Here is a 224,746-nt window from a genome sequence, read left to right as displayed (position 1 = left end):
CGACCAGCTTGAACATGGCGTCCTTCGGGATGCGCGACTTCAGCCATTCGAAATCATGCCACTGCGCCACAGCGGCGGTGATCAGCGTCATCAGGTTCTCGTCGTGGCGGACCACCGACATTTCGGTGACGATGCGGCCCTTGTCGTCGGCAAAATAGACGAGGCCGATGCGGCCGGGTTTCGGCACCAGGCCTGTCACCTGGAGGCTGAGCCATTCGGCGGCACCCGGACCGTCGAGATTGAAACGGGAAAACCCCGGCAGGTCCAAAATGCCGGCGGCATCGCGGACGGCGAGGCATTCTTCGCGCACACGATGCTGCCAGGGGCCGTCACGGCGGAAGGTCAGCGTGGATTGTTCGGAGATGTCGTCGCCTGGCTTGGCATACCAGGTGGCGCGTTCCCAGCCATTATAGGCGTCGAACCGGGCGCCGAGTGCCTTGATGCGGTCGTGGAGCGGCGACAGCTTGCGGTCGCGCCCGGCCGGCCAGGCATGGCGCGGGAACTGGATGGCATATTCGTTGCCATAGATCTCCATGCCCTTGGCGACGCAATAATCCGACGCCGAGGCAAAGGCGGTGAAACGGCGCGGATCGCACGACCACATGTCCCATTCGGTCTGGCCCTCGGTCACCCATTCGGCCAGCACCTTGCCGGCGCCGCCGCCCTGGGCGATGCCGAAGGTGAAGACGCAGGCCTCGAAGGCGTTGGGCACGCCGGGCATCGGGCCGATCAGCGGGTTGCCGTCCGGCGCATAGGGGATCGGCCCGTTGATGACCTTGGACAGGCCGGCGGTGCCGAGGATCGGCACGCGGGCGACAGCATCGGCCAGGTAATGTTCCAGCCGGTCGAGATCGTCGGGAAACAGCTGGAAGGAAAAATCGTCGGGCATCGGGTCGTTGTGGCCGACCCAGTGGGCGCGGCAATTGCGCTCATAGGGCCCGAGGTTCATGCCGTTCTTTTCCTGGCGCAGATAATAGGACGTATCGACGTCGCGCAGCAGCGGCAGTTTCTTGCCTTGTTCCTTCGACCACGCCGCCAGTTCGGGGATTTCCTCGAACAGGATATATTGATGGCTCATCACCATCATCGGCACCTCGCGGCCGAACATCCTGCCGACTTCGGCGGCACGGTAGCCAGCCGCGTTAACGACGATCTCGCAGCGGATCTCGCCTTGCGTCGTCCCGACCACCCACTCGTCGTTGTCGCGGCGCACGCCGGTGACCGGACAGAAGCGGATGATTTTCGCGCCCATGTCGCGGGCACCTTTAGCCAGCGCCTGGGTCAATTGCGCCGGGTCGATATCGCCGTCGCTCGGATCGTAGAGCGCGCCTTTCAGCTCATGCGTCTCGATGAAGGGGTAACGGCGCTTGATCTCGTCGAGCCCGACCACGTCGATATCCATGCCCTGGTAGCGGCCCATGCCCTTGGCGCGCTGGAATTCCTGCATACGCTCGGTCGAATGGGCGAGCCTGAGCGAGCCGGTGACGTGGTAGTTCATGGGATAGCCGACCTCGTCGGCCAGCCGGCGATAGAGCTCGGTCGAATAGCGCTGCATGTTCATCAGCGACCATGACGAGGAGAAAGTCGGCACATTGCCGGCGGCGTGCCAGGTCGAGCCGGAGGTCAGCTCGTTCTTCTCCAGAAGCACGCAGTCGGTCCAGCCCGCCTTGGCGAGATGGTAGAGCGAGGAGGCGCCGACGGCACCGCCTCCAATGATCACAACGCGTGCCGTGGTCGGCAAACCGGCCATGTTCTTCTCCAGATCAATAGACGGGCGGCGAAACCACCCAGATGACGACAGCCGGCTCGGCTCCAGGATTGCGCCAGCGGAACGGCTTGCCGTCGAAGCGGAAGGAGTCGCCTTCTCCAAGCCGGTGCCAGATGCCGGCAATTTCGATGTCGAAGCTGCCGGAAGCGACGTAGCCGGCTTCCTCGGTCGGCCGGCGCGCCTCGGCCTTCAGCTCGGCACCCGGGGCGAAGACCGAACGCAGCATCTCGAAGCTACCGCCGAGATCGGGCGACAGAAGCTCCTCCACCAGGCCGGAATCGCTTGTGCCAAGCGTGCGCCGGCTGCCGGCACGCACGACCACGCCGCGTTCGGTCTCGACAGGCACGTCATGGCTGAAGAACAGGCTGACCGGCACGCCGAACAATTCGGCGAAGGCCCTGAGATCGCCGAGCGACGGGATCGACAGGCCGCGCTCGACCTGGCTGACCCAGCCGACGGAACGGCCGAGCTTCAGTGCGATTTCGGCAAGCGTCAGGCCGCGCGCCTTGCGCAACGCGCGAATGTCGCCGGCCAGCAGCCGTTCGCCGTTGTCCTGTTCCGATCTGGCGGCGGTTGAGGGCAAAGCCATCCCTGTTTCGGTGAAAAATTCCCAGTAAATTTCATGTGACGGCAGGTTCATGAAAAAATCAAGAGGGTTTTCACGCGCCCACAAGATTTACTTGCGCCATTTTGACGGTTCGGGCAAAGGCTCGGCGCACGAGCGGCGAGTCCGGTCGAGGCGGATAGGGCATCGAGCGCTCATAGAAACTCGCAAGGATGCTCCATCACTTCTAGTCGGCGCATGATCCTTTCCGGATAGTCGGGTTCCAGGATTATGCGCAAAGGGACAGCCCATGCTGGAAAACAACTCCCGGATTGCGGCGGCGATCGTCGATGACGCGATTACCTCGCGGCGGTCCGTACGCGCCTTCTTGCCCGATATGGTCGACGACGACACCATCCGCGATATTCTCGCCGTTGCCGCCCGCGCGCCCTCAGGCACCAACATGCAGCCCTGGAAGGTCTATGTGACCAAGGGCGAGGTCAAGCAGCGCATCACCGACGCTATCCTCAGTTCGGGCATCCGCGCCGAAAAGGCCGAGTGGGACGAGTACCGCTACTATCCCGACCAGTTCTTCGAACCCTATCTGACGCGACGGCGGGCCAACGGCTTCGGCCTCTACGGCGTGCTCGGCATCGGCCGGCGCGAGGTCGACAGGATGCGTGCACAGCACGACCGCAACTTCGTCTTCTTCGATGCGCCGGTCGGAATGATTTTCACCGTCGACCGGCGGCTGAACAAGGGGTCATGGATCGACTACGGCATGTTCCTGCAAAATATCATGGTCGCGGCGCGGGGCAGGGGCCTGCACACCTGTCCGCAAGCTGCCTTCGCGCCCTATCACCGGCAGATCAGGCCGGTGCTCAACATTCCCGACGAGGAGATCGTCGTCTGCGGCATGGCGCTCGGCCATGAGGATACGTCCAAGCCCGAAAACGCATTCCGCACCGACCGCGCGCCGCTGGAAGAGTGGGTGACGTTCAGCAGCTGACGTAACGCGCCGCCTCGGCCTACTGCACTTCGTAGCCGACTTCCTCGCTGGCGTGGCAGAGCGCCTTCCAGAACGAGCGTGCGAACGAGCGGAACACATAGATGTCGAACTGATCGGCGCCGGTGCGCTGGATCTGCGCGAAGACGTCGTGATGCATGGTCGAGCGGCCGGCGCCGATCGGGAAAGCCGGCAGCGCGAAGTCGATAGCGAAGAATTTCGCCAACACCCACTCGGCCTTCGGCCCGGCGATACGGATCGCGGTGCGGCCGTGCGAAAGGTCGGTCACCGTACCGATGGCCGCATTGACGACATCGGCAAAGGCCGTCGCCAATCCCTTGGCTTCATCGACCACAGTGAACTTTCCCGGGGCAAAGCCGAACACCGACCTGACGCCGTCCGTGACACCGCCGCCGGCGCCGTCGGGCAAAGCCAGACCGGTGACCGTATGGATGCCGGCCATCAACTTCTTCTCCTCGCCGGGCCAGGCGGCGAGCTGCAGGATCGACCCCGGCCCGGTTTCGGAGAGGATGATTTCGACGCCGTGCTCGAAATTGCCATGCGAGCCCGGATGCAGCACCGGCTCAAGCGGTGATTGGCGTTCAACCATGCATGCGGCTCCCGTCCGGATCGAAGAAATGGTTGGAGACGATCTCGACCGGCCCGAACCGGTTGCGCAGCGGGTCGGAAACATAGGCACGCGAGCCGCGCCGCGCTTTGCCGCCCCTGACCAGGGCAAGTGCGATATATTTGCCGAGCGCCGGCGAATAGCAGCAGGCGGTGATGTGGCCGAGCGAGCCGCGCGGATTGGTTTCGTCAAGCTCCTCGACGATGTGCGCGCCGCCGTTGAGCGGCTGGTTGTCGAGCGCAACAATACCGACGAGTTCCAGGCGGTCGGGTGCGATCAGCCCCTCGCGGTCCATCATCGCCGAACCGATGAACGGCTTCTTCTTCGACAGCATCCAGTCGAGATGCAGATCGCGTGCCGTGGTGCGGCCGTCGATCTCGGCGCCGGTGACGTGGCCTTTCTCGATGCGCATGGTGCCCAGCGCCTCCAGCCCGTAGGTCACCAGCCTGAACGGCTTGCCGGCTTCGATCAGCGCCTCCCAGACATGGGTGCCGTAACCGGCGCCGGAATAGACCTCGAAGGCCATTTCGCCGGAGAAGGACAGCCGGCAGATCATCACCGGCACGCCGGCGATTTCGCCGTGGACGATGCCCATGAAGGGCAGGGCGGCATTGTCGACGGCGGTGCCGCTGACGCAAGCAGCCAATATCTGCCTTGCCTTCGGCCCACCGATGGCGGCACCGGCCCATTGGTCGGTGACCGAGGTGACGTGGACCTTGAGCTCCGGCCAGATCACGTCGAGGAAATATTCCAGATGCTGCATCACCTTGCCGGCATTGGCCGTGGTGGTGGTCATCAGGAAATCCTGCTCGTCGAGGCGCCACGTGGTGCCGTCGTCGAAGGCGAGACCGTCCTCGCGCAGCATCAGCCCGTAGCGCGCCTTGCCGACGGCCAGCGTCGAAAACATGTTGGTGTAGACGCGGTCGAGGAATTCCGCCGCGTCCGGGCCTTGCACGGCGATCTTGCCCAGTGTCGAGACGTCGACAATGCCGGCGCTCTCGCGCGTGGCTCTCGCTTCGCGGACATAGGCCTGCTCGATCGTCTCGCCGGGATGGCCATAGATCATCGGCCGGTACCACAGGCCGGCCGAATACATGGTGGCGCCATTGGCGACGTGCCAGTCATGCATCGGCGTCAGCCGTTCGGGTTTCAGATCGCCGAAGCGTTCGGCGGCAAGCGAGCCGATCGACACCGCCGAAAAGGGCGGGCGAAAGCGCGTCGTGCCGACCTGCGGGATCGGCTTGCCAAGCGCCTCGGCCATGATGGCAAGGCCGGGTATGTTGGAGCTCTTGCCCTGGTCGGTCGCCATGCCGAGCGTAGTGTAGCGCTTCAGATGCTCGACCGAGACGAAGCCTTCGCGATGCGCCAACCGCACGTCATCCGCCGTCACGTCATGCTGGAAGTCGACGAAGCTCTTTCCTTCGGCCTTGATCTCGAACACCGGCGCCGGATCGGGATCGCCAGGCGCTGCCTCCACGGCAGGCAAGGCCGCCGGCGTGGCGGTTGCGCCCGCAGCGGAAAGACAGGCGGCGCGGCCTTCGGCGATCGCCTCGGCGGTGGAGAAACTGCCGGTGAAGGCACCGGCGCCGATCCATTGCCGTGTCGTCGGCTTGGGCGGCAGGAACGCTTGCAATGCTTCGTTCCATTCGGCTTTGGCGCCGGCCTGGCTGGCCAGATGGATGGTCGGCGACCAGCCGCCCGACATCAGCAGGCAATCGGCGTGGATGCTGCGCGCATCGCCCGAAAGCGCGCCGTTGACCATGTCGAAGCGCTGCACCTTGAAGCCGGAAAGCGCCTTGCCACCCTCGGTGGCGATCACCGCGTGGCCGGAAAGGATCTCGGCCTCCGCTTCGCCGGCCAGCTTGCGCATTTCGCTCGAAAGCTCAGGGCGCACGTCGACGATGGCGACGACCACGGCGCCGGCCTTTTTCAGCGCAAGCGCGGAGCGATAGGCGCTGTCATTGTTGGTGAACAGCCCGATCCTGTCGCCTGGCAGCACGCCATATTCATTGGCATAACGCTCGGCAGCATGCGCCAGCATTACGCCTGGCCGATCATTGCCCGGAAAGACCAGCGGACGCTCCAGGGAGCCGGTGGCCAACACCACCGATTTGGCGCGGATCGTCCAGTAGCGATGGCGCGGTTCGCCCTTGCCGGGCGTTTCCTTATGGTCGGTGACGCGTTCGATCGCGGCAAGCGTGTTGCCGTCATAATAGCCCCAGACCGTGGTGCGCGGCAGCAGGCGGACGTTGTCACGGCCTTCGAGCTGGCCAGCGGCGCGCGCTGCCCAGTCGGCGGCCGGCATGCCGTCGATCGTCTCGCCCGACCAATTGGCCGAGCCGCCGAAATGCGGCTCGAGTTCGGCCAGCATGACGCGTGCACCCTGATCGGCGGCCGCCCTTGCGGCCATCAGCCCGGCCGGGCCGGAGCCGACCACCAGCACATCGCAAAACGCGTTCATGCGTTCGTAGCGGGCCGTATCGGGAGCCGTGCCTGCCTTGCCCAGGCCGGCGGCACGGCGGATGAAATGCTCACAGAACATCCAGAAGCGCGTGCCTTTCAGCGGACCGATCACCGGTCCCATGAAGGTCTTGTAGTAGAAGCCGGCCGACAAAAGCTTGCCGCCGAGCTGGTTCACGGCACTGACGTCCCAGGCAAGCGAGGGGAAGCGGTTCTGGCTGATTGCTGCCAGCCCGTCATAGATCTCGACCATGGTGGCGGGAATGTTCGGCTCACGAACCTCGCCCCTCAACACGGTGACCAGCGCGTTTGGTTCCTCGACACCGGCGGTCAGCACGCCGCGCGGACGGTGATATTTGAACGAACGCCCGAACAGGGAGACGCCGTTGGCCAGCAGCGCCGAAGCCAGCGTGTCGCCGGCGTGGCCGGTATAGGGCGCGCCGTCGAAGGTGAAACGGATGGTCCGCAGCCGGTCGATGCGCCCGCCGGCCTCGGTACGGCGCGGGCTCATAGCTTGTCCTCGGCCCGGTGCCGCGCAACCGAGTTGTGGTCGCCGCGCGCGAACGCGGTGCTGGAGATCTCGTGCGTGAGCGTGTTGCGCACGACCCTGAGATGGGCGCGGCAGCCGCCGGAATGCTGCCAGATCTCATTGTGGTCGCCGGCCGGGTTAAGCCGGTCGTAGACATAGGCGTTCCAGGCGTCGAGGTTCTGCGAGGCGGGCTCTGGGCGCTGGCGGTTGCCGTCGCCCTGATAGGTGAATTCGATCACGTCGCGCGGGCCGCAATAAGGGCAGGTGATGAGCATGGATCTCTAACCTAATGCAGCCGGGGCGTGGCGCCCTGGCCCTTGTCGTCGATCACCATGCCACGGTAGAAGCGGTGGAGCGTGAAGGCCGCGTTGAGGTCGTGCGGCTCGTCCTTGGCGATGGTCCAGGCAAAGCACCAGCCGGAAGCCGGCGTCGCCTTGAAGCCGCCATAGCACCAGCCGCAGTTGAGATACATGCCTGGCAGCGGACCGGTGGTGATGATTGGCGAGCCGTCCATCGACATGTCGCAGACGCCGCCCCATGAGCGCAGCATGCGGACACGGGCCAGCCCAGGGAACAGCGCCAGCATCTCGCTCATCACCTCATCGACGATCGGCAGGCTGCCGCGTTGGGCGTAACTGTTGTAGCCGTCGAGATCGCCGCCATAGACAAGGCCGCCCTTGTCCGATTGCGACATATAGAAATGGCCCATGCCGAAGGTCAGGACCGTGTCGATGAACGGCTTTAGCGATTCCGTGACGAAGGCCTGCAGCACGTGGCTCTCGATTGGCATCGTCTCGATGCCGGCAAGCCGCATGACCCGCCCGGTGCTGCCGGCAACCGCGACCGCTACCTTCTTGGCGCGGATTTCGCCGCGCGTCGTCGTGACGCCGGTGATGCGGTCGCCGTCGCGCAGGAAGCCGGTGACCTCGCAGTTTTCGATGATGTCGACGCCGCGGCGATCTGCGCCGCGCGCGTAGCCCCAGGCGACGGCGTCGTGGCGGGCGGTGCCGGCGCGCCGCTGCATCAGGCCGCCGACAATCGGGAAGCGCGCCGTGGCCGAGACGTCCAGTGCCGGCACCAGGCGCGCGATTTCGGCGGGGGTCATCAGTTCGGCGTCGACGCCAAGATGGCGCATGGCGTTGCCGCGCCGGGCATAGTCGTCGAGCTGGGCAGGTGTGTGAGCGAGGTTCAGGCAGCCGCGCTGCGAGAACATGACGTTGTAGTTGAGGTCATGGGCCAGGTTCTCCCACAGCTTCATCGAATGCTCGTAAAAGCGCGTGTTGGCCGGCAGGAGATAGTTGGAACGGACCGCCGTGGTGTTGCGGCCGACATTGCCGGAGCCGAGCCAGCCCTTCTCCAGCACCGCGACATTGGTGATGCCGTGCTCCTTGGCGAGATAGTAAGCGGTCGACAGGCCATGGCCGCCGCCGCCGATGACGATCACGTCGTAGGACGCCTTCGGGTCGGGCTTGCGCCAGGCCGGCCTCCAGTCCTTGTTTCCGGTCAGCGCGTTCTTGAGAAGCGAAAAGGCCGAATATTCCGCCATTCTTATTGTCATCCATTTCAGACTTGGCGGCAGACTATAGAGCAGGCCACCGATGCAAAGCCAAGATTGCGCCATCGCTTTTCGACTCCCCGACTTCGATTGGCCGACTTCGAATTGGATTGGCCGACTTCGATTGGCGGGACTTCGAAAAAACGAGCCGCCTGGGGTGACTTGCCCCGTGATATGAGCCTCTTTATCAAGGACGTGCTTCAAAACTGCCGATGCCGCCCGCGAGTCGCCAGAAAAATCATGTTCTTTCGTTTACTCCGCCTGGTCTTGATTCTTGCGCTTGTCGTCTCGGCGCCGCCGTCGTTCGTTGCCATGGCGCAGGCACTCGGGCAGGGCGCCGCCGGGCTGGTCGCAGACCAGCAGAAGGTCATCCAGAGTCTGACGGCCAAAACCGACGATCTCGAGAAGAAGATACAGCAGGACGGCCAAGACGATGCCACCCTCGTGGAAATCCGTCTGCAATTGGAGGATCTGTCGCGGGCGGCGCTCACCAGCGCGCTAGCGTTCCGCTCGCGTCTCGGCGACATCAACGATCGGATTGAGATGCTGGGACCTCCGCCGGCCGCGGGCCAGCCGGCCGAGCCAGACATCGTAACCGGTGAACGCCAGGCCTTGGCTTCCGAAAAAGCCGAGATCAACGCCGTTATTGCCAGCGCGCAGAACCTGTCGATCCGCATCAGCGGGCTGATCGAGAAGATCGGCAACATGCGCAGCGAGCTGTTCCGCAATGTACTTACTAAGCGCTACGTGCTGTCCGATGCGCTTAGCCCTGAAGTCTTTTCCGACGCCAACGCTGAGTTTTCCGGCTTCTATAAGGCGGTGTCGTCGTGGCTGCGCTTCGCCTTCAAGTTCAAGTTCCAGGCCATTCTTGCCGCGACTTTGATGGCGCTCGCATTCGCTGCAGTGCTTTTTATCGGCGGCCGACGCCTGTTCGGCCGCGTCTTCGAAGCGGATCCCTCCGTCGAGGATCCCTCCTATCTCAGCCGCCTGTCGGTGGCGTTCTGGTCGACATTGCTGCCGACGCTGGCGGTCGGCGCTTTCCTTGTCTCGACGATCTTCTTCTTCAATTATTACAACGTTTTACGTGGTGACATCGGCATCTTCCTGAATTCGCTGGTTGCCGTTATCGCGGTGGTGTTCTGCGTCAACCGCCTGACCAACGCAGCGCTCGAACCCCGACTGCCGAACTGGCGTCTGATCCCGGTCGAAACCGGCCCGGCGCGCTGGCTGGTGCGGCTGACGACCGCCATGGCTGTCGTCATCGGCAGCAACAACTTCCTGTCTGTCGTCAACGACAAGATGGGCTCGCCACTGTCGCTGACCATCGCCAGAAGCTTCATCGCCACCATCATCGTCGGCATCATCCTGATCCTTATGGGCCTGTTGAAGCCGTTCAAGGCCCTCGACGGAAGCTGGCGCCCGTGGCCGGCGTGGCTGCGCTACACCGCCGTCGCGCTAGGCCTATTCACCATCGCATCGGCACTGCTCGGCTATATCGGCCTTGCAATTTTCGTCTCGCTGCAGGTCGTGGTCACCGGCACCATCCTGGTCACCGCCTATATCGGCTTCCTGTCGGCGCGGGCGATCGGCGAGGAAGGTGGTTTCGCCAAAACGTCGATCGGGCGCTGGCTAGCGGCCAATTCAAGCTACGAAGAGACCGCCCTCGACCAGCTCGGGCTTGTCGTCAGCGCCGCCATCAACATCATGATCGTGCTGGTGTTCCTGCCGCTGATCCTGTTGATGTGGGGCTTCCAGCCCGGCGACATCCAGGCCTGGGCCTACAAGCTGGCGACCGGCCTCACCATCGGTTCGGTGACGATCTCGGTCATCGGCATTCTCACCGGCGTCGTCGTCTTCATCATCGGCTATTTCCTGACGCGCTGGTTCCAGGGCTGGCTCGACGGCTCGGTAATGGCGCGCGGCCGGGTCGACACCGGCGTGCGCAATTCGATCCGGCTGGCGGTCGGTTATGCCGGCGTCGCGGTCGCGGCACTGGTCGGCATCTCGGCGGCCGGTATCGACCTCTCCAATCTGGCGCTGGTCGCCGGCGCCCTGTCCCTCGGCATCGGTTTCGGCTTGCAGAATGTCGTCTCGAATTTCGTGTCGGGCCTGATCCTGTTGGCCGAGCGGCCGTTCAAGGTCGGCGACTGGATCGTCGCCGGCGACATCAGCGGCACGGTCAAAAAGATCAGCGTGCGCGCCACCGAGATCGAGACGTTCCAACGGCAATCGGTGATCCTGCCCAATTCAAACCTGATCAACAATGCGGTCGGCAACTGGACGCACCGCAACAAGCTCGGCCGCATCGACATCAAGGTCGGCGTTGCCTATGGCAGCGACGTCAAGCACGTGCATGGCGTCCTGTTGGAGATCGCACGCAGCCATCCGCTGGTGCTGAAGAACCCGGAACCCTTTGTGCTGTTTTCCAATTTCGGCCCGGCCGCACTCGAATTCGAGATCCGCGTATTCCTGGCGGATGTTCTTAGTGGCAATATCGTCCAGAACGACATCCGCTTTACCATCTTCGATGTGTTCGCCGACCAGCATATCGAAATTCCGTCGACGCCTCGCGCCGTCGTCGAGACCAAAAAGCACGAGGCGTGGCCGATCGACGACGACAAGATCGAAGTCGAATTCGCCGAGCGGGAACAAGCAAAGGCCCTAGCGGCGGTCGAGGCGAAACGTCTCGCCAAGTCGGGACGCAAGGTACGGAAGCCGGACCCCGACTAGCTGTTTGGAGCTTGCCTTCAAGCCTTCGGAAACCAATTGCGGCATGAATGCGGCATTCAGTTGCCGTTCAGCTTGCATTGCATATAAGCTCACCTGCAAACGGCGAGAATGCCTTGCGAAATGCAACAGAGGCGGTGGCAACACCGATACTGCAAAATGTGGAAGTCTCTCGTCGCCGCCATCGCTTTTCTGGCCGTGGGCGGTTCGGCCCATGCCGCCAGCGCGGTCAATAAGGACGCCGAGACCCGCACGCTGATCGTGACGGAAGGCGGCGGCAAGACCGAGCTGGCGCTGGCCGCCGGCGAAACCGTGGAATTTTGCCCGAGCGGCTGTTTCGTTACCTTGCCGAATGGCGACCTCGAGGCGCTGACCGGTTCGGAAACCATCGAGATCTCGGGCGGCGTCGCCCGCATCAAGTAAGGTCGACGTCATGATTTTCGAAGGCCGGGCAAAATGCCCGGCCTTTGTTTGCTTCCGGTAATAGGCGATGAAGGGATGCACTTTTCTTCGAAGCTGCGCAGAACGGGCTCTAACAGGGTCTTCGTACCGAGCGGGGCGAAGGCGTAGCTCTAACTGCATTCGACGAGCTGGTGGCGCGGGCTTTTTTGGCGATGTCGCAAACAGGCTGCAAGCGCGCCGCCGCGCCGCCCTATAGTCTGCTCGCAATAGCATCTTGGAGTCGCGGGCAATGGCAGGGTTTCCGGAAAAGGCGAAGGTCGTCATCGTCGGGCTGGGCGGCATCGTCGGCGCATCGGTCGCCCATCACCTGATCGAGCGCGGATGGGACGATATTGTCGGCATCGACAAATCGGGCATTCCGACGGATATCGGCTCGACGGCGCACGCTTCCGACTTCTGCTACACGACCAGCCATGATTTCCTGTCGTGCTGGACGACGCTCTATTCCATCGATTTCTACGAAAAGATGGGGCATTACGCGCGCATCGGCGGCCTCGAGGTCGCCCGCGTCGGCGACGACGACCGCATGGCGGAGATCAAGCGCAAGATCGCCTCGGCGAAGGCCTTCGGCACACGCGCCCGCCTGATCGATCCGGCCGAGATCAAGGAAAAATTCCCGCTGATCGAAGAACAGATGGTACAGGGCGGCCTGTGGGATCCCGACGCCGGCCTCGTCATCCCGCGCTCGCAAACGGTCGCCGGCAAGCTGGTCGACCAGGCGGAAGCCTCCGGCAAACTCAGGGCGTTTGCCAATACCTCGGCGAAGTCGCTCGTCATCGAAAACGGCCGCATCAAGGGCGTGGTGACCGACCGCGGCACCATCGAGGCCGACTATGTCGTGGTCTGCACCGGCATCTGGGGACGGCTGATTGCGGAAATGGCGGGCGAGGACCTGCCGGTCATGCCGATCGACCATCCGCTTACCTTCTTCGGTCCGTACACTGAGTTCGCCGGCACCGGCAAGGAGATCGGCTGGCCGCTGCTGCGCGACCAGGGCAACTCGGCTTACATGCGCGACACCGGCGACCCCAAGACCGCCGAAGGCGGGCAGATCGAATGGGGTTATTACGAAGAGACCAATCCCCGCCTTTGCCATCCGCGCGATATTCTCGAGAAAAACGAGGCACGGCTTTCGCCGTCGCAACGCGATCTCGACATGGAGCAGATCCTGGCGCCGCTCGAGCGCGCCATGGAACTGACGCCGATCCTGGGCGAGCTGGGCTACAATGAGAGCCATTCCTTCAACGGCCTGCTGCAGGTGACGGCGGACGGCGGCCCCTCGATGGGCGAAAGCCAGAAGGTGAGGGGCCTCTGGTATGCCGTGGCGATCTGGGTCAAGGACGGCCCCGGCATGGGCAAGCTCATCGCCGACTGGATGACGGACGGCCGCACGGCGATCGACCACCACGCCATCGACTATTCGCGCTTCTATCCGCACCAGACGAAAGAGCAGTTCATCTGGGACCGCTGCACCGAAACCGCGATGAAGGTCTACAACCCGGCTGTCCATCCGCGCGAACCCTTCTCCAAGGCCCGCAATGTCCGCCGTTCGCCCTTCTGGGAGCGCGAGAAGGAACTCGGCGGCTATTTCATGGAGCTCGGCGGCTGGGAGCGCGCCCATGGCTACGCCGCCAACGAGCATCTGCTCGAGAAATACGGCAACCGGGTGCCGGTGCGCCAAAACGAATGGGACAACCGCCACTTCTGGCGCGTCTCGAACGCCGAGCATCTCGCGATGAGCGAGAATTGCGGCATCGTCAACCTCTCGCATTTCGCCATGTACGACGTCGAAGGTCCCGATCATGTCGCGCTGATGGAATGGCTGTGCGCGGCAAAGATCGGCGGCGACGGCAATATCGGCAAGGGCATTTACACCCATTTCCTCGACGAGCAAGGCATGGTGCGCGCCGACCTGACCGTCATCCGCATGGCCGACCGCTGCCGCGTCATCGACGGCGCCGATGCCGGACCGCGCGACTTCCAGTACATGCGCCGGACGGCAGAAGACAAAGGCTTCGACGTTACCGTCACCGACGTGACCGAGAAGTACGTGACCGTCGGCATCTGGGGTCCGAACGCGCGAGCGACATTGAGCAAGTGCGTGGAAAACCCCGACGGGCTGACGCCGGAGAATTTTCCCTTTGCCGCGATCAAGCCCGTCAGGATCGGCGGCAAGGACGTGACCGCCTTCCGCATCTCCTATGTCGGCGAGCAAGGCTGGGAGCTGCACATGCGCTACGAGGACGGCCTGGCCGTCTGGGACGCGCTGCGCTCGACCGGCGTGATGGCCTTTGGCGTCGAGACCTATGCCAACAGCCGCCGCATGGAGAAGAGCCTGCGCCTGCAGAACGCGGATCTGTTGACCGAATACAATCTGCTGGAAGCCGATCTTGCCCGCCCGAAGGTCAAGGAGGCCGATTTCTGCGGCAAGGCAAAGCATCTGGAATATCGCGCCCGGGCGCATCAGCCGGCCATGCTTTGCACGCTTATCATGACCGACAATACCGATTCCGACGGCGTTCCCCGCTATCCGGTCGGCACGATGCCGGTGATGGACCCGCAAACCGGTGAGACGCTGGTCGACGAGCTCGGCCGCCGGTCCTTCACGACCTCGGTGGCCTACGGTCCGACCATCGGCAAGAATATCGCGCTCGCCTACCTGCCCTGGGCTTATTGTCAGGAGGGCCGTAAGCTGAGCGTCGAATATTTCGGCGAGAAATACCCGGTCGAAGTGGCTGCCGTCGGTTACAGGCCGCTCTACGACCCGGAGAACCTCAATCCGCGCAGCTGAGCGTTAGAGACGCGCTCGCAAAAACGTGACTGGAACAGCCGCGCTCTCGGCGGGGCTTTTCTCTTTGTCGATCGACTATTTTCGCTTACCGTGCGGCATGTCTGGTTTTGCCTGTGCAAGACATCTCGTCTCGGGTGCCGCCGCGCTGGCCTCGGTGCTATGGCCGACGGCGATATCCCGAGCTGCCGAACCCGTCGACATCGAACTGGTGCTGGCAGTCGACGTTTCGCTTTCCATGTCGCCCGACGAGCTCGAAATCCAGCGTCACGGCTATGCGGCGGCGCTGACGCATGACGATGTGCTGCAGGCAATCGGCGAAGGCGCTCACGGCAAGATTGCCGTCACCTATGTCGAATGGGCTGGCGCGACCTGGCAGCAGGTCGTCGTTCCGTGGACGGTGATCGCCAATCGTGCCGACGCCGAGCGGCTGGCAGCGCAGCTTTCCGCGCATCCGCCGGCCAGTGCCAGGCGCACCTCTATCTCCGGCGCGCTGGAATTCGCCAGCGATCTCTTTGCCGAAAGCGGCTTCCAGGGCGTCAAGCGGGTGATCGACATTTCGGGCGACGGCCCCAACAACCAGGGCGCACCTGTCGATATCACCCGCGATGCCGTGATCAAGCAGGGCATCACCGTCAACGGCCTGCCGCTGATGACCAGGGGCGGGTTCAGCAGCGCGTACGATGTCAACAATCTCGACCGTTACTACAGCGACTGCGTCATCGGCGGGCCGGGCTCCTTCATGATCCCGGTCAATGACTGGACGCAGTTTCCGGAGGCCATCCGCCGTAAGCTGGTGCTGGAGCTTGCCGGTCCGGCCTCGCCGCAGCGAGCGGCGGAAGAGGCGGCCCATCCGCCATTGGTGCTGGCACAAGACAGCCCCGTCACCGACTGTCTGGTGGGCGAAAAAATGTGGCGCGACCGCAGCTGGATGTACAACAGCCGCTAATGCCGAACTCGCCTGTCCGCGATGACATACCGCAGTGCAGCATATGCTTCATTGACAAGCCTGTGGGCGTCTGTGACACAATTCCCCCATCCGAACACATAAAAGGGGAACCGACATGAATAGGATCGGAATTCTTGCAGCAAGCTTGACGCTTGCCGTTGGATTGTGCGCGCCGGCGATGGCTGCCACATCGGTCAGCATCGGCATCAGTGGATGGACCGGCTTTGCGCCGCTGACGCTCGCCAAGCAAGCCGGCATCTTCGAAAAGCACGGGCTCGACGTCACCTTGAAGAAGGTGCCGCAAGCCAGCCGGCCGCTCGCCATCGCCAGCGGCGACCTGCAATGCGCCGCCACCACGGTCGAGACCTGGCTGGTCTGGAACGCTAACGGCGTGACGACCAAGCAGATATTCCAGCTCGACAAATCCTACGGCGCCGACGGTATCGTCGCCCGCAACGACATCAAGACTGTCGCCGATCTCAAGGGTAAGTCGGTCGCGTCCTCGGCGCCGGGCACGTCGCCCTATTTCATGCTGGCCTGGGTGCTCAACAAGAACGGCATGTCGACCAAGGACGTGACGGTCGTCAACCTGGAGCCGGACGCGGCGGCGCAGGCGTTTCTAGCCGGACAGAACGATGCGGCGGTGACCTATGAGCCGTTCATCTCGGCGGTGCGCGAAAAGTCCGACCAGGGCCATATCCTTGTGACCACTCTCGACTATCCGATGGTGCTCGACACGGTCGGCTGCACGCCGGAGTTCCTCAAGGCCAATCCGGATGCGGCCAAGGCGCTCGCCGACAGCTATTTCGAGGCACTCGACCTGATCAAGAGCGATCCCGCGAAATCCTATGAGACGATGGGCGCCGACGTGAAGCAGTCGGCCAAGGAGTTCGAAGAGTCGGCCAAATACCTGAAATGGGCCGACAAGGCCGAGAACAAGCAGTTCTTCACCAAGGAATTCCAGGACTTTTCCAAGACCGCCGGCGAGCTTCTGCTGCAGATGGGCTTGATCAAGGAAGCGCCCGACGTCTCGACATTGGCCGACACCAGCGCCGTCGCCGACTAACCGGCAGGATTGTCGCCCGGCGGCGGCGCGTGCGCCGCCGCTTTTTCATTCAGTTCAGAGGACGGTCGAAGATGCCGCGCCCCTTGCATCCGGTCTCGCCGGGCATTCGAACCGTGCTCGGCATCTCGTTCTTCGTGCTGTTCGTGGCGTTCTGGGCGTGGATCACGCTTGGCGGCCACGTCAATCGCATTTTCCTTGCCGATCCGCTGTCGATGGTGAGAGACGGCTGGCGGCTGCTGGTCGAGGACCGCTTCTGGCTCGACATCCTCATCACCATCTGGCGGGTCTTCGGCGGGTTTCTGATGGCGGCCATCGTTGCCGTGCCGCTCGGCATCGTGATGGGCGCCTGGAAGCCGGTGGAGGCGTTCCTGGAGCCGTTCGTCTCCTTCGCCCGCTATCTGCCGGCATCGGCCTTCATCCCGCTGCTCATCCTGTGGGCGGGCGTTGGCGAGCTCGAAAAACTGCTGGTGATCTTCGTCGGCTCGGTGTTCCAGATCATCCTGATCATCGCGGTCAAGGTCGGCGGCACACGGCGCGACCTGGTCGAGGCGGCCTACACGCTTGGCTCGTCCGACAACGGCATCGTACGGCGCGTGATCATGCCGGCGAATGCGCCGGAGATTGCAGAGACGCTGCGGCTGGTGCTCGGCTGGGCCTGGACTTACGTCATCGTCGCCGAACTGATCGGCTCGTCGTCGGGCATCGGCTATATGATCATCAACAGCCAATCGCGGCTGGCGACGGGGCAGATCATCTTCGGCATCATCGTCATCGGCCTGATCGGGCTGCTGTCCGATTTCGCCTTCAGGGCGCTCAACCGCTGGCTGTTTCCGTGGAGCCTGGCGTGAGCAAGCTTCTCATCGAAGGCGTCTCGCGCACCTTCGCCGGTGTCGGCGGCGGGCAGCCGGTCAAGGCGCTGATGCCGATCGATCTGGCGGTTGCCGCCAACGACTTCATCACCATCCTGGGGCCATCCGGCTGTGGAAAGTCGACGCTGCTCCGGATCGTCGCCGGCCTCGAAGCGCCGAGTGGGGGACGTGTTCTGCTCGACGGCAGGGTGGTGGACCGGCCGGGTCCAGACCGCGGCATGGTTTTCCAGTCCTATACGCTGTTTCCGTGGCTGACGGTCGCCGAGAACATCGCCTTCGGCCTGCGCGAACGGGGCATGGCAGAGCGCGAGCGCAGCGACATCGTCGCGTCCTATGTCGATCTCGTCGGGCTGAAGGGCTTCGAGAACCATTGGCCGAAGCAACTTTCAGGCGGCATGCAGCAGCGCACCGCGATCGCCAGAGCACTGGCCAACGATCCGGAGATCCTGCTGCTCGACGAGCCATTCGGCGCACTCGACAACCAGACCCGCGGGCTGATGCAGGAACTGCTCCTCGGCATCTGGGAGCGCCGGCAAAAGACGGTGCTATTCGTCACCCACGACATCGAGGAGGCTATCTTCATGGCGTCGCGCGTCGTGATGATGACGGCGCGGCCCGGCCGCATCAAATCGGACGTTGCCGTCGACCTGCCGCATCCGCGCCACTACACGCTGAAGACCAGCCCGGAGTTTTCGGCACTGAAGGCGCGGTTGACGGAAGACATCCGCGTCGAGGCGATGCGCACGGCGCAGATATGGTCGGGTCAGCAAGGCGCCTGAACGGCTCAGAGACTTCGTAAGTCCTTGATAAGCACGTAAAGATGCAGCGGGTCTGTCGGCGATTGCGCGAATCCGTAGCGCTCGTAAAACGTGCGGGCGCCGTCGTTCTTGGCGTGGACGACGACCGCGCGGATACCTGCAATATCGGCCGCCTGCAAACTGCGCAGGACGGCATCGCGCAACAGTCCGCCGCCGACGCCTTTGCCTTGCCAGTCCAGACTGACCGCAAGACGCGCCAGCAGCATTACAGGCACCGGATGGCGTGCGAGACCTTTCGTCAATCGCTCGGGCGCACCCTCATATGCGACTTCACCAACGACCAGGGTATAAAAGCCGATCACGTCTTCGCCAGAGAGACCAATGTAGGTTTGCGAAGCATTGGCTTGCTGGTTTTGGAATGCATAGCGGACGAGAAAGCGATTGAGCGGTTCTTCACCGCAGTCGAACATATCCACCACATGCTTGCGGGCCAGTTTCTCGATCTGGAATTCGCTCACGCCGGATCGCGACGGGAAAAGATGCTTGGTTCATTCAATAGGCGCTTGAGGCGGGGGAGATCACGCGTTGGCGCGTCGAGCGCTGCCATGAACGCGACCCATTTTTCGGCGTCGAGATGGAAGCTGCGCCGGTCGGCTAATGTTTCTTCGGCTCGCGCAAGCGCGCTTTCAAGCACGAAATCGCTGAGCGAACGGCGTTCAGTCGCGGCGGCGCTTGCGAGTGTACGCTTTGCCTGGGGGCTAAGGCGCAAGTCCAGTTTTTCCGATCTGATGGTTCTGGTCGTCATTGGTACCTCTCGATGGAAGGATACCACATTTCGCCAGACAATGTCATGACAATTTTCGGCTGCGCCCGCGAAACGTGCCGGATCAAGCCGCCAGAAGCTGTTTGCGGTCGACGCGTTCTTGTTGCGGCGAGCGGGCATAGAGTTCGCGATAGCATTTGGAGAAATGCGAGGCGGAAACAAAGCCGCAGGCGACCGCCACTTCGACCACCGGCAACGACGACTGGATCAGCAGGTGCCGAGCGCGGTCGAGGCGGATCTCCAGATAGTAACGGGCAGGGGAGCGCCCCATCTCGGTGCGGAACAGGCGCTCGATCTGCCGGCGCGACAGGTCGACATGGTCGGCGATCTCGATCAGCGAGAGCGGCTCGGAGAGATTGGCCTCCATCAGCTCGATAATGGTCAGCACCTTGGAATTCTGTACGCCAAGGCGGGCGCGCAGCGGCAGGCGCTGGCGGTCGGTCGGGCTGCGCACGCGATCGGTCAGCACCTGCTCGCAGACGCGGTTGACGAGGCTTTCGTCGAAATCGTCGCCGATCAGCTTCAGCATCATGTCGAGCGCGGCGGTGCCGCCGGCGCAGGTGTAGATGTTCTGGTCGATCTCGAAGAGATCGGCGAAGACATTGGCCTTGGGGAACGCCTCGGAAAAGCCCGGCAGGTTCTCCCAATGGATGGCGCAGCGCTTGTTGGACAGCAGGCCGGCGGCGGCCAGGATATGCGCGCCGGTGCACAGGCCGCCGACGGCAACGCCGCGATTGTACTCCTCGCGCAGCCAGGCAAAGGCCGATTTGTTCTGATAGCGCTCGACATTGATGCCGCTGCAGACGATGGCCATGTTCGGCCGGTCCGGTCCGGACATTTTCTTGCGCTCTTCCTCCAGCGAGGTGTTGACGGCGCATTCGACGCCGTTCGAGGCCCGAACCGGCTTGCCGTCGATGCTGGCGAGCCGCCAGCGATAGGCTTCATAGCCGAGCATGCGGTTGGCCGAACGCAACGGATCGAGCGCCGTCGCGAAGGCGATCATGGTGAAATCGGGGACCAGGAAGAATACGAACGATCGCCGGATCGGGTGCTTTACGACGTTCACGGGTAGATCCTCACGCTGCAATGGCGCGAACAGGATGTCGCGATCAGCATAGCGACATCAGGAAAAACGTTTCCTGTCAATTGGCTAGATGGCAACGGAAAGACTTTATTTGCGACATCGGTCGCAAATGGGCAATCGCTATGCGGCGAAGGACACGATGTGCCGCCGGATTGACCAAACGAGCCGACGCAGTCTGCGCACACGAAAACGCCGCCTCGGCAAAACCGAGGCGGCGCTGGATCGACTTCGAAGCAGTGCTAGGCTGCTTCCGTCAGGATCGCTGTCTCAGGCGACAAAGCCGAGGCGCGCGGCAGCCATGGCACCGGTCTGGCCAGGCATGGTGTTGGCCAGGCGCTGGCGCTCGAGCGCGGTCGTCAGGTTCATTTCGCGGCGGGCAAAAAGGCGGGCAAAAAGCTTCATGATCATCTCCATTCGATTGCTCAGACGGGTCGCCTTCGCTTGATGGAGTGGGGCAGCTCGTTTGTTGATGATGATATAGGCTTAGGTGAGGGGAAACTAAATCGCAAAAGCGAAGCACTTGATATGAAAAGCGACACGGAATGCGACAAATTTGGGCATTCTGCTCAGGATTTTCGATTATTTACAATGTGTTGATTGCCTGTGCGGGCTGCTATGCGCTTGGCTCATATGCGGCATGCGACGGCGACATGGCTCGGAAAAATCATTTGAATACAAACAAAAAGGCCTGCCGGGCTGATCTGCGCGGCAGGCCTTCAGCTGTTGATACACACGGTTTACTTTGCTCCAGCCCAGGATCCCACACCATGGCGAGTGCCGGCCTTGGCATCGGCAGCTTCGGGCCAGCCGATATCCTTCTGCAGTTCAATCGGCAGCGCGCGGATGGCGCGTTCCGTCTGGTAGCGGGCACGGGCCTCGCTGAACTCGGTCGCGATCCGACCGATGGATGACAGGATAGACATCTCATTCTCCTTCGCGTTGGGGCGGGTTGTCCCGGCGCTTGCAGCGTCAGGCGGTACACCGGGTTTGTTTCAGCTTCATTTCGTGTCGATTGCAGGTCCGTGTCATGATTGTTTCGGGACCACTTCCAATGCGTCCTGCCTTCGATGGAGTTGACTATCCTCCCAAACTGATGTTCAATCAAACGAAATGGAATGATGGTTTGCATCAGAAAAATTGAAGGTTGCTTCCCATGAACGCCCCACTCAATCATCCGCTCCCGCTGCTCGATCTCGACGTTCTGCGCACTTTCGTTGCAATCGCCGAGACCGGCAGTTTCACCACCGCGGCCAATGCGGTCTTCCGCACGCCGTCGGCCGTCTCCATGCAGATCAAGAAGCTGGAGGACATTCTCGGCCGCTCGGTGTTCGCGCGCGACGCCCGTTCGGTGACGCTGACCACCGATGGCGAGATGCTGCTTGGCTATGCGCGCCGGCTGCTGTCGATCAATCGCGAGGTGGTGTCGAAGTTCATCATTCCAGACATTGTCGGGGTGGTGCGGCTCGGCTCGCCGGACGATTACGGCGAACGTGTGCTGCCGCATGTGCTGAAGCGGTTCGCACAATCGCATCCATCAATCGCGGTCGACGTCACCATCGACCAGAGCGTCAATTTGCGCCGGCGCATGGACGACCGGGCGCTCGACATCACGCTGCTAACCAACTCCTACAAGACCAGCGCGATTGGCGCCGAAGTGCTGCTCACAGAGCCGATCGTCTGGGCCGGTGCCAAGGGCGGTTGCGCGCATCTGCGTGAGCCGCTGCCGGTCTCATTGTGGGAAGAGGGCTGTGCCTGGCGGGCAGGGGCATTGGAGGCGCTTGGCCGCGAGGGCCGCAACTACCGTATCGCCTATATGAGCGCACACACGGCCGGCCAGCGCGCCGCGATCATGGCGGATCTTGCGGTCGCGCCGCTGCCGAAATCGTTCCTCGGCAGCGACATGGTCGAGCTCTGCCCGAAGGACGGCATGCCTGACATCGGCACCTACAATCTCGCCATGGTGGTGACGCCGGACGCCAGCGCTCCGGTGAAGGCAGTCGCCGACCACATCCGCGCGACGTTTGAGATGTTCAGGGAAACCGGGAAGTTCTGACCCAAACTACGACCTGAGCGGCGCAACCAGATCGCGAGGGGTTCCGTCCCGATCTTTCTTTTGCAGCGCGAGCTCGCCTGCCTTGGCATGATAGCTGTCGGTTTCGTTGGTCAAGAACGCCACGATGCTGTCCCGCGCGCGCCGCGCCTCCGGCATATCGATCAACGGCCAGACATGGAACATGCCTTGTTCGTGGACGACCTCAATTTCGACGCCGGCCGCGCGCGCCTTTTCCGCGAAGATCAGATTGTCGGGGGTGAGCAGATCGCGTGAACCAGTCAGCAGCAGCGTTTTGGGCAGCACCGACAAGTCGCCGTAAACCGGGCTGATGCGCCAGTCGGTGGGATCTATGCCGGCGCTGTAAAGCCGGATCGCCTCGCGGCCGCCGGCAATGCCCAGCCACGGATCGTTGCGTTCAGCCTCATACATTTCTGGATTTGCAAGTGACACGTCGAGGCCGGGCGAAATCAGCACGTGGCGTGATGGCAAGGGCAGGCCGTCTTGCGCAGCCATCATGGTCAGCACGACGGCCATGTTTCCGCCGGCGGAATCGCCCATGAAGATGATGTCATTCGCCCTGGTTTCGCCGAACATCTGGCGGTAGACGGCGCCGACCATGCCGAACATGGCGTGAAAATCGTGTTCGGGAGCAATGGGATAGATAGGCACGGTGATACCGAACCCGAGCCGGTCGGCCATGTCGGCGATCAGCCGCCAATGATAGGGTGTGATTTCAAAGACGTAAGCGCCGCCGTGCAGGTAGAGAATCCGCCTCCGCTCACCAGCCTGGGGCGCGATCTCGTAGACGGGAAAGCCGTTGATCGTGCGGGTTGTGATTTCCAGGCGTGACCGCAGCGACGCAGGCGGCTGATGGTTTTCCGTCTTGCGCGCATAGGCGATCCAGCGCTGCAGGTTCTCCGGGCTGGAAAACGCCTTCTTGCGACTGTACCTGAGGACGAACGACACGACGTGGCTTTTGAGACTGGGCATGCAGATACACGGACTTCGGCTGAGCCGACTAAGAGAACCCCCGACTATTTCGAAGATTGTGTCGCCACCAAAAAAGTCAAGATTTATGCAATCGTTTGATTTTCGCCGACCTGGGCAGCTCAGCGCCGCGGCAGCAGCGCGGCGCTGAGCCAATTGCTGGGTGCAGCCGGAGCCGCATTGCGGCCCCGGCGAATACCGAGCAGCTTGCATTTGTCGATGAATCATCCGCGCTGCATGCCCCATCCGACCGAAAGCGGCGACACCGGCCAGCCAATGTCCTTCTGGATCTCAGGCGGCAAGCTGTTCAGGATGCGCAGCGACTTGCGGGCTTCGCGTGTTTTCTTGAAGGCCGCACCATAGCGGCCGAGGCTTTCGAACATCGACATCTTGATCTCCTTGGAGCGTTGCGGTGGCCGAAAACTGTTTCTGCCTGCCGTTCGATGCCGGTTAGATGCTCCGCCTATGTATCTGGCGGATTTCACGAAAACGCATTTTCGTTTCCAGATCGGCGCGATTTGGAAACATTTGCATACAAATGAAAATGTAAGGTCTGACGGTCTAGCGGAGGCGAGTCATCCCCGGCCGCGCCGCGCGGCGTGGCCTTCGCGCGAACGCCGCCGCGGGGCAGCATCGCCGGCAACGCCGTCTTCGCTCACCGTCTTGCGCGGCGGCAGTTTCACCGCCGCCGATAGCTTGGGGAACGGGTCGATCTTGTTCGGGAGCGCCATGGCATAAACGAAATGTTCCTGGAATTTCGGCTCCAGCGCCGTCTCGATCTTCTCGATCTTGCTAACGGTTTCCTCGATCTCGCGGCGATAGCCACGGTTCAAGAGCGCCATGCGGGCGCCGGCGCCGGCCGCATTGCCAACGGCCGAGACCTTGTCGAGGTCGCAATCCGGGATCAGGCCCAGCACCATTGCGTATTTCGGATCGATGAACGAGCCGAAGGCGCCGGCGAAGTGGATGCGGTCGACATGATCGGTGTGCTGCTTTTCCATCAAAAGCTTGGTGCCGGCATAAAGGGCCGCCTTGGCAAGCTGGATAGCGCGCACGTCGGTCTGGGTGATGGTGATTTTGGGCCCGCCTTCCTTCAGCACATAGGAGAAGGTTCGGCCGTTGGCTATAACGCGCGGTGAGCGGGCGCTCAGCGACCCGTCGACGACGCCGTCCTCGGAGATGATGCCGGCGAGGTACATCTCGGCGACCACCTCGATGATGCCGGAGCCGCAAATGCCGGTGACGCCGGTCGCCTGCACGCTGTCGAGGAAGCCCGGCTCGTCGGACCAGAGTTCCGAGCCGATCACGCGGTATTTCGGCTCCAGCGTTTCGGGATCGATGCGGACGCGCTCGATGGCACCCGGTGCGGCACGCTGGCCACCGGAGATTTCCGCACCCTCGAAGGCTGGGCCGGTTGGCGAGGAGGCCGCCACGACCCGCTGGCGATTGCCGAGCACGATCTCGGCATTGGTGCCGACATCGACGATCAGCATCATCTCGTCCTGGCGGTGCGGGCCTTCCGACAGCGTCACCGCGGCCGCATCGGCGCCAACATGGCCGGCAATGCAAGGCAGCATGTAAAGCCTGGCGCCCTGGTTGAGCTTCAAGCCGATATCCGATGCCTTGATGTGCACGGCGCCCGAGACGGCTAGCGCGAAGGGAGCGCCGCCGAGCTCGGTCGGATCGATGCCGAGGAACAGATGGTGCATGATAGGATTGCCGACGAAGACGGAATCCAGGATGTCGTTGCGCTGGACGTTGCCTTCGGTGCAGACCTTGTCCACAAGCCCCGAAATGGCCTCGCGCACGGCGACCGTCATGCCTTCGCGGCCGTCCGGGTTCATCATTACGTATGAGACACGGCTCATCAGATCCTCGCCGAAGCGGATCTGTGGATTGGATGTGCCCGACGAGGCGGCGACGCGGCCCGACAGCAACGACACCAGATGCATGGCGATGGTGGTCGAGCCGATATCGCAGGCAAGCCCGTACGCCTCGTTCTTGAGGCCGGGCCACAAAGCGATGACCCGCGCGGTCTCGCTGTCGGTGTCCTTGTGGATGGCGGCGGTCGCGGTCCAGTTGCCTTTGCGCAAAATGCCTTGCACCTGCGGCAACAGATGGAAATCGAAATCCAGGCTCTTGAGGCCCCAGTCCTTCATCAGCGCGATCTTCAGGCGGTCGAGGTCGCCGAGCGGCTTGTGCATGTCGGGTTCTTCGATCTCGACATAGCACATGCGGATTGCTGCATCGCGGGCGATGACCCTGGTGTCGGCATCCTTGCGGATGGTCTGCGCGTTGATGACGGTGTCCTGCGGGACGTCGACGACGAGATCGCCGAGGATCTGCGCCGAGCAGGACAGGCGGCGCCGTTCGGGCAGCCCACGCACGCGCTCGTAGCGCTCTTCCTTGGCGCCCTTGGGCGAGATGTGGTCGTTGGAAGAGACAATCTTGTGCTTGGCGAAATTGCCTTCCTGCACCTCGATCTGGCAACGCCCGCAAGTGGCACGCCCGCCGCACACGCTCTCGACATAGACACCGAGCTGGCGCGCGGCATCCAGCACCGGTGTGCCGACCGGAAACCGCCCGCGCTTGCCCGACGGCATGAACAGCACGAGCGGATCGGTGATGTTGACGGGAGAGTTCATACGTTCCAGACTTTACTTTCTACGCTGCTCGGGTCTTGGCCACGGCAGCGATGCCGCTGTGTTTCGGTTCCTCCCCAGCCCTAGGCCCATATCGTGTCGGCCAAGCCATGTCTCAACCCCGGGCCATCCGCGCTTCGCGGCCGCCGCGCCTGCGTCCGCCATTGCCATTGCCATCGCCCGGCGCGTTGACCTGCGTCCGGGCGGCAACGGCCTGGCCGCCTTCAGCAGGCTTGTAGTCCTTGTAGGTCCTGATCCAGTTGGTGCAGTTCTCGTCGGTGCCGTTCAGCACGTTGGCGCCGCGCACCGCTTCCATTTCCTGCGGCCGCACCGGGTTCATGATCGCCGAGGTCATGCCGGCGCCGATCACCATCGGGATGAAGGCGGCGTTGATGCCGTGACGGTGCGGCAGGCCGAACGAGATGTTGGAGAGGCCGCAGGTGGTGTTGACCTTGAGTTCCTCGCGCAGCCGGCGTAGCAGGGCAAATACCTGGCGGCCGGCATCGCCCAGCGCGCCGATCGGCATGACCAGCGGGTCGACGACCACGTCATGCGCCGGAATACCGAAATCGGCGCAGCGCTGAACGATCTTCTTGGCGACGGCAAAGCGCACATCGGGGTCCATCGAAATACCGGTCTCGTCGTTGGAAATGGCGACGACCGGAACGTTGTATTTCTTGATCAGCGGCAGGATAGCTTCGAGCTTTTCCTCCTCGCCGGTGACAGAATTGACCAGTGGCCGGCCCTTGGCAACCTTCAGCGCCGCTTCGATTGCCGCAGTCACCGAGGAGTCGATCGACAACGGCAGGTCGACCAGGCCTTGCACGATCTCCAGCGTCTGCACCAGCAGCGCCGGCTCGGTGGCGTTGGGATCGACTGCGGTGACGCCGGCATTGACGTCGAGCATGGTCGCCCCACAGGCGGCCTGCTCCAGCGCATCCTTGATGACGGTCTCAAAATTGCCGGCGATCATTTCGGCGGCCAGTTTCTTACGGCCGGTCGGGTTGATGCGCTCACCGATCACGCAGAAGGGCTGATCGAAGCCGATGATGATTTCTCGTGTCGCCGAGGCGACGATGGTCCGGGTCATGAAATCTCTCCACCGTGATATAAAGAGTTCTTTATATCGTTATCTGTTTCTGATCAAGCGAATGCTGACGATTCGCGCCGTCAATGCGCGGTCTTGACCATGTCGACCTGGGTTTCGGTGAGGTCGTCATGCAGTATGTGGTCGAGCCGGTCGGCAACGAGCTGGTCGTCGCGGCGGATTTCGCGCTTCCACGGCCGGCGGCCCTTCAGCACGCCGGATTCGTCGACGATCTCGGCGACATACTCTTCCTGGCGGTAGGCCATCACATGGACACCGGACACACCGGGAATTTCCTTCACCTCATTGATGATGTCGATGCAGAGCTGCTTGCCTTCCTTCTTCTGATCCAGAGCGCCTTCCAGGCGCTTGACGATCTGATCGGGAATGTGAATGCCCGGCACGTTGGAGCGGATCCATTTGGCCGTCTTGGCCGAGGCCAGCGGCCCGACGCCGCACAGGATGAAACATTTTTCGGTATAGCCGAGATCGCGGACCTTCTGCATGTAGGTGCGGAACATCGGTACGTCGAAGCAGTACTGGCTCTGCACGAACTGCGCGCCGGCGGCGATCTTCTTGCCCAGCCGATAGGGCCGGAAATCGATCGGCGGCGCGAACGGGTTGATGGCCGCGCCAAGGAAAAGCTGCGGCGGCGTCGTGAGTTTGCGGCCGGACAGGAATTTGCCGTTGTCGCGCATGATGCGGCAGGTTTCGAGCAGCGACATGCAGTCGAGATCGAACACCGGTTTGGCGCCGGGCTGGTCGCCGGCCTGCACGCCGTCGCCGGTCAGGCACAGCATGTTGGCGACACCCATCGCAGCACCCCCAAGCACGTCGCCCTGGATGGCGATGCGGTTCCGGTCGCGGCAGGCGATCTGCATGATCGGGGCATAGCCCATGCGGGTCAGCAGCGCGCAGATGCCGACCGACGACATGTGGCAGTTGGCGCCGGAAGCGTCGACGGCATTGATGGCGTCGACCCAGCCGTCGAAAATCCTGGCGCGGTTGTAGACGTCTTCCGGATCGGCGCTGTCGGGCGGATTGAGCTCGGTCGTCACTGCGAACTCGCCGCGTCGCAGAACCCGCTCAAGCCGGCCGCGGGAGGTGTGGCCGGGCAGGGGATCGAGCGGCAAATGGATGCCGGCCGGATTCTCGTCTGGCTGGCGGCCGATCATGCCGACGCTCCGGTGTTGGTAGTGTTCTGGGCCGCATTGCGGGCGGCCGCGGCCTGCGCGGTCACCCGCAGCCAGGCGGAAGTTTCGCGCAAGGACTGATCCACCGGCTTCTGCACGTCCAAAATCTTGTCGCCATGCACCATGTTCCGCGAGCCTTCCCAGGCCTTGACCCAGACGCAAGGCATGTCTGGCTCGACCTCGCAATTGCCGTTGGCGCGGACACCGCCGCAAGGGCCGTTGCGCAATTGCTTGGGGCAGTTCATCGGGCACGACATGCCGGTCGAGGATAGGATGCACTGGCCGCACATGCGGCAGTCGAACATGAATCCCTTGACGCGCTTCTCGACGAATTTCACCGGCCCTTCGACACGGCTGTAGCCGATGCCCTTCCATAGCGGGTGGAGAGTCAGGAACATGTCGGCAAACCTGGCGTAGAACCATTCGAGCAGCCGCGAATGCCGCACCGACCAAAGCCGCACCGCAAACGAGCGCTGCACGCGCCGCTGCGGCGACACGTCGGCCGGCTTGTAGTCGGATTTCGGCGCCGCGTTCTTGACGATGGTCGCCTGGGTCACGCCGGCTTGAGCCGTCGTCACCGGCATTGATTGGGGATCAGACATTTTCTTTGCCGCCCGCCTTGACCAGAGCGACCAGCCGCTCACGGTCGTATTTCGCATCAAGTTCCTGAAGGGCTTTCTCGGCCTCGGCTTCAAGATCGTCACCGACCGGGATGGGCTCTGCCTTGCGCCATTCGGCAAGATAGTCGTCGGTGCCGCCGGCGCCGGTGCGCATGGCGCACATGTCGATCGCCTCGGTGAAGCGCAATGGCAGTTCGCGCTTGGCGTTCTGCCGGCCCTTCTTGACGATGACCTGGGCGGGGATGTCGCGCCAGTAGACGACGATAAGATCGGCCATGAATTCCTGCTCCTGTAGAACGCCGCGCGTCCAATCGAACGCATAAACGATGCTCTACCACCTAACTCAGCTGCATCGTGCCCTCCGAAGATCGATTCCGATGTTTTGGGCCGATGCAGTGGTTTCGAGCATTGCCGGAAGCGCTGTTGGGCTGCTTGTTATGGGACGACGCGGGGGCCTTCAAAAGCGACGCAATCGACGGCCGCGGCTGAAAGCGGAGTTTCTTCCAGCACTGGTTAGCCGGCGCGGCCATCGAAGCTGCCGACCAGCTTCCCGTGGAAGCGCAAGTAACCTCGTTCGGTCGTGCGTAGATGCCCCGCGACGATCTCATGGAAGCGCGGCAGGCGGTGGAAGGGAACGGCCGGATAGGAATGGTGCTCCGAATGGTACGGCATGTTCCAAGCGACGAAGCGCACCAGCCTTGTGGTGAAGGTGGTGCGGGTGTTCTCGAGCATGTTGGCGACATGCGGACACAACGCGTGCTCGGCAAGCAGATAGGCCCGTAAGAACGGCTGTCCGACCAGCACCGGCACGATCCAGACACACAACAGCAGCGCCGACTGCGCGGCGAGCGATGCCGCCAGCAACACCGCATAGCCGATCAGGAACAGCCGCGCTTCCGCAACCACCTTGCCGCGACCTTTTTCCGGCACAAAGCCGTCGCGGTTGCGGCCAGCCGCATTGGTTGCGACCACGCGGCCCATGGCGATCCAATAGGGGCCGCCGGACAGATAGCGCAGATATTGGCTGACGGTCTCCGGCTTCGGCGCCATCAGTTCGGGGTCGTTTTCCGGGTCGTGCGTATGGCGGTGATGGGCGAAATGGAAATAGCGGAACCATGCCGGCGGCAGCAGGATCAGGAAGCCGGCCACGGCGGCAACAGCGCGATTGAGCCACGCCGTCCTGAACGCCGTTTCATGGATGGTCTCGTGCAACGGCGTGAAGAAGAAGACGATCAGGATTCCCTGCGGCAAGACGAGAAGCGGCCAGAACGGGATGCGGGCGGCGATCAGCGCGCCCAGCAGGATAACCATCCCGCCATGGACGGCCAGCCGGACAATGCCTGGCCCGTTGAGCCGGGCGGTGAGGTCGCGACGGTCCTCGACCGAAAGGCCGGCGATGATGGTGCGGTGATCTATGTCGCTCATTGTTCGATGTTAGCGGCGGGTGGCTGTCCGGTAAATCGGCGCGTCACCAGACGCCGTTTCTTATCCCGGTCCAGAGATAGAACCAGACCGTCGGATGATACCATTGTTTCGAAGGCAGGCCGGGATCCACCGTGCCGAGCTTGCCGGCCAGCGCATCCCGGACCGCTTCGACGCAGATGTCGCGCGAGAACGCCGCCTGCCGCAACGCGTAGCTTGAAATCGTGTCGCCCGGCTGTGGCTTGCCACGCGCCTGCCGCAGCACGCTGCCAGTGTCGACGCCGTCGTCGACGAGATGCACGGTGGTGCCGAAGTTTTCCGCATCGCCTGAAGCCAGCGCCCAGTAACCGCCGTTCATGCCACGATATTTCGGGGCGATGCCGGCATGGTAGTTGAGGACCGGGCAAGGGATTTTCGCCAGCGTCTGCCGCGACAGCAAGCGGCAGCCGGCGAGCAGCACCACACCCGGCTGGATTTCCGCGATCGCCTGCAGGCATTCCGGCGCGTTGGCCGACGGGACATGGATGATCTTTTGCCCAGGCTTCGGTTCGGTTTGTAGCTTCTGCCCGGCGGCGAGCCGTGCTGCGTGGCCGGCGAAGAAGCGCTTGCCGAGGCGCGTCAGCACCATCGTGGCGAATTGACCGATGGCCGAGGCCCAGCCTTGCCGCCGCGCCCGCCCGAGAAGCAATTGCTTTTTGGATTCAGGAGCTTCGAGGATGACGCTGACCGGGCCGAGTTGATCGGCGACGGCGTTGACGATCGCCCAGATATGCGGGCCGCCTTCGGTGACGACGACGATCGGCCGTTGGTTTGGTTTCGACCGTGCCATACTTCGCGACCCCACAAAGACCTGTTCTTTGCGCGCGAATGCTAGGCTGACCGGGTTAACCCTTGGTGATCGGAGGGCTCAGCGCTTGAATTCGAGGATATCGAGCTTCGATTCGTAATAGGGCGCCGGGAACTCGATGCGCCATTCGCCGGCGCTGTTGCGGAAGGCATAGCCAACCTGATCGCTTTCCCGGCCGCTGCCGTAGGGTTTTGCCGGATCGTCGTTGACGTAGAAGGAACCGAGATAGATCGCGCGTTTCTCGCCATCGTCGAAGAAGCGGCCCTTGGTGCGCTGCGAGCCGGTGATCTTTTCCAGTCTCCAGCCGGAACCGTCATCGCTCACCTTGCATTTGAACCAGCTATAGATGACGAGCGGGCTCAATCCGCCGGCCTTGATGGTGCGGCATTGCCAATTGCCGGTCAGGTCCTGGTCGGAGAAGGAAACCAGCGGCTTTGCCAGCAAGGCGTCGAGCTGCTTGACTTCGGCGGGATCGCCGGCCTTCGCCTCGTCAAGCGCTGCCTTGCGCGTCTCGCCATATTTGTCGAGCCGCGCCTCGTCGGCAGCGGTTATCAGCTTCTGCACCTCGCCATCGGCGAGCGCGGGCAGGGCAAAGCAGAAGACAACTGCTGCGGCAGTGATGAGGCGAACGATCATCGGTGGCGTTTCCCTTTTGACGGCTGGAGCAGCCTGTTTTCTTGTCTGGCGCATACCTTAATGTTTCGCCGCGCTCTGTCATCCGTGCCTGAGCATCGACAGCAGAAACGAGGTGGAAAGAATGCGGATCTTGCTGACGGGATCGTCGGGTTGGCTGGGCAGCGCCTTGGCACCGCGTCTGCGGGCCCTCGACCATCACGTCACCGGCCTCGATCTCGTTCCGTCTTCGGAAACGCCAATCCTCGGCTCAGTCGCCGATCGCGACCTGGTCATGCGGACGGTCGAGGAGAACCGCATCGAGGCCATCATCCATAGCGGCGCGCTGCACAAGCCTGACATCGAACGTCATCGCAACGAGGATTTCGTCGAGACGAATGTGCGCGGCACGCTCAACCTGCTCGATGCGGCAGCAACTTTTGGCGTTCAGCGCTTCATCTTCACGTCGACGACATCGCTGATGATTTCCCAAACCATCCGCACCGGCTTCACCGGCGGGGTACGCAAGGCGGCATGGCTGACGGAAGACATGTCGCCTGAACCGCGCAACATCTACGGCGTCACCAAGCTTTCAGCCGAACACCTCTGCCGGCTCTATCATTTGCTGTTCGGCCTGCCGGTGATCGTGTTGCGCACCGCCCGGTTCTTTCCCGAGGCGGACGACATGGCTCATGTGATCGAACAGTCGGATGCCAACACCAAGGCCAACGAGCTTTTATTTCGCCGGCTGACGGTAGAGGATGCGGCCGACGCCCACATCGCCGCTCTGGAGAAAGCGCCGCAATTGGGCTTCGACACCTTCATCATCTCAGCACCGACGCCGTTTCAGCCCGATGATTGCCGGGCATTGATCGCCGACGCAACGTCGGTCGTCGCGCGCTATTTTCCGGATTATCCGGCACTCTACTTGAAGAAAGGCTGGACGATGTTTTCGTCGATCGACCGCGTCTATGATGCGTCGCGGGCGAGGGACCGGCTGGATTTCGTCTGCAAGACGAGCTTTGCCGATGTGCTCGCTGGGCTCGAAGCTGAAGAAAACGGTGCCTAAAGTGTCAGGCCAGGGCTGAGGCCCCAGCCAGTTCCTTCGTCAGGTCGCCGTAGCCGGTCGAGCGGCGCTCATAGGCGAGGCCGAGCATTTTCGCCGCCTTTTCGGCGACCTTGTCGAGTTCCGGGTCGTTGGTCTGAGCGATATAGATCAGCTTCTCGTAGTTTCCGAAATAGTCCTTGATCAGCTCCGGGTGCTTGTCGAGGCCGAGCGGCTTCATGAAGAAGGCATCGAATTGCCGGCAGAGGAAGTCGGTCATGTAGAACGACATCATGTCGTCATCGGCGACCTTCGCATAGGCATCCATGCCCTGGTAGAAGGCAAAGCAATGCGGCCCGGCCATGCGCTCGACGCCATGCTTCTCGCAGACCCGATCGAGCAAGCCACCCGTGCCGCAATCGGCATAGCCGACGAAGATGTGTGTGTAGCCGTCCGCCCTGGCCTTGGCGATTGCCTTGTCCATGGCCGGCGCGATGCGGTCCGGATAGAAATGGAACTCCGCCGGCAGGCAGGTCAGGTCGAGATGGTCGAGCCCGAGCTGTTCCTTGACCGCCAGAATTTCACGCGCAATCATCCCGCAGGCGATGACGAGCAGCCTGTCGCCTTGATCTGATCGTTGTTTTCGCGCGGTAGTCATGGAACCAGTCTAATCGATCTTCGTTGCTGTCCAGCGAATTTATATGCTGAGGGAGACACCATTCATGAAATTGTTCCGCGTCGCGCCAATTGCTATTCTCGCCTGCGCCTTGGCTGTTTCGGCCTGCGCCAACACGGTGCGCGGCGTCGGCAAGGATCTCAAATCCACTGCGAAGGCGGTTGACGATACAGTCAAGAAACCTTGATCTGCACGATTTCAAACATTTGGGAATAAAAAAGCCGCACTACAAGGCGCGGCTTTTCTCGTCGGTGCCGAATTTGTTGGCTCAAGCCGAAGCGCGGACGTTGTGCTTGCGCTTCATGAAGTCCTTGGCGGTCTCGACCGCCACCGCGGCGTCGCGGCAATAGGCGTCGGCGCCGACGGCTTTGCCGAATTCCTCGTTGAGCGGTGCGCCGCCGACCAGCACGACATAGTCGTCGCGAATGCCCTTTTCCTTCATCGTATCGATGACGACTTTCATGTAAGGCATGGTCGTCGTCAGCAGCGCCGACATGCCGATGATGTCGGGCTGGTGCTTTTCGATGGCATCGAGATATTTTTCGACCGCATTGTTGATGCCGAGGTCGATCACATCGAAGCCGGCGCCTTCCATCATCATGCCGACCAGGTTCTTGCCGATGTCATGGATGTCGCCCTTGACGGTGCCGATCACCATCTTGCCCTGCTTCGGCGCGCCGGTCGCGACAAGCAGCGGACGCAGGATGAACATGCCGGCCTTCATCGCGTTGGCCGACAGCAGCACTTCGGGAACGAACAGGATGCCGTCGCGGAAATCCTCGCCGACGATGCGCATGCCTTCGACCAGAGCCTCCGTCAGCACCTTGTAAGGCGCCCAGCCGCGCTCGAGAAGGATATTGGTGCCTTCCTCGATTTCTTCCTTCAACCCGTCATAAAGATCGTCGTGCATCTGCTGCACCAATTCGTCGTCGGAGAGTTCCGAAAGGATGATCTCGTCGTCGGCCATTTTTTCTCAGGCTCCTTGCCGGCTACAACTATCGCGGCAGCTTAAAAATATCGCGTCAATACCTAACCCGCACGGGCCGGTTGTCCATAGCTGATTTGCGACTTCCCGCAAAACGAAAGCGACCGTAAATCTCTTGGAATTCTTGTCGATTTTGCGACAGGCGTTGGCGCTGGCGGGCCGTTTCGAATAGGGTGCATGGCTACGATCCGGCCAGAGACCGCAATATGCGGCCGCAAACGGATTTCAGGCCGGTACAAGAGCCCGGCCGGAGTAAATCAGGCCAGAACGAAAGCCAGGGAAGAACGATTATGAGTGAGAACGCGCCGGTCGACCAGGAAGCGTCAAACGCACGGCGCGGGCGCGCTGCCAGCGGTGGCGCCGCAGCCCGACGGGCTGCGCGTTCGGGCGGCGGCCCCGGCACACAGCTCACCTATATCAAGCGCAAGATCAACGTCTATGAAGTGCTGGACGAGGAAGGGCTGGCGCTGATCGAAAAGAACACCGACACGGTGCTCGAAGAGATCGGCATCATCTTCCGCGACGACGCCGAGGCGCTGCAGCTGTGGAAAGATGCGGGCGCCGACGTCAAGGGCGAGCGCGTGCATTTCCCCAAGGGCCTCTGCCGCTCGCTGTTGAAGACCGCTCCGTCCGTCTATACCCAACACGCCCGCAATGGCGAGCGCTCGGTGCAGATCGGCGGCAACGCGACAGTGTTCGCGCCGGTCTATGGACCGCCCTTCGTGCGCGATCTCGACGGCGTCAGGCGCTATGCGACGATCGAGGATTTCCGGAATTTCGTGAAACTCGCCTATATGGCGCCGTCGATCCACCATTCCGGCGGCACGGTTTGCGAGCCGGTCGACGTGCCGGTCAACAAGCGCCATCTCGACATGGTCTATAGCCATATCAAATATTCGGACAAGCCGTTCATGGGCTCGGTGACCGCGCCCGAGCGCGCCGAAGATACGGTGGCGATGGCCAAGATCGTGTTTGGTGACGATTTCGTCGAGAACAACACGGTGCTGACCAGCCTGATCAACGCCAACTCGCCGATGGTCTTCGACGAGACCATGCTGGGGGCGCTGAAGGTTTATTCGCGCCATAACCAGGCCTGCATCGTCACGCCGTTCATCCTTGCCGGTGCGATGAGCCCGGTGACGGTCGCCGGCACGCTGACCCAGGTTTTGGCCGAGGTTCTGGCCGGGGCGTCGTTCACACAGCTGATCCGACCGGGTGCGCCGGTGCTGTTCGGCACCTTCGCCTCGTCGATCTCGATGCAGTCGGGCGCGCCGACCTTCGGAACGCCGGAGCCGTCGCTGGTCTCGTATGGCGCCGCACAGCTTGCCCGCAGGCTCGGACTGCCGTTCCGCACCGGCGGTTCGCTCTGTGCTTCAAAAATCCCCGACGCGCAGGCGGCCTACGAGAGCGCCAATACGTTGAACTCGACGATCCTCGCCGGCACCAATTTCGTGCTGCATTCGGCCGGCTGGCTCGAGGGCGGTCTCGCCTCCTGCTACGAAAAGTTCATGATGGATATCGACCAGCTCGGCATGACGCAGAAGTTCTCCGAGGGTGTCGACCTGTCGGAAAACGGCCAGGCGATGGACGCCATCCGCCAGGTCGGCCCGGGCAGCCACTATCTCGGCTGCGATCACACCCAGGCCAATTTCCAGACAGCGTTCTACCGCTCCAATATCGCCGACAACAATTCCTACGAGCAGTGGGTGGCCGAAGGCGAAAAAACCGCGCCGCAGCGCGCCAACGAGCTCGCCCGCCGCTGGCTGGAAAGCTACGAGGCGCCGCATCTCGATCAGGGCATCGACGACGGGCTGAAGGAGTTCATCGCAAAGAAGAAGGCGTCGATGGCCGACGCCTTCACCTGAAAGGAGCCCGAGTCAGGCGGGGCTAAAGTCGCCAACATCATCCACAAGGAAGTCTGGCGGAGTGCCTTCTCCGACCCGGACAAGAAGGGATGATTCTCGAGCGCGGCCTGATCGAAAGCATCGCGGCAGCGCTGGCGCGTGACGGCCTGATCCTTCGCGGCGGCTTCAATTTTACGGACGGGGAGCAAGCACCTTCCGGTCTCTCCGGCGCTGCCGCCAGATCCGTGCTTCTGGTGGGGCAGGCGGGTGCCGCACCTTGGCCGCACTTCCTGCGCTGGCTGGAGAAACAGTCACAGCCGATCGCCGATCCGCTCGACAGATGGTCGCGCGAAGTGATCGGCGCCGTGGCCGAAAGATTCGGGGCACGCGCGGCGTCGCCGTCCGACAGGCCTTATCTGCCGTTCCAGCAATGGGCGATGCGTGCAGAGGGGCTGAAGCCGTCGCCGCTCGGCATTCTCATGCATCCGCAATATGGGCTCTGGCATGCCTATCGCGGCGCGCTGCTGTTCGAAGACGAAATCGCGCTCCAAGAACCCCGCGACGTGATTCACCTTTGCGATACATGTTTGGAAAAACCTTGCCTGAAATCCTGTCCGGTCGAGGCTTATTCTGCGGATGGGTTTGCACATGAAACCTGTCTCGCCCATGTGCGCGGGCAGAACGGCGCGCCTTGCCGGACCGGCGGCTGCCTCGATCGCAACGCCTGTCCTTACGGTGCCGATTATCGCTATCGGGCCGAGGTTCAGGCCTTTCACATGGCAGCATTCGCGCGTCTGTAGGATCGCCGAATGCCGCACGAAATCTTGAAGCAGATCGCCTCATTACAGCTTGCCGCGACGGTCGCCGCGGGTATCTATCGCACGTCAGATCGACGGAGCGGATGATGACCACGCAAGCGATGCAGATCAAGACAAGCGACGGCATTGCCAAGGCTCGGCTGTTCCGTTCGGCGGCCCCGGCCAAAGCGGCGATCATCCTCTACATGGACGTTTTCGGTCCGCGACCGGCGCTTGATCAGATGGCGGAGCGGCTTACTGGCGAGGGCTATGCGGTGCTTGTGCCGGACCTCTTTTACCGCAATGCGCCCTACGGTCCGTTCGACCCCAAGACTGCGTTCGGCGACGAGAGGAGCAAGGCCGCCATCACAGGTCTCCTGGGCGGCACGACCCAGGAGATGACGATCCGCGACAGCGGCGCGTTCCTCGATGCACTTGCTGCGCAAGGCCTGGCCGGGCCGGTAGGCATTGTCGGCTACTGCATGGGCGGAGCGCGGGCACTGAACGCGGCGGCCAGCTATCCCGACCGCATCGCCGCCGCGGCCAGTTTTCACGGCGGCAATCTGGCTGGTGACGCAGCCGACAGTCCGCACCGGAAGGCCGCCTCGCTCAAGGCAAGGGTCTATATCGGCACTGCCGGTGTGGACCGCAGCTTTCCGCCGGAGCAATCGGCGCGGCTGGCCGAAACACTGCGCGCCGCCGAGGTCGATCATGTCATAGAGAACTATGCCGGCATGGCGCATGGCTGGTGCATGCCGGACCATAGTGCCTTCGATGCAGCCGGCGCCGAACGCCACGGGAGGCGGCTGACGATGCTGTTTGCGGAGACGCTCGGCCAAGGCGCGCCAACCATTACGACGTGACTGCCCGCCAAAAAATTCTTTCCATCGCCCCAAGGAACCGCCATTAGCCTTCGTCCAACAGGCAAATGATGGCGATGATGCTGGACGAAAGCGAAGCCTCCGACGCCGAACTGATCGGGCGGGCGAAGGGCGGAGACCGGGGTGCTTTCGGCAAGTTGCTCGAAAGGCACTATGGTTTCATCTATCGCGCCGCCTATCGTTGGTGCGGGAAAAAGGCCGACGCCGAAGATATCGCCCAGGAAGTCTGCGTCCGGCTCGGCCGCGCGATCCGCGACTATCACGGCAGCGGTGCCTTCACGACGTGGCTCTACACCATGACGCTGAATGCGGCGCGCGACATGATGCGCAAGACCGCCCGCGACACTGCCAAGACCGAGGCCTATGGTGCCTATGCGCTGATTTCGGGGGAAATCTCGGTAGAGCCGGAGGACCCAGCCGAGGCGCTCTGGTCAGCGGTGCGCAAGCTGCCGGACAAGCAGCGCGATGCGGTGCTGCTGGTTTATGGCGAGGGGCTGAGCCACGCCGCCGCCGCCGAGGCGATGGCAATCTCGGAGGCAACGGTTTCCTGGCACATCCATGAAGCGAAGAAACGGTTGAAGACGCTAATGCGTTCAGCCGGGGAAGTGTGACCATGGTCGACGACAATCAACTGAACAGGCTGCGCGACATCGCAGCACCGGCGCCCGGCGCGGATGCAAAGGCGCGTGCCCTCCAGGCCGCGCTGCGCGCCTATGACATGGAAGAAAAAACTTTGCCGGCCGCCCAAGGATCGGTGAGCGGGCTTCGTCTCACAGAGGGAGCACAAAGGCTCTGGAGCGAAATCATGCAAAAGAAACTCTTCGCCACGCCGGCTATTGCCGGGCTCGTTGCCCTGCCGATCGCCGGCTATGCCACCATCTACATGTTGGGGGAATCCAAATTCGGCGGGCCCAAATTCGGCGGGGACGATAAGATCACCGAAACGCTGGCTGACAAGCCGGCGACCGTCAAACCGCCGGTCGTGGCCGACGCGGACAAGCAGAAGAAGGCGGACGCCGACAGTGAAAGCCGCGACACCGGCGAGGCGCTTGTGGCACCGACATCGCCGCCGAAAGCGGAATCGACCGCAGTCGGCGGGTTGACGCAGCAAGACGTGCTCAGCCACAACGCACCCGAACCGGCGCAGAGTGGCGAGCTTGCGTTGAATGGCGGCGCAAGCTCCGCGGCTCCGGCCGTCGATGGCGGTGCGCGGGTCGGACGCATGCCTGGCACGGTCGCCGAGTCCAAGCTGATGGGACAGCAGCCCGCCGCTGCGCCGGCCGACCAGATGCTGCCGCAAGAGGAAAACCGCGACCGCGTCGAGGATTTCAAGACCAATCCGGTGCACGCCGCACTCGAAGATCCGGTCTCGACGTTCTCTATCGACGTCGACACCGCTTCCTATTCCTTCGTCCGGCGCTCGTTGAAGGAAGGTTTTATCCCGCAGGCCGATACGGTGCGCGTCGAGGAGATGGTCAACTACTTCCCCTATGACTGGAAAGGCCCGGACTCCGCCTCGACGCCGTTCAACTCGACTGTCAGCGTCATGCCGACGCCGTGGAACGAGCATACCAAGCTGATGCACGTCGCCATCAAGGGTTTCGACGTGAAGCCGGCCGAGCAGCCCAAGGCCAATCTGGTCTTCCTGATCGATGTGTCGGGCTCGATGAACGAGCAGGACAAGCTGCCGCTCCTGCAGTCGGCCTTCCGGCTGCTGGTCAACAAGCTGAGACCTGACGACACCGTCTCGATCGTCACTTATGCGGGCGATGCCGGTACCGTGCTTGAGCCCACCAAAGCTTCGGAAAAGGACAAGATCCTCGCTGCCATCGACAATCTGACATCCGGCGGCTCGACGGCAGGCGAGGCCGGCATCAAGGAAGCCTACAGGCTGGCGCAGAAATCTTTCGTCAAGGACGGCATCAATCGGGTGATGCTCGCCACCGATGGCGACTTCAATGTCGGCCAGACCGACGACGACGACCTGAAGCGGCTGATCGAAAAGGAGCGCAAGACAGGCGTATTCCTGTCGGTGTTCGGCTTCGGCCGCGACAATCTGAACGACCAGATGATGCAGACCGTCGCCCAGAACGGCAATGGCACTGCTGCCTATATCGATACGTTGGCTGAGGCCGAGAAGGTGCTGGTCGAGGATGCCTCCTCGACACTGTTCACCATCGCCAAGGACGTGAAGATCCAGGTCGAGTTCAATCCGAACAAGGTCTCGGAGTACCGGCTGATCGGCTACGAAACCCGCGCCTTGAACCGCGAGGATTTCAACAATGACCGGGTCGATGCCGGCGAGATCGGCTCAGGTCATTCGGTTACCGCGATCTACGAGATCACGCCTAAGGGCAGCGGCGGCGAACAGATCGACCAGCTGCGCTATGGCCAGGCCTCGGTCAACAATGGCGGTGTCGCCAATGCCGACGAATATGCCTTCGTCAAGATCCGCTACAAGCTGCCGAACGAGGACACTTCGAAGCTGATCACCACGCCGGTGACGTCAGCCAACGAGGTGGCGTCGTTCGACCAGGCCAGCACCGACCAGCGTTTCTCCGTTGCGGTCGCTGCCTTCGGCCAGAAGCTGCGCGACGAGGATGCGACCGCGAAGTTCGGCTACGACAAGATCATGGAGATTGCCACCGCCGCCAGAGGAGCCGACCCGTTTGGATACCGGTCCGAGTTCCTCTCGCTTGTGCGCCTTGCCTCGGCGCTCGGCGGTAACCGGTAGTGGCAATGACGGCCGGTTTCTTTCAGATGGGATCGTTCTGATAGGGGGAGCCGGCCTACGGGCGGGTGAGGCAGGCCGGCGAGGGAAACCTTGCCGGCCTTTTTTTCGCGGCCGCACAGCTTCGCGCGGAGCGCGTCACAGACGAAAGCGTCAGGCGCGTCCGCGGCGCCGCTCGCGGCGGGCTTCGCTGGTCTCGGCGACGTTGACCGTCGCCTGCTTATTACGCATCGGGCCGATGCGTTCGACGATCTGCTCGATGGTCGGGCGATCCGACTTGGTGTGCGCATCGAGCGCCTTGCGCATGGCGGCAAGGTGCTGGAACGAGGTGCCGCAGCAGCCGCCGACGATTTTGGCGCCGGCATCCACGGCGAGGCGCACATAGTCGGCCATCAGCTCGGGTGTGCCGGAATAATAGATCTCGGCGCCGCGAAATTCGGGAATGCCGCAATTGCCCTTGACGATCACCGTTGCTTCCGGCTTCGCCTCGGTCATGTCGAGCAGCGAGGCGAGAATGTCGGAGGCGCCGACACCGCAATTGGCGCCGACCCCGAGCGGTGTCTGCGACAGGCCATCGACGACGCCGTGGATGTCCTTCGGCAGCAGTCCCATCATGGTGCGGCCGGCGGTGTCGAAGGAGCCGGTATAGGTATACGGCAAGCCAACGCGGATGGCAGCTTCGGCGGCGGCGCGGATTTCGTCAGGCGCCGACATGGTTTCGATCCAAGCGACTTCGGCGCCACCGGCCTTCAGCCCCTCGATCTGCTCGGCAAAGGCCTCGACCGCCTCGTCATAAGTCATGGCGCCGAGCGGCACCAGCAGCTCGCCGGTCGGGCCGACGGAGCCGGCCACGATCACCTTGCGGCCAGCCTTTTTTGCAACGGCGCTTGCGATCTCGGCGGCGCGCTTGTTCAGCGCGTAAACCCGGTCCTGCGCATGGTGCAGCTTCAACCGGTGACGAGTGCCGCCAAAAGAGTTGGTCAGGATGATGTCGGCGCCGGCATCGACAAAGTTCTGGTGCAGGCTGGTGATGGTGTCGGGCGCGGTCTCGTTCAAGAGCTCGGGAGCCTCGCCGGCCTCAAGGCCCATGGCGAACAGATTGGTGCCGGTGGCGCCGTCGGCGAGCAGGACGCCCTTTTCGGCAAGCAGAGCGTCGATCGGATTGGTCATGGTGGAATACGCCTTCCCGGAAGAATAAGTGAGATAAGGATATAAAGAATTCTTTATGTGCCGTCAATGTCGGCGCGGAGAGCAACCGGTCAAAATCGCATCTCCGCCAGCTTTCGTGTGAAGCTGGCCGCCTCATGCGCGTTGACGTCCGCGGCACGGATCAGATTGTCGAAATGGCTGGTTAGGATGCGGATCGGCTGGGTGGCGTTCAGCACCAGATACATGTCGCCGACGTAAATGGCGGCGCGATAGGGCCCGAAGATGGTGTAGGGGATCGAATAGCGCATCCGCCCGTCATAGAGAAACAGGCGGAAGGTTGGATAGAGGTCGTCGAGCAGCGTCGCCATATGCAGGAGTTGCTGGTGGCGGTCGGCCTCCGGAAAGCGGTCCCAAACGCCCAGCCCGCGCGCGAAGATCTCCAGCGTGTGGCGCGGCATACAGACTTCCATGTCGGTTTCGGGCCGTCGGTTGTAGTCGATGCGGTACTGCGTTTCGCCGGCCTGTGCCTCGCGGCTCTTGTTGGCGATGACGGCTTCGTAGTCGACAAGCGCCTCGGTGCGCAGAAGATCGGGAATGCCGGCCGGCACGTAGCGGATTTTCGTTCCCGCCGCCTCGGCATGCCAGCGAGCCAGCAGCGTACGGTCGAAGCCGTCCGGCGCCTCCTCGATCTCAAGGCTCTCGCGGATTTCACCGGTGACGCCCTCGTCGTGGCTGAGGCCGAGCAGCCAGTCGAGCGAGACTTTGAATTCGGCGGCGATGTTGAGCAGCGTTTCGGCGCGGGGAAGGCGGGTCGAGGCGCCGGAGAGCAGCTGTGACAGCGCCGAACGGTCGATGCCAACCGCGGTGGCGAAGGCTGATTGGTTCAAATCGGACCTTGTCAAGAGCATTTTCAGGCGCTCGCGAAAGATCGTCGACAGGTCGCGCTTGTCCAAACCTCTACTCTCCCTGACGTGAGCAAAATTTTGCGCCGAAGCGGTCTACCTGGCGTTTCGAGCGCAAATGAATCTACGAGCTTGTTTACAATAGATAACATCTGCAGCTGAAAATGCGCAATCGCAACAGTTTGTGCGCTTTATCGCGTTGCAGCGGTGCAACGCTCCTGACACAATGCTGTCAGGAATCAAACGGGTTCCGGCGACTGGAAGGCAGTGGTCGATAGCATGACGAGCATGGGCAACAGGCGACATGGCGCAGCGGCCATCGAATGGCCGACCGTATTTCTCGCACTTCTATGCTACGGCGGTTGGCTTGCTGCCGGCTTTCTGCTCTGGCCGTCCTACCCGCTGCTGGCACTCGTCTTTCTGACCCTGATTGCGGCACTGCAATCCTCGCTGATGCACGAGGCCTTGCACGGCCACCCAACCCGGAACGCGCGGCTCAACGAAGCCTTTGTGTTCCTGCCGATTGGCCTTGTCTGGCCGTTTCGCCGGTTCAAGACCATTCACCTGCGCCACCACGCAGACGAGCGCCTGACCGATCCGCTCGACGATCCCGAAAGCTATTACCAGGCGCTCTGGCAGCACGAGGAGCTGCCGTCGGCGATGAAATTCCTGCTGAAGGTCAACAACACGATGATCGGGCGATTGGTGCTCGGTCCGTGGCTTTCCTGCATCGGCTTTTTCATTGACGACGCCAGGCAGGTTGCCGCGGGCGACAAGGTCGTCCGCAAGGCCTGGCTGCTGCACGCGATCGGCCTCGCCATCGTGCTACCTATCGTGCAGTTCGGCTTCGGCATGCCGTTATGGCTCTACGTTCTGGTGCCGGTGTGGCTTGGGCAGTCGCTGATTTCGATCCGCACCTACGCCGAGCACCAATGGTCGGAACATCCGGAAGGCCGCACGATCATCGTCGAGCGCTCGCCGCTGTCCTTCCTGTTCCTCAACAACAATCTGCATTTCGTCCATCACAAGACCCCGACGGTGGCCTGGTACAGGCTGCCGAAACTGTTTCGCGACCGCCGCGACGAGTGGCTGCGGATGAACAATGGCTACGCCTATCCGAACTATTTCGCGCTGCTCAGGGCCTATGCCTTCAAGGCGAAGGAGCCGGTCGTCCATCCCGTACTGCGGCGCATGCCGGAACCGGGCCGTGCATTCAAGCCGCGCGTCAGGGCACGCAGCCTCAATGGACTTGGCAGCGCGCCGGTACCCGCAGAGCCGCCGAAAGAGTGAATTTTGCGTTGTTGCAGGCGGTTCCGCGCGGACGACGCTTTCCTGAACTTGTCAATTTCCCGCATAACGGTCAAATCCCCGGCATGAGCGAATTCATTGCGGCTTTGCCGATGTACGACTGGCCGGAAGCGCGGGACGAGGTCGACGCGCAATGGGCGCGGCTGCGCGATCTTTTCAGACAAAAAGGCATCGATGCGCCGGAGACGATCATCCGCCGCAATGGCGATTTGCCTCCAGTGCCTGGCGGTATCCGCGACGATCAGGGGAAACTCATTGCGCCAGATCCGGTGACATTGCCGCCGGACGAGCTGGATTTTCACCGGCTCTGGCTGCACCCGGCGCTGCTCTTTGCGCAAACCTGCTGGGGACCGATGGAACTCGGCCTGTCGCAGCGTGTCCAGCTCGTCGGCCAGCCGCGCTACGACGCCTTCGAGGGTGGAGAGGGCGAACTCTATTCGAGCGCTATCGTCATGAGGGCGGGCGAGGCACCGCCGGTAAGGTCGCCGGCCGACGGCGGCGCCGTCATTCCGCTTGATCTGCTACGCGGCAAACGTTTCACCTTCAACAGCCTCGATTCCATGTCGGGCATCGTCGCGCCAGCCCGCGACTTGCAAGCATTGGGCGAGAGTTTGGATATCTTTTCCGGGCTGAGCGAAAGCTGTGGGCACCGTGCTTCGATCGTCGCCGTTGCCGAGGGCAGGGCGGATGTGGCGGCGATCGACTGCGAGAGCTGGGCGCTGGCGCAGCGTTTCGAGCCTGCGGCGCAGAAGGTGACGGTCGTCGGCTGGACAAGGCGGCTTAAAGGCTTGCCGTTCATCACGGCCAGGACGACGCCGGAAACGATCGTCGCCACGATGCGCGAGGCGATCGCGGCGCTCACATAATGCGCGTCGCGTTCGGTCCGCCTCATGCGAGCGCTTTAAATTCCTGTTTTTTGCATGTCATTATCACAAAACCGCTGCACACCTTTGCGTGACATGCATTAGGTCGCTCAGCCGCCAAGCAGCCGATTGTCGAGCGGGTAGGTCGAAAGCTTCTCATTGCCGGTCTCGGTGATCAGGATCTGTTCCTCGATCTTGACGCCTTCGTAGCCGCCAAGCCGACCGATATAGCTCTCGACGCACAGCACCATGCCAGGTTCGAGCACGCCGTCGGGTGTGTCGTCGGTCCAGTCGCTAGCATGCGGCAAAGTCGGGTATTCGTCGGCAAGGCCGACGCCGTGATAGAGCACCCCGTAACGGGCCGGGAAGCAATCTCCCGGCGGCACTGACGAGCGCTCGACGAGGCCGCGAAACGATACGCCCGGCCGCATCAGCTCCGTGTTGTAGGCGATCTGGTCGGCGGCGATGCGGAACAGGTCGCGCTGCTCCTGCGACGGCGGCGCGTCACCGCAAAGCCAGGTGCGCGAAAGGTCGGCGCAGAAGCCGTAAGGACCGATCAGGTCGGTATCGAAAGCGACGAGCTCGCCGGCCTCGATCATCCGCGACGAGCACTCCTGGAACCATGGATTGGTGCGCGGACCTGACGACAGGAGCCGGGTTTCGATCCATTCGCCGCCGCGCGCGATGTTGCCGCGATGGAGTTCGGCCCACAATTCGTTCTCGGAGAGGCCAGGCCTCAGCGCCTGCTCCATCTCGCCCATCGCCGCCTCGCAAGCGACGATCGCCCGGCGCATGGCAAGGATCTCGTCGGGTGATTTTATCAGCCGCGCATTCTCCATCACCGCCTCGCCATTGCCGGTCGAGATGCCGAGACGGGCGAGCTCTTCGATGCCCTCGCGATTGATGTGGTCGACTGCGATGCGGCGATTGCCGCCGCCGTGTTCCAACACCAGCTCGGCGATGCCAGCTGCCCAGCGGCGGACTTTTTGACCGGTCAGCTCACCGCTATAGAGGTAAGCCCACGACACCGCCGGCCGCACCTCGTCGACGACGCCGGAATGGTCGGAAAGGTGCTCGCAGGAGAAATAGTCGAACAGCACCACCGGGCCATCGGTGGCGACGAAACAATGCCTGGTCCGATTGTGTGAGACCCAGAGCTGCATGTTGGTCGCATCGGTGGCGTAGCGGATGTTGACCGGATCGTAGAGCAAGGCTCCCGCATAATCGCGGCGCTTCAGCTCGGCGCGGATGCGCTCGAGCCGGTATCGGCGCATAGCGGGCAGGTTAGGAGCAGCAATGCCCGCCGCCTGCCATTCGGCTTCCGCCAGCGCTCCATAGCCCAGCGCATGCTGGTTGAGTTCAGCGGCCTTCAGCCGCGATTTTTTGCGCAGCACATCGTTCGAGCCGTCCGGCTCGAACGGCATGATCTTGCGATGATGACGGGGCCGGTCAGTCGGGTTCCTGTCCACCCTCGGCTCCTCCGCTAACGCCTTCCTTGGGCGCCGTGGCTCCTCCGACCGCCATTCTCTTCAATCTTACATAGGCGCCGGGCCGGACGGACTTGTCGGTGCCACGCAACAGCGGAACCATCATTTGCCGCGGCTGGCCGTCCGGTTCGTAGCCGGCCGCTTTGAGCTGCTCCAAAATGACCGGCCGCGGATCGTCGCGGTCAAGCCAGACGAGTACGGCCGGCTCCTGCATCAGCATTTCGAAATTAGGCACTTCCTGGTCAAGTGCGACCAGTTTTTCGTCGACCAACCGCAGGTTTCCGACCCATGCACCATCAGATATTGCGGTTTTGACCGGTCCGTCCGCAGTCAATTGGCGATAGAGGGCGGGGTAATCCACGCGGATCATCCGCGACAGGCCACTGGTCCCGTTTATCTGGACGTACCAGGTGGCGGGCGCGAGCAGCACTGCGATGATCGCTCCAGCCGCGATCACCAGGAGCTGCGCATTCCTGCCCCGCGGCGCCAGCCGTTCCATAGTGGCGACGATGGCCGGCGGCAACAGGAACAGGACGGGCAGCAGCCAGCGGTCCTTGACCACCGTCACGCCGGTGGCCAGCACAAGTATTGCCAGCATGGCCAAGCCGAGCGCCAAGGTACGCCACAACAGAATTTCCCGGGCCGGACCTTTCGGATGCCGCTCGGAGAAACGGAATTTCGCCAGCCCGAAAGCCAGCGCGGAAACGAGCACCGGCAAGACCGCGAAATTGAAGGTGCCCATGACAAATTTGCCGGCGCCGACAAAGGCCGCCGCCATGCGCCCCTGTTGTGCATCTATTCCGAACTTCTCGCCTCTCGACAATAAATCCGCGGGATGCATGAGGCTCCAATAGGTGGTTGGTGCCAGCACCAATATCGCGACCGCTATGCTGATGGCGAACTTCGGATCAAGGATCGCGCTGCGCCATTCGCGCAGCGACAGCACCGCCGCAACAAGGGCGACCACCAGGAAGACATCATTATACTTGGCAAGAATTGCCGCCGCCGTGGCTAGGCCAAACGCCGCATAGGCGATCATGCTTCGGCGCTCGAGAAGATAGGCCATGGCGAGCAGGAGCAGCGAGCAGAAGCCGACGACGGCGACGGAATGCGACAAGGCGCGCTGCGATTCCCAGACGATCTGCGGGATCGTAAACAGGGCGAACATGGCCGCCGCCGCCGTCGCTTTGGTGTAGCCGAACCGCCGCATGGCGGCGAACACGCTGCAGGCGGCGAGGAACAGCACGGAGTATTTGACGAGCTTCAGCGTGAAGATACTGGTGCCGAAAACATGCGCGGCCAGCCAATTGATCCAGGTGTAGAGGGGTGGTTGAGAGCCGCCATATCCAGCCCAGAGATACGGAACGTAGATCAGCTGCTCCGCATCATCGATGCCGACGCCGGTTCCCGCCCAGGAGCTCAGCAGGGACAGTATGATGGTCTGCAAGGCGAAGTATGCCGCGACCATGACGATCGCCGCCGGGAACGGGCCGATCCGTCCCTCGGCCAGCCACTCGGCCCATCTCAGATTGTACTTCAATGAAATCTCATCGCCCTTGCCAGCAGAGTGTTGCCGGCTGCGCTAGCATGAAGAGTATGCTTCGCACAATGCGACCGGCTGGCTGCGCCTACGTCCTCATCTTTTCGCCGCTCGGGTCGAAGGGCGGCTCGACATTGATGCGTGCCGGCCGCCGGTGTCCAAGAATTTCGACTTCGAACAGCCCGGCGCTCTCGTTCTCGGCAAGCGCTGCCGGTACATAGCCTTGCGCCATCGACTTCTCGACATAATGCGCATAGCCGCCGGAGGTGACCCAGCCGACCACGCGCCAGTCGCCGTCGACAATGCCGCGCACGGCAGACGCGCCTTCGGCGGCGTTCGAGCCGCGCACTTCGTTACCGCCCGCGTCGAAGCGTGGCGCGCCATAGCCATGCGGCTTTTCCACGGTGCCGTAATCCTTGCCGCCGACCTTGGCCCAGATCGGCTCGTCGCCCATGACGTCCGCATCCGCTGCATCGACGACAAAGGAAACGCGGCGCAGCTTCGGCCCCGCCGCCTGTTCCCTGGCTGCTGCCTCACGGCCGATGAAATCGTTCTTCTCCAGCTTGATAAAGCGGTCCATCGAGCCCTCGAACGGTCCGTAGATCGGACGTAGCTCGCGGAACCAGGTCGGGAAGTTCTTCTCAAGGCGCATAGAGAGCAAAGCCCGCATGCCGAAATCGATCAGGCCAAACTCTTCGCCAGCCTCCTTGATCGCCTTGTAGACCAGACGCTGGTAGGCAGGCGCCATCCAGATCTCATAGCCGAGGTCGCCGGTGTAGGTGATCCGGTTGACCATGCAAGGCGCGCCGCCGACCGCCATCTCGCGGAAATCCATGAAACGGAAGGCCTTGGTCGAGATGTCGACATCGACCAGTTTCTGCAGCAGGTCGCGCGATTTCGGCCCGGCGATCGAGAGACCGACCAGCGTCTGGTCGAAGCGGTGGATGCGGATGCTTCCATCCTTTGGCAGATGCTTCTCGAACCAGCGCATGTGGTATTTTTGCGCTGCCGAAGAACCCCAGATCATGAAGCGTTCTTCCCCAGCCCTTGGGTCCGCCTTGGCGATGGTGAAGTCGCCGATCAGTCTGCCGAACTCGTTCAGCATCGGCGTCAGCACGATGCGGCCGGTCTTCGGCATGCGATTGGTCATCAGCCGGTTGAGAAAGTCCTCAGCCCCTGGTCCGGAGACTTCGTATTTGGCGAAGTTTGCGATCTCTGTGACGCCGACACTCTCCCGGGTGGCCCGCACTTCCTCACCGATCGGGCCAAAATCGTTGGAACGGTGGAAGGACACGACGTCCTTCGGCTCCGAACCTTTCGGCGCGAACCAGAGCGGGGTTTCGAGACCCCAGCTATCGCCCATGACGGCATTGTTGGCGATCATCGTGTCGTAAAGCGGGGTCGTCTGCGCTGGTCTTGCCGCCGGCAATTCCTCGTTGGGAAAGCGGATCGAGAACCGGCGTGAATAATTTTCGCGCACCTTTGCGTTCGTATAGCGCAGCGTTGCCCATTCGCCGAAGCGCGCAACGTCCATGCCCCAGACGTCGAAGCCGGGGTCGCCATGGACCATCCAGTTCGACAGCGCCAGGCCGACGCCGCCGCCCTGGCTGAAGCCGGCCATGACGGCGCAGGCGCACCAGAAATTGGTCAGGCCCTGCACCGGGCCAACCAGCGGGTTCCCGTCGAGCGCGAAGGTGAAGGGGCCGTTGATGATCTGCTTGATGCCGGCCTTTTCGATGCCGGGGAAATGCTTGAAGCCGATCTCGAGCGACGGCGCGATGCGGTCGATGTCGGGCTGCAGCAGTTCGTGGCCGAAATCCCACGGCGTGTTGACCGGCGACCACGGCTTGCAGGCTTTTTCATAGGTGCCGAGCAGGATGCCGTTGCGCTCCTGGCGGGTATAGATCTCGCCCTTGAAGTCCAGCACGCCGATCATTTCGCGGCCAGTCGACTTGTTGAATTCCTCGACCTCCGGCATCGGCTCGGTCAGGAGATACATGTGCTCCATGGCCAGCACCGGCAATTCGACGCCGACCATGCGGCCGATCTCGCGCGCCCACAGGCCGCCGCAGTTGACGACATGCTCGGCTTTGACCGTGCCTTGCTCGGTGACGACGTTCCAGGTGCCATCGACCTCCTGCGTCAGTTCGACGACGCGGTTGCGCAGCACGATCTCGGCGCCCAGCCTCCTGGCCGCCTTGGCATAGGCGTGTGTGGTGCCGGAAGGATCGAGATGGCCCTCGACTGGATCCCACATGGCGCCGACGAAATTCGTCTCGTCCATCAGCGGGAACATCGCCTTGGCTTCGGACGGCGTGATCAGTTCGGTGTCCATTCCGAGATAGCGGCCCTTGGCGTGGGCGAGCCGCAGGAAGTCCATGCGCTCGGGCGTGTCGGCCATCATCACGCCGCCGGTCAGGTGCAGCGAGCAGGATTGGCCGGAAATCTCCTCGATCTCCTTGTAAAGCTGCACCGTATAGGCCTGCAGCTTGGCGACGTTGGGATCTCCGTTCAGCGTATGGAAGCCGCCCGCTGCATGCCAGGACGAGCCGGAGGTGAGCTCCGAACGCTCGATCAGCATGATGTCGGTCCAGCCAGCCTTGGCAAGATGATAGAGCACCGAGCAGCCAACGACCCCGCCGCCGATGACAACCGCTTTTGCATGAGATTTCATGAAGATAGTTCCGTTTTTGAAGAGATTGAATCGAGTGAGCGGGGCGCGAAAACAAAGCGAAGATCGGATACGGCGATGTTTCCGGCCAGCCTGCCATCAAGACGAAGTGGGGGTCGACTGTTCATCAAACCAATGATCAAAAATCGGTCGGCGCGCCGCCTTCAGCCCGGCGCTTGTCGACGAAGGCGTTGAGCTCCTCGCGGATTGCCTGATCCATGTAAGGCTCTTCATAGGACGCCAGCCGTTCCTTCCAGATGCGATTGGCCTTTTCGAGCGCGGTCGGCGATCCGGCCTCCGCCCAACTCTCGAAATTGCGCCAGTCGGAAATGATTGGCGCGTAAAACGCGGTTTTGTAGCGGTCCTGCGTGTGCTGGGTGCCGAAGAAATGGCCGCCGGGGCCGACCGACTGGATGGCGTCGAAACCGAGCGCTTCCTCGGAAAGATCGAGCGGCGTCAGGAACTCGGCGACCATCTGCAACAGGTCTATATCGAGGATGGTCTTTTCGTAGGAGCAGCGCAGGCCGCCTTCGAGCCAGCCGGCCGCATGCATCATCAGATTGCCGCCACCCTGGATGGCGCCCCACAGCGAAAACACGCTTTCATAGGCGGCTTGCGCATCGACCGTGTTAGCGGCGCAGGTGTTTGAGGTGCGGTAGGGGATGTTGTAGCGGCGGGCGAGCTGGCCGCCGACCAGCTGCGCCTTCATATATTCCGGCGTGCCGAAGGCCGGCGCGCCGGACTTCATGTCGACATTCGAGGTGAAGCCGCCGTAGCCGACAGGCGCGCCCTTGCGCACCATCTGCGCAAAGGCGATGCCGGACAGCGCCTCGGCATTTTGTTGCACCAGCGCGCCGGCAATCGTCACCGGCGCCATGGCGCCGGACAGGGTGAACGGCGTCACGATGACCACCTGACCCTTGCTCGACATCTGGATAATGCCTTCCATCATCGGCAGGTCGAGCTTGAGCGGTGAATTGGTGTTGATGATGGTGAATACCGACGGCTCTGCGAGCAACTGCTCATGGCTGATGCCGCGCGCGATCCTGGTGATCTCGATGCCGTCGACGTTGCGTTCCTTGCCGAGCGAATAGATGTGGAACATCTTGTCGGTCAGCGTGGCGAGGTCACGGATGCATTCGAGGTGGCGTACGGACGGATGGATGTCGATCGGCTCGACCGGATAGCCGCCCGTGCAGTTCAATATGTTGTGCATCTGCGCAAGCTTGAGGAAGTTGCGGTAGTCCTGCTGGTTGCCTGGCCGGCGGCCGCGGTCGACGTCTGAGCAATTGGGTGCCGACGCCATCATCGAGATGATCAGATTATCGCCGCCGAAGCGTACATTGTGCGCCGGATTGCGGGCGTGGATGGTGAATTCCGGCGGGCAATGGGCAACCAGTTCCAGGATCATGTCGCTGTCGAAGCGCACCCGCTCGCTGCCTTCGCGGACATCGGCGCCATGCGCCTTCATGATGCGCCGGGCTTCGTCATGCAGCACGTCGACGCCGATTTCCCTGAGCACGCGCAGAGAGGCGAGATGGATGGATTCCAGCTCGTCGTCGGAAACCAGCCGGGTCGGTGCCAGCGGGTTCTTCAACTGCCGAAACGGCGGCTGCTCGAACGCCGCCGATCCGCCGGCACGCTTCCCCGCGCGGCCGCCGCGACGGACGCGGTCGTTTGCCAGTGCCGGTTCGGCGGGCTGAAGGGCGGCGGTCATGATAGTCCTCGTACGCTGCGGCAATGCGGCGGCATAATGGACTGTCGGCCGTCCGGCCATTGCGGAGGCGGCGACCACTAGGACGAGGGAAGCGACATGCCCTGGGGGCAGCCGGCGGGATCGCCAGCCTCTTGATCGCGTTCCGGCTGGCGCAAGCGGTTTTCGTTGCCGGTGCTTACCGCGACGGAACCGAAACGCTAATCCTCCATCATGGACCGGGCGGAACAAAGCAGCGGCGAAATAGGGCAATGGGCGGCGATCACCGGCGTGATCGCCACCGTCTCGGTGTTCGCCATCGCGCAAGGGCTGAGCTATCCGCTGTTGAGCTTCATCCTGCAGCGCCAGGGCGTCTCGCCGGCGATGATCGGCCTGTCGGCGGCAATGACGCCGATCGGCTTCATCGTCTCTTCGCCGCTGGTTCCGGCGCTGGCGCGGCGTTTCGGGGCAGGGCGCACCGCGCTTACTTGCGCGGCACTTTCCGCGCTGGTGCTGGCGCTGATCGGCTGGACGCAAAATGTCTATCTGTGGTTTCCGCTGCGCTTTTTGATCGGCGCCGTCACCAACCCGCTCTACGTGCTGAGCGAAGTCTGGGTGATCGCACTGGCGCCGCCGGCACGCCGCGGCCGCGTCATGGGCATCTATTCGACGATCATTTCGGCGGGCTTTGCGGCGGGGCCGCTGTGCCTGCTTGCCGTCGGCACCGAGGGATGGCCGCCGTTTCTGGTCGGCATCGGCGCATTCCTGTTTTGCGGCGCCTGCCTGGCCTCTGTGCTGGCACGGCTGCCGAGGGTCGACGAGAGCGGACACCGGGTTTCGGTGCTGGGGTTCGTGCCGCAGGCTTGGCTGTTGTTATCGGCGGTGATCGTGGCCGCCGGTTTTGAACAGGCGGTGCTCGCCTTGCTGCCGGTCTATGGAACGCATTACGGCATCGCCGAAGCGCGCATGTCGGCGCTGCTTTCAGTGATGATCGCCGGCAATATCGCTATGCAGGTGCCGCTCGGCTTGCTGGCGGAGCGGCTGACGGCGCGGCTGGTGCGGTTCATCTGTGTTTCGGTGACGGTGCTCGGATGCGTGCTGCTGCCGGTTCTCATCGAGACGCCGCTGATATGGCCGTGCGTCTTCATCTGGGGCGCGGTTTCCTACGGCATTTACACGATGTCGATCATCGAACTCGGCGAGCGGTTCACCGGCTCGGCACTGGTCGCCGGCAACGCCGCCTTCTCGCTGATGTGGGGCGTCGGCGGCATCGCCGTGCCGCCGCTGGCGGGCAGCGCCATGGATGTTGTTGGCGCCGGCGGCCTGCCAATGACGCTCGGTGCCATTTGCCTGGCGCTGGCGACTACAACCGTCATGCGGCGGCGGATGGTGTGAGATTCCGACCGGATGCTGAGATCCTCAATTGTCTTGCCGCCTGAAGACCGCCCAGAGGTCACAGTCGGCGTGGCGTTCTTCGGGATGCGTCTTGTGCAGCAATTCCTGAATCTCAACGGCGCGATCAAAGTCGTCTATCAGCCCAACGCAGGATAGCTCTTCGTTGGCGAAGACGTCGGGGAAACCACCGCAATTGGTCAATGCGCTGATGTCGACGTTCTTGTCGAGCAGATCATAGCCGATGAAGGTGAACTCGTCCCAAGCGAATGAGCGCAGATCCGCCGAAGGACTTCGGATTACGCCAAGGATGTTAAGGTTGCTCGTATCGGTCAATTGCGAACGCAAAAACTCCAGATCCACGAAGAAATCCAGCATGAAATCTTCGTTCACGATGTAGGGCCAGTAGCTATCCTTTATCTCCCCAAGTGCGGTCGGGCACAGCATGCCGTCGAGAGAGACGACCTCTGTCAATTGGGTGAGGCCCGACCACTCCATGTATTTGTCCCATCCCGTGCCATGGGATGGATCAAACTTCTCAGTCGCAATGTACAGACGTTGCATGAGGTTCCTCGCAGTCCATGCAGAGAGCCTTGTCATGGCAATCTCCGACCATTCGTATTTACGTGTTCCGGTTGAATGTCGGTAGCGCCATGCCGATGTTTGTGGCACCGAGCCTGACGAATTTTTGGAGACCGCATGACCAAGCCGATCACTCAAAAGCAGCCAGGTTCAGCCGGCGAGACAAAAGACCCCTTTCTCTGGCTGGAGGACAGACGAGGCAAGCAGGCCCTCGACTGGGTGCATCGCCAAAATGCGATCACGGTCGGGGAGCTGCAGGGTGATCCGTCCTATCGGACGTCGTTCGAGACGGCGCTCGACCTGATGACGGCCGAGGATAACATCGCCGTCGGGGCCGCTATCAACGGCTATGTCTATAATTTCTGGCAGGACCGGACGAACGTACTCGGCCTCTGGCGGCGCACCACGGTCGCCTCCTACAAGACCGACAAGCCGGAATGGCAGACGATCATCGACTTCGACAGTCTGGCGGCGAAAGAGGGGGTGAAATGGGTGTTCAGCGGCGCCAGCCGACTTTACCCCGACTTCAGCCGCTGCCTGCTCAGCCTGTCGCCGGATGGCGGCGATGCCAGCGAGATGCGCGAATTCGATATCGAAAGCAGATCGTTCGTCGATGGCGGCTTTCGCGCTCCTGCCTCGAAATCGAGCTTTAGCTGGCTGGACGAGGATACAGTCATCGTTTCCGCCGCCTTCGAGGAGGACGACAAGACCCAGTCCGGTTATCCGCGCGTGGTCAAGCTTTGGCGGCGCGGCGCGCCACTGGAAGCGGCGATGCCGATCTTCGAGGCGCTGAAGCAGGATCTTGCCGCCGGCGGGTCCGTCGAATTCGACGGCGACAAGCGTCATGTCTTCCTCGTCCGGACCATCGACTTCTTCGCCTCGCACAGTTTCCTGCGGCTGCCTTCCGGCGAAAACAGGCGGATCCCGTTGCCGGACGACGCCACCGATACAGCGCTGTTCAAGGGCCAGTTCGTCTTCGGCGTGCGTACCCCATGGACGGCGCCGGACGGCACGCTGTGCAAGCCCGACGGGCTCTATTCACTCGATTTCGAGCGCTGGATCGAAACCGGGCTATTCGGATCCCTCGATACCGTGCTCGAGCCGGCGCACCGTGTCTCGATCGCCGGTATTGCCCGCACGCAGGACCGGCTGTTCATCAATTTGATGGACAATGTGCGCGGCAAGGTCGTTGCCGGCGCGCGCAGCGACAGCGGCTGGGAGTTCAAGCCCGTGGCGTTGCCCGAAAACGGCAATGTCGGCATCAGCCATGCCGAGCATTTCGGTTCCAGCGTCTCCTTTTCCTTCACCGATTTCCTGACGCCGAGCTCGATCATCTGGTCGGACGACAATGCGGCGACGCTGGCAGCGGTGAAATCGCAGCCGGCGCGCTTCGATGCGTCGTCCCTGGTCTCCGAACAGTTCGAGGCACGCTCGAAGGATGGCACGATGATCCCTTATTTCGTCGTCAGGCGGCGCGACTTGCATGGACCCGTGCCGACATTGCTTTACGGCTACGGCGGCTTCGAAGTGCCGCTGCTGCCCGGCTATGCCGGCGTGCGCGGCAGGCTGTGGCTGGAGAAGGGCAATGCCTATGTGCAGGCCAACATCCGCGGCGGTGGCGAGTTCGGCCCGAACTGGCATCAGGCGGCGCTCAAGGCCAATCGCCAGAATGCCTTCGACGATTTCGCCGCCGTGGCGCAAGATCTGGTCAAACGCGGCATCGCCACACCGGCCACGCTGGGCATCCAGGGCGGATCGAATGGTGGCTTGCTGACCGGCGTCTCGCTGACCCAGCACCCGGAATTGTTCGGCGCGGTGATCATCGACGTGCCGCTGCTCGATATGCTGCGCTACACCGAACTGCCGCCCGGCGCGTCATGGATGGCCGAGTATGGCGATCCGGCGAAACCGGAAGAGGCTTCCTGGCTCGCCGCCTATTCGCCCTACCAGCATGTAGACACGGATGCAGCCTATCCGCCGGTGTTGCTGACGACCTCGACCGCCGACGATCGTGTCCATCCCGGGCATGCCCGCAAGATGGCGGCACGGCTGCAGGCGGCCGGCCACGGCAAGACGCTGTTCTTCGAGGAGACCGAGGGCGGCCATGGTGGACGCGGCGATCGGCGGCCGCAGGCCACACAGGCGGCGATGAAGTACGTCTTCCTGCAACGGGCCCTGACTGGCACCAATTGACCGGCGTCGCTTGACCGGCACGGCTTGAACTGAGGGCTCGAGGCAGCCTAAGGTGCATGCATGGCTCGGCTGGCGAAATCGGGTTGCGCATTTGGGGTCGCGGTGACGCCGTCGTCGCGCACGCTTCGCGCCGAGCTGTTGCGGCTGTGCGCCCGCATCGGCTATTCGCCGCCCGCTGTCCTCTGACGAATCCGCCCCGGCGCGAAAGCAGCCGGATTGGTTCAAGAGGAAAGACCAGATATGACCTACCAGAATTATTCGCTGAAGCAGCTTCAGCAGATCGATGCCGCGCATCACCTTCATCCGTTCACCGACCACAAAGAGATGCGCGAGACCGGCTCGCGGATCATCACCCACGCCAACGGGCCGTTCATCTACGATGCCGAAGGGACGGAAATCCTCGACGGCATGGCCGGGCTGTGGTGCGTCAATGTCGGCTATGGCCGCGACGAGCTGGCCGACGCCGCCTACGCCCAGATGAAGGAATTGCCCTACTACAACTCCTTCTTCAAATGCTCGACGCCGACGCCGGTTCTGCTGTCGAAAAAGCTGGCGGAGATCGCGCCAAGGCACATCAACCAGGTGTTCTACGGCTCGTCCGGTTCGGAGGCCAACGACACGGCGCTGCGTCTGGTCCGTCACTATTGGGTGCTGGAAGGCAGGCCCGAGAAGAACCGCATCATCTCGCGCAAGATGGGCTACCACGGCTCGACCATCGCCGGCGCCTCGCTCGGCGGCATGGATTTGATGCACAAGCAGCTCGGCGGCGCCGTGCCCAACATCGTCCATGTAATGATGCCCTATGCCTATGAGCTGGCACTGCCCGGCGAAAGCGACCATGATTTCGGCCTGCGCGCGGCAAAGGCCGTCGAGGACGCCATACTCGAAGCCGGCGCCGACAAAGTGGCCGCCTTTATCGGCGAGCCGGTGATGGGGGCGGGCGGGGTGAAGATCCCGCCGATGAGCTATTGGCCGGAGGTGCAGCGCATCTGCCGCAAATACGATGTCCTGCTGATGCTGGACGAGGTCATCACCGGCTATGGCCGCACCGGCGAGTGGTTCGCGGCACAAGCCTTCGATGTCGAGCCCGACACCATCACCACGGCCAAGGCGCTGACCTCCGGCTATCAGCCACTGTCGGCGCTGCTGGTCGGCGACCGCATCGCGGCGACGCTGGTCGAAAAGGGCGGCGAATTCTATCACGGCTACACCTATGCCGGGCACCCGGTGGCCTGCGCGGTGGCGCTGAAGAACCTCGAGATCATCGAGCGCGAGGGTCTGGTCGAGCGCGTCAGGAACGACACCGGGCCTTACTTCGCCAGGGCTTTGCAGGAACGTCTCGGCGGGCACGACCTGGTCGGCGAGGTGCGCTCGTTCGGGCTGATGGGAGCGATCGAGATCGTCAAGGACAAGGCAACCAAGGAGCGCTTCCTGCCGGCCGGCAGCGCGGCGGTGATGGTTCGCGACCACGCGGTTGCGCAAGGGATGATGCTGCGCGCCACCGGCGACACGATGATCCTGTCACCGCCGCTGATCTGGACGCGCGAGACGATCGACATGGCCTGCGACCGCATCGCGAGGGCGCTCGACCTGGCCGAAGCAGATTTGCGCAAGCGGTAAGATGGAACGATCGCCGGGCGTCCGGTAATCGGGCGCCCGGAGTTTGAATGCCGCTTTATGGCGAAGAGTTCGCCAGGCGAGGCTGTTGGCGGTATCGACGACCACGCGTGATCACTGGCCCGCCTTGACACCGATGACGTGCCCCTTCGCGTCAGTGACCAACCTCCCTTTCGATTGGTCCAAGATCACAACTATGTTGCCGAAAGGATCGCGGACACGGGCGCACCGTCCGACCGCGATCTCGAATGGCGGTTGCACAGTCTCACCGCCGGCGGCCAAGAATTCCTCAAACGCGTTGTCCACGCTATCGACCAGAGACGTGTTCTGTCGACTTCAACAAGTGATCCGAAAGGCCGATGGTTCCTCGGTTTGGATTCGGCTGTGGACGGAATGTTGCCATTCGTCTCGTCGATGGAAACGAGCAGCAGTAAAGGTCTCGTTAGGGTGGCGGGCGGATCGTCCTAGCGATCTGCTCTGTATCCATGTTTCCCGGTCCGGTTGCTAGTCGACAGACACGTGCTTTAAGATGGCTGCTTGAAGCGCCGATCGGCCCGTTGCCCGAACGGCTGGTCCGGGAGGGCGCAATGGCCCAGCAAGAGCAGTGGCAGCTGGAAGGCAGCGCTGCGGAACTCTACGAGCGCTATCTGGTCCCGGCAATCACAGCCCAGTGGGCTGCCGACCTTTTGGATCGTGCTGCGCCTCAATCTGGTGAGCGGATTCTGGACGTAGCTTGCGGCACCGGCGTGGTGGCACGCTCGGCGGCCGAGCGTATGGGAAATGGGCAGGTCGTCGGCCTCGACATCAACACGGGCATGCTTGCCGTTGCTCGCTCGCTCCCGAGAGGTGCTGGACCGCGTATCGACTGGCACGAGGGAAGCGCGCTCGAAATGCCGTTTCCTGACTCCACCTTTGATTTGGTTCTTTGCCAGCTCGGACTGCAGTTTTTTCCGGACCGATCGAGTGCGCTACGTGAGATGTTCCGGGTTCTGGTGCCTGACGGCCGACTGGTCTTAAACGTTTTCAGCGCTATCGAGCACACTCCCGCGGCAAAGGCGTTGGCGGATGCCTTGGATCGACACCTCGGTCCGGGCGCTTCGGCAACGAAACGGTCCGAGCATTCACTCGCCGATGCGGACGAGCTTTACCGATTGGTGGCCGGGGCGGGATTTCGTCAGGTGACCATCCACACGACGACACAGAACATCCGGTTCCCCTCGTCAAAGCAATATGTGCGATTACAGCTGGCAGCGACTCCGCAGGCTGGGCTGGTCAGCGGAATGGAGGCCGGACATCGGGACGCCGTCATCGCAGCGATCACGGCTGATCTCAGTTCTTCGCTGGCAATCTATTCAACTGGAGGGGAGCTGATATTCCCCCAAGAGGCTCACGTCTTACTCGCACGCAAGTAGCGCAGCTGACGCGTCGGTCGTCAACGTAGGTCAGGACCGCCGCCACGAGGCCGACGATCATCTGGAGTCGCGCCAGGGCGATCGCCTTGTCCTTGAAGAATGCGAAACGCAAAAACCGCGCTCCATCGGAACGCGGCTTTGCCAGATACGCATGGCGCTTCGCCAACAATACACTTGCGAAACTTACGGCGAAACTTACGGGCTCCGGTACGCGAGACCTGATCCGGAGCGCCGGGCGGATGTCCGCCTCGCAATCCGTTTTAAACGCACATCGTTACTGCAGGGTTAGCAAGAGCTTAAGCAAACCTAAATTTGCCGACTTTCCGCTTTGGGCAGATCGAAAACTACGAAATTGGAGCTTACGCCGGGTCACCGCGCAGGAAATTGATGATGCCGGAAAAGTCGGCGCCGGCATTTCCCTGTGCGTTGAACAACGCATAGAGCTGGGCTGCCTCGGCGCCGAGCGGCGTTGCCGCACCGACGCTCTGTGCGGCCTCCTGCGACAGTTTCAAATCCTTCAGCATCAGCGCCGCTGCGAACCCAGGCTTATAGCCATTGTTGGCGGGCGATGTCGGCACCGGGCCGGGCACCGGGCAGTAGGTGGTCAGCGACCAGCACTGGCCGGACGAGGTCGAGGCGACGTCGAACAGCGCCTGGTGCGACAGGCCAAGCTTTTCCGCCAGCACGAAGGCCTCGGCAACACCGATCATCGAAATGCCCAAAATCATGTTGTTGCAGATCTTCGCCGCCTGTCCGGCGCCGTCGTCGCCGCAATGAACGATGCGGCCGGCCATCGGCTTGAGGATTGGTTCGGCCTTGGCGAAGGCGTCCTTCGAACCGCCGGCCATGAAGGTCAGCGTGCCGGCCGCCGCACCGCCGGTGCCGCCGGAAACCGGCGCGTCGATCGTCAGCAACCCGTGCTTGGCGGCGATGGCATGGGCCTTTCGGGCCGACTCGACGTCGATGGTGGAGGAATCGATGAACAGCGCGCCTTTTTTCGCCTTGGCCGCGATGTCTGCGTAAACCGACAGGACATGCTTGCCCGCCGGCAGCATGGTGATGACCGCATCGGCATCCTTCACCGCTGCAACGGCATTGGCCATGATGACGACGCCGTGTTCTCTGGCGATGACGAGGTTTTCCGGCACCAGGTCGAAGCCGTGCACGGCATACCCGGCCTTGACCAGATTGGCGGCCATCGGATTGCCCATATTGCCGAGGCCGATGAAGGCGATGGTGGTCATAATGGCGCTCCGTGGTTTAGTAGGCAGTAGGCAGTAGGCAGTAGGCGACCTATTCGGGCGCAAGTTTGCTAATAAGTTGGCGAAGCATTTTTCCGATGCCCTCGGTTGCTAAAAGCACGTGATAAGCTTGATCATGCGTAGCAAGGCCAATGCGTTCACCGATCTGGAGGTGCGTCTCGAACTCCTTCAGCGACCCCTGCGCTATCCTGAGAAATTGCTGATAGGAGCCTCTGTTGTCTCGGCCATAACCTTCCGCGATGTTTGCAGGAATAGAGGTTGCCGAGCTGCGGATTTGGCTGGTCAACCCATACAATTCCTCTTTTGGCCATGCCTTGGTCAGGGAGTAGGTTGTGACGGCCAGATCCATCGCCTGCTGCCATACGATAAGATCCTTATACGAATTGATCTTGCCGGTCATCTTTCTGCCTACTGCCTACTGCCTTAACGTCCGATCAGCGCGCGTGCGATGATGACGCGCATGATTTCGTTGGTGCCTTCGAGGATTTGGTGGACGCGCAGGTCGCGAACCAGCTTCTCGATGCCGTAATCGTGCAGATAGCCGTAGCCGCCATGCAGTTGCAGGGCGTCGTTGGCGACGTTGAAGCCGGTATCGGTGACGAAGCGCTTGGCCATTGCCGACCATTTCGAGGCATCCGGCGCCTTGCAGTCGAGCTTCGAGGCGGCGGTGTAGAGGAAGATGCGCGCTGCCTGCAGTTCGGTCTCCATGTCGGCGAGTTTGAACTGCAGCGCCTGGAACTCGTTGATCTTCGAGCCGAAAGCCTTGCGCTCGGCGGTGTAGGTGAGCGCCTTGTCGAGCGCCGATTGCGCGCCGCCGAGCGAGCAGGCGGCGATGTTCAGCCGGCCGCCGTCGAGCCCGGCCATGGCGATGCCGAAACCGGCGCCTTCAGCCGACAAAAGATTTTCGGCCGGCACCTTGCAATCCTCGAAGACGACCTGGCGGGTCGACTGCATGTGCCAGCCCATCTTGTGCTCGTTGGCGCCGAAGGACAGGCCGGGCGCGTCCTTCGGCACGACGAAGGTGGAAATGCCCTTCGGTCCGTCGGCGCCGGTGCGCGCCATGACGATGTAGATGTCGCTGTCGCCAGCACCCGAGATGAACTGTTTGGCGCCATTTAGCACATAGTCACTGCCGCTTTTGACCGCGCGCGTCTTCAGCGCCGCCGCATCCGAGCCCGAGCCCGGCTCGGTCAGGCAGTAGCTGGCCAGCCATTCCATCGAGGTCAGCTTCGGCAGGAAGCGGCGGCGCTGCTCGTCGCTGCCGAAGCGGTCGATCATCGATGCCGCCATGTTGTGGATCGAGATGAAGGCGGAAAACGCCGGATCGGCACGCGAAAGCGCCTCGAATATCAACACGGCGTCGAGCCGGCCGAGCCCTGAGCCGCCGACATCGTCGCGGACATAGATGCCGCCAAGGCCGAGCGGGCCTGTCTCGCGGATCACATCGGCGGGGAAATATTTGTTGCGATCCCAGTCGAGTGCGTTCGGCGCCACACGGTCGGCGGCGAAGGCCTCGGCCATCTCCTGGATGGCGCGCTGGTCCTCGTTGAGTTCGAACTGGCTGGTGCCCGCATCGACAGCGGCATCCATGGCGTGCTCCCTGATGTTTCCGGCCTGCTGGCCTGTCGTTTTTGGCTTTGCGCGCCGTCCAATCTAGACCAATGATGCCGCCGCGCAACCCGACCGTCTCGATCTAACTATCTGCGCAGCCGCTGTGCGCGAATGCGCTTTGGAGCAAAGTGTGACGACAAATTTCGACGAACTGCTTGGACGCTTCCAGGCCTATCTCCAGACGTTCGACGATGCGCTGGTGCGCGATGCCGTGGCCCGGATCGGCTGGGCCATGCCGGCGCGTCGGCTCGAGCCGCATCCGATCGCTTGCCTGCACCAGCTCGACCGCATCGTCGAACTCGTTCCCGCTGCCGCCAAGCCGTTGGCGCGGCTGGTTGCGGAGCGTCGTGGCGATCTGCACTGGGGCCAGACCTATGGCGAGGCGGATTTCGGCAGGATTTTCATGGAGAATTATGGCTGGCTGGAGGTGTTCGGCACACGCGGCCATTTCGTCAATGAAGAGGTCGCGGGCGGTCTGCTGATCCTTGGACCCGACATCGTCTACCCCGATCACCACCACGTCGCGGAGGAGATCTACATCCCGCTGACCGGCGGCACCGAATGGCGCATGGGCGATGGCGGTTTTCGCCTTCGAGCGGCGGGCGAGGTGATCCACCATGCCTCTGACGTCAGCCACGCCATGCGCACCGGCAAGGAGCCGCTGCTGGCGCTCTATCTCTGGCGCGGCGGCCCGTTGGCAGCCAAGTCGACGATCACCGCAACCGTTGCGCAGGGCAGGGGCTGACATGGCCAAGGCGATCATGCTGCAGGGCACGGGTTCGGATGTCGGCAAGACGGTGCTCGTCGCCGGGCTGTGCCGCGCGGCTAGGAACCGTGGGCTGAAAGTGCGGCCGTTCAAGCCGCAGAACATGTCGAACAACGCGGCCGTCGCCGATATTCCAGGCGTTTCAGGCGGCGGTGAGATCGGCCGCGCCCAATGGCTGCAGGCGATCGCCTGCGGCGTGCCGCCGACCATCCACATGAACCCGGTGCTGCTCAAGCCGCAAACCGATATCGGCGCTCAAGTCGTCGTGCAGGGCAAGGTGTTCGGCGAGGCGCGGGCGCGCGACTACCAGGCGCTGAAGGGCCGGCTTATGGATGCCGTGCTGGACTCCTGGGCAAAGGTCGGCGAGGGCGCCGATCTGGTCATCGTCGAGGGCGCGGGATCGCCGGCCGAGATCAATCTCAGGAGCCGCGACATTGCCAATATGGGCTTCGCGACGCGCGCCGGCGTGCCGGTGATCCTGGTCGGCGATATCGATCGCGGCGGCGTCATCGCCTCGGTCGCGGGCACCCATCTGATCCTGCCGGACGAGGACCGGCGCATGATCGTCGGTTATCTCATCAACAAGTTCCGCGGCGATGTCTCGCTATTCGACGACGGCATCGAGGCGATCGAAAAGTTCACCGGCTGGCGCTGTTTTGGTGTCGTGCCGTGGCTGAAGGCGGCGGCGCGGCTGCCATCTGAAGATTCCGTTGTGCTCGAACGGCTGGCGTCAGGCGAGAAGCGCGCGCTGAAGGTCGCCGTGCCGGTGCTCTCGCGCATCGCCAATTTCGACGATCTCGACCCGCTCAAGGCCGAACCGCAGGTCGAGGTGGTGTTCGTGCCGCCTGGTGAGCACTTGCCCGAAGATGCGGGTCTGGTGATCATTCCCGGCTCGAAGTCGACGATCGGCGATCTCCTGAAATTCCGCGAGAACGGCTGGGACCGCGACCTTGCCGCGCACAGGAAGCGCGGTGGCCATATCGTCGGCATTTGCGGCGGCTTCCAGATGCTCGGCCATGTCGTGCGCGATCCCGACGGCATCGAGGGCAGCGTTACCGAGACGCAAGGCCTCGGGCTGCTCGACGTCGAAACGGTGATGGACCCGGAAAAGACGGTGCGCAACGTCAGCGCGCGCTCGGTGCAATTCGATCTGCCGCTCGAGGGCTACGAGATCCATCTCGGCCGCACCACCGGTCCAGACACGCTGCGGCCGTCCGCCGTTATCAACGGCATCGATGACGGCGCTATCTCGGCCGACGGCAAGGTGCTGGGCACCTATATGCACGGGCTGTTTTCCGCCGATGCCTTCCGGGCGAAATTCCTCGAAAGCCTCGGCGTCAAGGGCGGCGGCATCGACTACCGCGCCGAGGTCGAACGGGCACTGGACGAGATCGCAGCCGAGCTGGAAACCCACCTCGACTGCGACGCGATTTTCGGGCTGGCGCGTTAGCTGGCGGGCTCGTCAGCCTTCGGCCAGTAGGTGCCGAACGACCAGACGTTGCCTTCCGGATCGCGGCAGATGAATTCGCGGCTGCCATAGTCGCGGTCGGTGAGCTCTTCCAGAATCTCGGCGCCGGCGGTTTTTGCCCGCGCGTATGCCGCGTCGGCGTCAGCGACCGCGACATAGATCGACTTGCCGCCGCCCGAGCCGGGCGCGCCGACCATCTTGCCATAGGCATCGTCGCGGGCCGTGCCGAGCATGATGATCGAGGAGCCGAATGCGAGTTCGGCATGGTGCACCACGTCGCCTTCGCCGTAGCGGGCGTGGACGCTGAAGCCGAAAGCCTCGCACAGCCAGTCGATCATCTTGCCGGCATTTCGGTAGCGCAGCGCCGGGTAAAGCCGCGGTGCTTCGGTGGTGTTCGGCATGGCAATCTCCTTCGCTGTGTTGGTCGATCAACCCAGTCTGGGCGAAGGCCGGTTGCGCGTCTTGAAGAAATGTTACCTCGCGGCGACAGTCGTCGGCGTGACGCCTGCGAGGTCGCGAAACTCGCGCACCAGATGCGCCTGATCGGCATAGCCGCAGTCGGCGGCAATGTCGGCCCAATCGCTGTTGGCCCGTCTCGACAGGCCAAGCGCATGGTTGAAGCGGACAATTCGCGACAGCGTTTTTGGGCCGGTTCCGACCGCGTCCGAAAATTTTCCGTTAAGATGCTTGCGGCTCCAGCCAAGCTTTTCGGCCAGCGTCGAGATGCGGATCCGCCCACGCGTCGAGACGATCGTCTCATAGGCCCAGACCATTTCGGCTTGAGTGCGGCCTGCGGTTGCCAACCGATCGGCGACGAAGACCTCGGCGATGGCGAAGCGTGAGCTCCAATCCGGCGCATTGCCAAGCCTTTCGCGAAGCGCGATGCCTTCGACGCCGAGCACGTCATCCAGGCCGACCATGCGGTCGGTCAGTTCGCTCATCGGCCGGCCGAAGAAGCGACGGGCGCCGAGCGGGGTGAAATTGATCTGCACACAGCAGGCGCCGCCGAAGGATTCGATCACCACCGGGCCGGCATAAAGGCCGGCGGCAAAACTGGCGAAGCGGTCATTGTCGCTCGGGTCCTTGCCGAGCCCGATGGCAAAGGGTTCGGCAAAGCTGATGACCAGCGGCACGGTCAGCGAGGCATATTCGACGGCGCGGAAATGGCCTGGCATGGTTTCGCGAAAGCCGCATATGTCAGTGACGGCGCCCTGAAGCCTATGACCGGGCGCGCGCCGCACCATCTCGAACCGATCGAGCCCTGGGCCGTCGTGGCGGCTGCCGTCTTCGCTGGCGGGCATGTGCTTTCCCTCGTCCAGGAATTCTAACAGACCATCCTGCAGAATCAAAAGCGCCCCGCGTTTTGGCGGGCGCGGCGGGGTGGCGGAGATTGTGAATTTTGTGGGCGTGGTTTTTTATCGCCGCGCATAAGGCAGCCCGCGGCCAGCACGATGTAGGCGATGACGACAATCCACGCGGCATTCAAAGGGATGAAAGCAAGAACGCCAAGCGCGGCGAGAACGCCGATGATGGCGATGACAAGGGATATGATGAAAATAAGCTGGGTAGGCGCACTGAGATTCATGTTCGGTCCCTCCTCAACATGATTCGTACAGCGGCATAGTATCAGTCGCGCGGTCACACACCAATGAGCCCACGCAGCGGGCTTGCCAGATTGGCCGGCAGTTTCCGGCGAGAAAATATGGCGGGTTCCACCATTCGCACCCCGTTTGCGCCAAGCCGATTCCGCGCTACCTTCCCGACGAATCGGAAGGGCTGACGGCGATGGGATTGCTGGACCAGATACGCTCGATTTTCGACGGCGATCCCGGCGTGCGCAAGGTGGCGGACGATCCGGTGCTGTCGGCGGAGCTGCTGATGCTGTTCCGCATGATCCTGGCCGATGGGTCGGTCAGCGAAAGCGAAATGACCGCCTTCAGGCGTATCTGCCGGGACGCCTTCGGCATTCCCGAAACCAGCATCGACAGCGTCATCGAATACCTCAACGATTTCGGCTACGAGACCAACGGCTCGCAGGCCGTCGCCCAGTTTCGCGACCTCGACGTCGAGCGGCGCAAGCTGCTCGCCCGTCACATGGCCGAGATCGCCAAGGCCGATTCGCAACTCGCCGGGAGCGAGATGCAGCTGCTGCGCCGCACGCTCGACCTGCTCGACATCAGCCCGGCCGATGTGGTGAAGTCGTAAGACTAGTCTAACGGGTCGCTGCTCACCCCTGTTCCTGCAGCCGTTTCGCAATTGCCCGATGCAAATCGGGAGCGGCGGCGACCAGCGCCTTGGCGGCTTCGGATTGCGGGTGGTCGAGCACTTCGCTTGTCCTGCCGCGCTCGACGATCTTGCCGTCATGCATGACCATCACTTCGTCGGTGATGGCGCGGGCGACGGTCAGATCATGGGTGATGAACAGATAGGCGATGCCGAGCTTCTGGTTGAGCTCGGCGAACAAATCGAGGATCTGGGCGCGGATCGAGACGTCGAGTGCCGACACCGGCTCGTCGGCGACGACCAGCTTCGGCCGGGTGATGATGGCGCGGGCGATCGACAGGCGCTGGCGCTGGCCGCCCGAAAACTCGTGCGGGTATTTGTCCATGTCGCCTGGTGAGAGGCCGACCTCGTGCAGCGCATGCGCCACCATCTCGCGCCGCGCCGCGGGCGCCGGCTTCTTCTCCAGCACATGCAGCGGCTCGGCCACCAACCTCTCGACCTTCTGGCGTGGGTCGAACGAACCATACGGGTCCTGGAACACGACCTGCATGTCGCGCCGCGCCGGCTTCAGCTCCGCCTCGCTCTTGCCGGTGAGGGTGTCGCCACGGAAGCGGATCGTACCGGCCGTCGGCTTGTCCAGCGCCAGGACCATGCGGGCGAGCGTCGATTTACCGCAACCGGAGCGGCCGACCAGCGCCACCGACTGGCCGGGCGCCATCGCGAAGGAGACATCGTCGACGGCGTGGATGGGAGCCCCCCGCTTGAGCAGCGATATGCGCCGTGCCGGATAGTCGCGCGTCACGCTGTCTACCTGAAGAAGAGGCTTGCCTTGGCCGACCTCATGCGTGCGGGCCCGCGCGGGCACATGCATCGAGGCCTGCGCCAGCTGTCGCGTGTAGGGATGAAGCTGTTCGGACAGGATGCGCGCCGTATCGCCGGCCTCCATTACCTCGCCATGGCGCAGGATGGTGATGCGGTCCGCCATCTCGGTCACCACTGCGAGGTCGTGCGAGATGAGCAGAAGACCCATGCGATTTTCCGCTACGAGATCTCGCAGCAGGTCGAGAATCTGTGCCTGCAGCACCACGTCGAGCGCCGTCGTCGGCTCGTCGGCAATCAGCAGCTTGGGTTTCAGCGCACAGGCGATGGCAATGACGACGCGTTGGCGCTGGCCGCCGGAGAGTTCGTGCGGATAACGCGTCAGCGGGAATTGTGCTGCCGGCAAGCCGACCCGGTCGAGCATCTTTCGCGCCCGTTCCTCGGCGTCGGCGCGGCTCGCCCCGGTGTGCCAGCGAATACCCTCGGCGACCTGCTCGCCGATGGTCTTGACCGGATTGAGCGCCGTCATCGGTTCCTGGAACACCATGCCGATATCGTCGCCGCGCAGTGCGCACATCTGGTCCTCGCTGGCGGCAAGGATGTCGATGCCGTCGAAGGTGATGCGTCCGCTGGCGTGCGCCGCCCAGGGCAGAAGCTGCATCACCGTGAGCGCCGTCATCGATTTGCCGGAGCCGGATTCGCCAACCAGCCCCATCACTTCGCCCGGCGCGACGGAAAGCTCGATGTCTCTGAGGATAGCGGTGTCGCCGATGGCCAGCGACAGATTCTCGATTTCGAGCAGGCTCATCGCTGCCGCCGCGATTTCGGGTCGAGAATGTCGGCAATTCCGTCGCCAAGCAAATTCAGGCCAAGCACGGTGACGACGATCGCCATGCCCGGAAAGATCGCCATCCACGGCGCCACCACCATGCGGGTCTGGGCGTCGAACAGCATGCGGCCCCAACTCGGCATCGGTGGCTGCGTGCCCAGCCCGACATAGGAAAGCCCGGCTTCGGCCAGTATGCCCAGCGCGAACTGGATGGTGCCTTGCACCAGCAGCAGCGTGGCGATGTTGGGCAGCACATGTTCGATGCTGATCAGCGTCCTGCTCTTGCCGGCGGCGCGGGCGGCGAGGATGAATTCGCGCGGCCAGATCGCCAGGGCGCCGGCCCGGGCGACGCGCGCGAACACCGGGATGTTGAAGATGCCGATGGCAATGATGGCGTTGAACGCGCCCGGCCCGAAGATGGCGGTGATCATGATTGCCGAAAGCAGCGCCGGAAAGGCAAAGACCAGGTCGTTCAGCCGCATCAGCAAGTCGTCGACGAAGCCGCCGCGCGCCGCGGCAAAGGCGCCGAGCGGCACGCCGACGCCCATGCCGATGCCGACCGCCACCAACGCCACGGCAATCGAGTTGCGGGCGCCGACCATGATCATCGACAGGATGTCGCGACCGAAATGGTCGGTGCCGAACCAGTGCGCCAGCGATGGCGCCTGGGTCTTGTCGGAAATGACCAGCCTGGTGACGTCGTAAGGTGTCCACAAGAAGGAGATGATCGCGACCGCAGCCACCAGTGTGGTGACGACGAAGCCGGCGAGGAACGAACGGTTTCGAAACGCCTTGGCCAGGATGCCGGCAAGGTTCTCGTCGGGGATGTCGATGTGCAGCGTCATTGCCGGCCTCTCAGGCGCGGATCGACCACCGCATAGGAGAGATCGACAATGAAATTGACGACGATGACGGCGGCAACCAGCAGCATGACGACGCTCTCGACCACGATCAGGTCACGCTGGTTGATTGCCTGGAACACTAGCCGGCCGAGGCCGGGCAAATAGAAGACGTTCTCGATGATGATGGTGCCGGCAAGCAGGAAAGCGAATTGCAGGCCTAGAATGGTGACCACCGGGATCATGGCGTTGCGCAGTGCATGCCGCCACAAGACAAGGCGATAGGGCAGGCCCTTGGCGCGGGCGGTTCGGATGTAGTCCTCGTTCAGCACTTCGATCAGCGCCGAGCGGGTGACCCGGGCGAGGATCGCCGCCTGCGGCAGAGCGAGGGCGACCGCCGGTAAAAGCAGCGATTTCAGTGCCGGCCACACGCCGGCGCTCCAGCCGGGAAAGCCGCCGCCAGGCACCAGCCGCAGCCAGACGGCAAAGAGATAGATCAGCATCAGCGCAAACCAGAAATTGGGCACGGCGACGCCAAGCTGGGCGGCACCCATCGCGATCGTGTCGCCGGCGCGGCCGCGCCGGCTGGCGGAAAACAGTCCGACCGGAATGGCAATGACGGTGGACAGCGCCAGCGCCATCAGCGCCAGCGGCAGCGAGACGACGAGGCGCTCACGGACCAGATCGATGACCGGCACCGAATAGGTGTAGGAACGGCCGAAATCGAGGCTCAGCAAGCCGCCGGCCCAATGCAGATAGCGCAGCACGACGGGAGCGTTGAGTCCCATCTGGTCGCGCAGCAATTCGATCTGGTCGGCGCTGGCGTTCAGGCCAAGCATCAGCCGCGCCGGGTCGCCGGGAATGATCTCCAGCACGGCAAAGACCACCATGGAGGCCAGAACCAGCGTGACGACGGCGATGGTGAGGCGCTTGAGGAGATAGGCGGTCATGGACGTTGAGGAACCGCTGTGTTGCCGGATGCAAAAACCGGGCGAAGCTTGCGTTCCTGCCCACCCCCCTCTGTCCTGTCGGACATCTCCCCCTCAATGGGGGAGATTGGCAGTTTCCACGCCGGCACTGTCCTTGCAACGCCAGTGGTTGGCGAAAGCGGCGGTGAGGGCTCAATCTCCCCCCTAGAGGGGGAGATGTCCGGCAGGACAGAGGGGGGTGTGACGGAGTGCAACTTTCGCCCCTTCTGGCAGCGGCTCAATCCGTCCACTTCACCTTGGTCAGGTCGTTGGCCTGGATCGGGGCGTTTTCCCACAGGCCCTGCAGTTTGGCGTCCCAGACGCCGACCTTCGGCAGCTCGTAAAGGAAGCCGACCACGGCGTCATCTGCCAGGACCTTCTGCGCCTCGCCGAGCAGCGTCATGCGCTTGGCCTCGTCGGAGGTAAGGTTCAGCTCGTCGATGATCTTGTCGAAGGCCGGATTGTCGTAGTTGAAGTAATAGTCCTTACGCGAATAGATATCGATGTCGTTGGGCTCGGTATGGGAAACGATGGTCAGGTCGTAATCCTTCTTGGTGAAGACCTGATCAAGCCACTGCGCCCATTCGACCGGTATGATCTCGAGATCGATGCCGACTTCGCGAAGCTCGGAGGCGATAATCTCGCCGCCAAGCCGCGCATAGGAGGGCGGCGGCAGCTTGAGCGTCGCCTTGAAGCCATTCTCCAGGCCGGCTTCCTTCAGCAATTCTTTGGCCTTCTCCACATTGTGCGGATAGAGGCCGGTGAGGTCGACATAGGCCTTGCTGGCGGGCGACATGTGCGAGCCGATCGGCACGCCAAGGCCGGCCGAGGCGCCGTCGATGATCGCCTTGCGATCGAGCGCAAAGGAAATCGCCTGCCTGACCTGCAGCTTGTCGAAGGGCGGCTTCTTGTTGTTGATCGACAGGATGGTTTCACCCTCGGTCGAGCCGATCACCACCTTGAAGCGCGGGTCGTCCTTGACCTGGGCGACGCTGTCGGGGTCGAAGAACGGAAAGGCCTGGACGTCGCCGGAAAGCAGCGCCGGAACGGCGGCGGCAGCATCCGGGATGATGCGGAACTCGGCCTTGTCGAGAAATACCGGGGCGCCCCAGTAATTGTCCGACTTGACCAGCGTGATCGATGAGCCCTTGGCCCAGCTCTGGAACTTGAACGGGCCGGTACCAACAGGCTTTTCCTTGTTGGTGTCGGCTGTCTCAGGCGCCACGATCACCGCGTCGCCCCAGCCCATATTGTAGAGGAACGAGCCTTGCGGGTTCTTCAGCGTCACCGTCACCGTCGTGGGATCGACGACCTCGACCTTGTCGATGGCGGCGAACAGGCCCTTCTGCGCGTTGACCGAATTGTCGGCGCGGGCACGGTCGAGCGAGAATTTCACGTCGTCGGCGTTGAAGTCGCTGCCGTCATGGAATTTCACGCCGGCATGCAGCTTGAAGATGTAGACCTTGCCGTCGTCGGAAATGCTCCAGCTTTCGGCGAGATCGGGCAGCACTTCGCCGTTCGGGCCGATGCGGGTCAGGCCCTCGAAGACATTGGCATAGAGCACCTCGTCGATCGCCGCGGCGGCACCCGCGGTCGGGTCGAGATGCGGGGGTTCGAGCGTAATGCCGATGACCAGGTCGGTGCGCGCGGCCATCGCCGAGGTTCCGGCGGCCAACACCAGCGCCGCAGCGGCCAGGATGGTTTTCCACAATTTCATCGTGCAACTCCCCTATCTAAAACACGTGCTCAAACCCGGGCGGATAGAAGCGTGAATTCGCCGCCGAGTAAATTGCGTTTCGTACCGTCCGCCGACGCCGGGAGGAATGTTTTTCCGCCCACGGCCGGATCATCGCGGGCCGGCGCCCCTCAGCAGAACGTCGAGGCCGATCGCCATCACCTTTGCCGAGTCCAGCATGTCGGCAATGCCGACCCATTCGTCGGGCCGGTGGGCGAGGTCGAGAATGCCTGGGCCGTAGGCGATGCAGTCATAGATGTGGCCGATACGGGCGATGTGCTTCTGGTCGTAGGTGCCGGGCGAAATCACGTAATCCGGCTCGCGGTCGAATATCTCCATGATGCCTTGCGCGACAGCCTTAACCACCGGCGCATCGCGCTCGGTCATCAGCGGCAGCACCTCCATCAGATCGCGGATTTCGTAGTCGAACTTTTTGCGCTCGCGCTTCAGCCGTTCCAGGATATCGGTCACCTCGCTCTTGACCGTAGCGAGCTCCTCTTCGAGCAGAAAGCGGCGGTCGATGGTCAGCCGGCAGGAATCGGGCACATTGGGCGAGGGCAGGCCGGGCCGGAAATCCTCCGTCTGGCCGCCATGGATCGAGTTGATGTTCATGGTCGAGCGTTTTGCGCCTTCGGGCACGACCGGCATGCGCGTCATCTTGCGGTCGAGCGCCGGAAACAATTCGTCCTCGAAGGCCCGCAGCACGGCGCCCATATGGCGTACCGCATTGTCGCCGAGGAACGGCATCGAGCCGTGCGCGATCTCGCCCTTGGTCTCGATCTCCGCCCACCAGACGCCGCGATGGCCAAGGCAGATGCGGTCCTTGTTGAGCGGCTCGGGAATGATGACGTGGTCGACCTTCGGCCTGGAGAAATAGCCGAGCTTGGCCAGATGGGCGACGCCGCCAAAGCCGCCGGACTCCTCGTCGACCGTGCCCGAAATCTCGATGGCGCCGGGAAAATCGGGAAAGACCTCCATGAAGGCCTCAGCGGCGATGATCGAGGAGGCCAAGCCCCCTTTCATGTCGCAAGCACCGCGGCCATAGACCTTGCCATCCCTGACGATGCCGGCGAACGGATCGAGGCTCCAGCCGTCGCCGGGCTCGACCACGTCGATATGCGAATTGAAGTGCACGCAAGCACCCGGCGCCCGGCCATCGAAACGGGCGACGACGTTGACGCGCGGATAACGGTCAGTGTCGCCGGGCGTCCCTTCGGCACGGATGAATTCGATCTCAAAACCACGCTTCTTCAGCCGCGCGCCGATATATTCGGCACACGGCCGATAGGCTTCGCCGGGCGGATTGATGGTCGGAAAGCGGATCAGATCCGCGGTCAGCGCAACCAGATCATCGGCTCGGTCATCGAGTGCCTTGAGGAGCCGTTCGTTCGGTTCGGTCATTCGGCGGATTGAGCAGCGGATGAGGCGGTTTTGCAAGCCCGATGGCAAATTGCCGGGCGATTGCGTGTCGTTACGGCAACTATTGCGGGAAATCGTTCAAATTCGCTGCTTTGGATTGGTGAAATCGTCAGGGAGTAGGTGTTAGCTCGCTGGCTTGCCATCAAAACGCTGGAGAACAGCGTGACGGCAGGCAGGCAAGGGGCATCAAAGGGGTTTGATTGCATGAAAAACACTGTTCTCATGGCAGCGGCATTGATGGCGATGCTGTTCGGTTCGTCGTTCGAGAGCCGGGCGGCCAGCCTGGTCGCGAACATCGATATTTCATCACAGACGATGACGGTAAGATACGGGCTTTCGTATTACCGGTGGAGCGTTTCCACCGCCCGCAAAGGCTACATCACGCCGCGCGGCACCTATCGCCCACAGCGGACGGCCCGGATGTGGTATTCGCGCAAATACGACATGTCGCCGATGCCCTATTCGGTGTTCTTCCGCGGCGGCTATGCCATCCACGGCACCGGCGCGATCCGGCAATTGGGGCGCCCGGCATCGCATGGCTGCGTGCGCCTCCACCCCAGCAACGCTGCCGCGTTCTATTCGATGGTGCGCAAAGCCGGCTTCGGCAATACGCGGATCCTCGTGACGAATTAGGGCCTGCTCCTCGGCCCGCAATAAAAAACCCGCCGGAGCGGCGGGTTCGTCGGGGCCAAATAGCACCATACCGAAATTAGTAGCATAGCTGCCGGCACAAAGCAAGAACAAAATAGGGCTTGTACCCAAAAAGATGGTGCGCTCAGGCGGCTTTGTCGCGCATTGTCGCCGGCCGACGCTTTTTGCGGCCGCTGATCTCCCAGCGCTTGTGGAACCACATCCACTGGCCGGGGTCTTCTCGCACCCAGCGCTCGACCACGTCGTTGAGAAGCTGGGTGGTGGCGCGGACGTCGACACTGCCGCCGGCGGTGCGCGGCAAGGTGAGCTTGTCCTCGATCTCAAGCCGGAAACGGTTGTTCGGCAGGCGCACGCAGCGCGCCGGGTAGACATCGCAATCGTAGTGCCGCGCCAGGGTGCCGAGAACCCGGTTGCTCTCGCAGGGGCGGCCGAAGAATGTCGTCTCGAGCCCGCCGGTGAATTTCTGGTCGACCAGCACGCCGATATTGCCGCCTTTCTCGAGGATGGCCGCAAGCGCGAACGATGCACCGGTCGAAGACGGCAGCAGCGATCCCATGCTCGAGCGGCGGGTCGAGAGGATGTAGTCGGCGAGGTAAGGGTTGTTGGGCGGGCGAAACAGCGCCGTGATGTTCATGCCGAAGGTCGCCGCAGCCACCGGCAGCAGCTCGAAATTGCCGAGATGCCCGGTGAAGACGATATGCGGCTTGTCCTCGCCGGCGATGCGCACGAAATGCTCCACGCCCTTGACCTCGACACGGCCCGGCTTCGTCGCAGTGGGATCGTAGTCGAACAGAGCATCGAGAAAGATATATTCGGCGGCCAGGCGGGCCATGTTGCCCCACATGTCGGAAGCGATCGCCTCGATCTCGGCATCGCTCTTTTCCGGATAGGCCTGGCGCAGATTGTCGACAGCAACCTGATGGCGCGCTACCCAAGGGCCGATGCGGCGGGCAGCGCGGTCGGCGAAATTGAGCGCCCGGTCGGGCGGCAGCAGGCGCAGCGCGGAGATGATGATCATCGCGACGCGCGCGACCAGCCAGTAGTTGAACTGGCGAAGCCGCCTGCCATAGCGGAATCCCACGTCCCTGCGGATCTTCCTGAAGGCGTTGCCGATCATTTCAGCCGACGCGCAGGATGATCTTGCCGAAGACGTCGCGGCCTTCCATGCGCTTCAGCGCCGCATCGATGCCGTCGAAGCCGACCTCGGTGTCGATCACAGGCGCGACCAGGCCCGACGCCATCTTCTGCATGGCGTCGGCCATGTTTTCCATGCGGCAGCCGAACGAGCCGAGCAGCTTCAGCTGCTGCTGGAACAACTGCATCAAATTGATCTGTGTCGACACGCCGGAGGTCGAGCCGCAGGTGACCAGCCGGCCGCCGCGTTTGAGGCACAGCATCGAGGCGGCAAAGGTGTCGGTCCCGACATGCTCGAACACCACGTCGACGCCCTTCTTCTTGGTCAGCTTGCGCACGACGCCTTCGAAGCGGTCGTCGCGGTAATTGATGACGTGGTCGGCGCCGAGCGTCTTGGCCTTGTCGATCTTGTCGTTCGAGCCGACGGTGGTGATAACCGTGCAGCCCATCTTCTTGGCCAGCTGAATCGCGGCGGAGCCGATGCCGGAGCCGCCGGCATGGACCAGTATCGTCTCGCCGGGCTGCAGCCGGGCATTGTCGAACAGCATGTGCTCGACCGTGCCGAAGGTGACAGGCGCCACCGCCGCGCCGATCTCGCTCACGCCTGGCGGGGCAGCGACGAGCAGGCGCGCCGGCAGGTTGATCTTTTCCTGCGCAAAACCGTCGAGATGGAAGCCGTGCACGCCCGAAACATGCTCGCAGAGATTGTCGCGGCCTTCGCGGCAGGCGCGGCAAAGACCGCAGGTGCGGGCGCCATAGATCGACACCAATTGCCCGGGCAGGAGGCTGGAAACGCCGGGGCCGACCGCCTCGACCTCGCCCGAGGCCTCGGCGCCGACGACCAGCGGCAGCTTGCGCTTGGCGAAGGCCATGCCGCGCCAGCCCCAGACATCGATATGGTTCAGCGCCACGGCCTTGATGCGCAGCGTCACCTCGCCGAGCGAAGGCGACGGCGGTGGCGGCAGGTCCACCGTTTCAAGCCGGCGATCCTCGATAAGTTGCAAAGCGCGCATGCCAGATCCCAGGTTGCGCAGGACCGAGAACCGTTTTCGGAAAGGACCATGCGCACGACAACAGTGCTAGAGCGGAACGGTCGCTTAGACCGGTTCCCGCGCCATGACAAGGCAGGTGTTCTGGCCGCCGAAGCCGAAGGAGTTCGATAGGACGGTGCCGACCTCGGCGTTGCGCTTGGTGTTCGGCACCACATCGAGGACGATTGCCGGGTCGGGATTGTCGTAGTTAATGGTCGGCGGAATGACGCTTTCACGCATCGTCATCAGCGAAAATGCAGCCTCGACGGCACCGGCAGCCGATAGGGTATGGCCGATCATCGACTTGTTCGACGAGACCGGCATTGACGAGATCCGCTCGCCGAATACCGTCGACAGCGACAAATGCTCCATCTTGTCGTTTTCGGGCGTCGAGGTGCCATGGGCGTTGACATAATCGATCCCGTCCTCGCTCAGGCCGGCATCGGCAAGGGCGGCGCGCACCGCCGCGATCGCCGGCGAACCGTCCGGCTTGGAACGGGTGCGATGGAAGTCGTCGGCCTTTTCGCCGCAGCCGCGCAATATGCCGAGAACGGTCGCGCCGCGGGCAAGTGCTGCCTGCAGCGATTCCAGCACGAGGGCGCCCGAGCCTTCGGCGAGCACGAAGCCGTCGCGGTCCTTGGAGAAGGGTTTTGAGGCCTTTTCCGGGATGTCGTTATGCGTGGAGAGCGCGGACAGAAGCGAGAAGCGGATCAGCGCCTCGGCGGTCGCCGACCCGTCGGCGCCGATCGAAAGCGCCCTGTCGCATTCGCCGCGGCGGATCGCCTCGACGCCAAGCTGGATCGCCGTGGCGCCCGAAGCGCAGGCGGTCGACAGCGTGATCGGCAGGCCGCGTGTGCCGAAACGGTCGGCAAGCCGGTCGGCGATCGAGCCGAACTGGGTGGTCTCGAAGATGTCGAGTTCCCTGAGGCCGCGCGCCACCCGCAGCAGCCTCTCAGCACCGGTGTCGTGCGTGTCGGAATTGTAGAGCGAAAAGCGCTCGCTCCAGTCGAGCTCGACCGGCGGCGAAGCGAGGAAAAGCGGTCCGCCGAAATCGCCGGCATCGAGGCCCGCCTCCGACATCGCTTCCTGGGCGGCGGTTTCGGCGAGCTCATAGGTGAGGAGACTGGCGCCCTTGGAACTCGACGGCAGGAAATCGACCATGCCGGAGATGCGGGTGTTGAGATGATCGACCGGGAAGCGGGTGATCGGATGGATGCCGGATTTGCCTGATGTCAGTGCAGCCCAATTGTCGGCCTTGCCGACACCGAGCGACGTCACCACACCGATGCCGGTGACGGCGACGATCGGCCTGCCCATGTGGTCGTTCAGATTGGCCATTTGTTGTCCAAAAACCTGTTTCTCTTGGAGCATCGGATCGCCCGAAAACCGCGTCACACTTTTCGGTCCGATGCTCTAGGCGGCTTTGATCAGCGCCATGCCCTCGAATTGGTGATAGCCGATCGCCGTTGCAAGGATGGTCTTCGGGACGCCAGCAAACGGTTTTTCGACTGTGGCGTCGAAGACAGGGTAGGCGGCCTTGCGGTCGACAGCCAGGGCCGCCAGCGCAACGGCAAAGGGGAACTGCGCTTCCTTCATGTGGCCGGTCAGCGTCGAAAAGCCGCGTGCGGCGATCGCCGGATTGGCGTCGAGTGCCGATTTCTCGGCGGCGGTCGCGGCATGGGCGCCCGAAGCGCCGGAGATCGCCAGCAGTTCACCGTGCGGCAATGCGGCTTGCTTCAGCAGCATGGCGATCTCACCGTCGAGTTCGCCCCGCCGGCGCCTGGCACGGCCGGACAGGACCGGGCCGAGTTCCGCATAGATCTTGCGGCCACGGCTTTCCGCATGCTCGCGTTGCTCCAGGACGAGAAACGCGCCGCCGGATCCGGTCACCACACCGCCGCCTTCGGCACCTTGCCTTTGCCAGAGCGGCCGCCACGGACCACGATGCAGGTAGCCGGCCAGTTCATATCCGAGCAGCATGTCGGAATGTTCGGTCTGGAAAGCGCCGCCGACCAATATATGCGTCGACTGGCCGGAGCGGATGCGCGCGGCCGCCGTCTCGACTGCGGCAACGCCCGCACCTTCCTCGCCCATGAAGGTGCGAGAGGAGCCGGTCACCTTGTGGACGATCGAGATGTTGCCGGCGAGCAGGTTGGAAAGCTGCGCCAGAAACAGCGTCGGGCGCAATTCGGTGGTCAGCTTCTCGTTGAGCAGCACGTCGCGGTCATTGCGGCTTTCCGATGCCGCGAGAATGGCCGCGTCGACCGCTTCGTCGCGCTCGCCGCCGCCGGCGGCCACCACCATGTCCATGGTCGCGCAGAGTTCGTCATTGCCCTTGATGCCGGCATCGTCGAGCGCAAGGCCGGCCGCATAGGTGCCGAGCCTCTGCCAGGTCTCCATCTGCCGCTGGTCGCCACGCTTGGCGATCTGCAGGTTCCAGTCGATCTCCGGCAGCGGGTGGACCGTATAGGGTGAGAAGCGCGAGGCCTCCAGAACCGGTTCAAGGCGCGGCTGGACGAGTTTTTGCCAATGCGCATCCGGACCCTCGCCCAGCGACGAGACAAGGCCGATGCCTGATATGACGACGTCGTGGGGGTTCATGGGCGGCTGTTGTGGGTCGGGCGCGTCAGGCGCTGTGTTCACGTGGCGTTCTTGGCGGCGACGAGCGCGTCGATCTTGGCGCACAGGTTCTTCATGACGAAATAGTCGTCGGTCGAAGCCTTGCCGTCATTGACCTCCTGCGTCCACTTTTCCAGCGGCACCTTGATGCCGAATTCCTTGTCGATGGCAAAGACGATGTCGAGGAAGTCGAGGCTGTCGATGCCGAGATCGTCGATGGTGTGGCTTTCGGGCGTGATCGTCTCGATATCGATCTCGCTGGTGTCGGCGATGATCTTGGCAACTTTGTCGAACGTGGTGGACAAGGGCTTTTCCTTCGATTGCGGGCGGAATCTGTCCGCATGTGTTTGGCGCTGTCTAATCGGTTTTTCCGGGCAGGAAAAGGCCTGATACGCCGCGCGCAGATGGGCTGGCTGCCCAGGCAGAGCAAGATGAGATCGGAATCCAACCATGACTTCTCGTGGCAGTGGCATTTCGGCAACAGCTGTCTCGCTCGACGTGGGGAGCGACCGACCCCTCAAAACGTAACGCGGCCGAGCACGCGCAGGCCGTCGCCCTGCGGCTCGACGACCACGGCCTCGCCTTCGCGCGGCGAGATGCCGGTCAATTCCTTGATGTTTTCGAGATGCGTGACCATGACCAGATTGTCGGAGCCGGAATAGCCGCGGATCTCGGCCAGGATCGCGGCGATCTGGGCGGCCTTCTCCTTTTCATCGGTCTTCAGCAGGTCAAGCGGTGCGAACGGCTCCGGCTCGCTTTCGAAAGCGATGCGGGCGGTCTCGAGGCAGCGGCAATAGCGGCTGGACAGCACGCGCTCGACCGGTGCCGCGCGGGCGCCAAACAGCGCGCCGATCTTGCGCGCCTGTTGCTTGCCGCGCTCCGAGAGATTGACCTGGGTGGCGCATTTGCCGAGGTCGAAATTGGCTGCATCGGTGGTGCCGGTGACCATGGCATGGCGAAGCAGGACCACATGCCCGCCGTCGCGCAGCAGCGCCCAGCCGGCTTCCGTCGCATGGGCTGTGGCGGAAACGGCAAGCAACAGCAGCGCCAGCACAAATCGAAGCATCAGACATCCTTTTCGGGTGACCGGCAGGCAGGTCCCCGGTGACCGGCATATAGGGACGTCAAAGCCGCCTGAAAGACAAGCCGAGTGCAACCTGCGGCCGAAACGCCTATTCCTTCGCTATCTGCTTCTTGACCAGATCGATCTTGCGGTCGGTCAGCGGGATGGGGAGTGTGTAGCCGGCTTCGGTAAAGCCCTGCTTGGCGTTCTCGAAGAATTCGATCGCCCTTTGGAATTCGGCATTGCCGCCGCCATAGCTGCCGCGGTTCCAGTGGACGTCGCCGAGATTGTTCTGCTCGAAGGCCCATTGCATCGGCTGGCTTTCGCGGGTGAAGACCTTGAGTGTCGCCTCGAAGGCGGCTTCGGCCTCATCCAGATATTTGCCGGTGCGTTCGAGATTGCCGAGATTGATCAGGCTCATGCCGATGCCGTTCTGCGCGTTCGCCCAATCGACGGGCGAGGTCTCGACGGTCAGCACCTCCAGCGCCGCCCGGCGCGCGGCGATCGAAGCGGCCAGTTTGCCGGGATCGGCCTCGCTCATGCTCAGCCATTGCAGCGCCGAGCCGAGGCCGGCCTGCGCCAGTGCCCATTGCCGCGGCGTCGTCTCGCGCTTGTATTCGCGCAGTGCATCGCGATAGGCCTCGATCGCCTCCTCGTAATGCTCCGGCTTGTCGGTCACACCGCCGAGCAGTTGCAGCGTGTTGCCGAGATTGTAGTGGGTCATCGCCCAGTCGAGCGGAAACTCTTTTTTGCTATAGACGCGTCGTGCCGCCCGGTATGCGGCGGCCGATTGCTCAAGCCTGGCAGGATCGCGCGTGCGCTGGCCGAGCGTCTGATAGATCGAGCCGAGATTGTTCTCCGCTGAAGCCCAATCCGTCGGAAAACGCTGGCGTGTGAATATGGTCAGCGCGTCGCCATAGGCGGCGGCCGCCTCTTCGAGCAGGCCGGTGCCGAGATCGAAACGGGCAGCACTGCTCAGCGCGTTACCCAGATTGAGACGGCTGCTCGCCCAGGAGAGCGGGAAGGTGTCGCGGGTGCGGATTTCGAGCGCGGCGCGGAAGGCGTCGGCTGCCTCGTCGATCTTCGCCTTGTCGTTGCGCTGCGCGCCGAGCGACACCAGTGTGTTGCCGAGATTGTTCTGAACCATCGCCCACTGAACGGGAGCTTTTTCGCGCGTGTATTCTTCAAGCGCCAGCCGGTAGGCGGCCTCGGCCTCCGTCAGGCGCTCGCCGTCCGGTTCGCGTTCCGAAAGCGCGTAAAGCGCAAGACCAAGGTTGCTTTGCGAGGCCGCCCAGTCCAGCGGGACTTTGTCGCGCGGCCGCTTCTCCAGCGTGGCGCGCATCGCCATCACCGCCTCGTTCAGGCGTTTCGGGTCGCTCTCGCGTTCGCCGATCTTCAGCAGCACATTGGCCAGGTTGTTCTGGGCCGCCGCCCAGTTGATATCGTCCTTCTCGCGCTCGAACACGGCAAGCGAATCGCGAAAGATTTTCGCGGCCTCTTCCAGCCGGTCGATTTGGCGCTCGCGCTCGCCGATCGTCTGCAGCACCACCGCCATGTTGTTGCGGGTGATCGCCCAGTCGCGGTTCTGCTCGCCATTAGGGATGAAGTTCAGGATGACGCGGTAGGCATCGATGGCGCGCTGCAGCGCCTGCCTGTCGCCGGTGGCGTTGCCGTGGGCATTCAGCGCTTCCGCCTCCTGGTTCTTGTAGTTCCAGCGCAGCCTGTCGTCCCATTTCTCGACCAGCGAAAAGGCCTTGCCGTAATCGTTGGCGGCCGACAGATAGTCGAAGACCAGCGCCGAAGCGTCGGCGCGCCTGGCATAGATCGCCGCGTCGGCAAGACGCTTCTGCCTGACCAGATCCTCGGCCTGGTCCACCACGCCGCTGGCCTGCTCGACCCGGCCCACCGCCTGGTCGAGGAAGTTGCGCGCAGTGACGATAGCGCCCTGGCCGATCGCCTTGTCGGCCGAGGCGACGAGGCGGCTGATCTCGGGGTCGTCGGTGCGCAGCGCGTTGCGCTCGGAGATCATCTTCTTCAGGCGCTCGGCCTGAGCATCGAGCAGCTTTTGCAGGTCGGTGGGGTCCTCCGGCATCTTTTCGGTGCCGAGTGCCTTCAGCACGCCATAAAGCGCGTCGAGCGGCACGCCGTCCTGCAGCGAGGCCAGTTCGACCTGTACCCGCTTGGGGTTCGGCAACTCGGCGATCGTCAGCAGCAATTGCCGCCGCTCGCCGGTGATCAGCCCGTCGTCGCCGGTCGGCTCCTGCGGTGCTACGCCGAAATAGAGCAGCCGGCGCAGGCTTTCATTGACCCATGGCCGCTGCTTTGCCTTGGTGTCGAGATAGACCTCCTCGGTCACCATGCGCATGACCGAGCCGAACTCGGTGCCCTTCATTGCCGCGAGGTGGCGCAGAAGTGCCGCTGCGTAGGGGCTGTTTTCGCCGACGGTGCCGTCGAGTGCCGGCCGCCCCGGCTCGGCGGCAAAGCCGATCACCGTTCCCAGATTTTCGCTCGCGGTCACGTCCGCCAGTGCCCTGGCGCCGCGCACCGGCTCCAGCCCGCCGGCGCCGATCGGCGAGGCCGAGGCGGTGGGCGCCCGGCGCAGCACCGCGTCCGCCGGGAACGGGTTGGTGCGGCAGGCGTCGAGCAGCATGATCGTTACCGGCACGGTCGTCTTCAATTCGTCCATGACGGCGGAGATCGGCACCAGGGCCTGATCGGCGTCCTTCAATGAAGAAACGTCGGCGTCGACCGGCACCAGATAGTTTTCGCCGCCGGCCTCGATGCCGTGGCCGGAATAGTAGATCAAGGCGACGTCGGCATCTTCGGCATCCTCGGCGAAACGCTCGAGGTCGCGCTTCAGCTTTGCCGCGTCGCGGTCGGTGACGCTGCGCGCGTCGAAGCCGAGATCGGTCAGCATCTTGGCAATGTCGCGGGCGTCGTTGGCGGGGTTGGGAAGAGCCGCTATGTGCTGGTATTTCGACTGGCCGACGATCAGCGCCACGCCCTTGAGGCTCGCCGGCTCCGCGCGAAGCAAGGTCGTGACCAGGCAGAGCAGAGCTGCTACGAAAGCCGTCCGCCACGCCTGCTTGAAGAAGTGCCGATTTCCGACAGCGCCCATTCGCCGCGTGTCCCCCTACAACCCTGTATAGCGCTGGCATCCAACCATGAGCAAATTCGGGCAAGAGCCGAGCGGCCGGATTGTTGGCCGGTACATTCGCGAGGGAAGGGCGATTGCGCTGCCGCCGGGGCTCGCCTATCACGGGAAAAATGTCTCCGCTTACCGAAACCGTCCTCTTCGTCTTCAGTCTCGTCGGGCTCGGCTATCTTGCCGGGTTCACCGGCTATTTGAAGCCGGCGAGCGGCGAGGGCGTATCCGAATTCGCCATCAACGTGGCAATGCCGCTGTTGCTGTTCCAGACCATGGTAAAGGCCGATTTCCACGGCGTCGCGCCGTGGTCGCTATGGGGCGCCTATTTCGCGGCGGTCGCGCTCACCTGGGCCGCTGGCCATCTGGTCATTACGCGCATCTTCGGGCGGGATGCCCGCGCCGGCGTCGTCGGCGGCGTGTCGTCGTCCTACTCCAACGTCGTCCTGCTCGGCGCGCCCTTCATCATCGGCGTGTTCGGGCCGGCCGGGTTCGAAGTGCTGTCCCTGCTCGTTTCCATTCACCTGCCGGTGATGATGATGGCCTCGATCATCCTATTCGAGATGTTCGGCCGCGGCGGCAGCGAACCCGTGCATCCGCTCCGCGTCGTCAGGAGCTTTCTCAGGAGGGTATTCATCAATCCGCTGATCATCGGCATACTGGCCGGGCTGGCGTGGCGCTTCACCGGTGCGCCGCTGCCGGTGCTTGCGACGCGGCTGAGCGACGCGCTGGCCGGCACGGCCGCCCCGGTCGCGCTGTTTGCCATGGGGCTCAGCCTGCGCCGCTTCGGCATCTCCGGCAACGTAAAGCCGGCGCTGGCGCTGTCGGCGCTGAAACTGTTCCTGATGCCGGCGCTGGTTCTCGGCCTGGTGTGGCTGATCGGCTTACCGCCATTGACGGCCAAGGTCGCGGTCATGGTTGCGGCGTTGCCGTCCGGCATCAATTCCTATCTCATCGCCGTGCAGTTCAACACCGGCCAGGCGCTGGCCTCGAACCAGATGACCATCGCCACCGCCAGTGCGGTCGTGACCACGGCGTTTTGGCTGGCCGTGGTCGTCCATGTTTTTGGATAAGAACCCGGCTGCATCGCTCTCGCTTTGGCTGGCCCAAACCCTATATGCCATCTTGTGATTGCTTGCGGGGCTTGCCCTGGGCTAAGAGCAGTGGCTCTAGCGATGCTATCGCGCACGTCCATTCACGAAATCAGCGACCGGCCCGCCAGGTGCCGAACGGAGGCGAGATCATGCTTCAGAAAACCAGCCATTTCATGCGGCAGGCCAATCTCATCAATGGCGAATGGGTGCAGGCCGATTCAGGCCAGACGGTCGACGTCAACAATCCTGCCACCGGCCTCAAGATCGGAACCGTGCCGAAGTCGGGCAAGGCCGAGACGCGCCGCGCCATCGAAGCCGCCGACGCTGCCTTCAAGACATGGCGCAAGACCACCGCGCTCGAACGCTCGAAGCTGTTGCGCAAGCTGCACGACGCGATGATGGACAATCAGGACGTGCTGGCCGAACTGCTGACCATCGAGCAGGGCAAGTCGCTGTTCGAATCGAAGGGCGAGATCGGCTCGGCCGCGTCCTACATACTGTGGTTCGCCGAAGAGGGCCGCCGCACCTATGGCGACGTCGTGCCGTCGCCCTGGGCGGACCGCCGTATCCTGGTGACCAAGGAGCCGGTCGGCGTCATCGCCGCCATCACGCCATGGAATTTCCCGTCCTCGATGCTGGCCCGCAAGCTCGGCCCGGCGCTGGCCGCCGGCTGCACGGCCGTGGTCAAGCCGGCGTCGCAGACGCCTTATTCCGGCCTTGCCTGGGGCGCGCTGGCCGAGGAAGTCGGCTTCCCCAAAGGCGTGATCAACATCCTGACCGGTGCCGCCGGTGAGATCGGCGACGAGATCTGTGCCAACCCGCTGGTCAAGAAGATCACCTTCACCGGCTCGACCGAGGTCGGCAAGATCCTTATCCAGAAATCCTCGGTCACCGTCAAAAAAGTGTCGATGGAGCTCGGCGGCAATGCGCCGTTCATCGTCTTCGACGACGCCGACCTCGAGCGGGCCGTCGCTGGCGCGATTACCGCCAAGTACCGCAATTCCGGCCAGACCTGCGTCTGCACCAACCGCTTCCTGGTGCAGGCCGGCATCTATGACCAGTTCGTCGAAAAGCTGGCTGCTGCGAGCAACGGGCTGAAGGTCGGTTCCGGCCTCGAGGACGGCGTCCAGCAGGGGCCGCTGATCGACGAGAAGGCGGTGGAGAAGGTCGAGGAGCTGATTGCCGACGCTACCGCCAAGGGCGGCAAGGTCGTCGCCGGCGGCAAGCGCCACGCGCTCGGCGGCTCGTTCTTCCAGCCGACGGTGATTGCCAATGCGACGCCTAAGATGCGCTTCATGAAGGAAGAGATCTTTGGCCCGGTGGCGCCGGTGTTCAAGTTCGAGACCGAGGAAGAGGCCGTAGGACTCGCCAACGACACCGAGTTCGGCCTGGCCTGCTACTTCTACACCGGCGATCTCGGCCGCGCCTTCCGGGTCATGGAAGGGCTCAAATACGGCATGGTCGGCGTCAATGAAGGGCTCATCACCACGCCTGAGGCGCCGTTCGGTGGCGTCAAGGAATCGGGCCTGGGCAAGGAAGGCGGCCATCAGGGCATCGAGGATTATCTCGACACCAAATATGTCTGCATCGGCGGACTTGGTCTCTAGAAGCCTCATGCGGTAATGCCGAAAACGATCCTGGGCCGCTTCGGAAGGCCAGGCTGGCATCGAGCAACGAACTTGCGAGCATGGCTATGAAGGACGGCGAGGTTTTCGGCACGACGCAGGCGGGCGAGGAAGTCCGCCGCTTCACCATCCGTGGCGGCGGCCTCACCGCTAACATTATCGGCCTGGGCGCGATCATCCAGGATCTGCACCTGGCCGGGCACGAGGCGCCATTGGTGCTCGGCTATGACCGTTTCGAGCACTATGAGACGGATACCGCCTTCTTCGGCACTGTCGTCGGGCGCTATGCCAACCGTATCCGCGACGGTCGCTTCACGCTTGCCGGCAAACGCTACCAGACCGAGCGTAATTTCCTCGAAAAGCACACGCTGCATGGCGGTTCGCAAGGTTTTTCGCGCCGTGCCTGGGCGGTTTCGCTGCATGGCAGGGATTTTGTCACGCTGACCCTGCATGACCCGGACGGCACGATGGGCTTTCCCGGCGCGCTCGACGTAACCTGCACCTACCGGCTGAAGATCCCCGGCACGCTCAGCGTCGAACTGACCGCCACCTGCGAGGAGCCGACGCTCTGCAACCTCACCCAGCATTCCTATTTCAACCTGGATGACGGCGGCACAGGCGACATTCTCGACCACCGGCTGATGCTGAATGCCGGCGCCTATCTGCCGGTCGACGCGGATCTGATCCCGACAGGCACGGTCAAGCCGGTCGACGGCACCCCTTTCGATTTTCGCCAGGCGCGGCCGCTGCGCATGGAGACCGAGGGGGAACAACTCCCCTACGACCAGAATTTCTGCCTCGCTTCGACGCGCGGGCCTCTGAAGCAGGCGTCGTGGGCGCAAGGCGCGAATTCCGGCGTCGAGATGGAGCTCTGGACCACCGAGCCGGGTGTCCAGCTCTATACCGGCCAGTATCTGGCGCCGTCCTCGCCTGGATTGGGCGGACGCCAGTACAAGGCGTTTTCAGGCTTCTGCCTGGAGCCGCAAATCTGGCCGGATGCGCCGAACCGGCCCTATTTCCCGCAAGCCACGCTGTGGCCGGGCCAGATCTACCACCATGTGACGGAATACCGGTTCAGGCTGCCTTAGGGCGGGAGAGCCGCTGCCGAAGCGTACGACTCGAGCGTCGCGAACATGCCCAGCGCAGCGCCCTCGGGGTCCGGGTCGGCGGCAGAGCCTCAGCTACCCGGCGCACCAGGGTTATCTCAGAACCTGCTGGAGCGTTCTTTCGGCTGAGGCGACTTCAAGCCCTGACACGAGCATTCCGGGTCAGCGGGCAGTCGCGCTGCAGTCTCCAGCGCGACCCGCGAGGCTGTCATGGAGAGACTCGGCAGCACGTCCTCCTGCAGCAATTTCTGGCGGTTGCGATCCATATAGTCGTTGAAGCCCGCCGTCACGAATGCGCAAGGCACGAAACACGCGCCGATCTCGCGCGACAAGGTCGCCTCAGGGGCGATGGAATGGTTGAGTACATCCGCACCCATGCCCCGATACGCCAAGGCTTCGGCTGGCGTTGTCAGTCGGGGTCCATAACAATGGGCAGCCACCAACTGCTGTTCGATGCCATAAACGCGGCATTCGGCTGGCCAATGACGCCGGGCCGTTTCAACCAGAACCGCCGCACATCTTGGACACACGATTTGCTTGCCCGAACAGTCGAAGCTCTGGCGGTCTGGAAGCAGTGAAAACGGGGTCTGCGTCAGTTCGATGATATCGGCGGCCACCACCATGTCGCCCGGCTGGATCGCCTTGTTGACGGCGCCTACAGTCGAGCAGGCGAGAATTTGCCGTACACCTGCCCGCATCAATACCCAGAACGCGCGGCGATGGCAGGAATGGTCGATACGGTCGCGGGGATTGCCGTGCGAATACATGCACAGCGCGCGCTTCGCTCTCCCTTCGGCCGTGATCGACGCATCGAACTCCAGCAGCTTCCAGTTGTCGGTGCGACCGAAAGGCGTTTCAAAACTCATGTCGCGCCGCAAGGTGCGCACACCATCGAATTCGACATCTTCCGGGAAGGCAAGCCCCCAGTTTGCCGACCCGGTGATGATGGCCAACCCTACCTGAGGGATGTCCGTCGAATGATCCGCCAGATCGTCGGCTGCGTGGTGAATGGAGGACATGTTTCCAGTCTCGGTCAGGATTTTTGGCGAAGAGTCACAATCAGGACGATGGCCACGACGATGACGGTCCACAATGTCGAGATCGCCGCAATAGTCGGGTCGATCTGATCGCGCAGCGACAGGAACATAAGCTTCGGCATCGTGCTGTTACGACCACTTGCGACGAAGATCGAAATCACAGACTCGTCGAGCGAAGTCAGGAACGCCATCAATGTCGCCGACAGCAAGCTGATCCGAAGTTGCGGAACGATTATTCCGCCAATGGACCTGGCCCAGTTTGCACCGAGGCTGTGCGCCGCCTGGACCTGGTTCCAGTCAAAGCGGGCCAGAGCGGGCAGCAACACAATGCAGGCGACCGGAACGGCCAACACTACATGTCCGACCAGCACACCGAAAAGCGTTCCGATCAGATGTTGTGCGGCCAACACAAAGAAGAGACCGATCGCAAGCAGGATTCCTGGGGTGATCGAGGGGGTCAGCAGGACGCTCTGGATGGCCGCAGCGGTCTTACCGCCCAGCCGATTCATCGAAATGCAGGCGAGCAGCGCAAAGGGCACGGCGATCAACGCCGTCAACGTCCCAAGGATCAAACTCGTTCTGAGCGCGGCCATCCACGTTGCCGAGCCGAAGAAGTTCTCGTACCAGCGCAACGAGTAGGCGTGCGGCGGAAACTCGAGGAGATTCGACGCCGAAAAGGACAGCGGCACCACAACGAGCGTCGGCAGCATCAGAAATGCCATGACAAGAGCGGCAAAGCTCCAGAGCAAGATACGGGCGAGCCTGTTTTGCGGATAGGCTTCAAGCATGGGAGGCTTCCACGGTGTTCCGGGCCACCAGGCGGCGTGCCGCCAGCAACATCACACCGATCAGCGCCATCAGAACGAGGAGCAGAATGCCCAGGACGCTCGCCGCCCCCCAGTCCTGAAAGGTCGATAGTGTACGCTCGATCCGGGTAGAAAGAGGATTTACCTTGCCGCCGCCAAGCACCGCCGGCGTGATGAAAAAACCTATGGCGTAGATGAGGACGATGATCGAACCGGAGAAGATGCCGCCCGCCGAAAGCGGCAGAATGACTGTGCGGATGACCTGTCTGAGAGTGGCTCCCATGCTTGCTGCCGCGCGAATGAGATTTGGGTCGATATCGCGCATCGCAGCATAAACAGGCAGCAGAAAAAGCGGCAGCATGTAGTGCACCATGCCGATGAGCGTTCCCGTGATGTTGTAGACCAGCGGCAATGGCTCCGCCGTCAGGCCTGAACCGGTCAAAGCAGCGTTGATCAGGCCATCGCGCCGCAAGAGCACGAGCCAACCATAGGTACGCACCAGAATAGAGGTCCACAGCGGCAGCATGACGAACGCCATGAGCACGTTGGCCAGCCTTGGTCTGACGCTGGCCAGCGCCAGCGCCAGCGGGGTGCCGAGAACAATGCACGCCGCCAGCGTACCCAAGGACAGTTCGAGGGTCGTGACGAGCGCCGACCATGTCAGTCCGCTCGAAAGGACCTTCTGGTAATTGCCGACGGTGTACTCGCCCCCGGTGGTCAGGAAGGATTGCCGGACGATCCAAAGGATGGGCAGTATCGCCGCCAGTCCAACGATGAACAGCGCCGGGAGCGAAAGTGAAAGAAAAGACCGCCGCTCGCGCCGCGCATCCGCCGCGAGCGCCGGGTCCCGGAAGACGGTCACGCCATCGCTCCCGGTATCGCGTGAACCTTCGCTGCTGGTGCATATGCGGTCATCCGCTGACCGGCGGCAAGCTCGGCGCAGCCGCCGGCCAGTGCTGCCGGAATGCAGACAAGAACCTCTTGCCCGCCGTCAAGCGCCAGCGTCAAAAGCCAGTTCTCGCCGCGGAACGCTTTGGCGCGCAGTATTCCTTCGAGAGCCACTCCGTCTCCCCCGACGAGCTTCGCATCAAGATGGAAGCTTTCGGCGCGGATCATCAGAGTTTCGCGTGACGCTTCGGCGCCGTCGATTCTGCGTGCCGAGCCCGGGGCCACAATGTTGGCCTCGCCCATGAACTCCGCGACGAAGCGGGTCGATGGACGATCATAAATCCGCTGCGGCGTGTCTATCTGCTGGATGCGGCCAGAATTCATCACCGCAATCCGGTCAGACATAATCAGCGCTTCGCGCTGGTCGTGGGTTACATAGATTGTGGTGATCCGTAGATGATCATGCAGACGCCGGATCTCATACTGCATGGTCTCGCGCAGGTTCTTGTCGAGTGCCGACAGCGGCTCGTCCATCAACATCACGCGCGGTTCGAAGACGATGGCCCGCGCCAATGCCACCCGTTGACGTTGGCCGCCGGATAGTGCGGCAATATTGCGCTCCGCCAGACCATCCAGCTTCACGCGGGCCAAGGTATCAAGCGCCCGCTGACGCGCCTCCGCTCTCGGTACCTTGCGCAGCACCAGCGGATACGCGACGTTCGCCAGGACATTCATGTGGGGAAACAAGGCGTAATTCTGGAATACTATGCCGATGTCTCGTTTGTTGGGCGGCAGGCGGGTGATGTCTCGATCGCCCAAGAAAAGTTTACCGGAATCCGGCCGGACAAAACCGGCCAGAGCCATGAGCAACGTGGTCTTGCCAGATCCCGATGGCCCTAGCAGCGTGAGGAATTCGCCAGCCTGGATGTCGAGCGAAACATCATCCAGTGCGACGTAGGACCCATAAGCCTTGTGCACGCTTTCGATGGTGATCGCGAGCGACTTCATCATGTGCTCCAGCCTTGAAGCGCGTCGCGTTCGACCGGCCTCACGCGACACGCTTCAGGTTCTTGTTTTCATGCATGTCGTTGTCGCGCGCTGCAGATTTCTGCGCGACATGCGTCAGAGCTGAGGGTCAGCGGGCCATCATTTCGTCGAAGGCTCTTTGGGCAGCCTCGCCATTTTTGACCCACCATTCTGAATTGGAAAACACCGAAGTGCCAGCATTTTCAGGGGCGGTCGCAAGGGTCTTCAGACGGTCCTCGGGAATAAGGCCACCCTCATATGCCGCAGGATTGACTGGGCCGTAGGCAATGAAATCGGTCAGCTTGGCAACGCGCGCGGGCTGCGTCATCGCTGCGATGAGCTTCATCGCGGCTTCCTTGTTCGGCGCTCCCTTCGGCACCCCAAGACAGTCCGTGCCGATGACCGAACCCTTGAACGTGTAGTCAGCCGCGCCGCCATCTGCTTTCACGGTTTGGGCTCGTCCGTTCCAGGTAATGACCAAATCCGCCTCACCGTCTTTCAGCAACTGCGCGGACTGGGCGCCCGAGGTCCACCACACGGCGACATCCGGTTTGATCGCTGCAAGCCGCTTGATGGCGCGTTCTAGCCCTTCCGGCGTGCTGAGCACGGAATAGACGTCCGCCGGTGCCACGCCGTCGGAGAGAAGCGCGATCTCGATCGAATCTTGCGCATTGGCGCGCAACGCGCGACGGCCGGAAAATTTGGCAACATCCCAGAATTCCGCCCACGTCTTCGGCGGGTTCTGGCCATAGGTCTTGGTGTTCCACGACATGACGGTGCCATAGGAGTCGAACGGATAGCAGTAGTCGGACTTCGCACCCTCCGGCACGGATTTCGGATCGATGATCTTGTAGTCGAGCGGCTCAAGCAGCGACTGTGCGGCAGCCTGCGCGCCTTCCGGCGAACCCAGATGGACGATATCGGTCGTGACTGCACCCGAGGTAACCTGCATCTTCAGGGCGGCCAGGCCGTCGCTCTGTGTCTCCTCGCGGACATCATAGCCGAGCTCCTTTGCAGCCGGGCCCCACATGGCTTCCTTTATGGCGTTGCCATAATCGCCGCCTGCGGTCGTGATGGTGACCGTCTGCGCGTGCACGGGCAGGGCAGCCGAGATTGCGAATGCTGTTAAGGAAATGCGTAGCCAGGACATAGGTTCTCCTCCCCAACTTTTATGGAATATTGCTTGAAAGAGCCATTATTTTGTAATCGTAACGTTACGATTGCACCTGAATACGCTAGAGTCAAGCTGCTTCCTATGGGAGTTTGGATTGACCGGGATGTCGAATTCGGCAACGTTATGGCGGTCAGCAAATCAGCCGGCGCTTTCGCAAATGAAGTCGGGCGAACAATGGCCAATCTAAAGCAGATCGCCGCGGAACTTTCCCTCTCGGTGACCACGGTGTCCCGCGCTCTGAAGGATGGGCCGGAAGTGCAGCCCTCGACCATAGCCCGCGTCAAGGAGGCGGCTAAGCGGGTCGGCTATTTGCCAAATCATCATGGTCGCGCGCTCAAAACCGGTCGAACGCAGACGCTGACGGCAGTACTGCCGATGGAGACACGAGACCATCTGTCCGATCTGTTGAAGCTTCCTTTAATCGAAGGCATGACGCTGGCGGCGCGGCAAGCCGGTTATAGTCTGTCCATCTATTCCACCACTCCCGACGACGATCCCGTCGAGAGTGTGCAGCGGCAGCTTCAGGCGCGCAGCGCAGACGGCCTGATCATCACGCGCCTGGTGTCGGCTGATGCGCGCGTCAAGCTGCTGCTGGATAAACGCATGCCATTCGTCGCGTTTGGAAGAACCGACCTGGATATCGCGTATCCCTATGTCGATGTCGACAATGAACAGATTGCCTACGAGGCGACCCGGCGGCTCATGGATATGGGCTGTCGACGCATTGCGCTGCAACTTCTCGTTCCGGAGGACCAGACGAGTGCCATGCGTCTTTCCGGGTATGGAAGGGCAATGGCCGAGGCCGGTATTCCGATCGACCAATCGTTGATCGGCCATGGCATGTTCACCATGGAATCGAGCGCGGGCTGGTTCGATCGCTTGCTGGCGTCGTCGGATCCGCCGACGGGCCTCGCGTGCGCCAACGAACTGGGCCTTCTGGGCGCGTTGCACGCCCTCGGCAAGCGGGGTCTTACACCGGGCCGCGACGTCCACATCGTCAGCCGTGACAGCACGCGGCTGGCACGTTTCCTGCCGGCAAAGATCGGAGTTCATTCCGTGGATATGGCGGGTGTTGGACGCAAACTTATCGAAGTCCTGGAGAGCCGGATCATCAATCCGCTTGGGCCGGTGGAGACAATCTTGATGCAAGGCAGATTCGAGCCGGCCGAATAGTCCGGCTGCCCTCAGGAGGCCACCTCGTCTCAAACCGGCCGGATCAGCGCCTTTGCGGCATCTGCTCCCGCTGCAAGGACCCGATCCGACAATTCCGTCCCTTCCAGGGCGCGGGCGAGTTGAAGCGCACCGATGAGCGTTGCAAATATGCCCAGCGCAACGCCCTCGGCATCCTCGGTCTGAGGCAGAGCGTCGGCTATCTGGCGCACCAGGGATTGAGCGCGCTCGGCATAGAGGGCTCGCGTTTCAGGCGGCTGCCGCGCTATTTCCGGCAGCAACGCGGCCGAAGCGCAGCCCTTTCCTGGATTGTCCCGGTGCTCGGCCGATAGATAGGCGTCTATGGCCATTTCCGGGCCGCCGGCGTCCAATGCTTCCTGCACTTCATGCGACTGCGCGTCCAAGGCCGCTGCGACGCTTTCACGGACGAGCTCTGCCTTGGACTGGAAGTGCGGATAGAAGGCGCCGTTCGTCAGCCCGGCGTCGCTCATGATGGTCGCAAGCCCGGACGCCGCGATGCCGTCAGACCGAAAACGTTCGGCGGCGACCTCCATGATCCGGCTGCGTGACGCGTCTTTTCGGCCCTTTTCGTAGCGCATGGTCTTTCTTTCCTGTCCTGCTATTGCATTATGCTCATAATCTGATATTACGATCATAATTCAATTCGTGGAAATAAGCTAGACCTCTCGAACCTGGAACATCAAAATGAATGGGAATTCTGAAAAAACCGCAATCGTGACCGGAGCCTCCTCCGGCATCGGCCGCGCCAGCGCCGAGGCCTTGGCGCGGGCGGGGTTCACTGTCTTCGGGACAAGTCGCCGCAAGACCAGTAATAGCCCAAATGGAGTGACCATGCTGGCATGCGATGTGACGGATGATGCGGCCGTCAGTGCGCTCGTTGCCACCGTGCTCGCGCAGACCGGCCGGATCGACCTCCTGGTCAATAATGCCGGTGTCGGCCTGCTAGGCGGCGCAGAGGAATCCTCGGTCGCACAGGTACAAGCCCTGTTCGACGTCAATCTGTTCGGCGTCATGCGAATGACCAATGCGGTGTTGCCGTCGATGCGGCGGCGCGGCCAAGGGCGCATCATCAATATCGGCTCGATTCTGGGATTGGTACCCGCGCCATACTCAGCTCATTACTCGGCAGTCAAGCACGCGCTCGAGGGCTATTCGGAATCGCTTGACCACGAGGTGCGCGCCTTCAACGTCCGCGTTTCCGTCATCGAGCCGGCATTCGTCCGCACCGTCTTCGACCAGAACGGCATCGAGCCGGATTCGCTGTTGAAGGAATACGATCGGGCTCGAGCCGGGCTCAAGGCGCTGCTGGGCGATGTGATGCCCAAGGCCGATCGGCCGGAAGTGGTGGCGGATGTGGTTGTCAAGGCAGCGACCGATGCCCGTCCGCGACGGCGCTATACCGCTGGCAAGGCAGCGCGCCAGGTCAGCCTGCTGCGCCGCTTCGCCCCCGCGGGGATTTTCGACAAGAGCCTGCGCAAGCAGTTCCGACTGCCGGTCTGAACGACAGCGAGCCAGAGGATTTCACGCACATGCGACTAGCAACCACAACACATTTGGCCAGGCCCTACGAGACGGAGGCGCCAAACATGACACATACATCCAATCGGCCGCCGCGTTCACCGGCATTATTCCGGGACGCGCCAACGCTCTCGATCGATGTCGGCGGCACAGCATTTGCTTACAGGGAACTCGGGCCCAGGGCGGGCGTGCCGGTGATCCTGCTCAACCATCTGGCTGCTCAGCTGGACAATTTTGATCCGCGCATCGTCGACGGCCTCGCTGCGACCCGGCGGGTGATTGCCTTCGACAATCGCGGCATCGGTGCTTCGGGTGGCAAAACTCCGTCGACCATTTCCGGCATGGCGCGGGATGCAATCGCCTTTATCCGGGCGCTGGGGTTCGAAGAAGTCGATCTCTTCGGCTTTTCACTCGGCGGCTTCGTGGCGCAGGAGATTGTGCTGACCGAGCCCAAGCTTGTGCGCAAACTCATCCTGGCTGGCACGGGGCCGGCCGGTGGGCAAGGCATCGACAAGGTGACGCCGCTGACGATCGTGGACATGATCAAGGGCGCGCTGACTTTTCGGGATCCGAAATACTATCTCTTCTTCACAAGAACGCCGAATGGCCGCCGCGCCGCAAACGCATTTCTGCAACGATTGAAAGAGCGCCGGAATAACCGGGACAAAGCGGTATCGCTGAGCGCGTTCGGCGCGCAACTCAAGGCGATCAAGGCCTACGGACTGCAGGCGCCACAAGACCTGAGCACCATCCGCATTCCCACTTTAGTTGCGAATGGCGACCAGGACAGGATGGTGCCGAGCAGCAATACCTACGATCTCGCCGGGCGTATCCCGGGGGCGCATCTGGTCATCTATCCGGATGCCGGGCATGGCGGGGTATTTCAGAACTACGCCGATTTTGTCCGGAAAGCCCTGTCCTTCCTCGAGGCTGAGGCCTTGCTGCAGGGCGGGTATGCAGCTGAAAACGTTCGGCTTGTTTCGTCCCGAACAGCAACAGACATTCCTAGAAAGTAACTGCCATGAAGGCATTCGTTGTCGATAAGTATAATAAAAAGGGCACCCTGCGGCTGGCCGAAATGCCGGAGCCGCAGCTCCAGGACAGCGATGTCCTGGTAGAAGTCCATGCCGCAGGGGTGAACCTGCTCGATTCCAAGATCAGAACCGGAGACTTCAAGCTCATCCTGCCCTATCGCCGGCCCTTCATCCTGGGCCACGACGTGGCTGGGAAGGTTATCCGCGTGGGATCGAAAGTCAGCAAGTTCAAAGCCGGCGACGAGGTCTATGCGCGGCCGCGCGATGGCCGGATTGGGACATTCGCCGAATTCATTGCCGTGAATGAGGCCGACATAGCCTTGAAGCCTGCGAATCTCAGTATGGAAGAGGCGGCGTCGATTCCCCTGGTCGGTCTCACCGCCTGGCAGACGCTGATCGAACGGGCAAACCTGAAGAAGGGACAGAAGGTCTTCATTCAGGCTGGTTCCGGCGGCGTCGGGACATTTGCTATTCAGTTGGCCAAGCACCTCGGCGCGACCATTGCGACAACCGCGAGCGCGGCGAGTGCCGATCTGGTGAAAAGTCTCGGCGCCGATGTCGTCGTCGACTACAGGAAAGACGACTTCGAGAAAGTTCTGTCGGGTTACGACGTTGTCTTGAACAGCCAGGACGCCAAGACACTCGAAAAATCCCTGAGCGTGCTGAAACCGGGTGGCAAGCTCATCTCCATCTCCGGTCCACCGGATCCCGAATTTGCCAGGGAAAAGGGACTGAATTTGATGCTGAGGCTGGTGCTGCGCCTACTCAGCCGCGGAATTCGGGCCAAAGCCAAGCGCCGTGGTGTGCAGTTTTCGTTCCTTTTCATGTGGGCGCAGGGCGATCAGCTGAGCAAAATCACCGCTCTCATCGAAGCCAGCGCGATCCGCCCGGTTGTGGATCGGGTCTTTCCATTCGAAGCGACCAATGACGCCCTGGCCTATGTCGAAACAGGACGCGCCAAGGGCAAGGTCGTCATCAAGGTCAGATAGAAAGTCCTTCGAACGCTGCCCGCAGCGTCTCGAACGGCGCGAGTGCGCCGCGCACCTGCACGACGGCGGCGGCGACACGATGGGCGCGCTGCACCGCCTCAGTCGGCGCATGGCCGGCAAGGCGAGCGGCGAGATAGGCGCCGTTGAAGGAGTCGCCGGCGCCGGTGGTGTCGACAGGGTTGGCGACGTGCACCGCCGGCACCGATTGCGAGGTACCGTTTTGCGCTATCAGCGCCGGTTCCTCGCCGTTCTTGACGACGACTTCGCCGACCAGTTTTCGCAGCCGGTCGGCTGTTTTCTGCGGTGTCGTATCACCAAACAGCATCTGCTCGTCGGGAAAGGTCGGGAGCGCGATATCGGCGACGGCGAGCGCCTCGAGGATCGCGGCCTGCGCTTCCTCGCACCGGCGCCATAGCCGCGGCCGGTAATTGGGATCGAAGGCAATCAGCGAGCCGGCCACGCGCGCCTCGGCCACGGCCGTCAGCAGCACCTTGCGTGCATCGTCGTCTAGGATTGCCAAGGTGATGCCGGAAAAATAGACAAGCGCCTGGTTTTCAAGGCTTTTCTGCAGAGCGGCTGGGTCGGAAGCCAGCTGCCTGGCGGCCGCATCGGCCCGCCAATAGGTGAAAGAACGTTCGGCGCCGGTCAGCGTGATCGCATAGAGGCCGGGGCGGGCGCCCGCTATCACCGGGCTGGCGCCGATGCCGATGCCGTTCTCGGCCAGGAACTTGATCTGGTCGCGTGAGAACGGGTCGTCGCCGAAGGCCGACACATAGGTCGCCGGCCGCTCGCCGCTCAAGGCATGCAGCGCCCACAAAGTGTTGAACGTGTCGCCGGCAAAGCCCATGCGCCAGTTCGGCCCGGCCTGACCCGAAAGCTCGAGCATGCACTCGCCGATCGAGGCGATGCCGTTTCCTGCCATGAAGCACTCCTCCATCCCTGCAATTGCGGTGCTGTAGCTTTTTGCGGCCGGCAGCGCCATGCTTGGCGACGGCGGATTCTTGCACTGGGCGCGATTTCCCACAGGGGCGTGGGACGCGACCTGCCCAGCGAAACGTTATCCGCAGAACAGGAATGGGTTTGGCATCGTTATGGCGTTATCTTCTTGGAGGCCTCGGCCTGGCTGCCTTGCTCGCTGGCGTGCTGGCCGTCGTCTATCTGACGGCGCCGCATGCACCCCAACCAAGCTCGGACGTAGGCCGTTCCAAGACGACGGCGAACAAGCTGTTCGTGGCGACTTTCGAGCCGGAGAAAGGCGTCATCCGGCAGGGCGAACTGGAATCCTGGCTGCTGACGCTGAAAACCGTCGAAGGTGCGCCGGTGGAAGGTGCTGCGATAACGATTTCCGGCGGCATGCCGCGGCACAAGCACGGCCTGCCAACCAGCCCGCAGGCGACCGATTACCTCGGCGCGGGGCGCTATCGCATCGACGGCGTGAAATTCACGATGAGCGGGTGGTGGCAGTTGCATTTTGCGATTTCCGCCGCGGCCGGCTCGGACACTGTCGTCTTCAACGTGGTGCTGTGAGGCACTGATGAGCCGGTTTTCCAGCCTTCTCGCGTTGGTGATGGTGGCCGTGCTCGCCGGTTGCAGCAGACCGGAGTTTTCCGATGCCGAAAAGCAGACCATCGCCTCGCTGGCGCTGTCCAAGCTGCCGCCGCTGAAGCCCGACACCACCAACCGCTTTGCCGACGTGCCGGCCGCCGCGGCACTCGGCTCGACGCTGTTTTTCGACACCGGCATGAGCGGCGGCGGCACCGTATCATGCTCGACTTGCCACAAGATCGACCGCCAGTTCCAGGACGACCTGCCCCAAGCGGTCGGCGTCGGCCGCACCAACCGGCGTACCATGCCGTTGGCCGGCGTCGCGCATGATCCCTGGTTCTTCTGGGACGGGCGGCGCGACAGCCTGTGGGCGCAAGCGCTGACACCGCTCGAAAATCCACTGGAGCAGGCCGGCAACCGCGCCGCCTTCGCGCATTACATCAAGGCCCGCTTCGGCGAGCGCTACGAGCGCATCTTCGGGCCGCTGCCCGACCTTTCGGGCGTGCCGGCCAATGCCAGCCCGCTCGGCACCGATGCCGAGAAGGCGGCCTGGAACGCCATGCCCGCCAGCCAAGCCGAGGAGGTCAACCGCGTCTTTGCCAACATCGGCAAGGCGATCGCCGCCTTCGAGCGCTCGATCGAGCCGCCGCGGACGCGCTTCGACCGCTTCGCCATCGACGTGGCCGCGGGCGCCGAGCCGAAAGGCGACGCCGCCTTTTCGCCGGAGGAAATCCTCGGGCTGAAGCTGTTCATCGGCAAGGCCAATTGCGTGACCTGCCACAATGGCCCGCGTTTTACCGACGGCAGCTTCCACAACACCGGCGTGCCGCCGGTCGCGGGCCTGCCGCCGGATCGCGGCCGTGTCGACGCGGTACGCCAAGTCGAGGCCGATCCGTTCAACTGTTTCGGCGCCTTTCGTGACGGCGATGCCAGCGCCTGCCGCGAACTGCGCTTCATGGTCAAGACCGGGCCGGAACTCGTCCGCGCCTACAAGACGCCGTCGCTGCGCGGCGCCGCCACCCGGCCGCCCTACATGCATGCCGGGCAGTTTTCCTCGCTCGACGAAGTGGTGGCGCATTATTCCAAGGCGCCGGCAAGTGTCGAAGGCACGTCCGAGATCCACCCCCTGCAGCTCTCTGACCGCGAGCGCGCGGCACTGGTGGCGTTTCTGAAGACGCTGGCGGAGTGAAAGTGGCTCAGCCCGCTCTGTAGCGATCCTTCGCGCCCCCCTCTGTCCTGCCGGACATCTCCCCCACGAGTGGGGAGATTGGCTGTCATCTCCGCTTTCGCCAATTTTCTAGGTTAGAGAAAAAAGGGCGCTGTCACTGAGGCTGCCGATCTCCCCCCAAGTGGGGGAGATGTCCGGCAGGACAGAGGGGGGCGCTGTCCCGCCAGCGTCACCGCAACTCCTATCGATCCTTCACCGTCTCCATCGCGACAAACGTCGAGGTCTGGGCTACGTGCGGCAGGGCAGAGATACGCTCGCCGAGCACGCGGCGGTAGGCGGCGATGTCGGTGGTGCGGACCTTCAGCAGATAGTCGAAGCTCGACGCCATCATGTGGCACTGCTCGATCTCTGGCACCGCCTGCACGGCGCGGTTGAAGGCGTCGAGCGCGGCCGAGCGGGTGTCGGACAGTTTCACCTGGACGAAGGCGACATGGCCTTCGCCCATGCGCTCACGGTCGATGATCGCCTGGTAGCCCCTGATGAAGCCGTCCTTCTCCAGCCGTTTGACTCGTGACTGCACCGGCGTCTTCGACAGGCCGACTTTCGCCGCCAGTTCCGACATGGAAAGCCGGCCGTTGCTGCCCAGAGCCGACAGGATGTTCCTGTCGATCCGGTCCAATTGGTCTTCTGTCACTGGATTCCTGGTCGAATTGGAGGTGATCAGTCCTAATGATAGATCGATCGATCTGTTCTGTCGACTTCTTTGGACCGACTGCAATCCGCACTTATGTTAGCTTGCGCCGTTCGGTCCGGTGACGCCGGCCCGCTCCCCTATGCTCGCTCTACAGGACCGCCATGCCAGCGCTCGACACCATCCGCCAGCAGATCCGTGCCAATTATTTGCCCGACGAAGATCAGGCGGTGAAGCGGCTGGCCGAGGCGGCCGGGCTGTCCGCGCAAGACCGCAAGGCGATTTCGGCCCGTGCCGCCGATCTGGTGCGCGCGGTGCGCGGCTCGTCCGATCCGCGGCTGATGGAGGTCTTCCTGTCCGCCTATGGCCTCTCGACCAAGGAGGGCGTGGCGCTGATGTGCCTGGCCGAGGCGCTGCTGCGCGTGCCCGACACCGAGACGATGGACGACCTCATCGCCGACAAGATTGCGCCGCACGACTGGTCGGCGCATTCGGGCGGCTCGAGCTCGATCTTCATCAATGCGTCGACGTGGGCGCTGATGCTGACCGGCCGCGTGCTCGACGAAGGCGAGGGCGGCATCGAAGGCACGCTGCGCGCCATGGTGCGCCGGCTGGGCGAGCCGGTCATCCGCAAGGCGGTGGCGGCGGCGATGCGCGAGATGGGCGAGCAGTTCGTGCTCGGCCGCACGATTGCCGAGGCGGTCAGGCGCGGCAGGCCGATGACGCAGAAGGGCTATCTCTATTCCTTCGACATGCTGGGCGAAGCGGCCCGCACCGAGGCCGACGCATTGCGCTATCTCAAGGCATATGCCGACGCCATCTCTTCGCTCGATGCCGGGGCCAACGGCCCCGACATCCGCCAGAACCACGGCATTTCGGTAAAACTGTCGGCGTTGCATCCGCGCTATGAAGTGACGCAGAAGGAAAAGATGCTGCCCGTCATGGCCGAGCGGCTGCTGTCGCTGGCGCTGGCGGCGCGCCATTCGCGCATGGGGCTCAATATCGATGCCGAGGAGGCCGATCGCCTCGATTTGTCGCTCGACGTCATCGAACGGGTGCTGGCCGAGCCGGAGCTGGCCGGCTGGAACGGTTTTGGCGTCGTCGTGCAGGCCTATGGCCCGCGCGCCGCTTTCGTCATCGACTGGCTCTACGAACTGGCGAGGAAATACGACCGCAGCATCATGGTGCGGCTGGTCAAGGGTGCCTATTGGGACACCGAGATCAAGCGAGCGCAGACGCTCGGGCTCGACGGCTATCCGGTCTTTACCCGCAAGGCCAACACCGACGTCTCCTATCTGGCCTGCGCTAAGAAGCTGTTAGCGATGACCGATCGCATCTATCCGCAATTCGCCACACATAACGCCCACACCGTCGCCGCCATCCTGTCGATGACGACGGACCGCGACACATTCGAGTTCCAGCGGCTGCATGGCATGGGCGAAGCACTGCACGAGACGGTGCGCAAGGCCGAAGACACGCGCTGCCGCATCTATGCGCCGGTCGGCGCGCATTCCGACCTGCTCGCCTATCTGGTCCGCCGGCTGCTGGAGAACGGCGCCAACTCCTCCTTTGTCCACCAGCTCACCGACGAGGAGGTCGAGCCTGAGGACATCGCCCGCGACCCGCTCGAGACGGTGGAGAAACAAGGCCCCGCCGCCAATCCGGCGATCGTGCCGCCGTCGGCGATCTTTGGCCCCGGCCGACGCAATTCCAAGGGTTTCGACATCACCGACACGCTGACGCTCGCGGCGATCGACAAGGCTAGGGCCGAGTTCGCCGGGCCGGACCGCTGGCACGCCAAGCCGGTCAGCCGCGCCGCCGGCTATGGCAAGCAGCGTCCGGTCGTCAATCCGGCAAAACCTTCGGAAGTGGTCGGCACGGTCAGCGAGGCCGGCGCCAAGCAGGTCGAGACCGCCGTGCGCATCGCCGTCGAGGCACAACCGGCATGGGCAAGACGCCCGGTCGCCGAGCGCGCTGCCATCCTCAACCGGGCGGCCGATCTCTACGAGGCGAACGCCGTCGAGTTCTTTGCGCTCGCCGCCCGCGAGGCCGGCAAGTCATTGGCCGATGGCGTCGCCGAGGTGCGCGAGGCGGTCGATTTCCTGCGCTACTATGCGGCTGAGGCCGCCAATGCCGAAGCTGGAACGGAGGCGCGCGGCGCCATCGCCTGCATCTCGCCGTGGAATTTTCCGCTCGCCATCTTCACCGGCCAGATCGCAGCAGCGCTCGTCACCGGCAATTCCGTCATCGCCAAGCCTGCCGAACAGACGCCGCTGATCGCCTTCCGCGCTGTCCAGCTGCTGCGCGAGGCCGGCGTACCGGAAGACATCATCCAGCTTCTGCCCGGCGACGGCCCCACGGTCGGCGGCCCGCTGACCGCCGATCCGCGCATTGCCGGCGTCTGCTTCACCGGCTCGACCGAGGTCGCCAAGCTGATCGAAAAGCAGCTCGCCGAGACCGCCGCGCCCGACGCCATGCTGATCGCCGAGACCGGCGGCCTGAACGCCATGATCGTCGATTCCACCGCGCTACCCGAACAGGCGGTGCGCGACATCCTGGCCTCCGCCTTCCAGAGTGCCGGCCAGCGCTGCTCGGCATTGCGCATGCTCTATGTGCAGAAGGACGTCGAGAAGAAGATGCTGGAGATGCTGAAGGGCGCGATGGAAGCGCTCAGCCTCGGCGACCCCTGGCGGATCTCGACCGATGTGGGCCCGGTCATCGACGACGAGGCGCAGGCGTCGATCCGCGACTATTGCACGAAAATGGGCCTGCAGGGCCGGCTGTTCGCCAAGCTCGAAGCACCGAAGGACGGCCGCTTCGTCGCGCCGCACGTCTTTCGGGTCAAGGGCATCGAGGAGTTGGAGCGCGAGGTGTTCGGCCCGGTGCTGCATGTCGCCACCTTCGATGCCGACGAGATCGATGCGGTGATCGCCGCGATCAACCGCAAGGGCTATGGCCTGACCTTCGGTCTGCACACCCGCATCGAAGGCCGCGCCCAGCATTTCGTCGACGGCATCCATGCCGGCAACATCTACGTCAACCGCAACCAGATCGGCGCCGTCGTCGGCGCGCAGCCGTTCGGCGGCGAGGGGCTTTCCGGCACCGGGCCGAAGGCCGGCGGCCCGCATTATCTCCGGCGCTTCCGCAAGGGGCCGGAGGCCGGCACCCATCTTGCCGAAGGCCGCAAGGTGACGGCGACCGAGCTCGCCGACAATCTGCCGGATCCGGCGTTTGGCGGCTGGTCGACGCGTCCGGATCGCGTCGCCATCCTGAGGAAACATCTGCGCGGCAAGGGTGCCGCGGCCATCGGCACTGCAGCCGCGATCGATTTCGGCCAGGTCGACCTGCCCGGGCCGACCGGCGAGGCCAACACGCTGTCGCTGTCGCCGCGCGGCCGCGTGCTGTGCCTCGGTCCGGACGCCGATACGCTGCTTGCTCAGACGATCCAGGCGCTGGCCGCCGGCAATGCCGTGCTCGCCGTCGCACCCGGCGCGCCGGCGGCACTGTCGGCGCTGACCGGCAAGGGCCTGCCGCTGGCGGCGATCGACGGCCGTCCGGACCCGGTCGAAGCGCGCTCGCTGCGGGTCGATGTCGTCGCCTTTTCCGGCACGCCCGAGGCCGCGCGCATCGTGCGTAAGGTCATCGCCGAGCGCGCCGGCCCGATCGTGCCGCTGGTCAGCGAAGTCTATTATCCGGCCGCCTATGCCCACGAGCGCGCCGTCTGCGTCGACACCACGGCGGCGGGCGGCAATGCCAGCCTGCTGGCTGCGGCCTAGGTTTCGCCAGGGCTCGCGTATCGCGGGCAGGGCGGCGCCAACTTTGGTGCCGGCATGGGGACGGTCGCTACCTGATACCGAGCGGCACTTCGAACTGCCAGGCCGAGCGACCAGCTCCGTCTGGAATCGGGGGAAACGGAGAAGCCCGGCGGACCGCGTCGAGAGCGGCCTTGTCCAGCGCGGCAACACCCGAACTGCCCGTCAGCCTGGCGGACCGGACCCCGCCATTCGAAGCGACTGTGAAGGCAACCGTAGCCGTGCCGGTGGCGCGCGTGCGTGTCGAATTGAAGGCCCGCACCAGTTTTGACCTGATCTTGCCGGGATAGTTGGTGACGGCGGCATTGCCGACGCCTGATTTGCCGCCCCTGCTGGCGGTCAGGATCTTGCCGTCCTTCTTGCCGTCGGCCGTGCCGCGCGCGACATCCGTTTCGTCACGGCCGCCGGAGCCGGTCTTTCTCTTCTTGGAATCGGCTTTGGCAAGTGCCTTGCCCGACTTCTTGCGCAGGGCCGGCTTTTCAGGTTCGTTTGCTTCGGCCTTCCTGGCCGGCTTGCTCTTTGCAGTTGCCTTCTTCGACTGCCTGGGCTCCGGCCTGTCCAGCTTCGGTTCTTCCGCCGCGCTGACTGTCTCGGTCGTCTGGACTGTTTCGGCTGGCGCCGGTGCCCTTGTCTCGGCAGGCTCGGCCGTTTCGGTGGCGCTCACCGGCGGCGGCACGGCATTGTCGTCGGCAGGCACCAGCCTGTCGGTCGCAAGGATGTCGGGCGAGGGGTCCTGGCGCGCCGGCTGGACCGGTTGCGCAGGTGCGGGCTCGGTGCGATCGGCAAGGGCAGCAGTTTCCGTTGCGGCCTGGCTGACCGGCTCGACCACTCCCGATGCTTCGGCCGCGTCAGTGACCGGCTGGAGCGTCTCCTCGGCCGCGGTCGCCTGTGCCTCGACCGTTTCGACGGGCTTGGCGTCGAGCATGGTCACCATCGTTACGTTGGCCACTTCCCGGTCGTCTGCGGCATTGCCGGCCGCCTGCTGCGGATCGGCGCCGAGCAGCATTTCGCCTTGCTGGTCGGCACCTTCGATCGTTGGCCGGTCGTCCGGCAGCGTGAGAAAGGCCAGCGCCAAGGCTACGTGGAATGCGCAAGAGCAGGCGATCGCCACCGTCCAGTTGCGGCGCCGCTGCGTCTGTCGTGCCTGCCACAACGGCTCCACAGGGACCGTAGGCAAGTCGCTATCGGCATCGGCGATGTAACTGTCTTCCGGCCTGTCGCGCGGCGAAACACGCAGCGCCCCGCGCGGGATGGCGAAATCCGGATCGTCCGGCTCCGGCGGCAGGATGCCGGCTAGCGGCCACGCCACGGCGTTTCGTGCGAAGGCGGGTTCCAGTCCCAAAATTCAGACCCCAAAGGCGATGCCGGTCCTGGTCTGCGTCTTCAGTCCGCGCATGCAGGCATTCGGCTCGGCGCCGGCGCATTCCGTAGCGCTGTTGATCAACACGCGGCTGACCTTGCCGCAATCGGTGCCGGCAAGGTCGAAACGCGTCACCTTGGTCTTGCCTGCCGGCAGCTCCTTGAAATCGAGCACGGTCAGCCGATCGACGACACCGACCTCGTTGAACAGCGCGATCTCGAATGCCGCCTTGGACAGACCGGCGCCGAGATTGTTGGTGACCACGAAGGTCAGGCGGCAGCCCTTGTCGGAAGGCTGCGCGCCGTTGAGCTCGAGGAGAAGCGCCGGCGCTTGCTGTTGTGTCCATGCCGGAGCCGCCGCAAGCGACATTGCCAGCGCCGCGGCGAACAGACGAAGGGATGCCGTCATGCCTGTCATTGTCGTCAGCCTCCAAACCTCATGGTCGCCGCCAGCTTCAGCGTGACGCCGGGCTCGTAGACGACGCTCGTCGTCGACGCGTTCAGCGGGTTGGCATATTTGACGTCGAACAGATTGTCGGCGCGGAAATCGACCTTGAAATTGTCGGTCGCCTGGTAGCTGGCGAATGCATTGACCAGCGTGTAGTCCCTGGCCACCGGATTGCCCTGCGGCTTGCCGTTGTATTGCACCTCGCCGCCGATGGTCAGCCGGTCCTCGAGAAAGCGAAAGCCGAGTTGCCCGGTGACCCGGGAGGAGGGAACGGTGACAAGGTCCGCCCGTTCGCCTTCATAGGAAATCGTGCGGCCGTCGGTGACCGAGGCGGAAAGCCCGGCAAAGCCCCAGGCGGCGTCATAGACGCCCTCCATCTCGAAGCCGCGGATCTTGGCCTTGGCGAAATTCTGATACTGGAAGCAGATCGGTATGCCCGGACCGAACGGGCAGCCGCTGGTCGGGTCGAACGCCGATAGAGTTACGCCGTCGATGTAATCGTCGACATTGTTGTTGAAATAGGCCGCCTTCAGCCGCAGCGCGTCGTCGGCCTCGATGACGCCGTTGGTGCTGTAGTTGACGCCAAACTCCACAGTCTTGCCGGTTTCGGGCTTGAGATTGGGGTTGGGGAGGAACGGGAAGCTGACGCCGGCTGGATGGTTGCCGCTGATCAGGGTCTCCGACAGCGACGGAGAACGGTAGCCTTCCGCATAAGTGCCGTAAAATTGCAGCCCGGAAAGGCTGGCGGTTTCGAAGGGCGAAACGCCCACGGTGATGCGTGGCGACAGCCGGTTGCCAGAGGTTTCGCCGACATCGCTGTCGAGCTTGTAGCTGTCGTAACGCAGCCCGGCGATGACCTCGAGCCAGTCCCAGGTGAGCTTGTCCTGAACGTAAGCGCCGGAGACGTTCCTGTTGCCCGAGGGCGTGTAGAAACTGTCGCCGCCCGCGGTGCCGCCTGTCTCGACATCGTCGCCAACCCAGTCGCCGCCATAGGTCAGCTCATGCGCAATGCCGACGGTCTCGAATCTCGACGTGTTCCAGATGTCGATGCCGGAGGTGCCGATGTCGAACGTCGATTTCGAGCCCGCCGGCAAAACCACGGGCAGGCCGGTGACCGGATCAAACCGGTTTTGCGCGACAAGGGTCGTCAGATCGAGCTTGGTCTTATTGTAGGAGGCGTTGATGTGGAGATCGAGCCAGCTCTTGTCTTCATCGGTGATGTTGTAGCGGGCCGTGAAGGTATTCGCCTTCAGGTCGGCGTCGTTCACCGGCGCGCTGCCGCTGGTCTCGGTCCATCCGTCGTTCGAGCCGATCCAGCCCAGCTTCAGCTCGCTGTTTTCGCTGGGGCGGATGGTCGTCTTGAGGAGGCCGCTCAAGACGTCGAAGCCGGTGCCCGCTACAGTCTCGCCGCCGCCATGCTTGTAGTCGTCATAGTCGCGGTAGACGATATTGCCGAGCACGTCCCAATTCTCGTTGATGCGATAGGCGCCGCTGGCGCTGGTGGTCCAGCCTTCACCGTTGGTTTCATAACGTCCGGTCGCTGATGCCGCCCAGGTCTCGTCCGGCTTGAGGAAATCCTGCGCATCCTTGGTGTCGAAAAAAACGACGCCGCCGATCGCCCCGGAGCCATAGGTGTTGGCGACCGGGCCGCGGATCACATCGACAGATTTGATCAGTTCCGGATCGATGTAGAAGGTCGATTGCGTACCGTGATCCGAGCGCTGAAAATTCTGGCGGGCGCCGTCGACAATGACGGAGACGCGGCCGAAATCCTGCAGGCCGCGGATGTTGATGCTGGAGCTGACACGCCTTGCGTCGGCTTGGACGGCGACACCCGGCACACCGAACAGCATCTCGTTGGGCGTCGTCGCCATGCGGCGCTCGAGCTGTTCCTCGTCGACATGGCTGGCCGAAGCAAGCGACTCGATCGCCGTCTCGCCGGTACGGCTGAGGATCAGGATCTTGTCGAGCAGCGTGGTGCCCGCCGGCTTTGCCTGTTCGGGCTGTTGAGACGGGTCAGTCTGCTGCTGGTCGGCTGCCGGCTGGGCGGCCTGCTGGGCGCCGGCCGGTGTGGCGAGCAGCGGGATCGCCGCCGCGCCGGCCAAAAACGCAGCCATTTTGCTTGTCATAGAACAATGTGTCAGGCCGCTGCCCGCCAGCCGTCCCCAATTCGCCAACCCCATGCTGCAACTCCAAGAATCCATGTTCGATGCTGGCTGGCTTGGGGCTCGCTGGCATTTTTCATCGCATCCGGCGTCTTAAATGTTGACTCATTTACTCCGGTATTGCACTGCTAGATAACATGATCATTCGAGTCAAGATTTGAATCGGCATTTCACGCAGGCGCCGAGCCAGATGCCCGGCACAGGAAAGGGATCGAACCAATGAACACGCACAATCCCAGCGACTTTCGCTATCGCGTCCGCCGTTCAGACGAAAATTCCGTCCGTTTCGACCGAGTCCAATCGGCCGTGAGAACGCTGTCCAGCAACACGCTGTTCCAGGGCGAGCACGAGATCGGCATCGAACATCACGGTGCGATGTACCGGCTGAAGATCACCCGGCAGGGCAAGCTCATCCTCAACAAGTAGGTGGTAGAAATGGACCAGCGCGTAAAACCCGCCCCGCACGAGATCCGGCGGGCACGGGCAGACAATCCGAAAATGCGCGAGCGCGACCTCGCCGCTAAGCTCGGGATTTCGGAGGCCGAACTGGTCGCCGCGCATTGCGGCGACGGCGTCGTGCGCGTCGAGCCGCGTGTCAACGACCTCCTGACTGGCCTCGAAGCTGTCGGTGAGGTGATGGCGCTGACCCGCAACGAAAGCGCGGTGCACGAGAAGATCGGCGTCTACGACAGGGTCGTCACCGGCAATCACAATGCCATGGTGCTCGGTGAGAACATCGACCTGCGCATTTTTCCAAAAGTCTGGGCGCACGGCTTTGCCGTGGAGAAGCGCGATGGCGCCGACATCCGCCGCAGCCTGCAGTTCTTCGACACCGCAGGCGAGGCGGTACACAAGGTGCATCTCAGGCCAGCCTCCAACCTCTACGCCTATCAGAAACTGGTGGCCGGGCTGGAATCGCCGAACCAGGAGCCGACGGTGGCGATTTCAGCGGGCGCGGCTGACGACGAGACCGAGCCTGCGGACAATTTGGCGAGCATCGACGATCTGCGCGACCGCTGGAGCCAGCTGACCGACGTCCACCAGTTCTTCGGCATGCTGAAGACATTGAAGCTCAGCCGCCGCCAGGCGGTACGTTTGGTCGGCCAGGACTACGCCTGGCTGGTCGACAAGAATGCGGTGAACGCCATGTTCAACCACGCCGCTGCTGGCGCCATGCCGATCATGTGCTTTGTCGGCAATCGCGGCTGCATCCAGATCCATTCCGGCCCCGTCGCCTCGATCAAGCCGATGGGACCATGGCTCAACGTGCTCGACGAGACCTTCCACCTGCACCTGCGGACCGACCACATCGATGAGGTCTGGGCCGTGCGCAAGCCGACCAAGGACGGCCATGTTACGTCGCTCGAAGTCTATGGCGCCGACGGCAAGATGATCATCCAGTTCTTCGGTAAGCGGCATGAAGGCGAAAGCGAGCGCGAAGACTGGCGCTTTCTGGCCGAAAACCTGCCGCGTATTCCAAGCCCGACCGCAGCCTAAGGAAAACGACGATGGTTCTTTTCTCCAGGTTGGCATCGGTCTCCAGGTCGGCGCCTGGTCCTGCGGCCGCTGTTTTCCTGGCGTTCGCCGCGCTGATGCCGGCTCAAGCCGCCGAGGGCATCGCGACTTTCGCCGACCGCTCGCGGATCGTGGCCATCGGCGGCTCGATCACCGAGATCGTCTACGCGCTCGGTGAACAGGATCGTCTTGTCGCGCGCGATTCGACCAGCCGCTATCCGCAAGCGGCGGTGGAACTGCCGGATGTCGGCTACATGCGCCAGCTGTCGCCGGAGGGTGTGCTGTCGGTCAATCCGTCGGGCATATTGGCCCTGCACGGCAGCGGACCGAAGGAAGCCGTCGACGTCTTGAAGAAATCAAGCATCCCATTCATCGAGGTGCCCGAGCGCTATGATAATCAGGGCATTCTCGAAAAGATCCACATCGTCGGCAAGGCGCTCGGCACCGAGGCCAAGGCCGATGCGCTGGCGGCCCAGATAGACGCCAAGCTGAAGGCAGCCGAAAAGCAGACCGCGTCGATCAAGGCGCGCAAGCGCATCCTGTTCGTGCTGTCGATGCAGGGCGGCAAGCTGCTTGCCGCCGGCAGCGACACCGCCGCCGACGGCATCATCAAGCTTGCGGGCGGCATCAACGCCATCGACGGCTTTGCCGGCTACAAGCAATTGTCGGACGAGGCAGTCATCACCGCCAGGCCCGACGTGATCCTGATGATGAACAATGCCGGACCGGCCACCGCGGATGACGAATTGTTTTCGAACCCTGCCGTGGCTTCGACGCCGGCGGGTGCCGCCCGCAAGCTGATCCGCATGGACGGCGGCTATCTGCTCGGCTTCGGTCCGCGCACGGCCGACGCCATCCACGATCTCGCCGTCTCGCTCTATGGCAGCCAGGTCACGGATTGAGCGCGATGGCCGATCATTCGATCGCCGGTGCGGCGGGCATCATGGCGACGGCCGCCGAGGGTGACCGTTCGCGGCGCGCCCGCATCGTCATCCTGTTCCTGTGCCTGGCGCTTGTCCTTGTCGTGCTGTTGTCGCTGACATCGGGCGCATCCGATGCATCGGCCGTCAGCGTTATCAGCGACTGGCTGTTGGGTGCGGCGCCCGGCAATGAGGCGCTGAATGCCCGCGACCGCCTGATCGTCTATGACATCCGTCTGCCGCGCGTCATCCTTGGCGTGCTGATCGGCGCCGCGCTTGCCGTCTCCGGTGCGGTCATGCAGGGGCTGTTCCGCAATCCGCTGGCCGACCCCGGCCTGATCGGCGTTTCCGCGGGATCGAGCCTTGGCGCGGTCGCCGTCATCGTGCTCGGCGCCACGGTGCTCTCGCCGTTCACTTCGGCGCTGGGCACGCTTGCTTTGCCGCTGGCGGCATTTTGCGGCGGGTTGGCAACGACCTTGGTGCTCTATCAGGTCGCTACCAGGCATGGCCGGACCTCGGTCGCGACCATGCTGCTCGCAGGCATCGCGCTGGCGGCGCTTGCCATGGCGCTGACCGGCATCCTGATCTTCATGGCCGACGACCGGCAATTGCGCGACCTGACCTTTTGGCAGTTCGGCTCGCTGGGCGGCGCAACCTGGCAGAAGATCGGCTCGGTCGGGCCGGTCATCGTGCTGGCGCTGACGGCAATGCCGTTCCTGGCGCGCGGCCTCAATGCGCTGGCGCTCGGCGAGGCCACGGCCGGCCATCTCGGCATTCCGGTGCAGCGGCTGAAATACACCGCAATCGTCGCCGTTTCGGCGGCGGTCGGGGCGTCGGTCGCGGTCAGCGGCGGCATCGGCTTTGTCGGCATCGTCGTGCCGCATTTGCTGCGCCTGGCGATCGGTCCGGACAATCGCTACCTGCTGCCGGCGTCAGCACTGCTCGGCGCTTGCCTGCTGCTTTTGGCCGATGCCGTCGCGCGCACCATCGTGGCGCCGGCCGAGCTGCCGATCGGCATCGTCACCGCGATCGCCGGCGCGCCGTTCTTCCTCTGGATCCTGCTGCGCAAGCGCGGCGTCGTCGACCTTTAGAGCAGGATGAATTGAAGTTGGTTCAATCATCCTGCTCTAAGTCTTTGTTTTTTGTGCATGATCTTATCCGAAAAGTCTGCAACTTTTCGGGATCATGCTCTAGGAGGGCGTGATGATCGAAGCACGGGATGTTTCGGTGGCGATCGGCGGTAAGCGCATTGTCGCCAATGTGGATTTCGAGGCGCGGCCTGGCGAAATCGCGGCCATCGTCGGCCCCAACGGTTCGGGCAAGACGACCTTCCTCAGAGCACTGTCCGGCGATCTTGGCTATTCGGGAGAGGTCACCGTCAACGGCCGCAATCTGTCCGCGATGAAGCCGGTCGAGGCGGCGACGGTGCGCGCCGTGCTGCCGCAGGCGACGACGCTGTCGTTTCCATTCACGGTGCGCGAGATCGTCAGGCTTGGCCTGGTCGGCGGGCGCTCCGGCGTGCTGCCCGGCGAGGATCAGCGCCTGCCCGAACGGGCGCTGGCTCGCGTTGACCTCGACGGTTTTGCCGGCCGCTTCTACCAGGAGCTGTCCGGCGGCGAACAGCAGCGCGTGCAGCTTGCCCGTGTTTTGTGCCAGGTGTGGGCGCCGGTGCTCGACGGCAAGCCGCGCTATCTGTTCCTCGACGAGCCGGTGTCCAGCCTCGACATCAAACACCAATTGATCATCATGGACATCGCGCGTGATTTCGCCGGACGCGGCGGCGGTGTGGTCGCCATCCTGCACGACCTCAATTTGACGGCGATGTATGCCGACCGGATTTTCGTCATGCATCGCGGCAAGCTCGCCGCTACAGGCTCGCCGCAACAGGTGCTCAGCGACGAGCTGATCGAAAAGGTCTTCGATTGCCGGCTGAAGGTTAGCGTGTTGCCGGCCGCAAACATGCCATTCGTATTGCCGCAATCGGCAGCGTAGGCAATCAGAGAAATCAGGCGGCCGGCGCCCTTTGCACCAGCATGTCGATGCCGAGCAGGTGCCTCACGTTCGGGCGCGCCGCCACCAGATCGGCGATCGTGTAGCGAGACAGCACGGCGAAGAAGGCGTTGAGCGCTTCGCGCAATGCCGAATTCAACGCGCAGCTGTCGACCAGCGGGCATTCGGCGGCGTCGTTCTCGAAGCACTCGGCCATGGCAAAGCTTTCCTCCGTCACGCGCACGACGTCGAACAGGCTGATTGATTCGGCCGCGCGGCCGAGCCTGACGCCGCCATTCCTGCCGCGCACCGTTTCGATCAGGCCGTTTTCGACCAGCGGCTGCAGGATCTTGAACAGGAAAAGTTCAGATACCGAATAGGCGGCGGCGATCTCGGGGATGCGGCTCAACCGCTCGGTGTTGGCGGCGCAATACATCAGAATGCGCATGGCGTAGTTGGTCTGACGGGTAAGCCGCATTGTGTCCTCACATAACAGTGGTTGGCGTCAATATGGCCTATAGTTTGGAACAATTCCAGACTGGCGCTGCATAATAGGTGAATTCCGGCGTCAAGTTTGCGTGCACGATTGCGCGCGCCGGAACCAGCGGCGCGCTTTCTGGGGCAGGCGACACTAGATAAGTTCGCATACACGATCAGGAGCGGCCCATCATGTCACGACCAGCCCCGGCATTTGCATCCGTCGCGTCCGTCCGGTTCGACGCCGATGCCGACGCCAAGCTTTCGGCGCTCAGGCGCACCAAGTTCGCCGCCGCCGCAGCACTTGCGTTTTGCGTGCTGGTCTTTGCGGTGGCGAAATCGCTCGAGAGCCGGCATGCGTGGCTGGGCTTCGTCGCCGCTTTCGCCGAGGCGGCGACGATCGGCGGGCTGGCCGACTGGTATGCGGTGGTGGCGCTGTTTCGGCGGCCGCTTGGCCTGCCGATCCCGCATACGGCGATCATCCCGGAAAACCAGAATCGCATCGCGGACAATCTCGGCCGCTTCATCGAGGTGAATTTCCTGGCGCCGGAACCGGTGCGCGAAAAGCTCGCCGAGGTCGACTTTTCCGCGCTGGTCGCGGACTGGCTGGCCGACCCGAACCGCGCCGCCGATTTGTCGCGCTTCGTCGGCCGGCTGGTGCCGCAGACGCTGGCGGCGGTCGAGCAATCCGGACTGCGCGGCTTCGTCACCAGCCGTATGCTGGAGCAGATCGAAAAAGTGCCGCTGGCGCCGCTTGCAGCCGAGCTGCTGTCGACGCTCACCGACGATCGCCGCCACCAGAAATTATTCGACGAGTTCACCAAGGTGGTCGGCCGCTTTTTGAGCGACGAGCAGGCGCTGGCGACGATGCGCGAGAAGATCCGCGAGGAACTGCCGTCGCTGTTCAACCTGTTTCGCGCCGACGCCTATCTGTTGAAGAAGATCGTTGCGTCGGCCGGCTCGCTGCTCGATGAAGTGCGGGCCGATCCGCACCACCCGATGCGCGCCGAATTCGATCTTTTCGTCGAAACCTTCGTCGAGCGGTTGAGGACATCCAAACAATATGCCAGGCGCGCCGAAAAGCTGAAACGCGATTTCCTTGCCCGGCCGGAGCTCAGCGCGCTGGCCGGCGATATGTGGGACAGCCTGCGGCTGTTCATCGAGCAGGACGCCAAGGCGCCGAATTCGATGATCCGCGACCATCTCGCCACCATGTTCGTCGAGGTCGGCCGCCATCTTGCCGACGACGCGCAGATCAGGGCCGACATGAACCAGGGGTTCATCGTGGCGCTGGCGTCCTTCGTCGAAAGCCAGAAGAGCGGCGTGTCCAAGTTCATCGCCGATCAGGTCAAGCGCTGGGACCTCGCGCAACTGACAAGGCTGATCGAAATGAACATCGGCAAGGACCTGCAATATATTCGCTTCAACGGCATGATCATCGGTGGCCTTGCCGGGCTCGTGCTCTACACCGCCGAACGGCTGTTTCTCGTCGGCTGACTCGTCCGAATGGACCGCTGAGCTTCGCTGCACTATCTTCCGTGCAGTGACGGCGTTCACGGCAACAGGGGGAGAGAACCAGCATGGCAAAACGACCGGAGTCCGACTCCTTCATCGACATGTTCGGCAAGTTCGGCCGCGACCTGAAGCTGCCGAATGTCGACGTCGAGGCGATCCTCGCTCACAACCGCAAAAACTTGGAAGCGCTGGAGAAGTCGGCCCGGGCGAGTGCCGCCGGAGCGTCGGCGCTGTTGTCCAGGCAACGCGAGATGCTGCAGGACACGCTGCGCGAAATCACCGACATGGCACAAAACTACAGGGCGCCCGGCAATCCGCAGGAAATGATGCAGAAGCAGGCGGCGTTCGCCAGGAAATCCTTCGAGACCGCGCTGAAGAATGCCGTCGAGATTGCCGAACTGGCGAGGGCGTCCGGCACCGAATCGATCGAAATCCTGCGCAGCCGCATCAAGGAGGCGATGGAGGAGATCCGCGCCGGCCACGACAAGAAATAAGCTGTTCCCCAGCAGCACGCTTGCCGGCGGCGAAGACCGGCGGTTCGCGGCCGAAGAATATGCGCTGGAATCGCACTGGCGAATTGACAGGGGCGGCCCGTCGTGGTCCGGAACAGGCAAGCGATCGGGAAAGCAGGAATGACGCAGATACGGCCGAGGACGCCGCCGACCTTCGAGCAACTCAGGGCGATGGCCGGGCAGGAGTTGGGCGTCTCGGACTGGACGCTGGTCGATCAGCACCGCATCGACCAGTTTGCCGAATGCACTGGCGATCATCAATGGATCCATGTCGATCCCGAGCGGGCGAAGCGGCAAAGCCCGTTCCGCACCACGATCGCGCATGGCTATCTGACCCTGTCGATCATCGGCGCGCTGGCGCTCGAGATGGGGATCGTGCCCGAAAACACGCAGGCCGCCTTCAACTACGGTTTCGACAAAGTGCGTTTCGTGGCGCCGGTCAGGGTCGGCTCGCGAATCAGGCTGCGCACCACGCTGTTGTCGATGGAAGACAAAGGTCCGGGGCAGTATCTGATGAAGGCCGCCAATACGGTCGAGATCGAAGGCGAGCAGAGGCCGGCGCTGACCGCCGAGACGCTCGTCATGCTTTATGCGCGCCGCAAGCGAGCCGGCACCTGAGAGTTCAGCCTCGGGTGCGCGGCGGCGCAATCAATGCGACATTGCGTCTTCAAGCGCCCTGAAAATCCGGTCGTCTCCTGATTGGGCGACGTTGAAGCGCATGTAACGACTGGCTGACCGGGACAGGCTGAACGCATTGCCGGGTGCAAGCACGACATTGGCCGACAGGGCATGGCGGGCGACATCCGCGGCATCTATCCCCTCCGGCAGCCTGCACCATAAGAACATGCCGGCCGGCTGATCTATCCATGGCACGATGCCGATTGCCCTGAGGCGGGTGCTGGTTTCTTCCATGGCGCGCGAGAGCCGCGCGCGCAGCAGATCGACGTGCTTGCGATAGAGGCCGTCCTTCAGCAGCGTCAGCACCAGTTCGGATGTAAGCCGACCGCTGCCAAACGACGTGGCGATCTTGAGATCGGTCAATCCTTCTATCCAGTCGCGAGGAGCTGCGATGAAGCCGCAGCGCACCGATGCCGACAGCGTCTTGGAAAAGCTTCCGATATGGATGACCCGGCTGAGGCCGTCGAAGGCAGCCAGCCTGGGCGCCGGCGTGTGTTCGAAATCGGCGAAGATATCGTCCTCGATGATCGTCAGCCCCGACTGGTCGGCGAGCTTCAGCACCCGATGGGCAACGACCGGGGACAATATGGCGCCGGTCGGATTGTGGAGCGCCGAATTGGTGATGTAGAGGCGCGGCCGATGTTCGTTCAGTGCCTGCGCGAACAACTCGATGTCCGGACCCGAGCGCGTGTAGGGGACGCTGATCACCTTGGCCCGATGGGCGCGCAACAGGGCATGGAAGTTGAAATAGCAGGGATCGTCGACCAATACCGTGTCACCCGGTTCGAGCAGGAACCGGCACAGCAGGTCGATCGCCTGGGTTCCCGACTCCGTCAGCATGATCTGGTCCGGAGAGGCTTCGATGCCGTGCTCGGCCATGTGCCGTGCCAGCAGGTGGCGTAGCGCCGGCAAGCCGAGCGGCGTGCCGTAATCGGTCAGCGCGGCATCGTCGGCGCGGGCCACCGTCCGCAATGCCCGGCGCAATCCAGCCTCGGGCATCCATGACGCCGGCAACCAGCCGCAACCCGGTTTCAGGACGCCATCGCCGGCTTCCAGCGATTGGCGCGAGACCCAGAGTGGGTCGACAGCACGGTCAAGCCTGGGGCCGATCTCGGCCAGCGACAGCGGAGCCAACGGTCCGGCGGCATAGAAACCAGAGCCCGGCCGCGAGCGGATCATGCCTTCCGCCGCTAGACGCTCATAGGCTTCGACCACGGTGGATTTGGAAACCTGCATGGCCTTGGCGAAAGCCCGGATCGAAGGCAGCCGCATTCCCGGTGTCAGGCTGCGCGCGGCGATCCTGTGCCTGATCGTCGCCATGACGCTTTCGACAAGCGTCCGGCTGCCCTCATCTGTTGTCGTCTGCTCGTCCATCCGTACTGCTCGCCCTACCATGACGGTTTTGTCAAACTGTAACCGATTGTCTCTGGCGGAGCCATACGCCCGGCCCGATAGAGGGCGAAAACGAGCGGGGCATCGATGGACAAGGCGGCAAGTGGCCGGGCGGCGAGTGGCTGGGCGGCGAGTGGCTGGGTCAACGGGTTCATAGGCGTGCTGATCTTCAGCGGTTCGCTTCCGGCGACGCGCGTGGCGGTGATGGATTTCGATCCGGTGTTCGTAACGGTCGCCCGTGCGGCTTCGGCGGGCATCCTCGGCCTGGCGCTGCTGCTTCTCTTTCGCCAGAAGCGCCCGGAGCGGCGAGATCTGTTCCCGCTGGCGATCGTGGCGCTTGGCGTCGTGGTCGGCTTTCCCCTGCTGACGGCGCTGGCGCTCAAACACATCAATTCGGCTCACTCGATCATTTTCGTCGGCCTGTTGCCGTTGGCGACCGCGATCTTCGGCGTGGTTCGAGGCGGTGATCGCCCGAAGCCGGCGTTCTGGCTGTTCTCGTGCCTCGGCAGCGCCCTTGTCGCCGGTTTTGCGGTCACGCAAGGCCTGTCGGTCTCGCCGCTCGGCGACATCTTGATGCTGGCCGCCATTATCGTGTGCGGATTGGGCTATGCCGAAGGAGCGGCGCTGTCGCGCAAGCTCGGCGGTTGGCAGGTGATCTCGTGGGCGCTGGTGCTGTCGCTGCCGGTCATGCTGGCGCTGACGTTCATCACCATGCCGCCGTCGCTCGAAAGTGCCGGCACGGGCGCCTGGATTGGCCTGGCCTATGTTTCGCTGTTCAGCATGCTGATCGGTTTCGTGTTCTGGTATCGCGGCCTGGCGCAAGGCGGCATCGCCGCGGTCGGGCAGTTGCAATTACTGCAGCCCTTCTTCGGCCTGGGGCTGGCGGCAGCGCTGCTGCATGAGCAGGTCAGTCCCGCCATGGTCGCCGTCACCGCCGCTGTCGTGCTTTGCGTCGTCGGTGCCAAGAGATATGCGAGATAGGTGCGCCAGCTGCCGGAGTTGCATGCGAACCGGGTGGAATCCTCAAGGATGCTTGGCAACGATATCTGTTCGCCCGGCAGTGGTGCGGGCTGAAAATATCGCAAGGATCAGCGCCGCCACGACCAGGGCCGTCGCGACCTGGAAAGTGACCTGCATCCCGCGTGCGGCTGCCGCAGATGCCAATATCTGCTGACCGGTGCCTTCGCTTCCGCCAGCCGATGCGAACGCAAACACCGCGCCCATCACCGACGCACCGGTGATCAGGCCGAGATTGCGCGACAGATTGAGCAGGCCGGAGACGACGCCGCGCTGGTCGGATGCCACACCGGTCATCACGGCCGAATTGTTGGAGGTCTGAAACAGGCTGTAGCCGGTGCAGACGACGATGATTGGTACGACATAACCGGCAATGCCGAATTCCGCCCGCGACAGAGCAATAGTACCAATGGCGAGATCGAGCAGGCCAATGATCATCATCCGGTGCGCCCCGAAACGATCGACCAGCCGTCCGGCCGGCAGCGCCGCCAGTGCGGTAACCAGAGGGCCGGTCGACAGAACCAGCCCGACCATGGCTGCGTCCAGCCCAAGCGCGCGCGACAGATAGAATGGCGCGACCACCAGCGTCGCCATCATCACGGTGGCGACGATCAGGCTCATGACGAGGCCTGCGTTTAACGCCTGGTCGCGGAACCTCGCAGGTTGGATCAAAGGGTTCTCAGCCCTCGTCTGCGCAATGACGAACAGCAGGCCACCCACGGCGGCGGCAATCAGCAAGCCGACATTGAGAGAACCAAAACTGCCGCGCCCAAGGGTCATGGCGAGCGCATAGGCGGCGAGCGTCAGCGCGAGCAAAGCCGTGCCGATCCCGTCGAAACCGCGCCGATCCGGTTCCGATGTCTTTTTTCCGGCCGGCAGGACGCGCCAGGCGAGCGCGAAGGCCAGCGCTCCCAACGGCAGATTGATGAGGAAGATCGCTCGCCAGCCGAGGCCGGCGATCAGCAGTCCGCCAAGCGAGGGACCAAGCGTAGTGCCGATCGCCGACATGGCGCCGAGCAGGCCCATGGCGCTGCCGGTTTTTCCCCGGGGAACCGTGTCCGCGACAAAGGCCAGCGTCAGAGCCATCATGACGGCCGCGCCGAGCCCCTGTGCCGCCCGTGCGGCGATCAGCAGCCAGAGCGTCGGCGCGAGCCCGCAAAGCACGGATGCAAAGGTGAACACGGCAATGCCGCCGAGCAACAGCGGGCGGCGGCCGAATATATCGGCGAGCCGCCCGGCGCTGACAATCAAGGTGGTGATGGCGAGCAGATAGGCCAGGACGACCCATTGGACGAGCTGGAACGATGAGCCGAACGCCTGCATCAGCGATGGCAGCCCAACGCTGGCGATGCTGGTGGCGAGCGACGACAGCAGCGTTGAAAGCGACAGGCTTGCCAATGCCCATCGGGTCGAGCGGGCGCTCACCGGGGCAACTTCGTCCCAGGTCTTTTCAGCGGTCGATGCCACGGTGAACTCCTTTGCCGGCAAGCCCCAAATCGGAGCTGCCGGACGCTATTCCCTCGCATGATGTGGCGGAAGGCGCAGCGTTTGCATCTTATTCGTGCATGAAACGCCACATCGCGGCCGAGCTGTGCTACGGTTCTTCCATGTCGTCGCCCGATCTCAATCTGCTTGTCGCCCTCGATGTGCTGCTGAGCGAGGGCAGTGTGGCGCGCGCGGCCGGGCGGCTGCGCCTCAGTCCCTCGGCGATGAGCCGGACGCTGGCGCGGTTGCGCCAGGCGACAGGCGACCCATTGCTGGTCCGGGCCGGCCGTGGCCTGGTTGCGACACCCCGCGCACTGGAATTGCAGCAACAGGTAGGCCGCGTCGTTCAGGACGCGGAGGCGCTGCTGCGTCCTGCCAGGCTTCTCGACCTCTCTGCTCTCGACAAGGTCTTCACGCTGCGCGCCAACGAAAGTTTCGTCGAGGAGTTCGCACCGCGTCTTGTCGCCCGCATCGAAGCGGACGCGCCCGGCGTGCGGCTGCGTTTTGCGCCGAAATCCGACAAGAACGACATGTCGTTGCGTGACGCGGCGGTTGATCTCGAAATCGGGGTTGCCAGTGAAACGAGCCCTGAAATGCGCATTCAGGCGCTGTTTCGCGACCGCTTCATCGGTGCGGTGCGAACGGGCCATAGACTGAGCGAGGGCCTTGTGACGCCGGAACGCTATGCGGCCGGCCGCCACATCAGCGTTTCGCGGCGTGGCCGCGAAAAGGGCCCGATCGACGAGGCTTTGAAACTGCTGGGTCTCCAGCGGACGATTGTATGCATGGTTTCCAGCTTCTCGGCCACGCTCGCCATGGCGCGCGCCTCCGATCTGATCGCCAGCGTCCCCGAACGGCACACGCTGGGCGCGCGCGCAGGCATGTACAGCTTCCCGTTGCCAGTCGATATCGAGGAGGTCACCATTTCGATGCTGTGGCATCCGCGGCTTGATGCCGATCCGGCACAGCGCTGGCTGCGAGCCTGCGTGCGGGAGGTCTGTGCGTCGTTTTGCTGATCCAGACTCGGGGCGTGATCTAGAATCTGGTCACCACGCCGATGCCGATGCCTTCGAAGCCGCCCATCGCCATCAATGCGGCCGGCGCTTCCTCGAGGCTGATCTTCTTGCCGACCAGGAGTTCGGGTTTGAGCTTGCCGGTGCGGATCATCTCCATCATAGCCTGGTAACGAAACGCCTGCATGCCGTGGCTGCCGCGGATTTCGAGCTCGAAGGCGATCACCTTGTCCATCGGAATCTGCGGCCTGGCATGGTCGCCGAGCATCAGGCCGACCTGCACGTGGCGGCCGCGCCGGCGCAGGTTTGCGATCGAGTTGAACGAGGTACTGGGGTGGCCGAGCGCGTCCATCGACATATGCGCGCCGCCATTGGTGATCTGCTTGACCGCCTTGACCACGTTCGGCGTCTTTGCCGCATTGATCGTCGCCACCGCGCCGATCTTTTTGGCGAAGTCCAGCTTCTCGTCGGTGAGGTCGATGGCGACGACATTGGCGCCCATGGCGCTGGCGATCATGATCGCCGACAGGCCGACGCCGCCGCAGCCATGCACGGCAACCCATTCGCCGGGGGTCACCCGGCCTTGATCGACGATGGCGCGGAACGAGGTGACGAAGCGGCAGCCGAGGCTGGCGGCGGTGGCGAATTCCATCTCGTCGGGCAAGCGCACGAGATTGGTGTCGGCATGGTCGATGGCGACATATTCGGCGAACGAGCCCCAAGCGCTGAAGCCGGGCTGGAACTGATGTTCGCAGACCTGGTGGTTGCCCGACGTGCATTCGAAGCAGCGGCCGCAGCCGACGGCAAACGGCACGGTAACGCGCTCGCCGCCCTTCCAGCGGGTCACCCGGCTGCCTGCGGATACCACGACGCCGGCCAGTTCGTGGCCCGGCACATGCGGCAGGCGGATACCGTCGTCGTGGCCCATCCAGCCATGCCAGTCGCTGCGGCAGAGGCCACTCGCCTCGACCTTGATGACGACGCCTTCCGGTGAAGGCGTCGGATCCGGCACGGTCTGGATCGTCGGCGTTTCGCCGAATTTTTCGAAAACGACGGCTTTCATGACAAGGCTTTCACAAGTTTCAATTCAATAACGGCGCATTCGTCAGGCGGCTGTTCGGAGTTAGCTTGATGCCGGCGGCGTGTCGAGAAGCGGTTGCCGCTTTCGAAACCACTCGCTCGCTTCAGTATCCCACGGCCAGATGCCTTCGGTCGTAGGATAGATAAGCTGCATAACCCGGAAGCCCAGGCCGTCGTAGAACCAGATATCCCAACCGAAATGTTCAGGGTAGTGCTCCACATGGACCGAGCCGAACTGACAGTCGAAGCCGCCTATGAAACCAGACGATCGCTGCCCGATGCGGAAAATCTCGCCGTTGCACACCCGTCTGCAGTATTGGTTGATGACAGACTGGGAAAGCTCTGGCTTCAGCCCGACAACGACCAGTTCAGGAGCATTGAAATTGTGCTCTATCCCCACCGAGTAGCTGAAAGGCGGATGCTCGCCTTCTTCCAGCACATACAGAATGTGGCAGCCATATTCTTCGATGTCGGCGAGCGTTTTCGCTTCATCTGGATCTTTGGCTTCTCTATTCGGCATCGATCTGGTTCTCCGGCGCGGCCTTCTGGAACGCCGGCAGCGCCATGCAGGCGGCATTGATGCGCGAGATCGTCGGGTAGGGCGTCATGTCGACGCCGAAGCGGGCATTGCTGGTGACCTGTGCGATCAGGCAGATGTCGGCCAGCCCAGGCGTGTCGCCATGGCAGAATGTCTTGGTCTCGGGCGAGGAAGCCAGAATCTTTTCAAGCGGCTGGAAGCCTTCGTTGACCCAGTGCCGGAACCAGTTGACGACATCCTGATCGCTGGCGCCGAACAGTGTACGAAGCGAGGTTAGCACGCGCAGATTGTTCACCGGATGGATGTCGCAGGCGATCATCTGCGCCAGCATTCTGACGCGGGCGCGGCCAGGCGCATCCTTGGGCAGCAGCGGCGGCTCGGGCGTGGTCTCGTCGAGATATTCGATGATCGCCAGCGATTGCGTCAGCAGCGTGCCATCGCTGAAGACCAGCGCCGGCACCAGCCCTTGCGGATTGACCGCGAGGTAGGCGGGCTCCCGATGTTCGCCATGGCGCAAATGATGCGGCACGTACTCGTAGGCCAGGCCCTTCATCTCCAGCGCGATCCGCACCCGGTAAGAGGTCGAGGAGCGGTAGTAGTTATGGAGGACGATGTCGCTCATCGGATCGGTTGGCCGATGGTCAGTTCGATTTCGCCGATGCCGTCGACGCCACCGGTGATCTTTTCGCCCGGCCCAACGGCGCCGACGCCAGCCGGTGTTCCGGTGAAGATCAGGTCGCCCGGCCGGAGTTCTACCGCCTCGCTGCAAATCGAGACGATGTCGGGAACCGGCCAGATCAGTTCGGCGAGATCGCCGTCCTGCCTGATTTCGCCGTTGACCGCGAGCCAGATGCGGCCCTTGTCGGGATGACCGGATTTTTGCGCCGGGACCAGCAGGCCGCAGGGCGCGGAACGGTCGAAGGCTTTCGACCAGTCCCACGGCCTTGCCGCCGTTTTCGCCTCGTCCTGAAGGTCGCGGCGGGTCAGGTCGACGCCGACGCCGTAGCCCCAGACATGGTCCAGCGCGCGCTCGCGCGGGATGCGAAAGCCGGCTCTGCCGATCGCGACGACCAGCTCGATTTCGTGATGCAGGTTTTGGGTCAGCGGCGGGTAGGGGATCGTCGTGCCCGAACCGACTGCCGCATCGACCACTGCGTCGCCCGGTTTGGTGAAGAAGAAGGGAGGGTCGCGCTCGTCATTGCCGAGCTCGCGGGCATGGGCGGCGTAGTTGCGGCCGACGCAGAAAATCCGGCGCACCGCAAAACGCTCCGGCGAGCCGGCCACGGCCACCGACGGGGTTGCGGGCAGGGGGAGGACGAAGCCGGTCATGCACTGTCTCTGTTCAGTGGATCTGTCCGCGGCACATTCGGCCGATTTGGACAAACGGGCAAGGCATTGGATGGCGGAAGAGCAGGCCTGCCGCGCGGCGCCGCGGAAATCGTGAGTACATTCTGCGTTAGCCAGCCAGGATGGCAATGTACTATTTGGCAATCAGCTGGCCATGGCGCGCAGCGCCTGCCGCCAACGCCTGAGACTACCGACCGTTGGTTTTGGGAAGGGGCTCGACGACGCTTCTGTCCGTCCCCGTACTTCGGACGTGTCGTTATCTCGCACTTGCACAAAGTTCTGGTGCACTGCAATATAGCTGGAGGAATGCGGCCTCCAGCCCGCCTTTCGCAGGTTCAATGAAGGGACCGGCATGACGGATATTTCCGCGACGCGTCTTGTCGTGTCCAGGCCTGTCGCCGACAGCTCGGCAAGAACCAGGCTTGCCTATCTCGACGGCTGGCGCGGCCTATCGATCGCGCTGGTGCTGATCGGCCATTTCTTCCCCGTTCCCGGCATCAATCTCGGCGTCCTGGGCGTCGAATTCTTCTTCGTGCTCAGCGGCCGGCTGATGGCCGAGATCCTGTTTGTCGAACACTATCCGCTGAAGAAGTTCTTCAAGCGCCGGTTCTCCCGCATCTATCCGGCACTGCTGGTTTTTGTCGTTGCCGCGATGGTTGCCCTGTCCGGCACGTTCATCGCCTTCAAGTGGAAGGCGGCGCTGACGGCGTTGACGTTCACCTACAACTATGCCGGAATTCTCGTCACCCGCGCCGGCGCGCTCGACCATATCTGGTCGCTCTGCGTCGAAGAGCATGCCTATATCATCCTGGCGCTGATCAGCGTCGTCGTCTCGGGGCGGTCCCGGGTCATCGTGTTGCTGGGCGCATTGTCGGTGCTGGCCATGGCAAACGGCGCCATCTCCTACTGGGCGCTCGCAATAGGCTACGAGGGCACCTATTGGCGCACCGACGTGCACATCGCCTCGATCCTGCTGTCGGCGGTGATATGCCTGCTCAAGGCCGACGACAGGCTGCCGGCGCTGCTCAAGGGGCCGCATGTCGCCCTGGCGGCCTCGGTCGTGGCTGTGCTCCTTTTCATGGCTGCCGTGCCAACCCCCATCCACTATCTGGTCGCGGTGCCGCTGCTGGCGTTCGCCGTCAACTCGCTCGACTTCAGCAGCCGGTACCTGACCGGGTTTCTATCCTCCTGGCCGATTACGATGCTGGGGCTGTGGTCGTATTCGCTCTATCTTTGGCAGCAGCCCTTTTATCAATTCGTCGACATAAAAGGCAGTTCGCCGTGGCTGATGCTGGCGGCGGTGTTCGCTTGCGCGCTGTGCAGCTACTACATCATCGAAAAGCCGGCCCGCTCCTGGCTGAACCGCAATTGGTAGGGCGAACAGCGCCCGCAGTTTAGCCGGCGATCCGCCTTGCATAATACCGTACCGCCTTCTTGCCGCCGTGGATTACCGCGTCGCCCACTTCCACAAAGCCGAGTGCGGCATGGAAGGCGTCTGAAGCCGGATTGGGTGGCTCGGCATTGACCTCGCAGGTGACGATCGCCTGGCCCGCGCGTGACGCCTGGTCGAACAAATCCTCGTAGAGCCGGCGGGCATGGCCGCGCCCGCGCGCTGCGGCGGCGACCACGACGCGATCGACATAGACGAACCGCGGGTAGCGCTCGCGAAACCACAGAAAGTTCGGGCTGTCGTAGCTCGCATCCTGGTCGAAGGTCAGGATGAAGGCTTCGAGCGCACCGATGCGGCGCGTGTAAAACGCTTCGCCGAGCAGGAAGGACAGGCGCTCTGGTTCGAGCCACGACAATTCCGCCGCATGCTCGTTGTTGAGCGCAAGGATGGCGGGCTCATCCTGCGGCGAGACCCGTTCGATCGGCAAATGCGTTTCGATCATTCTTTTTGTTCGATCTTCCAGCATCATGTCCGGGCAGCGGCGATGGTCGCCGCCACCATCGCCTCGTCGGTCACGGAGTTGCGGTATTCGCGGTCGAGGTCGGTGCCGCCCATGCCGACTTTCGGGTTGCGGTAACGCATGGCGCTCGGCACGTCCTTGAGCGCGGCGAAGTGCATTTCGCTCAACCCGGTTTTCCTCCGCACCTTGCCGATGTTCTCAGGATCAAGCCCGCCGCAGCCGAGGATGATGATGCGGTCGCCGGCCTGCCTGACAAGATCGGCGAGCAGGTCCGCGCCTTCCAGTGCCGTGTCGCGCTGGCCGCTGGTCAGCACGCGGCCGACCTTGCAGCGGATCAGCGTCTCCAGCGCCTCTGTCGGGTCGCGGGTCATGTCGAAGGCGCGGTGGCAGGCGACGTTCAAGCTTCCCGCAGCCTTAACCAATTCGCTCATGCGCTGTTCGTCGATCGTGCCGTCGGCAGCGAGGCAGCCGATAACGACACCGGCGACGCCGAGCTCGGCAAGTGCGCCGACATCGGCGAGCATCGAACGATATTCGGCTTCGCTATAGAGAAAATCGCCGCCGCGCGGTCGCACAATCACGTGGAACGGGATCGTCGCCAGCTCGAGTGCCGTGCGCACCGTGCCGAAGCTCGGTGTGATGCCGCCTTCGATCAGGCTGGCACAGAGCTCGACACGGTCGGCACCGGCGGCTTGCGCGGCCAGCAGGCCGTCTATGCCTTCGACGCAGATCTCGATCAGTGGCAGGCGAGGGCGTTCGGTCTCGGTCATGGGCGATCCGTCGATGATTTCAGCTGGCCAGCGGTAGCATCGGGCATGGTGCGATGAAAGCCGGAACTGTTGGCTCAACACGCGACAGGGCCGCCGGCGGCCCTCCGATTTTGCCGCTTGACACATCCATAACCATTCAGCTATATGACGACTCATAACTGGCGAGTTATTGATTGATTAACAGCGCCGCCGACCGACAGCTGAAATGTGCGGCCTGCAAAAACACGCCTAAGGAGACCATCATGCAAGCTCGATTGAAAAACCCGGTGATGCTCATTCCCGGTGCCCTGCAGGCGCTGCTGGCGCTGGACAAGTCGACGGAAACGGCTGACCTGTCTTATGTGACGCGCAAGCTCGTCCATTTGCGCGCCAGCCAGATCAACGGATGCAGCCTCTGCGTCGATATGCATGCGCGCGAATTGAAGAAGGCCGGCGAAAAGGACGAGCGCGTCTTCACCGTGTCCGCCTGGCGGGAAACACCTTACTTCACGGATGCCGAGCGCGCCGCGCTGGCGCTGACCGAGGCGGCAACCCGGTTGGCCGACCGCCCGGATCCGGTGCCGGACGCGGTCTGGGACGAGGCAGCCCGGCACTACGATGAAAAGGCGCTTGCCGCCCTGGTCGTCCAGATTGCCCTGATCAACGCATTCAACCGGGTCAACGCAACCACCAGGCAGATGGTCGGTGCCTGGGGCTGAACGGGGCTGGGTTCTCGAAAGCCACATCAGATCCGCAGCTTGTGCGAATTCGCGCGCACGAAGTCGATGAAGGTCCGCAGCTTCGGCGGTACCAGGCGGCGGCTGGGATAGTAGAGATGAAGCGGTTCGTAAGCTGGACAGAAAGGCTCCAGCACCTTGACCAGCGCGCCTGACGCGAGAAGCGGCGCGGCGAGGCCCTCGACCACGAAGGCGAGGCCAAGCCCCTGCGCGGCGGCGGTGATGCACAGTGGAAGCGTGTTCACGACCAGACATGCGTCCGGCGTGAATGCGACTTCGCGTCCATCCACGGTGAACTCCCAGGGCGAAATCGTGCGGGTCCGGGTGAGGGCGAATGCGATGCAGCGATGTGCGGCGAGGTCGGCCGGCCGCTTCGGTGTGCCGTTGCGCGCCAGATAGTCGGGGCTGCCCACCACGACCATCTGCAGTGGCCCGCCCAGGCGCACGGCAATCATATCTTTCTCGAGAAGCTCGCCGATGCGCAGGCCGGCGTCGAAGCCCTCGGCGGCGATGTCGACGAAGCTGTCGTCGAAAATCAGACTAAGCCGCACTTCGGGATAAGCATCCATGAACGGCCGCATCAGTGGTTCGATCAGCAGCGGGGCGGCGATCCAGGGCAGGCTGAGGCGCAGCGTGCCGGCGGGACGGTCGCGAGCTTCGCGCAGTGCCGCACCAGCCGCCCGGATATCCTCGGCTGCCGGGCGCACATGATCGAGGTATTGGGCACCGGCTTCGGTCAAGCCAACGCTGCGGGTCGTGCGGTTGAGCAGCCGCACCCCCAGACGCTCCTCGAGCCCCTTGACCGCCTCGCTCAACGAGGCCGGAGCGACGCCGAGCTCGGCCGCGGCGCGGGTGAAGCTTTTGGCCTCCGCAACTTTGACGAAGGCGACGATGCCGCTGAACTGGTCGAGGCGCATTGTAAGGTTTTTCCAAATAGCCCTGTCGAACTCTACTGGTTTTTCCGGTGAACAAAAGGCGTCATGTTGGGTCCGACGAACGGATCTCGCTATTGCGAGGACCCGAACGGGGCAAGGAGACAGGACCGATGACCAGGCTCGCTTTACTCGCCACCGGCGCTCTTCTGGCGGTGTCTGCCGCCCCGGCGGACGCCGGGCCGCTGGAGGACAGCAATATCCAGCTCATCAAGGACTATTACGCAGCTTACGCGACCGGCAATCCCGAGGCCGTGCGGTCCTTCCTCGCGCCCGACATCGTGTGGCGCATTCCCGGCCATCATCCGCTCGCCGGCGACAAGCGCGGGCCGGACGAGGTGGTCGCCTTTTTCCGCGGCCTGGCCGAGGGCAAATTCAAGGCCGAACCGATCTTCTTCCAGGCGCAGGGCAACCTCGTCGTCGACGTCCATCGCGGCTGGTCGAATGTCGGCTCAGGTCCCGAGATTGACCAGTTCTACGCGCTGATGTTCCGCATCAAGGACGGCAAGATCGCCGAGGCACAGAATTTTTTGACCGACATGTACCAGTCGGACGCCTTCTACTGGGCACATTACCCGCTGAAGCCACTGCCCGGCCGACTGGCTGGCGAGCGCTGAGACGGCGGTCTTTCTCGCAACGCGCCGCGCTTCTCACTCCAAGCCAAAGGAGACTTGCGATGCTTAAAACCCTGACCCTTGCCGTAGCAACCACCGCCGCGCTCGCCGCCTCCAATGCCGTCGCCGCGCCGCGCGTCGAGCGCGTCACATTCTCCTCGCATGGTGAGCAGCTCGTCGGCGAGCTCTATCTGCCGGAGGATCTGGACGCGGCGAAACCTCGACCCGCGCTGGTTGTCACAGGCGCCTGGATGACGGTGAAGGAACAGATGCCGGCCCGCTACGCCCGCGAGATGGCCGATCGTGGCTTCGTCGCCGTGACCTTCGACTTTCGTGGGTGGGGCGAAAGCGGCGGCATACGCCGCCAGTACGAGGATCCTAATGCCAAGACCGCCGACATCGAAGCGGCGGTCGCCTGTCTCGCGAGCCGGCCCGAGGCCGACAAGGAGCACATCGGCGGGCTCGGCATTTGCGCCAGCTCCGGCTACATGGTCACTGCCGCCGCCGAAGATACCGCGATCAAGTCGGTCGCCCTCGTTGCGCCCTGGTTGCAGGATGCCGAAGTGGTCGAGCAGACCTATGGCGGCGTGGACGGCGTCGCCAGGCTTGAGGCCACAGGCGACGCGGCCGAGGCCGCGTATCGCCGCACCGGCAGACAGGCGTTCCTGCCGGCCGCCAGCCTGACCGATGAGCGCGCAATCATGTTCAAGGTGCCTTATTACACCGAACTCGATCGCGGCATGATCCCGGCCTGGCGCAACGAGGCCGATCCGGCCTTTTGGCGCGGCTGGCTGAGGTTCGACGCCATCCAGGCTGCCCCGCGGCTGCGTCAACCCTTTCTGATGGTGCATAGCGAGGCTGCCGCCATTCCGCAGGGTGCGCACAAGTTTTACGCGCGGCTGACCAGTCCCAAACAGGAGTTGTGGCTCGACAACGTCACCCAGTTCGATTTCTACGATCGTGCCGCTCCGGTGAAGGCCGCAAGCGACGCCGTCGCCGCGCACTTCCGCGCGACACTGGGCAGTGCGGGGGAGGCGGGACAATGAGCTTCGTCACTCGCCGGCATATCCTGGTCTCAGCGGTTTCCGCTGCGACGGTTTCCGCCGTCTCGGCGCCCACGTCGAGCGCATCGGGAGATGCGCTGACGGTCGAAGACAGGATCGCGATCGCCGAGGCAGTGGGCGGGATCGGCCTCTATGCCGATCTGCGTGAGTGGAACCGGGTCAGATCCTATCTCGCGGCCCGTGTCACGACCGACTATACCAGCCTCTTCGGCGGCGAAGCCGCGACCAGCGGCCGCGACGCGCTGATCGCGCAGTGGCAAGGACTGCTGCCGGGCTTCGACGCCACCCAGCACCTCATCACCAACACCACCGTCGAAGGCGCGGCCAATGACGCGGTTGCACGCAGCCATGTCCGCGCCGCCCACTGGATCGACGGCCGGTTCTGGACGGTCGGCGGCAGCTATCTCCACCGGCTGGTGCGGACGCCGGAAGGCTGGCGCGTCAAGGTAATCTCCATCCGCCGCTTGTACGAAGAGGGGGATCGTGCCGTGCTGGCCGCCGCTGCCGACCGGGTAAAGGCGGAGGCCAAATGAGTATTCGGGTTTGCGCCTGCCCAGTCGCGCGGCGAGGTTGCCCGGAGCATCGGCAACGTGAATATTTGATCGAAATGTCGGGCAGGCTTGGCGCATGCGGCATTAGTGCCGCCAACCGCGGAGACAGGACATGACCCTTTCATTGCAGGAGGTTTCGGATCGGCTCGAGATCGAACAGCTGCTTGTTCGCTATTGCTACGCTGTGGACGATCGCGACTGGGAAGCCTATCGGAAAATATTCACGCCCGATGCCGTGCTTGACGACACTGTAACAGGTGGAATCAGGAGCAGTGTGGATGAGCATGTTGCTTACATGAAAGGCGCCCTTTCGAAGATATTGATCTCGCAGCACGCCATTTCGACAATCCTTCTGGATCTCCGAGCGGATGAGGCCAGCGCGCGCGTCCATTGTTCATGCCCGATGGTGGTCGACCTCGGCGAAGGCAAAAGGCAGGTCTTCTTCCAGGGGCTCTGGTATCGCGACCGCGTCGTACGCACGTCCGAGGGCTGGCGCATAAGTGAACTTGTCGAGGAAGGCTATTGGAATCACAATTTGCCGGAGGGGTTCGCGTTCTGACGTCTGTTACGCGCTGTGCTGGATCCGCCACGGACGCCGATTTCAGACGTGGCAGCTACTGGCGCAACACCGTGTTCTTGGTGCCTTCTTCGACCTGGTCGATGACCAGCAGCTTGACCGGATCGGCGCCGACATTGGTCGCCTGATGCCATTGTCCGATCATCTCGATGATGAAATCACCTGTTTGATAGGTGTTGCTCTTGCCGGTCTCGACGTTGGTGACCTGAAGCGTGCCGGCCTCGACATAGGCATAGCGCGGAAACGGATGCTTGTGGACCGGCAAGGTTGCGCCCGGCGCGATCTGATAGGCCGAGACCAGGACCTGCACGTTCTTCTGGGGCAGCGTAATCGGCTGGCCGGACGCGGTCTCGGTGCGAGAGGCAAGCGGGGTCACGACAACCGGCGTCCCGCTGGCATCCAGCGCCTGGGCAGCCGTTGCGGATAGAACTGCCGCGAGCAGCAGCGTCGATGCCAAGATTTTTCGCATGATTCCCCCCCGAACTACGTCAGCATTGCGCAGCAAGCATTGGCGCGCAAGCTTGTCTGTTCAGGAACGCCTTATCCCGCTCTTCTGAACATACCTGGCGTCATGCCATGCATGGCCCGGAACGTACGGGAAAGATGGCTCTGGTCGGCGAAACCTGCCGCGATAGCGGCGTCGGCGAGGCCAGATCCCCGTTCGATCAGCGCGCTCGCCCGGCGCAATCGCCGGTCCCGGATATAGGCCGCCGGCGTCAGGCCGATCGCCTTGTTGAAGTCGCGGATGACCTGGAACCGGGTCACGCCAGCCGCACCGGCAAGCCGCTCGAGGTCGAGCTGCGAGCCAAGCTCGCTTTCGACGAGGTCGCGATAGAGCGAAAACCTCCGCTGCGATCCGGAGCTTTCGAGCTCCTCGGGGCGCCCGTTCCAATCGCCATGCCGAATGATCAGCCGTCGCAGCGCCACGAGCAGGGACGTCTCGGCCGTCATTGTGTCCGGGGATGTCGAGCCCTGGTGTGCTGCCATCAATGCCGCGGCGAGACTGCTGTCTTCGACCGTCGCGCGCGAAAACACCGGAGCGCCGTCGCGGCCGAGTTCGCGGGCAAGCGCGGTCATCAGCGGCACCGAAGGATAAAACGTCCGGTAGGCCCAGCCTTCGTCCGCGCCGCGTTCGCCGTCATGCCACTCCTCTGGATTAACGACGGCAATGGCGCCTGCCGGAGCGAGAACGCTTTGGCGGCCGATGCGAATGCGCTCGCAGCCGGAGGTGATCAGGGCGATCACATAGGTCGGGTGCGTGTGCAGTTCGTAGCGGTGCCGGGTGAAGCGCGCCTTAAACAGGCCAAGGTCGGGGAAGCACGGATGGCGCCAGTATTTCCCGGTCTCTGCCGCTTCGTTTGTCCTTGCCATGGTCAATCCGGTTCAAGACGCTTCTCGTCCGGCCTTCTATGGCTGGCAGGATCAAACCGCGCCGCCTTTGCCGGCGTGAAAGGAGGCATCATGCTGCATAATGACCCCATCGCCGCGCTCACACCAGAGGTCATAGGCTGGCGGCACCATATCCATGCCAATCCGGAGCTCGGATTCAATGAATACGAAACGGCGCGTTTCGTTGCAGAGAAACTGCGCTCCTTCGGCGTCGACGAGGTGCATGAAGGGATCGGCGGCACCGGGATCGTCGGTGTCCTGCGCAGCGGTGGCGGCGCACGCGCCATCGGCCTGCGTGCCGAGCTCGACGCGCTTCCGGTGCTGGAGAAAACCGGCCTGGCCTATGCTTCGAGGCGAGAGGGCGTGATGCACGCCTGCGGCCATGACGGCCACGCCGCCATGCTGCTCGGCGCCGCCAAACTGCTCAGCGAGTCGCGCACCTTCGACGGCACCGTCACCTTCATCTTCCAGCCGGCCGAGGAGAACGAGGGTGGCAGCATGCGCATGATCGAGGACGGCCTGTTCAAGCGCTTTCCGGTCGAGGCGGTCTATGCGGTCCACAACTGGCCGGGCGTCAGGCGGGGGACGATCGCGGCCCGTGCTGGCGCGCAAATGGCGGCGGTCGATAATTTCGAGCTGACCTTCGAGGGGCTTGGCGCGCATGCCGCGATGCCGCAGCTCGGCGACGATCCGATCCTGGCCGCCGGCGCCTTCGTGCAAGCCGTCCAACGGATCGTCAGCCGCTCGGTCGACCCGCAAAGCGCGCTTGTCGTCAGCATCACGCAGATCCATGGCGGCAATGTCGGCAACATCGTTCCGGGCAAGGTCTGGCTGCAAGGCACCTGCCGCTTCTTCGAGCCCCGGCTTTCCGATCACTGCGAGCGGCTGATCGGTGAGATCGCACAAGGCATTGCCGCCGCGCATTCGCTCAACGCCAGGCTCGACTACCGGAAGGGCTACCCGCCGCTGATCAACACCCCGGACGCGACGGCCCGCGCCGTCGAGGCCGCCGCCTCCGTCGTCGGCCGGGAGAATGTCTTGACCGAGTTCAGCCCCAGTCTCGGCTGCGAGGATTTCGCTTTCATGATCCGTGAGGCGAGCGGCTGCTATGTGTGGATCGGTGCCGGCGAGGTCGGCCCGGGCGAAGGCCTGCACGGCGACCGCTACGTCTTCAACGACGAGATCGTGCCGACGGTGATGCGCTATTACGTCAACCTCGTCGAGCAGACGCTTCCGCGGGCCGGTTCTTCTACAGCAGTTTTTCCGGCGTGATCGGCAACTCCCGGATCCGCTTGCCTGTGGCGTCGAAGACGGCGTTGGCAACCGCAGCGGCAACGCCGGTGGCGCCGAGCTCGCCGATGCCTTTGCCGCCGATCGGGCTGGCATGCTCGTCCACCTCGTCGACGAAGTGGATTATGATATTGCCGGGAATATCGGCGTTGACCGGAATGGCGACCCCGGAAAGGTTCTTCGACAGGAACCGCCCAAGCACCGGTTCGTGCCTGCTCTGCTCCATCGCCGCCATGCCCCAGCCCCAGATGATGCCGCCCGTCATCTGGCTGCGGGCGGTGCGGGGATTGACGATGCGGCCGGCGCTGTAGCTGCCGACGGCGCGACGAAGCCTGAGCAGGCCGAGCCCCGGATCGACACCGACCTCCATGAAGATCGCGCCGAAAGTGCGCATGGCGAAGCCTTTGCCATGCAGCGCCGGATCGAACGAGCCGTAGCCGATAATCTCGCCGATGTCGGTATGGCTCATAACATCGGCGATCGTCTGACCGCCGGCAGCGCCTCTGCGGCGAATATGGCCGTCTTGCATCTCGACCTCGTCGGGCAGCAGATTGGCAAGACGGGCAAGCTGCGAACGCGCATCTTCGGCGGCGGCAAGCACCGCCGCGCCCACCCCCATGGTCGATGACGAGCCATAGGTCGGTCCCGCCTCCGGCAGTTCTGTATCGCCCATTTCCAACTCGATCTTCTCCATCGGCAGGCCCAGCACGTCGGCCGCGATCTGCGGAAAGACGGTGAGTGTTCCGGTTCCGATGTCCTGGGTGCCGGTGCGGATGAGCACCGTGCCGTCCCTGTGCAGCCTGACCTCGGCCGCGGGCGTCGGGTGGCGGAAACAGCCCATGGTACAGGTCGCCATGCCGTAGCCGATCAGCCAATCGCCGTCGCGTTGCGGCTTGCGCGGGCGCTCGCGCCAGCCGAACAGGCGGGCCCCTTCCTGATAGGCCTCGCGCAGCTTCTTCGACGACCAGGGCTGGCCGGTGGCTGGATCCGTGTCCGCATGGTTGATCAGACGCAGGTCGAGCGGATCGATGCCGAGGCGGTGGGCGAGCTCGTCCATCGCGCTTTCGAGCGCCCAGGTGCCGGGACCCTCGACCGGCGCGCGCAGCGCCGTCGGCATGGCGACGTTTGCGCGCTCGACGCGCTGGCTGAGACGCATGGCCGGCGTGGCGTAGAGACCCTTCGAGGCTTCGGTGGCGAACTCGACGAAATCGTCGCTCACGGTGGTCAGGTTGACCACGTCCTGTTGCACGGCGGTCAGCTTGCCCGACCTGTCCGCCGCCAGCACGATCTTCTGTGCCATGCGCGGCTGGTAGCCGAGGCAGGAATAGGCGTTGGCGCGGCTAAGCGCCAGCCTGACCGGGCGCTGCATGATGAGCGCCGCGGCGGCGGCCAGCACCTGATGCGGCCAGATCCACCCCTTGCCGCCGAAGCCGCCGCCGGTATGGCGGGCAATCACGCGGACCTTCTCGGCCGGGACATTCATGCGAGCGGCAAGCACCTGGCGGACACCATAGACGTGCTGCGTGGCGTCGTGCAGCGTCAGCTCTCCGTCGTTCCACTCGGCGAGCGTCGCCGAGGGCTCCATGGCGTTGTGGTGGCGCGACGGCTGCAGGTAGACGGCTTCGACCATGGCGGCTGCGTTGCTAAGCCCGCGATCGACGTTGCCCTTCGTAAACGTCGGCTCCAGGAACCGGAAGCCGCTCTCCCTCGGCACGACCGCAGCCTTGTCGATGGCCGTCCACTCCGGCGGTGCCGGCAATTCCGGTTCGGCGAACTCGTAGCGCAATGCGACGCGGCGGGCGCCGGCTTCCGCCGCCTCCAGCGTCTCGCCCAGCACAATGGCAAGCGGCTGGCCCTCGTGACGTATCTCGTTGCCCTGCATTGGCATGAAGCTCTGCCCCGCCGGCGGGCCTTCGGCCTGCTGCATCTGCGTATCGGGCTCGGCCCTCGGCGATGCGAACCGGCCGAATTTGGGCATGTCTTCATGCGTGAGCACACGCACGACGCCTTCCTCGGCGAGCGCATCGTCGACGACGATCGACGTCACGCGGCCGGCGGGAACGGGCGCGGTCACCAGCACTGCATGGAGCAGATCGGCGGCAAAATAGTCGGCCGCATAGCGGGCGCGGCCGGTAACCTTGACGCTGCCGTCAGGGCGGGCAACAGGCTGGCTGATCATCATGACGGCATCCTCGCTGCTCTTTCGATCGCCCGCAAAGCGGCGGTCTTGGCCAGTTCGATCTTGTAGGCGTTCTGCGACAAGGGATGCGCTTCGGCGAAGGATTGCTCGATGGCGGCACTCAACGCCTCGCGATCGCCGATTTCGGCACCGGCGAGCCGCTCCTCGGCGGCGCTCAGCCGCCACGGCCGCTGCGCGACCGACCCTAGCGCCACGGCAGCCCGACCGATGGTTTGCCCGTCCATCTCCAGCATCGCGGCGGCGGAGACGATGGCGTATTCGTAGGATTCGCGCTCGCGCACCTTGAGGTAAGCCGATCGCGGCGCCGGTGCCGGCAGCTCGATTGCCGTGATCAGTTCGCCTTGCTGCAACACATTATCCGCCTCGGGCCGCGTGTCGGGAAGCAGGTGGAATTCGGCTGCCGGAATGCGCCGGCCACCGCTGCGGTGCGCGGTGACGACGACCGCATCAAGTGCAGCCAGCGCCACCGCCGGGTCGGATGGCTGGGTGGCGACGCAATCCTCGGTCCAGCCGAATATCGCGTGGTTGTCGTTGATGCCATGCAATGCCGAGCAACCGGAGCCGAGCCGACGTTTGTTGCACGGCAACTGCTCTTCGGCGCGGAAATAGGCACAGCGCGTCTTCTGCAGCAGATTGCCGCCTATCGTTGCGAGGTTTCTCAGTTGCGGCGACGCCGCGTTGAGGATCGCCTGGTTCAGCACCGGATAATCGCGCACGACCAGCGCATGCTGCGCGACATCGTTGAGATGCGTCAGCGCGCCGATCGTCAAGCCGCCGCCGGGCAGTGCCTCGATCCGGTCCAGCCCGTCGAGGCGGGAGATATCGATGATCCGCGTCGGCTCGGCAATTCCAAGGCGCAGCCAGTTGAGCAATTCGGTGCCGCCGGCGAGAAAGACGCTGTCGGGCGCGGCACCGGCCGCGATCGTGTCGCCCAGGCTATCGGCGCGCGCATAGACGAATGGGGTCATTGGCTTGCCCTCCCGGCCGCTGCGCGCACTGCCTCGACGATCTGCGGATAGGCCGAGCAGCGGCACAGATTGCCGCTCATCCATTCGCGGATCTCGGCATCGGAGCCGGTATGTCCCTCCTCGATCAGCGCCGCCGCCGACATTACCTGGCCGGGCGTGCAGAATCCGCACTGGAAACCATCATGATCGATGAACGCCTGCTGCACGGGATGAAGCGCATCGCCGTTTGCCAGGCCTTCGATCGTCGTGACCTCGCGTCCGTCGGCGGAGACGGCAAGTATCATGCAGGCATTCACACGCCGCCCGTCGAGATGCACCGTGCAGGCGCCGCACTCGCCGAAATTACATCCCTTTTTCGTTCCGGTCAGATGAAGCCGCTCGCGCAGCAGGTCGAGCAGCGTGACGCGGGGATCGAGATCGGAAAGGCTGTGATCCTCTCCGTTCACCCGCAATCGCAGTAGGTGCCGATCGTGGAAGTTCATGTGGGGTACCTCGAAGCACGTGCCGTACTCGCCCCAAGGACTCGTCCAGCAAGCAGCCGCCCACCTGTCGAGGCGAAATAGGGCGATCGATTTTAAGGAAAAGGCGCTGGCATGCGCCGAAAGCAAAAAACGCGCGTTTGAGATTTGCGGTGGCAAAGGCTTGCACGACCAATGACCGCTCGATCCCCCAACCCTGGAGTGAGGCCTCAGCTGGGTTAACCAGCTTCCCGGCGTCATTTGCCGATATAGGCGGCCAGCTCGTCAGGCGTTCCCATCGGAAAGGCCTGCTTCAGATGGTCGATGAATGCGGAGACGCGCGCGCTCAGCAGCCGCCGAGAGGGATAGAGTGTCCACAAGGCGATGTCGGGTCGATCGAGATCCCCCCAATGTACCAGCGTTCCGTCCGCCAGATCATGGCTCACCAGCGACACCGGCAGGCGTGCCGCGCCGACGCCCGCTCGCACCGCATCCCGGACCATGATGAGTGACGACAGCACAAGGACGGGCTCGATCGCGATTGTTGACCGGCCAGCGGGCGTCTTCACCGCCCAAGCCTTTCGATCGGCTGTCGACCGCATGACGGCCGGGGTCGCCAGACCCTCCGCCGGCCGTGCGAGGTGAGGACTTGCCACGACCACCAGTCGGTCACGCAGAAAGGCTCGCCCGACGAGGCTCTCATCCGGATCCGGATTTACCCGGATCACCAGATCAAATCCCTCTTCGATCATGTCGACGGCGCGGTCTTCCGTCGTGACCTCGAGCCTTACCTCCGGGTATTTCAGGGCGAAGCCGGCAGCGATCTTCCCCATCGCGGTCTGTGAGAACAGCACTGGGGCGCTGATCCGCAACCTGCCTCGCGGCCTTTCGCCGCCCGAGGCGATCGCCGCCGCGGTCTCTTCGAGCTCGGACAGCAGCCGGCCCGCGCGCTCGAAAAGCGCACGTCCTTCTTCCGTCAGCTTCAACGCGCGCGCGCCGCGCTCAAACAGCCGTAAGTCGAGACTCGCCTCCAGCTCCGCCACGCGTCGGGACAAGGTGGCCTTCGGGCGCCCGGCAGCGCGCGCGGCCTTACCGAAGCCCCCATGGCGAGCGACCAGATTGAAATCAGCAAGGGCAAGTAGATCCATGTGTTCCACCAATGAGACGGCGTGTCCAGATATAACGCCTACCGACACAAATGTGGATCACTAATTTTCTGGGATGCCATCCGGCTCAACTCAGGAGTAATCCCATGACCATTCTCGTTACCGGCGCGACCGGCAATGTCGGCCGCAACGTAGTTGAACAGCTTGTGAAGCGTGGCGCCAATGTGCGCGCTTTGGTTCGCGATCCCTCGAAGGCCAATTTCCCCACTGACGTAGATGTCGTGCAGGGCGACCTGCTCGACGTCGATTCCCTGCGCAAGGCCTTCTCGGGCGTCTCCACCCTTTTCCTGCTGAACGCGGTGGTGGCCGACGAATTTACCCAGGCGCTGGTAGCGCTGGCCGCTGCCCGCGAGGCCGGCATCGAGCGGATCGTCTACCTGTCGGTGATCCACAGCGACCTCTATGTCAACGTGCCGCATTTTGCGGGCAAGTTCGGCGTCGAGCGGATGATCGAGCAGATGGGGCTCAACGCCACTATCCTGCGGCCCGCGTATTTCATGAACAACGACATCACGATCAAGGACGTGGTGACCGGCTACGGCATCTATCCGATGCCGATCGGAGCCAAGGGCGTCGCCATGATCGACGCGCGGGACATCGGCGAGATCGCTGCGATCGAACTCATCCGCCGCGAGCAGGCCGCCGCGCCGCTGCCGTTCGACCGCATCAACCTGGTCGGCCCCGACACGCTGACCGGCGCGGATGTCGCGGCCATCTGGACGGACGTCCTGGGACGCAAGATCGCGTATCCGGGCGACGACACCGCCGGGTTCGAGCAGAACCTGCGGCAGTTCATGCCGAGCTGGATGGCGCTCGACATGCGCCTGATGGCGGAGCGCTTCCTCACGGACGGCATGGTCCCCGATGCCGGCGATGTCGATCGGCTGACCGCGCTGCTGGGCCGGCCGTTGCGCTCCTATCGCGACTATGCGACCGCAATTGCCGGCTGAGCCCGATCACCGACCTTTTGTCCAGGAGACACATCATGATCTACTCGACCGCTACCGTTCCGGTAAATCCCGGAGACGAGACCAGGCTGACCCGTGCGCAGATATGGCAGGGCCTGGAACTCAAGGCGCGCGATGCCCGCCTGTTCCTGCCCGCAGGGCTCTGCACCCGTTGCGACGTCGTGGAGGAGAGCGCGACCCACTTCGTGCGCGAAGCTACGATCGCCGGTGCTGATCTGCGCGAGATCGTCACGCTCGAGCCGGAAAGCAAGGTCACCTTCTTCCAGGCGACCGGTCCGCGCGAAGGCGCGATCATCAACGAGCTGTTCGAGGACGAGGCGGGCGAACTTCAGCTCAAGTTCTACTGTTATCTCGGCCTGCGCGGCAAGGAGCCGAACGGGCCGGAGGAGCAGGCCGAGCAGGCGCAGTTCGACAGCAGCATGGGCTACAAGGCCGCTCTTCTCTCCACGCTGAAGCGCACCCGCGAGTTGATCGCGGACGGCCGGCTCTGACCATCACCATGACTATCAACCTGGGGGCCGCCTAATAGGAGGCGGCCCGCCTTCCGACGTAGCTACTATGCAAATTCCGAAACCGACAACATCCGCAACTCCCTCGGCGGACACTGCAAACATCATGCCGTCGAGATGCACATTCCAGGCGCCGCACGTGCTGAAATTGCAGCCCTTTTTCGTTCCGATCAGATCAAGCCGCTCGCGTCACAGGTCGAGCAGGGTGACGCGGGGATCGAGATCGTAAAGCCTGTGATCCTCTCCGTTCACCCGCAACCTCAATAGGTGCCGATCATGGAAGTTCATCGGGGGTACGTTGAAGCAGATGCCGTACTTGCCAACGCCCGAGTTGGAGAGCCACTATCGCAGACAGCACATAAGGGTCGGGGCCGCACCAAAGTGCGGCGCCGAAGGGATCAGCGGCCGCTCGCGGCTGCGATGGCGGGATAATCCGTATAGCCCGCGGCGCCCCCGCCATAGATCGTAGCCGGGTCGACGGCCGCCAGCGGTGCGCGGGTCTCAAGCCTCTCCACAAGGTCGGGATTGGCGATGAAGGGGCGGCCGAAGGCGAACAGGTCGGCCTTGTCCTCGGCCAGCCGCGACGTCGCGAGGTCGAGATCATAGCCGTTGTTGGCGATATAGGTGTTGTTGAAGCGCCGGCGGAGCGATCCGAAGTCGAACGGTACGACATCGCGCGGCCCGGCCGTGGCGCCCTCGACGACATGAATGTAGACGATGCCCAAGGCATCGATTTGATCGACGATATAGTTGAACTGTGCCTGAGCATCACTGCTCGAAACGCCATTGGCGGGCGATACGGGCGAGATCCGGATTCCGGTGCGCGCGGCGCCGATCTCCTCGACCACCGCCGTCGCAACTTCCAGCATCAGACGGGCGCGGTTCTCGACCGAGCCGCCATAAGCATCGGTGCGGACATTGGCGCTGTCTTTGGCGAACTGGTCCAGCAGGTAGCCGTTGGCACCGTGAATCTCGACGCCATCGAAACCGGCCTCAATGGCGTTAGCTGCCGCTTGCCGGAAGTCGTTCACGATCCCAGAAACCTCTTCGAACTCCAGCGCGCGGGGCTCCGAGACGTCGACGAAGCCATTGTTGACGAACGTCTTGGTCTGGGCCCGGATCGCCGACGGCGCAACCGGCGCCGCCCCGTTCTCCTGTAGGTCGACGTGCGAGACGCGGCCGACATGCCAGAGCTGCAGGAAGATCCGCCCGCCCTTGGCGTGCACGGCGGTCGTGACCTTGCGCCAGCCGTCGATCTGAGCCTGGGAGTAGATGCCTGGCGTGTCCTGGTAACCTTGTCCCTGCTGCGAGATCTGCGTGGCCTCGGAAATCAGCAGGCCGGCCGACGCGCGCTGGCCGTAATACTCCGCGGCGAGATCGCCTGGAACGAAGCCCGGGCCAGCGCGATTGCGCGTCAGGGGCGCCATCACAATACGATTGGAGAGGGTTAGCGAGCCGAGAGTATAGGGCTCAAACAGCGTTTTGCTCGTCATAGGTCACCTTTGTTTGTCCCCGCTGCGGCGGGGTCGTTATCGAAATGGCTTCGTTGGTGCTCAGGCGACCTTGCGGTACCGCTCGGCGGGATGTTCGTTCCGATAGTTTGGAAGCATGGCCTGGCGCGCGGCCTGAAGCGCGTCCCACTGCCCGGCATCGGGAAGCGGCGGGATGGTCACCGGTTCGCGGCGGTCGAAGCCGACCAGTGCCGCGTCAACCAGATCGTCCACCTCCATCACGTTGGACAGCGTATTGACGTCGGCGCCGACGTGTTCCCAGATCTCCGTTCGCGTCGTGGCGGGAAGCACGGCCTGGACGTAGACACCCTTCGGCGCGAGCTCGAGGCTGAGTCCCTGCGACAGAAACAGCACGAAGGCCTTGGTTGCGCCGTAGACCGTCATGCCGAACTCCGGCGCCAGGCCGACCACGGAGCCGATGTTGACGATCGCGCCTTCGCCTGCCGCCGCAAGCCGCGGGGCGATGGCACTGGCAAGCCGCAGAAGTGCGGTCGTGTTGAGCGCTACTAGCCGTGTAACGTCATCCGTGCTCTGCTCGATGAAGCTTCCGCCGATGGCCGTTCCGGCATTGTTGACGAGGATCCCGATGCGGGCATCGTCGCGCAGCCTCGTCTCCACCGTTGCAAGATCGGTGGGCTGCGTGAGATCAGCCTGGACGATGTCGATCGCCACGCCAGTCTCCTGACGCAGGCGCGCCGACAGCGCCGCCATTCGTGCCGTGTCGCGGGCAACCAGCACGAGGTCGTGGCCGCGGCGCGCAAAGCGATCGGCATAGGAAGCTCCGATGCCGGTGGAGGCGCCGGTGATGAGGACTGACGGAATGGCGGTCATGGGATTGCTCTTTTCTCTGTAGGAACTTATATTCATGACGGTCATCATGATTGCAGATAAATATGATGACCATCATGTAAATGTCAACGGGGCCAGCGGAGAATTTTGAAATGAAGGTCAGTCGAGAGCAGATGGCGGAGAATCGTCGCCGGATCCTGGACGCGGCCAGCCGGCTGTTTCGCGACAAGGGATTCGATGCGGTCAGCGTGGCGGAGGTGATGAAGGCCGCCGGGCTGACCCATGGCGGTTTCTATGGTCACTTCAACTCGAAGGACGACCTGATCGCGCAGACCCTTGCCCATGTCCTCGCCGCGGACTCAGGCGGAGGCGGCGATTTTCGCGCTTATGTGAATGACTATCTTTCACCCCGGCATCGCGACAACTGCGCCGGTGGTTGCCCGACGGCGGGCCTTGCCGCGGCGATCCGCCATCAGACCCCGGCAGCGCGCTCGGCCATGACCGAAGGTCTTCGATCGCAGATCGACCGTATTGGCAAGGCGCTCCCGGAGCTGGATGCGGCAGACAGGCGCCGCGCGGCGATCGGAAGCTTTGCGGCGATGGTGGGGGCAGTGATCCTCGCCCGGGCGATTGACGACCCAGCGTTTTCCGATGAGGTGCTGGAACAGACACGTTCCTGGGTTGATGCCGGGATCAACCAAGTGTCAGCTAGTTAGCCCCGGCCGACCTGTTGTGCTGATTTATGAAACGGGACTTGTTCCCGACGATGTCGCTCGTTCCCCGGCCAGCATTGCAGTCCGAGCGCTCCGCGGCGGGTTCTGCCTCTAACCCGAGACCGCGCTTGCCATGCTCGTCGGTCGAAACGCGGGTGTAGATGACGTACTGCTTCACGGCTTTGGCGTTGTGCCTGACAAGGTGGTAGCCGAAGCCTTGTCTAACGTAAACGCTGAATAGCGGGGAACCCAAAGGCTCCCCAACGCAACGTACCCCGACTACGCGCGTTCTAGTGAATGGGAGGGCGCCATAGCCGATCTGACGGGGGTGGCCTGATGACAAATCGGAGCAACAGGGATGGCAAAGTTTAAAGAAGCCCTTGAGCGCGGGAAGGAAGCTCGCCGTCAGCAGGAGGAGCCCGTCGGCGGCGCGGAGATGGGGAAGCGAGATGCCCCCATGGCGGACTTCAGCGAGCAAGCAAAGGCTTGGCTAAACGACGTCGTGATTGCATCGCTGGAGGCGGCCAAGGCTGACGTGGCAGGCGAGGTGGCTGTCGACATAGACGCCGCGCCACGCCGGCAGGTCAAAGCTTTAACCCCGTCGATTCGTTTCCAGATCTACAGGAAGCGGGAATTGGAGAAGGCGCTTAGAAGAACCTTTATGGTCAACGTTAAGGTGAGCGGGGCGGTGTCCGTACTTCGCCGGGGATGGTGACCAAAGATGTGGGAAACATAGGGGATAGGTCCGACCTACGGGTCCGCACCTTAATAGCCGAACTGATCGAAGACGCTGCCAAGGGTACATAGCAAGGCTGTGCCCACCGGCGCCGTAAGGGAAACGGAGGGGGTACGGGGGGTCTTCGCGCGAGCCAGTTATCCGATCACCGGCTCGGATTTTTCTACCGAACATTCCCGGCCCCTTCTAAGGAACAAATCCGCTCGCGGTGGGGTTCGGTCCTATCAAGCATGTAGGCCCGAACGTGGTCGAAATTGACGCAGCCAAACGGAAGGTTATTGCCGAAGTTGTGCGGCGGTGGATCACTTCAGAGGTAATCCGCAATTACCTTCGCAACCTGCTAAATCTGCCTGTAGAACGGGAGCTGCCGGCCGAGCAAAAGCATTTGCTGCAGGAACTTGATCGGGCCGACAAAGAGTGACTGCATGGCGCTCCATTGGTTCTCCCCGCCGGTCCCTGTCAGGACCGAGGGTAGCGGTTCGACGCGGAAGGTTAGCAACGCTGAAGCAGCCGCCGAGGAACTCCTGAAGTGGACCAACCATGGCCTTCAGTGGGACCTCGCGGTGCGCGTTTGCATCGCCGTGATTTCCGACCAGATGGAACCCGAGGAGGCCCGCAAGGCATTCCTGGCTGCCGCTAAGGAGCAGGGGACGTTAGTCCCTCCATAAGGTGGAGGCCCGCCGCTCGTGGCGACGGCAGGCGGCTGCATCCACGAAGAATCGACCGCTGCGATTTCTAAACTACAGAGCGCCTGCGTTGTTCCATTATTGCGGACTACAACTGGGTTGGTCGGCAGGCTCGTCCCGCTCTAGATTCCCCTGATGGCAACCCATTGGTTCGTTCCTCCTGTGTTCGTAAGGACTGCGTCCGGTGATAGGCATAGCTGCAACAATGCGAGGGCAGCCCTTGAGCAGCTAAAGACGTGGACCCGGAGAGGACCTCGCTGGCACAAGGCGGTGACCCTCTGCCTGTCAGCTTTGGAGGGCGATCCGATTGACCCTCATCTGATACGAAAGGCCTTTGAGGCTGCCGCTAAGGAGGCCAAAATGTATCTCTCTCCTGAGTAGTAGGTGTCATGGCGACCCATTGGTTCTCCCCTCCGGTCAACGTCAAGACCGTAAGCATCCGGTAGGGACCGCGGCGTGCCGGATTTGAAGGGACAACTAGCTGTCGCCTGGTCTCGAATAATTTCGCGAAGGGCCTCGATGCCGAAGTCGCTAAAGGCAGGGGTTGCGATTCCATCGATATCGTAGACCCACAGCTTACCATCCTCAGGCTCGAGCTGGTCCGACAGGCAGGTCTTGATCCTGGCCCAGGATTTGGCGACGCGCCGGGGAGTGCCGCAAGTCATTCTTGGCGGCTGCCAAGGAAGAGGGATTGGTGCTACGCTCGTCTGATTAGGGCCGAATGTGCCAGTACCCGAGCCCAGTTCCCAAACATTCCTGATCCCTACTGCAACCATTCCCTGATCTCCGAGTTGCGCGACAGGCGGGGAAGCTCGGCCGACATGACAAAGCGCGACAAAGCTGGGCATAGGTCCCTTGCAGACGCCGTTCGGCACCAAGGAAGGGGAATGCGATGCGTGCATATTGGTTGATGTGCATTGCCGCGCTTGCTCTCAATGCCGCGCCGGCGGCAGGGGAACCTTCGGTCGAGCGAGGACTCTACATCTCCATCATCGGCGGCTGCCACGATTGCCACACCGAAGGATATAGCGAAAGTGGCGGCAAGATCGATCCGGCCAAGGCTCTCAAGGGAAATGCACTCGGCTTTCAGGGACCGTGGGGTACCAGCTATGCGGCAAACCTACGGCTGACGGCGGTCGACCTCACAGCCGACGGCTTCGTTTCATATCTTCGAGGCCTTGGGACCTATCCACCGATGCCAGGGTATAATGTACGGGCGATGAGCGATGAGGACAAGAAGTCGCTCTATCTCTATATCCGCACGCTCGGTGACGCAGGCGAGCGAGCGCCGGCTTTCGTGCCGCCCGGCGACAAGGTCCATACGCCTTATATCGTCCTCGCCCCGCCCTTGTCGCCGCCCGCCTGCACACGCGATTTCGATTGCGGTGTAGGAGAAGTCTGCGATCCCGGCGGCTCCGGGCAGTGCGTGAAGAGATAACGCTCAGACCAGCTGGCCGCCATCGCGCACTGGCGTTCGCGGAGGGCGTCGATTGGGCGCGGGTTACGGCCGCTCTCGTGCCTTCTATCGCCCACCAATGTTCCGTCGGGATAAGCAGCTCGCGTTGGACGGTCCCGTGGACGCTCTGTCGCCCAGTTGTACGTCACAGTGCGCGCGCTTGACCAGCCACCCCGGCCATAGCGCTAATGCCAAGCATGCACTAACATTCCAGCTTGACCCCGTTGGGGCTGGCCAGTGATCTGTTCAAATTGGGGAAGTACCCATGACCAATCATTGCTGTGGACCGGGCTATGCTTCTCCAGCAGAGGCGATGAGGGCACCTCGCGAAAAGCTGCTCTATACGATTGCCATCTACACTGGCACGGGCATTCAGAAGCCGGACTATTTGTGTACCATTGATGTCGACCCGGAGAGTTCGACCTACAGCCAAGTGATTTCACGTTTGCAAATGCCGGGTATTGGCGATGAGCTTCATCACATGGGCTGGAATGCCTGTTCGTCTTGCCATGGCGATGCGAGCATGGAGCGCAAGTATCTGATTGTGCCGGGTGTGCGCTCGACCAATCTGCATATTGTCGATTGCGCAACCGATCCCCGCAATCCGACACTGTTCAAGGTCATAGACGGCGCTGAAATCAAAACCAGGACCAACTTGTCGGCGCCGCACACAGTGCATTGCCTCGGCTCGGACATCGTCGTTTCCATGCTTGGCGACGCTCAAGGCAATGCCCCAGGCGGCTATTTGCAACTCAACAAGGAGTTCGAGATTGTCGGCCGTTGGGAAAACTCCATGGGCAGCATCAAGTTTGGTTATGATTTCTGGTACCAGCCGCGACATAACGTGATGGTCAGCTCGGAGTGGGCGGCGCCCAATACCTTCATGCCTGGTTTTGACCTGGAGGAGGTTGGCCATCTGAAATATGGCCGAGAGATCCATTTCTGGGATTTTGAGAAGAAGAAGCCAAAGCAAACATTCTATCTCGGTGAGGATGGCTTGCTCCCACTCGAAGTGCGATTCCATCACAATCCAGACAGCAGTCACGGCTTTGTTGGCGCGGCCCTTTCTGCAAACATCATCCATTGGTGGAAGGATGCGGCGGGTGACTGGCAATGGGAAAAAATTGTCGATGTTGGCAATGAGCCGCATCCCGAATGGCCGATCCCGATACCGGGCGTGATCTCGGTCATTCTGCTCAGTATGGACGATAGATACCTCTATCTCTGCAACTGGTTGCATGGCGACATCCGCCAATATGACATCTCGGACCCGCACAACGCCAAGCTCACCGGACAAGTGTGGATGGGCGGACTTCTCGGCCGTGCGCCTGAGGTCAATGGCGTGAAAGTGACTGGCGGGCCTCAGATGATACAGCTCAGCCTCGACGGCAAGCGCCTTTATGTGACGACCTCGCTCTTCTCGACCTGGGACAATCAGTTCTATCCGGAAATCCGCACCAATGGCGGATGCATGCTGATGGTCAATTGCGATACGGAAAACGGCGGCATGGAAATTGATCCGCGATTTGTCGTCGATTTTGGCAAGGAACCTAATGGACCAAGCCGCTGCCACGAAACCCGTTATCCCGGCGGTGATTGCACGAGTGACATCTGGGTATGACCAGCTTCACCATCACCCTCGCTAACCAAGGCGGTGCGGCCTTTGACGTCGATCACCGCAAGCCCCTCTTGCAAAGCTTGCGCGAGCAGGGCGTGGACCTGCCCTACGGGTGCAAGTATGGCGGCTGCATAACCTGCGCGGCCAAGATAATCAGCGGCAAAGTCAGTCAAAAGGCCCAGCGGGCGCTGAACAACCGCCAGATCAACAATGGCTATATAATCCTCTGCGTTGCCCGCCCTATGAGCGACTGCACGCTGGAGGTCGGCGTTGAAAGCCACGACAAGCTCTATCGCAACCCCTTCTTGGATCCCTTGGCCGCACATGAATTGAAAGCCGATATTGCGACCCCGTTGGAAGCAAAGAAATGACCCATATGAATCACGATGAGCCCTATTCGGAGGCTTATCTGCAAGACATTCTCAAGTCGGTCAAAACCATCGCGATGGTGGGGGCCAGCCCCGACAAGACCAAGTTTTCCTATGGTGTTCTCAGGGTTCTGCACGAAACCGGCTATGACATGATCCCGGTCAATCCCACTCCCGGTCTGGATGAAATTCGAGGGCTCAAGGTGTACCCGTCACTGGCGGCCATCGACCGGCCTGTGGATATGGTTGAGGTTTTTCGCCGCTCCGAAGACCTGTTGGAAGTTGCACAGGAAGCCATCGCAATTGGTGCCAGGGTTCTGTGGAGTCAGATTGGGGTCCGCGATGACACCGCCGCCCTGTTGGCGGAGGAAGCGGGCTTGAAAGTTGTGATGAACCGCTGTCCCAAGATTGAGTTGTTCCGCCCCTTCTGGAAGCCGAAGTTGCACTTGGGAATATGATTGCAGGGTCACGGAATTCGGCGTTGTAGCGGTAGCCGACCTGTTCCCTTGGCCTTAGAGCCTGTTCCATCCCGATTGAATCGGGATGGGGCTCTATGTCTTTGTTTGAGCATGATCTTTTCCGAAAACCGGATTCCACTTTTCGGGATCATGCTCTAGACGGTGATTGAATTTTGCCTGAGGTACGATGCCAGATGGTCGCTGAGATCACGCGCGTCATCGCCGGCGCCGTCGATCAGAGCAGACTTGCGGCGGCGCAGAAACTGCATTCCCATCAGGTACATTCCCGGATGTTCTGCAACGCCGCCGTCGTGACGGACGTGGCCTTTGCGATCGAGGACCGGCAACTCCAGCCAGGAGTAGTCCGGCCGGTAGCCGGTGGCCCAGATGATCGTCCTGATCGCGCCTCCGGTAAGGTCGAGGCCGAGCGGCGGGTTGTCCTCGACACGGGTCGGCGGCAGGCGATCCGGCGGCCCGACCGTAGCGTCAAGGCCGTTGGCGCGCGCCCACTCGTCGATGAGGTCGAGCAGTCGGGCCATCTTGAGATCGGAAAGCGCGCACATGTTGCGCAACGACCCCGCAAACTGGGCCTTGCCGTCTTCGGTGATACCGGCGAGGCGGCCGATGAGCCTGACACCGAGGTCGACCAACGCATTGAGGTCGAGAGTCGTGCGGTCGGGTGTGCCGGCAAGCTGAAGCGAAGGAACCCGTCGCGCCCGTCTGATGTCGTCTACCTCGTCGTAACGCTCGTCGAGCACGCCTGCGGCGTCCATCCACCATTCCAGGTCCTTGCCGCGATAGACGCGGGGCGCCCGGATATGCTCGCCCACCGACAGGGTCACTTGACGCCCCGAACGTTGCAGCTCCTTTGCGATCTGGGTGCCGCTCGACGAGGCGCCCACCACCATCACGCCGCCGTCGGCGACCTGAGCCGGATTGCGGTAGGACTGTGCAGTCAGCATGGCGACCGACGGCGGCACGCGGACGGCCAAATCGGGCAGGCGTGCGATGTTGCACGCGCCCGACGCCAGCACGACAGTTCGGCAGCGCCACTCGCCGCGGTCCGTGCGCACGAGATATCCCGCACCGTCGCTGCGAACCGAGGTAACGGTCGTATGTGTTCTGACTGGAGCCGAGATCGCCCTGGCATAGTTCCCGAGGAAGTCGATCACTTCAGGCATCGTCCGGTAGCCGTCGGGGTCGTCGCCATCGTAGCGGAAGCCCGGCAGCCGGCTCTGCCAGTTCGGGGTGAGCAGCCGCAGCGAATCCCATCGCTCGGTGCGCCACGTATGAGCGATCTCGCCGCGCTCCAGCAGCACATGGTCGATAGAGCGCTCCGCGAGGCAGCGGCTCATCGCGAGCCCCGCGTGCCCTGCGCCGACGATCACTGTGGTGACGGAACTAATCGCGCCCTCTCATCAGGAGAGTCTACGGCTCGAAGCGCCTTTCAATTCACCACGACCGTGACGTTCGTCGGATTGGTAACAATGTCATAGACAGCCGACCGCTTCTGCGACTGAGCGACGAGAGCCTCGATGTCCTCGCGCTTGGCGTCGGCGTCGATGTTGTACTTCACCGTGATACCACTGAAGCCGTTGCGGACGTCGCTGTCGATGCCGAGTATGCCCGCGATATCCATGTCGCCTTCAATGGTCGCCTTCACCGACTTCAACTGAATGTTCCGGTTCTGGGCAACAGCGGCGATGCCGGCTGTCAGGCAGCTCGCCAGCCCGACCAGCACGTATTCGACAGGCGTGGCGCCCTGATCCAGGGATGCGAAGACCTCCGGATGGTCGGCATCGAATGCGAAGGTGGTCTTGCGATGCTGGTCCTGGCCGAGACCGTAGAAGCTCTCGACCGTCGAGTGGCTGTGGGTGCCATCCTTCCATTCGCAGGCCGCGCGCCACTTGAACTGCGCGGCCTCTGGGGCGTTGGTAAGCGCTTCGCGTGCGCCGAGCAGCGCCTCGACGTTAACGCCATTGTTTGCCTGTACTTCGGAAGCCATAATTATCCTCCCTACTTTGCACTGGCTTAAAAACCCGACCGATCCCACTGACCTCCTGATCAGATTTTCACCAGGGGGTAGCATGCTATGGGTAGCGAAGCGTTTCTTCAAGTTGTTTCCGTAGAGATATAGTCGCCCTCGTGTACCGAGTTGCGCCTCTATAGCCGACATATGGCGCAAGGCGGACCTGCCCAATGTTTCATGCGCGAACGCCTGGGATGCGAGCGCCGCCATTAACCATCGATTAACTATCCGGTCGCCTTTAATTCAATTTTGCGGCATACTGATTTGGGTAGCGAGGCTGCTCAAGCAGACTGGAACAAAAAGGGTAGTTCTCCTGTTTGCGCATTGTCCCTTCACTCGTGCGCGACAGTCGAAATTGTAAAAAGAAACGACGGAACACCGTCGTCTCATGGGGAGGCGCCAGCATCATGTTTGATGAGGAGCGCCTGAATGAAGATCGAAGACGCAGTTACAGCTGTGACGTCAGAAGCGAGCACGCTCATGTCTTGCCTCGGCCAGCCCGTTGTCGCCTACCACGTCATGGAAATCATGACAGAGACAGACCTGGTCCACGCCCGCGAGATGCAGCACGCCCTGATGCGACGAAGCATCGAGGCTCTTGTCGATGATGGCCTGGAATGCGTCGCCGCCGAACATTTCGCATCCCAGTTCGACGGCCGCGTCGGCTTGACCTGGAGACTCCTGCACGCATCCGACGGTGTGGCGCATTGATCACGACCAGAGCGGTCTTGGCAGGGTCAGCTTCGCGGAGCGAAGCCGATGATCGGCGAAGCCGCCGATCGTCGGTAATTTCCGCACGGCTGCCGCCGATCTTGAGATTGCGGCTTGCGAGGAATAGGCATGTGCGGGCGAGGCCGATATTCTACGCGTGGATTCGTCGGTCCTCGACGCTCTGCCACTCTGGAAGCAGGACTAACGCGATCAAGGCGTAGGAAAAAAGCACGCAGGCCCGTAATATAGCGCCCCGGCGTGGAAAAGGCGCTGGCTCCCCGGGCCGGATTCGAACCAGCGACCAACCGGTTAACAGAGGTTTTCTGTTGACTTTCTCTGGATCGTCTTGCGACGGTCTGAAACACTAGAAGCTCATGTAATGCATGGCATTTTTGCTCTTCCGTGTCTCGCGTCGTCGCATCGCATCTCGACAAAGCGCGTGGATTTCTGTAGATCATTGTGTAGATCACGCGAACCGGTTGGTCGAGGGGTGAATGCCGCAGATCGAGCTTACGGACAAATTCTGCCACTCAGCGAAGTCGACGTCAGGCCGAAAGGTGGACCACTTCGACACATTGGTAAAAGGGCTGGTCTTGCGCGCGTCGGCAGGCGGGACGAAATCCTGGTATCTTGTCTATGGGCCGCCGGCCAAGCGCCAATGGCTGAGACTCGGCTCCTATCCGGAAATACCGCTCGGCGGCGAAAGGGGAGCCCGCAAACGCGCGCGGGATGCGCGCGCCAAGGTCGGGGATGGAGGTGATCCGGTCGCCGACAACAAGTTGCTGGCGGCTTCCCAGACCGTTGCCGACCTGGTCGATAACTACGTCAAGCGTCACGCCTCGACGAGGCGCTCGGGCGGCGAGATCGCTCGCCGCCTTCGCAAGAATCTTTCCGGCTTTGACGCCGACGGTAAGAAGTTGGACAAGCGTTCGGCGGGCTGCATTGGCGACGTTAAGCTTTCCGAGCTACACCGTCGCGATATCACGAAGGCGATCGACGCCGTGAAGGATCGCGGCGCCCACGTCGAGGCGAACAGGCTCTTCGAAGACGTTCGCGCCATGATCCGATGGGCTAGAGGCCGGGGCGATCTTGATCAGAATCTTGTCGAGGGCATGCGCAAGCCCACCGAGACTGTTGAGCGCGATCGCGTGCTATCTGCCGACGAGATCAGAACCATGTGGGGAGCCTTGGTGGACGCGAATATGCGGGAGTCGACGCGGCGCGTCATCCGGCTGTGTCTGGTCACCGCGCAGCGCGTCGGCGAGGTCTGCGGAATAACGGTCGACGAACTCGACCTCGACGCCGCCTTGTGGACCATTCCGCCGACGCGTTCAAAGAACAAGCGCGAGCATAGGGTTCCTCTGTCGCCAACAGCCGTCAAAATCGTCCGTGACCAACTTTCCGACGTGAAGGCGCTTGCCGAACGTAAGGGCAGGGCGATGCCGGCGTTCGTCTTCCCTGGGCCTGGTGCCCATGGGCCTGTGACCGGCGCTGCGATCGCCAAGGCTATCAAGCGTGAAGAGGTGATGAAGCGTGAAGCCGCGACGATTTTGGGCGTTGAGCGTTGGACCTCTCACGACCTTCGCAGGTCGGCGGCAACGCATATGGAAGAACTCGGCATCTCGCCATTCGTCATTGGCCACGTTTTGAATCACGTAAGCGCAACGAAGGCCAGCATCACCAGCCGCGTTTATGCGCGCTACGACTACATGAGAGAAAAGCGAGAAGCACTCCACCTTTGGGCCGATCGACTGGCCGGAATTGTCAACGGTGGCGCCGAGATCGTTCTACTCGGCTCGAGGGGCGCCGCGTGATTAGCAGAGATCCGCTCAAACACAACTCCGAATTCAATTATACGGTCGAGCAAAAAAGAGCGATCGCCGAAGCCTTCGCGATTGATCCTTGATCATCCTGACGCCGCCGTCGAATGGATTGACGGTGAATGGACACGCTGTGCCTTGTGTACCGCGCGCGACTTCACCGACCCTACGTGCTTTCGGAACGGCGTGACAATCGCACGCCGACACCACCGCCATTTTCAGCAGGGTGAGAGCTGGGAGGAGTGCACCGACTTTCCTTGACCGCTGCTCTCTGTGATCTGGTGCGCATCGGTCAGGCCATGGAGCCGGACGTCTTCATGCCCGGCAGCGACCGCAAGCCCCCTTACTCCCGCACGCATCGGGAAGGCTGCTTGGAGCGGGTGTCGAAAGGCCCGGCGACGGGCCTGGTCTGAGCCCGTGGCGCGGAACGGCTTTGACATTTTCGCGCCAACGGCGCCGATGCAACCGAAATCCGCATCGAGGCTTCGCAGTTGGTGCCGGCAGCGCGAACGGATCGCATAGAAGCGGTCGAGGATGCAGCAAGTCTCGGCTCGGCCTTGACGTGGTGGGACCTGACCGAGCCGGATGTGATGGCCGAGTTAGCGCTCGATCTGTTCGGCCCGGCCGTGGCGACGGCCGACCGGTGCCCGCTAAGAGCCTTTAGTGATGGGCGCGAGACAGACTATCGTGTCTGGTTTACCGTTTTTGCTCGCCTCGGCGGAGCACTTGATGGACACGGACTGAAGCAACAGCCCTGCCACCGTGATCGCTGCGTCTCCATGAAGGCCGACTTTCTGGGGAGTTTGTATCGGCCTCACTCGAAATCATCGGACTTGCCTTTCGGACGCCATGAAACAGGATCGGTGATCCAGCAACTGATGTCGGATTCATGCCACCCGGTCCCGTGGACGCTGATCTTAATCTGGCGTGGGAACGTGCCTTCGGCGATCTTGCGGTAGATCGTGGAGCGGGACAGCCCGGTCCGGGCAAGGACGGTTTTTAGGCGGATGATGCGGTCTGGTTCGGGCATGGCTGCACTGCCTCTTGTTGGCCGTTTCTGACAACTGCTGAGACCAGACAGGGCGCGCCGATACGGGCGCGCAAGAGGGTTTGCCACCGCGTCGTAGCGCGGCGTGGAAACGGCGGTAAATCGGACAGGATCTAGAGTCCGATGCCTCGCCCCCTGCCGAGGCTGATGCCGCGCGTGAAGGCGAGTGCCGCGCCGAGACGGCGGCCCGATTCGAACTGGATCCCAAGCTCGGCCTTGCGGTTGGCGAGGAGGGATTCAAGCTGTGGATCGCGTTCGAGGCTTTTGGCCATGTCGCCCATCGCCGACCGCGTAGCCTTGTAGCCGGCCATGTCGCCAGCCTGATACTGCCGTTGGCTGGTCTGGTCGAGCTTTTGCCATCGCTCCACGAAACGGTCGGCGAGGCGGCCCGGATCGGTGCGGATCTCGGTTTCAAGTTGGAGGGCGCGGATAGCGCGGTTGACCCGGCCACCGCCAGCCTCGCGGGCAAGGCTGGGGTCTTTGACGTAGGCCGCCTCGGCATCTCGCCAGCCATGCGGGCGCACCTCCTCGAAGCCTTTGCGGGCATCGGTCAGTTCGCGCATCTGCACCGGGTCGGCCTTGCCGCCAGCGTTTTCGATGCTGAATACGGCGTCCACGGCGCGGGCATGACGTTTGAGGGCGTCGGTTCGGGCGTAGCGCAGCCCCGCTTCCCCATCCTCGGAGGCGGCTCTGACGGGCGTAGCGCCTTCGCGCCGCGCCTCCTTTCCGGCGCTTTCCCGTTCTGGCCTCCCACCCTGCGGACCAGGCGCAGCGTCTGCGGGCAGGCGGAGGCCGTCGAATAGACCGCCGATCCTGTCGCGCAGCTTTTCCGGGACGACCCTTCTGACGATCTCGGCGACACGCTCGTGGAAGGTGATGCCTCGTCGCTCGGCATAGCCTTGCACCGGATCGACCTGCCTGTAATCCGACGCCATGTCCTTTGCCCGGTCGCGCGACAGGGTGCGGACAAGCCGGTCCTGCGTGGCAAAATCGTCGCGGCCATAATGCAGGTCCATGCCGTCACGGTGCCGCGACAGGGCGACATAGCTGCCATGGGCGTCAAGGCCAGGCGTCGCCAGCACATGAGTGCGGTCCACGGTCATGCCCTGAGCCTTGTGAATGGTTGCCGCATAGCCATGGTCGATGCGGTCGTAGTCCTTGAGTTCGAAGCGCACGAAGCGGCCGTCATCGATGCGCACCGACATAGATTGCGTGCTGACTTCTTCGATGACGCCGAGCGTGCCGTTCTTCACGCCAAGGCCGCGTTCGTTTTGCAGCAACATGACGCGGTCCCCGCTGGCGAAGCTCCGTTCGCCTCGCTGGACCGTGATCCGCACATCAGCACCGAGGTCGCCCGCCGCCCGCATCCGTTCGCGTGCGGCTTCGTTGAGCGCGCGCACCTCGTCATTGGTGTGGGTGAGGATGATGCGACTTTCGTGGGGCGCTTCCTGCCGGGCGCGGTCCCATCGGTTGATCAAATCGTCACGTGCCTGTTCGCGCGTCTGGGCCTCATACACCATGCCATGCGCATCATAGGCATGGATCGCAGCGCCGGTCCTGCCGGTCGCCAGATCGCGCGTGGCGTCCCGCTGCCAGCCTTTGCGCTGGCGGCGCACCTCGCCGATTTCCGCCCCGCCATGACGGTCGTGGATCGAGCGGAAGGCCGCGCCCGCCTCTATTGCTTGCAACTGCTGCGGATCGCCGACCAGCACGACCTTCGCTCTTGCCTCGGCAGCATGGGACAGCACCCGCTCCAACTGGCGCGTGCCGACCATGGCCGCCTCGTCGATGATCAGAACATCGTCGGTGGTGAGCATATCCCTGTCCTGTCCCCAACCCTGTTCCATGCTGGCGATGGTGCGCGAGGCGATGCCCGATCCGCTTTCGAGATTTTCCGCGGCGATGCCGGAAAGTGCTGCGCCCCTTACCTGATAGCCTGCCGCTTCCCATGCCTCACGCGCCACGCCCAGCATCGCGCTCTTGCCGGTTCCGGCAAAGCCGACAACGATCCCCAGATCGCGCCCGTCCGTGATGTGCGCCAGCGCGTCGACCTGCTCGCCCGACAGCACAAGTCCGCGCGCTTCTGCTCGGGCCAACGCCGCCTCTCTGTCCCTGTCGCTGACCTCATGGCGTTCCCTCTCGGCCATGAGTTGGGCAGCATCATGCAGACGCTGTTCGGCCTCGATCATCTGGCGGGTGGTGAAGCGATCCTCGCTCCGCGCATCCTTACCGAGTGCGACCAGGTCGGGCGCGCCGCGAATCGCGTCCATCACCTCGTTGAACTGATCGGTCCCGTCGCTGTGCCGGTGCGCGAACTTTGCCATGTCGCGGCGCGTGAACGTCGATTGCTGATGCGTGATCGCATCCAGAGCGAGGCCTGGATTAGCGATGATGCGGTCGCCATTGCCGCGCGCGATCTCGCGGTGCAACTCGGCGCGGTCGGCTTCGGTCCCCTGATCCTCGATCCGATGCGCGGGCGCGCCGATCTGGCTTTGCGGCTCAAGCGCGATGCCCTGCGCTTCAAGGCTGCGATGGTCGATGCGCGCGTCTATGTCGAGTTCGGCCATGCGCTCATTGGCAAATTCGGCCCAACGTTCGCGCCAGCGCTCGACCATTCCCGTCCGGTTCCAGTCCCGCACCTTCTGGCCGAAGCCGTTTTCGTTTACCGCGCGCATGGTCAGCATGACATGGGCATGGGGTTTGGGCATGCCGTCCTCAGTCATGTCCCAATGCACATTGAGATCGGCAATCATGCCCCGCTCCACGAATTCCGACTGCACGAAGTCGCGGGCCAGCTCGATGCCCTGCGCTTCGCTCATCTCGCGCGGAAGGGCGAATTCGACCTCGCGGGCAAGCTGCGCATCCTTCCTGACCTCGAACGCCTCGACATCGTTCCACAGCCGTTCGCGGTCATTCCATGTTTCGGGCGCATTCTCCGGCAGCATGACTTCGGAATGGACGACGCCGCGCTTGGCGGAGAAATCCTGGACACGGTCAATGCGGTCGTCGCGCAGCCGCGAGGCCGAACGGTAGGCAGCGGATGCCACCGCGCTGGAGCCGGACTTGCGGCCAATGACCTTGACGTGAAGGTGATAGATCGCCATCGCGACCGGATCATTTGCACGACACAGCCCACGTCGGCACGACGTATAAGCGCGCCCTCCCTCGAAAAAATCTCGGGAGCGACCAGCCCGTCCCGAGCCGTCCCGGCAACCCTGGAGCATTCGGCAAAGTGCTCACCTATCATCATCTTATCGACAACTCACGGAGACGACGATGCGCAAACCACGGGACTTTGATGCGGAACTGAAGGCGCTGGAGGACAGGGCGCGCGAACTGAAGACCCGCAAGGTGCAGCAGCTTGGCGAACTGGTCATCGCCACCGGCGCCGATGCGCTCAGCGCCGAGGAATTGGCGGGTGCGCTGATCGTGCTGGCGGAGACCAAAGAAGCCGGAAAGCGGGAGGCATGGGCGAAACGCGGTGCGACGTTTTTCCAAGGGCGAGCGCGGCGATCTGCTACGGCATCTGAGCGCGACGCTAGCGGCCCTGCGACGCACTCGGGCGGCACGCAATCGCTACCAGGCGGCACGGGCGCAGCATGACATGCGCACATGGCAAGTCGAGCGCCGCAAGCGCACGCGGCATTTGATCGAACTGGGCGGCCTCATCGTCAAGGCCGGGATCGTGGAACTGACCGGCGATGACCGCGCCACCATCTACGGCGCGCTCATCTGGATGGCTGACAAGCTCAAAAGCGATCAGGGTGAACAGTCCCGCAAGCTATGGGCCGCAAAGGGGAGGCAGGCGTTCGAGGCGTACGCGGCAACACACAAAACGGAGTCTGAACCATGGGGGCTGAACACACAGCGTTCCGCTCGTGAACGCTAGAATGGTGAATCAAACGATACAACACTGTCGCGAAAAACTATGAACAGCAAGGGGTTAAAGCAGGCAGTGGCCTATCTTCGGACGTCAACGTTGGCGCCGACAAAGACAGCGAGGCGGCACTGGCCGGGGCGGGATATCTGTCGAGCGCTGGGAAACCTTACACGCCGACTGCAATTTCACGAATGCTGGCATCAAAAGATAATAAGGGTGCCGCAACACTCAAGCGCGACGTCAAATCATTGTCTTCGACGGCTGGAGCGGGAGCTGAAAGCCCTGAAATGCCCAATGAACGGTTTTCGATTCCGAGATTGACTGGCCACGGCAAGAGACGGGGTAATAAGGCGCCACCGGCGGTCCGCCCTTGATATTGCTCGCGTCCTGTATGATTTCTCTTTCCCCCTGGGTCGGTGCCGAATTGACAAAATGTATTTGAAGGTCTCCAGCATCTCCGCCATGACTCGGACGACCAGCCAATCCGCCATGTTCGCTAGCACTGCTCCCGCATAGGTCCCCACCAAATCCCACTTCCCTCGGGTAGTAGACAAAGGATCCTGCCCGCCTCGTCCGCCCTTAAGCCCACCAGCATGGAAAGACCGCCTCGCCAACAGCGCTGTCGGGTCCTATGGGAGCAGGGTCAAATTGATCGGCGAGATCAGATATTGGCGTGGAGGGATTTGCCCGAAGGCGGATTGCCTCAACGCATTCGTCACATAATGTAATCTTGCCGGCGAATACCCGTGTGGTACCTGATTTAACCTAGTCCCAAACTACGCTGTCACCGGGCGCATCCTCGCCATCGCTTGGCTTGTTGTAGCCGAGAGCATTCACAGTTGGTTTTGCATACGGCACCCTTCCCGAAGGAAGCTGAACAAAATTGTATTGGGCGTCCAAGCCTTCGAAGCAAGTCAATCTGCAACCGCGATAGAAGCTGCAGCGGATATACCGTCGTGGTGTGGTAGTCTGGCCCGCATGACGACGCTCTACCTCAATTGGCCGGAAGACAGTGAATCCCACAAAGCCGAATAAAACGCATCCGCCGAAATGGATCGAGCCTCAGCTGACGCGCCCGGTCGGCGAAGCGCCCGACAGCCCCGATTGGCTTCACGAAATCAAGTACGACGGATACCGGATGCACGCGCGGATCGACGGCACCGACATCTGCTTGCTCACCCGCGCCGGCCTGTCGTCCGAGACACTGTAGAGCGCCTGCAGAACCAGGACCTTGAACATCATCATCGCATCAAAGGGCGGCCGGCCGCCCTTGGCGCCATCGGAGCGCTTCAGCCCCTTGGCCAAGGTTTCCGGAAAATCTCCCAACGCACCAGTTCGGATCGGAAGGCACACCGCTTGGTAGGGTGGAAGGCGCAAAAAACCCGCATTCCAGAGGGGGACTTTGGAAGCGGGCTCTTTAGCGACCAAACACTCAAGGTGTTCGATGTCTCTATCAACACATCAGCAAGGCGTTTGTTCCATTCGAGGGCTGGTCAATCGATCACCTGCACGATCCTGCGGGTATCCGGATCAACCAGAATCGAGTGATCTGCGACGGCGAGGTACTTGTATCTCACGTTGGGCACGTCGATCGCATCGACGGTGTCGGGCAGAGCCGAACCGACATTGAGTTCGACGCCTAGCAGGCTGACCGACGGAAGATGCTGCTTGTGCACGTATTCGCGTAGGCCGGTCTGCTGTTCGGGAGCAACCACGATGACATCCTCTGCGATGGCCGCACCAATATCCGCGACGAGAACAAACCCGGCGGCGGCAGCGAAAAGATAATTCTTCACTATGAACTTCCTGTGATGGGCTTCGCCTTTGTCGCGGGCGACCGGGTTGGCTGGATTCCCGTTGCGAAACCAAATGGCTCACAAGATTGTTCCAGGAAGCCGCGCCTTGGCTGAGGACGCGGCGGACAAGCTGGGTGTGGGACAGAGGTCCCGACAGTGATCTTCGCGGTTTAGTACCAGCGCCCACGGCCATAGAAGCCGCCGCCGCCTAGCAGAATTACAATGAGAACAATGACCAGAATTGTGGTGATATCCATATGGGCCTCCTATGAGCGCTCCCGGCCCTGTTCGCCGCTTGCCGCCCTTGTGATGATTTGTGTTCTTGTGCCTGTCGTAAAACGAGCGGTTTAACGCAAGCCAAAAAAGCTGAGTGCCGCTAGTACGATAACTACGGCTCCGACTATCCAAATAATGCGGTTCATCACGGCCTCCCTTTATCTTGAGTTCTATAGAGAAAAACTATCGCTTTTGAAGAAAACGATTGCGCGCCGTGCTTGTTCCGCTTTGATGGATTTATAATTCGGCTGGCAGAGCGCCGGCATTTAAGTACATTGCGCGCCGCTCCGTGTCGGTCCGAAAATCCTGCACCACCACACCGCCAGAATGGCGCGATCTACGCAATCTGCAGAAAAACCCGCCACCTTGCGGTAGCAGGCTTTGGCTGAGACGGCACCGGCTGATGCTTTATCAGTCGGGCGAATTGCACTGCTGACGAGGGCCGTAGGTGGGCTGGAACGTGTTGTCCGAAGCGCGATAGCTCCGGTACCGGTCGTAGCACCACTCCACATGGGAATCGCCTCGGTGGACACGGTTCTGGTTGTTGTTGATGATGGCGCTGCTGATCAGCGCGCCAGTGGCGAAGGCCGCCAGGGGAAACCAGTAGTCGCCATGGCGGCGATAGCCGCGATGGTAGTCACGATAGCCGCGATGGCCATTCCAAGTGGTGCCATCATTTTGCGAAAAATTGCGATTGCGGTTGACGCTCCGGTGCTTCATCCACGGCTTGTAGTCGACCGCCCGCACATCGGATGAAGCGGATGGCGCTTGGGGCAGGAATATCCCGGCGGCGCCGGCAGGCACGGCGGTGGCGGCGAAAGACACTGACAATGTGGCCGCCAGCAAACCCGATACGATCTTGATCATCTCTTCTCCTTGAAGGGGTGGTTGACGTCCCTCATGAATTTAAAACGATTTAATCGCGATGTGGTTCCGTCCGTGCTTCAAGGAAAGCGAACATTATATGCCAAGGGTCGCCTGTACATTTCCGGAAAGCTGTCGCTTGCAATTAGTTTATCATGCTTGCCCAATACTTTGGGAGAAGGCGAAATGACCGTTAGCGGCGGGGTGGAGTCAAAACAGCTTTCACGACTTGCTTAAGTGTGCGACGACTATTGTTGCCAAACACGACTCCGAGCGTCACTTCGGGTACAGGACGACAATTGCACTTGCGATTCGAGACGATTATCGTCGCACCTGGTCCGAGCGCTGAGCCGCCGGCGCGACTGGCATCCGCTGTTCAGCTAAGAATGAGGCCGGCTAGGAGAAGCGACAGCGGAGCGAAGCGGCAGCGACTGGTTCCACGGGGGGCGGGACTGGCCCGAATGTCGTGCAAAGGCTACGCCGCCCGCGGTATGCGTGAGGTGAACGTCGCCCTGGTCACCGACACGCTGGTGCCGCCGGCATCGCTGATGATCTCCACTTTGGCCTCGAGCTGCTTGACCAGCGCCTCGATAATGGCGGTTCCGAGGCCCCCGTTTGGCGGCTCGCCGGCGGCTTTGCCGGCTCCATTGTCCGAAACCGTCAGCTTCCAGTCGCTGCCGTCGGTCTCGTAGGTCACCTGGATCAACGCCTTGGCCTTCTCCAAAGGGAAGGCATATTTGATCGCGTTGAGGACAAGCTCGGTGACGATCAGGCCGAGGCTCACCGCCTTCTGCGAGTCTATCCTGCCGCCCTGCGCCGTGACGTTGACCTTGATCGGCTGGTCTTCACCGACCATCGACGAGGCCAGGCTGCTGCACAGCTTCGACAGATAGGAGACGACGTCGATCTCCTCGATGCCGGTCGAGGTGTGGAGGTGGCGCTGCACTTCGGCCACCGACAGCACGCGTTGATGGGCATCCTTCAGGTGCTGCCGCGTCTCATCTGAGGTGACGGACCGGGCCTTCAGCAGCAAAATGCTGGCGATGATCTGCAGGCTGTTGGCGACCCGGTGCTCCATTTCGCGCAGCAGCACATCCTTCTGCCGCAGCAGGTCTTCGGTGCGGCCGAGAAGTTCTTCCTTTTCCCTTTCTATGGCGCGGCGCGCCGTGATGTCATTGAAGGCGAGCAGGATGGTCGCGGCTGAATTGTGGTCGTAAAGGACCTTCCGCGCGTTGAGCAGCATCGTGCGCCGGCCGATATCGGGGAAATCATGCTCGACCTCGAAGCCGTCCATGGCGGTCTTCTCGGGAATGATCGTCTCCAGGAGCTGGTGAAGCGCTGGAATGTCCCACTGGCCGTCGCCCAGCGCGTAGAGCAGCGAGCCGTGCGTCTGCTGGGAATCGACCCTGAAGGTCTGATAGAAGGAACGATTGGCCGCCAGCACACGAAAGTTCTCATCGAGCACGAGGAAGGGTTCGACGATCGTATTGACGATGGCCTGCGCCAGCGTCTGCGCGTCTTCGATATTCGCAATGGGGTGGAACATAGGCTTCGAGGCCAATCCAGGGGCTGTGTCCCCGTGATTTTCTTTCTACCGGTTTGCCAGCCACCTGTCGCGAATTGAATCGAACCGGCGTACGTTGCACGCCAGCTAAATATACCCGATCATGGCGGCTGGCAGGGAGACATCGGGTGGCGGCAAATCGTCGAAAGGGCATTCAGCCGTCGGAGCCCGGACTGGCGGGCATTTTGTCCGCCGCCAACGTCCATCCGCACACCTCATTGCCCACTGTCGCCACTATCGTGACGACGGTGGCGGCGCTGTATTTCGGGCGCGAGGTTTTCCTGCCGATCGCCATCGCGCTGCTTTTGACCTTCGCGCTGGCTCCCGCCGTGTCGGCGTTGAAGCGTGTCGGCATCCCCCGCCTTCCCGCCGTCATGGTCAGCGTGTTCGGCGCCTTCGCGGCGCTCGCTCTGTTCTCCTTCGTTGCCGCATCGCAGGTCAGCGAACTGGCGCAGAACATCCCCACCTACCAGACAAACATCCTGACCAAGATCCGCTCGCTCAAGGAAACCGGGGTAGGAGGAGGGATCATTGCCAGAATGAGCCGAGTGATCGAGCGCGTCGGCCAGGAGGTCGACCTGCAGGAACCGCCGCCTGCCGCCGAAACCCGGAAGCGCGAGCCGGTGCCGGTCGAGATCATCGGGCGCGAAAGGCCGCTCCAGGTTCTGCAGAAACTGATTGGCCCGTTGATCAGCCCGCTGGGCTCGGCCGGGCTGGTGATCATCTCATCATCTTCATGCTCCTGGAGCGGGAGGATCTGCGTGATCGTTTCATACGCCTCGTCGGCTACGGCGATCTGCATCGAACCACCGAGGCGCTCAGGATGCCGGCAAGCGGGTCGGCCGATACCTACTCATGCAGCTCTTCGTGAATATCGTCTACGCCATACCGATTGCGGTTGGACTTTGGGTTCTGGGCATACCCAATGCGTTGCTGTGGGGCCTGCTGGCGCTGGCACTGCGCTTCGTCCCCTATATCGGCCCGGTCATCGGCGCCCTCTTGCCTCTGTTCCTGGCGCTTGCAGTGGCGCCTGGCTGGTCGCTCGTGCTGTGGACGGCCGCCTTGTTCCTGGCGATGGAGATAATTACCGGCAACATCGTCGAACCCTGGCTTTACGGCTCGCGGACTGGGCTGTCGCCATTGGCCATCATCGTTGCGGCGATCTTCTGGACCTGGCTCTGGGGTCCGCTGGGTCTGGTTCTGTCGACGCCGCTCACGGTCTGCCTCGTGGTGCTCGGCAGACACGTGCCGCAGTTCGAGTTTCTCGATGTGCTGTTCGGCAACGAGCCGGTACTCGAACCCCATTCCAGGCTCTACCAGCGGCTGCTGGCCGGCGATCCCGAGGAAGCGACGGACCATGCCGAAGAGATGCTGGAGGAGAAGTATCTGGTCGAGTTCTACGACGAGGTCGCGATTCCCGCACTTCTGCTCGGCGAGCAGGACCGCGTCCGCGGCGTGATGGGCGAGCAGCAAAGGCAGCAGGTGGCGGCCAGCGCGCTGACGCTGGTCGCAAACCTCGACGACAGCGCAAAGGAGGAGGCTGACGAGGACGATGACCCGGCCGCGACCGGGGACGCTAGCGCCGATGCGGGAAAAAGCGGGGAGGCAACAAAAGAGGCAGATGGAGAGGGCGAGAACGAGCCCGAACTGCCTGATGGTGCCGACATGTCGGTGCTTTGCGCCGGCGGGCGCGGCGAACTCGACGATGCCGCCGCCGCCATGCTGGCGCAGGTGCTCGAGGTCCAGGGGGCGACGGTTTCGAAGACGAGCTTTGCCGATATGGAACCGGCGAGCATACGCCTCCTCGAGCTCGACACTGTCGACACCGTCGTGGTCGGATTTCTCAACCCGGACTCCCTAAAGCACGCCCGTTTCCTGGTTCGTCGGCTTAGGCGCGCCAAGCCGGCTCTACGGGTAGGCATCGTGTTCTGGTCCGAACCCGGCGGCGACGAAAAGGACGCAGCCGCCAAGCTGGCCAATGACATCAATGCCGATTTCGTGGCGCATAGCATGGTCGATGCAGTGCGTGGCGCGCTGTCCAGCGAGCCGCCGGTCGCGCTCAAGCTCGAAGCCAAGCGTCGCTTGCGCCGGCGGCCGTCCGTCACGAAGAAAGCGCCGCTTGCGGTTGCAAGCTGAGGCCGCCCCTCACGTCCAGAAATAGCGGACCGTATGGAAGAAGACCGGGGCGGCGAAGACCAGGCTGTCGGCACGGTCCATCATGCCGCCATGGCCTTCGATCAGGTGGCCCCAGTCCTTGACGCCCTGTTAGCGCTTGATGGCGGAGGCGACCAGCCCACCGAGGAAGCCCATCAGGCAGGCGATGAACGCGACGCCCGCTGCCTGCAGCGGCGAAAACGGCGTCAGGAACGACAGCAGCGCGCCGAGCAGGCTCGACGCCGCCAGCCCGCCGACCAGCCCTCCCAGGTCTTCGACGGCGAGACCGTCGGCGCCAGGAGATGCCGGCCGAACAGCTTGCCGAAGATACGTGCTACACTGGCAAGCCAGTCAACGCGAGGGACCTGTGTTCGGTGATATGACCAAAGTAACCGCTTTACCCGACAGAGTGGATTTCGACGTGGCCGCAGATGAGGTTCGGCTGGCTAGCTGGTCGCTTGGGGCGGTGCTTCATTTTACCAGCCGGCTAGCTCTGGCAGATCGTCAAGCCAGCTTTTCTCTGGCATCGAGGCCTCGCCGGCCAGCGGCGCAGCCTCGGAGGCGTTGTGAATGAGCCAGTCCATCCACTTTCGATAAGCGGACGGTGCCAACTCGGGCGGCAGCACCTTGGCCTTGGCCAGCATGCGTTTGCGGAAACTGACTTGCCTGCGCAGTTTGATTGACGTGAACTTGATTGACTTGCCCTGGTATTCAACCGTCCAGCGCCCATCTCCGTGGCTGGTGAGCCTGTCGATGGCGAAATCGGCGTCGACCGGCCTGTCTCGCCAGGGAAGCTCAATGGCATTCTTCCTCAGATCGAGTGCCCATCGCCTGTAACTGGCCCCGGCACGCTGGGGCGGCAGCACGCCAGCCTGTTCGAGTATCTTCCTGCGGAACGCAGGCTGCTTCTTGAGCTGGCCGGTCGACAGCTCGATGCGATGCTCACGGAATTCGACGTGCCAGCGGATCCTGCCATTGCCGAAATACTTCACCAACCTGTCTATGACGAACTCGTCATCGGAAAGCATCACGCACCCCTGCTTGATGCTTTCGAGAATGTACTGGCTATCGGTGGGCATGACGCGCCTCGTGCAGGACCTTTCAGAAGCTTAGAGCTGCAAAAAATCAAGGGCCAATTTCTTCACCGGCGCGCGGCGTTGACAGTGCGGCCTGTCAAATGGGCTAGCGTCCTCTGTCCGAGGACAAAGGACAGAAGCGATTGCCGGCACCGACGCCGCTTGATCCTTTGACGTCTGAACAGCCGTAACCGACCGCGCCAGCTATACGATCGCCCGCCGTGCCGAGAGGTGCGGCGGGCACTTTTTTGCGCTATGGATCTCTCATCGCTGGGAAAATTAACGAAACCAACCGGTCGCGCGCATCTTTCGCGCACTTTTGTGAGCGCGCCCATTGGGCGCGCCAGGCGAGGAAATCGTCCACACTAATCCAGTCGACCGGATCTTGATTGGCTTAGGGCGGGCTAAATTCGACATAGAGATGCAGCTCTTCAGGCAAGAAGACGACCCGCCACGTTCCATTGGAATCGGCGGCAAGACTGCAGGTGAGAGATCTCATGGCGAAGTCCTTTCGAGGCGAGCTTGCCAGACGGCCCGGGAAATTCCATCGCAAGAAGTAGGTCTTCACGCGCCGAAAGATGCGGCGTTTTGGATGCATTGGGCCATAGCTGGGTCCCTGGCTCAAAGCCGTATGTGACGCATCGGTTCCGGAAGTAGGTTGCCTGCTCCGCCTGTGGTGTGGTGGCAAACCAAGCCGGTGAGCCAGGCATTCCAAGCCCGAAACCAAAGCAGCCGCTCAAAAGGATAATCGCGGCCCCGCCGCCGCCAAGGTGTGGTGTTTGCGCAATGTGATATCCCCCTACTCACACTCAACGTCAAAAGCTTCGCCCTCGCAAGGGCGCGATTGACGATAGCAGGAGCAAGTAGACTACGACCTGACCCGCTAAGCGCGCGGTTTCGTCTTCGGTTGAGGGGTGCTTTCTGACGGGTTTGCAGCCAATATTGCAGATCGCCGATCTCTGAGCCAAAGGGACTTTCTTGTTACGACTAGCTCGGCTCTGTCGTCCTCAGCGGTCGCTCGACTATGCATAGCAGCAATGGCAAAGTCGGCTCTGTTCGTTCGGTAGTCTTCCTTTTGCACGGCCATCGTTTTCTCCCTGTTCGTGGCCCCTCTTTGCCCTGGCGGGAGATTAGCTGCCGGTGCATTGCGCGAGTCAAATCAAACTAAGCACTCCGCAGTCGCGCCTACATGTCATTGTTTTCGATGATGCCGGCCTCTCCGTCGGGCAGGTGAGGGGCGGCTGACGCGGGCTTTCTGAGCCGTACCCCGGCGCCACCCCCATTCTCCGGAATGAACACCACGCCAAGACGCTCCATGGCCTGCACCATGGCCGTGAGATTGTTGGCGACGGGGACCGATCGCCCAGCTTCAAAGTTTCGGACGGTCGACAACCCCACCTTTGCGGTCTTGGCTAGTTCGTCTTGCGATATGTTGGCCAGCCCTCGGGCGGCTCTGCATTGCTCTGGCGTCATGGTGCGAGTTGATCCTTTCTCAACTAATTTCACCACCTATTTTTTGGCCGCTGATCAGTGAAGCTGTTCGCTTGGCTGCGAAGCGCCCAGCGTGTAATCATAGCTATTTGCTGCCTGCAAGCTGTCTGGTGCGGCCTTCGGCCGTCGGCGATTTGCGCGTGAGCGGGGTACCTATGACCACCAAAAGTGGCGAAGTCAGCGCCGCCAAAGGATGGTAAGCGATCAAGGACGGCGACTAGATGGACTTGCAGGTGCTCAGAAATGAGTTCGAAGCGGGAGATGGTTCGTTCCTCATCACGATTCGACCCAAAATGATCTGGGATGTCTGAGGCGTTCGACCGATTGTCCAATGCCATGGAGCAGTGCTGTCGAGTTCACGAGGGAAGCCAGATATTAGAGCGATGGGTGGCAGTAGGGTTTTGGTTACGTGCCAAGGTTTGTCCGGGCGTGGACGAGCCATCCCGAGTTCCCTCGCGACTTCCCGGTCACATATTTTGAGAGAGCGTATCGTCGGCTGGATGATTTGGTCGACTGCTATTTTCTGGGCAGCTATCCGTATCCCGCGAACCATGCTTGGGAGCTGTTCGCCCTTAGGAGAAGCCGGGACTCCGCATACGTGAATTCCCGGCAGGCTTTTGAACCCTTTGAGTGTTCGGCGTAGGGGCTTACTGAATCGTCGTCGATCATGCCTCTGCACTGAGAATACAGCGAGGAAGCAGCGGGGAATGGCTACCGGGCGAATTAATGTGGTGAGTGCCGAGGCATGCCGGCCAGCCCCGAGGGGCGTCAAGAAGCGACCTGCGACGCAGTGCCGGCCTGCTTCGTGAAGTCATGGCGGCGCGCGCGAACATGTGCCAGCAAATTCACTTCATTGACGACCCCGGATTGAAAGAGAGACAGCGTGGTCGAGGCCAGAATCTGGCTGTCTATCGAGATGCTGTACGATTTGGCGTCGGCGGCTATCTGATCGACAACCCGCTGACAGATCGCTCGATCTTTAGGTCTAAGGAACCGGCTTTTCGGTGCTCGAGTCATCTCGACGCCTTTAAAGGGGAAGTTACTGTGTCCCCACGCGACGGGATGCGTGGGTCTCCGCGAATGGACCCTAAACGCATTCAGACAGATAGTTGCCATTCGTTTGAGTGGTGCCGATGTCCCGAAGCGAGGTCTGCGAGGCCACGTCAACCAGCTGATTCTAGGGCGATGATTTGCTCGATGATCCACCGATTCCGTGATACGTCTCCGCTTCCAGCACAAAGTTTTGCCCGCAGTCGGCGCAGCAGAAACGATAGAGCAGAAGATCATCGAGCGGTCCCGCTTCGGTAGATCGCTAAAATGCCATCGAGCCCCTCATGGAGCCTGCGTCAATCTCCTTCGATGTCTCCATCGGCCACGGCCTGCTGGATCGTTCCGATTGTGCGAAATAGCTCGCCTCGCGTCCTGAAACGCACGTACTCGTCTAGATGCTCGCAGCGTGAACAGGTCATCTCGCACGCAGCTCTCCCGACCGTCGCCAATCAGCCTGATCGCATCACGCCGTTACTAACTACGGCTCCAACTGAAAACAGTTGGGGGACAGTTAGCGCTGTCGCTGAAAACAGCGGCCGAACAGCGTCGGGCGATGCCCTACTGCCGCTTTTCCGGTCGCGCAATTCCGTCGCCCCCCGCCCAGCGGGCTGCCGAGCACTCAATCAGTCAATGTTTAGAATTGTTCTTAGAGGGATATTTGCCTCGCAGGGTCTAGACATAGGTGGACCAGTCAGCGAGGCTCATCTTCATGGCTATTACCACTGGAATGCAAAATCCCCTGACTATGTCCACGCGGATGGGCTACGAAGGGTTTTCGTAGACCTGCTTTTTCTTTGGTCCGTTTCCAGCATTGATTCGTGGGGATCTACTCGGCTTCCTAGCAATGGCTGCGTCCGCACTCATGACATTCGGCTTTCCGGGTTCATCTGGATTTTCGTCTACAACCGCTGGCATTTCAGCCGGCTACTCGCAAATGGCTATCAGCCGGCGGGATACAGCGTGCAAGTCGTGCCTACTTTGATGACGCTTCAGCGAGAGCCCCCTCAAGAGCGCAGATATGAAACCTCGCCGACTGGGTTTGCTCCACGCGAACCGGCATCATCAGTCCACGTCAGGACCGAAGCTCCGAAATCCATCCCTAAAGCGTTCGGACGCCGCGCTCAGCGAGGATGGCTACCGTCGCTGGAACAGGCTTATTTGACCGCTATTTGACCGTTTTATCTGCTTGTTCGCTAAGTAGTTGAAATGCTTGGTACGCCCAAGGGGAATCGAACCCCGTTCCCGCCTGACCGGGCGTTGGGCGATACTAAAATTCGTGCAAAGCCATCCTGTCACGCTGATCGCGGCAACATCAAATCAAACCAATAGCGAAACTCGATTCTGTAGACATGCTGTAGATCAGCAGTTTTCCGGGGAATTTCAGGATGGGGTAAGTTTTTGTAAATGTTGGCTCCCCGGGCCGGATTCGAACCAGCGACCAACCGGTTAACAGCCGGTTGCTCTACCACTGAGCTACCGGGGAACAGAGGCTCTTGCGTGAGTGGGGCAGCCTATAGCAAACCCGTTTCGGCTTTGCAAAGAAGCATTTTGCATTTTTTTCGGTGCTTTTTGGCGCAGGGCTTTCTGGCAATGGCCGGCGAGCGCCCTCATATGAGCTGTCTCTCGCCTGTCACGGAACAGAAAAGGCCGTTGCGGCTTTCTCCGGCTGACGGTGCTACTGATGCAAATGGATCGACATTTCACATGACGGCAATGAGCGACGAACAGCCACCGGCCCGGAAAATCTCGGTCTTCGGCCGCCAGTTCACCATGCCGCGCTCGCGCGGCCTCAGGATTGCGATCGGCGTTGTGCTGATCATCGGCGGCATTCTCGGCTTCCTGCCAATCCTGGGTTTCTGGATGGTACCGATCGGATTGCTGGTGCTCTCTTACGAATTCGCATTGGTGCGCCGTCACCGGCGCCGCTTCGTCGTCTGGTGGGAGCGGCGGCGGAGGCCGGACTGAGACTGCCCTGCTGACAGGCCGGCATCCGGCAAAATGTCGGTGAGCGGCGTGGTCCGTCCAGGCATCACCGAGGCTCGTCGAAACAGCTTTCCAGGCGTTCGCAGAGCTCCTTGAGAACGGCGGTAGCCGACGCCAGCCGCGCCCGGTCGCGCGGCGGCAGGCTGTTTGCGCCTTCTATGCCGAGGCGGTCGATGGCATAGCGCACAAGCTCTGCAGACTGCGACAATCCGCGCGGTGTGCCGTCTTGCGTCGCTGATCGAGCCATGGCGGAGCCTCCTTTCTGCCCAACGTGGCCGCCGGGTTCGGGTTCCTCTCGCCGAGAATCATGCTTAACGATAAGCTAATATGTTATTGCTAGCATGGCATGGCGTTGATAAGCAGTGCCTCGATGTCGGAAGAACCGTTGGGAATGCATGGTGGCCGCTTGACGGCATTTTCGCCGCAACCTATTGGAGCCGGGTGGAACGCCGGGAGCAACGAGGCCTCGTGGCGGAGTGGTTACGCAGAGGACTGCAAATCCTTGCACCCCGGTTCGATTCCGGGCGAGGCCTCCAATACCCGAGCTCCCGCGCGTCAGCGCCAGGGGGCTTCAGTTCCGGTCGAAACAGCCGCGGCCTTCGCGCGGCAAGCGGATGGTTGGAACATGAGCGCTGATTTTGCCGAACGCCGGGTGAAGATGGTCGACGGCCAGATCCGCACCACCGACGTGACCAGCGCGCCGTTGCTCGAGGCGATGCTTTTCGTGCCGCGCGAGGCCTTTGTTGCCTCCGGCCAGCGCGATCTTGCCTATATCGATGAGGACATCCGCATTGCCGATACGGCCGAGGGTCCGCGCTATCTAATGGAACCGTCGCCATTGGCCAAGCTGATGCAACTGGCCGATATCGGCCCAGGCGATTCGGCACTCGATGTCGGCTGCGGCACCGGCTATGCGGCGGCGATCCTGTCGCGGCTGGCAAGGTTCGTGGTGGCGCTGGAAAGCGATCCGGCCCTAGCCGAGACCGCCACTTCGACGCTTGCGGCGCTGGGTTGCGGCAATGTCACCGTGGTCCAGGGGCCGCTGCCGCGAGGCCATGCCGCAAACGCGCCTTATGACGTCATCCTGATCGGCGGCAGCGTCGGCGAGGTGCCGGCGGCGCTGTTCGACCAGCTTGCCGAAGGCGGCCGACTCGTCGCCGTGGAAGGGCAGGGCAATTCGGGCGTAGCCCGGCTTTTTTTTAAGACTGGAGGGGTTGTAACGGGAAGACGCGCATTTAATGCGGCAATTAAGCCACTACCGGGATTTGAACGCATTCCCGCCTTCGAATTCTGAGTGATTTTGCCTTGCAGCGAAGGCGTTGTCATGATCGCTTGCGTTTGAACAATCGTTGCTGATCTGCATAACCGGGTGTTTCTTGGGGGCTTTCAGCGGGGGAACGATAGAAAACGCGGCGCCGGCTGATCAGAAGGAGAAGCCAGCGTGGCGCAGTTCCCGTGCAAAACGAATGAGGGAATATAACGTGCCGTCTGTACGCAAGTTGCTTTTTACCGCTGTCCTCGTTTCGGCGACAGCGCTTTCTCCACTGGCCGCCTCGGCCGAAACTATCCTCGGGGCACTTTCAAAGGCCTATCAGAACAATTCCTCGCTTAATTCTTCACGCGCCGGCGCCCGCGTCACCGACGAGGGCGTCGCCATCGCCAAGTCCGGCTGGCGCCCGACCATCACCGGCTCCGCAGACATCGATTACACCAGCACCCACATCAATGGTACGAGTCGAACCGCGCGCATAACCACGGGCAACTTTGGCGTCCAGATCAATCAAACCCTGTTCGACGGCTTCCAGACCAAGAACAACGTCGCCGCCGCCGAAGCGCGAGTCAGCGCATCGTTCGAAAGCTTGCGCAACACTGAAGAGAACACGCTGTTCAACGCGGCGAGCGCCTATATGGACGTTATCCGCGATCGTCAGATTGCCGTGCTGACCGAACAGAACCTGCAATTCCTGACCGAGCAGGCGCGTGCGGCGCGTTCGCGCTTCGAGGTCGGCGAGGGTACCCGCACCGACGTCGCGCAGGCCGACGCCCAGCGTGCCTCCGCGGTGGCGCAGTTGAGCGCCGCCCGTGCGACGGCGCTGGCAAGTGCTGCGACCTATCGCCAGATCGTCGGCGACGAGCCGGGCAGGCTCAGGCCGGCTTCGCCAGCATCGAAGCTGTTGCCGTCGAGCCTCGATGCGGCGATCGCGATCGCATCGGCCGAGCATCCGGCCATTCTCGCCACCCAGCACCTGGTCGACGCGGCGGCGTTTTCGGTGAAATCTGCCGAAGGCGCGCTGCTCCCGCAGCTTTCGGCCAGCGCCGGCGTCTCCAGCGACTATCGCAACACGGTTCCGGGCGTCCTTGGGGCAACGCAGGACGGCACAAGGACGTCGGCGAACATCGGTGCCACGCTGACTGTGCCGATCTATTCGGGCGGACGGACCTCGGCGACTGTGCGCCAGTCTAAGGAATCGCTCAGCCAGGCGCGGATCGAAGTCGACGTCAGTCGCGACCAGGTGCGTCAGGCCGTGACATCGGCATGGTCGCAATACACCGCCGCGCAGCAAAGCGTCACGGCCAACCGGCAGGTGGTCGCCGCCGCACAGCTTGCCTTGAACGGCGTCATCGAAGAGCGCAATGTCGGCCAGCGCACCACGCTCGACGTTCTCAACGCGCAGGCGACGCTCATCACCGCCAAGATCAATCTTGTCAGCGCCGAACGCGACGTGGTGGTGGCAAGCTATGCCATCCTCTCGGCGGTTGGCCATTTGTCGGCAGAGCGCCTTGCGCTCAACGTGACGAAGTACAGGCCGGAAGAGCATTACAACGCCGTCAAGGACAAGTGGATCGGCCTGCGCACGCCGGACGGCCGCTGATCGCCAGGCCGTGTTTTCAGCCCGCGCTCGAACGACGCGCGGGCCTCAACTCCCGACCCTAATCTGTTGAAATCCGAGATGTCGCCAGATTGGGGATTCTCGCAAGGCGTTCCGTCGGTTACGCTGTTGCCATGATTCGAATCCGGCATTGCCGGACAGGAAATCTGAGAACGAGTCACAAGGGCGGCGGATGTGACGATGGCGACGGCAAGCAGCGTACAGCGCGAACCTTCCATGGAAGAAATACTGGCTTCCATCAGAAGGATCATCGAGGACAGCGATACCGGCCGCAAGCAGCCGGGCGACGCGGACGAGCTGCGCCAGGATCTGCAACCGGCGCCGGCTGCGGGACGGGCAGCGGAGGGGGATACGTTCCGTTCCGAACTGCGCGGCGGACTGGAGATCGCCAAGCCGGCCACGCGGGCCGAGGTGCAGCCAACGGTCGCGCCGGTCATCGAGCGCCTGGAAACGCCGCTCCGCCCCGGCCCGGTAAAAGCAGCGGTGACGCTGGCTGAGGTGAACACCGTTCCCGAGCCGCCTGCAAAGCCGGATCGGCCTGCGACGGCCAAGGCTGCGGAGACGACCGACACCATCATCGCCGATTGGCGGCGCGAGATCGCCGCGGTCGGCGACGCGATGGCCAAGCCGGAGCGCGCCGAGCCATCCCATACGCCGGACGCCGAGCCGAAAGCCGAGATTTTCGAGGGCGAGGCGACTGCTGGACCTGCGCCGGAGCCTTCGGAGATTGGGCTGGAGCCATCGGAAAGCAGCCCGGGACCTTCGAAAATCGGCCCGGAACCTTCGAAAATCGGATTTGCGCGTCCGGCGGCCAGCGAGGCGCCGCCCGCACGTCCGGCGATCCTTTCGGAGCATACGGGCCGGCAGGTTGCCGCCGCCTTCGGCGAGCTTTCCGACGCGTTTGCCAGCCGCAGTAAGAAGACCTTCGACGAGATGGCCGAGGAGATGCTGCGGCCCATGCTGCAGGACTGGCTGGACAACAACCTGCCGACGCTGGTCGAGCGGCTGGTGCGCGAGGAAATCGAGCGCGTCGCGCGCGGCGCGCAGTAGCAATTCGGAGAGCCGCCGACGGGCGGCGCTCGACCGGCGAATTGTCGACGTCAGCGCTGCCCCTCATCTGCCTGCCGACAGGCGCCATCGGCGAAGCATCCGATCTCCCCGCAAGGGGGGAGATCGGATGTCTCTTTGGCTTTCGCCAACCACCAAGGCTGGAAGGCACGGCAAGGGGCAGCGCGAACCTGACGCGATTGCCTTGTAACATTCAGTTCCGCGAGTTGCACCGAACCATCCCGGCGCTATCTATCGGCCATGCCCTTGCGGTTGACTTGGCAACAACCTTCCGATTTACACCGGACCACAAATTCCGGACAGCGCGGACCGTTTTCCCATGCTCGAAAAGACCTACGACGCCAAAGCCGTCGAGCCGAAGATTGCCAGGATATGGGAAGAGGCCGACGCGTTTCGGGCCGGCGCCGGGGCCGAGGAGGGGGCTGAAGCCTTCACCATCGTCATCCCACCGCCGAACGTCACCGGCTCGCTACATATGGGCCATGCGCTCAACAACACGCTGCAGGACATTCTGGTGCGCTTCGAGCGCATGCGCGGCAAGAATGTCTTGTGGCAGCCGGGCATGGATCATGCCGGCATCGCCACGCAGATGGTGGTCGAGCGCCAGCTGATGGAAAAGCAGATCCACCGCCGCGACCTGACGCGCGATGAGTTCATCGACAAAGTCTGGGAGTGGAAGGACGAGTCCGGCGGCGCGATCCTCAACCAGCTGAAGCGGCTCGGGGCCTCGGCCGACTGGAGCCGGGAGCGCTTCACCATGGACGAGGGCCTCTCCAAGGCCGTGCTCGAAGTGTTCGTGACGCTCTACAAGGAAGGGCTGATCTACAAGGACAAGCGCCTTGTGAACTGGGACCCGAAGCTGTTGACCGCCATCTCGGATCTCGAGGTCGAGCAGCAGGAAGTCAACGGCAACCTCTGGCACTTCCGCTATCCGGTCGAAGGCACGACATTCGATCCGGAAAATCCGAAGACCTTCATCACCGTTGCGACGACCCGGCCGGAGACGATGCTGGGCGATACGGCTGTCGCAGTCCACCCCGACGACGAACGTTTCCGGCATCTTGTCGGCACGAACCTCATCCTGCCGATCGTCGGCCGCAGGATCCCGGTGGTCGCGGACGAGTATTCCGATCCCGAAAAAGGCAGCGGTGCGGTCAAGATCACGCCAGCGCATGATTTCAACGATTTCGAGGTCGGCAAGCGCCACCGGCTGCCGGCGGTCAACATCCTCACCGTCAATGCGGCGGTGAGCCTCAAGGACAATGAGGACTTTCTCGCCGGACTGAAAGTGACGCCGGAGCGCCAGGCCGTCTGGGACAGCCTCGACGGACTCGACCGTTTCGATGCGCGCAAGAAGATCGTCGAGTTGATGGAGGCGGGCGGCTTTCTCGAGAAGGTCGAGCCGCATCGCCACGCGGTGCCGCATGGCGACCGCGGCGGCGTGCCGATCGAGCCGTTTCTGACCGACCAGTGGTATGTCAATGCGGCGGAACTGGCCAAGCCGGCGATCGCCTCGGTGCGCGAGAGCCGTACCAATTTCGTGCCCAAAAACTGGGAAAAGACCTATTTCGACTGGATGGAGAACATCCAGCCCTGGTGCATTTCGCGCCAGCTCTGGTGGGGCCACCAGATCCCTGCCTGGTATGGGCCGGACGGGCATGTCTTTGTCGAAAAGACCGAGGAAGAGGCGCTCGGTGCCGCCGTCGAATATTATCTGGCGCTGGAAGGGCCGTGGAAGGCCTGGGTCGAGGACAAGCTCGAGAATTTCCAGCCTGGCGAGATCCTGACCCGCGACGAGGACGTGCTCGATACATGGTTCTCGTCGGCGCTGTGGCCGTTCTCGACGCTCGGCTGGCCGGACCAGACGCCGGAGCTGAAGACCTATTACCCGACCGACGTGCTGGTCACCGGTTTCGACATCATCTTCTTCTGGGTCGCCCGCATGCTGATGATGGGCCTGCATTTCATGGATCAGGAGCCATTTCATACCGTCTATGTCCATGCGCTGGTTCGCGACAAGAACGGGCAGAAGATGTCGAAGTCGAAAGGCAACGTCATCGATCCGCTCGAGCTCATCGATGAATACGGCGCTGATGCGCTGCGCTTCACCCTAACGGTGATGGCAGCGCAAGGGCGCGACGTTAAGCTCGATCCGGCCCGCATTGCCGGTTATCGCAATTTCGGCACCAAGCTGTGGAACGCGACGCGCTTCGCCGAGATGAACGAAGTGGCGCGCGACGACGATTTCTGGCTGCAGGACGCCAAGCTGGCGGTCAACCGCTGGATCCTGACCGAGCTGACGCGAGCCGCGCGTGATATAACGGACGGCATCACCTCATACCGCTTCAACGAGGCGGCAGGTGCCGCCTACCGGTTCGTCTGGAACCAGTTCTGCGACTGGTACCTGGAACTGCTGAAGCCGGTGTTCATGGGCACCGACGAGGCCGCCAAGGCCGAGAGCAGGGCATGCGTCGCCTTCGTGCTCGACGAGATCTACAAGCTGCTGCATCCGATGATGCCGTTCATGACCGAGGAACTGTGGGCCGAAACCGCCGGCGAGGGCAGGCAACGGCCATCGTTGCTTTGTCATGCAGCATGGCCGTCGCCCGACTTCGAGGACGAGGCGGCCGCCGCCGATATCAACTGGCTGGTCGATCTCGTCTCCGGCATCCGCTCGGTGCGTTCGGAAATGAACGTGCCGCCGGCGGCGATCGCACCGCTCGTGGTGATCGGCGCCAACGAAGCGACACGCGAAAGGCTCGAGCGTCAGGGCTCGGCTATCAAGCGTCTCGCGCGGGTCGGCGACATCTCGCTCGCCGAGGCGCCACCGAGGGGATCCGCCCAGATTGTCGTCAACGAGGCGACCATCTGCCTGCCGCTCGGCAGCCTGATCGACCTTGCCGCCGAGGCAGCGCGCCTGCACAAGGAGCTTGCCAAGGTGACCGAGGAAATAGCGCGGCTCTACAAGAAGCTGTCCAACGAGAAATTCGTCGCCAACGCGCCGGAAGAGGTGGTGGAGGCCGAGCGTGAAAAACTCGCCGAATATCGCGAGGCGCAAGAGAAGCTTTCGGTGGCATTGGCGCGGGTGCGCGACGCTGGCTGATCGAACAGATTGGGTCGGCTGGCCGCAACAGATTCGCCGGTCACGAATCTGCTTTCAAGGCAGGCCGCTTGCCACGAAAACAGGCATTCCGCAGCGTAAATCTTGAGGCAAACTGAATGTTTTTGCCCCATTGTTGCCGTAATGTAACAATGGCTGACTGGGCACGCAAAATGCCCTGTTCTGTAGTGTTTTAGGTGGTATTCCCGAGTTTTCTCGTCAATTTGTATTGAGGCGGCCATTTTCCCGCCTCGGGAAAAAGACCGCAACCTTGTCGGAAATGCGTTCCGCCAAGGTGTACATGTACGCACGGCGAATTCGTTGTTGCGCCGTTAACCTGAATTGGTTCTAGCTTGATGCAAGGATATTTCGGGGAGGAGATTCATGTGTTATTCGCGTCTGAAAGTGCTGCTGGGCGCGGGGGCTTTTTCGCTGGCTTTGGCTGGGACGGTGCAGGCCGGGGGCTTTGACCGGGGCGGCGTCAACATCGACCAGCTGTTCGACGCGGCGCCATATTCGTTCGATGCGGGCGTCACCTATGTTTCGCCACAGCGCAAACTCAAGAATGTGCAGCGTCTGGATGGCTCGGGATTGTCGACGTCGGCGGTGGATGTTGGCGGCGACTATGCGGTCCCGCATGTCGGGCTAAAGGCCAACCTCTTTGAACCGGTGGACTGTCTTGCGACCTATACGGAACCGTATGGTGCGGATGCAAACTTCGGCGCCAATAACGCCTATTCGCCGACAGCGGTCAAATACGCCGTCGACACAAACGATTTCGGTCTTACCTGTTCCTACAAGGTGAACGTCGGCAAGGGCGCCTTTCGGTTCATCGGCGGTGTCTCGTACCAACAGGTCGACGCGTTTCTGTCCCGCCAGACACTGCTCGCCTTCGGCAATACCGGCCTCGGCGTCTTCAAGCTGTCCGACGAGGCGTGGGGTTGGCGTGCGGGCGCGGCCTACGAGATCCCCGAGATCGCCCTGCGCGCCAGCCTGATGTACTCTTCGAGCTACAAGTACGACGGGCTGTCGGGAACCGTCGACACGACCGGCTTCAGGGGCGCCTTTCCGGCGGATCTGATTCCTGGCTCTACCGGGGTGTACCCAGTCTCGGCGTCGGCCGAGATACCTCAAGCTCTGGAATTCAAGCTGCAGAGCGGTATAGCTCCTGGCTGGCTGGCCTTCGGTTCCATCCGCTGGCAGGAGTGGAGCAAGCTTGGCGTCATTGCCATTAATGGCGTGCGCAGTCCGGTGACCGGTGCTCCCTCGCCCGTTTCATTCGACCTGCTTTATCGCGACGGCTGGACGGTAACCGGCGGTATCGGTCACAAGTTCACCGATCAATTGTCGGGCGTGGTTTCGCTGACCTGGGATCGCGGCACTTCGACGACCTCCGGCTATCAGTCGGATACCTGGGCCGTGGCCAGCGGCGTCTCCTATTCGCCGAACGACCAGGTCGAGGTCAGGCTCGGCGGCTCGATCGGTGTGCTGACGAGCGGGTCATCGACTTTCAGCGGTGTCGGCGACGTGGCAAATGCCGTCACCTATACCTATGGCAACGACCTGCTTCTCGCCGGTTCGGCTTCCGTCAAGATCAAGTTCTAACCACAGATTTTTAAACGGCAAAACGGCCGGGCACTGCCCGGTTGTTTTGTTCGGTGGATCGGCCAGCGCCGCAATTGCCGCCCATAACGTTCGCTCCTGTAATTGTGACGTTTTGGCAACAGTTTCTGAACAACCCTCGCGCCACCCGGCCGCCCGGGAACATTGCCCATTTCCCGCCATAAACCCGGCGCACCTCAAACTTGTCTCGGGACACGCGCCAAAAGGCTAGGCGAAGAGGCAGGCCGCACCGCCCGCGGTAAGGACGAGTATGGACGCCAGAGGGATCTCCAAGGCCAAGCTGCCGAGCCGCCACGTGACCGTTGGTCCCGAGCGGGCGCCGCATCGCTCCTACCTCTATGCGATGGGGCTGTCGGCGGCCGAGATCGCGCAGCCTCTGGTCGGTGTCGCCAGCTGCTGGAACGAGGCCGCACCCTGCAACATCTCGCTGATGCGCCAGGCGCAAGTGGTCAAGAAGGGCGTGGCGGCGGCCAACGGCACGCCGCGCGAATTCTGCACCATCACCGTCACCGACGGCATCGCCATGGGCCATCAGGGCATGAAATCGTCGCTGGTGTCGCGCGAGGTCATCGCCGACTCGGTCGAGCTCACCATGCGCGGCCATTGCTACGATGCGCTGGTCGGATTGGCCGGTTGCGACAAGTCGCTGCCTGGCATGATGATGGCCATGGTGCGCCTCAACGTGCCGTCGATCTTCATCTATGGCGGCTCGATACTGCCCGGCAGCTACCGTGGCCGGCAGATCACCGTGCAGGACGTGTTCGAGGCGGTCGGCCAGCACTCGGTCGGCACCATCGGCGACGCCGAGCTGCTCGAGATCGAGCAAGCCGCCTGTCCGTCGGCCGGCTCCTGCGGTGCCCAGTTCACCGCCAATACCATGGCCACCGTCGCTGAGGCGATCGGCCTGGCGCTGCCCTATTCCTGCGGCGCGCCGGCACCCTACGAGATGCGCGACCGCTTCAATTTCGCTTCCGGCGAAAAGATCATGGAGCTGATCGCAAGGAACATCCGCCCGCGCGACATCGTTACTATAAAAGCGTTGGAAAATGCCGCGACCGTGGTCTCGGCCACTGGCGGCTCGACCAACGCGGCGCTGCATCTGCCGGCGATCGCGCACGAGGCCGGGATAAAGTTCGATCTTTTCGACGTGGCCAGGATATTCGAGAAAACACCCTATATCGCCGACCTCAAGCCGGGCGGCAAATACGTCGCCAAGGACATGTTCGAGGCCGGCGGCATTCCGCTCTTGATGAAGACGCTGCTCGACCATGGCTATCTTCATGGCGATTGCCTGACGGTGACCGGCCGCACTTTGGCCGAAAATATGGAACATGTTTCCTGGAATGACAGCCAGGATGTGGTCCGTCCCGCCAACAGGCCGATTACCCAGACCGGCGGGGTCGTCGGCTTGAAGGGTAACCTTGCCCCCGAAGGCGCGATCGTGAAGGTCGCCGGCATGACGGAGCTCAAATTCTCGGGTCCGGCGCGCTGCTTCGATTCGGAAGAGGAATGTTTCGAAGCGGTTACGCATCGCAACTATAGGGAAGGCGAGGTTCTCGTCATCCGTTACGAGGGTCCGCGCGGCGGCCCGGGCATGCGCGAAATGCTGTCGACGACGGCGGCTCTCTACGGCCAGGGCATGGGCGGCAAGGTGGCGCTCATCACCGACGGGCGTTTTTCGGGCGCGACGCGCGGTTTCTGCATCGGCCATGTCGGGCCGGAAGCGGCAGTGGGCGGCCCGATCGGGCTGCTTAGGGATGGCGACTTGATCTCGATCGATGCGGTGAACGGCACGATCGAGGTTGCATTGTCCAAAGCCGAACTGGCGGCGAGGGCAAAAGGATGGAAGGCGCGCACGACCGACTATCAGTCGGGCGCGATCTGGAAATACGCACAGACGGTCGGATCTGCCCGCGACGGCGCGGTCACCCATCCCGGCGGTGCCAAAGAAACACACTGCTATGCGGACATCTGAGTTGTTGAGGTCGTCTGTCCTTTCGGCACTGGTTGCGCTCGCCACGTTTGGCGCGACCTTGGGCGCCGTCGGCCAGGCCATGGCCTTCGACGAAAAGGTGTTCGACGACAAGACCGGTGTGAAGCCGCAGTCGAGCCCGTGGGCGGTGTTCCAGTTCGGCTTTTCCGCCTACAAGAACGGCCATAAGGAGCAGGCCGCGGAAGCCTATAAGTATGCCGCGGAGAACGGCCAGATCGGCGCTACCTGGAAGCTTGCGCGCATGTATGCCGAAGGCGATGGCGTGGCGCGAGACGACTACGCGGCATTCAAGTTCTTCAGCGAGATCGTCGACCAGGATGTCGAGCCCGGTTCGCCCGAGGAAAGCTATGTTTCGGACGCTCTGGTGGCGCTTGGTGACTATCTGAGGAAAGGCATTCCCGGCAGCCCCGTCGAGGAGAACGAGGTGGCGGCTCAGGAATATTACATGCGTGCCGCCGCCAACTACCGCAATCCGAACGCCCAGTTCGAGATGGGCCAGATGTTCCTCAAGGGCGAGGGCGGCGTCAAGGCCAGCGTCAAGCAGGCCGGACGCTGGTTCCAGCTGGCGGCCGAAAAGGGCCATGCGGGCGCGCAGGCGACGCTCGGCAACCTGCTTTTCCAAAGCGGCAAGATCGTGCGGGGGCTGGCGATGATGACCGCGGCGCTCGAGCGGGCCTCACCCGCCGACCAGCCATGGATCCGTGGCATGCAGGAAGAAGCGTTTGCCGCCGCCGGCGAAGCCGACCGCCGCACCGCGATCTCGCTGGCCGACGACATCCTCACCAAGGGTGGCGGCGACCAATAGGTCGGCGGGATTGTCGATTTAAATCAATTATCGGTCGGTTCCGCCGGCATGCCGCCGGGCGCCGGTGTTGAGATCGGCGTGCCCTGCAGATGTGGGGCCAGCGTGTTGTCCGGGCAGCCATCCCGCTGCTTTGTCCAGGACGTGTTGTTGAGCACCATCTCGCAACGGGCGAGGTAGCTTTGGCCGGCAAGCGTCAGGCAGGCGACCCGGCCGATCTGGAATGATTTGCCGTTGGCAAGGCACTCTGCATCGGCAAAAGCCGGCGTCGCCACCGCCATCGCAAGCGCGCAGCCGATCGGGCAGAGTGCAAATCGAGTAGTCATGGGAACCCCAGCCACCATGATGATTTCTCATCAAGCACGCGATTTGTGGCGATAAGAGGTCAACTTATCAAAGTGCCGCCGGACAGCAGCTCCGGTCAGGGCGGCTGCAACGCCAGATCGATCGCCACCGGCACGTGGTCGGAGGGCTTTTCCCAGGCGCGCACCTGCTTTTCGATCGAAGCCGAGGAAAACCAGTTGGCGGCTTCGGGCGACAGAAGCAAATGGTCGATGCGAATGCCGTTGTTTTTCTGCCAGGCGCCGGCCTGATAGTCCCAGAACGTAAAGACGTCCGGGGCGTCGGTGACGGCACGCACGGCTTCGGTGAAGCCGAGATTCTTTAGCCGCCGGAACGCCTGCCGCGTCGCGGGCTGGAACAACGCATCGCTTAGCCAGTTTTCCGGATATTTCGCGTCGATCGGCTCGGGGATGACATTGTAGTCGCCGGCCAGAACCAGTGGCTCTTCCAGCGCAAGCCGCTCTTCGGCCCAGCGCTCAAGTCGCGCCATCCAGGTAAGCTTGTAGGAGAACTTCTTCTCGTCGTCGATCGGATTGCCGTTCGGCAGATAGATCGAGGCAACGCGCAAGGCGCCCTTGTCGGTCGAGAACACGCCCTCGATGAAACGCGCCTGCTCGTCGGCATCGTCGCCCGGCAAGCCGCGATTGACCTCGTCGAAACGCAGCTTCGACAGGATGGCGACGCCGTTGAAGCCTTTTTGGCCGTGAGTCTCGACATTGTAGCCGAGCGCCTCGATCTCGGCGCGAGGAAACTGCTCGTCGACCGTCTTGATCTCCTGCAGGCAGGCGATGTCGGGCGCGCTTTCCGTCAGCCAATGGGTCAAATTGCCGATGCGGGCGCGGACGCCGTTGATGTTCCAGGTGACGATTTTCATGACGGCCTCGATAGGCTGGTGGTCCGGAGACTAGCGATCCGGTGGATGACGTTCGACAAGGCCGATCGTATTGCCTGCCGGGTCCTTTAGGAAGGCCATCCATTCGCTTTCCCCCGCCTGGCCGAACAGGCCTTCGGTGTCGCGATGGACGAGCGCCGGCGGCGCGGTGAAGGGAACGCCGGCGGCCCTTGCCGAAGCGTGGAACTCTTCGAGGCCGGATATGTCGAGATAGACGGTGCCGGCCGGCAGGCCGTCGGTGAAAAGCAGGCGCACGCCACCGGCCAGGATGAAGGCGATGCCCGGCGGATCGAAACGCGCATGCAGGTTCATGCCGAGCACCTCGCGCCAGAACGCCAGCGTCGCATCGAGGTCGCGCCCGGCGGAAAGCGCGACCTGACGGACCGCGCCGATGTCGGGCATTTCTAGATCGAGAAGCTGGTGCCGCAGCCGCAGGAGGCGACCGCATTGGGGTTTCTGATCTGGAACGACTGGCCCATCAGATCGTCAACGAAATCGATCACCGAGCCGCCCATATAGACCAGCGACAGGTCGTCGATCAGCACGGTGGCCCCGTCCTTTTCAATGGCGACGTCATCGTCATTGCGCCTGTCGACCAGGTCGAACTTGTAGGAGAAGCCGGAACAGCCGCCGCCCTCGACCGAAACGCGCAGGGCCGTCTTACCGGCTTCGCTCGCCACAATCTTGGCGATCCGCCTAGCGGCGGCGTCGGTCATCTCGACTTTCATGGCGGTCTTGGCATCAGCGCCCATGGGCGTCACCTTGCTTTCCGTTTTGTATGATAGGTATGAAGCGCGACGGGGCAAGTCAACTGCGGCATACGCTATGACCAACGAGTTGGGCGACATCGGATTCGGCTATCGGCCGCGCGCGGCCTATGCCAGCGACCCGGCGAAGTCGCGCGGCCGGCTGTTCGACGAGGTGGAAAGCCCGACGCGCACGCCGTTCCAGCGCGACCGCGACCGCATCATCCATTCGACGGCGTTCCGCCGGCTGAAGCACAAGACGCAAGTGTTCGTTGCACACGAAGGCGACCATTACCGCACGAGGCTGACGCATTCGATCGAGGTAGCGCAAATCGCACGCGCTCTGGCGCGGGCGTTGCGCGGCGACGAGGACCTGGCCGAGGCGGTGGCCCTGGTGCACGACTTCGGCCACACGCCTTTCGGCCATACCGGCGAGGACGCGCTGAACGATAAGATGGCCGCCTGGGGCGGCTTCGACCACAATGCGCAGTCGCTGCGTGTGGTGACGCGGCTGGAGCGGCGCTATGCCGAGTTCGACGGGCTGAACCTCACCTGGGAAACGCTGGAGGGGCTGGTCAAGCACAATGGCCCGCTGACCGATGCCAAGGGCAAAGGGCTGAAGGGGCCGGTGCCGCAGGCGATCCGCGACTATTCCGAACTGCACGACCTCGAGCTCGACCGCTTCGCCGGTATCGAGGCGCAGTGCGCGGCGATTGCCGACGATATCGCCTACAACACCCACGACATCGATGACGGCTTGAGGGCAGGGCTGTTGACGCTGGATATGCTGGAGGGCGTCTCGCTGCCGGGGTCGATCCTCAAGGGCGTGCGTGAGCGCTATCCGGCGCTCGATGACGTACGCACCGGCCACGAGCTGATGCGCCGGCAGATCACCATCATGGTCGAGGACGTGATCGTCTCGACGACGGCCAATCTGGCGCGCATCAAGCCCGGCAGCGCCGAAGCGGTAAGGGCGGCCGGCGAGACGATGGTGAGCTTCTCCGCCGAGACGGCCGCATCGGAAAAGGAGCTGAAGGCCTTTCTTTACAAGCACCTCTACCGACACGCGGAGGTCATGCGGGTGCGCGCCGATGCCGATCAGATCGTCAGGGACCTGTTCGACGTTTATTTCGCCGATCCACGCGCCATGCCGGATGGCTGGCGCGAAGGGCTCGACCGGGCAGAGGACCGCGTCAAGGCGCGCAGTGTTGCCGATTTCCTGGCAGGCATGACGGACACTTATGCGCTCAAGGAACACAGGCGTTTGTTTGACCATACGCCGGATTTGAGCTAGGGCGGGCGCGATTTTGCCGGCCAACGCGCCGGATCCCTGCAAACCGTCAGAGCCATAGCAATGAACATCTTCGCCGATTTCAACGCGCGAATCATAAAGGTCGTCAAAGCGCTTGATTTGAAAGACAAGGATGGCGCGTCGCCGGACCTGTCGCGCATCGCCGTCGAGCCGCCGCGCGATGCCAGCCATGGCGACCTCGCGACCAACGCTGCCATGGTGTTGGCCAAGCCGACCGGCCAGAGCCCGCGTGCGCTGGCCGAAAGGCTGGCCGAGGCGCTGCGCGCCGACGAGGATATCGCGGCCGCCGAGATCGCTGGCCCGGGCTTCGTCAATCTCAGGCTCAAGGACGGCTTCTGGCAGGCGCATCTGACGGCGCTGCTCGGCGAAGGCCGCAACTACGGCCGCTCGACGGTCGGCGGCGGCAAGAAAACCAATGTCGAATATGTCTCGGCCAACCCGACCGGGCCGATGCATGTCGGCCATTGCCGGGGTGCCGTGGTCGGCGACGCGCTGGCCAATCTGATGGCCTTCGCCGGTTACGACGTGACCAAGGAATACGTCATCAACGATGCCGGTTCGCAGATCGACGTGCTCGGACGCTCCGTCATGCTGCGCTACCGCGAGGCACTCGGCGATGAGATCGGCGAGATTCCGCCCGGGCTTTATCCAGGCGACTATCTGATCCCCGTTGGTCAGGCGCTGGCCGGCGAATTCGGCCGCTCCCTGCTGCAGATGCCGGATGAAGAGGCGCTTGCCATCGTCAAGGACAGAACGATCGATGCGATGATGACGATGATCCGCGAGGATCTGGCGTTGCTCAACGTGCATCATGACGTCTTCTTCTCCGAGCGGACGCTGCATGCCAACAATGCGAAGAAGATCCGCTCGGCGATCAGCGACCTGACGCTGAAGGGCCACATCTACAAGGGCAAGCTGCCGCCGCCCAAAGGCGAGAAGCCGGACGACTGGGAGGACCGCGAGCAGACGCTGTTCCGCTCGACCGCGGTCGGCGACGACATGGACCGGGCGCTGGTCAAGTCGGACGGCACCTTCACCTATTTCGCCGCCGATGTCGCGTACCTCAAGGACAAGGTCGATCGCGGCTTCGTCGACCTGATCTATGTGCTTGGCGCCGATCATGGCGGCTATGTGAAACGGCTGGAAGCGCTTGCCCGGGCGATTGCCGGCGACGAGGTCAAGCTTACCGTGCTGCTTTGCCAGTTGGTGAGGCTGTTTCGCGCCGGCGAGCCGGTGCGCATGTCGAAGCGGTCCGGCGAGTTCGTGACCTTGCGCGAAGTGGTCGAGGAGGTCGGCCGCGACCCGATCCGCTTCATGATGCTCTATCGCAAGAACGACGCGCCGCTCGACTTCGACTTCGCCAAGGTGACCGAGCAGTCGAAGGACAATCCGGTGTTCTACGTGCAGTATGCCTCGGCGCGCTGCCATTCGGTGTTCCGGCAGGCAAGCGAGCAATTGGGCGAGGCCATGTTCGACCGCAACCAGCTGGCTGCTGAAGTGGCTTTGCTGACCGATGAGGGGGAGATCGGCCTGATCAGGAAGCTCGCCGAATATCCTCGGCTGATCGAAGCTGCGGCGCTCGCGCTCGAGCCCCACCGGCTGGCATTTTACCTCTACGAACTCGCTTCCAGCTTCCACGGACACTGGAACCGGGGCACCGATAATCCCGACTTACGTTTTGTTAAGGTTAACGACCGACAATTGACGCATGCCAGACTAGGGCTGGTGCAGGCTGTTTCGGACGTTTTGACGTCCGGCCTGACGCTGATCGGAGCCAATGCGCCCACCGAAATGCGTTAGGTTTGAGTAAAAAACCTGTCACCTTTTGCCCACATTGCGCTGGTAAGGGCCAACCCTACGCGACGTCCATGGCGTCCGAATGAGTGCGAGTTCGGGAACAATAATGGCAGACAGAACCCAGCTGAGAGCAGCCGACCACAACGACATCGCAAACGATGATCCGTTCGCGGAACTGACCAGGATCATGGGGTTCGACCCGCGCCAGCCGGTCAAACCGCAAACGCCGGCCCAGCCGAAAACCGCTGCCGCCGAACCGTCGGTGGACGAGGGCGATTTCGACATCGATCTCGAGAAGGAGTTGATGGGCGAGTTCGGCACTGATGCCAATGACAATGGTTCTCCTGCCGAGCTTCGCGAGCCGACACCCGAACCGGCCGCCGCCAACGAGATGGAGGATGAGCTTGCCGCCTCGTTCGAACAGGATTTCGCGTTCGACGACAGTGCTGCGGATGATTCTGCTCCCGTTGCGGCCGCTCCTGTTGCCGCCGACGAAATTGCCTCCGCCCCCGAAAGGTCGTTCGCTCCCGCTGTCGAGCCGGAGTTCGACGAGGAGTTCGATAACGCCGTCGCCGGCTCGCTCGAAGACGTGTCGCCGTTCGAGGACGACCTGTCGAGTGACGACGAACTTTCCGCCTCTGTCGACCAGGATTTTCGGCTCTACGACGATGTGACGGCCAAGGTGGCGGTGACGGGCGAGGATGAACCCGGGGCCGCAGCCCAGGCGATCGAGCCGGTCGACGAGCCCGCCTTCGACCCCGCCTTGGACGATGAGTTCGACAACGCCGTGGCAAGTTCGCTCGAAGACGAGCTGATGCTCGAGGAGCATGAGCCGATGGAGCAGGCGGTCGCCGTTGACACCGCCGTGCAGGCCGCCGCGCCTGCGTTCGATGACGAGTTCGACGATGCCGTTGCAAGCTCGCTCGAAGACGAGCTGATGTTCGACGAGCATGAGCCGGAGGAAAACGTCGCCGCTCCGGCATCGCCGGTTGAAGCGGTTTCAGCCGATGAAGATCTTGCCGGCCATTTCGATGATGCCATGGCCGATGTCGACATGGACTTCGACGTTCGCCCGAACGAGCCTGCCGAAATCGAAGAACCAGAGTTTATCGAAGAGCTGTCGATCGAAGAGCCAGAGGCCGCTCGGCTTTCCGGCACGGCCGCCGAGGCGGCGTTCGATGACGATTTCGATCTGAGCTTCGACGATGCGCCTGCCGAGGACGCCGAAGAGCCGGTGGCGCAGGTTGCGGCCGAACCAGCGGCGCCGGCCGCTGTCGTCCCGACGGCTCCAGTGGCCGAGGAACGGAGCCTGGAAGACGAACTGAACGCGCTGCTCGGTGCGATGAGCACACGGCCGGCACAAGCGGTCAACGAACCTCAGATGAGCCAGCAGCCTGCCCAGCAGCCTGGCCAGAAGCCCATGATGGCTGCTCAGCAGCCCGTCGGGCCGGCAGTTCAGAAGCCAGCAGTGGCCGCTGAACAGCCAATGGTGGCGGCTGAAGACGTCATCCACGAACCGGTGCATGCTGTCGACGAGCTGGATTGGGAACTGGACGAGCACGAGCCCGCCGAGCCGCAGCAGTCCAGTGCCGCCGATGACGCCGATCTTGGCAGTGTCCTCCTCGATGAGCTTGAAGGCGAGGATTTCGGTGTTGAAGCCGCTGCCGGACCTGTGGGCGATTTAGACAACGATGCGCTCGATGCCGACTTCGCCAGGAACATCGGCCTGGATCATGACTCGGCCGACAAGAGTGTGGCAGCTGCTGCCGAAGAAGACCCGCTCGATGGGCTGAACTGGCTGACAACACGCGCCACACCGCCCGAGCCGGCCCGCTCGTGGAGCCGCGTGACACCGGTTGCGCAGCCTCAGCCCGCTTTTGCAGGCCAGCCGGTCGCTTCGGCGCGTCCGGCACCGCCGCAGCCGGCTGCAACGCCGTCCTATCGGGCCGCACCGGTCGGAGAGGCGCCGTCCTATGAAGGCCAGGCATCCCGTGAAGACAGGCGGTCCAATGAGGATCGGCCATCCTATGAAGATCGGCCAGCCTACACGGAAGCTGCACCAACTTCGTATCAACAGCCTTCCGCCTATGACGAGATGCCTGATGTCGAGACGGTCGACGTGCCCGAGCGCGTCGTGGCGCTGGCGGACGATCTCGACATTCCGGAGCTCAACTTCGACGATGACGAGCCGGTGGCGCCCGCCTACGACGATCTCGATGCCGATTTTGCCAGCCTTCTCACCGAAATGAATGCCACGGATATAGCGCCTGCCCCGGTGCGCAGTGCTGGCTATGACGATGAATACGATGCCGGCTTCGCGTCTGGCTATAAGCAGGATCGTAGCGAGACGCGCGCCTATGGCGCCAAGCCTGCGGAAGCCCCCGTCAGCGCGGCAGCCGCTTCCTATGCCGATGCAGCGGACGGTTTCGATCTGGGCCCATTGCCCGGTGGCCAGCCGGTTTCGCAAGCCGACGATTTCACCTTCGATGAGCTCGACTACGACCCCGAACTGGACGACGAGATGTCGGTTCCGGGCCTTGCCGAACGCGGGGCTGAAAGGCAGCCGCGCAGGCGCGGGCTGCTGATAGGTGCGGTGGTTGGCGCGGTGGCGATCGCCGGAGGCCTTGGCGCCTTTGCGTTGACCCTCGGCGGCAAGAGCGGCGGCGATGCGCCGGTTATCGTCAAGGCCGACAACAGGCCGATCAAGATCAAGCCGGAAAATCCAGGCGGCACCGTCGTGCCGAACCAGGACAACAAGGTCTATGACGCTGTGGTCAAGGGCGCCAAGCCCGCCGAGCCGGTTCAGCAGAAGCTGGTCACCAACACCGAAGAGCCCGTGGACCTGAAGGCCAACGAACCGGAGAGCCGCGTCGTCGATCTTTCGCCCAATGACCCCGATGCCGCGGACGATATCGACGCGCCCGGCACCGAGGCGTCTGATACCAATGCGTCTGGCATCAACGCGCCTGACGCCAACGCGCCTGACACCAACGCGCTTGGCACCAATGCGGCTGGCGCTACCGAAACCGCCGCCGCACCGGCGCCCAAGTCCGAGGATCGCATCGCGCAGGTTCTGCAGGAGGCCGAGAAGGGTGCCAACCCCGAGATCGTCGCCGTTGCGCCGCGCAAGGTACGGACCATGGTTGTGAAACCTGACGGCTCGCTGGTGGCGCGCGAGGATCCGGCGCCCGCCGCCCCGCAAATAGCTGCTGCCGAGCAGGCCGATCCGGCGCCGCAGCACGTGGCTCCGGCCGCCCAGGCCGACGCCGCCGCGCAGACCGGCACCGTGCCCCTGATCGACCAAATGACAAGTGATCCGAAGATTGAGGACCAGGCGAGTGGCGACCAGCCGAGCGGTGATCAGGCCGAAACCACCAAGCTGCAGCCGGCGCCCAAGCCCGACACAAAGGCTGAAGCCAAGGCCCAGCCGTCAGCCAGCAAGCAGTCCGCCAACACCCCGGCCACGGTTCCGGTGGCGCCGCAGCGTCCGTCCGACCAGCCGGTCGATGTGGTCGGCGAGGTCAAGCCCGATCAGGTCGCTTCCATCGATCCGGCCGCGGCAGGGGCTGGTTCGTGGTCGATACAGATCGCTTCGCAGCCGACAGTCGAAAGCGCCCAGGCGACTTACCAGGATCTGCAGCGCCGCTATGGCAGCGTGCTTTCCGGCCGCACCGCCAACATCGTCAAGGCCGAGATCGCCGGCAAGGGCACCTTCTACCGCGTCCGCGTTCCGGCGCAGTCTCGCAACGAGGCGATCAAACTGTGCACCAGCTACAAGGCTGCCGGCGGCAATTGCTTCGTGTCCCACTAGCGGCACCAAAGCCCCTCGAAAAGCCGGCGCCCGCGCCGGCTTTTTTGCGTGAACGGAAAGCTCTGGAGGCAATTGCGGGCGATTCCCTTTGTCGGCGCGAAGCTCTAAACTGTTCCGCATGACCGAATCAAGATCCATGATCCTCGGCTGCGCCGGGAAATCACTGACCCGCGACGAGATCCGTTTCTATCGCAACGAATGCCCGTGGGGCTTCATCCTGTTTGCGCGCAATATCGGCGAGACCGAGCAGATCCGCGATCTGGTCGCCGCGATGCGCGACTGCGTCGGGCGTGCGGACGCGCCGGTGTTCATCGACCAGGAGGGCGGCCGGGTGCAGCGCCTGCGGCCGCCGCTGGCGCCGAACTATCCGGCTGCCGGTGCACTCGGCGCCTTGTGGCGCGACGACCATGATGCCGGCACCCGTGCCGCCTGGCTGATGGCGCGGCTGCATGCCTTCGATCTGCTGCGCTACGGCATCACGGCGGATTGCCTGCCGGTGCTCGACGTGCCGATCGAGGGCGCCAGCGACGTCATCGGCGCGCGCGCCTATGGCAAGGAGCCGCGCGCCGTCGTCGAACTGGGTCGCGCCGCGGCGGAAGGCCTGATGGCGGGCGGCGTGCTGCCGGTGATGAAGCATATTCCCGGCCATGGAAGGGCCTTCGCCGATACGCACTTCGAACTGCCGACCGTCGACGCCTCGATCGGCGACTTGCAGCGGCATGATTTTGCCCCGTTCAGGGAGCTCAACCATTTGCCGATGGCGATGACGGCGCATGTCGTCTATAGCGCGATCGACCCGAAGAACCCGGCCACCACATCCGGCAAGGTCATCGAAAAGATCATCCGCGGCGAAATCGGCTTCGACGGGCTGTTGATGAGCGACGACACTTCGATGAAGGCACTTTCTGGGGATTTCCCGTCAAAGGCGGCCGCTATCCTTGCGGCGGGCTGCGATCTGGTCCTTCACTGCAACGGCGTGTTCGACGAGATGGCCGGCATTGCATCGCGCACGACCGGGCTTGAAGGCAAGTCGTTTGAGCGCGCGGAGCGGGCGCTGACCTATATCAGGAACCGTGATCGGGCTGATGAAACCGAGGTTCGGGCCGAATTTGCCAGTTATTTCGACGCGGTGGCCTAGCATCAAAGGAAGCGAAGTGGCGGAAACATTGGACCTGAAGGCCGGCAAGGCCGCACCGATGGACCGCTTGTGGGCCGAGAACGACGATTCCCGGCTGACCGGCGATCCGGCGTTGGTCGTCGATGTGGCCGGCTTCGAAGGTCCGCTCGATCTTCTGCTGCATCTTGCCCGCAATCAGAAGGTCGACCTGTCGCGCATCTCGATCCTGGCGCTGGCCGAACAGTATCTGGCCTTCGTCGAGAAGGTGAGGGCGCTGAGGCTGGAGCTTGCCGCCGACTATCTGGTGATGGCGGCGTGGCTGGCGTTTCTCAAGTCGAAACTCCTGATCCCCAAGCAGCCTGGCGACGAAGGCGAAAGCGGCGAGGAACTGGCGGCGGTGCTGCAGTTCCGGCTGAAGCGGCTGGAGGCGATGCGCGACGCGGCGGCACGGCTGGTCAACCGCAACCGGCTCGGACGCGACGTGTTTGCACGCGGCATGCCGGAAATGGTGATCGTCGAGAAGCGCAATGCCTATTCGGCCTCGCTCTATGACCTGTTGACCGCCTATGCCCAGCAGCGCCAGAAGCAGGCAATCACCAATGTGACGATTGCCAGGCGCGGCGTGTGGTCGCTCAAAGATGCGCGCGACGTGCTGACCAGGCTAATCGGGTCGCTGCGCGACTGGACGGCGCTCGACAGTTTCCTGGTCGAATATCTGGCCGGCCCGGAAGAGCGGCGCACCGCGGTTGCCAGCTCGTTTGCGGCGACGCTGGAACTGGTGCGCGAAGGCAAGATGGAAATGCGGCAGGACCAGGTGTTCGCGCCGCTTTATCTGCGCGGCCGCGCCCAGGCCATCAAGATAGTCGAGGTGACACCATGAGCGAACGCGCCAACGCTTCGGTCATTCCGTTCAAGGTCGACGACGACGCCGAGCAAGGCGCGGTCGCCGAGAACCCGGCACAAAATCAGGGGCAGAACTTGTCGCGGAATCCTGGCGAGCGGCTGCATATGGCGGAGGCCGTACGGATGGCCGAGGCGATCGTATTCGCCAGCGCCGAGCCGGTCAGCGAAAAACAGCTCACTTCGCGATTGCCCGACGGCATCAACATTGCCGCGGCAATGGCTGAACTGCAGCAGATCTATGCGCGGCGCGGCGTCAATCTGGTGCGCGTCGGCGATGCCTGGGCGTTTCGCACCGCCGGCGACCTCGCCTTCCTGATGAGCCGTGACACGGTGCAGCAGCGCAAACTGTCCCGCGCTGCCCTCGAAGTGCTGGCGATCATCGCCTACCACCAGCCGGTAACGCGCGCCGAGATCGAGGACATCCGCGGCGTCGAGACGTCAAAGGGGACGCTCGACACGCTGATGGAGACCGAATGGGTGAGAATGCGCGGCCGGCGCCGAACGCCCGGCCGTCCCGTCACCTACGGCACGACCGATATTTTCCTCGACCATTTCGCGCTGGAGGAAATACGCGATCTCCCCGGCATGGAGGAATTGAAGGGTGCGGGGCTGCTGTCCGGCCGCATGCCGTCGAATTTCTCGGTGCCGCTGCCGCCGGCCGACCCAGATGCGCTCACCGACGACGAGGATCCGCTGACCGACATCGACCTCGAAGAACTCGGCCTTTTGACGCCGCGCGTCACGGAAGATTGAGCCGAGCGCCATCTTAAAGCCACAGGCAGGATGGAACTGCGCCGATTGGTAGCGGGCCGCCGTGCCGAAAGTGCGTGACTTCGGCGACTCATTCATGAACTCTGTCGCAGTTCTGTTTGAATCCGAACCCGAAAGCGCATAGATCAGCGTCTGGGAAACCGTTCGAGAGAGATTTGCTATGGGTTCATTTTCGATTTGGCACTGGATGATCGTTCTGGTGATCGTGCTGCTGGTCTTCGGCCGCGGCAAGATCCCCGAGCTGATGGGCGACATGGCCAAGGGCATCAAGAGCTTCAAGAAGGGCATGGCCGACGACGAGACTGCCGAGGACAAGCGCACCGTCGAACACCGTGCCGACGAAACCGTTTCGGTGCCGAAGGAAAAGGCCAGCAAAAGCTGAGCCCAAACTTTAGTCGGAACGTATAGCCATGTTCGAAGTCGGCTGGACCGAGATGCTGGTGATCGCGATCGTCATGATCGTGGTCGTCGGGCCCAAGGATTTGCCCAACATGCTGCGCACTTTCGGCCGCACAACGGCGAAGCTGCGCGCCATGGCGTCCGATTTTCAGCGGCAGTTTAATGATGCGCTGAAGGAAGCCGAGCTCGACGACGTCAAGAAGTCGGTCGATTCGCTGAGAAGCCTTAATCCGGCAGCCGAGATCAGGAAGCAGCTCAATCCATTCGAGCAGGCCGCCGCCGACGTGCGTTCCGGCGTCGACGCCGTGATGAAGCCCAAGCCGGCCGTTGATGCCGCCGCTTCGACGGAGCAGGCAGCCGAGCCATTGAAGAACGGCGCAACGACGATGCCGGGGGTCAGCCCGCCGGAGCCGACGCCGGCCACGCCGACCTTTCCGGCGATGACGGACGAGTCCGTCGTGGCGCCGGCAGTGCAGGCGCAAACGGCTGCAGCGGCCGTGCCGCAAAAAGCACCTGCGGCAAGGAAGAAGCCGGCGCCCGCGAAAGCCGCGGCCGCCGCGCCGGCCAAGCCGGCAAAGACCGCTGCGCCGAAGGCCGCCGCAAAAGCTGAGTCGAAAGTTCAATCGGCAGCGAAGAAGCCGGCGACAGCTGCGAAGAAGCCGGCCCCCAGGAAAACGGCGGGAGCCGCCAAGTGAGCGTTTCGGACAAGGAAAAGGACGAGATCGAAAAATCGTCGGCTCCGCTGATGGAGCATCTGATCGAGTTGCGCCGGCGGCTGATCTGGTCGATCGGCGGTTTTTTCGTCGCCTTCCTGGTCTGCTTCTTTTTCGCCAAGCGGCTGTTCAACCTTCTGGTCATTCCGTTCAGATGGGCGACCCAATGGGCCGGGCTCGACCCGCACAAGGTCGAGCTGATCTATACGGCGCCACAGGAATTCTTCTTTACCCAGGTCAAGCTCGCCATGTTCGGTGGCATGGTCATCGCCTTTCCGCTGATCGCCACGCAGATCTACAAATTCATCGCGCCCGGCCTCTACAAGAACGAACGCAACGCCTTCCTGCCGTTCCTGATCGCCTCGCCGATCCTGTTCCTGATGGGCGCGTCGCTGGTCTATTTCTTCTTCACGCCGATGGTGATGTGGTTCTTCCTCGCCATGCAGCAGACCGGCACCAACGACCAGGTGCAGATTTCGCTGCTGCCGAAAGTGTCCGAATATCTCAGCCTGATCATGACGCTGATCTTCTCCTTCGGCCTAGTGTTCCAGTTGCCGGTGGTGACCAGCCTGATGACGCGGGTCGGCATGCTTTCGTCCACGGCCCTGGCTGAAAAGCGCAAATGGGCGATCGTCATCGCCTTCGTGGTGGCGGCGGTGCTGACGCCGCCCGACCCGATGAGCCAGATCGGCCTCGCCATTCCGACGATCCTGCTCTACGAGGTCTCGATCTGGTCGGCCCGGCTGATCGAGCGCAGCAAGGAGCGCGACCGTGTGGCCCGGGAAAAGCAGGACGCCACCGAAGAGGTGGCCGAAAAGCCGGCGGACGCGTCTTCGACGTAGGTTCGGTTGAGGCGGGCAGCATCTTTTTGCCGGCCGCAGCAACTTTGTTCTTGCTTTGTGCCGGCAGCTATGCTACTAATTTGGGTATGGTGCCAATTGGCTCCAAAAACCCGCCTCCCGAGGCGGGTTTTTTGTTTCCAGGGTGAAAACTCCGGTGTTGTCGGACGTCAATGTCGGCAGGACAGAGGGGGGCGCGAAGGAACGCCAGCGTTCACATCTTGCATCGGCCAATGATGCGGTTTACGCCCTTTCGTCTTTGTTGTGGGGCATCTCGTTGTCCCAAAACCGCTGCGCACTTTTGGGCGACATGCCCCCTGAGGACGAACAGACCATGCTTGACATCAAATGGATTCGCGAGAACCCGAAGGCCCTTGTCGAAGCGCTCCAGAAGCGCTCGTGGTCGGCCGGGGAGGCGCAGTCCACTGTCGACGACCTGATCGCCGCGGATGAGGCCCGGCGCGAGCATCTGACCGAGCTGCAGACCCGGCAGGAACGCCGCAACGCCGCATCGAAGGAGATCGGCAATGCCATGCGCTCGGGCGATGCAGCCCTTGCCGAGAGGCTGAAGGCCGAGGTCGGCGAGATCAAGGCCTTCATCCAGAATGGCGAGGCGCGCGAGCGCGAGCTCGACAAGGCGCTGAACGATGCGTTGGCGGTGCTGCCAAACGTGCCGTTCGACGACGTGCCGGTCGGCAAGGACGAGCACGATAACGTCGTCAAACGCGTCGTCGGCGAGGTGCCGACGCGCCCGAACTGGGTGAAGGAGCATTTCGAGATCGGCGAAGCGCTCGGCATGATGGATTTCGAGCGGGCGGCAAAGCTGTCCGGCTCGCGCTTCACCGTGCTCAAAAACGGCCTGGCGCGGATGGAACGCGCGCTCGGTCAATTCATGCTGGACCTGCACACCACTGAGCACGGCTATGAGGAGATTCAGCCGCCGCTGATGGTGAATTCGGCGACGATGTATGGAACGGGACAGCTGCCAAAATTCGCACTGGATTTGTATAGAATTTACGATGAAAGCAGCCATGCCCATTACGGCATGGAAGAACATGCCGCAGTCATTCCCGGAATACTGAACCAGATCGATCTCTTTCCAAAACTTGTAAGATACCTGAGCACCAGACGCTCGGATCCGGAAAGTGAAGCGCTGTTTCAAGCTCTTGCCAACGGCTTCGGCGATACGACGCTGGAAAGCGTCGAGTATTTTGCGGATTTTTTGAACTCAGTTGTTGATGGCTCGGAGGACAGCAACAGTTTGCTCTCGGATCGATGGCTCATCCCCACTGCCGAAGTTCCGCTCACCAATCTCGTTCGCGACGAGATCACACCGCACGAAAAGCTGCCGCTTCGCTATACCGCGCTGACGCCGTGCTTCCGCTCGGAGGCGGGCTCGGCCGGGCGTGACACGCGCGGCATGCTGCGCCAGCACCAGTTCTACAAGGTCGAGCTGGTGTCGATCACCGACCAGGAGACTTCGCTTGCCGAGCATGAGCGCATGACCGAATGCGCCGAGGAGGTGTTGAAGCGGCTCGGCCTGCCGTTCCGTACCATGACGCTTTGCACCGGCGACATGGGCTTTGGCGCGCGCAAGACCTACGACATCGAGGTCTGGCTGCCCGGCCAGAATGCCTATCGCGAGATATCGTCGTGCTCGGTATGCGGCGATTTCCAGGCGCGGCGCATGGACGCCCGCTACAAGGACAAGGACGGCAAGGGCAACCGCTTCGTCCACACGCTGAACGGTTCGGGCACCGCCGTCGGCCGCGCTCTGATCGCCGTCATCGAAAATTACCAGAATGAGGACGGCAGCGTAACCATTCCTGAAGCGCTTCGCCCTTACATGGGCGGGCTGGAAAAGATCGAATCATCGAAGTGACAAGCTTGGCAGTGTCGCATTCCTTCGCGCCCCCCTCTGTCCTGCCGGACATCTCCCCCTCTAGGGGGGAGATTGGCAGTTTCGCGGCCGCAATTTTCCCTGCTACGCCAACAAGTGGCCGAAGTGGTGATGACGGCGCAATCTCCCCCCTAGAGGGGGAGATGTCCGGCAGGACAGAGGGGGGCGCCGTAGAGAGCTGCCGTCAACCTGAACCTACAGAGGCGGCTTTATGCGCATCCTCTTGACCAACGACGACGGCATCCATGCCGAGGGCCTTGCATCACTCGAACGCATCGCCCGCACGCTGTCGGACGACGTCTGGGTGGTGGCGCCGGAACAGGACCAGTCCGGCTATGCGCATTCGCTGTCGATCTCGGAGCCGCTGCGGCTCAGGAAAATCGGCCAAAAGCACTTTGCGGTGCGCGGCACGCCGACCGACTGCGTGATCATGGGCGTGAAAAAGATCCTGCCGGAAGCGCCCGACCTGATCCTGTCCGGCGTCAATTCGGGCGCCAACATCGCCGACGACGTCACCTATTCGGGCACGGTCGCCGGCGCCATGGAAGGCGCGCTGCTCGGCGTGCGCTCGATCGCCATCAGCCAGGCCTATTCCTATGTCGGCGAGGACCGCGTCGTTCCCTACGAGACCACCGAAGCGCTGGCGCCGGCGCTGCTCGAAAAGCTCGTCGCCATGCCGTTGCCGGACGGCGTGCTGCTCAACGTCAATTTTCCGAATTGTGAGCCGGAAGAGATTGCCGGAACTGTGGTTACTTCGCAGGGCAAGCTGGTCCACAGCCTGTGGGTCGACGAGCGGCGCGACGGGCGCGGCCTGCCTTACTACTGGCTGCGCTTTGGCCGCGAGCCGGTCGAGGGCAAGCAAGGCACCGACCTCCACGCCTTGCGCAATCGGCTGGTGTCGGTGACGCCGCTGCAGCTCGATCTCACCGCGCATGAAATCCGCGATCAACTGGCCAAGGCGCTCGCATGAGCTTGAACCACGCTGCAACGGTCGACGAGCGCGAAGGTTTCGCTGCCTTCCTGCTTCGCCTGCGCGGCAGGGGCACGGTGCCGAAGGCGCTGATCGCCGCCTTCGAGGCGACGCCGCGGCGCGGCTTTCTGTCTCCGCATTTTCACTCGATCGCCTGGTCGGACCGTATGCTGCCGATCGAATGCGGCGAGGCCATCGAAGGTGCCGACCTGCAGGCGGCGGTGATCGCGGCACTTGCCATCGAGCCGGGCAACCGGGTGCTCGAGATCGGCACCGGGTCCGGCTACACGGCGGCGGTGATGTCGCGGCTTGCCGCGCGGATCGTCACCATCGACCGTTACAAGACGCTGGCCGAACAGGCCCGGCAGCGCCTCGAGGCACTCGCCATCGGCAATGTCGTCGTGCGCCAGGCGGACGGTTCCAACGGGCTGGCCAACGAAGCGCCGTTCGACCGCATCGTCGCCTGGGCGGCTTTCGACAGCCTGCCGCGCTTTCTCCTCGACCAATTGTCGAGCGGCGGCATCGTCATCGCGCCGATCGGACCCGACGAAGGCGAGCAGGTGCTGGCCAAGCTGACCAAGGTCGGCAGCCGCTTCGAACGCGAGGATATCGGCCTGGTGCGGCTGCAGCCGGTCCTGCGCGGCGTCGCCGCGGTAATTTGATATCCTGACCGTCGACCGCTTGGGGGCAGCCGAAGCCTGGTGTTACGTCATCCTGGGGTGCAGCAGAATGCTGCTCCGCCGCATTATTCGGCTAAGGTCACGGAATGGATCCCAGGGTCTCCGCGACGGAGCTTCGCTCCTGCTCCGCCCTAGGATGACGAAGCTGAGAGCCTTCCTCGAATATTTTAAGAAAATTTGCGCCAGATTCTACAGGTTTAACCGACCGGTAACATTAACGCGCTTTAATCACACTCAGTTGTACCGGGTCTGTGCGGGTTAGTGCGATGCAATTCAGTGTTTTGAAGGCAAACGGACGCAATCTGGCGCGTGGCTGCGCCGTCCTCATGATCGCAGGCGCTGCGACGGGGTGTAGTTCCCAGGTGGCGCGGTTCAACAGCGTCGACGACGTGTTCACCGCCTCGACCAACAACCAGCGCGCCATCATCGACAAGCAGGACGCTGCCCAGCCCTATCCGGGCGATGTTGCGGCCGCCCCGATCGACGGCAGCCACACCCAGTCGGTCAGCCGCTCAAGCCTCGAACCGGTCACGGCGCAGCAATTGCCGCCGCCGGCTCCCGCCCTGGCACCTGCTGCCCGTCCGGTGCGCACCGCTGCCGCGCCGGCCTTGACGCCTGCCGCTCCTCGTGTCGACAGGACGGCAACCGGCACCGTCGCTCCGGCGGCAAGGCCATTCAAGAACGCCGAGCCCGACGCGCCGCGCATGGCGACGGCCGCCGGCGCGCCACATGCAACCGAGATCGTCGTCAAGGACGGCGAGACCATTTCCGGCCTGTCGCGGCGCTACGGCGTGCCGGCCGATGCCATCATGAAAGTCAACGGGCTGAGCGCGACCAAGGGGCTGAAGACCGGCCAGAAGCTCGTCATCCCGGCCTATGCGTATTCGAGCAACGGCGCCACGCCGAAAGTCGCCGACGCCAAGCCCGCGAACGGCACCAGGCACGACCAGCCGGCCGATGCGCCGGAGAAGGTGGCCGTGCTGCCGCAGCAGCCGAAGCTCAGGGAAGGCAAGTCCGCCGCGCAGGTGGATGCGTCGGCCGCTGCAAGCCAGCCGAAGGATGGAAAGGCCGCGCCTAAAACTGCCTCGGCGACGACCAAGCCGGCCGGTGCCGGCGGCACTTACACGGTACAGCAAGGCGATACGCTGTCGGCCATCGCCAGAAAGACCGGCGTCGGCGTCGTTGCGCTGAAGCAGGCGAACGGCATGCAGGACGGACTGCTCAAGATCGGCCAGACCCTGAAAGTGCCGGCAGGCGGAACCGCTGTCGTCGCCGGTGCGAAGCCGGCAAAGGTCGATCCGGTGACGACGGCCACCACCCAGCCGCCGGCCAAGACAACGCCGACGCAAACGCTCGCCTCCTACACGCCGCCGAAGAAGGACGCGAAAGTCATCCAGCAGGCCGAGGACGACGATGCGGTGGCGCCGGACGCAACCGGCATCGGCAAGATGCGCTGGCCGGTGCGCGGCCGCGTGATTTCAAGCTTTGGCGGCGGCAAGGACGGCGTCGACATTGCCGTGCCCGAGGGAACGCCGGTCAAGGCGGCCGAAAACGGCGTCGTCATCTATGCCGGTGACGGCCTCAAGGAATTCGGCAACACCGTGCTGGTGCGGCACGAAAACGGTCTGGTCACCGTCTACGGCCATGCCAGCTCGATCGAGGTGCAGCGTGGCCAGAAGGTCAAGCGCGGCCAGGAAATCGCCCTGTCCGGCATGAGCGGCACCACCGACTCGCCGAAACTGCATTTCGAAGTGCGCAAGAACTCGGCGCCGGTCGATCCTTCGACCTATCTCGAATAGGGAACGAAAAGCGATTTGCGGGCCACTTGATCTTCAGCCCGCCGAGGAAGTCCGCTCCGCAAGGTGCGGGCTTCTTCTGTTGCTAATCCTTGAGCGGCTAATCCTTGAGCGATTTGCCGAGCCGGCCTGCCAGATCCTGGGTGAACTGCCAGGCGACGCGGCCCGAACGGCTGCCGCGCGTCGTCGCCCATTCCAGCGCCTCGGCGCGCAGCGTCTCGGGATCGATGGCGAGATCGTGATGGCGGACATAGCCGTCGATCATGTCGAGATATTCGTCCTGCGAACATTTGTGGAAGCCGAGCCACAGGCCGAAGCGGTCCGACAGCGAAACCTTCTCCTCGACCGCTTCGGACGGGTTGATCGCGGTCGAGCGCTCATTGTCGATCATGTCGCGCGGCAACAGATGCCGCCGGTTCGAGGTGGCATAGAAGATGACGTTGGCCGGGCGGCCCTCGACGCCGCCTTCAAGGGCTGCCTTCAGCGATTTATAGGACGTGTCGTCATGGTCGAATGACAGATCGTCGCAAAACAGGATGAAGCGGAAGGGTGCCGCCTTCAGCAGTCCCATCAGCTTCGGCAGGGTGTCGATGTCTTCGCGATGGATCTCGATAAGCTTGAGCGGCAGGTCAAGCTTGGCCGAAGCGTTGACCGCGGCGTGCACCGCCTTGACCAGCGACGATTTGCCCATGCCGCGCGCGCCCCACAACAGCACGTTGTTGGCAGCATAGCCGGAGGCGAAGCGCTCGGTGTTGTCGACCAATATGTCGCGGACGCGGTCGACCCCGCGGATCAGGGCGATGTCGACGCGGTTGACCTTGAGCACCGGCTCCAGATAGCCGGGATCGGCCTGCCAGACGAAGCAATCGGCCTCGCCGAGGTCGGTTTGCGGCACCGGCGGCGGGGCGAGGCGGGCGACTGCCTCGATCAGACGGTCGAGCTTCTGGCCCAGGATATCGATGCTGCTGTCGGTCATCTCTTATCTTTTTTGTTTCGCATTCAGGACGGTGCGGCAGGCCAACCTACCTGATTTTAGCGGTTTCGAAACTCGTCCCAAGCATTTGTTCGGGCATGATCTTTTGCCGAAACCGAGCATCGCTTTTCGGGATCACCCTCTAACACGGCCCACCAGGCCGGAAAAGCAGCCGATTTGCCCGGCGGCGCAGTTGCATTGGCAACGTTACCGACTATATTCCGGCCAAATTTGGCGGGGACGTCGAATTTCCGCAAAACCGTTTGGCGGCTGTTTTTCAAAATTCAGGAGTACCTCGATGTTCGTGACACCGGCATACGCCCAAGGCATCGGCGGGGACTCGTCCGCAATGTTTATCCAGATCGTACCGTTTGCTCTGATTTTCGTGATCATGTATTTTCTGATCATCCGGCCGCAGCGCACGCAGCTGAAGAAGCGCGGCGAGATGCTTTCGGCGATTCGCCGCGGCGATACGGTGGTTACCGGCGGCGGCTTCGTCGGCAAGGTGACCAAGGTGATCGACGACAACGAGCTCGAAGTCGACCTTGGCGGCATCAAGGTGACGGCACTGCGCTCGACGATCGCCGATGTGCGCGTCAAGGGCGAGCCGGTGGCGAACCAGAACGCCAAGAAGTAACCGAATTGTCGGCGGAACGATCCGCGGGCAGGGCTCTGACGAACGACGGCATATGTTCCACCTTTGGCGCCTGACGATGATCCTGACGTGGCTTGCCGTGGCCAGCACGGTTATCTTCCACGCGACCAATATCTTCGCCGCCGGTTTGCATACCACGCGACCCGAATGGCTTGCCGAAAGCCAGTCAATAGTTGAAGCAAACCAGCAAGACGGCCCAAACATCCTGCTCAGGTTGGATGTGGCCGACGTGATCGAGGGCCGGCTGAAAGCGACACGCAACGAGGTCCGGTCGCTGCTACGCGAAGCAAGGATCGGCTATACCGGCCTTGCCAGTTCGGGTCGGACCGTTCAGGTGCACATAACAGATCCGGCTCAGCTTGACCTCGCCAAGGCGGCACTCAAAACGGTGACCGATCTTGTTGCGGACAGCGGTGTCCAGGAAATGACCCTGGACGACAGTGAGCCCGGCCTGCTCAAATTCACCGTAACGGATGCAGGTTTGAAGTATCGAACTTCGGCCGCGCTTGCACAGTCGGTTGAGGTTATCAAAGATCGTATCCGCGACCTGGGCGCCACCCACCCGGTGGTTCGGTCAACGAATGAAGACGGCATATTGGTCCGCACGTCGGGCGTTGCCGATCCGCAAAGGCTAGGACAAATTCTCACCCGGCCCGGTCACCTGAGCTTCCAACTCGTTGATCTGTCGATGCCAGTCGACGAGGCAATCAGCGCCCGCCCGCCCGTCGGCTCAGCGGTTTTTTATTCGATGGACGATCCTCCGGTTCCCTACTTGATCGAAAATCGGGTTATCCTTTCAGGTAAAAATGTGCTGGATGCGCAAGCAACCCGCAATTTGGCGACCGATGAGCCTGTCGTCTCATTCCGGCTTGATTCCCGGGGTACGGCGCGTTTCAAATGGGCTACGACGCAGTATATCGGCAAGCCGTTTGCAGTTATTTTAGACGATAAGGTTATTTCGGCGCCTGTTATCCGAGAGCCCATTGAAGGCGGCACCGGTCAGATATCGGGAAATTTCACCGCTGAAAGCGCCAATGACCTCGCCTTGCTGCTGCGCACCGGCCCCTTGCCAGCAAGATTGACAATCGCCGAGGAAGCACGATAGGGCCGGCCGTGGTCAGAATTAGAAATATCCCCGCAAACCGACCTATGGCGGAACGCAGCCGCTTGTACGCCTGAACGGATAAGAACTGATGCTTTATTTCTCGCGCTTCAAGATGATCCTGATCTGGCTGGCCGTGGCCGCCACAGTGGTCCTCGCAGCGCCCAATCTTTTTTCCGCCAGCACGCTGGCCAAGCTTCCCGACTGGGTGCCGAAGCGGCAGATGACGCTCGGCCTCGACCTGCAGGGCGGCTCGCATATCCTGCTCAGAATGGACCCGAACGATCTGATCAAGGATCGGCTGGAGACGACGCGCGACGAAATCAGGACGCTGCTGCGCGATGCCAAGATCGGCTATACCGGTCTTTCCGGAACGGGCCGCACGGTCCAGGTCCGCATCACCGATCCGGCACGGATCGAAGCTGCCAAGACAGCCTTGAAACCATTGACCAATCCCGTGGCCGCCGGCCTGTTCAGCGGCGGCTCCGTCCAGGAGATGACGCTGGATGATTCCGTGCCCGGCCTGCTCAAATTTTCCGTCACCGATGCGGGGATCAAATATCGCACTTCGACGGCGCTGACGCAGGCGATCCAGGTTGTCGAGCGTCGCGTCAACGAGCTCGGCACCACCGAGCCGATCGTGCAGCGCCAAGGCGACGACCGCATCCTGGTGCAGGTGCCTGGTCTGCAGGACCCGCAACGGCTGAAGGAAATTCTTGGCCAGACCGCCAAGCTGACCTTCCAGATGGTCGACCAGTCGATGCCGGTGCAGGATGCGCTGAAGGGCCGTCCGCCACCGGGATCCTCGGTGCTGTATTCGCAGGACGATCCGCCGGTTCCGTATCTGATCGAGAACCGCGTCATCGTTTCGGGTGAGAACCTCGTCGATGCCCAGGCGACCTTCAACTCCCAGACAAACGAGCCGGTCGTTTCGTTCCGTTTCGATTCTAAGGGCGCGCAGAGGTTCGGCCAGGCGACGGCACAGAACGTCGGCAAACTGTTTGCCATCATCCTCGACAACCAGGTGATTTCGGCGCCGCAGATCCGCGAACCGATCCCCGGCGGCACCGGCCAGATATCGGGGAATTTCACCGCCGAGAGCGCCAACGATCTCGCCGTGCTGCTGCGCGCCGGCGCCTTGCCGGCGACGCTGACGGTGATCGAAGAGCGCACGGTGGGGCCGGGACTTGGCCAGGATTCCATCCATGCCGGCAAGGTCGCCGGCATTATCGGTTCGATCCTGGTGGTGGCGTTCATGTTCGTCGCCTACGGTTTCCTCGGCTTTCTCGCCAACATCGCGCTGGCGGTGCATGTGGCGATGATCGTCGGGCTGCTGTCGCTGCTTGGGGCGACGCTGACCTTGCCCGGTATCGCCGGTATCGTGCTGACCATCGGCATGGCGGTCGATTCCAACGTGCTGATCTATGAACGCATCCGCGAGGAGCGACGTGCCGGCCGTTCGGTCATCCAGGCGATCGATACCGGTTTCAGCAAGGCGCTGGCGACCATTGTCGATTCCAACGTCACCTCGCTGATCGCGACCGTGGTGCTGTTCTGGCTCGGAACCGGGCCGGTGAAGGGCTTTGCCGTCACCTATGCCATCGGCATCCTGACCACGGTCTTCACCGCCTTCACCTTCACCCGCCTGCTGGTGTCGATCTGGCTTCGCCGCGCCCGTCCGAAGGAGTTGCCGCGGGCGCCTGTGACCTTCATTCCACCCGGCACGAAAATTCCGTTCATGGGCATCCGCCGCTGGACGTTCACACTGTCCAGCGTGCTTTCGGTGCTGTCGGTCATCGGCTTCATGACCATCGACATCAATTACGGCATCGATTTCAAGGGCGGCTCACTGATCGAGGTGCAGTCCAAGGCCGGCAATGCCGATCTGGCCGACATCCGCGGCCGACTGACGGAACTCAATATCGGCGAGGTGCAGGTTCAGCAGTTCGGCGAACCGAACGACGTGCTGATCCGCGTCGGTACCCAGGAGGGTGGCGAGAACGCCGAGCAGACCGTCATCGACAAGGTGCGCGGCGAGCTGCAGGACCAGTATGATTTCCGCCGCGTCGAAGTGGTCGGGCCGACGGTCTCGGGCGAGCTTGCCAAGCAAGGCACCATCGCCATGCTCGTCGCGCTGCTCGGTATCCTGATCTATGTCTGGTTCCGCTTCGAATGGCAGTTCGCGGTCGGCGCCATCGTAGCGACCGTGCACGACGTGGTCATGACGATCGGCTTCTTCGTCATCACCGGCCTCGAATTCAACCAGTCGTCGCTGGCGGCGATCCTCACCATCATCGGCTATTCGCTCAATGACACCATCGTCGTCTATGACCGTGTTCGCGAGGATCTGCGGAAATACAAGCGAATGCCGCTACCGCAATTGCTGAACAACGCCATCAACGAGACGCTGTCGAGGACGACGCTGACCTCGGTGACGACGATCCTGGCGCTGCTGGCGCTGGTGCTGTTCGGCGGCGAGGTGATCCGCTCGTTCACCATGGCGATGCTGTTCGGCGTCGTGTTCGGCACTTATTCGTCGATCTTTATCGCCGCGCCACTGCTTATCCTGTTCAAGCTGCGGCCGCAGGCCACAGCGTCCGATGAGGAAAAGCCGGTGGGCGGCGGCAAAGCCATAGCCACCTGACGGCTTGCCTCAAAAGTGGCCAAGGGCATCGTCATCCGCGAGGCGCATTTCCCCGGCCGCGCACCGATCGAGGCTTATGGCAATGGCGGTTTCCGCTTTGCCGACATGTCGCATCGCGGCTCGCTGCTGTGCCTGCCTTCTGGCATCTATGGCTGGGAGCCGGCCGATCCGCTGGCGCTGACGTCAGCGGATTTCGCCAAGTTGTTCAATGAGGCCGCCACGGTCGAGATCCTGCTGGTCGGCAGCGGCAAGGACCTGAGGCCATTGCCTGCAGCGCTGCGTGCGGCGCTGAAAGAAGCGGGCATTTCCGCCGATCCGATGTCGACCGGGGCGGCGGTGCGGACCTATAATGTGCTGCTGGCGGAAGACCGCGCCGTGGCCGCTGCACTCATCGCCGTCGACTGACGTGACCGAAAACACCAAAGTCGTCATTGAGACCGTGCGTGCCGCCGATCATGACCGCTATCTCGCCGCGCTCTACGCGCCCGAAGACAAGCGCGACGCGCTGTTTTCGCTCTATGCCTTCAATGCCGAAGTCGCCGGCATACGCGATCGCATCCACGAGGCGCTGCCGGGCGAGGTGCGGCTGCAATGGTGGCGAGACGTCATCGCAGCCGAAGAGGATCGCGCTAAGGTCGGCCATCCCGTGGCGGACGCGCTGAGAGCGACGATTTCCGCTCACCGCCTGCCCAAGGCCGCCTTCGACAACATGCTGGAAGCGCGCATCTTCGATCTCTATGACGACCCGATGCCGTCGCGCACCGATCTCGAAGGCTATTGCGGCGAGACTGCCGCAGCACTTATCCAGCTTGCGGCGATGGTGCTCGATCCGGTCGAAGCGCCGCGCTTTGCCGAACTTGCCGGCAGGGCAGGTTGTGCGCAGGCGATGACCGGTCTCCTGCTGCTGCTGCCGCTGCACCGCAAGCGGGGACAGTGCTTTGTCCCGGCCGACATCTTGGCCGCCGGAGGAACGTCGCCGGAAGAATTCGTTACAGACGACGGCGGGCCGGGCGCGCAACGCGCAGTAGCCGCGATGGTCGCGCTGGCACGCGAGCATCTTTCCGCTTTCGAGCAGGGAGCGTCCGCTCTACCGGTTTCGCTGCGGCCGGCCTTTCTGCTACTGGCTCTGACGGGCGCCTATCTCGGCAAGATGGACGGCTCCCGCCATTCACCGCTTGATGGCGCGGTGCGGCTTTCGGCCTTGCGCCGGCATTGGCTCTTGTTCCGGCGCGCGACGCGGGGCTGGCCGGCTGTGTGAAAGCTGATTGCCAATGAGGAAATCCGGCCCGGCCGCCAAGCCGGACTGCCGGCGGTCAGCATCGGCCCGGCCGAGTAGTTTTCCATCACGATGGATCACTCGACCCGCCATCGCGCATCAGCGTTTCGTAATCGCGACCGCCATAGAAGATATTGACGATGCGCACGACATCATCGTCGACAATATAGGCGATAATAGCCGAGTGCTCGAACGGCACCGTTCGCAATCCTGGCGCAATGTCGTCGCGTGGCCGGCCGCCACGCGGTGCATTGCCGATGTTTCCACAACGCACCTTGATCCTGTCGACGAAATTGTCCGCAGCCGCTACGCTCGCACCGCTGTTGACGATATAGCCGGCAATCGTCGTCAAATCCGTGATTGCGCCTTCGCTAAGAACTACGGCGAGACGCTGGATCATCGTTCTCCCTCGCCAGCTCTGAAGTCCTGCTCTTCACTCTTGTGATTGCCTGGTCCAGCGGAATATCAGGCCTTGTGTCTTCGATCGATGCCTTCACGCGCGCCCGGATCGAGGCCATGCGCTCGGCATGTTCTTCCTCTTCGCGCTGGAAGGCGCGAAGTGCCGCGCGGATGACCTCGCTCGCCGATCCGTAGGAGCCGTCCTCGACCTTTTCGCGAATCATGCGCGCCATGGCGGGCGTTACGGTGACTGACAGTTTCTCGGCGGATTCCATGGGCATTTGGCCTCGCGATACAAAGTAGGATGGTATCCTACTTCTCCGCGGCGAAATCCACAAGAACCGAGATCGGCACTATTCCGCAGCTTCCGCATGGGAAGGCAGCCCCAGCCATTCGCGGCAGTCGGCGAGCGCGCGCGATGTCACCGCGTGCCGCTTGGCGACCGTCTTGTCCTTGCCGCGCAGTCGCTTGCCCTCGATCTTCGGCGCGTCCACCGGCGGGAACAGGCCGAAATTGACGTTCATCGGCTGGAACGAGCGCTTTCCCGGCTCGTCGTCGGAGACAATGTGGCCACCGGTGATGTGGTTGAGCAATGCGCCGAAGGCGGTGGTCAAGGGCGGCAGCGATGGTGCACGGCCAAGCCTTTCGGCCGCCGCGAAACGTCCGGCAAGCAAGCCGATGGCGGCGCTCTCGACATAGCCCTCGCAGCCAGTGATCTGGCCGGCAAAACGCAGGCCGGGCCGCGACTTCAACTGCAGCGAAGCGTCGAGCAGCGTCGGCGAATTGATGTAGGTGTTTCGATGCAGGCCGCCGAGGCGGGCGAATTCGGCGTTTTCCAGCCCGGGGATGGTGCGGAAAATGCGCACCTGCTCGGCGTGCTTCAGCTTGGTCTGGAAGCCGACCATGTTGTAGAGCGTGCCCAGCGCGTTGTCCTGGCGAAGCTGGACGACGGCATAGGCCTTTACGGACGGATTGTGCGCATTGGTCAGCCCCATCGGTTTCATCGGCCCATAGCGCAATGTCTCGATGCCACGCTCGGCCATCACCTCGATCGGCAGGCAGCCGTCGAAATAGGGCGTGCCTTCCCATTGCTTGAATTCGGTTTTCTGGCCGTCGACCAGCGCCTGGACGAAAGCAAGGTACTGCTCCTTGTCCATCGGGCAGTTGATGTAATCCTTGCCGGTGCCGCCGGGGCCGACCTTGTCGTAGCGCGACTGGAACCAGCAGATATCCATGTCGATCGTGTCGAAATGGACGATCGGCGCGATGGCATCGAAGAAGGCGAGCGCGTCGGCGCCGGTTGCTTCCGCGATCGATTGAGCAAGCGAAGGCGCGGTCAGCGGACCGGTGGCGATAATCGCCTGGTCCCAATCCGCCGGCGGCAGGCCCGGCACTTCCTCGCGCCGAATGGTGATGAGCGGGTGGGCTTCGAGCTTCCCGGTTACCGCTTCGGAAAATCCGTCGCGGTCGACGGCGAGCGCACCGCCGGCCGGCACCTGGTGCGCATCGCCGGCGCTCATGATCAGCGAACCGGCCAGCCGCATTTCGGCGTGCAGCAGGCCGACGGCATTGGTTTTCGCATCGTCGGAGCGGAAGGAATTGGAACAGACGAGCTCGGCCAGCCCGTCGGTCTTGTGCGCGTCGGTACCGCGGACGGGACGCATTTCATGCAGGACAACGGGAACGCCGGCTTGCGCCGCCTGCCAGGCGGCTTCGGAACCGGCAAGTCCGCCGCCGATAATGTGAATGGGGTTCTTGTCCATGAGCGCCGAAATAGTCGCTTGGCGCAAGGATTGCAATTGCCAGGGGATCGCACCGCAAGTGGGCTGCCTGGGAAAGACCGCCCAAAACAACAACACCCGCCGGGGGAGGAGATCCGGCGGGTGTCGTTTTGTTGGCCGATCCTCGGGAGGAGGTGAAGATCGACCGTATTCGCCATCGCCGGGGAGGAGGTCGGCTTTGACGAAATTCTTTTCGCCGTTTGGAAGGGCGCGAAACCCTTTTTAGAAACAACGCCCGCCGGGGGAGGAGGTCCGGCGGGCGCCGTTTTTGTGGTCAACCCTCGGGAGGAGGTGAAGGCTGACCGTATCCGTCAGGGTCGGGGAGGAGGTCGACCCTGGCGAAATTCCTGTTGTTAGATCGCCCTGCGAGCGACCATCTTGATCTCGTCGCGGACGATGCCAAGGTCGTTCAGCTGGCGGTTCGACAGGCGACCCAGCTCGGTAACCGTCTCGCGGTAGACGCGCCAGTTACGATAGTTGCGGATCAGGTTCATTGTCATTCTCTTTTCAAAACTGATCGGGCCATTTGCGGCCCGAAGGATTAGACCGCCTTGCGGGCGACGTAATGAATGTCGCTGCGGCTGATGCCGAGGTCGGTCAGTTCACGGGTGCTCAGGCGGCTCAGCTCGGACACGGTGTCCCTATAGCGGCGCCAGTTGCGATAGTTGCGGATCAGGTTCATGGTATTCTCGTTTCGTCTTTCTTTCGGATCATTCCGTCTTTGTGTGCACTGTGAAAATAGGTGGGGTCATATCGATTTAAAAGCGCTATTGGTGCATGGCAGCAATGCAAATTGTGCAATGCAACATTAACGCGCGTCCGGCTTTCCGCCCAGATCGGAAAATGCCGTTAGGTCAAACGCTTGGGCGGACGAGCTAAAAAGACCAAGAAAAAAGGGGGAGGGGCATGGCGAGCTATTCGTCACGGGTCAGGTCGGATATCGGACGATGGCAGCAGGCCGGCCTGATCGACGCGCCGACAGCCGAGTCTCTAACGCGTGACGTCGAGGCAAACGAACGCAAATCGCTGAGTTTCGGTTCGATCCTGGCGATGATGGCGGCGCTGCTGTTCGGCGCGGCTATCCTGATCTTCATCGCCGCCAACTGGGAAGTCATCCCGCGGCTGGTGCGGGTCGCGGCACTCTTTGCCGTTATCCTTGTCGGCTATGTCGGCGGCGCGGTGCTGAAGATGCGCGACCATGCGGCGATCGGCGAGGCGCTGTGGATCGTCGCGGCGGCAGCGTTCGGCGGTTCGATCGCCCTGATCAGTCAGATGTATCATTTGTCGGGCGACGAGGCCTCGGCGTTGATCACCTGGGGCGCCGGCACGGCGCTGGCGGCGGTAGCGCTGCGCTCAAACCCGCTGACCGTCGCTGCCGTCGGCATCGCCGATGCCTGGCTGTTCCTGAGAGGGTTCGACTACTTCCGGCGCACGGAATTTCCGCATCTCTTCGTGGTCATGGCGCTGGTTCTCTTCGCCGTTTCGTTCTGGACGCGCAGCCAGGCTGCGCGCCACCTGATCATCCTGTCGGTCCTCTTCTACCTCGTGCTGTTGGTCATGCAATACGACACGCTGCAAGTTGCCATCCCGCTCGTTGCCGCGTCGGTGCTGCTTTTTACCGCTGCGATCTTTGCTGCCGGGCCGGTCGACAGGATCTTGCAACTGGGTGGCAGGTTGCCCTTGCACACGCTGATCGGCTTTCTCATCGGCCTGGCGATGATCCAATTCGAACTGGCGGATGAAAGCAGCTACAATAGCGGCTTCGCCATTGCCTCGGCTGTTGCGCTGGCCGGCATTGTCGCGGCGATCGTGCTGGGCGGCCGCGAGAGCCGGGGGTTGCGCTGGGTTGCCTATGCGGGCTTCGCCTTCGAACTCGCCATCATCTATGTGGTGATGCTGCAATCAATGCTCGACACGGCAGGCTTCTTCCTTGCGGCGGCGGCGCTTCTCGCCGTTCTTGCTTTCATTATCATTCGCATAGAAAAGCGCATGAACGCCCCGAACATGACAGGAGCGGCGGCATGATGACCGGCAAGAGACTGATCATCTCGGCGGTAGCCCTGGCGCTTGTCCAGATCGGCTTCCTGAGCTGGATCATCGCCGGACGTGCGGCGATCCTGCGCGACGGCAAGCAGGTCCTGCTCAAGATCGAGCCGATCGATCCGCGCGATCTCTTGCGCGGTGACTACATTCGGCTCGGCTACGACATTTCGCGCATATCGGTGAAGCTGATCGGCAACATTCCGGCCGGCAAGCTTTCCAGCGAGGAAACGTCGATCGTGGTCAGGCTGAAGCAGGGCGCCGACGGCTATTGGGGGCCGACCGCGGCTTGGTTCGGGCAAGCGCCGGTGCCGGCAGCATCCGGTGAAGCCGATATCGTCGGACACGTCTCCGAGGGGTGGGATATCAGCCAGGGAGAAACGACGATCGCGCCGGAGTACGGCATCGAGCGCTTCTATCTGCCGGAAGGCGAGGGGATAGCGATCCAGAACGACATGCGGGTGCGGCCGTTCGGCATCCGCGTGGCGATCGCGGCCAACGGCACGGCGCAGATCAAGGCGCTGGTGGACGGCGACAAGACACTGTTCGAGGAGCCGCTTTATTAGTCCTCCTTCGCCAAGGCTTCGGAGGATTCCCTTCGTCTGTCGAGTTGGCTCAGGTGGCCTGCCACCCGAAGCTCGAAGAGCGAAGGGTGGTGCGGATGAAGGGACTCGAACCCCCACGCCTTTCGGCACTGGAACCTAAATCCAGGGCGTCTACCAATTCCGCCACATCCGCATTGCCCGGCCAATCCCATGTAGCCATCATTCTGTCAATGTCAGGGCCGATATCGGCATCATTGGCCGGAATGCAAAGATGGTTGAAAATCAGCGTCGCCTGTGACAAAAGGCGTGTCGAATGTGACGGGACGCGACGATCCGCTTCTGCAAAATGTGATAAGAAGTAGGAAAAACAAAGACTTATTCACATTTTGGAGCGTATTTCTGGAGGATTTGTGCCGCGTTGGGCGGACAGATCGCCAAGTCCCGCACCAAAAGCCATTCCCGGCAAGATCATACCGGCAGGCTGTAAACGGCAGGGGCCGTTTGACGGCCTCATTGGTGGAAACAAAGGTTTTATGATGCAGGTCACCGAAACGCTCAACTCCGGTCTCAAGCGCGAGATCAAGATCACCGTGCCGGCCGGTGACATGGAAGCCAAGCTGATGGCGCGGCTTTCCGATGCCAGGAACAAGGTCCGCATCAACGGCTTCCGCCCCGGCAAGGTGCCGGTCCAGCATCTGCGCAAGGTCTACGGCAAATCGTTCATGGCCGAAGTGGTCAACGAGATCCTCAACGATTCGACCCGTTCGATCATCACCGGGCGCGGCGAAAAGGCCGCCATGCAGCCTGAAGTGATCATGACCGAGGACGAGAAGGAAGCCGAGAAGATCCTGGCCGGCGGCGCCGACTTCGAGTTCCGCCTGAACTACGAGGTCATTCCGCCGATCGAGATCAAGGATTTCTCCGACATCAAGGTGACGCGTCAAGTGTTCGACGTGCCGGATGAAGAGATCGACGAGCAGGTCAAGCGTGTCGCTGAATCCGCCCGCACTTACGAGCCGAAGACCGGCAAGGCCGCCGAGGGCGATCGCGTGACCATCGATTATGTCGGTAAGATCGACGGCGAAGCCTTCAACGGCGGCGCCGGCACCGATCAGCCGCTGGTGCTCGGCTCGAAGGAATTCATCCCCGGCTTCGAAGACCAACTGGTCGGCAGCAAGGCCGGCGACGAGAAGCAGGTCACGGTCACCTTCCCGGAAAACTACCAGGCGGCGCATCTGGCCGGCAAGGAAGCCACTTTCGACGTGACCGTCAAGGAAGTATCGAAGCCCGGCGAGCTTGAGATCAACGACGAGATGGCCAAAAATCTCGGCCTTGAATCGCTGGAGCGCCTGCGCGAGGTGGTGCGCGGTCAGATCGAGAACCAGTTCGGCTCGATAACGCGCCAGAAGGTCAAGCGGCAGTTGCTCGACCAGCTCGACGCTGCCTACTCGTTCGAGGCGCCGTCCAAGCTCGTCGAGGCTGAGTTCAACAACATCTGGAACCAGGTCAATCGCGACCTCGGAGCCGCCGGACGCACCTTTGCCGACGAAGAGACGACGGAAGAAGAGGCGCGTGCCGAATATATGCGGCTTGCCGAACGCCGCGTGCGTCTCGGCCTGGTTCTCGCCGAAATCGGCGAGAAGGCCGGCGTCACCGTGACGGACGAGGAATTGCAGCGCGGCCTGTTCGAGCAGGTGCGCCGCTATCCGGCCAACCAGCAGCAGGAAGCCTTCGAATTCTATCGCAACAATCCCGAAGCGCTGAACACGTTGCGCGCGCCGATGTTCGAAGAGAAGGTGGTCGACCATCTGCTCGGCCAGATCTCGGTCACCGATGTCAAGGTCAGCAAGGAAGAACTGCTGGCCGACGACGAGGATACGGAGACAACCAAGGCCAAGCCGGCGAAGAAGGCGGCCGCGAAAAAAGCGGACGCCAAGAAGGCCGACGACGACGCTGAAGAGCCGAAGAAAAAGGCCGCGCCGAAGAAGAAGGCCGCCAAGGACGCTGAATAACGTCCCTGCTGAATTCCGAAAGGCCGCCTTCTCGAGGCGGCCTTTTTCGTTGTGGCGCAGACGCAACGGATTTCACACATCTGGCGGTCGAGGTAGCGATACGAAGCTTTGATGATTATCTGCGCTGGGTTGCTGACCGCAGCGGTTGTTGGAGGCATCGTTGAGACAGTTCTTCGGTATCGGAAGCGTGATGGCGGCGGCGTTCCTGCTTGCGTCGGTCTGCGGGATCGCTCAGGCTGACACGGTTCTCGACAACTGGCGGTTCGACAAGACCAGCGATGGCCTTGTCACCGCCTCGCTTTACGCGACCAACAAGCTCATCACCGGCGGCGGCGCATTGAGTTACAGCCCGGTATTGACGATCGCCTGCCGGACCGCCGGCGAACCGCGTTGGAGCGAATGGCTGCAGCTGAGCGACACCGTTTCGGCCAGCCGAACCATCGCCATGTCGGTGACTGTCGGCCAATCCGGCAAGCTCAACGAAAGCTGGTCGGTCGGCCCGCGCAGCAGGATGCTGGTCCGCGACGGTGCCGACGGCATCAGGCGACTGATTTCCGCGGACCGGCTACTGTTGTCCTGGCGGTTCGGGCTGCTGTCGGGGCGCGGCACAGCCGACTTCGACCTCGCCGGAGTTGAAGAGGCGGTCGGCCGGATCGCCGCCACCTGCAACACCAAATTGCCTTGAGCAGATTGTCCGCATTAAACCTTTGCATGGTCGAACTCTACCTGCCAGCCGGGTTCTGTGGTATGTAGGTGCCGCAACTCCAGGCAGTGGATATCCGTTCTGCCATTCAAGAGCGCATGCCAGCGGACTAAATGTCGGCCTGTGCAGGTCAGCCAGGGCAAATTGGCGATCAGTGAGGAAATGCCATGCGTGCCATTGTGTTTTTTATCATCATGTCCGTCGCCACCGTCATTGCCGGCCCCTCTCGGGCACAGGATGCCGCGGCGGGTGAGAAGGTCTTCGCCAAATGCAAGATCTGCCACGTCGCCGACAAGGACCAGAACAAGGTCGGTCCGTCCTTGAATGGCGTCATCGGCCGAACGGCCGGGACGCATCCGGGGTTCAGCTATTCCAAGGCGATGACCGAGGCCGGCAAGTCCGGCGTCAAATGGGACGAAGCCACACTGACGACCTACCTTCGCGATCCCAAGGCGATGGTCAAGGGAACGAAGATGGCGTTTGCCGGCCTCAAGAAGGACGAGGACATCGCCAACGTCATTGCTTATCTGAAGCAATTCTCCAAATAGCCCGGCTCTTTCGCCGGATCTTGGTATCGCAAACAGGTCGAGGCATAGCCTCGGCCGCAATCTGCCGGCAGTGTCGGTGGGGAGGCGGCTCGTTGCAAAAAAGACATTGGCCGGCTAGGCTGCCGTTCCCATCGGTGGTCGTCTGAATGTCGACTGAAGAAAGCCGCCTCAAAGATACCGGCATCCGCCTCTCGGAGGCGACGGCGGGTGACTTCTTTGCGCTTTTGAAACCACGGGTCATGGCACTTGCCGTGTTTACTGCCTTCGTCGGCCTGATGATGGCGCCCGGCGTGATGAATCCAGTTATCGCCGTAATTGCCATCGGCGCAATCGCGGTTGGAGCGGGAGCCGCCGGCGCGCTCAATATGTGGTACGACGCAGACATAGACGCCTTGATGTCTCGCACGTCCAAGCGACCAATTCCGTCCGGTCGCGTCACGCCTGGCGAAGCTCTCAGCTTCGGTCTGGTGCTTTCCGCACTGTCGGTCATGACGCTCGGCGTGCTGGTGGGGTGGCTTGCTGCATCGTTGTTGGCGTTCACCATCTTTTTCTATGTCGTTATCTACACGATGTGGCTGAAGCGCTCGACGCCACAGAATATCGTCATAGGCGGCGCGGCAGGCGCCCTTCCTCCGGTGATCGGGTGGGCTGCTGCAACCGGCGCAATCGGCATTGAAAGTCTCATTCTGTTTCTGATCATTTTCCTTTGGACGCCGCCTCATTTCTGGGCGCTGGCCCTTTTCAAGGTCGGCGACTATGCCGCGGCGGGCATCCCGATGATGCCGAATGTGGCCGGCCAGCACTCGACCAGAAAACAAATCTTCGCCTATTCGCTGCTCTTGGCGCCAATCGGCGTGCTTCCTTGGGGCTTCGGCTTCGCGAGCGGATATTATGGCACTGTTTCAGCCGCCTTAGGCGCAGGTTTCATTTGGCACGCCTGGAAGGTTCTCGTCGCCGACAAGGAGATGAAGCTGGCAAAGGCGCTGTTTGCGTATTCGATTGTCTATCTTTTCGCGATCTTTGCGGCGCTGCTTGCCGACACCATTTTTATGCGAGTGGTCGCGTCAGCCGGCTATTGACCCCGGCTCAAAACATCACGTTGGCAGCCCACAAAATCCCAGCAACAGCAGAATAACGACGCCAAGGCCGAGTATGAGAACTGTCCTTCCATCCATGACCTTCACCTTCGACTAGAAGAGCATATCGAAGAACGGCGTCCGGAGCTAGTCAGGCTACCGGCGACCTCTTACTCCCGGGCCTTCCTACAAAGCGCGACAAGTCCCCCGCATGAGAGTATATTGATCATGGTGCAGGTCGCGGTTTGCGTGGGCCAATCATGCAGAATGGCAGCACCGTAAAACGCGACCTTACCGGACCTGGTCTGGAGGAATGGTCATGGCAAGCTTTCACGTGATAGCAGGCGCCAGCGAGGCGCTGGAACACACCAGAATTCGAAAGATCGGTGTCTCCGATCTTTTTGATGCGCTCAGGCGTGGCGTCGATGATTTCATGGTCAAGCCGTCGCACATCGTTTTTCTCTGCCTGATCTATCCGATTGCCGGAGTCGTGCTTGCTGTCTGGACATCAGGTAACAACACGCTGCCATTGCTGTTTCCGCTTGTGTCCGGCTTTGCATTGATTGGTCCGTTCGCGGCGATCGGCCTCTATGAGATCAGCCGGCGACGGGAAGCCGGGCTCGACGCCTCGTGGAGGCACGCCTTTGAGGTCAGGAGTTCTCCGGCACTGCCGGCTATTGCAGCGGTCGGCGTCATGCTGCTTGCGATCTTCATCGCTTGGCTTTTGACGGCCCAGATATTCTACCAGACCCTGTTCGGCCCGACGCCGCCGCAATCGCTGTCCAGCTTCATCAGTGAAATATTCGCCACGGGACGCGGCTGGACGCTCATCATCCTGGGTCACGCCATCGGCTTCGTGTTCGCCGCGGTTGTGTTGTGTACTACGGTCGTCGCATTCCCGTTGCTGCTCGACCGCGATGTCGGCGCCTACGAAGCCATCCACACCTCGGTGCGCGTTGTCCTGGCCAACCCGACCGTCATGGCGGTGTGGGGCCTTATCGTCACCGTCGCCCTGATCGTCGGCTCGCTGCCAGTGTTCGCCGGGCTGGCGGTCGTGCTGCCGATCCTTGGTCATGCGACCTGGCATGTCTACCGGAAAGTTGTGGAATCGCCGCCGGCCACCAGACCGTGAGCTGAAAACCTGCCGTGCGCGCACCGGCGAAAGCGCCGGCGCGGGCAGGGTGGGGGCAGAGCTTTCAATAGGCCGGGTGGCTGAATCGGGCCTGGCGCGCGTCCTTTGTCAGGTCGCGGAAATCCTTGCCGCTCACATGGACCAGGGTCTTGTGATCGCCGCCCTCGAAATAGACTTCGGGAGCGTCGCCGAGGCTTTCGTCGAGGACCACCGGCACATCATAGGCAGCGCCGATCGGCGGCACAGCGCCGACGTCGCAATCGCCGAACAACGAGACCACCTCGTCTTCGGAGGCTAGCCCAAGGGGCTTGTCCATGACGTCCTGCAATGTCGCGAGTTCTATCCTGTGCGTGCTTGGAACCACGGCCAGCGCGTAGCCACGGTCGTGGTGAACGACCACCGATTTGGCCATTATGCTGTCGGGCACATGTGCCGCAATGGCGGATTGTCTGCTTGTCGCCGTGCGGTGATGCTCGACGGTGTCGTAGGAAATTCCTTTCCTATCGATAAAATCCTTCAGTCTGTTTGCGATGGTCATCTTGGGCGCCCCTTGCTGGTGTTCGCGACGCATGTGGAAACGCCGGCATCGCCTGACGTCTCCGATACCAACAGAAATGGACCAGCCGTGGATTGTTTCAAGGCGAAGGCTCCAGGACCGGACCGACTGGAGCCGGATTGCATGTCAGGGCCCGGCCCCGAAAAACGCCATTCGGGTGAGAAGCGTGTAGTCAGCTTCGAAGACCATCATCGTCACGAACACCAGCACCAGCACCGGCGGCAGGATGATTGCATATGTCAGCGCCAGCCGTTCCCAGGCCATGTGCATGAAGATGGCGACGATCAGCCCTGCCTTGAGGATCATGAAGATCAGGATCAGCGACCATCTGAGATAGCCATGGAGACCGAAATAGTCGACCAGATACGAGCAGGTGCTGAGGATGAACAACCACGCCCAGACCACCAGATAGAGCTTGATCGGGTGCTCCTGATGAACCTCCGCCGGGGTAACGCCGGTCGTCGTCACCTCATGGGTATGGGCGCTGTCCAGCGCATGTTGTCCGAGGCCGTTTGCGGTTGCTTCAGCCATGTCCTGCCTCTCACCAAAGATAGAAAAATGCGAAAATGAACACCCAGACCAGGTCGACGAAATGCCAGTAAAGCCCCATGATTTCGACGTTCTCGTAGCGGCCCCTCCTGCTGGTGAAGAAGCCGGGCCGTCCGACGTCGTAGTCCCCGCGCCAGACCTTTCGCGCCACGATGATCAGGAAGATCACCCCGATCGTCACATGCGTGCCGTGGAAGCCGGTAATCATGAAAAAGGATGCGCCAAACTGGGCAGCGCCCCAGGGATTGCCCCAAGGCCGGACGCCTTCAGTGATCAGCTTGGTCCATTCGAAGGCCTGCATGCCGACGAAGGTCGCGCCGAGTGCTGCGGTCAAGAGCATCAGCACTGCCGTCTTGCGGCGGTCGCGGCGGTAGCCGAAATTGACCGCCATCGCCATCGTTCCGCTGCTCGAGATCAGCACGAAGGTCATGATAGCGATAAGGATCAGTGGAATGTCGGAGCCCCCGATGCGCAGGGCAAAGACCTCGCTCGGATTGGGCCACGGCACGCGTGTTGAGATACGCGCGGTCATGTAGGAGAGCAGGAAGCAGCCGAAGATGAACGTGTCGCTGAGCAGGAAGATCCACATCATGGCCTTGCCCCAGGACACGTTTTTGAACGCCCGCTGATCCGAGGACCAGTCGGCGGCGATGCCTTGCCAGCCTGCGGGCCGCGGCTCTGTTCGGCCGATATGGGTCAGTGTCGTCTCTGCCATCCGCCCGTTCCTCCTAGGTCAGCAACCCTCGGCAAATGTCGATTAAAGTCGAAGCCCAGCCGGCCAGAAGCGCAAAGATGGCGAGCCAGACGAAAAGCAGGAAATGCCAGTACATGGCGCACAGCTCGACACTGAGGCGAAGCCGCTGCGGCTGCGCTCCGTTCCAGGCGCCGACACTCGTTCTGCCCAGGCCGACCAGCCCCCCCAGTATATGCAGGCCATGCATTCCCGTTAGCAGGTAGAAGAAGCTGTTGGCTGGATTGGACGCCAGAAAATAGCCGTCCGAACTCAGTTCCCGCCATGCCACAAGCTGTCCAATCAGGAAGACAAGCGCCGTGAGTCCGGCAGTGGCGAGGCCGAGCCTGACCATGTCCACTTGACCCTTGCGCGCCGCGAGCGAAGCGCACTGTATTGCAATGCTGCTCAAGACCAGTACGCCGGTATTAAGCCAGAGCAGGGGCGGGATGGGCAGCGGCCGCCAATCCGACAGCGCCATGCGCATGAAGTAAGCACTGGTGAACAGCGCGAACAGGCAGCCGACGACGGCAAGGAAGACGCCGAGACCGATCTTTGCGGTCGGCAGCGCCGATCGGTCCAGGGCGACAAAATCCCCGATCATGCCTTGCTCGAGCCACGGCTTCGTCATTAGCCGCTGATGGGAAAGCCACCACCCGGCAATACCGGCGATTACGAGCAGGAAGACCAGGATTACACTCATGCCGGCTCCCTGGAGGGCGCGAACGAGCCTGGAACGTTTTGCGGTATGAAGTCCTCCTTGGCGCCCGGTACGCTGTAGTCATAGGCCCAGCGATAGACGATCGGCAGATCCTTGCCGAAATTGCCGTGGGCGGGCGGTGTTTCAGGCGTCTGCCACTCGAGCGTCGTGGCCCGCCACGGATTGCCGCCGGCCTCACGCCCATGGCGGATGCTCCAGATGAGATTGAACAGGAACACCAGTTGGGCAAAACCGACAATGAAAGCCATGATGCTGATGAACGAGTTCAGGTGGTGGGCCGATTCCGTCATGATCGTCATGTCGGTCAATTCGTTGTAGCGCCGCGGCACGCCCATCAAGCCGAGATAGTGCATTGGAAAGAAGATCAGATAGGCGCCGAGGAAGGTGACCCAAAAATGGAACCGGCCCAGTGTCTCGTTCAGCATCCGGCCGGTGACCTTCGGATACCAGTGATAGATCGCGCCGAAGATCACGATGATCGGGGCGACCCCCATGACCATATGGAAATGGGCGACGACGAACATCGTGTCCGACAGCGGAACGTCGACGACGACATTGCCGAGGAATAGCCCGGTCAGCCCGCCATTGACGAAGGTGACGATGAAGGCCAGGGCAAAAAGCATCGGTATGGTGAGGTGGATGTCGCCACGCCACAGCGTCAGCACCCAGTTGTAGACCTTGATGGCTGTTGGAACGGCGATGATCAATGTCGTGGTGGCGAAGAAAAAGCCGAAATAGGGATGCATGCCGCTGACATACATGTGGTGCGCCCAGACCACGAAGCTCAGCGCGCCGATGCCGACGATGGCCCAGACCATCATGCGGTAGCCGAAGATGTTCTTGCGCGCATGGGTGCTGATCAGGTCGGATACGATGCCGAAGGCCGGAAGCGCCACGATGTAGACCTCCGGATGGCCGAAGAACCAGAACAGGTGCTGGAACAGGATCGGGCTGCCGCCGCCATGCTGCAACTGTTCGCCCATCTCGACGATCGCCGGCATGAAGAAGCTGGTGCCGAGCGCCCGGTCGAGCAGCATCATCACGCAGGCGACGAACAGCGCCGGGAAGGCGAGCAGCGCCATAACGGTGGCGGTGAAAATACCCCAGACAGTAAGCGGAAGGCGCATCAGCGTCATGCCGCGTGTGCGGCCCTGCAGCACCGTCACGACATAGTTCAAGCCGCCCATGGTAAAGCCGACGATGAACAGGATCAGCGAGACAAGCATCAGGATGATGCCCCAGTCCTGGCCCCCTGGCGTACCGGTCATGATCGCCTGCGGCGGATAGAGCGTCCAGCCGGCACCCGTCGGTCCGCCGGGTGCAAAGAAGCTCGATACCAGGACCAGCACGGCGAGCAGATAGATCCAGTAGCTAAGCATGTTGACATAGGGAAAGACCATGTCGCGAGCGCCAACCATCAACGGGATCAGATAGTTGCCGAAGCCGCCCAGGAAGAGTGCCGTGAGCAGGTAGATCACCATGATCATGCCGTGCATGGTGATGAACTGGTAATAGGCTTCCGGGGTGATGAAGTCGAATGTGCCGGGGAAGCCGAGCTGCAGCCGCATCAGCCAGGATAGCACGAGCGCGACCATGCCGATCGCTGTCGCTGTCGCCGAATACTGGATGGCGATGACCTTGGCGTCCTGCGAGAAAACGTATTTCGTCCACCAGCTGTGCGGATGGTAGAGTTCCATTTCCGCGACTTCGGCCGGCGGTACCGCATCTGCAGGTGTGATATCGACCATAGGAACACCTCCGTGCCCTTTTCGGCCACCCCGACAGTTCGGGCTTGCCGCACTATTTTCAATCCCGACGGCGCGCCGTCGTTCCGGTTCCCTACTCTGCCGAGCCCATCTGCTGGGGCGCGGACAGCTGCGCAAAAGTCTGCTGCTGGCCAAGCCACGCCAGATAGTCTTCCTGAGTATCGACCATGACCACGCCATGCATCATCGGATGTCCCTGGCCGCAGAGTTCTGCACACAGGACCTGGAAGGTTCCGGTCTTGGTCGGAGTGAACCAGAAATAGGTGACCGAGCCCGGGATCATGTCCATCTTGGCGCGGAATTCCGGCACGTAGAAATCGTGCAGCACATCGATCGAGCGGAGCAGCATCTTGACCGGTTTGCCAACCGGGAGGTGCAGGTCGGCCGCTTCCACTACGACATCGTCCTGGCCGTTGGCATCGGTGGCGATGACGCCGAGTGGATTTTCAGCGTTGACGTCGCGGGTGTCGGATGTGCCGAGCTTGCCGTCCTTGCCGGGGAGGCGGAAACTCCATTGCCACTGCTGGCCGACGACTTCGACCTCGGTTGCGTCGCTTGGAACATTTACGAACCGGCTCCAGACGAACAGGCCGGGAACGAGCAAAGCCGTGACGCCAACTGCGGTGACGACCGTCAGCCAGGATTCGAGGCGCCTGTTCTCAGGTTCATATGCCGCCTGATTGCCTTCCCGATGACGGAAGCGGAAGACGCAATAGGCCATGAAAAGAACCACGGCGGCGAAGACGACGCCGGTGATCCAGAAAGTTATGATGATGGTGTTGTCGATATAGTCCCAGTTCGAGGCAATCGGCGTCCACCACCATGGGCTCAGGAAGTGGAACAACACCGAGCCCACGACTATCAGAACGAGTACAAGCGCAACGGCCATGTCCCGGTTCCTCCCGGTATTCCAAGCGGCGCAAGCCGTCCCGGGAAATACCAAGTGCATCATAACTTGATTTGCGATGAAAATTCTAGAGCCGGCTGTGGGAAGGGCAAAAATACCATTTCTCGGCGCTGGCGGTCCTTCGATTCGGCGGTGATCAGCGGCAGGCCTTCATCCACCTCCAGCTCAGCCACCCGATGGCGAGAGCGGCAAACATTGTCAGCGTCGAGTAACCGGCAAGGGCGGGCACGCCGAATATGCCGGCAGTCACCGGAACGGCGATCGTCGGGGATCGTCGCGCGCAGGTTCTGCAGGAACAGCAGCATGACGAAGAGCGTCATACGATTGCTTCGAGCAGTGTCCGTTCACCTGCTCGACCGACAGCTCGACGAAGGGAGTGGAGCCACCTTATTGGCCGGCAGATGTCACCCGCCAAACTGTGTTGCCGACGTCGTCGGCGATGAGCAGGGCCCCGGTTTTGTCGACAGCCAGGCCGACAGGCCGGCCGCGCGCCTTGTTGTCCTTGTCCAGGAAGTCAGTCACCACGTCGGTAGCGACGCCGCTCGGACGGCCGCCGCTGAATGGTACGAACACCACCTTGTAGCCATTGAAGCGCGTGCGGTTCCAGCTGCCGTGCTCGCCAACGAAGGCGCCGCCGCGATATGCCTCGGGAAGGCCGGTTGCCGTATAGAAGACCAGTCCCAGAGGGGCGACGTGGGAACTCAGTGCATAATCCGGAACGATCGCTTTCGCGACCAGGTCCGGACGCTGGGGCATGACGCGGGGATCGAGATGCTGTCCGTAATAACTGTATGGCCATCCATAGAACCCCCCATCCTTTACCGAGGTCAGATAATCCGGCACGAGATTGGGGCCGAGCTCGTCGCGCTCATTGATCACTGCCCAGAGCGCCCCGGTCTGCGGCTCCCAGCTCAGGCCGTTTGGATTGTGCAAACCGCTGGCGAAAATGCGTGACCGGCCGGTGGCCCTGTCTACCTGCCAGATGGCGGCGCGGTTCTTCTCCGCCTCAATGCCGTTTTCGGCGACGTTGCTGTTCGAGCCGACGCCGACATAGAGCAGCGAGCCGTCGGGGCTTGCCACCAGGCTCTTTGTCCAATGGTGGTCGATCGGGCCGCCGGGCAGGGCGGTGAGCGGCGTTCCGGGCGCGGTTATCTTTGTGTCACCGGTGTTGTAGGGATAGCGGATGATGGAATCGGTATTGGCGACGTAGAGATCGCTTCCCACCAGCGCCACGCCGAAGGGGGAGGTCAGGTGGTCTAGGAATACGCTGGTCAGCTCCGGCTTGCCATCGCCATCGGCGTCGCGCAGGAGCGTAATGCGATTGCTCGGGCCGCTGTCGCCGCCCGAGGTGACCCAGGATTCGATCCAGCCCATCACCAAATCCTTGGGCCGTTTGATCGGTTCGCCACCCGGCGCCTTGGACTCGACCACCAGGACGTCACCATTAGGCAGCACATAAAGCGACCGCGGATGCTGCAAGCCGTGGGCAAAAGCCTGGATCTGCAGCCCCTGCGCGACGGTCGGCTTCTCGTCGTTCTTCCATCCGACCACGGAAGCGAGATGCATGGGCGGGAAGAAATATTGGATCGGCTCCGGCAGGTTTGGATTCGGCCCTATCTGACTGCCGGGATCCGGGTCGTTGCCGCTGCACGCTGCAAGAGTGATCGCCGCAGTGCAAATGAGGACCGACACCGCGATGCGCCTGGTCTGACTGATGGAGCTTGCTACGCGCATCAATCCGCCACTCCGACGTGGTGCCGGTACACCATGGACCAGCCCAGCCAACCAGTGAAGATGAGGATGAGCACGACAACCGCCGAGAGGATCAAGCCGGTGGGAACGATGGAGGTCCATGCATCGCGGGTGTGCACGAGCATGTTGATGATGGACAATGCCAACGCCAGCAGATTGCCAAGCACGTGCGGCCAGGCGGGGGGCTGTGCCCTTATCAGCGGATTAGCCAAGAAATCGATCAGCCCCGCGATCGCTGCAAGGCAGCCCATGATCACGCCGACGGTAACCAGCCAAGCGGAGAAGTCAGCCCACATCATCTCCGCTGTTCGCCAGTAGGCCAGATCCGTCAGCAGTGTGCCGACGAAGCAGGCGATCGGAAACGGCACGAGCATCGGATGAATAGGATGTCCCGCAATCCTGGCCGTCGAACGCGGATTGTCACCGACCATAATGTGCCATCCTTCTCAGTTCCCGCCCAAACAAACTGTCATCCGGCCTCCGGCGGCTGTTGCCGAGAGGCCGGCAGACGACCCATCGATCCGTCAGGCCTAAGAAGGGCGCCGGGTGGCTGCGCTTGCTAGGCGGCGGACTGGGTCGGCGGGTTCTGATACATCATCCAGAGCTCGATAGCGGCCAGGACGGCGACCAGAATGCCGATCACGACATGCACGGTCATCGCCGTTGTCGCCTGGAATCCAAGCACCCAGGGAGACACGAGGACCCACAGTCCGACGACCAGATTCACCCACTCTTCCCACACGGCAAATGCCGCGAGGGCGGCAATCGAAAGAACGACGATCAAGATTCCGCTGCCGAGGGCGTTCTGCGTCTGCGGGCCTGCCGCAAAGGCGAAGATCCAGGGAGAAAAGAACAGAATTGCCCCAAGGATCAGGTTGGCTACGTCACAGAGCCTGGCGTTTGTCCACTGGTTCATGGCATCCTCCATAGGGAGCGTTTATGGCTCCCGAGTTCGGCAAGGTGGTGCCTGAGTTCGGCGCGATACGCCCGAAGCCGCTCACTCCGTGTCACGGCAGTGCCCTTACCCGGCCGGAGTTGCGCATCTGGCGAACTCCAGTCAAATCCGGCTATCTAACTGAATTCCGGGCATTATGTTCCATTGGGCGCCGGCACGCCTGGATCAATTGATGGTGATCGAGCAAATCCAAACCTGCCTATCAGGGGGCGGCGGGGCGGCGGCGTGTAGCTCATTCTGTCTTTTTATCGAGCCGGTGAAACATTTCTCATGGATCGCAGTTCTTGGATCCAGAGGAGTTGAATAAGGGCAACCTG

At 62.6% G+C, this 224,746-nt stretch carries 209 protein-coding genes, 3 tRNA genes and 4 pseudogenes (1 of these 216 cut by a window edge); 104 read left to right on the top strand and 112 right to left on the bottom strand.

The annotated features are described in order from the left end of the window. Positions 1 to 1,750 carry the 5' portion of a GcvT family protein gene (locus AC0L2Y_RS13555; protein WP_473556789.1) on the bottom strand. 704 nt of this gene lie to the left of the window's left edge, so 1,750 of the gene's 2,454 nt are visible here — the first part of the coding sequence; the start codon lies at positions 1,748 to 1,750; the stop codon falls past the left edge of the window. Positions 1,751 to 1,763: 13 nt separating this feature from the next. Next, the gene (locus AC0L2Y_RS13550; protein ID WP_473556787.1) at positions 1,764 to 2,357 is read right to left on the bottom strand and encodes a helix-turn-helix domain-containing protein; all 594 of its coding nucleotides are present in this window, start codon (positions 2,355 to 2,357) and stop codon (positions 1,764 to 1,766) included. Positions 2,358 to 2,622: 265 nt separating this feature from the next. Between AC0L2Y_RS13550 and AC0L2Y_RS13545 the strand changes: the two genes are divergently transcribed. Further along, a complete protein-coding gene (locus AC0L2Y_RS13545; RefSeq protein WP_473556784.1) occupies positions 2,623 to 3,321 on the top strand; it encodes a nitroreductase in 699 nt (232 codons plus the stop codon). Between the two features lie 19 nt (positions 3,322 to 3,340). On the opposite strand, the gene AC0L2Y_RS13540 is transcribed toward AC0L2Y_RS13545, so the two are convergent. The 4 genes from AC0L2Y_RS13540 to AC0L2Y_RS13525 are packed head-to-tail and all read right to left on the bottom strand — an operon-like array spanning position 3,341 to position 8,481. Beyond that, on the bottom strand, positions 3,341 to 3,928 hold the full coding sequence (locus AC0L2Y_RS13540; RefSeq protein WP_473556782.1) for a sarcosine oxidase subunit gamma: 588 nt from the start codon (positions 3,926 to 3,928) through the stop codon (positions 3,341 to 3,343). Then, positions 3,921 to 6,917, bottom strand: a complete 2,997-nt coding sequence (locus AC0L2Y_RS13535; protein ID WP_473556780.1) for a sarcosine oxidase subunit alpha — start codon at positions 6,915 to 6,917, stop codon at positions 3,921 to 3,923. Before AC0L2Y_RS13535 ends, AC0L2Y_RS13540 begins: the two co-directional genes overlap by 8 nt. Further along, positions 6,914 to 7,210 carry a sarcosine oxidase subunit delta gene (locus tag AC0L2Y_RS13530; RefSeq protein ID WP_473556778.1) on the bottom strand — a complete coding sequence of 99 codons (297 nt, stop codon included), beginning with the start codon at positions 7,208 to 7,210 and terminating at the stop codon, positions 6,914 to 6,916. The genes AC0L2Y_RS13535 and AC0L2Y_RS13530 overlap by 4 nt, the downstream gene beginning before the upstream one ends. A gap of 11 nt (positions 7,211 to 7,221) precedes the next feature. Further along, complete coding sequence (locus AC0L2Y_RS13525) at positions 7,222 to 8,481, bottom strand: sarcosine oxidase subunit beta (RefSeq protein WP_473556777.1); 1,260 nt, start codon at positions 8,479 to 8,481, stop codon at positions 7,222 to 7,224. Between the two features lie 249 nt (positions 8,482 to 8,730). Here AC0L2Y_RS13525 and AC0L2Y_RS13520 point away from each other — a divergent pair, with 249 nt between their 5' ends. The 7 genes from AC0L2Y_RS13520 (at position 8,731) to AC0L2Y_RS13490 (ending at position 18,130) form a co-directional block, all read left to right on the top strand. Beyond that, entirely contained in the window at positions 8,731 to 11,220 is a 2,490-nt protein-coding gene (locus AC0L2Y_RS13520) for a mechanosensitive ion channel family protein (protein ID WP_473556775.1), read from the top strand. Positions 11,221 to 11,376: 156 nt separating this feature from the next. Next, entirely contained in the window at positions 11,377 to 11,640 is a 264-nt protein-coding gene (locus tag AC0L2Y_RS13515) for a hypothetical protein (protein ID WP_023676533.1), read from the top strand. Between the two features lie 268 nt (positions 11,641 to 11,908). Then, the gene (locus AC0L2Y_RS13510; RefSeq protein ID WP_473556772.1) at positions 11,909 to 14,470 is read left to right on the top strand and encodes a GcvT family protein; all 2,562 of its coding nucleotides are present in this window, start codon (positions 11,909 to 11,911) and stop codon (positions 14,468 to 14,470) included. Between the two features lie 97 nt (positions 14,471 to 14,567). Continuing rightward, complete coding sequence (locus AC0L2Y_RS13505; RefSeq protein WP_352865265.1) at positions 14,568 to 15,416, top strand: DUF1194 domain-containing protein; 849 nt, start codon at positions 14,568 to 14,570, stop codon at positions 15,414 to 15,416. A gap of 115 nt (positions 15,417 to 15,531) precedes the next feature. Continuing rightward, a complete protein-coding gene (locus AC0L2Y_RS13500) occupies positions 15,532 to 16,482 on the top strand; it encodes an ABC transporter substrate-binding protein (protein WP_473556770.1) in 951 nt (316 codons plus the stop codon). A gap of 71 nt (positions 16,483 to 16,553) precedes the next feature. After that, positions 16,554 to 17,330, top strand: coding sequence for an ABC transporter permease (locus tag AC0L2Y_RS13495; protein ID WP_473556769.1), 777 nt, complete (start codon positions 16,554 to 16,556; stop codon positions 17,328 to 17,330). Then, on the top strand, positions 17,327 to 18,130 hold the full coding sequence (locus AC0L2Y_RS13490; RefSeq protein WP_473556767.1) for an ABC transporter ATP-binding protein: 804 nt from the start codon (positions 17,327 to 17,329) through the stop codon (positions 18,128 to 18,130). The genes AC0L2Y_RS13495 and AC0L2Y_RS13490 overlap by 4 nt, the downstream gene beginning before the upstream one ends. Positions 18,131 to 18,135: 5 nt before the next feature. Here AC0L2Y_RS13490 and AC0L2Y_RS13485 read toward each other — a convergent pair whose 3' ends face one another. From AC0L2Y_RS13485 to AC0L2Y_RS13465, 5 genes are all read right to left on the bottom strand, one after another. Then, positions 18,136 to 18,627: a GNAT family N-acetyltransferase gene (locus AC0L2Y_RS13485; protein WP_473556765.1), complete on the bottom strand. Its 492-nt coding sequence runs from the start codon at positions 18,625 to 18,627 to the stop codon at positions 18,136 to 18,138. Then, positions 18,624 to 19,052 (bottom strand): type II toxin-antitoxin system TacA family antitoxin, encoded by a 429-nt coding sequence (locus tag AC0L2Y_RS13480; RefSeq protein ID WP_352490727.1) that lies wholly within the window; start codon positions 19,050 to 19,052, stop codon positions 18,624 to 18,626. The genes AC0L2Y_RS13485 and AC0L2Y_RS13480 overlap by 4 nt, the downstream gene beginning before the upstream one ends. Beyond that, positions 18,997 to 19,935 (bottom strand): GlxA family transcriptional regulator, encoded by a 939-nt coding sequence (locus tag AC0L2Y_RS13475; protein WP_302895626.1) that lies wholly within the window; start codon positions 19,933 to 19,935, stop codon positions 18,997 to 18,999. Before AC0L2Y_RS13475 ends, AC0L2Y_RS13480 begins: the two co-directional genes overlap by 56 nt. 348 nt (positions 19,936 to 20,283) lie before the next feature. Then, positions 20,284 to 20,418, bottom strand: a complete 135-nt coding sequence (locus tag AC0L2Y_RS13470; protein WP_013894968.1) for a hypothetical protein — start codon at positions 20,416 to 20,418, stop codon at positions 20,284 to 20,286. Positions 20,419 to 20,753: 335 nt separating this feature from the next. Next, the gene (locus tag AC0L2Y_RS13465) at positions 20,754 to 20,939 is read right to left on the bottom strand and encodes a hypothetical protein (RefSeq protein ID WP_352452109.1); all 186 of its coding nucleotides are present in this window, start codon (positions 20,937 to 20,939) and stop codon (positions 20,754 to 20,756) included. Positions 20,940 to 21,169: 230 nt separating this feature from the next. On the opposite strand from AC0L2Y_RS13465, the gene AC0L2Y_RS13460 reads away from it, so the two are divergent. Continuing rightward, on the top strand, positions 21,170 to 22,069 hold the full coding sequence (locus tag AC0L2Y_RS13460) for a LysR substrate-binding domain-containing protein (protein WP_023676521.1): 900 nt from the start codon (positions 21,170 to 21,172) through the stop codon (positions 22,067 to 22,069). A 6-nt stretch (positions 22,070 to 22,075) separates the two neighbouring features. On the opposite strand, the gene AC0L2Y_RS13455 is transcribed toward AC0L2Y_RS13460, so the two are convergent. The 10 genes from AC0L2Y_RS13455 to AC0L2Y_RS13410 form a co-directional block, all read right to left on the bottom strand. After that, positions 22,076 to 23,059, bottom strand: a complete 984-nt coding sequence (locus AC0L2Y_RS13455; RefSeq protein WP_473556762.1) for an alpha/beta hydrolase — start codon at positions 23,057 to 23,059, stop codon at positions 22,076 to 22,078. A 221-nt stretch (positions 23,060 to 23,280) separates the two neighbouring features. Beyond that, a complete protein-coding gene (locus AC0L2Y_RS13450; protein WP_352865282.1) occupies positions 23,281 to 23,445 on the bottom strand; it encodes a hypothetical protein in 165 nt (54 codons plus the stop codon). Positions 23,446 to 23,631: 186 nt separating this feature from the next. Next, entirely contained in the window at positions 23,632 to 25,701 is a 2,070-nt protein-coding gene (locus tag AC0L2Y_RS13445) for an ASKHA domain-containing protein (RefSeq protein ID WP_473556760.1), read from the bottom strand. A gap of 112 nt (positions 25,702 to 25,813) precedes the next feature. After that, positions 25,814 to 26,788 carry a methyltetrahydrofolate cobalamin methyltransferase gene (locus AC0L2Y_RS13440; RefSeq protein ID WP_023676516.1) on the bottom strand — a complete coding sequence of 325 codons (975 nt, stop codon included), beginning with the start codon at positions 26,786 to 26,788 and terminating at the stop codon, positions 25,814 to 25,816. An 80-nt stretch (positions 26,789 to 26,868) separates the two neighbouring features. Then, on the bottom strand, positions 26,869 to 27,960 hold the full coding sequence (locus AC0L2Y_RS13435; RefSeq protein WP_352490723.1) for a methylenetetrahydrofolate reductase: 1,092 nt from the start codon (positions 27,958 to 27,960) through the stop codon (positions 26,869 to 26,871). Further along, complete coding sequence (locus AC0L2Y_RS13430) at positions 27,957 to 28,580, bottom strand: methylenetetrahydrofolate reductase C-terminal domain-containing protein (protein WP_352490722.1); 624 nt, start codon at positions 28,578 to 28,580, stop codon at positions 27,957 to 27,959. Before AC0L2Y_RS13430 ends, AC0L2Y_RS13435 begins: the two co-directional genes overlap by 4 nt. Beyond that, positions 28,573 to 28,875 carry a virulence factor gene (locus AC0L2Y_RS13425; RefSeq protein ID WP_352490721.1) on the bottom strand — a complete coding sequence of 101 codons (303 nt, stop codon included), beginning with the start codon at positions 28,873 to 28,875 and terminating at the stop codon, positions 28,573 to 28,575. The genes AC0L2Y_RS13430 and AC0L2Y_RS13425 overlap by 8 nt, the downstream gene beginning before the upstream one ends. A gap of 236 nt (positions 28,876 to 29,111) precedes the next feature. Further along, a complete protein-coding gene (locus tag AC0L2Y_RS13420) occupies positions 29,112 to 30,023 on the bottom strand; it encodes a fatty acid desaturase (RefSeq protein ID WP_473556756.1) in 912 nt (303 codons plus the stop codon). 43 nt (positions 30,024 to 30,066) lie between these two features. Further along, positions 30,067 to 30,849, bottom strand: a complete 783-nt coding sequence (locus AC0L2Y_RS13415; RefSeq protein ID WP_473556754.1) for a formyl transferase — start codon at positions 30,847 to 30,849, stop codon at positions 30,067 to 30,069. Between the two features lie 78 nt (positions 30,850 to 30,927). Further along, positions 30,928 to 31,503: a DUF4893 domain-containing protein gene (locus AC0L2Y_RS13410; protein WP_473556752.1), complete on the bottom strand. Its 576-nt coding sequence runs from the start codon at positions 31,501 to 31,503 to the stop codon at positions 30,928 to 30,930. Between the two features lie 121 nt (positions 31,504 to 31,624). On the opposite strand from AC0L2Y_RS13410, the gene AC0L2Y_RS13405 reads away from it, so the two are divergent. Continuing rightward, positions 31,625 to 32,548 carry an NAD-dependent epimerase/dehydratase family protein gene (locus tag AC0L2Y_RS13405; RefSeq protein WP_473556750.1) on the top strand — a complete coding sequence of 308 codons (924 nt, stop codon included), beginning with the start codon at positions 31,625 to 31,627 and terminating at the stop codon, positions 32,546 to 32,548. A gap of 4 nt (positions 32,549 to 32,552) precedes the next feature. Here AC0L2Y_RS13405 and AC0L2Y_RS13400 read toward each other — a convergent pair whose 3' ends face one another. Beyond that, entirely contained in the window at positions 32,553 to 33,182 is a 630-nt protein-coding gene (locus AC0L2Y_RS13400; RefSeq protein ID WP_473556748.1) for a DUF1638 domain-containing protein, read from the bottom strand. 64 nt (positions 33,183 to 33,246) lie between these two features. Here AC0L2Y_RS13400 and AC0L2Y_RS13395 point away from each other — a divergent pair, with 64 nt between their 5' ends. After that, positions 33,247 to 33,387, top strand: a complete 141-nt coding sequence (locus AC0L2Y_RS13395) for an EncA/B family entericidin (RefSeq protein WP_292654758.1) — start codon at positions 33,247 to 33,249, stop codon at positions 33,385 to 33,387. A gap of 81 nt (positions 33,388 to 33,468) precedes the next feature. Here AC0L2Y_RS13395 and AC0L2Y_RS13390 read toward each other — a convergent pair whose 3' ends face one another. Next, a complete protein-coding gene (locus AC0L2Y_RS13390; RefSeq protein WP_023676506.1) occupies positions 33,469 to 34,167 on the bottom strand; it encodes a corrinoid protein in 699 nt (232 codons plus the stop codon). A gap of 308 nt (positions 34,168 to 34,475) precedes the next feature. Between AC0L2Y_RS13390 and AC0L2Y_RS13385 the strand changes: the two genes are divergently transcribed. The 5 genes from AC0L2Y_RS13385 to AC0L2Y_RS13365 all read left to right on the top strand — a co-directional run bounded on the left by AC0L2Y_RS13385 (position 34,476) and on the right by AC0L2Y_RS13365 (position 40,441). Beyond that, positions 34,476 to 36,050, top strand: a complete 1,575-nt coding sequence (locus AC0L2Y_RS13385) for a trimethylamine methyltransferase family protein (protein WP_473556745.1) — start codon at positions 34,476 to 34,478, stop codon at positions 36,048 to 36,050. Between the two features lie 89 nt (positions 36,051 to 36,139). Continuing rightward, a complete protein-coding gene (locus tag AC0L2Y_RS13380; RefSeq protein ID WP_473556743.1) occupies positions 36,140 to 36,829 on the top strand; it encodes a hypothetical protein in 690 nt (229 codons plus the stop codon). Positions 36,830 to 36,933: 104 nt separating this feature from the next. Then, positions 36,934 to 37,689 carry a dienelactone hydrolase family protein gene (locus AC0L2Y_RS13375; protein WP_473556741.1) on the top strand — a complete coding sequence of 252 codons (756 nt, stop codon included), beginning with the start codon at positions 36,934 to 36,936 and terminating at the stop codon, positions 37,687 to 37,689. A gap of 68 nt (positions 37,690 to 37,757) precedes the next feature. Further along, entirely contained in the window at positions 37,758 to 38,318 is a 561-nt protein-coding gene (locus AC0L2Y_RS13370) for an RNA polymerase sigma factor (RefSeq protein WP_473556738.1), read from the top strand. Between the two features lie 2 nt (positions 38,319 to 38,320). Then, positions 38,321 to 40,441: a vWA domain-containing protein gene (locus AC0L2Y_RS13365; protein WP_473556736.1), complete on the top strand. Its 2,121-nt coding sequence runs from the start codon at positions 38,321 to 38,323 to the stop codon at positions 40,439 to 40,441. 150 nt (positions 40,442 to 40,591) lie between these two features. Here AC0L2Y_RS13365 and bmt read toward each other — a convergent pair whose 3' ends face one another. Both bmt and AC0L2Y_RS13355 read right to left on the bottom strand, forming a co-directional pair. Further along, the gene (bmt, locus tag AC0L2Y_RS13360) at positions 40,592 to 41,608 is read right to left on the bottom strand and encodes a betaine--homocysteine S-methyltransferase (RefSeq protein WP_473556733.1); all 1,017 of its coding nucleotides are present in this window, start codon (positions 41,606 to 41,608) and stop codon (positions 40,592 to 40,594) included. 89 nt (positions 41,609 to 41,697) lie between these two features. Continuing rightward, complete coding sequence (locus AC0L2Y_RS13355) at positions 41,698 to 42,540, bottom strand: helix-turn-helix domain-containing protein (protein WP_473556731.1); 843 nt, start codon at positions 42,538 to 42,540, stop codon at positions 41,698 to 41,700. 228 nt (positions 42,541 to 42,768) lie between these two features. On the opposite strand from AC0L2Y_RS13355, the gene AC0L2Y_RS13350 reads away from it, so the two are divergent. Both AC0L2Y_RS13350 and AC0L2Y_RS13345 read left to right on the top strand, forming a co-directional pair. After that, positions 42,769 to 43,779 (top strand): fatty acid desaturase, encoded by a 1,011-nt coding sequence (locus AC0L2Y_RS13350; protein ID WP_473556729.1) that lies wholly within the window; start codon positions 42,769 to 42,771, stop codon positions 43,777 to 43,779. 83 nt (positions 43,780 to 43,862) lie between these two features. Beyond that, positions 43,863 to 44,663, top strand: coding sequence for a phosphate/phosphite/phosphonate ABC transporter substrate-binding protein (locus AC0L2Y_RS13345; protein WP_473556726.1), 801 nt, complete (start codon positions 43,863 to 43,865; stop codon positions 44,661 to 44,663). Positions 44,664 to 44,770: 107 nt separating this feature from the next. On the opposite strand, the gene AC0L2Y_RS13340 is transcribed toward AC0L2Y_RS13345, so the two are convergent. The 4 genes from AC0L2Y_RS13340 to AC0L2Y_RS13325 all read right to left on the bottom strand — a co-directional run bounded on the left by AC0L2Y_RS13340 (position 44,771) and on the right by AC0L2Y_RS13325 (position 52,075). Then, entirely contained in the window at positions 44,771 to 46,084 is a 1,314-nt protein-coding gene (locus tag AC0L2Y_RS13340; protein ID WP_473556816.1) for a M24 family metallopeptidase, read from the bottom strand. Between the two features lie 25 nt (positions 46,085 to 46,109). Continuing rightward, positions 46,110 to 47,687, bottom strand: a complete 1,578-nt coding sequence (locus tag AC0L2Y_RS13335; RefSeq protein ID WP_473556723.1) for a glycosyltransferase family 39 protein — start codon at positions 47,685 to 47,687, stop codon at positions 46,110 to 46,112. 88 nt (positions 47,688 to 47,775) lie between these two features. Next, positions 47,776 to 50,361, bottom strand: coding sequence for a GcvT family protein (locus AC0L2Y_RS13330; RefSeq protein WP_473556721.1), 2,586 nt, complete (start codon positions 50,359 to 50,361; stop codon positions 47,776 to 47,778). Positions 50,362 to 50,497: 136 nt separating this feature from the next. After that, positions 50,498 to 52,075, bottom strand: coding sequence for a trimethylamine methyltransferase family protein (locus AC0L2Y_RS13325; protein WP_473556718.1), 1,578 nt, complete (start codon positions 52,073 to 52,075; stop codon positions 50,498 to 50,500). 210 nt (positions 52,076 to 52,285) lie between these two features. Here AC0L2Y_RS13325 and AC0L2Y_RS13320 point away from each other — a divergent pair, with 210 nt between their 5' ends. Continuing rightward, positions 52,286 to 53,446 (top strand): MFS transporter, encoded by a 1,161-nt coding sequence (locus AC0L2Y_RS13320; RefSeq protein ID WP_473556717.1) that lies wholly within the window; start codon positions 52,286 to 52,288, stop codon positions 53,444 to 53,446. Between the two features lie 24 nt (positions 53,447 to 53,470). Here AC0L2Y_RS13320 and AC0L2Y_RS13315 read toward each other — a convergent pair whose 3' ends face one another. Further along, on the bottom strand, positions 53,471 to 54,043 hold the full coding sequence (locus AC0L2Y_RS13315; RefSeq protein ID WP_473556714.1) for a hypothetical protein: 573 nt from the start codon (positions 54,041 to 54,043) through the stop codon (positions 53,471 to 53,473). Positions 54,044 to 54,142: 99 nt separating this feature from the next. On the opposite strand from AC0L2Y_RS13315, the gene AC0L2Y_RS13310 reads away from it, so the two are divergent. The 3 genes from AC0L2Y_RS13310 to AC0L2Y_RS13300 all read left to right on the top strand — a co-directional run bounded on the left by AC0L2Y_RS13310 (position 54,143) and on the right by AC0L2Y_RS13300 (position 59,247). Further along, positions 54,143 to 56,218 carry a prolyl oligopeptidase family serine peptidase gene (locus AC0L2Y_RS13310; RefSeq protein ID WP_473556713.1) on the top strand — a complete coding sequence of 692 codons (2,076 nt, stop codon included), beginning with the start codon at positions 54,143 to 54,145 and terminating at the stop codon, positions 56,216 to 56,218. A gap of 240 nt (positions 56,219 to 56,458) precedes the next feature. Continuing rightward, complete coding sequence (locus tag AC0L2Y_RS13305; RefSeq protein WP_473556711.1) at positions 56,459 to 57,838, top strand: aspartate aminotransferase family protein; 1,380 nt, start codon at positions 56,459 to 56,461, stop codon at positions 57,836 to 57,838. A 584-nt stretch (positions 57,839 to 58,422) separates the two neighbouring features. Further along, positions 58,423 to 59,247, top strand: coding sequence for a methyltransferase domain-containing protein (locus AC0L2Y_RS13300; RefSeq protein ID WP_473556709.1), 825 nt, complete (start codon positions 58,423 to 58,425; stop codon positions 59,245 to 59,247). Positions 59,248 to 59,606: 359 nt separating this feature from the next. Here the strand turns inward: AC0L2Y_RS13300 and mmsB are convergent, their stop codons facing one another. The 3 genes from mmsB to AC0L2Y_RS13285 are packed head-to-tail and all read right to left on the bottom strand — an operon-like array spanning position 59,607 to position 62,099. Then, positions 59,607 to 60,491, bottom strand: a complete 885-nt coding sequence (gene mmsB / locus AC0L2Y_RS13295; RefSeq protein WP_473556707.1) for a 3-hydroxyisobutyrate dehydrogenase — start codon at positions 60,489 to 60,491, stop codon at positions 59,607 to 59,609. A 49-nt stretch (positions 60,492 to 60,540) separates the two neighbouring features. Further along, the gene (locus tag AC0L2Y_RS13290) at positions 60,541 to 60,909 is read right to left on the bottom strand and encodes a four helix bundle protein (protein WP_473556705.1); all 369 of its coding nucleotides are present in this window, start codon (positions 60,907 to 60,909) and stop codon (positions 60,541 to 60,543) included. A gap of 23 nt (positions 60,910 to 60,932) precedes the next feature. Continuing rightward, positions 60,933 to 62,099: an isobutyryl-CoA dehydrogenase gene (locus tag AC0L2Y_RS13285; RefSeq protein WP_473556703.1), complete on the bottom strand. Its 1,167-nt coding sequence runs from the start codon at positions 62,097 to 62,099 to the stop codon at positions 60,933 to 60,935. 151 nt (positions 62,100 to 62,250) lie between these two features. Between AC0L2Y_RS13285 and AC0L2Y_RS13280 the strand changes: the two genes are divergently transcribed. Continuing rightward, the gene (locus AC0L2Y_RS13280) at positions 62,251 to 62,865 is read left to right on the top strand and encodes a dimethylsulfonioproprionate lyase family protein (protein WP_473556701.1); all 615 of its coding nucleotides are present in this window, start codon (positions 62,251 to 62,253) and stop codon (positions 62,863 to 62,865) included. Between the two features lies 1 nt (position 62,866). Further along, positions 62,867 to 64,336 (top strand): cobyric acid synthase, encoded by a 1,470-nt coding sequence (locus AC0L2Y_RS13275; RefSeq protein ID WP_473556699.1) that lies wholly within the window; start codon positions 62,867 to 62,869, stop codon positions 64,334 to 64,336. Here AC0L2Y_RS13275 and AC0L2Y_RS13270 read toward each other — a convergent pair. The 3 genes from AC0L2Y_RS13270 to AC0L2Y_RS13260 form a co-directional block, all read right to left on the bottom strand. After that, a complete protein-coding gene (locus AC0L2Y_RS13270) occupies positions 64,333 to 64,755 on the bottom strand; it encodes a VOC family protein (protein ID WP_473556697.1) in 423 nt (140 codons plus the stop codon). The genes AC0L2Y_RS13275 and AC0L2Y_RS13270 overlap by 4 nt on opposite strands. 72 nt (positions 64,756 to 64,827) lie before the next feature. Then, on the bottom strand, positions 64,828 to 65,655 hold the full coding sequence (locus AC0L2Y_RS13265; protein ID WP_473556695.1) for a helix-turn-helix domain-containing protein: 828 nt from the start codon (positions 65,653 to 65,655) through the stop codon (positions 64,828 to 64,830). Positions 65,656 to 65,699: 44 nt separating this feature from the next. Then, positions 65,700 to 65,939, bottom strand: a complete 240-nt coding sequence (locus AC0L2Y_RS13260) for a hypothetical protein (protein ID WP_473556693.1) — start codon at positions 65,937 to 65,939, stop codon at positions 65,700 to 65,702. Positions 65,940 to 66,139: 200 nt separating this feature from the next. Between AC0L2Y_RS13260 and AC0L2Y_RS13255 the strand changes: the two genes are divergently transcribed. Beyond that, positions 66,140 to 66,559 carry a TerB family tellurite resistance protein gene (locus AC0L2Y_RS13255; protein ID WP_473556691.1) on the top strand — a complete coding sequence of 140 codons (420 nt, stop codon included), beginning with the start codon at positions 66,140 to 66,142 and terminating at the stop codon, positions 66,557 to 66,559. A gap of 22 nt (positions 66,560 to 66,581) precedes the next feature. Here the strand turns inward: AC0L2Y_RS13255 and AC0L2Y_RS13250 are convergent, their stop codons facing one another. From AC0L2Y_RS13250 to AC0L2Y_RS13230, 5 genes are all read right to left on the bottom strand, one after another. After that, positions 66,582 to 68,204 (bottom strand): ABC transporter ATP-binding protein, encoded by a 1,623-nt coding sequence (locus tag AC0L2Y_RS13250; protein ID WP_473556689.1) that lies wholly within the window; start codon positions 68,202 to 68,204, stop codon positions 66,582 to 66,584. Then, the gene (locus AC0L2Y_RS13245; protein ID WP_473556686.1) at positions 68,201 to 69,070 is read right to left on the bottom strand and encodes an ABC transporter permease; all 870 of its coding nucleotides are present in this window, start codon (positions 69,068 to 69,070) and stop codon (positions 68,201 to 68,203) included. Before AC0L2Y_RS13245 ends, AC0L2Y_RS13250 begins: the two co-directional genes overlap by 4 nt. Next, positions 69,067 to 70,014: an ABC transporter permease gene (locus AC0L2Y_RS13240; RefSeq protein WP_473556684.1), complete on the bottom strand. Its 948-nt coding sequence runs from the start codon at positions 70,012 to 70,014 to the stop codon at positions 69,067 to 69,069. Before AC0L2Y_RS13240 ends, AC0L2Y_RS13245 begins: the two co-directional genes overlap by 4 nt. A gap of 256 nt (positions 70,015 to 70,270) precedes the next feature. Further along, a complete protein-coding gene (locus AC0L2Y_RS13235; RefSeq protein ID WP_473556681.1) occupies positions 70,271 to 71,749 on the bottom strand; it encodes an ABC transporter substrate-binding protein in 1,479 nt (492 codons plus the stop codon). Positions 71,750 to 71,878: 129 nt separating this feature from the next. After that, the gene (locus AC0L2Y_RS13230) at positions 71,879 to 73,168 is read right to left on the bottom strand and encodes an acetylornithine deacetylase/succinyl-diaminopimelate desuccinylase family protein (RefSeq protein WP_473556679.1); all 1,290 of its coding nucleotides are present in this window, start codon (positions 73,166 to 73,168) and stop codon (positions 71,879 to 71,881) included. Positions 73,169 to 73,390: 222 nt separating this feature from the next. Between AC0L2Y_RS13230 and AC0L2Y_RS13225 the strand changes: the two genes are divergently transcribed. Then, positions 73,391 to 73,819: a L,D-transpeptidase gene (locus AC0L2Y_RS13225; RefSeq protein WP_473556814.1), complete on the top strand. Its 429-nt coding sequence runs from the start codon at positions 73,391 to 73,393 to the stop codon at positions 73,817 to 73,819. Positions 73,820 to 73,961: 142 nt separating this feature from the next. Here AC0L2Y_RS13225 and AC0L2Y_RS13220 read toward each other — a convergent pair whose 3' ends face one another. The 7 genes from AC0L2Y_RS13220 to AC0L2Y_RS13190 form a co-directional block, all read right to left on the bottom strand. Beyond that, the gene (locus tag AC0L2Y_RS13220; RefSeq protein WP_473556676.1) at positions 73,962 to 74,954 is read right to left on the bottom strand and encodes a lipid A biosynthesis lauroyl acyltransferase; all 993 of its coding nucleotides are present in this window, start codon (positions 74,952 to 74,954) and stop codon (positions 73,962 to 73,964) included. A gap of 1 nt (position 74,955) precedes the next feature. Beyond that, positions 74,956 to 75,984: a zinc-binding dehydrogenase gene (locus AC0L2Y_RS13215; RefSeq protein WP_473556674.1), complete on the bottom strand. Its 1,029-nt coding sequence runs from the start codon at positions 75,982 to 75,984 to the stop codon at positions 74,956 to 74,958. Positions 75,985 to 76,068: 84 nt separating this feature from the next. After that, positions 76,069 to 77,340 (bottom strand): beta-ketoacyl-ACP synthase, encoded by a 1,272-nt coding sequence (locus tag AC0L2Y_RS13210; RefSeq protein WP_352490681.1) that lies wholly within the window; start codon positions 77,338 to 77,340, stop codon positions 76,069 to 76,071. A gap of 75 nt (positions 77,341 to 77,415) precedes the next feature. Then, complete coding sequence (locus AC0L2Y_RS13205; RefSeq protein WP_473556672.1) at positions 77,416 to 78,603, bottom strand: beta-ketoacyl-ACP synthase; 1,188 nt, start codon at positions 78,601 to 78,603, stop codon at positions 77,416 to 77,418. Positions 78,604 to 78,641: 38 nt separating this feature from the next. Then, entirely contained in the window at positions 78,642 to 78,926 is a 285-nt protein-coding gene (locus AC0L2Y_RS13200) for an acyl carrier protein (RefSeq protein ID WP_023719977.1), read from the bottom strand. 212 nt (positions 78,927 to 79,138) lie between these two features. Next, positions 79,139 to 79,687 carry a histidine phosphatase family protein gene (locus AC0L2Y_RS13195; RefSeq protein WP_352470325.1) on the bottom strand — a complete coding sequence of 183 codons (549 nt, stop codon included), beginning with the start codon at positions 79,685 to 79,687 and terminating at the stop codon, positions 79,139 to 79,141. A gap of 106 nt (positions 79,688 to 79,793) precedes the next feature. Beyond that, positions 79,794 to 82,802 carry a caspase family protein gene (locus AC0L2Y_RS13190; protein ID WP_473556670.1) on the bottom strand — a complete coding sequence of 1,003 codons (3,009 nt, stop codon included), beginning with the start codon at positions 82,800 to 82,802 and terminating at the stop codon, positions 79,794 to 79,796. 149 nt (positions 82,803 to 82,951) lie between these two features. On the opposite strand from AC0L2Y_RS13190, the gene AC0L2Y_RS13185 reads away from it, so the two are divergent. From AC0L2Y_RS13185 to AC0L2Y_RS13175, 3 genes are all read left to right on the top strand, one after another. Further along, the gene (locus AC0L2Y_RS13185; protein ID WP_473556667.1) at positions 82,952 to 83,902 is read left to right on the top strand and encodes an AEC family transporter; all 951 of its coding nucleotides are present in this window, start codon (positions 82,952 to 82,954) and stop codon (positions 83,900 to 83,902) included. Positions 83,903 to 84,072: 170 nt separating this feature from the next. After that, positions 84,073 to 85,530, top strand: coding sequence for an NAD-dependent succinate-semialdehyde dehydrogenase (locus AC0L2Y_RS13180; protein WP_473556666.1), 1,458 nt, complete (start codon positions 84,073 to 84,075; stop codon positions 85,528 to 85,530). An 80-nt stretch (positions 85,531 to 85,610) separates the two neighbouring features. Further along, positions 85,611 to 86,636 (top strand): aldose epimerase family protein, encoded by a 1,026-nt coding sequence (locus AC0L2Y_RS13175; RefSeq protein WP_352719619.1) that lies wholly within the window; start codon positions 85,611 to 85,613, stop codon positions 86,634 to 86,636. A gap of 116 nt (positions 86,637 to 86,752) precedes the next feature. On the opposite strand, the gene AC0L2Y_RS13170 is transcribed toward AC0L2Y_RS13175, so the two are convergent. The 5 genes from AC0L2Y_RS13170 to AC0L2Y_RS13150 form a co-directional block, all read right to left on the bottom strand. Next, a complete protein-coding gene (locus tag AC0L2Y_RS13170) occupies positions 86,753 to 87,673 on the bottom strand; it encodes a phosphorylase family protein (protein ID WP_473556662.1) in 921 nt (306 codons plus the stop codon). A gap of 14 nt (positions 87,674 to 87,687) precedes the next feature. Then, positions 87,688 to 88,479, bottom strand: coding sequence for an ABC transporter permease (locus tag AC0L2Y_RS13165; RefSeq protein ID WP_473556660.1), 792 nt, complete (start codon positions 88,477 to 88,479; stop codon positions 87,688 to 87,690). Then, entirely contained in the window at positions 88,472 to 89,359 is an 888-nt protein-coding gene (locus AC0L2Y_RS13160; RefSeq protein ID WP_473556658.1) for an ABC transporter permease, read from the bottom strand. The genes AC0L2Y_RS13165 and AC0L2Y_RS13160 overlap by 8 nt, the downstream gene beginning before the upstream one ends. Beyond that, a complete protein-coding gene (locus AC0L2Y_RS13155; protein ID WP_352454570.1) occupies positions 89,356 to 90,393 on the bottom strand; it encodes an ABC transporter ATP-binding protein in 1,038 nt (345 codons plus the stop codon). Before AC0L2Y_RS13155 ends, AC0L2Y_RS13160 begins: the two co-directional genes overlap by 4 nt. 127 nt (positions 90,394 to 90,520) lie before the next feature. Next, positions 90,521 to 91,561 carry an ABC transporter substrate-binding protein gene (locus tag AC0L2Y_RS13150; protein ID WP_473556655.1) on the bottom strand — a complete coding sequence of 347 codons (1,041 nt, stop codon included), beginning with the start codon at positions 91,559 to 91,561 and terminating at the stop codon, positions 90,521 to 90,523. A gap of 147 nt (positions 91,562 to 91,708) precedes the next feature. Between AC0L2Y_RS13150 and AC0L2Y_RS13145 the strand changes: the two genes are divergently transcribed. After that, positions 91,709 to 92,758 carry a LacI family DNA-binding transcriptional regulator gene (locus AC0L2Y_RS13145; RefSeq protein WP_473556652.1) on the top strand — a complete coding sequence of 350 codons (1,050 nt, stop codon included), beginning with the start codon at positions 91,709 to 91,711 and terminating at the stop codon, positions 92,756 to 92,758. Between the two features lie 29 nt (positions 92,759 to 92,787). On the opposite strand, the gene AC0L2Y_RS13140 is transcribed toward AC0L2Y_RS13145, so the two are convergent. Further along, a complete protein-coding gene (locus tag AC0L2Y_RS13140) occupies positions 92,788 to 93,354 on the bottom strand; it encodes a TetR/AcrR family transcriptional regulator (RefSeq protein ID WP_473556650.1) in 567 nt (188 codons plus the stop codon). A gap of 106 nt (positions 93,355 to 93,460) precedes the next feature. Here AC0L2Y_RS13140 and AC0L2Y_RS13135 point away from each other — a divergent pair, with 106 nt between their 5' ends. The 3 genes from AC0L2Y_RS13135 to AC0L2Y_RS13125 all read left to right on the top strand — a co-directional run bounded on the left by AC0L2Y_RS13135 (position 93,461) and on the right by AC0L2Y_RS13125 (position 96,317). Continuing rightward, positions 93,461 to 94,276 (top strand): oxidoreductase, encoded by an 816-nt coding sequence (locus AC0L2Y_RS13135; RefSeq protein ID WP_473556647.1) that lies wholly within the window; start codon positions 93,461 to 93,463, stop codon positions 94,274 to 94,276. A gap of 86 nt (positions 94,277 to 94,362) precedes the next feature. Then, positions 94,363 to 95,310, top strand: a complete 948-nt coding sequence (locus AC0L2Y_RS13130; RefSeq protein ID WP_473556644.1) for an alpha/beta fold hydrolase — start codon at positions 94,363 to 94,365, stop codon at positions 95,308 to 95,310. A 5-nt stretch (positions 95,311 to 95,315) separates the two neighbouring features. Then, positions 95,316 to 96,317: an NADP-dependent oxidoreductase gene (locus AC0L2Y_RS13125; protein ID WP_473556642.1), complete on the top strand. Its 1,002-nt coding sequence runs from the start codon at positions 95,316 to 95,318 to the stop codon at positions 96,315 to 96,317. Here AC0L2Y_RS13125 and AC0L2Y_RS13120 read toward each other — a convergent pair. After that, positions 96,310 to 97,239: a sugar kinase gene (locus tag AC0L2Y_RS13120; protein WP_473556639.1), complete on the bottom strand. Its 930-nt coding sequence runs from the start codon at positions 97,237 to 97,239 to the stop codon at positions 96,310 to 96,312. The two genes, AC0L2Y_RS13125 and AC0L2Y_RS13120, sit on opposite strands and share 8 nt — an antisense overlap. Positions 97,240 to 97,397: 158 nt before the next feature. Here AC0L2Y_RS13120 and AC0L2Y_RS13115 point away from each other — a divergent pair, with 158 nt between their 5' ends. Together AC0L2Y_RS13115 and AC0L2Y_RS13110 are read left to right on the top strand one after the other, a co-directional pair. Then, positions 97,398 to 97,844: a FixH family protein gene (locus AC0L2Y_RS13115; protein ID WP_473556811.1), complete on the top strand. Its 447-nt coding sequence runs from the start codon at positions 97,398 to 97,400 to the stop codon at positions 97,842 to 97,844. Positions 97,845 to 97,851: 7 nt separating this feature from the next. After that, a complete protein-coding gene (locus AC0L2Y_RS13110) occupies positions 97,852 to 99,051 on the top strand; it encodes a cytochrome-c peroxidase (RefSeq protein WP_473556637.1) in 1,200 nt (399 codons plus the stop codon). A gap of 220 nt (positions 99,052 to 99,271) precedes the next feature. On the opposite strand, the gene AC0L2Y_RS13105 is transcribed toward AC0L2Y_RS13110, so the two are convergent. Then, the gene (locus tag AC0L2Y_RS13105) at positions 99,272 to 99,724 is read right to left on the bottom strand and encodes an Lrp/AsnC family transcriptional regulator (RefSeq protein ID WP_473556634.1); all 453 of its coding nucleotides are present in this window, start codon (positions 99,722 to 99,724) and stop codon (positions 99,272 to 99,274) included. Positions 99,725 to 99,885: 161 nt separating this feature from the next. Here AC0L2Y_RS13105 and putA point away from each other — a divergent pair, with 161 nt between their 5' ends. After that, a complete protein-coding gene (putA, locus tag AC0L2Y_RS13100; RefSeq protein WP_473556632.1) occupies positions 99,886 to 103,497 on the top strand; it encodes a bifunctional proline dehydrogenase/L-glutamate gamma-semialdehyde dehydrogenase PutA in 3,612 nt (1,203 codons plus the stop codon). Between the two features lie 67 nt (positions 103,498 to 103,564). On the opposite strand, the gene AC0L2Y_RS13095 is transcribed toward putA, so the two are convergent. Genes AC0L2Y_RS13095 through AC0L2Y_RS13085 form a run of 3 tightly spaced genes read right to left on the bottom strand, consistent with a single transcriptional unit; the run spans position 103,565 to position 107,523 of the window. Then, positions 103,565 to 104,842, bottom strand: a complete 1,278-nt coding sequence (locus AC0L2Y_RS13095; RefSeq protein WP_473556631.1) for an energy transducer TonB family protein — start codon at positions 104,840 to 104,842, stop codon at positions 103,565 to 103,567. A gap of 36 nt (positions 104,843 to 104,878) precedes the next feature. Further along, on the bottom strand, positions 104,879 to 105,310 hold the full coding sequence (locus tag AC0L2Y_RS13090) for a hypothetical protein (protein WP_352490658.1): 432 nt from the start codon (positions 105,308 to 105,310) through the stop codon (positions 104,879 to 104,881). A 5-nt stretch (positions 105,311 to 105,315) separates the two neighbouring features. Further along, positions 105,316 to 107,523 carry a TonB-dependent hemoglobin/transferrin/lactoferrin family receptor gene (locus AC0L2Y_RS13085; protein ID WP_473556628.1) on the bottom strand — a complete coding sequence of 736 codons (2,208 nt, stop codon included), beginning with the start codon at positions 107,521 to 107,523 and terminating at the stop codon, positions 105,316 to 105,318. Positions 107,524 to 107,724: 201 nt separating this feature from the next. Between AC0L2Y_RS13085 and hemP the strand changes: the two genes are divergently transcribed. The 5 genes from hemP to AC0L2Y_RS13060 all read left to right on the top strand — a co-directional run bounded on the left by hemP (position 107,725) and on the right by AC0L2Y_RS13060 (position 111,932). Next, complete coding sequence (hemP, locus tag AC0L2Y_RS13080; RefSeq protein WP_473556626.1) at positions 107,725 to 107,931, top strand: hemin uptake protein HemP; 207 nt, start codon at positions 107,725 to 107,727, stop codon at positions 107,929 to 107,931. A 9-nt stretch (positions 107,932 to 107,940) separates the two neighbouring features. Continuing rightward, positions 107,941 to 109,002, top strand: coding sequence for a hemin-degrading factor (locus AC0L2Y_RS13075; RefSeq protein WP_473556625.1), 1,062 nt, complete (start codon positions 107,941 to 107,943; stop codon positions 109,000 to 109,002). Between the two features lie 11 nt (positions 109,003 to 109,013). Then, a complete protein-coding gene (locus AC0L2Y_RS13070; protein ID WP_473556623.1) occupies positions 109,014 to 109,922 on the top strand; it encodes a heme/hemin ABC transporter substrate-binding protein in 909 nt (302 codons plus the stop codon). Between the two features lie 5 nt (positions 109,923 to 109,927). Continuing rightward, complete coding sequence (locus tag AC0L2Y_RS13065) at positions 109,928 to 111,031, top strand: FecCD family ABC transporter permease (protein WP_473556621.1); 1,104 nt, start codon at positions 109,928 to 109,930, stop codon at positions 111,029 to 111,031. A gap of 112 nt (positions 111,032 to 111,143) precedes the next feature. Continuing rightward, a complete protein-coding gene (locus AC0L2Y_RS13060) occupies positions 111,144 to 111,932 on the top strand; it encodes a heme ABC transporter ATP-binding protein (RefSeq protein ID WP_473556619.1) in 789 nt (262 codons plus the stop codon). Positions 111,933 to 111,945: 13 nt separating this feature from the next. On the opposite strand, the gene rirA is transcribed toward AC0L2Y_RS13060, so the two are convergent. Next, positions 111,946 to 112,407: an iron-responsive transcriptional regulator RirA gene (gene rirA / locus AC0L2Y_RS13055; RefSeq protein ID WP_023676431.1), complete on the bottom strand. Its 462-nt coding sequence runs from the start codon at positions 112,405 to 112,407 to the stop codon at positions 111,946 to 111,948. 191 nt (positions 112,408 to 112,598) lie between these two features. Here rirA and AC0L2Y_RS13050 point away from each other — a divergent pair, with 191 nt between their 5' ends. The 3 genes from AC0L2Y_RS13050 to AC0L2Y_RS13040 all read left to right on the top strand — a co-directional run bounded on the left by AC0L2Y_RS13050 (position 112,599) and on the right by AC0L2Y_RS13040 (position 115,051). After that, positions 112,599 to 113,903, top strand: coding sequence for a DUF445 domain-containing protein (locus AC0L2Y_RS13050; RefSeq protein ID WP_473556616.1), 1,305 nt, complete (start codon positions 112,599 to 112,601; stop codon positions 113,901 to 113,903). A gap of 83 nt (positions 113,904 to 113,986) precedes the next feature. After that, positions 113,987 to 114,415, top strand: a complete 429-nt coding sequence (locus AC0L2Y_RS13045) for a phasin family protein (RefSeq protein ID WP_473556615.1) — start codon at positions 113,987 to 113,989, stop codon at positions 114,413 to 114,415. A gap of 138 nt (positions 114,416 to 114,553) precedes the next feature. Then, positions 114,554 to 115,051 carry a MaoC family dehydratase gene (locus AC0L2Y_RS13040; protein ID WP_292664992.1) on the top strand — a complete coding sequence of 166 codons (498 nt, stop codon included), beginning with the start codon at positions 114,554 to 114,556 and terminating at the stop codon, positions 115,049 to 115,051. A 30-nt stretch (positions 115,052 to 115,081) separates the two neighbouring features. Here AC0L2Y_RS13040 and AC0L2Y_RS13035 read toward each other — a convergent pair whose 3' ends face one another. Further along, positions 115,082 to 116,485, bottom strand: coding sequence for an aminotransferase-like domain-containing protein (locus AC0L2Y_RS13035; protein ID WP_473556612.1), 1,404 nt, complete (start codon positions 116,483 to 116,485; stop codon positions 115,082 to 115,084). A gap of 105 nt (positions 116,486 to 116,590) precedes the next feature. Between AC0L2Y_RS13035 and AC0L2Y_RS13030 the strand changes: the two genes are divergently transcribed. Next, positions 116,591 to 117,484: a DMT family transporter gene (locus AC0L2Y_RS13030; RefSeq protein WP_473556610.1), complete on the top strand. Its 894-nt coding sequence runs from the start codon at positions 116,591 to 116,593 to the stop codon at positions 117,482 to 117,484. Between the two features lie 42 nt (positions 117,485 to 117,526). On the opposite strand, the gene AC0L2Y_RS13025 is transcribed toward AC0L2Y_RS13030, so the two are convergent. Beyond that, positions 117,527 to 118,987 (bottom strand): MFS transporter, encoded by a 1,461-nt coding sequence (locus AC0L2Y_RS13025; RefSeq protein ID WP_473556608.1) that lies wholly within the window; start codon positions 118,985 to 118,987, stop codon positions 117,527 to 117,529. Positions 118,988 to 119,127: 140 nt separating this feature from the next. On the opposite strand from AC0L2Y_RS13025, the gene AC0L2Y_RS13020 reads away from it, so the two are divergent. Beyond that, positions 119,128 to 120,021 (top strand): LysR family transcriptional regulator, encoded by an 894-nt coding sequence (locus AC0L2Y_RS13020; RefSeq protein WP_473556809.1) that lies wholly within the window; start codon positions 119,128 to 119,130, stop codon positions 120,019 to 120,021. 19 nt (positions 120,022 to 120,040) lie between these two features. Here the strand turns inward: AC0L2Y_RS13020 and AC0L2Y_RS13015 are convergent, their stop codons facing one another. Genes AC0L2Y_RS13015 through AC0L2Y_RS13000 form a run of 4 tightly spaced genes read right to left on the bottom strand, consistent with a single transcriptional unit; the run spans position 120,041 to position 122,965 of the window. Beyond that, positions 120,041 to 121,081 carry a zinc-dependent alcohol dehydrogenase family protein gene (locus AC0L2Y_RS13015; protein ID WP_473556606.1) on the bottom strand — a complete coding sequence of 347 codons (1,041 nt, stop codon included), beginning with the start codon at positions 121,079 to 121,081 and terminating at the stop codon, positions 120,041 to 120,043. A gap of 60 nt (positions 121,082 to 121,141) precedes the next feature. Further along, positions 121,142 to 121,618 (bottom strand): DUF4262 domain-containing protein, encoded by a 477-nt coding sequence (locus AC0L2Y_RS13010; RefSeq protein WP_352505803.1) that lies wholly within the window; start codon positions 121,616 to 121,618, stop codon positions 121,142 to 121,144. After that, positions 121,608 to 122,258, bottom strand: coding sequence for a maleylacetoacetate isomerase (gene maiA, locus AC0L2Y_RS13005; protein ID WP_473556604.1), 651 nt, complete (start codon positions 122,256 to 122,258; stop codon positions 121,608 to 121,610). Before maiA ends, AC0L2Y_RS13010 begins: the two co-directional genes overlap by 11 nt. After that, complete coding sequence (locus AC0L2Y_RS13000; protein WP_473556601.1) at positions 122,255 to 122,965, bottom strand: fumarylacetoacetate hydrolase family protein; 711 nt, start codon at positions 122,963 to 122,965, stop codon at positions 122,255 to 122,257. Before AC0L2Y_RS13000 ends, maiA begins: the two co-directional genes overlap by 4 nt. Before the next feature lie 370 nt (positions 122,966 to 123,335). On the opposite strand from AC0L2Y_RS13000, the gene AC0L2Y_RS12995 reads away from it, so the two are divergent. Beyond that, positions 123,336 to 124,358, top strand: coding sequence for an acyltransferase family protein (locus AC0L2Y_RS12995; protein ID WP_473556599.1), 1,023 nt, complete (start codon positions 123,336 to 123,338; stop codon positions 124,356 to 124,358). A gap of 19 nt (positions 124,359 to 124,377) precedes the next feature. Here AC0L2Y_RS12995 and AC0L2Y_RS12990 read toward each other — a convergent pair whose 3' ends face one another. Together AC0L2Y_RS12990 and AC0L2Y_RS12985 are read right to left on the bottom strand one after the other, a co-directional pair. Next, positions 124,378 to 124,875, bottom strand: a complete 498-nt coding sequence (locus tag AC0L2Y_RS12990; protein WP_473556597.1) for a GNAT family N-acetyltransferase — start codon at positions 124,873 to 124,875, stop codon at positions 124,378 to 124,380. A 23-nt stretch (positions 124,876 to 124,898) separates the two neighbouring features. Beyond that, the gene (locus AC0L2Y_RS12985; protein ID WP_473556596.1) at positions 124,899 to 125,663 is read right to left on the bottom strand and encodes a copper homeostasis protein CutC; all 765 of its coding nucleotides are present in this window, start codon (positions 125,661 to 125,663) and stop codon (positions 124,899 to 124,901) included. A 242-nt stretch (positions 125,664 to 125,905) separates the two neighbouring features. Between AC0L2Y_RS12985 and AC0L2Y_RS12980 the strand changes: the two genes are divergently transcribed. Next, on the top strand, positions 125,906 to 126,361 hold the full coding sequence (locus tag AC0L2Y_RS12980; protein ID WP_352490641.1) for a carboxymuconolactone decarboxylase family protein: 456 nt from the start codon (positions 125,906 to 125,908) through the stop codon (positions 126,359 to 126,361). A gap of 26 nt (positions 126,362 to 126,387) precedes the next feature. Here AC0L2Y_RS12980 and AC0L2Y_RS12975 read toward each other — a convergent pair whose 3' ends face one another. Further along, positions 126,388 to 127,296 (bottom strand): LysR family transcriptional regulator, encoded by a 909-nt coding sequence (locus AC0L2Y_RS12975; protein ID WP_473556593.1) that lies wholly within the window; start codon positions 127,294 to 127,296, stop codon positions 126,388 to 126,390. Positions 127,297 to 127,424: 128 nt separating this feature from the next. On the opposite strand from AC0L2Y_RS12975, the gene AC0L2Y_RS12970 reads away from it, so the two are divergent. The 4 genes from AC0L2Y_RS12970 (at position 127,425) to AC0L2Y_RS12955 (ending at position 130,099) form a co-directional block, all read left to right on the top strand. Next, positions 127,425 to 127,928, top strand: coding sequence for a nuclear transport factor 2 family protein (locus AC0L2Y_RS12970; RefSeq protein ID WP_473556591.1), 504 nt, complete (start codon positions 127,425 to 127,427; stop codon positions 127,926 to 127,928). Between the two features lie 59 nt (positions 127,929 to 127,987). After that, positions 127,988 to 128,971, top strand: coding sequence for an alpha/beta hydrolase (locus tag AC0L2Y_RS12965; RefSeq protein ID WP_473556589.1), 984 nt, complete (start codon positions 127,988 to 127,990; stop codon positions 128,969 to 128,971). Next, entirely contained in the window at positions 128,968 to 129,522 is a 555-nt protein-coding gene (locus AC0L2Y_RS12960; protein WP_473556587.1) for a nuclear transport factor 2 family protein, read from the top strand. Before AC0L2Y_RS12965 ends, AC0L2Y_RS12960 begins: the two co-directional genes overlap by 4 nt. Before the next feature lie 130 nt (positions 129,523 to 129,652). Further along, positions 129,653 to 130,099: a nuclear transport factor 2 family protein gene (locus AC0L2Y_RS12955; RefSeq protein ID WP_473556585.1), complete on the top strand. Its 447-nt coding sequence runs from the start codon at positions 129,653 to 129,655 to the stop codon at positions 130,097 to 130,099. A gap of 55 nt (positions 130,100 to 130,154) precedes the next feature. On the opposite strand, the gene AC0L2Y_RS12950 is transcribed toward AC0L2Y_RS12955, so the two are convergent. After that, positions 130,155 to 130,586 carry a cupin domain-containing protein gene (locus tag AC0L2Y_RS12950; RefSeq protein ID WP_352454539.1) on the bottom strand — a complete coding sequence of 144 codons (432 nt, stop codon included), beginning with the start codon at positions 130,584 to 130,586 and terminating at the stop codon, positions 130,155 to 130,157. 71 nt (positions 130,587 to 130,657) lie between these two features. After that, a complete protein-coding gene (locus AC0L2Y_RS12945) occupies positions 130,658 to 131,488 on the bottom strand; it encodes an AraC family transcriptional regulator (RefSeq protein ID WP_473556583.1) in 831 nt (276 codons plus the stop codon). A gap of 90 nt (positions 131,489 to 131,578) precedes the next feature. Between AC0L2Y_RS12945 and AC0L2Y_RS12940 the strand changes: the two genes are divergently transcribed. Then, on the top strand, positions 131,579 to 132,778 hold the full coding sequence (locus tag AC0L2Y_RS12940; RefSeq protein ID WP_473556581.1) for an amidohydrolase: 1,200 nt from the start codon (positions 131,579 to 131,581) through the stop codon (positions 132,776 to 132,778). Here AC0L2Y_RS12940 and AC0L2Y_RS12935 read toward each other — a convergent pair. From AC0L2Y_RS12935 to AC0L2Y_RS12920, 4 genes are all read right to left on the bottom strand, one after another. Then, on the bottom strand, positions 132,756 to 134,978 hold the full coding sequence (locus AC0L2Y_RS12935) for a xanthine dehydrogenase family protein molybdopterin-binding subunit (RefSeq protein WP_473556579.1): 2,223 nt from the start codon (positions 134,976 to 134,978) through the stop codon (positions 132,756 to 132,758). The two genes, AC0L2Y_RS12940 and AC0L2Y_RS12935, sit on opposite strands and share 23 nt — an antisense overlap. Further along, positions 134,975 to 135,964 (bottom strand): FAD binding domain-containing protein, encoded by a 990-nt coding sequence (locus AC0L2Y_RS12930; protein ID WP_473556577.1) that lies wholly within the window; start codon positions 135,962 to 135,964, stop codon positions 134,975 to 134,977. Before AC0L2Y_RS12930 ends, AC0L2Y_RS12935 begins: the two co-directional genes overlap by 4 nt. After that, positions 135,961 to 136,446, bottom strand: a complete 486-nt coding sequence (locus AC0L2Y_RS12925; protein ID WP_473556574.1) for a (2Fe-2S)-binding protein — start codon at positions 136,444 to 136,446, stop codon at positions 135,961 to 135,963. Before AC0L2Y_RS12925 ends, AC0L2Y_RS12930 begins: the two co-directional genes overlap by 4 nt. Before the next feature lie 233 nt (positions 136,447 to 136,679). After that, on the bottom strand, positions 136,680 to 137,570 hold the full coding sequence (locus tag AC0L2Y_RS12920; RefSeq protein WP_473556571.1) for a LysR family transcriptional regulator: 891 nt from the start codon (positions 137,568 to 137,570) through the stop codon (positions 136,680 to 136,682). Positions 137,571 to 137,674: 104 nt separating this feature from the next. On the opposite strand from AC0L2Y_RS12920, the gene AC0L2Y_RS12915 reads away from it, so the two are divergent. Next, positions 137,675 to 138,538 carry an SDR family oxidoreductase gene (locus AC0L2Y_RS12915; protein WP_473556569.1) on the top strand — a complete coding sequence of 288 codons (864 nt, stop codon included), beginning with the start codon at positions 137,675 to 137,677 and terminating at the stop codon, positions 138,536 to 138,538. Positions 138,539 to 138,573: 35 nt separating this feature from the next. Continuing rightward, on the top strand, positions 138,574 to 139,047 hold the full coding sequence (locus tag AC0L2Y_RS12910; RefSeq protein ID WP_473556566.1) for an SRPBCC family protein: 474 nt from the start codon (positions 138,574 to 138,576) through the stop codon (positions 139,045 to 139,047). Positions 139,048 to 139,463: 416 nt separating this feature from the next. Here AC0L2Y_RS12910 and AC0L2Y_RS12905 read toward each other — a convergent pair whose 3' ends face one another. Beyond that, complete coding sequence (locus AC0L2Y_RS12905; protein WP_473556564.1) at positions 139,464 to 140,558, bottom strand: alkene reductase; 1,095 nt, start codon at positions 140,556 to 140,558, stop codon at positions 139,464 to 139,466. Between the two features lie 60 nt (positions 140,559 to 140,618). Beyond that, positions 140,619 to 141,407, bottom strand: coding sequence for an SDR family NAD(P)-dependent oxidoreductase (locus AC0L2Y_RS12900; protein ID WP_473556561.1), 789 nt, complete (start codon positions 141,405 to 141,407; stop codon positions 140,619 to 140,621). Between the two features lie 110 nt (positions 141,408 to 141,517). On the opposite strand from AC0L2Y_RS12900, the gene AC0L2Y_RS12895 reads away from it, so the two are divergent. The 9 genes from AC0L2Y_RS12895 (at position 141,518) to AC0L2Y_RS12855 (ending at position 147,400) form a co-directional block, all read left to right on the top strand. Continuing rightward, positions 141,518 to 142,081, top strand: coding sequence for a TetR/AcrR family transcriptional regulator (locus AC0L2Y_RS12895; RefSeq protein ID WP_473556560.1), 564 nt, complete (start codon positions 141,518 to 141,520; stop codon positions 142,079 to 142,081). A gap of 355 nt (positions 142,082 to 142,436) precedes the next feature. Then, a complete protein-coding gene (locus AC0L2Y_RS12890; protein ID WP_473556558.1) occupies positions 142,437 to 142,793 on the top strand; it encodes a hypothetical protein in 357 nt (118 codons plus the stop codon). Positions 142,794 to 143,058: 265 nt separating this feature from the next. Next, on the top strand, positions 143,059 to 143,235 hold the full coding sequence (locus AC0L2Y_RS12885) for a hypothetical protein (RefSeq protein WP_352490623.1): 177 nt from the start codon (positions 143,059 to 143,061) through the stop codon (positions 143,233 to 143,235). A 4-nt stretch (positions 143,236 to 143,239) separates the two neighbouring features. Continuing rightward, on the top strand, positions 143,240 to 143,482 hold the full coding sequence (locus AC0L2Y_RS12880; RefSeq protein ID WP_352468750.1) for a DUF982 domain-containing protein: 243 nt from the start codon (positions 143,240 to 143,242) through the stop codon (positions 143,480 to 143,482). A gap of 153 nt (positions 143,483 to 143,635) precedes the next feature. Beyond that, positions 143,636 to 143,881, top strand: a complete 246-nt coding sequence (locus AC0L2Y_RS12875; RefSeq protein ID WP_473556555.1) for a DUF982 domain-containing protein — start codon at positions 143,636 to 143,638, stop codon at positions 143,879 to 143,881. A 511-nt stretch (positions 143,882 to 144,392) separates the two neighbouring features. Beyond that, positions 144,393 to 144,938 (top strand): hypothetical protein, encoded by a 546-nt coding sequence (locus tag AC0L2Y_RS12870; protein ID WP_473556554.1) that lies wholly within the window; start codon positions 144,393 to 144,395, stop codon positions 144,936 to 144,938. A gap of 283 nt (positions 144,939 to 145,221) precedes the next feature. Then, complete coding sequence (locus AC0L2Y_RS12865) at positions 145,222 to 146,577, top strand: selenium-binding family protein (protein ID WP_473556551.1); 1,356 nt, start codon at positions 145,222 to 145,224, stop codon at positions 146,575 to 146,577. Continuing rightward, positions 146,574 to 146,945, top strand: a complete 372-nt coding sequence (locus AC0L2Y_RS12860) for a 2Fe-2S iron-sulfur cluster-binding protein (RefSeq protein ID WP_292406710.1) — start codon at positions 146,574 to 146,576, stop codon at positions 146,943 to 146,945. Before AC0L2Y_RS12865 ends, AC0L2Y_RS12860 begins: the two co-directional genes overlap by 4 nt. Positions 146,946 to 146,950: 5 nt before the next feature. Next, positions 146,951 to 147,400 (top strand): CoA-binding protein, encoded by a 450-nt coding sequence (locus tag AC0L2Y_RS12855; RefSeq protein WP_352490755.1) that lies wholly within the window; start codon positions 146,951 to 146,953, stop codon positions 147,398 to 147,400. A 155-nt stretch (positions 147,401 to 147,555) separates the two neighbouring features. Here the strand turns inward: AC0L2Y_RS12855 and AC0L2Y_RS12850 are convergent, their stop codons facing one another. Beyond that, entirely contained in the window at positions 147,556 to 148,788 is a 1,233-nt protein-coding gene (locus AC0L2Y_RS12850; protein ID WP_352490611.1) for an NAD(P)-binding domain-containing protein, read from the bottom strand. Between the two features lie 59 nt (positions 148,789 to 148,847). Continuing rightward, positions 148,848 to 149,516: an OsmC family protein gene (locus AC0L2Y_RS12845; RefSeq protein WP_473556548.1), complete on the bottom strand. Its 669-nt coding sequence runs from the start codon at positions 149,514 to 149,516 to the stop codon at positions 148,848 to 148,850. 342 nt (positions 149,517 to 149,858) lie between these two features. Here AC0L2Y_RS12845 and AC0L2Y_RS12840 point away from each other — a divergent pair, with 342 nt between their 5' ends. The 3 genes from AC0L2Y_RS12840 to AC0L2Y_RS12830 all read left to right on the top strand — a co-directional run bounded on the left by AC0L2Y_RS12840 (position 149,859) and on the right by AC0L2Y_RS12830 (position 152,373). Continuing rightward, positions 149,859 to 150,140, top strand: coding sequence for a hypothetical protein (locus AC0L2Y_RS12840; protein WP_473556546.1), 282 nt, complete (start codon positions 149,859 to 149,861; stop codon positions 150,138 to 150,140). A gap of 494 nt (positions 150,141 to 150,634) precedes the next feature. Then, complete coding sequence (locus AC0L2Y_RS12835; protein WP_473556544.1) at positions 150,635 to 151,954, top strand: tyrosine-type recombinase/integrase; 1,320 nt, start codon at positions 150,635 to 150,637, stop codon at positions 151,952 to 151,954. A 263-nt stretch (positions 151,955 to 152,217) separates the two neighbouring features. Next, the gene (locus AC0L2Y_RS12830; protein WP_473556542.1) at positions 152,218 to 152,373 is read left to right on the top strand and encodes a hypothetical protein; all 156 of its coding nucleotides are present in this window, start codon (positions 152,218 to 152,220) and stop codon (positions 152,371 to 152,373) included. Between the two features lie 401 nt (positions 152,374 to 152,774). On the opposite strand, the gene AC0L2Y_RS12825 is transcribed toward AC0L2Y_RS12830, so the two are convergent. Beyond that, positions 152,775 to 152,990: a helix-turn-helix transcriptional regulator gene (locus tag AC0L2Y_RS12825; RefSeq protein ID WP_473556540.1), complete on the bottom strand. Its 216-nt coding sequence runs from the start codon at positions 152,988 to 152,990 to the stop codon at positions 152,775 to 152,777. Between the two features lie 131 nt (positions 152,991 to 153,121). Then, entirely contained in the window at positions 153,122 to 156,112 is a 2,991-nt protein-coding gene (traA, locus tag AC0L2Y_RS12820) for a Ti-type conjugative transfer relaxase TraA (RefSeq protein ID WP_473556537.1), read from the bottom strand. 172 nt (positions 156,113 to 156,284) lie between these two features. Between traA and AC0L2Y_RS12815 the strand changes: the two genes are divergently transcribed. Together AC0L2Y_RS12815 and AC0L2Y_RS12810 are read left to right on the top strand one after the other, a co-directional pair. Further along, the gene (locus tag AC0L2Y_RS12815) at positions 156,285 to 156,611 is read left to right on the top strand and encodes a conjugal transfer protein TraD (RefSeq protein ID WP_473556535.1); all 327 of its coding nucleotides are present in this window, start codon (positions 156,285 to 156,287) and stop codon (positions 156,609 to 156,611) included. Between the two features lies 1 nt (position 156,612). Further along, complete coding sequence (locus AC0L2Y_RS12810; RefSeq protein ID WP_473556532.1) at positions 156,613 to 156,897, top strand: conjugal transfer protein TraD; 285 nt, start codon at positions 156,613 to 156,615, stop codon at positions 156,895 to 156,897. A gap of 1,182 nt (positions 156,898 to 158,079) precedes the next feature. Here AC0L2Y_RS12810 and AC0L2Y_RS12805 read toward each other — a convergent pair. From AC0L2Y_RS12805 to AC0L2Y_RS12790, 4 genes and pseudogenes are all read right to left on the bottom strand, one after another. Continuing rightward, positions 158,080 to 158,166, bottom strand: a pseudogene (locus tag AC0L2Y_RS12805) (transposase); the annotation flags it as partial. 215 nt (positions 158,167 to 158,381) lie between these two features. Next, a complete protein-coding gene (locus AC0L2Y_RS12800) occupies positions 158,382 to 158,684 on the bottom strand; it encodes a DUF1236 domain-containing protein (RefSeq protein WP_473556530.1) in 303 nt (100 codons plus the stop codon). A gap of 687 nt (positions 158,685 to 159,371) precedes the next feature. Next, positions 159,372 to 159,827 (bottom strand): BA14K family protein, encoded by a 456-nt coding sequence (locus tag AC0L2Y_RS12795; protein ID WP_473556528.1) that lies wholly within the window; start codon positions 159,825 to 159,827, stop codon positions 159,372 to 159,374. Between the two features lie 472 nt (positions 159,828 to 160,299). Next, positions 160,300 to 161,370 (bottom strand): sensor histidine kinase, encoded by a 1,071-nt coding sequence (locus tag AC0L2Y_RS12790; protein WP_473556526.1) that lies wholly within the window; start codon positions 161,368 to 161,370, stop codon positions 160,300 to 160,302. Between the two features lie 146 nt (positions 161,371 to 161,516). Between AC0L2Y_RS12790 and AC0L2Y_RS12785 the strand changes: the two are divergent. Continuing rightward, positions 161,517 to 163,524, top strand: a pseudogene (locus tag AC0L2Y_RS12785) (AI-2E family transporter). 9 nt (positions 163,525 to 163,533) lie between these two features. Here AC0L2Y_RS12785 and AC0L2Y_RS12780 read toward each other — a convergent pair. The 5 genes and pseudogenes from AC0L2Y_RS12780 to AC0L2Y_RS12760 form a co-directional block, all read right to left on the bottom strand. Beyond that, positions 163,534 to 163,871 (bottom strand): annotated as a pseudogene (locus tag AC0L2Y_RS12780) (phosphatidate cytidylyltransferase); the annotation flags it as partial. 147 nt (positions 163,872 to 164,018) lie between these two features. Continuing rightward, entirely contained in the window at positions 164,019 to 164,621 is a 603-nt protein-coding gene (locus AC0L2Y_RS12775) for a hypothetical protein (RefSeq protein WP_473556524.1), read from the bottom strand. Positions 164,622 to 165,803: 1,182 nt separating this feature from the next. After that, positions 165,804 to 166,091 (bottom strand): helix-turn-helix domain-containing protein, encoded by a 288-nt coding sequence (locus AC0L2Y_RS12770; RefSeq protein WP_473556523.1) that lies wholly within the window; start codon positions 166,089 to 166,091, stop codon positions 165,804 to 165,806. Positions 166,092 to 166,877: 786 nt separating this feature from the next. Next, the gene (locus tag AC0L2Y_RS12765; protein WP_473556520.1) at positions 166,878 to 167,126 is read right to left on the bottom strand and encodes a hypothetical protein; all 249 of its coding nucleotides are present in this window, start codon (positions 167,124 to 167,126) and stop codon (positions 166,878 to 166,880) included. A gap of 1,441 nt (positions 167,127 to 168,567) precedes the next feature. Beyond that, positions 168,568 to 168,642, bottom strand: a tRNA-Asn gene (locus tag AC0L2Y_RS12760). Between the two features lie 221 nt (positions 168,643 to 168,863). On the opposite strand from AC0L2Y_RS12760, the gene AC0L2Y_RS12755 reads away from it, so the two are divergent. Beyond that, complete coding sequence (locus tag AC0L2Y_RS12755) at positions 168,864 to 169,124, top strand: hypothetical protein (RefSeq protein WP_023676401.1); 261 nt, start codon at positions 168,864 to 168,866, stop codon at positions 169,122 to 169,124. Positions 169,125 to 169,188: 64 nt separating this feature from the next. Here the strand turns inward: AC0L2Y_RS12755 and AC0L2Y_RS12750 are convergent, their stop codons facing one another. Then, entirely contained in the window at positions 169,189 to 169,389 is a 201-nt protein-coding gene (locus AC0L2Y_RS12750) for a hypothetical protein (protein WP_473556518.1), read from the bottom strand. 215 nt (positions 169,390 to 169,604) lie between these two features. Between AC0L2Y_RS12750 and AC0L2Y_RS12745 the strand changes: the two genes are divergently transcribed. The 8 genes from AC0L2Y_RS12745 (at position 169,605) to AC0L2Y_RS12710 (ending at position 180,622) form a co-directional block, all read left to right on the top strand. Then, positions 169,605 to 169,678, top strand: a tRNA-Cys gene (locus AC0L2Y_RS12745). A gap of 89 nt (positions 169,679 to 169,767) precedes the next feature. Then, the gene (locus tag AC0L2Y_RS12740) at positions 169,768 to 170,436 is read left to right on the top strand and encodes a protein-L-isoaspartate O-methyltransferase family protein (protein WP_473556516.1); all 669 of its coding nucleotides are present in this window, start codon (positions 169,768 to 169,770) and stop codon (positions 170,434 to 170,436) included. A gap of 187 nt (positions 170,437 to 170,623) precedes the next feature. Then, complete coding sequence (locus AC0L2Y_RS12735; RefSeq protein WP_473556513.1) at positions 170,624 to 172,015, top strand: TolC family outer membrane protein; 1,392 nt, start codon at positions 170,624 to 170,626, stop codon at positions 172,013 to 172,015. 198 nt (positions 172,016 to 172,213) lie between these two features. Continuing rightward, a complete protein-coding gene (locus tag AC0L2Y_RS12730; RefSeq protein ID WP_473556511.1) occupies positions 172,214 to 173,083 on the top strand; it encodes a PopZ family protein in 870 nt (289 codons plus the stop codon). Between the two features lie 337 nt (positions 173,084 to 173,420). Beyond that, the gene (locus AC0L2Y_RS12725) at positions 173,421 to 176,204 is read left to right on the top strand and encodes a valine--tRNA ligase (protein ID WP_473556509.1); all 2,784 of its coding nucleotides are present in this window, start codon (positions 173,421 to 173,423) and stop codon (positions 176,202 to 176,204) included. 381 nt (positions 176,205 to 176,585) lie between these two features. Then, on the top strand, positions 176,586 to 177,806 hold the full coding sequence (locus AC0L2Y_RS12720) for an OmpP1/FadL family transporter (RefSeq protein ID WP_473556507.1): 1,221 nt from the start codon (positions 176,586 to 176,588) through the stop codon (positions 177,804 to 177,806). Positions 177,807 to 178,074: 268 nt separating this feature from the next. Then, positions 178,075 to 179,799: a dihydroxy-acid dehydratase gene (ilvD, locus tag AC0L2Y_RS12715; protein ID WP_473556506.1), complete on the top strand. Its 1,725-nt coding sequence runs from the start codon at positions 178,075 to 178,077 to the stop codon at positions 179,797 to 179,799. Then, positions 179,786 to 180,622, top strand: coding sequence for a tetratricopeptide repeat protein (locus AC0L2Y_RS12710; protein WP_473556505.1), 837 nt, complete (start codon positions 179,786 to 179,788; stop codon positions 180,620 to 180,622). The genes ilvD and AC0L2Y_RS12710 overlap by 14 nt, the downstream gene beginning before the upstream one ends. Positions 180,623 to 180,645: 23 nt before the next feature. Here AC0L2Y_RS12710 and AC0L2Y_RS12705 read toward each other — a convergent pair whose 3' ends face one another. The 4 genes from AC0L2Y_RS12705 to erpA all read right to left on the bottom strand — a co-directional run bounded on the left by AC0L2Y_RS12705 (position 180,646) and on the right by erpA (position 182,605). Then, positions 180,646 to 180,963 (bottom strand): hypothetical protein, encoded by a 318-nt coding sequence (locus tag AC0L2Y_RS12705; protein WP_352490602.1) that lies wholly within the window; start codon positions 180,961 to 180,963, stop codon positions 180,646 to 180,648. A gap of 77 nt (positions 180,964 to 181,040) precedes the next feature. Then, entirely contained in the window at positions 181,041 to 181,835 is a 795-nt protein-coding gene (xth, locus tag AC0L2Y_RS12700) for an exodeoxyribonuclease III (protein WP_473556501.1), read from the bottom strand. Between the two features lie 30 nt (positions 181,836 to 181,865). Then, on the bottom strand, positions 181,866 to 182,255 hold the full coding sequence (locus AC0L2Y_RS12695; protein ID WP_473556499.1) for a VOC family protein: 390 nt from the start codon (positions 182,253 to 182,255) through the stop codon (positions 181,866 to 181,868). A gap of 2 nt (positions 182,256 to 182,257) precedes the next feature. After that, complete coding sequence (erpA, locus tag AC0L2Y_RS12690; RefSeq protein ID WP_254818314.1) at positions 182,258 to 182,605, bottom strand: iron-sulfur cluster insertion protein ErpA; 348 nt, start codon at positions 182,603 to 182,605, stop codon at positions 182,258 to 182,260. A gap of 73 nt (positions 182,606 to 182,678) precedes the next feature. Between erpA and AC0L2Y_RS12685 the strand changes: the two genes are divergently transcribed. The 13 genes from AC0L2Y_RS12685 (at position 182,679) to AC0L2Y_RS12625 (ending at position 199,610) form a co-directional block, all read left to right on the top strand. Continuing rightward, positions 182,679 to 183,893, top strand: coding sequence for a deoxyguanosinetriphosphate triphosphohydrolase (locus AC0L2Y_RS12685; protein WP_473556497.1), 1,215 nt, complete (start codon positions 182,679 to 182,681; stop codon positions 183,891 to 183,893). A 60-nt stretch (positions 183,894 to 183,953) separates the two neighbouring features. Beyond that, a complete protein-coding gene (gene argS / locus AC0L2Y_RS12680; protein WP_473556494.1) occupies positions 183,954 to 185,711 on the top strand; it encodes an arginine--tRNA ligase in 1,758 nt (585 codons plus the stop codon). 103 nt (positions 185,712 to 185,814) lie between these two features. Continuing rightward, positions 185,815 to 189,519, top strand: a complete 3,705-nt coding sequence (locus tag AC0L2Y_RS12675) for an SPOR domain-containing protein (protein ID WP_473556492.1) — start codon at positions 185,815 to 185,817, stop codon at positions 189,517 to 189,519. Positions 189,520 to 189,637: 118 nt separating this feature from the next. After that, positions 189,638 to 190,657: a beta-N-acetylhexosaminidase gene (gene nagZ, locus AC0L2Y_RS12670; RefSeq protein ID WP_473556491.1), complete on the top strand. Its 1,020-nt coding sequence runs from the start codon at positions 189,638 to 189,640 to the stop codon at positions 190,655 to 190,657. 58 nt (positions 190,658 to 190,715) lie between these two features. After that, the gene (locus AC0L2Y_RS12665) at positions 190,716 to 191,516 is read left to right on the top strand and encodes a segregation and condensation protein A (protein WP_023678931.1); all 801 of its coding nucleotides are present in this window, start codon (positions 190,716 to 190,718) and stop codon (positions 191,514 to 191,516) included. Then, a complete protein-coding gene (gene scpB, locus AC0L2Y_RS12660; RefSeq protein WP_352451389.1) occupies positions 191,513 to 192,292 on the top strand; it encodes an SMC-Scp complex subunit ScpB in 780 nt (259 codons plus the stop codon). Before AC0L2Y_RS12665 ends, scpB begins: the two co-directional genes overlap by 4 nt. A 178-nt stretch (positions 192,293 to 192,470) precedes the next feature. Further along, the gene (locus AC0L2Y_RS12655) at positions 192,471 to 192,692 is read left to right on the top strand and encodes a twin-arginine translocase TatA/TatE family subunit (RefSeq protein ID WP_352490594.1); all 222 of its coding nucleotides are present in this window, start codon (positions 192,471 to 192,473) and stop codon (positions 192,690 to 192,692) included. A 28-nt stretch (positions 192,693 to 192,720) separates the two neighbouring features. Beyond that, positions 192,721 to 193,404 (top strand): Sec-independent protein translocase protein TatB, encoded by a 684-nt coding sequence (gene tatB / locus AC0L2Y_RS12650; RefSeq protein ID WP_473556487.1) that lies wholly within the window; start codon positions 192,721 to 192,723, stop codon positions 193,402 to 193,404. After that, the gene (tatC, locus tag AC0L2Y_RS12645) at positions 193,401 to 194,264 is read left to right on the top strand and encodes a twin-arginine translocase subunit TatC (protein ID WP_023678927.1); all 864 of its coding nucleotides are present in this window, start codon (positions 193,401 to 193,403) and stop codon (positions 194,262 to 194,264) included. Before tatB ends, tatC begins: the two co-directional genes overlap by 4 nt. A 331-nt stretch (positions 194,265 to 194,595) precedes the next feature. Continuing rightward, complete coding sequence (gene serS / locus AC0L2Y_RS12640) at positions 194,596 to 196,143, top strand: serine--tRNA ligase (RefSeq protein WP_473556484.1); 1,548 nt, start codon at positions 194,596 to 194,598, stop codon at positions 196,141 to 196,143. A gap of 229 nt (positions 196,144 to 196,372) precedes the next feature. Further along, entirely contained in the window at positions 196,373 to 197,131 is a 759-nt protein-coding gene (gene surE, locus AC0L2Y_RS12635) for a 5'/3'-nucleotidase SurE (RefSeq protein WP_473556482.1), read from the top strand. Then, positions 197,128 to 197,793 (top strand): protein-L-isoaspartate(D-aspartate) O-methyltransferase, encoded by a 666-nt coding sequence (locus AC0L2Y_RS12630; RefSeq protein WP_473556480.1) that lies wholly within the window; start codon positions 197,128 to 197,130, stop codon positions 197,791 to 197,793. The genes surE and AC0L2Y_RS12630 overlap by 4 nt, the downstream gene beginning before the upstream one ends. A gap of 284 nt (positions 197,794 to 198,077) precedes the next feature. Further along, entirely contained in the window at positions 198,078 to 199,610 is a 1,533-nt protein-coding gene (locus AC0L2Y_RS12625) for a peptidoglycan DD-metalloendopeptidase family protein (protein ID WP_473556478.1), read from the top strand. A 97-nt stretch (positions 199,611 to 199,707) separates the two neighbouring features. Here AC0L2Y_RS12625 and AC0L2Y_RS12620 read toward each other — a convergent pair whose 3' ends face one another. Further along, the gene (locus AC0L2Y_RS12620; RefSeq protein ID WP_473556476.1) at positions 199,708 to 200,583 is read right to left on the bottom strand and encodes an ATP-binding protein; all 876 of its coding nucleotides are present in this window, start codon (positions 200,581 to 200,583) and stop codon (positions 199,708 to 199,710) included. Between the two features lie 295 nt (positions 200,584 to 200,878). Between AC0L2Y_RS12620 and yajC the strand changes: the two genes are divergently transcribed. From yajC to AC0L2Y_RS12595, 5 genes are all read left to right on the top strand, one after another. After that, entirely contained in the window at positions 200,879 to 201,217 is a 339-nt protein-coding gene (gene yajC, locus AC0L2Y_RS12615) for a preprotein translocase subunit YajC (protein ID WP_352467006.1), read from the top strand. 52 nt (positions 201,218 to 201,269) lie between these two features. Continuing rightward, entirely contained in the window at positions 201,270 to 202,340 is a 1,071-nt protein-coding gene (locus AC0L2Y_RS12610; RefSeq protein WP_473556473.1) for a SecDF P1 head subdomain-containing protein, read from the top strand. 88 nt (positions 202,341 to 202,428) lie between these two features. Further along, positions 202,429 to 204,981 carry a protein translocase subunit SecDF gene (gene secDF, locus AC0L2Y_RS12605; protein ID WP_473556470.1) on the top strand — a complete coding sequence of 851 codons (2,553 nt, stop codon included), beginning with the start codon at positions 202,429 to 202,431 and terminating at the stop codon, positions 204,979 to 204,981. Between the two features lie 15 nt (positions 204,982 to 204,996). Beyond that, entirely contained in the window at positions 204,997 to 205,386 is a 390-nt protein-coding gene (locus tag AC0L2Y_RS12600; RefSeq protein WP_352490585.1) for an Mth938-like domain-containing protein, read from the top strand. A gap of 25 nt (positions 205,387 to 205,411) precedes the next feature. After that, the gene (locus AC0L2Y_RS12595) at positions 205,412 to 206,239 is read left to right on the top strand and encodes a phytoene/squalene synthase family protein (protein WP_473556805.1); all 828 of its coding nucleotides are present in this window, start codon (positions 205,412 to 205,414) and stop codon (positions 206,237 to 206,239) included. Positions 206,240 to 206,324: 85 nt separating this feature from the next. Here the strand turns inward: AC0L2Y_RS12595 and AC0L2Y_RS12590 are convergent, their stop codons facing one another. The 5 genes from AC0L2Y_RS12590 to AC0L2Y_RS12570 form a co-directional block, all read right to left on the bottom strand. After that, on the bottom strand, positions 206,325 to 206,657 hold the full coding sequence (locus tag AC0L2Y_RS12590; RefSeq protein ID WP_352490583.1) for a type II toxin-antitoxin system RelE/ParE family toxin: 333 nt from the start codon (positions 206,655 to 206,657) through the stop codon (positions 206,325 to 206,327). Beyond that, on the bottom strand, positions 206,629 to 206,931 hold the full coding sequence (locus AC0L2Y_RS12585) for a type II toxin-antitoxin system ParD family antitoxin (protein WP_473556803.1): 303 nt from the start codon (positions 206,929 to 206,931) through the stop codon (positions 206,629 to 206,631). Before AC0L2Y_RS12585 ends, AC0L2Y_RS12590 begins: the two co-directional genes overlap by 29 nt. A 78-nt stretch (positions 206,932 to 207,009) precedes the next feature. Further along, positions 207,010 to 208,419 (bottom strand): methylenetetrahydrofolate--tRNA-(uracil(54)-C(5))-methyltransferase (FADH(2)-oxidizing) TrmFO, encoded by a 1,410-nt coding sequence (trmFO, locus tag AC0L2Y_RS12580; RefSeq protein ID WP_473556800.1) that lies wholly within the window; start codon positions 208,417 to 208,419, stop codon positions 207,010 to 207,012. Positions 208,420 to 208,790: 371 nt separating this feature from the next. Beyond that, positions 208,791 to 208,931, bottom strand: coding sequence for a DUF1127 domain-containing protein (locus AC0L2Y_RS12575; RefSeq protein WP_023678914.1), 141 nt, complete (start codon positions 208,929 to 208,931; stop codon positions 208,791 to 208,793). A gap of 47 nt (positions 208,932 to 208,978) precedes the next feature. Continuing rightward, positions 208,979 to 209,119 (bottom strand): DUF1127 domain-containing protein, encoded by a 141-nt coding sequence (locus AC0L2Y_RS12570; protein WP_091596947.1) that lies wholly within the window; start codon positions 209,117 to 209,119, stop codon positions 208,979 to 208,981. Between the two features lie 224 nt (positions 209,120 to 209,343). Between AC0L2Y_RS12570 and AC0L2Y_RS12565 the strand changes: the two genes are divergently transcribed. Both AC0L2Y_RS12565 and AC0L2Y_RS12560 read left to right on the top strand, forming a co-directional pair. Continuing rightward, positions 209,344 to 210,462, top strand: a complete 1,119-nt coding sequence (locus AC0L2Y_RS12565) for a DUF2157 domain-containing protein (protein ID WP_473556468.1) — start codon at positions 209,344 to 209,346, stop codon at positions 210,460 to 210,462. Next, positions 210,459 to 211,043: a GDYXXLXY domain-containing protein gene (locus tag AC0L2Y_RS12560; protein ID WP_473556465.1), complete on the top strand. Its 585-nt coding sequence runs from the start codon at positions 210,459 to 210,461 to the stop codon at positions 211,041 to 211,043. Before AC0L2Y_RS12565 ends, AC0L2Y_RS12560 begins: the two co-directional genes overlap by 4 nt. An 87-nt stretch (positions 211,044 to 211,130) precedes the next feature. On the opposite strand, the gene AC0L2Y_RS12555 is transcribed toward AC0L2Y_RS12560, so the two are convergent. Continuing rightward, positions 211,131 to 211,215 (bottom strand) — tRNA-Leu (locus AC0L2Y_RS12555). Positions 211,216 to 211,558: 343 nt separating this feature from the next. On the opposite strand from AC0L2Y_RS12555, the gene tig reads away from it, so the two are divergent. From tig to AC0L2Y_RS12530, 5 genes are all read left to right on the top strand, one after another. Next, positions 211,559 to 213,034 (top strand): trigger factor, encoded by a 1,476-nt coding sequence (tig, locus tag AC0L2Y_RS12550; RefSeq protein ID WP_352490752.1) that lies wholly within the window; start codon positions 211,559 to 211,561, stop codon positions 213,032 to 213,034. A 160-nt stretch (positions 213,035 to 213,194) separates the two neighbouring features. Continuing rightward, on the top strand, positions 213,195 to 213,719 hold the full coding sequence (locus tag AC0L2Y_RS12545; protein ID WP_352490579.1) for a hypothetical protein: 525 nt from the start codon (positions 213,195 to 213,197) through the stop codon (positions 213,717 to 213,719). Between the two features lie 212 nt (positions 213,720 to 213,931). Continuing rightward, positions 213,932 to 214,285, top strand: coding sequence for a c-type cytochrome (locus AC0L2Y_RS12540; protein ID WP_473556798.1), 354 nt, complete (start codon positions 213,932 to 213,934; stop codon positions 214,283 to 214,285). Between the two features lie 146 nt (positions 214,286 to 214,431). Beyond that, positions 214,432 to 215,364, top strand: a complete 933-nt coding sequence (locus tag AC0L2Y_RS12535) for a heme o synthase (RefSeq protein ID WP_473556463.1) — start codon at positions 214,432 to 214,434, stop codon at positions 215,362 to 215,364. Positions 215,365 to 215,680: 316 nt separating this feature from the next. Continuing rightward, the gene (locus AC0L2Y_RS12530; RefSeq protein ID WP_473556461.1) at positions 215,681 to 216,493 is read left to right on the top strand and encodes a DUF2189 domain-containing protein; all 813 of its coding nucleotides are present in this window, start codon (positions 215,681 to 215,683) and stop codon (positions 216,491 to 216,493) included. A 64-nt stretch (positions 216,494 to 216,557) separates the two neighbouring features. On the opposite strand, the gene AC0L2Y_RS12525 is transcribed toward AC0L2Y_RS12530, so the two are convergent. From AC0L2Y_RS12525 to AC0L2Y_RS12480, 10 genes and pseudogenes are all read right to left on the bottom strand, one after another. Beyond that, positions 216,558 to 217,031: an aminoacyl-tRNA deacylase gene (locus AC0L2Y_RS12525; protein ID WP_473556459.1), complete on the bottom strand. Its 474-nt coding sequence runs from the start codon at positions 217,029 to 217,031 to the stop codon at positions 216,558 to 216,560. A 144-nt stretch (positions 217,032 to 217,175) separates the two neighbouring features. Next, entirely contained in the window at positions 217,176 to 217,580 is a 405-nt protein-coding gene (locus tag AC0L2Y_RS12520) for a cytochrome C oxidase subunit IV family protein (RefSeq protein WP_352492779.1), read from the bottom strand. Between the two features lie 10 nt (positions 217,581 to 217,590). After that, complete coding sequence (locus AC0L2Y_RS12515; RefSeq protein WP_292659896.1) at positions 217,591 to 218,313, bottom strand: heme-copper oxidase subunit III family protein; 723 nt, start codon at positions 218,311 to 218,313, stop codon at positions 217,591 to 217,593. A 13-nt stretch (positions 218,314 to 218,326) separates the two neighbouring features. Next, a complete protein-coding gene (locus AC0L2Y_RS12510) occupies positions 218,327 to 219,031 on the bottom strand; it encodes a cytochrome c oxidase subunit 3 (RefSeq protein WP_473556457.1) in 705 nt (234 codons plus the stop codon). Beyond that, positions 219,028 to 220,797, bottom strand: coding sequence for a cytochrome c oxidase subunit I (ctaD, locus tag AC0L2Y_RS12505; protein ID WP_352666073.1), 1,770 nt, complete (start codon positions 220,795 to 220,797; stop codon positions 219,028 to 219,030). The genes AC0L2Y_RS12510 and ctaD overlap by 4 nt, the downstream gene beginning before the upstream one ends. 91 nt (positions 220,798 to 220,888) lie before the next feature. Then, positions 220,889 to 221,704: a cytochrome c oxidase subunit II gene (gene coxB / locus AC0L2Y_RS12500; protein ID WP_254818347.1), complete on the bottom strand. Its 816-nt coding sequence runs from the start codon at positions 221,702 to 221,704 to the stop codon at positions 220,889 to 220,891. Between the two features lie 184 nt (positions 221,705 to 221,888). Beyond that, positions 221,889 to 222,103: pseudogene (locus tag AC0L2Y_RS12495) on the bottom strand (efflux RND transporter permease subunit); the annotation flags it as partial. 6 nt (positions 222,104 to 222,109) lie between these two features. Further along, a complete protein-coding gene (locus AC0L2Y_RS12490; protein ID WP_473556455.1) occupies positions 222,110 to 223,456 on the bottom strand; it encodes a PQQ-dependent sugar dehydrogenase in 1,347 nt (448 codons plus the stop codon). Further along, positions 223,456 to 223,905 carry a DUF2231 domain-containing protein gene (locus AC0L2Y_RS12485; RefSeq protein WP_352620501.1) on the bottom strand — a complete coding sequence of 150 codons (450 nt, stop codon included), beginning with the start codon at positions 223,903 to 223,905 and terminating at the stop codon, positions 223,456 to 223,458. Before AC0L2Y_RS12485 ends, AC0L2Y_RS12490 begins: the two co-directional genes overlap by 1 nt. A 128-nt stretch (positions 223,906 to 224,033) precedes the next feature. Then, on the bottom strand, positions 224,034 to 224,390 hold the full coding sequence (locus AC0L2Y_RS12480) for an SPW repeat protein (RefSeq protein ID WP_051409696.1): 357 nt from the start codon (positions 224,388 to 224,390) through the stop codon (positions 224,034 to 224,036). Between the last annotated feature and the right edge of the window lie 356 nt (positions 224,391 to 224,746).

The sequence above is a fragment of the Mesorhizobium sp. WSM4830 genome (assembly GCF_055811495.1).
This window is presented reverse-complemented; position numbering and strand designations above follow the sequence as displayed.

Bases quoted from the DNA above. Each gene is read 5' to 3' on its own strand.
- AC0L2Y_RS12865 (WP_473556551.1), top strand. From the start codon at position 145,222: ATGACCAATCATTGCTGTGGACCGGGCTATGCTTCTCCAGCAGAGGCG.
- AC0L2Y_RS12710 (WP_473556505.1), top strand. From the start codon at position 179,786: ATGCGGACATCTGAGTTGTTGAGGTCGTCTGTCCTTTCGGCACTGGTT.
- AC0L2Y_RS13380 (WP_473556743.1), top strand. From the start codon at position 36,140: ATGATTCTCGAGCGCGGCCTGATCGAAAGCATCGCGGCAGCGCTGGCG.
- AC0L2Y_RS12695 (WP_473556499.1), bottom strand. From the start codon at position 182,255: ATGCCCGACATCGGCGCGGTCCGTCAGGTCGCGCTTTCCGCCGGGCGC.
- AC0L2Y_RS13450 (WP_352865282.1), bottom strand. From the start codon at position 23,445: ATGTCGATGTTCGAAAGCCTCGGCCGCTATGGTGCGGCCTTCAAGAAA.
- AC0L2Y_RS12520 (WP_352492779.1), bottom strand. From the start codon at position 217,580: ATGGCTGAAGCAACCGCAAACGGCCTCGGACAACATGCGCTGGACAGC.
- erpA (WP_254818314.1), bottom strand. From the start codon at position 182,605: ATGGGCGCTGATGCCAAGACCGCCATGAAAGTCGAGATGACCGACGCC.
- AC0L2Y_RS12815 (WP_473556535.1), top strand. From the start codon at position 156,285: ATGCGCAAACCACGGGACTTTGATGCGGAACTGAAGGCGCTGGAGGAC.
- AC0L2Y_RS12625 (WP_473556478.1), top strand. From the start codon at position 198,078: ATGCAATTCAGTGTTTTGAAGGCAAACGGACGCAATCTGGCGCGTGGC.
- AC0L2Y_RS13540 (WP_473556782.1), bottom strand. From the start codon at position 3,928: ATGGTTGAACGCCAATCACCGCTTGAGCCGGTGCTGCATCCGGGCTCG.
- AC0L2Y_RS13315 (WP_473556714.1), bottom strand. From the start codon at position 54,043: ATGACAAGGCTCTCTGCATGGACTGCGAGGAACCTCATGCAACGTCTG.
- AC0L2Y_RS13440 (WP_023676516.1), bottom strand. From the start codon at position 26,788: ATGACCCGGACCATCGTCGCCTCGGCGACACGAGAAATCATCATCGGC.
- AC0L2Y_RS13520 (WP_473556775.1), top strand. From the start codon at position 8,731: ATGTTCTTTCGTTTACTCCGCCTGGTCTTGATTCTTGCGCTTGTCGTC.
- AC0L2Y_RS12940 (WP_473556581.1), top strand. From the start codon at position 131,579: ATGCTGCATAATGACCCCATCGCCGCGCTCACACCAGAGGTCATAGGC.
- AC0L2Y_RS13145 (WP_473556652.1), top strand. From the start codon at position 91,709: ATGGCGGTCAGCAAATCAGCCGGCGCTTTCGCAAATGAAGTCGGGCGA.
- AC0L2Y_RS13365 (WP_473556736.1), top strand. From the start codon at position 38,321: ATGGTCGACGACAATCAACTGAACAGGCTGCGCGACATCGCAGCACCG.
- AC0L2Y_RS12875 (WP_473556555.1), top strand. From the start codon at position 143,636: ATGGCAACCCATTGGTTCGTTCCTCCTGTGTTCGTAAGGACTGCGTCC.
- AC0L2Y_RS12795 (WP_473556528.1), bottom strand. From the start codon at position 159,827: ATGATCAAGATCGTATCGGGTTTGCTGGCGGCCACATTGTCAGTGTCT.
- AC0L2Y_RS13130 (WP_473556644.1), top strand. From the start codon at position 94,363: ATGACACATACATCCAATCGGCCGCCGCGTTCACCGGCATTATTCCGG.
- AC0L2Y_RS13330 (WP_473556721.1), bottom strand. From the start codon at position 50,361: ATGAAATCTCATGCAAAAGCGGTTGTCATCGGCGGCGGGGTCGTTGGC.
- AC0L2Y_RS13390 (WP_023676506.1), bottom strand. From the start codon at position 34,167: ATGGCCGACGACGAGATCATCCTTTCGGAACTCTCCGACGACGAATTG.
- AC0L2Y_RS13285 (WP_473556703.1), bottom strand. From the start codon at position 62,099: ATGGATGCCGCTGTCGATGCGGGCACCAGCCAGTTCGAACTCAACGAG.
- AC0L2Y_RS13215 (WP_473556674.1), bottom strand. From the start codon at position 75,984: ATGCGCGCTTTGCAACTTATCGAGGATCGCCGGCTTGAAACGGTGGAC.
- AC0L2Y_RS12485 (WP_352620501.1), bottom strand. From the start codon at position 223,905: ATGGTCGGTGACAATCCGCGTTCGACGGCCAGGATTGCGGGACATCCT.
- AC0L2Y_RS12860 (WP_292406710.1), top strand. From the start codon at position 146,574: ATGACCAGCTTCACCATCACCCTCGCTAACCAAGGCGGTGCGGCCTTT.
- AC0L2Y_RS12590 (WP_352490583.1), bottom strand. From the start codon at position 206,657: ATGATCCAGCGTCTCGCCGTAGTTCTTAGCGAAGGCGCAATCACGGAT.
- AC0L2Y_RS13370 (WP_473556738.1), top strand. From the start codon at position 37,758: ATGGCGATGATGCTGGACGAAAGCGAAGCCTCCGACGCCGAACTGATC.
- AC0L2Y_RS12915 (WP_473556569.1), top strand. From the start codon at position 137,675: ATGACCATTCTCGTTACCGGCGCGACCGGCAATGTCGGCCGCAACGTA.
- yajC (WP_352467006.1), top strand. From the start codon at position 200,879: ATGTTCGTGACACCGGCATACGCCCAAGGCATCGGCGGGGACTCGTCC.
- AC0L2Y_RS12935 (WP_473556579.1), bottom strand. From the start codon at position 134,978: ATGATGATCAGCCAGCCTGTTGCCCGCCCTGACGGCAGCGTCAAGGTT.
- AC0L2Y_RS13000 (WP_473556601.1), bottom strand. From the start codon at position 122,965: ATGACCGGCTTCGTCCTCCCCCTGCCCGCAACCCCGTCGGTGGCCGTG.
- AC0L2Y_RS12995 (WP_473556599.1), top strand. From the start codon at position 123,336: ATGACGGATATTTCCGCGACGCGTCTTGTCGTGTCCAGGCCTGTCGCC.
- scpB (WP_352451389.1), top strand. From the start codon at position 191,513: ATGAGCGAACGCGCCAACGCTTCGGTCATTCCGTTCAAGGTCGACGAC.
- AC0L2Y_RS13250 (WP_473556689.1), bottom strand. From the start codon at position 68,204: ATGAGCCTGCTCGAAATCGAGAATCTGTCGCTGGCCATCGGCGACACC.
- AC0L2Y_RS12765 (WP_473556520.1), bottom strand. From the start codon at position 167,126: ATGACTCGAGCACCGAAAAGCCGGTTCCTTAGACCTAAAGATCGAGCG.
- AC0L2Y_RS13475 (WP_302895626.1), bottom strand. From the start codon at position 19,935: ATGATCGCCTTCGCGACGGCGCTCGATCCGTTGCGTTCGGCCAACCGC.
- AC0L2Y_RS13535 (WP_473556780.1), bottom strand. From the start codon at position 6,917: ATGAGCCCGCGCCGTACCGAGGCCGGCGGGCGCATCGACCGGCTGCGG.
- AC0L2Y_RS13135 (WP_473556647.1), top strand. From the start codon at position 93,461: ATGAATGGGAATTCTGAAAAAACCGCAATCGTGACCGGAGCCTCCTCC.
- bmt (WP_473556733.1), bottom strand. From the start codon at position 41,608: ATGACCAATCCGATCGACGCTCTGCTTGCCGAAAAGGGCGTCCTGCTC.
- AC0L2Y_RS12540 (WP_473556798.1), top strand. From the start codon at position 213,932: ATGTCCGTCGCCACCGTCATTGCCGGCCCCTCTCGGGCACAGGATGCC.
- AC0L2Y_RS13275 (WP_473556699.1), top strand. From the start codon at position 62,867: ATGGCCAAGGCGATCATGCTGCAGGGCACGGGTTCGGATGTCGGCAAG.
- AC0L2Y_RS12990 (WP_473556597.1), bottom strand. From the start codon at position 124,875: ATGATCGAAACGCATTTGCCGATCGAACGGGTCTCGCCGCAGGATGAG.
- AC0L2Y_RS13220 (WP_473556676.1), bottom strand. From the start codon at position 74,954: ATGATCGGCAACGCCTTCAGGAAGATCCGCAGGGACGTGGGATTCCGC.
- mmsB (WP_473556707.1), bottom strand. From the start codon at position 60,491: ATGACCACCATCGCCTTCATCGGCCTCGGCAATATGGGCAATCCGATG.
- AC0L2Y_RS13070 (WP_473556623.1), top strand. From the start codon at position 109,014: ATGGTTCTTTTCTCCAGGTTGGCATCGGTCTCCAGGTCGGCGCCTGGT.
- AC0L2Y_RS12570 (WP_091596947.1), bottom strand. From the start codon at position 209,119: ATGAACCTGATCCGCAACTATCGCAACTGGCGCCGCTATAGGGACACC.
- AC0L2Y_RS13085 (WP_473556628.1), bottom strand. From the start codon at position 107,523: ATGGGGTTGGCGAATTGGGGACGGCTGGCGGGCAGCGGCCTGACACAT.
- AC0L2Y_RS13340 (WP_473556816.1), bottom strand. From the start codon at position 46,084: ATGCCGTTCGAGCCGGACGGCTCGAACGATGTGCTGCGCAAAAAATCG.
- AC0L2Y_RS12835 (WP_473556544.1), top strand. From the start codon at position 150,635: ATGCCGCAGATCGAGCTTACGGACAAATTCTGCCACTCAGCGAAGTCG.
- AC0L2Y_RS12960 (WP_473556587.1), top strand. From the start codon at position 128,968: ATGAGCTTCGTCACTCGCCGGCATATCCTGGTCTCAGCGGTTTCCGCT.
- ctaD (WP_352666073.1), bottom strand. From the start codon at position 220,797: ATGGTCGATATCACACCTGCAGATGCGGTACCGCCGGCCGAAGTCGCG.
- coxB (WP_254818347.1), bottom strand. From the start codon at position 221,704: ATGGCCGTTGCGCTTGTACTCGTTCTGATAGTCGTGGGCTCGGTGTTG.
- traA (WP_473556537.1), bottom strand. From the start codon at position 156,112: ATGGCGATCTATCACCTTCACGTCAAGGTCATTGGCCGCAAGTCCGGC.
- AC0L2Y_RS12880 (WP_352468750.1), top strand. From the start codon at position 143,240: ATGGCGCTCCATTGGTTCTCCCCGCCGGTCCCTGTCAGGACCGAGGGT.
- AC0L2Y_RS13125 (WP_473556642.1), top strand. From the start codon at position 95,316: ATGAAGGCATTCGTTGTCGATAAGTATAATAAAAAGGGCACCCTGCGG.
- secDF (WP_473556470.1), top strand. From the start codon at position 202,429: ATGCTTTATTTCTCGCGCTTCAAGATGATCCTGATCTGGCTGGCCGTG.
- tatB (WP_473556487.1), top strand. From the start codon at position 192,721: ATGTTCGAAGTCGGCTGGACCGAGATGCTGGTGATCGCGATCGTCATG.
- AC0L2Y_RS12530 (WP_473556461.1), top strand. From the start codon at position 215,681: ATGGCAAGCTTTCACGTGATAGCAGGCGCCAGCGAGGCGCTGGAACAC.
- AC0L2Y_RS12965 (WP_473556589.1), top strand. From the start codon at position 127,988: ATGCTTAAAACCCTGACCCTTGCCGTAGCAACCACCGCCGCGCTCGCC.
- AC0L2Y_RS12895 (WP_473556560.1), top strand. From the start codon at position 141,518: ATGAAGGTCAGTCGAGAGCAGATGGCGGAGAATCGTCGCCGGATCCTG.
- AC0L2Y_RS13170 (WP_473556662.1), bottom strand. From the start codon at position 87,673: ATGTCCTCCATTCACCACGCAGCCGACGATCTGGCGGATCATTCGACG.
- AC0L2Y_RS13460 (WP_023676521.1), top strand. From the start codon at position 21,170: ATGAACGCCCCACTCAATCATCCGCTCCCGCTGCTCGATCTCGACGTT.
- AC0L2Y_RS13510 (WP_473556772.1), top strand. From the start codon at position 11,909: ATGGCAGGGTTTCCGGAAAAGGCGAAGGTCGTCATCGTCGGGCTGGGC.
- AC0L2Y_RS13345 (WP_473556726.1), top strand. From the start codon at position 43,863: ATGAGCGAATTCATTGCGGCTTTGCCGATGTACGACTGGCCGGAAGCG.
- AC0L2Y_RS13185 (WP_473556667.1), top strand. From the start codon at position 82,952: ATGTCTCCGCTTACCGAAACCGTCCTCTTCGTCTTCAGTCTCGTCGGG.
- AC0L2Y_RS13065 (WP_473556621.1), top strand. From the start codon at position 109,928: ATGGCCGATCATTCGATCGCCGGTGCGGCGGGCATCATGGCGACGGCC.
- AC0L2Y_RS12480 (WP_051409696.1), bottom strand. From the start codon at position 224,390: ATGAACCAGTGGACAAACGCCAGGCTCTGTGACGTAGCCAACCTGATC.
- AC0L2Y_RS13550 (WP_473556787.1), bottom strand. From the start codon at position 2,357: ATGGCTTTGCCCTCAACCGCCGCCAGATCGGAACAGGACAACGGCGAA.
- AC0L2Y_RS12905 (WP_473556564.1), bottom strand. From the start codon at position 140,558: ATGACGAGCAAAACGCTGTTTGAGCCCTATACTCTCGGCTCGCTAACC.
- AC0L2Y_RS13040 (WP_292664992.1), top strand. From the start codon at position 114,554: ATGACGCAGATACGGCCGAGGACGCCGCCGACCTTCGAGCAACTCAGG.
- AC0L2Y_RS13230 (WP_473556679.1), bottom strand. From the start codon at position 73,168: ATGACCGAACCGAACGAACGGCTCCTCAAGGCACTCGATGACCGAGCC.
- AC0L2Y_RS12840 (WP_473556546.1), top strand. From the start codon at position 149,859: ATGAAGATCGAAGACGCAGTTACAGCTGTGACGTCAGAAGCGAGCACG.
- AC0L2Y_RS12970 (WP_473556591.1), top strand. From the start codon at position 127,425: ATGACCAGGCTCGCTTTACTCGCCACCGGCGCTCTTCTGGCGGTGTCT.
- AC0L2Y_RS12870 (WP_473556554.1), top strand. From the start codon at position 144,393: ATGCGTGCATATTGGTTGATGTGCATTGCCGCGCTTGCTCTCAATGCC.
- AC0L2Y_RS12930 (WP_473556577.1), bottom strand. From the start codon at position 135,964: ATGACCCCATTCGTCTATGCGCGCGCCGATAGCCTGGGCGACACGATC.
- AC0L2Y_RS13265 (WP_473556695.1), bottom strand. From the start codon at position 65,655: ATGCCCGCCAGCGAAGACGGCAGCCGCCACGACGGCCCAGGGCTCGAT.
- AC0L2Y_RS12510 (WP_473556457.1), bottom strand. From the start codon at position 219,031: ATGAGTGTAATCCTGGTCTTCCTGCTCGTAATCGCCGGTATTGCCGGG.
- AC0L2Y_RS13445 (WP_473556760.1), bottom strand. From the start codon at position 25,701: ATGAACTCTCCCGTCAACATCACCGATCCGCTCGTGCTGTTCATGCCG.
- AC0L2Y_RS13515 (WP_023676533.1), top strand. From the start codon at position 11,377: ATGTGGAAGTCTCTCGTCGCCGCCATCGCTTTTCTGGCCGTGGGCGGT.
- AC0L2Y_RS13525 (WP_473556777.1), bottom strand. From the start codon at position 8,481: ATGGCGGAATATTCGGCCTTTTCGCTTCTCAAGAACGCGCTGACCGGA.
- AC0L2Y_RS12945 (WP_473556583.1), bottom strand. From the start codon at position 131,488: ATGGCAAGGACAAACGAAGCGGCAGAGACCGGGAAATACTGGCGCCAT.
- AC0L2Y_RS13505 (WP_352865265.1), top strand. From the start codon at position 14,568: ATGTCTGGTTTTGCCTGTGCAAGACATCTCGTCTCGGGTGCCGCCGCG.
- AC0L2Y_RS13270 (WP_473556697.1), bottom strand. From the start codon at position 64,755: ATGCCGAACACCACCGAAGCACCGCGGCTTTACCCGGCGCTGCGCTAC.
- AC0L2Y_RS12770 (WP_473556523.1), bottom strand. From the start codon at position 166,091: ATGACGCCAGAGCAATGCAGAGCCGCCCGAGGGCTGGCCAACATATCG.
- AC0L2Y_RS12535 (WP_473556463.1), top strand. From the start codon at position 214,432: ATGTCGACTGAAGAAAGCCGCCTCAAAGATACCGGCATCCGCCTCTCG.
- AC0L2Y_RS12675 (WP_473556492.1), top strand. From the start codon at position 185,815: ATGGCAGACAGAACCCAGCTGAGAGCAGCCGACCACAACGACATCGCA.
- AC0L2Y_RS13260 (WP_473556693.1), bottom strand. From the start codon at position 65,939: ATGAATCTCAGTGCGCCTACCCAGCTTATTTTCATCATATCCCTTGTC.
- AC0L2Y_RS13420 (WP_473556756.1), bottom strand. From the start codon at position 30,023: ATGAGCGACATAGATCACCGCACCATCATCGCCGGCCTTTCGGTCGAG.
- AC0L2Y_RS13415 (WP_473556754.1), bottom strand. From the start codon at position 30,849: ATGGCACGGTCGAAACCAAACCAACGGCCGATCGTCGTCGTCACCGAA.
- AC0L2Y_RS13015 (WP_473556606.1), bottom strand. From the start codon at position 121,081: ATGAAAGCCGTCGTTTTCGAAAAATTCGGCGAAACGCCGACGATCCAG.
- AC0L2Y_RS12855 (WP_352490755.1), top strand. From the start codon at position 146,951: ATGAATCACGATGAGCCCTATTCGGAGGCTTATCTGCAAGACATTCTC.
- hemP (WP_473556626.1), top strand. From the start codon at position 107,725: ATGAACACGCACAATCCCAGCGACTTTCGCTATCGCGTCCGCCGTTCA.
- AC0L2Y_RS13155 (WP_352454570.1), bottom strand. From the start codon at position 90,393: ATGAAGTCGCTCGCGATCACCATCGAAAGCGTGCACAAGGCTTATGGG.
- AC0L2Y_RS13395 (WP_292654758.1), top strand. From the start codon at position 33,247: ATGAAATTGTTCCGCGTCGCGCCAATTGCTATTCTCGCCTGCGCCTTG.
- AC0L2Y_RS12705 (WP_352490602.1), bottom strand. From the start codon at position 180,963: ATGGTGGCTGGGGTTCCCATGACTACTCGATTTGCACTCTGCCCGATC.
- xth (WP_473556501.1), bottom strand. From the start codon at position 181,835: ATGAAAATCGTCACCTGGAACATCAACGGCGTCCGCGCCCGCATCGGC.
- AC0L2Y_RS13410 (WP_473556752.1), bottom strand. From the start codon at position 31,503: ATGATCGTTCGCCTCATCACTGCCGCAGCAGTTGTCTTCTGCTTTGCC.
- AC0L2Y_RS13060 (WP_473556619.1), top strand. From the start codon at position 111,144: ATGATCGAAGCACGGGATGTTTCGGTGGCGATCGGCGGTAAGCGCATT.
- AC0L2Y_RS12685 (WP_473556497.1), top strand. From the start codon at position 182,679: ATGACCAACGAGTTGGGCGACATCGGATTCGGCTATCGGCCGCGCGCG.
- AC0L2Y_RS13350 (WP_473556729.1), top strand. From the start codon at position 42,769: ATGACGAGCATGGGCAACAGGCGACATGGCGCAGCGGCCATCGAATGG.
- serS (WP_473556484.1), top strand. From the start codon at position 194,596: ATGCTTGACATCAAATGGATTCGCGAGAACCCGAAGGCCCTTGTCGAA.
- AC0L2Y_RS12750 (WP_473556518.1), bottom strand. From the start codon at position 169,389: ATGGCTCGATCAGCGACGCAAGACGGCACACCGCGCGGATTGTCGCAG.
- AC0L2Y_RS12610 (WP_473556473.1), top strand. From the start codon at position 201,270: ATGTTCCACCTTTGGCGCCTGACGATGATCCTGACGTGGCTTGCCGTG.
- AC0L2Y_RS12740 (WP_473556516.1), top strand. From the start codon at position 169,768: ATGAGCGCTGATTTTGCCGAACGCCGGGTGAAGATGGTCGACGGCCAG.
- AC0L2Y_RS12620 (WP_473556476.1), bottom strand. From the start codon at position 200,583: ATGACCGACAGCAGCATCGATATCCTGGGCCAGAAGCTCGACCGTCTG.
- AC0L2Y_RS13140 (WP_473556650.1), bottom strand. From the start codon at position 93,354: ATGCGCTACGAAAAGGGCCGAAAAGACGCGTCACGCAGCCGGATCATG.
- ilvD (WP_473556506.1), top strand. From the start codon at position 178,075: ATGGACGCCAGAGGGATCTCCAAGGCCAAGCTGCCGAGCCGCCACGTG.
- AC0L2Y_RS13010 (WP_352505803.1), bottom strand. From the start codon at position 121,618: ATGCCGAATAGAGAAGCCAAAGATCCAGATGAAGCGAAAACGCTCGCC.
- AC0L2Y_RS12560 (WP_473556465.1), top strand. From the start codon at position 210,459: ATGATGACCGGCAAGAGACTGATCATCTCGGCGGTAGCCCTGGCGCTT.
- AC0L2Y_RS13020 (WP_473556809.1), top strand. From the start codon at position 119,128: ATGTCGTCGCCCGATCTCAATCTGCTTGTCGCCCTCGATGTGCTGCTG.
- AC0L2Y_RS12925 (WP_473556574.1), bottom strand. From the start codon at position 136,446: ATGAACTTCCACGATCGGCACCTACTGCGATTGCGGGTGAACGGAGAG.
- maiA (WP_473556604.1), bottom strand. From the start codon at position 122,258: ATGAGCGACATCGTCCTCCATAACTACTACCGCTCCTCGACCTCTTAC.
- AC0L2Y_RS12720 (WP_473556507.1), top strand. From the start codon at position 176,586: ATGTGTTATTCGCGTCTGAAAGTGCTGCTGGGCGCGGGGGCTTTTTCG.
- AC0L2Y_RS13035 (WP_473556612.1), bottom strand. From the start codon at position 116,485: ATGGACGAGCAGACGACAACAGATGAGGGCAGCCGGACGCTTGTCGAA.
- AC0L2Y_RS12755 (WP_023676401.1), top strand. From the start codon at position 168,864: ATGACGGCAATGAGCGACGAACAGCCACCGGCCCGGAAAATCTCGGTC.
- AC0L2Y_RS13030 (WP_473556610.1), top strand. From the start codon at position 116,591: ATGGACAAGGCGGCAAGTGGCCGGGCGGCGAGTGGCTGGGCGGCGAGT.
- AC0L2Y_RS12585 (WP_473556803.1), bottom strand. From the start codon at position 206,931: ATGGAATCCGCCGAGAAACTGTCAGTCACCGTAACGCCCGCCATGGCG.
- AC0L2Y_RS13430 (WP_352490722.1), bottom strand. From the start codon at position 28,580: ATGTCTGATCCCCAATCAATGCCGGTGACGACGGCTCAAGCCGGCGTG.
- AC0L2Y_RS12900 (WP_473556561.1), bottom strand. From the start codon at position 141,407: ATGACCGCCATTCCGTCAGTCCTCATCACCGGCGCCTCCACCGGCATC.
- AC0L2Y_RS12490 (WP_473556455.1), bottom strand. From the start codon at position 223,456: ATGCGCGTAGCAAGCTCCATCAGTCAGACCAGGCGCATCGCGGTGTCG.
- AC0L2Y_RS13240 (WP_473556684.1), bottom strand. From the start codon at position 70,014: ATGACCGCCTATCTCCTCAAGCGCCTCACCATCGCCGTCGTCACGCTG.
- AC0L2Y_RS12775 (WP_473556524.1), bottom strand. From the start codon at position 164,621: ATGCCCACCGATAGCCAGTACATTCTCGAAAGCATCAAGCAGGGGTGC.
- AC0L2Y_RS13325 (WP_473556718.1), bottom strand. From the start codon at position 52,075: ATGACCGCCGCCCTTCAGCCCGCCGAACCGGCACTGGCAAACGACCGC.
- AC0L2Y_RS13195 (WP_352470325.1), bottom strand. From the start codon at position 79,687: ATGCTTCGATTTGTGCTGGCGCTGCTGTTGCTTGCCGTTTCCGCCACA.
- AC0L2Y_RS13290 (WP_473556705.1), bottom strand. From the start codon at position 60,909: ATGACCGGCAAGATCAATTCGTATAAGGATCTTATCGTATGGCAGCAG.
- AC0L2Y_RS12655 (WP_352490594.1), top strand. From the start codon at position 192,471: ATGGGTTCATTTTCGATTTGGCACTGGATGATCGTTCTGGTGATCGTG.
- AC0L2Y_RS12790 (WP_473556526.1), bottom strand. From the start codon at position 161,370: ATGTTCCACCCCATTGCGAATATCGAAGACGCGCAGACGCTGGCGCAG.
- AC0L2Y_RS13500 (WP_473556770.1), top strand. From the start codon at position 15,532: ATGAATAGGATCGGAATTCTTGCAGCAAGCTTGACGCTTGCCGTTGGA.
- AC0L2Y_RS12920 (WP_473556571.1), bottom strand. From the start codon at position 137,570: ATGGATCTACTTGCCCTTGCTGATTTCAATCTGGTCGCTCGCCATGGG.
- AC0L2Y_RS13300 (WP_473556709.1), top strand. From the start codon at position 58,423: ATGGCCCAGCAAGAGCAGTGGCAGCTGGAAGGCAGCGCTGCGGAACTC.
- AC0L2Y_RS13165 (WP_473556660.1), bottom strand. From the start codon at position 88,479: ATGCTTGAAGCCTATCCGCAAAACAGGCTCGCCCGTATCTTGCTCTGG.
- AC0L2Y_RS13400 (WP_473556748.1), bottom strand. From the start codon at position 33,182: ATGACTACCGCGCGAAAACAACGATCAGATCAAGGCGACAGGCTGCTC.
- AC0L2Y_RS12985 (WP_473556596.1), bottom strand. From the start codon at position 125,663: ATGACCGAGACCGAACGCCCTCGCCTGCCACTGATCGAGATCTGCGTC.
- AC0L2Y_RS12980 (WP_352490641.1), top strand. From the start codon at position 125,906: ATGCAAGCTCGATTGAAAAACCCGGTGATGCTCATTCCCGGTGCCCTG.
- AC0L2Y_RS13425 (WP_352490721.1), bottom strand. From the start codon at position 28,875: ATGGCCGATCTTATCGTCGTCTACTGGCGCGACATCCCCGCCCAGGTC.
- AC0L2Y_RS12725 (WP_473556509.1), top strand. From the start codon at position 173,421: ATGCTCGAAAAGACCTACGACGCCAAAGCCGTCGAGCCGAAGATTGCC.
- surE (WP_473556482.1), top strand. From the start codon at position 196,373: ATGCGCATCCTCTTGACCAACGACGACGGCATCCATGCCGAGGGCCTT.
- AC0L2Y_RS13150 (WP_473556655.1), bottom strand. From the start codon at position 91,561: ATGTCCTGGCTACGCATTTCCTTAACAGCATTCGCAATCTCGGCTGCC.
- AC0L2Y_RS13305 (WP_473556711.1), top strand. From the start codon at position 56,459: ATGACCTACCAGAATTATTCGCTGAAGCAGCTTCAGCAGATCGATGCC.
- AC0L2Y_RS13245 (WP_473556686.1), bottom strand. From the start codon at position 69,070: ATGACGCTGCACATCGACATCCCCGACGAGAACCTTGCCGGCATCCTG.
- AC0L2Y_RS13210 (WP_352490681.1), bottom strand. From the start codon at position 77,340: ATGGCCAATCTGAACGACCACATGGGCAGGCCGATCGTCGCCGTCACC.
- AC0L2Y_RS13045 (WP_473556615.1), top strand. From the start codon at position 113,987: ATGGCAAAACGACCGGAGTCCGACTCCTTCATCGACATGTTCGGCAAG.
- AC0L2Y_RS13180 (WP_473556666.1), top strand. From the start codon at position 84,073: ATGCTTCAGAAAACCAGCCATTTCATGCGGCAGGCCAATCTCATCAAT.
- AC0L2Y_RS13465 (WP_352452109.1), bottom strand. From the start codon at position 20,939: ATGTCTATCCTGTCATCCATCGGTCGGATCGCGACCGAGTTCAGCGAG.
- trmFO (WP_473556800.1), bottom strand. From the start codon at position 208,419: ATGGACAAGAACCCCATTCACATTATCGGCGGCGGACTTGCCGGTTCC.
- AC0L2Y_RS13385 (WP_473556745.1), top strand. From the start codon at position 34,476: ATGAGTGAGAACGCGCCGGTCGACCAGGAAGCGTCAAACGCACGGCGC.
- AC0L2Y_RS13175 (WP_352719619.1), top strand. From the start codon at position 85,611: ATGGCTATGAAGGACGGCGAGGTTTTCGGCACGACGCAGGCGGGCGAG.
- AC0L2Y_RS13375 (WP_473556741.1), top strand. From the start codon at position 36,934: ATGACCACGCAAGCGATGCAGATCAAGACAAGCGACGGCATTGCCAAG.
- AC0L2Y_RS13405 (WP_473556750.1), top strand. From the start codon at position 31,625: ATGCGGATCTTGCTGACGGGATCGTCGGGTTGGCTGGGCAGCGCCTTG.
- AC0L2Y_RS12825 (WP_473556540.1), bottom strand. From the start codon at position 152,990: ATGCCCGAACCAGACCGCATCATCCGCCTAAAAACCGTCCTTGCCCGG.
- AC0L2Y_RS13050 (WP_473556616.1), top strand. From the start codon at position 112,599: ATGTCACGACCAGCCCCGGCATTTGCATCCGTCGCGTCCGTCCGGTTC.
- AC0L2Y_RS13235 (WP_473556681.1), bottom strand. From the start codon at position 71,749: ATGAAATTGTGGAAAACCATCCTGGCCGCTGCGGCGCTGGTGTTGGCC.
- putA (WP_473556632.1), top strand. From the start codon at position 99,886: ATGCCAGCGCTCGACACCATCCGCCAGCAGATCCGTGCCAATTATTTG.
- argS (WP_473556494.1), top strand. From the start codon at position 183,954: ATGAACATCTTCGCCGATTTCAACGCGCGAATCATAAAGGTCGTCAAA.
- tig (WP_352490752.1), top strand. From the start codon at position 211,559: ATGCAGGTCACCGAAACGCTCAACTCCGGTCTCAAGCGCGAGATCAAG.
- AC0L2Y_RS13120 (WP_473556639.1), bottom strand. From the start codon at position 97,239: ATGGCAGGAAACGGCATCGCCTCGATCGGCGAGTGCATGCTCGAGCTT.
- AC0L2Y_RS13470 (WP_013894968.1), bottom strand. From the start codon at position 20,418: ATGAAGCTTTTTGCCCGCCTTTTTGCCCGCCGCGAAATGAACCTGACG.
- AC0L2Y_RS12630 (WP_473556480.1), top strand. From the start codon at position 197,128: ATGAGCTTGAACCACGCTGCAACGGTCGACGAGCGCGAAGGTTTCGCT.
- AC0L2Y_RS13090 (WP_352490658.1), bottom strand. From the start codon at position 105,310: ATGACAGGCATGACGGCATCCCTTCGTCTGTTCGCCGCGGCGCTGGCA.
- AC0L2Y_RS12665 (WP_023678931.1), top strand. From the start codon at position 190,716: ATGGACCGCTTGTGGGCCGAGAACGACGATTCCCGGCTGACCGGCGAT.
- AC0L2Y_RS12910 (WP_473556566.1), top strand. From the start codon at position 138,574: ATGATCTACTCGACCGCTACCGTTCCGGTAAATCCCGGAGACGAGACC.
- AC0L2Y_RS13480 (WP_352490727.1), bottom strand. From the start codon at position 19,052: ATGCCCGCTCGCCGCAACAAGAACGCGTCGACCGCAAACAGCTTCTGG.
- AC0L2Y_RS13495 (WP_473556769.1), top strand. From the start codon at position 16,554: ATGCCGCGCCCCTTGCATCCGGTCTCGCCGGGCATTCGAACCGTGCTC.
- AC0L2Y_RS12575 (WP_023678914.1), bottom strand. From the start codon at position 208,931: ATGAACCTGATCCGCAACTATCGTAACTGGCGCGTCTACCGCGAGACG.
- AC0L2Y_RS12950 (WP_352454539.1), bottom strand. From the start codon at position 130,586: ATGCGAAAAATCTTGGCATCGACGCTGCTGCTCGCGGCAGTTCTATCC.
- nagZ (WP_473556491.1), top strand. From the start codon at position 189,638: ATGACCGAATCAAGATCCATGATCCTCGGCTGCGCCGGGAAATCACTG.
- AC0L2Y_RS12810 (WP_473556532.1), top strand. From the start codon at position 156,613: ATGCGCACATGGCAAGTCGAGCGCCGCAAGCGCACGCGGCATTTGATC.
- AC0L2Y_RS13545 (WP_473556784.1), top strand. From the start codon at position 2,623: ATGCTGGAAAACAACTCCCGGATTGCGGCGGCGATCGTCGATGACGCG.
- AC0L2Y_RS12955 (WP_473556585.1), top strand. From the start codon at position 129,653: ATGACCCTTTCATTGCAGGAGGTTTCGGATCGGCTCGAGATCGAACAG.
- AC0L2Y_RS13320 (WP_473556717.1), top strand. From the start codon at position 52,286: ATGGACCGGGCGGAACAAAGCAGCGGCGAAATAGGGCAATGGGCGGCG.
- AC0L2Y_RS13310 (WP_473556713.1), top strand. From the start codon at position 54,143: ATGACCAAGCCGATCACTCAAAAGCAGCCAGGTTCAGCCGGCGAGACA.
- AC0L2Y_RS12890 (WP_473556558.1), top strand. From the start codon at position 142,437: ATGGCAAAGTTTAAAGAAGCCCTTGAGCGCGGGAAGGAAGCTCGCCGT.
- AC0L2Y_RS12975 (WP_473556593.1), bottom strand. From the start codon at position 127,296: ATGCGCCTCGACCAGTTCAGCGGCATCGTCGCCTTCGTCAAAGTTGCG.
- AC0L2Y_RS13225 (WP_473556814.1), top strand. From the start codon at position 73,391: ATGAAAAACACTGTTCTCATGGCAGCGGCATTGATGGCGATGCTGTTC.
- rirA (WP_023676431.1), bottom strand. From the start codon at position 112,407: ATGCGGCTTACCCGTCAGACCAACTACGCCATGCGCATTCTGATGTAT.
- AC0L2Y_RS13205 (WP_473556672.1), bottom strand. From the start codon at position 78,603: ATGAACCCCCACGACGTCGTCATATCAGGCATCGGCCTTGTCTCGTCG.
- AC0L2Y_RS13110 (WP_473556637.1), top strand. From the start codon at position 97,852: ATGAGCCGGTTTTCCAGCCTTCTCGCGTTGGTGATGGTGGCCGTGCTC.
- AC0L2Y_RS13455 (WP_473556762.1), bottom strand. From the start codon at position 23,059: ATGCCCAGTCTCAAAAGCCACGTCGTGTCGTTCGTCCTCAGGTACAGT.
- AC0L2Y_RS13530 (WP_473556778.1), bottom strand. From the start codon at position 7,210: ATGCTCATCACCTGCCCTTATTGCGGCCCGCGCGACGTGATCGAATTC.
- AC0L2Y_RS12525 (WP_473556459.1), bottom strand. From the start codon at position 217,031: ATGACCATCGCAAACAGACTGAAGGATTTTATCGATAGGAAAGGAATT.
- AC0L2Y_RS12730 (WP_473556511.1), top strand. From the start codon at position 172,214: ATGGCGACGGCAAGCAGCGTACAGCGCGAACCTTCCATGGAAGAAATA.
- AC0L2Y_RS13435 (WP_352490723.1), bottom strand. From the start codon at position 27,960: ATGATCGGCCGCCAGCCAGACGAGAATCCGGCCGGCATCCATTTGCCG.
- AC0L2Y_RS12515 (WP_292659896.1), bottom strand. From the start codon at position 218,313: ATGGCAGAGACGACACTGACCCATATCGGCCGAACAGAGCCGCGGCCC.
- AC0L2Y_RS12565 (WP_473556468.1), top strand. From the start codon at position 209,344: ATGGCGAGCTATTCGTCACGGGTCAGGTCGGATATCGGACGATGGCAG.
- AC0L2Y_RS13190 (WP_473556670.1), bottom strand. From the start codon at position 82,802: ATGGGCGCTGTCGGAAATCGGCACTTCTTCAAGCAGGCGTGGCGGACG.
- AC0L2Y_RS13255 (WP_473556691.1), top strand. From the start codon at position 66,140: ATGGGATTGCTGGACCAGATACGCTCGATTTTCGACGGCGATCCCGGC.
- AC0L2Y_RS13075 (WP_473556625.1), top strand. From the start codon at position 107,941: ATGGACCAGCGCGTAAAACCCGCCCCGCACGAGATCCGGCGGGCACGG.